This window comes from Phenylobacterium sp. VNQ135 (genome assembly GCF_049445735.1).
Taxonomy (GTDB): Bacteria; Pseudomonadota; Alphaproteobacteria; order Caulobacterales; family Caulobacteraceae; genus Phenylobacterium.
On record NZ_JBMSDS010000002.1, the window covers coordinates 270,675 to 486,078 of the forward strand.

Annotated in this window: 232 protein-coding genes, 4 tRNA genes and 1 pseudogene (2 of these 237 only partly in view); 94 read left to right on the top strand and 143 right to left on the bottom strand. The window is 69.9% G+C overall.

The window, feature by feature from the left end:
- The 5 genes in view from ACO2Q0_RS07050 to ACO2Q0_RS07070 are tightly spaced (at most 10 nt apart) and all read right to left on the bottom strand, a layout consistent with a single transcriptional unit that may run on beyond the window.
- Positions 1-229 carry the beginning of a bifunctional folylpolyglutamate synthase/dihydrofolate synthase gene (locus tag ACO2Q0_RS07050; RefSeq protein WP_423350792.1) on the bottom strand. It extends 1,133 nt beyond the left edge of the window, so 229 of the gene's 1,362 nt are visible here — the first part of the coding sequence; the start codon lies at positions 227-229; its stop codon lies off the left edge, out of view.
- Positions 201-1,127 (bottom strand): acetyl-CoA carboxylase, carboxyltransferase subunit beta, encoded by a 927-nt coding sequence (gene accD, locus ACO2Q0_RS07055; RefSeq protein ID WP_423350793.1) that lies wholly within the window; start codon positions 1,125-1,127, stop codon positions 201-203. The genes ACO2Q0_RS07050 and accD overlap by 29 nt, the downstream gene beginning before the upstream one ends.
- A gap of 5 nt (positions 1,128-1,132) precedes the next feature.
- Entirely contained in the window at positions 1,133-1,966 is an 834-nt protein-coding gene (gene trpA / locus ACO2Q0_RS07060; protein WP_423350794.1) for a tryptophan synthase subunit alpha, read from the bottom strand.
- The gene (trpB, locus tag ACO2Q0_RS07065) at positions 1,963-3,183 is read right to left on the bottom strand and encodes a tryptophan synthase subunit beta (RefSeq protein WP_423350795.1); all 1,221 of its coding nucleotides are present in this window, start codon (positions 3,181-3,183) and stop codon (positions 1,963-1,965) included. Before trpB ends, trpA begins: the two co-directional genes overlap by 4 nt.
- Positions 3,184-3,193: 10 nt before the next feature.
- Positions 3,194-3,838: a phosphoribosylanthranilate isomerase gene (locus ACO2Q0_RS07070; protein WP_423350796.1), complete on the bottom strand. Its 645-nt coding sequence runs from the start codon at positions 3,836-3,838 to the stop codon at positions 3,194-3,196.
- Positions 3,839-3,930: 92 nt separating this feature from the next.
- Here ACO2Q0_RS07070 and ACO2Q0_RS07075 point away from each other — a divergent pair, with 92 nt between their 5' ends.
- Positions 3,931-4,488: a hemerythrin domain-containing protein gene (locus tag ACO2Q0_RS07075; RefSeq protein ID WP_423350797.1), complete on the top strand. Its 558-nt coding sequence runs from the start codon at positions 3,931-3,933 to the stop codon at positions 4,486-4,488.
- A gap of 21 nt (positions 4,489-4,509) precedes the next feature.
- Here the strand turns inward: ACO2Q0_RS07075 and mscL are convergent, their stop codons facing one another.
- From mscL to aroA, 5 genes are all read right to left on the bottom strand, one after another.
- A complete protein-coding gene (gene mscL / locus ACO2Q0_RS07080; protein ID WP_423351575.1) occupies positions 4,510-4,938 on the bottom strand; it encodes a large-conductance mechanosensitive channel protein MscL in 429 nt (142 codons plus the stop codon).
- 23 nt (positions 4,939-4,961) lie between these two features.
- Complete coding sequence (locus ACO2Q0_RS07085; protein ID WP_423350798.1) at positions 4,962-5,252, bottom strand: integration host factor subunit beta; 291 nt, start codon at positions 5,250-5,252, stop codon at positions 4,962-4,964.
- A 195-nt stretch (positions 5,253-5,447) separates the two neighbouring features.
- Entirely contained in the window at positions 5,448-7,157 is a 1,710-nt protein-coding gene (gene rpsA, locus ACO2Q0_RS07090; protein WP_423350799.1) for a 30S ribosomal protein S1, read from the bottom strand.
- A gap of 125 nt (positions 7,158-7,282) precedes the next feature.
- The gene (gene cmk, locus ACO2Q0_RS07095; protein WP_423350800.1) at positions 7,283-7,948 is read right to left on the bottom strand and encodes a (d)CMP kinase; all 666 of its coding nucleotides are present in this window, start codon (positions 7,946-7,948) and stop codon (positions 7,283-7,285) included.
- Positions 7,945-9,276, bottom strand: coding sequence for a 3-phosphoshikimate 1-carboxyvinyltransferase (gene aroA / locus ACO2Q0_RS07100; protein WP_423350801.1), 1,332 nt, complete (start codon positions 9,274-9,276; stop codon positions 7,945-7,947). The genes cmk and aroA overlap by 4 nt, the downstream gene beginning before the upstream one ends.
- 127 nt (positions 9,277-9,403) lie before the next feature.
- Here aroA and ACO2Q0_RS07105 point away from each other — a divergent pair, with 127 nt between their 5' ends.
- The 3 genes from ACO2Q0_RS07105 (at position 9,404) to ACO2Q0_RS07115 (ending at position 10,657) form a co-directional block, all read left to right on the top strand.
- A complete protein-coding gene (locus ACO2Q0_RS07105) occupies positions 9,404-9,871 on the top strand; it encodes a TIGR02300 family protein (RefSeq protein WP_423350802.1) in 468 nt (155 codons plus the stop codon).
- A 102-nt stretch (positions 9,872-9,973) separates the two neighbouring features.
- A tRNA-Ala gene (locus ACO2Q0_RS07110) sits at positions 9,974-10,049 on the top strand.
- An 89-nt stretch (positions 10,050-10,138) separates the two neighbouring features.
- Entirely contained in the window at positions 10,139-10,657 is a 519-nt protein-coding gene (locus ACO2Q0_RS07115; RefSeq protein ID WP_423350803.1) for a hypothetical protein, read from the top strand.
- Between the two features lie 9 nt (positions 10,658-10,666).
- On the opposite strand, the gene ACO2Q0_RS07120 is transcribed toward ACO2Q0_RS07115, so the two are convergent.
- Entirely contained in the window at positions 10,667-11,779 is a 1,113-nt protein-coding gene (locus tag ACO2Q0_RS07120) for a class I SAM-dependent methyltransferase (protein ID WP_423350804.1), read from the bottom strand.
- 216 nt (positions 11,780-11,995) lie between these two features.
- Between ACO2Q0_RS07120 and ACO2Q0_RS07125 the strand changes: the two genes are divergently transcribed.
- On the top strand, positions 11,996-12,418 hold the full coding sequence (locus ACO2Q0_RS07125; protein WP_423350805.1) for an Hsp20 family protein: 423 nt from the start codon (positions 11,996-11,998) through the stop codon (positions 12,416-12,418).
- Positions 12,419-12,517: 99 nt separating this feature from the next.
- Positions 12,518-12,787, top strand: a complete 270-nt coding sequence (locus ACO2Q0_RS07130; protein WP_423350806.1) for a DUF1150 family protein — start codon at positions 12,518-12,520, stop codon at positions 12,785-12,787.
- A gap of 78 nt (positions 12,788-12,865) precedes the next feature.
- Here ACO2Q0_RS07130 and ptsN read toward each other — a convergent pair whose 3' ends face one another.
- The 5 genes from ptsN to ACO2Q0_RS07155 form a co-directional block, all read right to left on the bottom strand.
- On the bottom strand, positions 12,866-13,339 hold the full coding sequence (gene ptsN / locus ACO2Q0_RS07135) for a PTS IIA-like nitrogen regulatory protein PtsN (RefSeq protein ID WP_423350807.1): 474 nt from the start codon (positions 13,337-13,339) through the stop codon (positions 12,866-12,868).
- 74 nt (positions 13,340-13,413) lie between these two features.
- Positions 13,414-14,043 carry a ribosome hibernation-promoting factor, HPF/YfiA family gene (gene hpf, locus ACO2Q0_RS07140; RefSeq protein ID WP_423350808.1) on the bottom strand — a complete coding sequence of 210 codons (630 nt, stop codon included), beginning with the start codon at positions 14,041-14,043 and terminating at the stop codon, positions 13,414-13,416.
- A gap of 32 nt (positions 14,044-14,075) precedes the next feature.
- Positions 14,076-14,696: an exopolysaccharide biosynthesis protein gene (locus ACO2Q0_RS07145; RefSeq protein WP_423350809.1), complete on the bottom strand. Its 621-nt coding sequence runs from the start codon at positions 14,694-14,696 to the stop codon at positions 14,076-14,078.
- Between the two features lie 68 nt (positions 14,697-14,764).
- Complete coding sequence (rpoN, locus tag ACO2Q0_RS07150; RefSeq protein WP_423350810.1) at positions 14,765-16,270, bottom strand: RNA polymerase factor sigma-54; 1,506 nt, start codon at positions 16,268-16,270, stop codon at positions 14,765-14,767.
- Between the two features lie 88 nt (positions 16,271-16,358).
- Entirely contained in the window at positions 16,359-16,937 is a 579-nt protein-coding gene (locus ACO2Q0_RS07155; RefSeq protein ID WP_423350811.1) for a glutathione S-transferase family protein, read from the bottom strand.
- Positions 16,938-17,021: 84 nt separating this feature from the next.
- Between ACO2Q0_RS07155 and ACO2Q0_RS07160 the strand changes: the two genes are divergently transcribed.
- A complete protein-coding gene (locus tag ACO2Q0_RS07160; RefSeq protein WP_423350812.1) occupies positions 17,022-17,729 on the top strand; it encodes a helix-turn-helix transcriptional regulator in 708 nt (235 codons plus the stop codon).
- A 174-nt stretch (positions 17,730-17,903) separates the two neighbouring features.
- Positions 17,904-18,380: a hypothetical protein gene (locus tag ACO2Q0_RS07165; protein WP_423350813.1), complete on the top strand. Its 477-nt coding sequence runs from the start codon at positions 17,904-17,906 to the stop codon at positions 18,378-18,380.
- On the opposite strand, the gene lptB is transcribed toward ACO2Q0_RS07165, so the two are convergent.
- From lptB to ACO2Q0_RS07190, 5 genes are all read right to left on the bottom strand, one after another.
- The gene (gene lptB, locus ACO2Q0_RS07170; RefSeq protein WP_423351576.1) at positions 18,373-19,098 is read right to left on the bottom strand and encodes an LPS export ABC transporter ATP-binding protein; all 726 of its coding nucleotides are present in this window, start codon (positions 19,096-19,098) and stop codon (positions 18,373-18,375) included. The genes ACO2Q0_RS07165 and lptB overlap by 8 nt on opposite strands.
- Positions 19,099-19,130: 32 nt before the next feature.
- On the bottom strand, positions 19,131-19,664 hold the full coding sequence (locus ACO2Q0_RS07175; protein ID WP_423350814.1) for an LptA/OstA family protein: 534 nt from the start codon (positions 19,662-19,664) through the stop codon (positions 19,131-19,133).
- A 12-nt stretch (positions 19,665-19,676) separates the two neighbouring features.
- Positions 19,677-20,306 (bottom strand): LPS export ABC transporter periplasmic protein LptC, encoded by a 630-nt coding sequence (lptC, locus tag ACO2Q0_RS07180; RefSeq protein WP_423350815.1) that lies wholly within the window; start codon positions 20,304-20,306, stop codon positions 19,677-19,679.
- A gap of 8 nt (positions 20,307-20,314) precedes the next feature.
- Entirely contained in the window at positions 20,315-20,932 is a 618-nt protein-coding gene (locus ACO2Q0_RS07185) for a ribonuclease D (protein ID WP_423350816.1), read from the bottom strand.
- A 50-nt stretch (positions 20,933-20,982) separates the two neighbouring features.
- Positions 20,983-21,069, bottom strand: a tRNA-Leu gene (locus ACO2Q0_RS07190).
- Between the two features lie 144 nt (positions 21,070-21,213).
- Between ACO2Q0_RS07190 and ACO2Q0_RS07195 the strand changes: the two genes are divergently transcribed.
- Both ACO2Q0_RS07195 and ACO2Q0_RS07200 read left to right on the top strand, forming a co-directional pair.
- On the top strand, positions 21,214-21,855 hold the full coding sequence (locus tag ACO2Q0_RS07195) for a LysE family translocator (protein WP_423350817.1): 642 nt from the start codon (positions 21,214-21,216) through the stop codon (positions 21,853-21,855).
- 94 nt (positions 21,856-21,949) lie between these two features.
- Positions 21,950-22,927 carry a complex I NDUFA9 subunit family protein gene (locus tag ACO2Q0_RS07200; protein WP_423350818.1) on the top strand — a complete coding sequence of 326 codons (978 nt, stop codon included), beginning with the start codon at positions 21,950-21,952 and terminating at the stop codon, positions 22,925-22,927.
- Positions 22,928-22,930: 3 nt separating this feature from the next.
- Here ACO2Q0_RS07200 and ACO2Q0_RS07205 read toward each other — a convergent pair whose 3' ends face one another.
- Positions 22,931-23,776, bottom strand: coding sequence for an undecaprenyl-diphosphate phosphatase (locus ACO2Q0_RS07205; RefSeq protein WP_423350819.1), 846 nt, complete (start codon positions 23,774-23,776; stop codon positions 22,931-22,933).
- 167 nt (positions 23,777-23,943) lie between these two features.
- Between ACO2Q0_RS07205 and ACO2Q0_RS07210 the strand changes: the two genes are divergently transcribed.
- Both ACO2Q0_RS07210 and gltB read left to right on the top strand, forming a co-directional pair.
- A complete protein-coding gene (locus tag ACO2Q0_RS07210; RefSeq protein ID WP_423350820.1) occupies positions 23,944-25,380 on the top strand; it encodes an NAD(P)-dependent oxidoreductase in 1,437 nt (478 codons plus the stop codon).
- A gap of 5 nt (positions 25,381-25,385) precedes the next feature.
- On the top strand, positions 25,386-29,930 hold the full coding sequence (gene gltB / locus ACO2Q0_RS07215) for a glutamate synthase large subunit (protein WP_423350821.1): 4,545 nt from the start codon (positions 25,386-25,388) through the stop codon (positions 29,928-29,930).
- Here gltB and ACO2Q0_RS07220 read toward each other — a convergent pair.
- The gene (locus tag ACO2Q0_RS07220; RefSeq protein ID WP_423350822.1) at positions 29,927-31,087 is read right to left on the bottom strand and encodes a citrate synthase; all 1,161 of its coding nucleotides are present in this window, start codon (positions 31,085-31,087) and stop codon (positions 29,927-29,929) included. The two genes, gltB and ACO2Q0_RS07220, sit on opposite strands and share 4 nt — an antisense overlap.
- Before the next feature lie 78 nt (positions 31,088-31,165).
- Here ACO2Q0_RS07220 and ACO2Q0_RS07225 point away from each other — a divergent pair, with 78 nt between their 5' ends.
- A complete protein-coding gene (locus tag ACO2Q0_RS07225; protein WP_423350823.1) occupies positions 31,166-32,239 on the top strand; it encodes a citrate synthase/methylcitrate synthase in 1,074 nt (357 codons plus the stop codon).
- A 58-nt stretch (positions 32,240-32,297) separates the two neighbouring features.
- Here the strand turns inward: ACO2Q0_RS07225 and odhB are convergent, their stop codons facing one another.
- From odhB to ACO2Q0_RS07250, 5 genes are all read right to left on the bottom strand, one after another.
- Positions 32,298-33,566, bottom strand: a complete 1,269-nt coding sequence (gene odhB / locus ACO2Q0_RS07230) for a 2-oxoglutarate dehydrogenase complex dihydrolipoyllysine-residue succinyltransferase (RefSeq protein WP_423350824.1) — start codon at positions 33,564-33,566, stop codon at positions 32,298-32,300.
- Between the two features lie 55 nt (positions 33,567-33,621).
- Positions 33,622-36,570, bottom strand: coding sequence for a 2-oxoglutarate dehydrogenase E1 component (locus ACO2Q0_RS07235; RefSeq protein WP_423350825.1), 2,949 nt, complete (start codon positions 36,568-36,570; stop codon positions 33,622-33,624).
- 79 nt (positions 36,571-36,649) lie between these two features.
- The gene (sucD, locus tag ACO2Q0_RS07240; protein WP_423350826.1) at positions 36,650-37,528 is read right to left on the bottom strand and encodes a succinate--CoA ligase subunit alpha; all 879 of its coding nucleotides are present in this window, start codon (positions 37,526-37,528) and stop codon (positions 36,650-36,652) included.
- A 5-nt stretch (positions 37,529-37,533) separates the two neighbouring features.
- Positions 37,534-38,733 carry an ADP-forming succinate--CoA ligase subunit beta gene (sucC, locus tag ACO2Q0_RS07245; RefSeq protein WP_423350827.1) on the bottom strand — a complete coding sequence of 400 codons (1,200 nt, stop codon included), beginning with the start codon at positions 38,731-38,733 and terminating at the stop codon, positions 37,534-37,536.
- 163 nt (positions 38,734-38,896) lie between these two features.
- Entirely contained in the window at positions 38,897-39,457 is a 561-nt protein-coding gene (locus ACO2Q0_RS07250) for a DUF2306 domain-containing protein (RefSeq protein WP_423350828.1), read from the bottom strand.
- Between the two features lie 95 nt (positions 39,458-39,552).
- Between ACO2Q0_RS07250 and ACO2Q0_RS07255 the strand changes: the two genes are divergently transcribed.
- Positions 39,553-40,353 (top strand): LytTR family DNA-binding domain-containing protein, encoded by an 801-nt coding sequence (locus ACO2Q0_RS07255; RefSeq protein ID WP_423350829.1) that lies wholly within the window; start codon positions 39,553-39,555, stop codon positions 40,351-40,353.
- Here ACO2Q0_RS07255 and ACO2Q0_RS07260 read toward each other — a convergent pair.
- On the bottom strand, positions 40,350-40,895 hold the full coding sequence (locus tag ACO2Q0_RS07260; RefSeq protein ID WP_423350830.1) for a GNAT family N-acetyltransferase: 546 nt from the start codon (positions 40,893-40,895) through the stop codon (positions 40,350-40,352). The two genes, ACO2Q0_RS07255 and ACO2Q0_RS07260, sit on opposite strands and share 4 nt — an antisense overlap.
- Positions 40,896-41,021: 126 nt before the next feature.
- On the opposite strand from ACO2Q0_RS07260, the gene ACO2Q0_RS07265 reads away from it, so the two are divergent.
- Positions 41,022-42,245 carry a hypothetical protein gene (locus tag ACO2Q0_RS07265; protein WP_423350831.1) on the top strand — a complete coding sequence of 408 codons (1,224 nt, stop codon included), beginning with the start codon at positions 41,022-41,024 and terminating at the stop codon, positions 42,243-42,245.
- 83 nt (positions 42,246-42,328) lie between these two features.
- Positions 42,329-43,099: a hypothetical protein gene (locus tag ACO2Q0_RS07270; protein WP_423350832.1), complete on the top strand. Its 771-nt coding sequence runs from the start codon at positions 42,329-42,331 to the stop codon at positions 43,097-43,099.
- Between the two features lie 60 nt (positions 43,100-43,159).
- On the opposite strand, the gene ACO2Q0_RS07275 is transcribed toward ACO2Q0_RS07270, so the two are convergent.
- Complete coding sequence (locus tag ACO2Q0_RS07275) at positions 43,160-44,149, bottom strand: malate dehydrogenase (RefSeq protein WP_257836452.1); 990 nt, start codon at positions 44,147-44,149, stop codon at positions 43,160-43,162.
- An 87-nt stretch (positions 44,150-44,236) separates the two neighbouring features.
- Between ACO2Q0_RS07275 and ACO2Q0_RS07280 the strand changes: the two genes are divergently transcribed.
- Positions 44,237-44,653 (top strand): HIT domain-containing protein, encoded by a 417-nt coding sequence (locus ACO2Q0_RS07280; RefSeq protein ID WP_423350833.1) that lies wholly within the window; start codon positions 44,237-44,239, stop codon positions 44,651-44,653.
- On the opposite strand, the gene ACO2Q0_RS07285 is transcribed toward ACO2Q0_RS07280, so the two are convergent.
- The gene (locus tag ACO2Q0_RS07285; RefSeq protein ID WP_423350834.1) at positions 44,628-45,110 is read right to left on the bottom strand and encodes a hypothetical protein; all 483 of its coding nucleotides are present in this window, start codon (positions 45,108-45,110) and stop codon (positions 44,628-44,630) included. The genes ACO2Q0_RS07280 and ACO2Q0_RS07285 overlap by 26 nt on opposite strands.
- Positions 45,111-45,218: 108 nt before the next feature.
- Here ACO2Q0_RS07285 and ACO2Q0_RS07290 point away from each other — a divergent pair, with 108 nt between their 5' ends.
- Positions 45,219-45,605 (top strand): DUF2237 family protein, encoded by a 387-nt coding sequence (locus ACO2Q0_RS07290; protein WP_423351577.1) that lies wholly within the window; start codon positions 45,219-45,221, stop codon positions 45,603-45,605.
- On the opposite strand, the gene thpR is transcribed toward ACO2Q0_RS07290, so the two are convergent.
- Together thpR and ACO2Q0_RS07300 are read right to left on the bottom strand one after the other, a co-directional pair.
- Positions 45,606-46,142 carry an RNA 2',3'-cyclic phosphodiesterase gene (gene thpR, locus ACO2Q0_RS07295; RefSeq protein WP_423350835.1) on the bottom strand — a complete coding sequence of 179 codons (537 nt, stop codon included), beginning with the start codon at positions 46,140-46,142 and terminating at the stop codon, positions 45,606-45,608. It lies immediately after the preceding gene.
- A gap of 9 nt (positions 46,143-46,151) precedes the next feature.
- On the bottom strand, positions 46,152-46,802 hold the full coding sequence (locus ACO2Q0_RS07300) for an arylesterase (RefSeq protein WP_423350836.1): 651 nt from the start codon (positions 46,800-46,802) through the stop codon (positions 46,152-46,154).
- 151 nt (positions 46,803-46,953) lie between these two features.
- Here ACO2Q0_RS07300 and ACO2Q0_RS07305 point away from each other — a divergent pair, with 151 nt between their 5' ends.
- Entirely contained in the window at positions 46,954-47,700 is a 747-nt protein-coding gene (locus tag ACO2Q0_RS07305; RefSeq protein WP_423350837.1) for a Bax inhibitor-1/YccA family protein, read from the top strand.
- 110 nt (positions 47,701-47,810) lie between these two features.
- The gene (locus ACO2Q0_RS07310) at positions 47,811-48,236 is read left to right on the top strand and encodes a hypothetical protein (protein WP_423350838.1); all 426 of its coding nucleotides are present in this window, start codon (positions 47,811-47,813) and stop codon (positions 48,234-48,236) included.
- Positions 48,237-48,241: 5 nt separating this feature from the next.
- Here the strand turns inward: ACO2Q0_RS07310 and ACO2Q0_RS07315 are convergent, their stop codons facing one another.
- The 3 genes from ACO2Q0_RS07315 to acnA form a co-directional block, all read right to left on the bottom strand.
- Positions 48,242-48,577 carry a DUF2794 domain-containing protein gene (locus ACO2Q0_RS07315; RefSeq protein ID WP_423350839.1) on the bottom strand — a complete coding sequence of 112 codons (336 nt, stop codon included), beginning with the start codon at positions 48,575-48,577 and terminating at the stop codon, positions 48,242-48,244.
- A gap of 313 nt (positions 48,578-48,890) precedes the next feature.
- Positions 48,891-49,586: a DUF1223 domain-containing protein gene (locus ACO2Q0_RS07320; RefSeq protein ID WP_423350840.1), complete on the bottom strand. Its 696-nt coding sequence runs from the start codon at positions 49,584-49,586 to the stop codon at positions 48,891-48,893.
- A gap of 103 nt (positions 49,587-49,689) precedes the next feature.
- Positions 49,690-52,380 (bottom strand): aconitate hydratase AcnA, encoded by a 2,691-nt coding sequence (gene acnA / locus ACO2Q0_RS07325; RefSeq protein ID WP_423350841.1) that lies wholly within the window; start codon positions 52,378-52,380, stop codon positions 49,690-49,692.
- Positions 52,381-52,606: 226 nt separating this feature from the next.
- Between acnA and ccmA the strand changes: the two genes are divergently transcribed.
- Together ccmA and ccmB are read left to right on the top strand one after the other, a co-directional pair.
- Positions 52,607-53,209: a heme ABC exporter ATP-binding protein CcmA gene (gene ccmA, locus ACO2Q0_RS07330; protein WP_423351578.1), complete on the top strand. Its 603-nt coding sequence runs from the start codon at positions 52,607-52,609 to the stop codon at positions 53,207-53,209.
- Positions 53,206-53,871 (top strand): heme exporter protein CcmB, encoded by a 666-nt coding sequence (ccmB, locus tag ACO2Q0_RS07335; RefSeq protein ID WP_423350842.1) that lies wholly within the window; start codon positions 53,206-53,208, stop codon positions 53,869-53,871. Before ccmA ends, ccmB begins: the two co-directional genes overlap by 4 nt.
- A 4-nt stretch (positions 53,872-53,875) precedes the next feature.
- On the opposite strand, the gene ACO2Q0_RS07340 is transcribed toward ccmB, so the two are convergent.
- Positions 53,876-54,316 (bottom strand): nuclear transport factor 2 family protein, encoded by a 441-nt coding sequence (locus ACO2Q0_RS07340; RefSeq protein ID WP_423350843.1) that lies wholly within the window; start codon positions 54,314-54,316, stop codon positions 53,876-53,878.
- Between the two features lie 152 nt (positions 54,317-54,468).
- Between ACO2Q0_RS07340 and ACO2Q0_RS07345 the strand changes: the two genes are divergently transcribed.
- The 6 genes from ACO2Q0_RS07345 to ACO2Q0_RS07370 all read left to right on the top strand — a co-directional run bounded on the left by ACO2Q0_RS07345 (position 54,469) and on the right by ACO2Q0_RS07370 (position 57,128).
- The gene (locus tag ACO2Q0_RS07345) at positions 54,469-55,086 is read left to right on the top strand and encodes a Spy/CpxP family protein refolding chaperone (protein WP_423350844.1); all 618 of its coding nucleotides are present in this window, start codon (positions 54,469-54,471) and stop codon (positions 55,084-55,086) included.
- Positions 55,087-55,129: 43 nt separating this feature from the next.
- Complete coding sequence (gene ccmC / locus ACO2Q0_RS07350; protein ID WP_423350845.1) at positions 55,130-55,858, top strand: heme ABC transporter permease CcmC; 729 nt, start codon at positions 55,130-55,132, stop codon at positions 55,856-55,858.
- A gap of 4 nt (positions 55,859-55,862) precedes the next feature.
- Entirely contained in the window at positions 55,863-56,006 is a 144-nt protein-coding gene (gene ccmD, locus ACO2Q0_RS07355) for a heme exporter protein CcmD (RefSeq protein ID WP_423350846.1), read from the top strand.
- A complete protein-coding gene (locus tag ACO2Q0_RS07360; RefSeq protein ID WP_423350847.1) occupies positions 56,003-56,518 on the top strand; it encodes a DsbE family thiol:disulfide interchange protein in 516 nt (171 codons plus the stop codon). The genes ccmD and ACO2Q0_RS07360 overlap by 4 nt, the downstream gene beginning before the upstream one ends.
- Before the next feature lie 64 nt (positions 56,519-56,582).
- Complete coding sequence (locus ACO2Q0_RS07365; RefSeq protein WP_423350848.1) at positions 56,583-56,834, top strand: hypothetical protein; 252 nt, start codon at positions 56,583-56,585, stop codon at positions 56,832-56,834.
- A gap of 105 nt (positions 56,835-56,939) precedes the next feature.
- Positions 56,940-57,128, top strand: a complete 189-nt coding sequence (locus tag ACO2Q0_RS07370) for a hypothetical protein (protein WP_423350849.1) — start codon at positions 56,940-56,942, stop codon at positions 57,126-57,128.
- Here the strand turns inward: ACO2Q0_RS07370 and ACO2Q0_RS07375 are convergent.
- From ACO2Q0_RS07375 to ftsY, 4 genes are all read right to left on the bottom strand, one after another.
- Positions 57,125-57,976: a glycosyltransferase family 9 protein gene (locus ACO2Q0_RS07375; RefSeq protein WP_423350850.1), complete on the bottom strand. Its 852-nt coding sequence runs from the start codon at positions 57,974-57,976 to the stop codon at positions 57,125-57,127. The two genes, ACO2Q0_RS07370 and ACO2Q0_RS07375, sit on opposite strands and share 4 nt — an antisense overlap.
- 39 nt (positions 57,977-58,015) lie before the next feature.
- Positions 58,016-58,558, bottom strand: a complete 543-nt coding sequence (locus ACO2Q0_RS07380) for a MarR family winged helix-turn-helix transcriptional regulator (RefSeq protein WP_423350851.1) — start codon at positions 58,556-58,558, stop codon at positions 58,016-58,018.
- Between the two features lie 83 nt (positions 58,559-58,641).
- Entirely contained in the window at positions 58,642-59,223 is a 582-nt protein-coding gene (locus tag ACO2Q0_RS07385; protein ID WP_423350852.1) for an inner membrane-spanning protein YciB, read from the bottom strand.
- A complete protein-coding gene (gene ftsY / locus ACO2Q0_RS07390) occupies positions 59,220-60,164 on the bottom strand; it encodes a signal recognition particle-docking protein FtsY (protein WP_423350853.1) in 945 nt (314 codons plus the stop codon). Before ftsY ends, ACO2Q0_RS07385 begins: the two co-directional genes overlap by 4 nt.
- Positions 60,165-60,220: 56 nt before the next feature.
- On the opposite strand from ftsY, the gene ACO2Q0_RS07395 reads away from it, so the two are divergent.
- Positions 60,221-60,850 (top strand): trimeric intracellular cation channel family protein, encoded by a 630-nt coding sequence (locus tag ACO2Q0_RS07395; RefSeq protein ID WP_423350854.1) that lies wholly within the window; start codon positions 60,221-60,223, stop codon positions 60,848-60,850.
- Here ACO2Q0_RS07395 and ACO2Q0_RS07400 read toward each other — a convergent pair.
- The 3 genes from ACO2Q0_RS07400 to dapF are packed head-to-tail and all read right to left on the bottom strand — an operon-like array spanning position 60,847 to position 63,433.
- The gene (locus ACO2Q0_RS07400) at positions 60,847-61,272 is read right to left on the bottom strand and encodes a GFA family protein (RefSeq protein ID WP_423350855.1); all 426 of its coding nucleotides are present in this window, start codon (positions 61,270-61,272) and stop codon (positions 60,847-60,849) included. The two genes, ACO2Q0_RS07395 and ACO2Q0_RS07400, sit on opposite strands and share 4 nt — an antisense overlap.
- Positions 61,269-62,615: a tRNA (N(6)-L-threonylcarbamoyladenosine(37)-C(2))-methylthiotransferase MtaB gene (gene mtaB / locus ACO2Q0_RS07405; RefSeq protein ID WP_423350856.1), complete on the bottom strand. Its 1,347-nt coding sequence runs from the start codon at positions 62,613-62,615 to the stop codon at positions 61,269-61,271. The genes ACO2Q0_RS07400 and mtaB overlap by 4 nt, the downstream gene beginning before the upstream one ends.
- Positions 62,612-63,433: a diaminopimelate epimerase gene (gene dapF, locus ACO2Q0_RS07410; RefSeq protein WP_423350857.1), complete on the bottom strand. Its 822-nt coding sequence runs from the start codon at positions 63,431-63,433 to the stop codon at positions 62,612-62,614. The genes mtaB and dapF overlap by 4 nt, the downstream gene beginning before the upstream one ends.
- Before the next feature lie 102 nt (positions 63,434-63,535).
- On the opposite strand from dapF, the gene ACO2Q0_RS07415 reads away from it, so the two are divergent.
- Positions 63,536-65,605, top strand: coding sequence for a prolyl oligopeptidase family serine peptidase (locus tag ACO2Q0_RS07415; protein WP_423350858.1), 2,070 nt, complete (start codon positions 63,536-63,538; stop codon positions 65,603-65,605).
- Positions 65,606-65,612: 7 nt separating this feature from the next.
- On the opposite strand, the gene ACO2Q0_RS07420 is transcribed toward ACO2Q0_RS07415, so the two are convergent.
- The 3 genes from ACO2Q0_RS07420 to ACO2Q0_RS07430 all read right to left on the bottom strand — a co-directional run bounded on the left by ACO2Q0_RS07420 (position 65,613) and on the right by ACO2Q0_RS07430 (position 68,901).
- Entirely contained in the window at positions 65,613-66,188 is a 576-nt protein-coding gene (locus ACO2Q0_RS07420; RefSeq protein WP_423350859.1) for a PadR family transcriptional regulator, read from the bottom strand.
- 108 nt (positions 66,189-66,296) lie between these two features.
- Entirely contained in the window at positions 66,297-67,193 is an 897-nt protein-coding gene (locus ACO2Q0_RS07425) for a hydrogen peroxide-inducible genes activator (protein ID WP_423350860.1), read from the bottom strand.
- 244 nt (positions 67,194-67,437) lie between these two features.
- Positions 67,438-68,901: a PLP-dependent aminotransferase family protein gene (locus ACO2Q0_RS07430; protein ID WP_423350861.1), complete on the bottom strand. Its 1,464-nt coding sequence runs from the start codon at positions 68,899-68,901 to the stop codon at positions 67,438-67,440.
- A 98-nt stretch (positions 68,902-68,999) separates the two neighbouring features.
- On the opposite strand from ACO2Q0_RS07430, the gene ACO2Q0_RS07435 reads away from it, so the two are divergent.
- On the top strand, positions 69,000-69,707 hold the full coding sequence (locus ACO2Q0_RS07435) for a pyridoxamine 5'-phosphate oxidase family protein (RefSeq protein WP_423350862.1): 708 nt from the start codon (positions 69,000-69,002) through the stop codon (positions 69,705-69,707).
- Here ACO2Q0_RS07435 and ACO2Q0_RS07440 read toward each other — a convergent pair.
- Genes ACO2Q0_RS07440 through ACO2Q0_RS07465 form a run of 6 tightly spaced genes read right to left on the bottom strand, consistent with a single transcriptional unit; the run spans position 69,673 to position 72,920 of the window.
- Complete coding sequence (locus tag ACO2Q0_RS07440; RefSeq protein WP_423350863.1) at positions 69,673-70,200, bottom strand: SRPBCC family protein; 528 nt, start codon at positions 70,198-70,200, stop codon at positions 69,673-69,675. The two genes, ACO2Q0_RS07435 and ACO2Q0_RS07440, sit on opposite strands and share 35 nt — an antisense overlap.
- Before the next feature lie 17 nt (positions 70,201-70,217).
- Complete coding sequence (locus ACO2Q0_RS07445; protein ID WP_423350864.1) at positions 70,218-71,069, bottom strand: glutamate racemase; 852 nt, start codon at positions 71,067-71,069, stop codon at positions 70,218-70,220.
- A gap of 40 nt (positions 71,070-71,109) precedes the next feature.
- On the bottom strand, positions 71,110-71,517 hold the full coding sequence (locus tag ACO2Q0_RS07450; RefSeq protein WP_423350865.1) for a hypothetical protein: 408 nt from the start codon (positions 71,515-71,517) through the stop codon (positions 71,110-71,112).
- Positions 71,518-71,572: 55 nt separating this feature from the next.
- Positions 71,573-71,995, bottom strand: a complete 423-nt coding sequence (locus ACO2Q0_RS07455) for a DUF4345 family protein (protein ID WP_423350866.1) — start codon at positions 71,993-71,995, stop codon at positions 71,573-71,575.
- Positions 71,992-72,528: a methylated-DNA--[protein]-cysteine S-methyltransferase gene (locus ACO2Q0_RS07460; RefSeq protein ID WP_423350867.1), complete on the bottom strand. Its 537-nt coding sequence runs from the start codon at positions 72,526-72,528 to the stop codon at positions 71,992-71,994. Before ACO2Q0_RS07460 ends, ACO2Q0_RS07455 begins: the two co-directional genes overlap by 4 nt.
- 50 nt (positions 72,529-72,578) lie before the next feature.
- Positions 72,579-72,920 (bottom strand): nuclear transport factor 2 family protein, encoded by a 342-nt coding sequence (locus tag ACO2Q0_RS07465; RefSeq protein ID WP_423350868.1) that lies wholly within the window; start codon positions 72,918-72,920, stop codon positions 72,579-72,581.
- A 202-nt stretch (positions 72,921-73,122) separates the two neighbouring features.
- Here ACO2Q0_RS07465 and ffh point away from each other — a divergent pair, with 202 nt between their 5' ends.
- The 3 genes from ffh to rimM are packed head-to-tail and all read left to right on the top strand — an operon-like array spanning position 73,123 to position 75,723.
- Positions 73,123-74,652 (top strand): signal recognition particle protein, encoded by a 1,530-nt coding sequence (ffh, locus tag ACO2Q0_RS07470; protein WP_423350869.1) that lies wholly within the window; start codon positions 73,123-73,125, stop codon positions 74,650-74,652.
- Between the two features lie 24 nt (positions 74,653-74,676).
- Positions 74,677-75,210, top strand: coding sequence for a 30S ribosomal protein S16 (gene rpsP, locus ACO2Q0_RS07475; protein WP_423350870.1), 534 nt, complete (start codon positions 74,677-74,679; stop codon positions 75,208-75,210).
- 9 nt (positions 75,211-75,219) lie between these two features.
- On the top strand, positions 75,220-75,723 hold the full coding sequence (rimM, locus tag ACO2Q0_RS07480; protein ID WP_423350871.1) for a ribosome maturation factor RimM: 504 nt from the start codon (positions 75,220-75,222) through the stop codon (positions 75,721-75,723).
- Between the two features lie 3 nt (positions 75,724-75,726).
- Here rimM and ACO2Q0_RS07485 read toward each other — a convergent pair whose 3' ends face one another.
- Together ACO2Q0_RS07485 and ACO2Q0_RS07490 are read right to left on the bottom strand one after the other, a co-directional pair.
- Positions 75,727-76,596, bottom strand: a complete 870-nt coding sequence (locus tag ACO2Q0_RS07485; RefSeq protein WP_423350872.1) for an acyl-CoA thioesterase — start codon at positions 76,594-76,596, stop codon at positions 75,727-75,729.
- Between the two features lie 74 nt (positions 76,597-76,670).
- Positions 76,671-77,543 (bottom strand): acyl-CoA thioesterase, encoded by an 873-nt coding sequence (locus tag ACO2Q0_RS07490; RefSeq protein WP_423350873.1) that lies wholly within the window; start codon positions 77,541-77,543, stop codon positions 76,671-76,673.
- A 76-nt stretch (positions 77,544-77,619) separates the two neighbouring features.
- Here ACO2Q0_RS07490 and trmD point away from each other — a divergent pair, with 76 nt between their 5' ends.
- Together trmD and rplS are read left to right on the top strand one after the other, a co-directional pair.
- Positions 77,620-78,330, top strand: a complete 711-nt coding sequence (trmD, locus tag ACO2Q0_RS07495) for a tRNA (guanosine(37)-N1)-methyltransferase TrmD (protein ID WP_423350874.1) — start codon at positions 77,620-77,622, stop codon at positions 78,328-78,330.
- Positions 78,331-78,351: 21 nt separating this feature from the next.
- Positions 78,352-78,753 carry a 50S ribosomal protein L19 gene (rplS, locus tag ACO2Q0_RS07500; protein WP_423350875.1) on the top strand — a complete coding sequence of 134 codons (402 nt, stop codon included), beginning with the start codon at positions 78,352-78,354 and terminating at the stop codon, positions 78,751-78,753.
- Between the two features lie 58 nt (positions 78,754-78,811).
- Here rplS and ACO2Q0_RS07505 read toward each other — a convergent pair whose 3' ends face one another.
- Positions 78,812-79,702 carry a LysR family transcriptional regulator gene (locus tag ACO2Q0_RS07505; protein WP_423350876.1) on the bottom strand — a complete coding sequence of 297 codons (891 nt, stop codon included), beginning with the start codon at positions 79,700-79,702 and terminating at the stop codon, positions 78,812-78,814.
- 138 nt (positions 79,703-79,840) lie between these two features.
- Here ACO2Q0_RS07505 and leuC point away from each other — a divergent pair, with 138 nt between their 5' ends.
- From leuC to ACO2Q0_RS07535, 6 genes are read left to right on the top strand one after another with little or no spacing between them, the layout of a single operon-like run.
- On the top strand, positions 79,841-81,250 hold the full coding sequence (leuC, locus tag ACO2Q0_RS07510) for a 3-isopropylmalate dehydratase large subunit (protein WP_423351579.1): 1,410 nt from the start codon (positions 79,841-79,843) through the stop codon (positions 81,248-81,250).
- Between the two features lie 10 nt (positions 81,251-81,260).
- Positions 81,261-82,133: a VOC family protein gene (locus ACO2Q0_RS07515; protein WP_423350877.1), complete on the top strand. Its 873-nt coding sequence runs from the start codon at positions 81,261-81,263 to the stop codon at positions 82,131-82,133.
- Positions 82,133-82,744 carry a 3-isopropylmalate dehydratase small subunit gene (gene leuD / locus ACO2Q0_RS07520; RefSeq protein WP_423350878.1) on the top strand — a complete coding sequence of 204 codons (612 nt, stop codon included), beginning with the start codon at positions 82,133-82,135 and terminating at the stop codon, positions 82,742-82,744. Before ACO2Q0_RS07515 ends, leuD begins: the two co-directional genes overlap by 1 nt.
- Positions 82,741-83,043 (top strand): putative quinol monooxygenase, encoded by a 303-nt coding sequence (locus tag ACO2Q0_RS07525; RefSeq protein ID WP_423350879.1) that lies wholly within the window; start codon positions 82,741-82,743, stop codon positions 83,041-83,043. Before leuD ends, ACO2Q0_RS07525 begins: the two co-directional genes overlap by 4 nt.
- A gap of 15 nt (positions 83,044-83,058) precedes the next feature.
- Positions 83,059-84,111, top strand: a complete 1,053-nt coding sequence (gene leuB / locus ACO2Q0_RS07530) for a 3-isopropylmalate dehydrogenase (protein WP_423350880.1) — start codon at positions 83,059-83,061, stop codon at positions 84,109-84,111.
- 11 nt (positions 84,112-84,122) lie between these two features.
- Positions 84,123-84,527, top strand: a complete 405-nt coding sequence (locus ACO2Q0_RS07535) for an EVE domain-containing protein (RefSeq protein ID WP_423350881.1) — start codon at positions 84,123-84,125, stop codon at positions 84,525-84,527.
- A 4-nt stretch (positions 84,528-84,531) separates the two neighbouring features.
- Here the strand turns inward: ACO2Q0_RS07535 and ACO2Q0_RS07540 are convergent, their stop codons facing one another.
- Positions 84,532-85,455, bottom strand: coding sequence for a bifunctional helix-turn-helix transcriptional regulator/GNAT family N-acetyltransferase (locus ACO2Q0_RS07540; protein WP_423350882.1), 924 nt, complete (start codon positions 85,453-85,455; stop codon positions 84,532-84,534).
- A gap of 209 nt (positions 85,456-85,664) precedes the next feature.
- On the opposite strand from ACO2Q0_RS07540, the gene ACO2Q0_RS07545 reads away from it, so the two are divergent.
- Both ACO2Q0_RS07545 and ACO2Q0_RS07550 read left to right on the top strand, forming a co-directional pair.
- Positions 85,665-86,255 (top strand): response regulator transcription factor, encoded by a 591-nt coding sequence (locus ACO2Q0_RS07545; protein ID WP_423350883.1) that lies wholly within the window; start codon positions 85,665-85,667, stop codon positions 86,253-86,255.
- The gene (locus tag ACO2Q0_RS07550) at positions 86,252-86,713 is read left to right on the top strand and encodes a hypothetical protein (RefSeq protein ID WP_423350884.1); all 462 of its coding nucleotides are present in this window, start codon (positions 86,252-86,254) and stop codon (positions 86,711-86,713) included. The genes ACO2Q0_RS07545 and ACO2Q0_RS07550 overlap by 4 nt, the downstream gene beginning before the upstream one ends.
- On the opposite strand, the gene ACO2Q0_RS07555 is transcribed toward ACO2Q0_RS07550, so the two are convergent.
- Entirely contained in the window at positions 86,710-87,090 is a 381-nt protein-coding gene (locus ACO2Q0_RS07555) for a PaaI family thioesterase (RefSeq protein WP_423350885.1), read from the bottom strand. The two genes, ACO2Q0_RS07550 and ACO2Q0_RS07555, sit on opposite strands and share 4 nt — an antisense overlap.
- Before the next feature lie 188 nt (positions 87,091-87,278).
- Between ACO2Q0_RS07555 and ACO2Q0_RS07560 the strand changes: the two genes are divergently transcribed.
- The 3 genes from ACO2Q0_RS07560 to ACO2Q0_RS07570 all read left to right on the top strand — a co-directional run bounded on the left by ACO2Q0_RS07560 (position 87,279) and on the right by ACO2Q0_RS07570 (position 89,750).
- Positions 87,279-88,310 carry an aspartate-semialdehyde dehydrogenase gene (locus ACO2Q0_RS07560; protein ID WP_423350886.1) on the top strand — a complete coding sequence of 344 codons (1,032 nt, stop codon included), beginning with the start codon at positions 87,279-87,281 and terminating at the stop codon, positions 88,308-88,310.
- Between the two features lies 1 nt (position 88,311).
- Positions 88,312-89,244: an EamA family transporter RarD gene (rarD, locus tag ACO2Q0_RS07565; RefSeq protein WP_423350887.1), complete on the top strand. Its 933-nt coding sequence runs from the start codon at positions 88,312-88,314 to the stop codon at positions 89,242-89,244.
- 104 nt (positions 89,245-89,348) lie between these two features.
- The gene (locus tag ACO2Q0_RS07570) at positions 89,349-89,750 is read left to right on the top strand and encodes a response regulator (RefSeq protein WP_423350888.1); all 402 of its coding nucleotides are present in this window, start codon (positions 89,349-89,351) and stop codon (positions 89,748-89,750) included.
- On the opposite strand, the gene ACO2Q0_RS07575 is transcribed toward ACO2Q0_RS07570, so the two are convergent.
- A complete protein-coding gene (locus ACO2Q0_RS07575) occupies positions 89,747-90,265 on the bottom strand; it encodes a GNAT family N-acetyltransferase (RefSeq protein WP_423350889.1) in 519 nt (172 codons plus the stop codon). The genes ACO2Q0_RS07570 and ACO2Q0_RS07575 overlap by 4 nt on opposite strands.
- Positions 90,266-90,351: 86 nt before the next feature.
- On the opposite strand from ACO2Q0_RS07575, the gene ACO2Q0_RS07580 reads away from it, so the two are divergent.
- A complete protein-coding gene (locus ACO2Q0_RS07580; RefSeq protein ID WP_423350890.1) occupies positions 90,352-90,741 on the top strand; it encodes a hypothetical protein in 390 nt (129 codons plus the stop codon).
- A gap of 70 nt (positions 90,742-90,811) precedes the next feature.
- Here the strand turns inward: ACO2Q0_RS07580 and ACO2Q0_RS07585 are convergent, their stop codons facing one another.
- The 5 genes from ACO2Q0_RS07585 to ACO2Q0_RS07605 all read right to left on the bottom strand — a co-directional run bounded on the left by ACO2Q0_RS07585 (position 90,812) and on the right by ACO2Q0_RS07605 (position 97,091).
- Entirely contained in the window at positions 90,812-92,596 is a 1,785-nt protein-coding gene (locus tag ACO2Q0_RS07585; RefSeq protein ID WP_423350891.1) for a methyl-accepting chemotaxis protein, read from the bottom strand.
- A gap of 278 nt (positions 92,597-92,874) precedes the next feature.
- Complete coding sequence (locus tag ACO2Q0_RS07590) at positions 92,875-93,999, bottom strand: serine hydrolase domain-containing protein (RefSeq protein WP_423350892.1); 1,125 nt, start codon at positions 93,997-93,999, stop codon at positions 92,875-92,877.
- 97 nt (positions 94,000-94,096) lie between these two features.
- The gene (locus ACO2Q0_RS07595) at positions 94,097-94,942 is read right to left on the bottom strand and encodes a PfkB family carbohydrate kinase (RefSeq protein WP_423350893.1); all 846 of its coding nucleotides are present in this window, start codon (positions 94,940-94,942) and stop codon (positions 94,097-94,099) included.
- Positions 94,943-95,044: 102 nt separating this feature from the next.
- Positions 95,045-96,436 (bottom strand): adenosylhomocysteinase, encoded by a 1,392-nt coding sequence (gene ahcY / locus ACO2Q0_RS07600; RefSeq protein WP_423350894.1) that lies wholly within the window; start codon positions 96,434-96,436, stop codon positions 95,045-95,047.
- 79 nt (positions 96,437-96,515) lie between these two features.
- Positions 96,516-97,091 carry a CYTH domain-containing protein gene (locus tag ACO2Q0_RS07605; protein WP_423350895.1) on the bottom strand — a complete coding sequence of 192 codons (576 nt, stop codon included), beginning with the start codon at positions 97,089-97,091 and terminating at the stop codon, positions 96,516-96,518.
- 58 nt (positions 97,092-97,149) lie between these two features.
- Between ACO2Q0_RS07605 and bioB the strand changes: the two genes are divergently transcribed.
- Entirely contained in the window at positions 97,150-98,151 is a 1,002-nt protein-coding gene (gene bioB, locus ACO2Q0_RS07610) for a biotin synthase BioB (protein WP_423350896.1), read from the top strand.
- Between the two features lie 3 nt (positions 98,152-98,154).
- On the opposite strand, the gene ACO2Q0_RS07615 is transcribed toward bioB, so the two are convergent.
- Entirely contained in the window at positions 98,155-99,435 is a 1,281-nt protein-coding gene (locus ACO2Q0_RS07615) for a S41 family peptidase (protein ID WP_423350897.1), read from the bottom strand.
- Between the two features lie 144 nt (positions 99,436-99,579).
- Here ACO2Q0_RS07615 and ACO2Q0_RS07620 point away from each other — a divergent pair, with 144 nt between their 5' ends.
- Entirely contained in the window at positions 99,580-100,506 is a 927-nt protein-coding gene (locus ACO2Q0_RS07620; protein WP_423350898.1) for an ABC transporter ATP-binding protein, read from the top strand.
- Entirely contained in the window at positions 100,503-101,264 is a 762-nt protein-coding gene (locus ACO2Q0_RS07625) for an ABC transporter permease (protein WP_423350899.1), read from the top strand. Before ACO2Q0_RS07620 ends, ACO2Q0_RS07625 begins: the two co-directional genes overlap by 4 nt.
- A gap of 2 nt (positions 101,265-101,266) precedes the next feature.
- On the opposite strand, the gene ACO2Q0_RS07630 is transcribed toward ACO2Q0_RS07625, so the two are convergent.
- From ACO2Q0_RS07630 to ACO2Q0_RS07650, 5 genes are read right to left on the bottom strand one after another with little or no spacing between them, the layout of a single operon-like run.
- Entirely contained in the window at positions 101,267-101,548 is a 282-nt protein-coding gene (locus ACO2Q0_RS07630) for an HPr family phosphocarrier protein (RefSeq protein ID WP_423351580.1), read from the bottom strand.
- 1 nt (position 101,549) lies between these two features.
- On the bottom strand, positions 101,550-101,954 hold the full coding sequence (locus ACO2Q0_RS07635) for a PTS sugar transporter subunit IIA (RefSeq protein ID WP_423350900.1): 405 nt from the start codon (positions 101,952-101,954) through the stop codon (positions 101,550-101,552).
- Between the two features lie 59 nt (positions 101,955-102,013).
- The gene (locus tag ACO2Q0_RS07640) at positions 102,014-102,448 is read right to left on the bottom strand and encodes an HPr kinase/phosphorylase (protein ID WP_423350901.1); all 435 of its coding nucleotides are present in this window, start codon (positions 102,446-102,448) and stop codon (positions 102,014-102,016) included.
- Positions 102,445-104,052 (bottom strand): ATP-binding protein, encoded by a 1,608-nt coding sequence (locus ACO2Q0_RS07645; RefSeq protein ID WP_423350902.1) that lies wholly within the window; start codon positions 104,050-104,052, stop codon positions 102,445-102,447. The genes ACO2Q0_RS07640 and ACO2Q0_RS07645 overlap by 4 nt, the downstream gene beginning before the upstream one ends.
- Entirely contained in the window at positions 104,021-104,737 is a 717-nt protein-coding gene (locus tag ACO2Q0_RS07650) for a response regulator transcription factor (protein ID WP_423350903.1), read from the bottom strand. Before ACO2Q0_RS07650 ends, ACO2Q0_RS07645 begins: the two co-directional genes overlap by 32 nt.
- Before the next feature lie 145 nt (positions 104,738-104,882).
- On the opposite strand from ACO2Q0_RS07650, the gene ACO2Q0_RS07655 reads away from it, so the two are divergent.
- Complete coding sequence (locus ACO2Q0_RS07655) at positions 104,883-106,598, top strand: hypothetical protein (protein WP_423350904.1); 1,716 nt, start codon at positions 104,883-104,885, stop codon at positions 106,596-106,598.
- Positions 106,599-106,811: 213 nt separating this feature from the next.
- Here ACO2Q0_RS07655 and ACO2Q0_RS07660 read toward each other — a convergent pair whose 3' ends face one another.
- The 3 genes from ACO2Q0_RS07660 to pseB all read right to left on the bottom strand — a co-directional run bounded on the left by ACO2Q0_RS07660 (position 106,812) and on the right by pseB (position 109,653).
- Positions 106,812-107,333 (bottom strand): hypothetical protein, encoded by a 522-nt coding sequence (locus ACO2Q0_RS07660; RefSeq protein ID WP_423350905.1) that lies wholly within the window; start codon positions 107,331-107,333, stop codon positions 106,812-106,814.
- 89 nt (positions 107,334-107,422) lie between these two features.
- Positions 107,423-108,589 carry a UDP-4-amino-4,6-dideoxy-N-acetyl-beta-L-altrosamine transaminase gene (pseC, locus tag ACO2Q0_RS07665; RefSeq protein ID WP_423350906.1) on the bottom strand — a complete coding sequence of 389 codons (1,167 nt, stop codon included), beginning with the start codon at positions 108,587-108,589 and terminating at the stop codon, positions 107,423-107,425.
- A 2-nt stretch (positions 108,590-108,591) separates the two neighbouring features.
- A complete protein-coding gene (gene pseB, locus ACO2Q0_RS07670; RefSeq protein ID WP_423350907.1) occupies positions 108,592-109,653 on the bottom strand; it encodes a UDP-N-acetylglucosamine 4,6-dehydratase (inverting) in 1,062 nt (353 codons plus the stop codon).
- Between the two features lie 92 nt (positions 109,654-109,745).
- Between pseB and ACO2Q0_RS07675 the strand changes: the two genes are divergently transcribed.
- Positions 109,746-110,147 carry a hypothetical protein gene (locus ACO2Q0_RS07675; RefSeq protein ID WP_423350908.1) on the top strand — a complete coding sequence of 134 codons (402 nt, stop codon included), beginning with the start codon at positions 109,746-109,748 and terminating at the stop codon, positions 110,145-110,147.
- Positions 110,148-110,180: 33 nt separating this feature from the next.
- Here the strand turns inward: ACO2Q0_RS07675 and ACO2Q0_RS07680 are convergent, their stop codons facing one another.
- From ACO2Q0_RS07680 to ACO2Q0_RS07690, 3 genes are all read right to left on the bottom strand, one after another.
- A complete protein-coding gene (locus ACO2Q0_RS07680) occupies positions 110,181-110,954 on the bottom strand; it encodes an SDR family oxidoreductase (protein ID WP_423350909.1) in 774 nt (257 codons plus the stop codon).
- A gap of 107 nt (positions 110,955-111,061) precedes the next feature.
- Positions 111,062-111,379: a 4a-hydroxytetrahydrobiopterin dehydratase gene (locus ACO2Q0_RS07685; RefSeq protein WP_423350910.1), complete on the bottom strand. Its 318-nt coding sequence runs from the start codon at positions 111,377-111,379 to the stop codon at positions 111,062-111,064.
- Positions 111,379-112,026: an HAD-IA family hydrolase gene (locus ACO2Q0_RS07690; protein ID WP_423350911.1), complete on the bottom strand. Its 648-nt coding sequence runs from the start codon at positions 112,024-112,026 to the stop codon at positions 111,379-111,381. The genes ACO2Q0_RS07685 and ACO2Q0_RS07690 overlap by 1 nt, the downstream gene beginning before the upstream one ends.
- Before the next feature lie 66 nt (positions 112,027-112,092).
- On the opposite strand from ACO2Q0_RS07690, the gene ACO2Q0_RS07695 reads away from it, so the two are divergent.
- Positions 112,093-112,431, top strand: coding sequence for a VanZ family protein (locus ACO2Q0_RS07695; RefSeq protein ID WP_423350912.1), 339 nt, complete (start codon positions 112,093-112,095; stop codon positions 112,429-112,431).
- Here ACO2Q0_RS07695 and ACO2Q0_RS07700 read toward each other — a convergent pair.
- Entirely contained in the window at positions 112,399-113,907 is a 1,509-nt protein-coding gene (locus tag ACO2Q0_RS07700) for an MFS transporter (RefSeq protein ID WP_423350913.1), read from the bottom strand. The two genes, ACO2Q0_RS07695 and ACO2Q0_RS07700, sit on opposite strands and share 33 nt — an antisense overlap.
- A gap of 213 nt (positions 113,908-114,120) precedes the next feature.
- Here ACO2Q0_RS07700 and ACO2Q0_RS07705 point away from each other — a divergent pair, with 213 nt between their 5' ends.
- Positions 114,121-116,490, top strand: a complete 2,370-nt coding sequence (locus ACO2Q0_RS07705) for a transketolase (protein WP_423350914.1) — start codon at positions 114,121-114,123, stop codon at positions 116,488-116,490.
- On the opposite strand, the gene ACO2Q0_RS07710 is transcribed toward ACO2Q0_RS07705, so the two are convergent.
- Positions 116,487-117,662: a cystathionine gamma-synthase gene (locus tag ACO2Q0_RS07710; RefSeq protein ID WP_423350915.1), complete on the bottom strand. Its 1,176-nt coding sequence runs from the start codon at positions 117,660-117,662 to the stop codon at positions 116,487-116,489. The genes ACO2Q0_RS07705 and ACO2Q0_RS07710 overlap by 4 nt on opposite strands.
- Positions 117,659-119,041, bottom strand: coding sequence for a pyridoxal-phosphate dependent enzyme (locus ACO2Q0_RS07715; protein WP_423350916.1), 1,383 nt, complete (start codon positions 119,039-119,041; stop codon positions 117,659-117,661). Before ACO2Q0_RS07715 ends, ACO2Q0_RS07710 begins: the two co-directional genes overlap by 4 nt.
- A gap of 224 nt (positions 119,042-119,265) precedes the next feature.
- On the opposite strand from ACO2Q0_RS07715, the gene ACO2Q0_RS07720 reads away from it, so the two are divergent.
- Together ACO2Q0_RS07720 and ACO2Q0_RS07725 are read left to right on the top strand one after the other, a co-directional pair.
- Entirely contained in the window at positions 119,266-121,806 is a 2,541-nt protein-coding gene (locus ACO2Q0_RS07720) for an ATP-binding protein (protein ID WP_423350917.1), read from the top strand.
- On the top strand, positions 121,803-122,192 hold the full coding sequence (locus ACO2Q0_RS07725) for a response regulator (protein ID WP_423350918.1): 390 nt from the start codon (positions 121,803-121,805) through the stop codon (positions 122,190-122,192). The genes ACO2Q0_RS07720 and ACO2Q0_RS07725 overlap by 4 nt, the downstream gene beginning before the upstream one ends.
- A gap of 2 nt (positions 122,193-122,194) precedes the next feature.
- Here the strand turns inward: ACO2Q0_RS07725 and ACO2Q0_RS07730 are convergent, their stop codons facing one another.
- From ACO2Q0_RS07730 to ACO2Q0_RS07815, 18 genes are all read right to left on the bottom strand, one after another.
- Positions 122,195-123,883 (bottom strand): phytoene desaturase family protein, encoded by a 1,689-nt coding sequence (locus ACO2Q0_RS07730; RefSeq protein ID WP_423351581.1) that lies wholly within the window; start codon positions 123,881-123,883, stop codon positions 122,195-122,197.
- Entirely contained in the window at positions 123,822-124,280 is a 459-nt protein-coding gene (locus ACO2Q0_RS07735; protein ID WP_423350919.1) for a hypothetical protein, read from the bottom strand. The genes ACO2Q0_RS07730 and ACO2Q0_RS07735 overlap by 62 nt, the downstream gene beginning before the upstream one ends.
- Positions 124,281-124,886: a response regulator gene (locus ACO2Q0_RS07740; RefSeq protein WP_423350920.1), complete on the bottom strand. Its 606-nt coding sequence runs from the start codon at positions 124,884-124,886 to the stop codon at positions 124,281-124,283.
- Complete coding sequence (locus ACO2Q0_RS07745; protein ID WP_423350921.1) at positions 124,883-125,224, bottom strand: hypothetical protein; 342 nt, start codon at positions 125,222-125,224, stop codon at positions 124,883-124,885. Before ACO2Q0_RS07745 ends, ACO2Q0_RS07740 begins: the two co-directional genes overlap by 4 nt.
- Before the next feature lie 11 nt (positions 125,225-125,235).
- Positions 125,236-125,814 carry a chemotaxis protein CheD gene (locus ACO2Q0_RS07750; RefSeq protein WP_423351582.1) on the bottom strand — a complete coding sequence of 193 codons (579 nt, stop codon included), beginning with the start codon at positions 125,812-125,814 and terminating at the stop codon, positions 125,236-125,238.
- A gap of 2 nt (positions 125,815-125,816) precedes the next feature.
- Positions 125,817-126,206, bottom strand: coding sequence for a response regulator (locus ACO2Q0_RS07755; protein WP_423350922.1), 390 nt, complete (start codon positions 126,204-126,206; stop codon positions 125,817-125,819).
- Positions 126,206-127,246, bottom strand: a complete 1,041-nt coding sequence (locus ACO2Q0_RS07760) for a protein-glutamate methylesterase/protein-glutamine glutaminase (RefSeq protein WP_423350923.1) — start codon at positions 127,244-127,246, stop codon at positions 126,206-126,208. The genes ACO2Q0_RS07755 and ACO2Q0_RS07760 overlap by 1 nt, the downstream gene beginning before the upstream one ends.
- Positions 127,243-128,115, bottom strand: a complete 873-nt coding sequence (locus tag ACO2Q0_RS07765) for a CheR family methyltransferase (RefSeq protein WP_423350924.1) — start codon at positions 128,113-128,115, stop codon at positions 127,243-127,245. Before ACO2Q0_RS07765 ends, ACO2Q0_RS07760 begins: the two co-directional genes overlap by 4 nt.
- Positions 128,112-128,576 carry a chemotaxis protein CheW gene (locus ACO2Q0_RS07770; protein ID WP_423350925.1) on the bottom strand — a complete coding sequence of 155 codons (465 nt, stop codon included), beginning with the start codon at positions 128,574-128,576 and terminating at the stop codon, positions 128,112-128,114. Before ACO2Q0_RS07770 ends, ACO2Q0_RS07765 begins: the two co-directional genes overlap by 4 nt.
- Before the next feature lie 5 nt (positions 128,577-128,581).
- Positions 128,582-130,753, bottom strand: coding sequence for a chemotaxis protein CheA (locus ACO2Q0_RS07775; protein WP_423350926.1), 2,172 nt, complete (start codon positions 130,751-130,753; stop codon positions 128,582-128,584).
- 11 nt (positions 130,754-130,764) lie between these two features.
- Positions 130,765-131,130, bottom strand: a complete 366-nt coding sequence (locus tag ACO2Q0_RS07780; protein ID WP_423350927.1) for a response regulator — start codon at positions 131,128-131,130, stop codon at positions 130,765-130,767.
- Positions 131,127-131,414, bottom strand: a complete 288-nt coding sequence (locus ACO2Q0_RS07785; protein ID WP_423350928.1) for an STAS domain-containing protein — start codon at positions 131,412-131,414, stop codon at positions 131,127-131,129. Before ACO2Q0_RS07785 ends, ACO2Q0_RS07780 begins: the two co-directional genes overlap by 4 nt.
- Positions 131,414-133,369 (bottom strand): methyl-accepting chemotaxis protein, encoded by a 1,956-nt coding sequence (locus tag ACO2Q0_RS07790; protein WP_423350929.1) that lies wholly within the window; start codon positions 133,367-133,369, stop codon positions 131,414-131,416. Before ACO2Q0_RS07790 ends, ACO2Q0_RS07785 begins: the two co-directional genes overlap by 1 nt.
- A gap of 34 nt (positions 133,370-133,403) precedes the next feature.
- Entirely contained in the window at positions 133,404-135,341 is a 1,938-nt protein-coding gene (locus ACO2Q0_RS07795; protein WP_423350930.1) for a methyl-accepting chemotaxis protein, read from the bottom strand.
- Between the two features lie 55 nt (positions 135,342-135,396).
- Entirely contained in the window at positions 135,397-136,101 is a 705-nt protein-coding gene (locus ACO2Q0_RS07800; RefSeq protein ID WP_423350931.1) for a TorF family putative porin, read from the bottom strand.
- A gap of 234 nt (positions 136,102-136,335) precedes the next feature.
- A complete protein-coding gene (locus tag ACO2Q0_RS07805) occupies positions 136,336-136,842 on the bottom strand; it encodes a MarR family winged helix-turn-helix transcriptional regulator (RefSeq protein WP_423350932.1) in 507 nt (168 codons plus the stop codon).
- 242 nt (positions 136,843-137,084) lie between these two features.
- Entirely contained in the window at positions 137,085-140,126 is a 3,042-nt protein-coding gene (locus ACO2Q0_RS07810) for a TonB-dependent receptor plug domain-containing protein (protein ID WP_423350933.1), read from the bottom strand.
- A gap of 73 nt (positions 140,127-140,199) precedes the next feature.
- A complete protein-coding gene (locus tag ACO2Q0_RS07815) occupies positions 140,200-142,008 on the bottom strand; it encodes an amidohydrolase family protein (protein WP_423350934.1) in 1,809 nt (602 codons plus the stop codon).
- Between the two features lie 176 nt (positions 142,009-142,184).
- On the opposite strand from ACO2Q0_RS07815, the gene ACO2Q0_RS07820 reads away from it, so the two are divergent.
- Positions 142,185-142,997, top strand: coding sequence for a hypothetical protein (locus ACO2Q0_RS07820; RefSeq protein ID WP_423350935.1), 813 nt, complete (start codon positions 142,185-142,187; stop codon positions 142,995-142,997).
- A gap of 4 nt (positions 142,998-143,001) precedes the next feature.
- Here ACO2Q0_RS07820 and ACO2Q0_RS07825 read toward each other — a convergent pair whose 3' ends face one another.
- Complete coding sequence (locus ACO2Q0_RS07825; RefSeq protein ID WP_423350936.1) at positions 143,002-144,408, bottom strand: hypothetical protein; 1,407 nt, start codon at positions 144,406-144,408, stop codon at positions 143,002-143,004.
- A 112-nt stretch (positions 144,409-144,520) separates the two neighbouring features.
- Positions 144,521-144,597, bottom strand: a tRNA-Arg gene (locus ACO2Q0_RS07830).
- 213 nt (positions 144,598-144,810) lie between these two features.
- Here ACO2Q0_RS07830 and ACO2Q0_RS07835 point away from each other — a divergent pair.
- Positions 144,811-146,709 carry a PQQ-binding-like beta-propeller repeat protein gene (locus ACO2Q0_RS07835; protein WP_423350937.1) on the top strand — a complete coding sequence of 633 codons (1,899 nt, stop codon included), beginning with the start codon at positions 144,811-144,813 and terminating at the stop codon, positions 146,707-146,709.
- Between the two features lie 18 nt (positions 146,710-146,727).
- Here the strand turns inward: ACO2Q0_RS07835 and ACO2Q0_RS07840 are convergent, their stop codons facing one another.
- The 5 genes and pseudogenes from ACO2Q0_RS07840 to ACO2Q0_RS07860 all read right to left on the bottom strand — a co-directional run bounded on the left by ACO2Q0_RS07840 (position 146,728) and on the right by ACO2Q0_RS07860 (position 151,939).
- Positions 146,728-147,357, bottom strand: coding sequence for a response regulator transcription factor (locus ACO2Q0_RS07840; protein WP_423350938.1), 630 nt, complete (start codon positions 147,355-147,357; stop codon positions 146,728-146,730).
- 130 nt (positions 147,358-147,487) lie between these two features.
- Complete coding sequence (gene dnaJ / locus ACO2Q0_RS07845; protein ID WP_423350939.1) at positions 147,488-148,657, bottom strand: molecular chaperone DnaJ; 1,170 nt, start codon at positions 148,655-148,657, stop codon at positions 147,488-147,490.
- 175 nt (positions 148,658-148,832) lie between these two features.
- A pseudogene (gene dnaK / locus ACO2Q0_RS07850) lies at positions 148,833-150,755 on the bottom strand (molecular chaperone DnaK); the annotation flags it as partial.
- Positions 150,756-150,949: 194 nt separating this feature from the next.
- The gene (locus ACO2Q0_RS07855) at positions 150,950-151,441 is read right to left on the bottom strand and encodes a hypothetical protein (protein ID WP_423350940.1); all 492 of its coding nucleotides are present in this window, start codon (positions 151,439-151,441) and stop codon (positions 150,950-150,952) included.
- A gap of 78 nt (positions 151,442-151,519) precedes the next feature.
- Positions 151,520-151,939, bottom strand: coding sequence for a hypothetical protein (locus tag ACO2Q0_RS07860; RefSeq protein ID WP_423350941.1), 420 nt, complete (start codon positions 151,937-151,939; stop codon positions 151,520-151,522).
- A gap of 142 nt (positions 151,940-152,081) precedes the next feature.
- On the opposite strand from ACO2Q0_RS07860, the gene ACO2Q0_RS07865 reads away from it, so the two are divergent.
- Positions 152,082-154,475, top strand: coding sequence for a DNA translocase FtsK 4TM domain-containing protein (locus tag ACO2Q0_RS07865; RefSeq protein WP_423350942.1), 2,394 nt, complete (start codon positions 152,082-152,084; stop codon positions 154,473-154,475).
- A 17-nt stretch (positions 154,476-154,492) separates the two neighbouring features.
- On the opposite strand, the gene ACO2Q0_RS07870 is transcribed toward ACO2Q0_RS07865, so the two are convergent.
- Positions 154,493-154,747, bottom strand: coding sequence for a UvrB/UvrC motif-containing protein (locus ACO2Q0_RS07870; RefSeq protein ID WP_423350943.1), 255 nt, complete (start codon positions 154,745-154,747; stop codon positions 154,493-154,495).
- A gap of 104 nt (positions 154,748-154,851) precedes the next feature.
- Between ACO2Q0_RS07870 and ACO2Q0_RS07875 the strand changes: the two genes are divergently transcribed.
- Positions 154,852-155,490: a LolA family protein gene (locus tag ACO2Q0_RS07875; RefSeq protein WP_423350944.1), complete on the top strand. Its 639-nt coding sequence runs from the start codon at positions 154,852-154,854 to the stop codon at positions 155,488-155,490.
- Between the two features lie 229 nt (positions 155,491-155,719).
- Positions 155,720-156,526 (top strand): exodeoxyribonuclease III, encoded by an 807-nt coding sequence (locus tag ACO2Q0_RS07880; protein WP_423350945.1) that lies wholly within the window; start codon positions 155,720-155,722, stop codon positions 156,524-156,526.
- A 123-nt stretch (positions 156,527-156,649) separates the two neighbouring features.
- Here the strand turns inward: ACO2Q0_RS07880 and ACO2Q0_RS07885 are convergent, their stop codons facing one another.
- Complete coding sequence (locus ACO2Q0_RS07885; protein WP_423350946.1) at positions 156,650-157,333, bottom strand: response regulator transcription factor; 684 nt, start codon at positions 157,331-157,333, stop codon at positions 156,650-156,652.
- Positions 157,334-157,380: 47 nt separating this feature from the next.
- Here ACO2Q0_RS07885 and ACO2Q0_RS07890 point away from each other — a divergent pair, with 47 nt between their 5' ends.
- The 3 genes from ACO2Q0_RS07890 to ACO2Q0_RS07900 are packed head-to-tail and all read left to right on the top strand — an operon-like array spanning position 157,381 to position 159,719.
- On the top strand, positions 157,381-157,887 hold the full coding sequence (locus tag ACO2Q0_RS07890) for a L,D-transpeptidase family protein (protein WP_423350947.1): 507 nt from the start codon (positions 157,381-157,383) through the stop codon (positions 157,885-157,887).
- Positions 157,884-158,573: a helix-turn-helix domain-containing protein gene (locus tag ACO2Q0_RS07895; protein ID WP_423350948.1), complete on the top strand. Its 690-nt coding sequence runs from the start codon at positions 157,884-157,886 to the stop codon at positions 158,571-158,573. Before ACO2Q0_RS07890 ends, ACO2Q0_RS07895 begins: the two co-directional genes overlap by 4 nt.
- 6 nt (positions 158,574-158,579) lie before the next feature.
- Entirely contained in the window at positions 158,580-159,719 is a 1,140-nt protein-coding gene (locus ACO2Q0_RS07900) for a hypothetical protein (protein WP_423350949.1), read from the top strand.
- Here ACO2Q0_RS07900 and ACO2Q0_RS07905 read toward each other — a convergent pair.
- Positions 159,716-160,381, bottom strand: a complete 666-nt coding sequence (locus tag ACO2Q0_RS07905) for a YggS family pyridoxal phosphate-dependent enzyme (protein WP_423350950.1) — start codon at positions 160,379-160,381, stop codon at positions 159,716-159,718. The two genes, ACO2Q0_RS07900 and ACO2Q0_RS07905, sit on opposite strands and share 4 nt — an antisense overlap.
- 136 nt (positions 160,382-160,517) lie before the next feature.
- Here ACO2Q0_RS07905 and ACO2Q0_RS07910 point away from each other — a divergent pair, with 136 nt between their 5' ends.
- On the top strand, positions 160,518-160,985 hold the full coding sequence (locus ACO2Q0_RS07910) for a thiamine phosphate synthase (RefSeq protein ID WP_423351583.1): 468 nt from the start codon (positions 160,518-160,520) through the stop codon (positions 160,983-160,985).
- On the opposite strand, the gene ACO2Q0_RS07915 is transcribed toward ACO2Q0_RS07910, so the two are convergent.
- A complete protein-coding gene (locus tag ACO2Q0_RS07915; protein ID WP_423350951.1) occupies positions 160,982-161,362 on the bottom strand; it encodes an NtrZ family periplasmic regulatory protein in 381 nt (126 codons plus the stop codon). The two genes, ACO2Q0_RS07910 and ACO2Q0_RS07915, sit on opposite strands and share 4 nt — an antisense overlap.
- 266 nt (positions 161,363-161,628) lie before the next feature.
- On the opposite strand from ACO2Q0_RS07915, the gene ACO2Q0_RS07920 reads away from it, so the two are divergent.
- The 4 genes from ACO2Q0_RS07920 to holA all read left to right on the top strand — a co-directional run bounded on the left by ACO2Q0_RS07920 (position 161,629) and on the right by holA (position 166,339).
- The gene (locus tag ACO2Q0_RS07920; RefSeq protein WP_423351584.1) at positions 161,629-162,093 is read left to right on the top strand and encodes a DUF3576 domain-containing protein; all 465 of its coding nucleotides are present in this window, start codon (positions 161,629-161,631) and stop codon (positions 162,091-162,093) included.
- Between the two features lie 85 nt (positions 162,094-162,178).
- Positions 162,179-164,773 (top strand): leucine--tRNA ligase, encoded by a 2,595-nt coding sequence (gene leuS, locus ACO2Q0_RS07925; protein ID WP_423350952.1) that lies wholly within the window; start codon positions 162,179-162,181, stop codon positions 164,771-164,773.
- Positions 164,770-165,282, top strand: coding sequence for an LPS assembly lipoprotein LptE (lptE, locus tag ACO2Q0_RS07930; protein WP_423350953.1), 513 nt, complete (start codon positions 164,770-164,772; stop codon positions 165,280-165,282). Before leuS ends, lptE begins: the two co-directional genes overlap by 4 nt.
- A 4-nt stretch (positions 165,283-165,286) precedes the next feature.
- Positions 165,287-166,339, top strand: a complete 1,053-nt coding sequence (holA, locus tag ACO2Q0_RS07935) for a DNA polymerase III subunit delta (RefSeq protein WP_423350954.1) — start codon at positions 165,287-165,289, stop codon at positions 166,337-166,339.
- Between the two features lie 141 nt (positions 166,340-166,480).
- Here the strand turns inward: holA and ACO2Q0_RS07940 are convergent, their stop codons facing one another.
- The 6 genes from ACO2Q0_RS07940 to ACO2Q0_RS07965 all read right to left on the bottom strand — a co-directional run bounded on the left by ACO2Q0_RS07940 (position 166,481) and on the right by ACO2Q0_RS07965 (position 172,451).
- Positions 166,481-167,353 carry a ParB/RepB/Spo0J family partition protein gene (locus ACO2Q0_RS07940; RefSeq protein ID WP_423350955.1) on the bottom strand — a complete coding sequence of 291 codons (873 nt, stop codon included), beginning with the start codon at positions 167,351-167,353 and terminating at the stop codon, positions 166,481-166,483.
- 4 nt (positions 167,354-167,357) lie between these two features.
- Positions 167,358-168,185: a ParA family protein gene (locus ACO2Q0_RS07945; protein WP_423350956.1), complete on the bottom strand. Its 828-nt coding sequence runs from the start codon at positions 168,183-168,185 to the stop codon at positions 167,358-167,360.
- On the bottom strand, positions 168,169-168,813 hold the full coding sequence (gene rsmG / locus ACO2Q0_RS07950) for a 16S rRNA (guanine(527)-N(7))-methyltransferase RsmG (protein WP_423350957.1): 645 nt from the start codon (positions 168,811-168,813) through the stop codon (positions 168,169-168,171). The genes ACO2Q0_RS07945 and rsmG overlap by 17 nt, the downstream gene beginning before the upstream one ends.
- A 127-nt stretch (positions 168,814-168,940) precedes the next feature.
- A complete protein-coding gene (gene mnmG / locus ACO2Q0_RS07955) occupies positions 168,941-170,785 on the bottom strand; it encodes a tRNA uridine-5-carboxymethylaminomethyl(34) synthesis enzyme MnmG (RefSeq protein ID WP_423351585.1) in 1,845 nt (614 codons plus the stop codon).
- A gap of 89 nt (positions 170,786-170,874) precedes the next feature.
- Positions 170,875-172,212 carry a tRNA uridine-5-carboxymethylaminomethyl(34) synthesis GTPase MnmE gene (gene mnmE, locus ACO2Q0_RS07960; protein ID WP_423350958.1) on the bottom strand — a complete coding sequence of 446 codons (1,338 nt, stop codon included), beginning with the start codon at positions 172,210-172,212 and terminating at the stop codon, positions 170,875-170,877.
- A complete protein-coding gene (locus tag ACO2Q0_RS07965) occupies positions 172,209-172,451 on the bottom strand; it encodes a DUF6489 family protein (RefSeq protein ID WP_423350959.1) in 243 nt (80 codons plus the stop codon). The genes mnmE and ACO2Q0_RS07965 overlap by 4 nt, the downstream gene beginning before the upstream one ends.
- 99 nt (positions 172,452-172,550) lie before the next feature.
- Here ACO2Q0_RS07965 and ACO2Q0_RS07970 point away from each other — a divergent pair, with 99 nt between their 5' ends.
- Positions 172,551-173,243: a dienelactone hydrolase family protein gene (locus tag ACO2Q0_RS07970; RefSeq protein WP_423350960.1), complete on the top strand. Its 693-nt coding sequence runs from the start codon at positions 172,551-172,553 to the stop codon at positions 173,241-173,243.
- Positions 173,243-174,211: a quinone oxidoreductase family protein gene (locus ACO2Q0_RS07975; RefSeq protein ID WP_423350961.1), complete on the top strand. Its 969-nt coding sequence runs from the start codon at positions 173,243-173,245 to the stop codon at positions 174,209-174,211. Before ACO2Q0_RS07970 ends, ACO2Q0_RS07975 begins: the two co-directional genes overlap by 1 nt.
- A 143-nt stretch (positions 174,212-174,354) precedes the next feature.
- On the opposite strand, the gene rho is transcribed toward ACO2Q0_RS07975, so the two are convergent.
- The 4 genes from rho to hemE form a co-directional block, all read right to left on the bottom strand.
- Positions 174,355-175,758, bottom strand: coding sequence for a transcription termination factor Rho (gene rho, locus ACO2Q0_RS07980; RefSeq protein WP_423350962.1), 1,404 nt, complete (start codon positions 175,756-175,758; stop codon positions 174,355-174,357).
- A 263-nt stretch (positions 175,759-176,021) separates the two neighbouring features.
- The gene (locus tag ACO2Q0_RS07985) at positions 176,022-176,483 is read right to left on the bottom strand and encodes a CopD family protein (RefSeq protein ID WP_423350963.1); all 462 of its coding nucleotides are present in this window, start codon (positions 176,481-176,483) and stop codon (positions 176,022-176,024) included.
- Complete coding sequence (hemH, locus tag ACO2Q0_RS07990; RefSeq protein WP_423350964.1) at positions 176,483-177,520, bottom strand: ferrochelatase; 1,038 nt, start codon at positions 177,518-177,520, stop codon at positions 176,483-176,485. Before hemH ends, ACO2Q0_RS07985 begins: the two co-directional genes overlap by 1 nt.
- Positions 177,517-178,557, bottom strand: a complete 1,041-nt coding sequence (hemE, locus tag ACO2Q0_RS07995) for a uroporphyrinogen decarboxylase (protein ID WP_423350965.1) — start codon at positions 178,555-178,557, stop codon at positions 177,517-177,519. The genes hemH and hemE overlap by 4 nt, the downstream gene beginning before the upstream one ends.
- Positions 178,558-179,031: 474 nt before the next feature.
- Between hemE and ACO2Q0_RS08000 the strand changes: the two genes are divergently transcribed.
- The 5 genes from ACO2Q0_RS08000 to dnaQ are packed head-to-tail and all read left to right on the top strand — an operon-like array spanning position 179,032 to position 182,687.
- Positions 179,032-179,913 (top strand): pyruvate, water dikinase regulatory protein, encoded by an 882-nt coding sequence (locus ACO2Q0_RS08000; RefSeq protein ID WP_423351586.1) that lies wholly within the window; start codon positions 179,032-179,034, stop codon positions 179,911-179,913.
- Positions 179,910-180,506: a Maf family protein gene (locus ACO2Q0_RS08005; RefSeq protein ID WP_423350966.1), complete on the top strand. Its 597-nt coding sequence runs from the start codon at positions 179,910-179,912 to the stop codon at positions 180,504-180,506. Before ACO2Q0_RS08000 ends, ACO2Q0_RS08005 begins: the two co-directional genes overlap by 4 nt.
- Complete coding sequence (gene aroE, locus ACO2Q0_RS08010; RefSeq protein ID WP_423350967.1) at positions 180,503-181,357, top strand: shikimate dehydrogenase; 855 nt, start codon at positions 180,503-180,505, stop codon at positions 181,355-181,357. The genes ACO2Q0_RS08005 and aroE overlap by 4 nt, the downstream gene beginning before the upstream one ends.
- Positions 181,354-181,950 (top strand): dephospho-CoA kinase, encoded by a 597-nt coding sequence (coaE, locus tag ACO2Q0_RS08015; RefSeq protein ID WP_423350968.1) that lies wholly within the window; start codon positions 181,354-181,356, stop codon positions 181,948-181,950. Before aroE ends, coaE begins: the two co-directional genes overlap by 4 nt.
- A 32-nt stretch (positions 181,951-181,982) precedes the next feature.
- Complete coding sequence (dnaQ, locus tag ACO2Q0_RS08020; protein WP_423350969.1) at positions 181,983-182,687, top strand: DNA polymerase III subunit epsilon; 705 nt, start codon at positions 181,983-181,985, stop codon at positions 182,685-182,687.
- A gap of 28 nt (positions 182,688-182,715) precedes the next feature.
- Here dnaQ and secB read toward each other — a convergent pair whose 3' ends face one another.
- Complete coding sequence (gene secB / locus ACO2Q0_RS08025; RefSeq protein ID WP_423350970.1) at positions 182,716-183,201, bottom strand: protein-export chaperone SecB; 486 nt, start codon at positions 183,199-183,201, stop codon at positions 182,716-182,718.
- 163 nt (positions 183,202-183,364) lie between these two features.
- Between secB and timA the strand changes: the two genes are divergently transcribed.
- Genes timA through ACO2Q0_RS08040 form a run of 3 tightly spaced genes read left to right on the top strand, consistent with a single transcriptional unit; the run spans position 183,365 to position 185,585 of the window.
- Positions 183,365-183,985, top strand: coding sequence for a TIM44-related membrane protein TimA (gene timA / locus ACO2Q0_RS08030; RefSeq protein WP_423350971.1), 621 nt, complete (start codon positions 183,365-183,367; stop codon positions 183,983-183,985).
- Positions 183,986-183,990: 5 nt separating this feature from the next.
- On the top strand, positions 183,991-185,082 hold the full coding sequence (locus tag ACO2Q0_RS08035) for an MltA domain-containing protein (protein ID WP_423350972.1): 1,092 nt from the start codon (positions 183,991-183,993) through the stop codon (positions 185,080-185,082).
- The gene (locus ACO2Q0_RS08040) at positions 185,079-185,585 is read left to right on the top strand and encodes a Smr/MutS family protein (protein ID WP_423350973.1); all 507 of its coding nucleotides are present in this window, start codon (positions 185,079-185,081) and stop codon (positions 185,583-185,585) included. Before ACO2Q0_RS08035 ends, ACO2Q0_RS08040 begins: the two co-directional genes overlap by 4 nt.
- Here the strand turns inward: ACO2Q0_RS08040 and ACO2Q0_RS08045 are convergent.
- From ACO2Q0_RS08045 to nth, 8 genes are read right to left on the bottom strand one after another with little or no spacing between them, the layout of a single operon-like run.
- Positions 185,582-186,214 (bottom strand): hypothetical protein, encoded by a 633-nt coding sequence (locus tag ACO2Q0_RS08045; RefSeq protein ID WP_423350974.1) that lies wholly within the window; start codon positions 186,212-186,214, stop codon positions 185,582-185,584. The two genes, ACO2Q0_RS08040 and ACO2Q0_RS08045, sit on opposite strands and share 4 nt — an antisense overlap.
- Positions 186,215-186,252: 38 nt before the next feature.
- Positions 186,253-186,582, bottom strand: a complete 330-nt coding sequence (locus ACO2Q0_RS08050) for a phosphoribosyl-ATP diphosphatase (protein ID WP_423350975.1) — start codon at positions 186,580-186,582, stop codon at positions 186,253-186,255.
- Positions 186,582-187,349, bottom strand: coding sequence for an imidazole glycerol phosphate synthase subunit HisF (gene hisF, locus ACO2Q0_RS08055; RefSeq protein WP_423350976.1), 768 nt, complete (start codon positions 187,347-187,349; stop codon positions 186,582-186,584). Before hisF ends, ACO2Q0_RS08050 begins: the two co-directional genes overlap by 1 nt.
- The gene (gene hisA, locus ACO2Q0_RS08060; protein ID WP_423350977.1) at positions 187,349-188,071 is read right to left on the bottom strand and encodes a 1-(5-phosphoribosyl)-5-[(5-phosphoribosylamino)methylideneamino]imidazole-4-carboxamide isomerase; all 723 of its coding nucleotides are present in this window, start codon (positions 188,069-188,071) and stop codon (positions 187,349-187,351) included. Before hisA ends, hisF begins: the two co-directional genes overlap by 1 nt.
- A complete protein-coding gene (gene hisH / locus ACO2Q0_RS08065) occupies positions 188,068-188,703 on the bottom strand; it encodes an imidazole glycerol phosphate synthase subunit HisH (protein WP_423350978.1) in 636 nt (211 codons plus the stop codon). The genes hisA and hisH overlap by 4 nt, the downstream gene beginning before the upstream one ends.
- Before the next feature lie 10 nt (positions 188,704-188,713).
- Complete coding sequence (gene hisB / locus ACO2Q0_RS08070; RefSeq protein WP_423350979.1) at positions 188,714-189,304, bottom strand: imidazoleglycerol-phosphate dehydratase HisB; 591 nt, start codon at positions 189,302-189,304, stop codon at positions 188,714-188,716.
- Positions 189,305-189,309: 5 nt separating this feature from the next.
- Positions 189,310-190,299 (bottom strand): adenosine kinase, encoded by a 990-nt coding sequence (locus ACO2Q0_RS08075; protein ID WP_423350980.1) that lies wholly within the window; start codon positions 190,297-190,299, stop codon positions 189,310-189,312.
- 60 nt (positions 190,300-190,359) lie between these two features.
- A complete protein-coding gene (gene nth / locus ACO2Q0_RS08080) occupies positions 190,360-191,034 on the bottom strand; it encodes an endonuclease III (protein ID WP_423350981.1) in 675 nt (224 codons plus the stop codon).
- Between the two features lie 80 nt (positions 191,035-191,114).
- Here nth and ACO2Q0_RS08085 point away from each other — a divergent pair, with 80 nt between their 5' ends.
- A complete protein-coding gene (locus ACO2Q0_RS08085) occupies positions 191,115-191,591 on the top strand; it encodes a DUF2244 domain-containing protein (RefSeq protein ID WP_423350982.1) in 477 nt (158 codons plus the stop codon).
- Here ACO2Q0_RS08085 and ACO2Q0_RS08090 read toward each other — a convergent pair.
- Genes ACO2Q0_RS08090 through hslV form a run of 4 tightly spaced genes read right to left on the bottom strand, consistent with a single transcriptional unit; the run spans position 191,588 to position 195,067 of the window.
- Entirely contained in the window at positions 191,588-192,316 is a 729-nt protein-coding gene (locus tag ACO2Q0_RS08090; RefSeq protein ID WP_423350983.1) for a M48 family metallopeptidase, read from the bottom strand. The genes ACO2Q0_RS08085 and ACO2Q0_RS08090 overlap by 4 nt on opposite strands.
- Before the next feature lie 36 nt (positions 192,317-192,352).
- Positions 192,353-193,657 (bottom strand): ATP-dependent protease ATPase subunit HslU, encoded by a 1,305-nt coding sequence (hslU, locus tag ACO2Q0_RS08095; RefSeq protein ID WP_423350984.1) that lies wholly within the window; start codon positions 193,655-193,657, stop codon positions 192,353-192,355.
- Positions 193,658-193,671: 14 nt separating this feature from the next.
- Positions 193,672-194,529 carry a DUF4440 domain-containing protein gene (locus ACO2Q0_RS08100; protein WP_423350985.1) on the bottom strand — a complete coding sequence of 286 codons (858 nt, stop codon included), beginning with the start codon at positions 194,527-194,529 and terminating at the stop codon, positions 193,672-193,674.
- Positions 194,516-195,067 carry an ATP-dependent protease subunit HslV gene (gene hslV, locus ACO2Q0_RS08105; protein WP_423350986.1) on the bottom strand — a complete coding sequence of 184 codons (552 nt, stop codon included), beginning with the start codon at positions 195,065-195,067 and terminating at the stop codon, positions 194,516-194,518. The genes ACO2Q0_RS08100 and hslV overlap by 14 nt, the downstream gene beginning before the upstream one ends.
- 53 nt (positions 195,068-195,120) lie before the next feature.
- Between hslV and ACO2Q0_RS08110 the strand changes: the two genes are divergently transcribed.
- On the top strand, positions 195,121-195,861 hold the full coding sequence (locus tag ACO2Q0_RS08110) for a HesA/MoeB/ThiF family protein (RefSeq protein ID WP_423350987.1): 741 nt from the start codon (positions 195,121-195,123) through the stop codon (positions 195,859-195,861).
- On the opposite strand, the gene ACO2Q0_RS08115 is transcribed toward ACO2Q0_RS08110, so the two are convergent.
- On the bottom strand, positions 195,858-196,844 hold the full coding sequence (locus tag ACO2Q0_RS08115; RefSeq protein WP_423350988.1) for a 2-hydroxyacid dehydrogenase: 987 nt from the start codon (positions 196,842-196,844) through the stop codon (positions 195,858-195,860). The genes ACO2Q0_RS08110 and ACO2Q0_RS08115 overlap by 4 nt on opposite strands.
- Before the next feature lie 122 nt (positions 196,845-196,966).
- Between ACO2Q0_RS08115 and ACO2Q0_RS08120 the strand changes: the two genes are divergently transcribed.
- From ACO2Q0_RS08120 to ACO2Q0_RS08145, 6 genes are read left to right on the top strand one after another with little or no spacing between them, the layout of a single operon-like run.
- Positions 196,967-197,494 (top strand): SH3 domain-containing protein, encoded by a 528-nt coding sequence (locus tag ACO2Q0_RS08120; protein ID WP_423350989.1) that lies wholly within the window; start codon positions 196,967-196,969, stop codon positions 197,492-197,494.
- A 56-nt stretch (positions 197,495-197,550) separates the two neighbouring features.
- Positions 197,551-198,066: a 3-hydroxyacyl-[acyl-carrier-protein] dehydratase FabA gene (fabA, locus tag ACO2Q0_RS08125; RefSeq protein ID WP_423350990.1), complete on the top strand. Its 516-nt coding sequence runs from the start codon at positions 197,551-197,553 to the stop codon at positions 198,064-198,066.
- 23 nt (positions 198,067-198,089) lie between these two features.
- Positions 198,090-199,301 (top strand): beta-ketoacyl-ACP synthase I, encoded by a 1,212-nt coding sequence (gene fabB / locus ACO2Q0_RS08130; RefSeq protein ID WP_423350991.1) that lies wholly within the window; start codon positions 198,090-198,092, stop codon positions 199,299-199,301.
- Positions 199,301-199,507: a hypothetical protein gene (locus ACO2Q0_RS08135; protein ID WP_423350992.1), complete on the top strand. Its 207-nt coding sequence runs from the start codon at positions 199,301-199,303 to the stop codon at positions 199,505-199,507. Before fabB ends, ACO2Q0_RS08135 begins: the two co-directional genes overlap by 1 nt.
- Entirely contained in the window at positions 199,504-199,671 is a 168-nt protein-coding gene (locus tag ACO2Q0_RS08140; protein WP_423350993.1) for an oxidoreductase-like domain-containing protein, read from the top strand. Before ACO2Q0_RS08135 ends, ACO2Q0_RS08140 begins: the two co-directional genes overlap by 4 nt.
- 59 nt (positions 199,672-199,730) lie before the next feature.
- The gene (locus tag ACO2Q0_RS08145) at positions 199,731-200,552 is read left to right on the top strand and encodes an enoyl-ACP reductase FabI (protein ID WP_423350994.1); all 822 of its coding nucleotides are present in this window, start codon (positions 199,731-199,733) and stop codon (positions 200,550-200,552) included.
- On the opposite strand, the gene ACO2Q0_RS08150 is transcribed toward ACO2Q0_RS08145, so the two are convergent.
- Genes ACO2Q0_RS08150 through ACO2Q0_RS08160 form a run of 3 tightly spaced genes read right to left on the bottom strand, consistent with a single transcriptional unit; the run spans position 200,549 to position 203,895 of the window.
- Entirely contained in the window at positions 200,549-201,160 is a 612-nt protein-coding gene (locus ACO2Q0_RS08150) for a TetR/AcrR family transcriptional regulator (RefSeq protein ID WP_423350995.1), read from the bottom strand. The two genes, ACO2Q0_RS08145 and ACO2Q0_RS08150, sit on opposite strands and share 4 nt — an antisense overlap.
- On the bottom strand, positions 201,160-202,776 hold the full coding sequence (locus ACO2Q0_RS08155) for a DHA2 family efflux MFS transporter permease subunit (RefSeq protein ID WP_423350996.1): 1,617 nt from the start codon (positions 202,774-202,776) through the stop codon (positions 201,160-201,162). The genes ACO2Q0_RS08150 and ACO2Q0_RS08155 overlap by 1 nt, the downstream gene beginning before the upstream one ends.
- Before the next feature lie 12 nt (positions 202,777-202,788).
- Positions 202,789-203,895, bottom strand: coding sequence for an HlyD family secretion protein (locus ACO2Q0_RS08160; RefSeq protein WP_423350997.1), 1,107 nt, complete (start codon positions 203,893-203,895; stop codon positions 202,789-202,791).
- Between the two features lie 165 nt (positions 203,896-204,060).
- On the opposite strand from ACO2Q0_RS08160, the gene ACO2Q0_RS08165 reads away from it, so the two are divergent.
- The gene (locus tag ACO2Q0_RS08165) at positions 204,061-205,320 is read left to right on the top strand and encodes a UbiH/UbiF/VisC/COQ6 family ubiquinone biosynthesis hydroxylase (RefSeq protein WP_423350998.1); all 1,260 of its coding nucleotides are present in this window, start codon (positions 204,061-204,063) and stop codon (positions 205,318-205,320) included.
- Here the strand turns inward: ACO2Q0_RS08165 and ACO2Q0_RS08170 are convergent, their stop codons facing one another.
- The 4 genes from ACO2Q0_RS08170 to ACO2Q0_RS08185 all read right to left on the bottom strand — a co-directional run bounded on the left by ACO2Q0_RS08170 (position 205,321) and on the right by ACO2Q0_RS08185 (position 207,711).
- On the bottom strand, positions 205,321-205,524 hold the full coding sequence (locus ACO2Q0_RS08170) for a Trm112 family protein (protein WP_423350999.1): 204 nt from the start codon (positions 205,522-205,524) through the stop codon (positions 205,321-205,323).
- 9 nt (positions 205,525-205,533) lie between these two features.
- Positions 205,534-206,193, bottom strand: coding sequence for an LON peptidase substrate-binding domain-containing protein (locus ACO2Q0_RS08175; protein WP_423351000.1), 660 nt, complete (start codon positions 206,191-206,193; stop codon positions 205,534-205,536).
- Between the two features lie 15 nt (positions 206,194-206,208).
- Positions 206,209-207,114: a tetratricopeptide repeat protein gene (locus ACO2Q0_RS08180; protein WP_423351001.1), complete on the bottom strand. Its 906-nt coding sequence runs from the start codon at positions 207,112-207,114 to the stop codon at positions 206,209-206,211.
- 84 nt (positions 207,115-207,198) lie between these two features.
- Positions 207,199-207,711, bottom strand: coding sequence for a prolyl-tRNA synthetase associated domain-containing protein (locus tag ACO2Q0_RS08185; protein ID WP_423351002.1), 513 nt, complete (start codon positions 207,709-207,711; stop codon positions 207,199-207,201).
- A 60-nt stretch (positions 207,712-207,771) separates the two neighbouring features.
- On the opposite strand from ACO2Q0_RS08185, the gene ACO2Q0_RS08190 reads away from it, so the two are divergent.
- Together ACO2Q0_RS08190 and ACO2Q0_RS08195 are read left to right on the top strand one after the other, a co-directional pair.
- The gene (locus tag ACO2Q0_RS08190) at positions 207,772-208,512 is read left to right on the top strand and encodes a DUF6065 family protein (protein ID WP_423351003.1); all 741 of its coding nucleotides are present in this window, start codon (positions 207,772-207,774) and stop codon (positions 208,510-208,512) included.
- A 94-nt stretch (positions 208,513-208,606) separates the two neighbouring features.
- A tRNA-Gly gene (locus ACO2Q0_RS08195) sits at positions 208,607-208,681 on the top strand.
- Between the two features lie 112 nt (positions 208,682-208,793).
- Here the strand turns inward: ACO2Q0_RS08195 and yghU are convergent.
- From yghU to ACO2Q0_RS08215, 4 genes are read right to left on the bottom strand one after another with little or no spacing between them, the layout of a single operon-like run.
- Complete coding sequence (gene yghU, locus ACO2Q0_RS08200; protein WP_423351004.1) at positions 208,794-209,645, bottom strand: glutathione-dependent disulfide-bond oxidoreductase; 852 nt, start codon at positions 209,643-209,645, stop codon at positions 208,794-208,796.
- A gap of 31 nt (positions 209,646-209,676) precedes the next feature.
- A complete protein-coding gene (locus ACO2Q0_RS08205; RefSeq protein ID WP_423351005.1) occupies positions 209,677-210,306 on the bottom strand; it encodes a glutathione S-transferase family protein in 630 nt (209 codons plus the stop codon).
- Positions 210,303-211,346 carry a formylglycine-generating enzyme family protein gene (locus ACO2Q0_RS08210; protein WP_423351006.1) on the bottom strand — a complete coding sequence of 348 codons (1,044 nt, stop codon included), beginning with the start codon at positions 211,344-211,346 and terminating at the stop codon, positions 210,303-210,305. The genes ACO2Q0_RS08205 and ACO2Q0_RS08210 overlap by 4 nt, the downstream gene beginning before the upstream one ends.
- Before the next feature lie 7 nt (positions 211,347-211,353).
- Positions 211,354-211,680, bottom strand: coding sequence for a hypothetical protein (locus ACO2Q0_RS08215; protein ID WP_423351007.1), 327 nt, complete (start codon positions 211,678-211,680; stop codon positions 211,354-211,356).
- Positions 211,681-211,876: 196 nt separating this feature from the next.
- Between ACO2Q0_RS08215 and ACO2Q0_RS08220 the strand changes: the two genes are divergently transcribed.
- The 3 genes from ACO2Q0_RS08220 to ACO2Q0_RS08230 all read left to right on the top strand — a co-directional run.
- A complete protein-coding gene (locus tag ACO2Q0_RS08220) occupies positions 211,877-212,563 on the top strand; it encodes a TetR/AcrR family transcriptional regulator (protein ID WP_423351008.1) in 687 nt (228 codons plus the stop codon).
- Positions 212,564-212,655: 92 nt separating this feature from the next.
- Positions 212,656-214,959 (top strand): TonB-dependent receptor, encoded by a 2,304-nt coding sequence (locus tag ACO2Q0_RS08225; protein ID WP_423351009.1) that lies wholly within the window; start codon positions 212,656-212,658, stop codon positions 214,957-214,959.
- Between the two features lie 62 nt (positions 214,960-215,021).
- Positions 215,022-215,404: the 5' end (the start) of a glutathione S-transferase N-terminal domain-containing protein gene (locus tag ACO2Q0_RS08230; protein WP_423351010.1), read on the top strand. 625 nt of this gene lie beyond the right edge of the window; the window shows 383 of its 1,008 coding nt (coding positions 1-383); its start codon is at positions 215,022-215,024; its stop codon lies beyond the right edge, outside the window.

The window sequence follows — 215,404 nt, forward strand, 5'->3', positions numbered from 1 at the left end:
AGGCGACCGTCGAGCCCTTGCCGTTGGTCCCGGCGACATGGATGACCGGCGGCAGCTTCCTTTCAGGATGGTCCAGCGCCGCCAGCAGGCGCTCCACGCGGCCGGTCGTCAGGTCGATCAGCGTCGGGTGGTTGGCGCGCAGCCGCTGGATCACCGCGTCGGAGGCGCGGATCGGATCGAAGCCTGGATCGGACTTCAGCTCAGGCGGCGGCGGAGGAAAGGCGCTCACGCCCCATCATAAGCGTCTTCAGGATCGAGCCCAGCCTCTCCGGCAGCTCGGCGCGCGGCACCACTTGGTCGATCATGCCCCGCTCGGCCAGGAACTCCGACTTCTGGAAGCCCGGCGGCAGGGTCTCGCGGATCGTCTGCTCGATCACCCGGCGACCCGAGAAGCCGATGGTGGCGTTGGGTTCGGCCAGGTGGACGTCGCCCAGCATGGCGTAGGAGGCCAGCACGCCGCCCGTAGTCGGGTCGGTGAGCACGACGATGTAGGGCAGGCCGGCGGCCTTCACCTCGTTCAGCGCCAGCGTCGTGCGGGCCATCTGCATGAGGGACAGCGTGCCCTCCTGCATGCGGGCGCCGCCCGAGGCGGTGAAGATCACCAGCGGGACCTCGCGCTGCACGGCCGCCTTGGCCGCGGCGATGAAGGCCTCCCCCGCGCCCATGCCCAGCGAGCCGCCCATGAAGTGGAAGTCCTGGACCATCACCACGCACGGCTGGCCGGCGACGTGGCCGTAGGCGGCGGCGATGGAGTCCTGCTCGCCCGTGGCCTTGCGCGCCGCCTTCAGGCGGTCGGGGTACGAGCGGTCGTCGGGGAACTTGTGCGGGTCCTCGACCACCGGCGCCCATTCGATCTTCTCGAAGACGCCGTCATCGAAGGTGATGGCCAGCCGCTGGGCCGCGCCGATCCGCATGTGGTGGCCGGACGGGGTGACCCACAGGGCCGCCTCCAGGTCGGGCCGGTAGATCATCTCGCCGGTCTCGGGGCATTTCACCCAGAGGTTCTCAGGCGTCTCGCGCTTGGCGAAGTTGCGCACGCCAGGCGCGATGCGGGACAGCCAGCCGCGACGTTCGCGGGCGCCGGCGGGCCGGTTCGACTTGTCGTTACGCTGATCAGCCATCGCCATGGTTTTCAGACCGCCGTTTGGCTCGTTCGCGCGAGGCGCACAGCCTTAGCTAAGGATTCCACTTTGGAAAGAACTCTCGCGGTCACGTCTTCGTTCATGTCCACTGCTTCGGCGACTTCGTCCACAAGCGCGGAACCGACCACGACCGCGTCGGCGACCTGGGCTACCTGCTTCGCCCTTTCCGAAGTCTTGATGCCGAATCCGACGGCGACAGGCAGGCCCGAGGCCTTGCGAACCCGCTCGACGTGCGGCGCGACGGCGGCGGCGTCCGCCTCCTTCACGCCCGTCACCCCGGCCACCGAGACGTAATAGACGAAGCCGGACGTGCGCTTGACCACCACCGCCAGGCGCGCGTCGTCCGTGGTCGGCGTCGCCAGCCGGATCAGCGAGACGCCGGCGGCGTCCAGGGCGTCGGCCAGCGGCTCGGCCTCCTCCGGCGGGCAGTCCACGACGATCAGCCCGTCGACGCCCGCGTCCGCCGCCTCCTGGGCGAACGCCTCGAAGCCCCAGCTCACGATGGGGTTCATGTAGCCCATGAGGATCACGGGCGTCGCCTGATCGCCTTCGCGGAACGCCCGGATCAGCTCCAGCGTGTCGCGCGTGGTCATGCCCTTGGCCAGCGCCCGCTGCGCCGCGCGCTGGATCGGCGGGCCCTCGGCCATGGGATCGGAGAACGGGAAGCCCACCTCGATCAGGTCGGCGCCCGCCGCCGGCAGGCCCTTCAGGATCTTCAGCGCCGTTTCCCGGTCCGGGTCGCCGGCCATGACATAGGGGATGAAGGCCGCGCGGCCTTCCGCCTTCAGCGCCGCGAAGCGGGCGTCGATACGGGCTTTCGTCAAATCTGGCGTCCGAGGTGGGCGGCGACGGTGGCCACGTCCTTGTCGCCCCGGCCCGACAGGTTCAGCACCACGATCCCGTCCTTGCCGACCTCACGGGCCACGTCGCCGATGCGGGCGATGGCGTGCGCGCTCTCGATGGCCGGTAGGATGCCCTCCAGCTTGGAGAGCAGCATGAAGGCGTCCAGGCTCTCCTGGTCGGTCGCCGTCAGGTAGGTCGCGCGGCCCACGTCATGGAGCCACGAGTGCTCGGGCCCGATGCCGGGATAGTCGAGGCCGGCCGAGATCGAGTGGGCCTCGGTGATCTGGCCGTCCCGGTCCTGCAGCAGGTAGGTCATGTTGCCGTGGAGCACGCCCGGACGGCCACCGTTGATGGCGGCGGCGTGCCGATCGGTGTCCATGCCGCTGCCCGCCGCCTCGACGCCGATGAGCTTCACCGAGGCGTCGTTCAGGAACGGGTGGAAGATGCCGATCGCGTTCGAGCCGCCGCCCACGCACGCCACCACGGCGTCGGGAAGACGGCCTTCGGCCTCCATCACCTGCTCGCGCACCTCGCGGCCGATCACCGACTGGAAGTCGCGGACCATCTCCGGATAGGGATGCATGCCGGCGGCGGTGCCGATCAGGTAGTAGGTGTCGTGGACGTTGGTCACCCAGTCGCGGAGCGCCTCGTTCATGGCGTCCTTCAGGGTCGCCGAGCCCGAGGTGACGGGGCGGACTTCCGCGCCCAGCAGGTTCATCCGGAAGACGTTCGGCTTCTGCCGCTCGACGTCGACCGCGCCCATGTAGACCACGCAGGGCAGGCCGAAGCGGGCGCAGACGGTGGCCGTGGCTACGCCGTGCTGGCCGGCGCCGGTCTCGGCGATGATCCGGGTCTTGCCCATCCGCATGGCCAGCAGGATCTGGCCCATGCAGTTGTTGATCTTGTGGGAGCCGGTGTGGTTCAGCTCCTCGCGCTTCAGGTAGATCTTGGCCCCGCCGAAATGCTCGGTCAGCCGGGCGGCGAAGTAGAGCGGCGAGGGCCGGCCCACATAGTGGGTCATGTAGCCGGAAAGCTCGGCCTGGAACTCCGGATCGGCCTTGGCCTGCGCATAGGCCGCGGTCAGCTCGTGGACCAGCGGCATCAGGGTCTCGGGCACGTACTGGCCGCCGTAGTCGCCGAAGCGCCCGTGGGCGTCCGGGTAGGCGGAATAGTCGTTGGGACGGCTGGGCGCGTTCAAAGCGGAGGTCTCAAGCGCGTCTGACGGCGTCGAGGAACGCCTGGATCAAGGCGGCGTCCTTTAGTCCGGGACCGCGCTCCACGCCAGAGGAAACGTCCACCAGCGGCGCCCCCGAGACCGACACCGCCTCGGCCACGTTCCAGGGGTCGAGCCCGCCGGCCAGGAACCACGGCCGCTGGAACCGCCGCCCCTGCATCAGGCTCCAGTCGAAGGCGACGCCCAGGCCGCCCGGGCGGTCGGCGTCCTTCGGCGGCTTGGTCTCGAACATCAGGTGCTCGACCAGGGGCTCGTAGGCCTGGGCCGCGGCGAAATCGGACGGCTCGGAGACCGGCAGCACCTTTATGATCCCGCGGCCCGTGCGCTGGGCGATCTCGCGCACCCGGGCGGGCGTCTCCTTGCCGTGGAGCTGGATCAGGTCGGGCTCCATCCCGGCCATGATCGCGTCCAGCTCGCCGTCCGAGGGATCGACGACCACCGCCACCGCCTTGGCGCCCCGCGCGCGGACCGCGGGCGCCAGCCGGCCCGCGGCCTGCGGCGCAATGTTCCGGGGGCTCCGCTCGAAGAACATGAAGCCCAGGTACGCCGCCCCGCCGTCCAGGGCGGCGGTCACCGCCTCGGGCGTCGAGACCCCGCAGATCTTGGCTTTCGCCGTCATGCGCCGGGGCTTAGTCGCTGAGGCCTACATTGGGCAAGGGCCGGAACAGGGCCGCGCGCCGAGGGTTGTCCCGCCAGTCTGGAGGACGAGACATGCCTAACCTCAGCAATGGAAACTTCGGCCGGCTCGCGACGGGAGCCGCGCTCGGCTTCGCGGCGGGCCTGGCGTTGCCGCACGCCCGCAAGGCGGTGGCCCAGGGCCCTTCGATCGCGGCAGGAGACTGGGTCGAGGCCCTGAAGGCCGAGCACCGGCTGGTGGAGAAGACCTTCGAGATGCTGCTGCAGACCACCGAGGCCGAACCGGTGAAGCGGCAGATGCTGCTGACCAAGATCGCCTACGCGCTCACCAAGCATGCGGTGGAGGAGGAGAACGTCATCTATCCGGCGATGATCGAGGCCGGCCGCGAGGACCAGGCGCGCCACCTGATCGAAGACCACGGCGACGTGAAGACCTTCATCTACGAGCTGCGGCGGATGCCGACCGAGGATCCCCGCTGGATCGAGACGGCGCGGCGGTTCTTCGCCGACCTTCAGGAGCACGTCCGCGAGGAAGAGGACGACATCTTCCCGACGTTCCGGGCCGCCCTGCCCGACGAGGAGAACGCGCGGCTGACCCGGATGATGAACTGGGAAGGCTTCAAGGTCGCGTGACGGAGGCCGCGCGGCCGCCCGTCACCGGGCCTGCTGCGCCTTCAGCAGGTCGCGGATTTCGATGAGCAGGGTCTCCTGCGGCGTGGGGGCCGGCGGTTCGGCCTCCGCGCTCGCCTTCTGCTCCTGATGGTGCACGCGCCGGATCGCGTTCACCGCCTTCACCAGCATGAACACCGCCCACGCGACGATCAGGAAGCGGATGCAGGTGTTGACGAAGGCGCCGTACTGGATCGCCACGGGGTCGAGCTCCGGCGTCGCCGGATTGTCGGCCTTGAGCACCCATTGCAGCTTCGAGAAGTCGATGCCCGACGTCGCCAGGCCGATCGGCGGCATGATGACGTTGTCGACCAGCGCCTTGACGATGTCGTTGAAGGCCGCGCCGATGATCACGCCGACCGCCAGGTCGATGACGTTGCCCCGGGCGATGAACTCGCGGAACTCGTGGAGGATGCCCGCCACCGTCGGCGCCCGCCCTAGGCTTCGTCGTCGGCGTTCAGCCGCTCGCGCAGCTCCTTGCCGCTCTTGAAGAAGGGCACGTGCTTGGCCCGCACGTCCACCGGCTCGCCGGTGCGCGGATTGCGGCCGGCGCGGGCGTCGCGCGAGCGCACCGACAGCGCGCCGAAGCCCCGCAGCTCGACGCGGCCGCCGTCTTCGAGCGCCTGGATCATCCGCTCGAGGATCACGCCGACGACGCGCTCGATGTCCCGCTGGGTGAGGTGCGGGTTCTCTTCGGCGAGTTTCGCGATCAGCTCTGACTTGATCATGAGGCCCCTCGAACCGGCGCGACCATGGGCGACTCTCTGACGCGGTTCAAGGCGGAAATAGGGTTTACGGGCGCCGCGGCCAAGCTTCTTCCGCCGCGGCGCGCCCAACTTTTGCTGGGCCCATGAAAAAGCCCCGCCCGGCGAGCCGGACGGGGCGTTTCCTTTGCGCCTTTCGCCTGGATCAGGCGAAGGGCCTTAGTCCTTCTGGGCCTTCTCGCGCAGAGCCGCGCCCAGGATGTCGCCCAGCGAGGCGCCGCTGTCCGACGAGCCGAACTGCTCGATGGCTTCCTTTTCCTCGGCCATTTCGAGCGCCTTGATCGACAGCGAGACGCGGCGGGCGGCCTTGTCCACGTTGGTGATCTGGGCGTCGACGCGGTCGCCCACGGCGAAGCGCTCGGGGCGCTGGTCGGCGCGGTCGCGGCTCAGGTCCGACTTGCGGATGAAGGCCGTCATCGGCGCGTCGTCCTCGCCGAAGCGGACTTCGATGCCGCCCGAGGTCACTTCCGTCACCGTGGTGGTGACGGTCTGGCCCTTGCGGAAGCTGTCGCCCTGCATCGGGTCGCCGGCGAGCTGCTTGATGCCGAGCGAGATGCGCTCCTTCTCGACGTCCACGTCCAGGACGCGCGCCTTGACCATGTCGCCCTTGTTGTAGCGCGCCATGGCTTCTTCGCCCGACACGGCCCAGTCGAGATCCGACAGGTGCACCATGCCGTCGATGTCGTTGTCGAGGCCGATGAACAGGCCGAACTCGGTGGCGTTCTTGACCTCGCCTTCCACGGTCGAACCGATCGGGTGGGCCTCCAGGAAGGCCTCCCACGGGTTGGCCATGGCCTGCTTCAGGCCGAGCGACACGCGGCGCTTGGACGGATCGACGTCGAGTACGACGACTTCCACTTCCTGCGAGGTGGAGACGATCTTGCCGGGGTGGACGTTCTTCTTGGTCCACGACATTTCCGACACGTGCACCAGGCCTTCCACGCCCGGCTCCAGCTCCACGAAGGCGCCGTAGTCGGTGATGTTGGTGATGCGGCCGGTGAACTTCGCGCCCACCGGGTACTTGGCTTCCACGCCGTCCCAGGGGTCGGACTGGAGCTGCTTCATGCCGAGCGAGATGCGCTGGGTCTCGGGGTTGATCTTGACGATCTGCACCTTGACCGTGTCGCCCACCGCCAGGACCTGGCTCGGGTGGTTGACGCGCTTCCAGCTCATGTCGGTGACGTGCAGCAGGCCGTCGATGCCGCCGAGGTCCACGAACGCGCCGTAGTCGGTGATGTTCTTGACCACGCCTTCGCGGACTTCACCCTCTTGCAGCTGGCTGACCAGCTCGGTGCGCTGCTCGGCGCGGGCTTCTTCCAGGATGGCGCGACGCGACACGACGATGTTGCCGCGCGGGCGGTCCATCTTGAGGATGGCGAACGGCTGCTCGCGGCCCATGAGCGGGCCGACGTCGCGCACCGGACGGATGTCCACCTGCGAGCCCGGCAGGAACGCCGAGGCGCCGCCCAGGTCGACGGTGAAGCCGCCCTTCACGCGGCCGACGATGACGCCCATCACCGGCTCGTTGCGCTCGTACACCGCTTCCAGGCGGGTCCAGGCTTCTTCGCGGCGGGCCTTCTCGCGGCTGATGACCGCCTCGCCCATGGCGTTCTCGACGCGCTCCAGGAACACCTCGACGGTGTCGCCGGTCTTCAGGGCGGGCTTGTCTTCGCCGGGCGAGGTGAATTCCTTCAGCGCCACGCGGCCTTCGGTCTTCAGACCGACGTCGATGATCGCGAAGTCCTTCTCGATGCCGACGACGGTGCCGCGCACCACCTGGCCTTCCATGATGTCACGCCCGCCGAAGGACTCGTCGAGCAGCGCGGAGAAGTCGTCGCGCGAGGGGTTGAGGCTAAGATCGTCAGCCATGAGGGTCTTTCGTCTGGTTGGACGCGAGGCCCTGGCGCAAAGGCCAGGCGGAGTCCGCGCGTCGGGTTAACGTGTGTGGGATTGCGCCCGCGGCCGTCCGGAGGCTGAAGCGCGGTTGGATTGCCTTACCGGGAAGAGGGCTCTTGAGAGCTTTCCCAGCGGGCGCGCGCGGCCTCGACGATGCGGCGGGCTGCATCGAAGGCGCGGTCTATACTCAAATCGGACGTGTCCAGCAAGACGGCGTCCTCGGCGGGGCGCATCGGCGCCGTGTCGCGACCGCCGTCGCGCGCGTCTCTCTTATGGATGTCGGCGAGGATGTCCTCGAAGGCGACGGCCTCGCCCTGGCCGGTCAGCTGCTTCCAGCGGCGCTCCGCCCGCACCTGCGGCGTCGCGGTCACATAGAGCTTGGCCGGCGCGTCGGGGGCGATGACCGTGCCGATGTCGCGGCCGTCCAGCACGGCGCCGCCCGGCTGGGCGGCGAAGGCCCGCTGGAAGTCCAGCAGCGCCTCGCGCACGGCTGTGTGGACGCCCACACGGCTCGCCGCCTCGCCCGCGCCACGGGTGCGCAGGGCCGGGTCCTCCAGCTGCTCCGGCCTCAGCGAGCGGGCCGTCGCCGCGGCGGCCGCCGGATCGTCGACGCTGGCGCCCGCCGCCTGGGTGAGCACGCCGACGGCGCGGTACAGCAGGCCCGTGTCCAGCACCGGCAGGCCGTAGAGGGCGCCCAGCTTGGCGGCGATGGTGCCCTTTCCCGAAGCCGCCGGGCCGTCCACGGCGATCACGAAACCGCTCATGCCGGCTGCAGCCCGCCCTCCGCGATCTCCGCGCCCAGGCCGCCCATCAGGCCGATGAAGCCGGGGAAGCTGGTCGCGATCATGCCGGGTTCGTCCACCCGCACCGGTTCGGCCGAAGCCAGCCCCAGCACGAGGTGGGACATGGCGATGCGGTGGTCGCCATGGGTGGTGACGCTCGCCCCGCCCCGAACCTGACCCGCGCCGCCGGTGACGATCAGCCCCTCCGGCTCTTCCTCGACGGTGACGCCGCACGCCGCGAGCCCGGCGGCCATCAGGGCGATCCGGTCGCTCTCCTTCACCCGCATCTCGCCGATGCCCCGCATCACGGTCCGGCCCGTGGCGTAGGCCGCGGCCACCGCGAGGATCGGATATTCGTCGATCATCGAAGGCGCCCGCTCGGGCGGGACCTCGACGCCTTCGAGCGCCGAGTGCCGCGCGGTGACGTCGGCGACGGTCTCACCGCCTTCGTCGCGGACGTTGGTCACCGACAGGTCGGCGCCCATGTCGCCCAGGGTCTCCAGCAGGCCGATGCGCAGCGGATTGAGCAGCATGCCCTCCACCGTCACCGCCGAGCCCGGCGTGATCAGCGCCGCCACCAGCGGGAAGGCCGCCGACGAGGGGTCGCCCGGCACGCGGACGCTGATGCCCTGGAGCGACTGGCCCGAGGGCAGGACGACGCGGCGCCCCGCGCCTTGCTCGAACACCTCCACCTCGGCGCCGAAGCCGCGGAGCATGCGTTCGGTGTGGTCGCGGGTGGCCTCGGGTTCGACGACCTCGCAGCCGGCGCCGTTCAGGCCGGCGAGCAGGATGGCGGACTTCACCTGGGCGGACGGCTCCGGCAGCCGGTAGGCGAGGTGGCGCAGCCCGCCGCCCTTCAGCGTCAGCGGCAGCCGGCCGCCCGCGCGGCAGATCCACGTGGCGCCCATCTCCCCGAGCGGCTTCAGCACGCGGTTCATCGGCCGGCCGCGGAGCGAGGCGTCCCCCGTGAACGTGGCCGCCAGGTCGAACCCGGCCGCCGCGCCCATGATCAGGCGCACGCCGGTGCCGGCGTTGCCGCAGTCGACCACGTCGGCAGGCTCGGCGAAGCCGCCCTTGCCCTGGACGCGCCAGCAGCCCTCGCCCGTGCGGACGACCTCGGCGCCGAAGGCCTGCATGGCCTGGGCGGTGCGACGGACGTCGTCCCCTTCCAGCAGGCCTTCGATCTCGGTCGTCCCATGCGCCAGCGCGCCCAGGATGAGCGCGCGGTGGCTGATGGATTTGTCCCCCGGAGCCCGCACGGTCCCCTTGAGGGACCCCGCGCGGCTGGCGGTCAGGTACGCCGCCGTCATGAGCTTAAAACGAGCCTCCGGAATGGGCGAAAAATCATGAGGGGGATTGCTTTGACAGCGGCTCTCGCGCGTGGCAAGGGAGCCCGCTTTTTCCGCGCCACCTTATACAGATAGAGGGCCGTCGCCTTTGGCCAATCCCGAGCTGGGCACGAAGCAGATCTGCCCGACCTGCCAAGCGAAATTCTACGATCTGGGCAAGCGTCCCGCGCACTGCCCGAAGTGCCACACCGAGTTCGATCCTGACGAGGCGGTCCGCAACCGCCGCGTCCGGGCCCGCGCCGTCACGCCCGACACCGAGGCGGACGAGGAGCGCGAGGACCAGGTCGCCGAGGAGGCCGAGCGCGACGAGGACGAGGACGAGGAAGCCGTCACGCCCGAGCTGGACGAGGTGGCCGACGAGCCGCCGCTGGCCGCGGACGACGACGATGACGCCGCCGAGCCCAGCCCGGCCGTGTCGGAAGACCTCGGCGAGTTCACCGACGACGAGGATGTCGAGGACGCGGACGACGTGCCGTTCCTCGAGGACGAAGAAGACGACGACTTCGACGATTCCGAAATCGAAGGCCTCCCGGACGAGGGCGACGACGATCGGTAAAGGGCCTGCGAAAAAAGCCCTTCAGACGGGCTTGATCGCGGGAACCGAGTTGAATAGGTTCCGCGCCTTCCCGGCGGGCCAACAGCCGGGAAGGACGACCCTGGGGCTATAGCTCAGTTGGTAGAGCGCTTGAATGGCATTCAAGAGGTCAGCGGTTCGACTCCGCTTAGCTCCACCATGAAGGCCCGCCGGTAACGCCGGCGGGCCTTCGCCTTGTCAGGCTTCCGCCTTTGACGAGGCTCCGGCCGGACGGCTAAGAAAATGGACATGCTGAAAGCCGCTGTCCTGACCCCTTCGCTCGTGGCCGCCCTCGGCGGCGCCCTCGTCCTCGTCGCCGGCTGCGACAAGGCCAAGGACCGTTCCGAGCAGGCGGCGCCCGCCGCCGCCGCTCCGGCCGCGCCGCCGCGACCGCCGCAGCCCGCCTGGGCCACGGACTACCTGGGCAAGGGCCTGGGCCAGCTCTTCCCCAAGACCGGCGACTGCGTGGGCAACACCGAAGCCGTCGAGGCGCGCTACGCCGATGGCGTCGCCGTCATCGGCTGGGGCTGGGACAATGCGGCCAAGAAGGCCGTGGCCCGGATCGTTCTGGTGGACTCGGCCATGCGCGTCGTCGGTGCTGGCGAGACCGGCATGTCGCGCCCCGACGTGCCGGCGGCGCAGCCGCAGATCACCGATCCCAACACCGGCTGGCGGGCGATCGCCACGACGCCCGCCGGCGCCTTGGACGCCTACGGGATCACCGACGACGGCCAGGGCGCCTGCAAGCTGGGCCACATCCAGTTCTAGGGCCTGGGGTCAGGCGCTGGCTTTCGGCCCGCGCGCCTTGAAGAGGCCGCCCAGGAAGCCGCGGCCGCTCTTCGGTCGCCGCATCAGCACCGCGTCCTGGGTGTTGTTGAGGTCATGCGAGCCCACGTGCAGCACGTCGAAATAGTCGGCCCACACCCGCCGGACGTATGACTCCGTATGGTAGGCCAGCCGGTAGAAGCCCGGGAGGCCTTCGGTGGCGTCTGCGTCGCCCCAGTAGACGAAGCCGTCGTTCAGCCCCTTCGCCCGCACGTCGTCCGGCAGCTCGTAGGCTTCGGGATTCAGCTTGGTGGTCAGCAGCACGCCGCCGGGCTTCAGGATGCGGCGCAGCTCGGCCAGCATGCCGTGCTGCATGTCCTCGGGCAGGTGGGTGAAGATCGAGATCGAATAGATCAGGTCGAAGCTCTCGTCCGCGAACGGGAGCGGCGGGTTGGGCCCGTTGACGCGGAAGTCGCCGATGTCCTGCAGGTTGGCCCGCGCCCAGCCGATCGCCTCGCCGTCGATGTCCGACCCGAACAGTTCGGCGTCCGGATGCATCTCCTTGATCGACGAGATCACCCGGCCCGGGCCGCAGCCGAAGTCCAGGATCTTGCGGTGTTGTTGCAAGGGCGCGCCGCCGCGTTCGAGGATGGCGGCGATCTGTTCGGCCACCTTGCGGCCGGTGACGTGGAACTGGCCGGCGGCCGCGCCGGTGACGCGGATCTGCAGGTGCTCGGGCGGCGTGCGCTTGCGGCGCACCGGCCGGCCGAACACCGCCTGCGCCCAGGCCTCGCTGACTTCGTACTCGAACGGCCGCGTCCGGGCGCCCGACGTGACCACCGCGTTCAGCAGGAAGGGCTCCTCCGGCGTCACGCCCCGGAACAGCGCCGGGAAGTCCACGCGCGCGAAGATCGTGGCGGCGGTGATCCCCGGGAAGACATCCGCGACGTGCGGCGCAGGCTGGCTGCGGACCGGGACCTCGACCCCGTTCAAGGTCAGGCGGATGCCGGGATCGTCGAGGTCGTCGACCTCGGCCCAGCCGATGAAGTTGAAGGTCGTGTCCTGATCGCCCAGTCGATAGGGCGGATCGAGACTGATCAGGACTCGTTCGTGGCGAACAGCCATCGGAATTCCTCGCGTTAAGCCGACGAGGTTCGCCCCAACCCGCCAGGGATTCTTGACCTTCCGCGTTTAGCCCAGCCGTCGCGGGGGACGCAATCGGCCGGAGGCGTCGCCGTTGCAACCCGACCCCGGGAACCCCAAATAGCGAGGGTCCGAGCCTGTCGCGCCGATCTCGGGCGGCGAGCCGGAGAGTCGCTTCTTTCGAGGACTCCACGAGGCATGAACCGGTCCCTGATCTTCGACAGCCCCTTCCTTCTGGGCTTCGAGCACACCCGATCGCTGATCGAGCGCGCGGCCAAGGCCGCCGCGGAGAGCTATCCGCCCTACAACGTCGAGGATCGCGGCGCCGGCGGCCTGCGGATCACGCTCGCGGTGGCGGGGTTCTCGCCCGACCAGCTGCAGGTGACCGTCGAGGACCGCCAGCTCGTCGTCGCCGGCAAGCGCGACGGCGCCGGCGCCAAGCCCGAGGACGCCTACCTGCACCGCGGGATCGCCGCCCGGGGCTTCATCCGCAGCTTCGTGCTGGCGGACGGGATGGTGGTGGAAGGCGCGACCCTGGAGCACGGCCTGCTCCACATCGATCTGGCGCGGCCGGAGCCGGAAAAGCGGGTGCAGAACATCCCCATCCGGACCGCCGGTTAAGCTGAAATCGAGATGTAAGTACCTCGTCGCCGGAACAACCGGGACGAATATCAAACGAACGGCCGGCTGAACCGGCGACCGTTCGGAGCGTTGAGTTTCATGGAGGTGGTCATGATGACGCCTGTACTTTCGACTGAAGCCTTTGCGGCGCTGGGCGCCCCGCATCTGGTCTATGTGCGCCCCGTGAAGGCGGCCGAAATCTTGGCCAGCGTGCCGTCCGCCCAGATTCAGGGCTTCGAGCTCGATCCCGACCAGACCCTCTATGCGGTCCACCGGGCCGACGGCGAGCGTCTCGCCGTGCTGACGGATCGTGAATCGGCGGTCGCCGCCGCCCTGGCCCACGAACTGGCGCCGGTGTCGGTCCACTAGCCCGCCGGCAGACACCAGACATGCAAAAGGCCGGCGGGAGACCGCCGGCCTTTTTCGTTTCCGTAAGACCTGCCGCCGCTACGCCGCGGTCGAGCGGATCGGTCCGTTGTCCTGCACCAGCAGGGCGTAGATCGCGTCGGCCGTCCGCGCCTGGCGCAGCTGCTCGCGCAGCTCGGCTTGGCGCAGGAGGCGCGAGACGCGCGCCAGGGCGCGCAGGTGGTCGGCGCCCGCGTCCTTGGGCGCGAACAGGGCGAAGATCAGATCCACCGGCTGGTCGTCGACGGCGTCGAACTCCACCGGCTGCTCGAGGCGCACGAACACGCCGCGCATGCGCTCGAGGCCCTCCAGCCGCGCGTGCGGCGCGGCCACGCCGTGGCCGACGCCGGTCGAGCCGGCGGCCTCACGCTCGATGAGGGCATCCAGGATGTCGCCGGCGTCGAGTCCGAGCTTGCGGGCCGCGATCTCGGCGACCACCGCCAGGACCTGGCGCTTGCTGGATGCGCTCACGCGCAGGGAGATCGCGGTGCGATCGAGGAGGTCGCCGATGTTCATGCTTCTCTTCAGGTACTCGCAAATGACCGACGGCCCCGGCTCTACCGGCGGGATATGACGGTCGTCTGATAGCGCTAGTGGGCTGGACCGGTTCCTTCCTCATCCATCCCGTCACGGTTTCGCGTCCGCTCCGGGTCGATCCAGCCGATGTTTCCGTCGGGCCGGCGATATACCACCGAGATGCCGCCGTGCGCAGCGTTTCGGAACACAATTGTTTGAGCTTCGGTCAGGTCGAGCTCCATGACCGCCATCGACACCGTCATCGTGCGGACCGGCTTCTCGGTCTCGGCGATGATCATCGGCTCGGGGAAGGCCTGGCCGTCGCCCTCCTCCTCGTCCTCGTCGTCGAGGTCGGGCGGCCGGATCACGAAATAGGCCGCGCTCTCGGCCTGCTTGGCCACCGCCTGCTGGTGGTGGTCCTTGAGCCGGTTCTTGTAGCGCCGGACGCGCTTGGCCATCTTCTGCATGGCCACGTCGAAGGCCATGTGGGCGTCGCCGCCGACGCCGTGGGTCGTCAGCTGCTGGCCCGACGCGAGGGTGACCGCGCAGTCGACCTTGAAGGCGTTGCCCTCGCGGCTGATCACCACGTCGGCGCCGCCGCCGCGGTCGAAATACTTCTCGATGCTGTTGCTGAGTTCGTCGGAGACTCGCGCACGCAGAGCCTCGCCGACATCGACGTGTTTTCCGGTGACTTGGACTTGCATGAGACGATGAACGCGCCTGCCGGGAGTTGGTGTCAACCCAGTCCGACGAGAGTGCGCGCCTGGTCGAAGACCCTGATGATCAGGTGGGCGGCGAGCACCAGGACCGAGGCGCTCGTGGCCGCCGCCGCATAGCCCACAAGCGCCAGCAGGCCGTCGCGCTGCACCAGCGACAGGGACAGGACGCACACGGCCGCCGCCGGCAGCAGGTTGCCGAGCGGGATCGGCAGGATCAGCACCAGCGCCAACAGCGTACAGACAAAGCCGATCAGCCGCTGACCCACGCCGCTGAACAGGAAGATGAACCTGGGCCGCGACAGTCCCTCGATGCGGCGCAGCCACCGCACCACCCGCGGCAGGCCGGCCCGCAGGTCGTCGAGCGCGATCTCCCGGCAGCGCAGTCGTTGGGGCAGCCACGGCGCGCGGGCGCCCATCATCAGCTGCGGCGCCAGCAGCAGCAGCGGCAGGCCGAAGATGGTGGTGCCGCCCGGCGGCAGCGGCAGCAGGCAGAGGATTCCGAAGATCAGCAACAGCGCGCCCAGCGCCCGGCCGCCGAACCGCGCCGACAGTTCGTTCACGGTGATCCGCTCCGACGGCGCGTCGGCGATCTCCTGCAGCACCTCCGACAGAGGCTGATGGCGGTCGGCTAACAGCATGCGCCCCTCATCTGGCGCGCCTCACAGGCCGCGCCAAGGGCCGGAACGCGGGAACCGGCCAGAAGTGGCTAGACGGCTTCCTTCAGCATCCGCCGGCGCTCCACCGAGGACGGGATGCGCATGGCCTCGCGGTACTTGGCGACCGTGCGCCGCGCGATGTCGACGCCGGCTTCCTTGAGGATTTCCACGATCCGGTCGTCCGAATGGACGTCCTCCTCGCGGGCCTCGGCGTCGATCAGCTGGCGGATCTTGTGCCGGACGCTCTCGGCCGAATGCGCCTCGCCGCCCTCCGAGGACGCGATCGCCGAGGTGAAGAAGAACTTCATCTCGAACACGCCGCGGGGCGTGGCCATGTACTTGTTCGAGGTGACCCGGCTGACGGTCGACTCGTGCATGCCGATGGCCTCGGCGACGGTCTTCAGGTTCAGCGGCCGCAGGTGCTCGACGCCGTAGGCCAGGAAGGCGTCCTGCTGGCGCACGATCTCGGACGAGACCTTGAGGATCGTCTTGGCCCGCTGGTCCAGGCTCTTCATCAGCCAGTTGGCCTGGGCCAGGCAGTCGGCGACGAAGGTCTTCTCCTGGTCCGAGCGCGCCTTGCCGCTGACGTGGGCGTGGTAGCGCTGGTCCACCAGCAGGCGCGGCAGCGTCTCGCCGTTCAGCTCCACGTGCCAGAGGCCGCCGGGTCCCTCGCGCACGAAGACGTCCGGCGCCACCGGCTGGGCCGGCTCCCCGCCGAAGGCCGCGCCCGGCCGGGGCGTCAGGCCCTTCAGCTCGGCGATCATCTCCCGCAGGTCCTCGTCGTCCACGCCGCAGACCCGGCGCAGCGCCGTCAGGTCGCGCCGGGCGAGCAGCTGCAGGTTGTCGAGCAGCGCGGCCATGGCGGGGTCGTAGCGGTTGCGGTCCTTCAGCTGCAGCATCAGGCACTCGCGCACGTCGCGGGCGCAGACCCCCACCGGCTCGAAGCCGTGCAGCACCGAAAGCACCCGCTCGATCAGCGCCATCTCGCAGCCCAGCCGCTCGGCCACCTCGTCCAGGTCGACCCGCAGGTAGCCGCCTTCGTCCACCGAATCGATCAGCACGCCGGCCACCGCGCCCTCGGCGGGCGTGAAGCCGGCCACCGCCGCCTGGTCGTGCAGGTGTTCGGAGAGCGTCTTCTCGTGGACCAGCGCGCCCTCGAGCCCTTCGAGGTCGCCGTCGAAGCCGCCGCCCTTGCCGGCCCGGGACCAGTCCACCGCCCCGCCGGCGTCGCCCGCGGGCTCGGGCGCATCGCCGGTGGCGCGCTCGCCGGGCGAGACCTCGTCGTGGGCGGCGTCCAGCTCGGCCCGGGCGCCGGCGTCGTCGACGCGGTCCAGCGCGGAATCGGCCGAGGCGGCCGGCGCCTCGTCCGCGGCCTCGCGCTCGGGCTCGCTGTCGCGCTCGTCGCGCTGGAGCAGCGGGTTGCGCTCCAGCTCGGCCTCCACGAAGGCCTCCAGCTCCATGTTGGACATCTGCAGCAGCTTGATGGCCTGCTGCAGCTGGGGCGTGATGACCAGCCCCTGTCCCTGACGAAGCTCCAAACGCGCGGCGAGCGCCACTGAACCCTGTCCTTCCGCACCGGCCGACTGGCCTGTTTCTTGCTGAAGGAGGCTAGGCCCGCGTTCCCCACCGATTGGTTAACCGCCGTCAGGCGGCCGCCGGCGCCTCGATGAGCCAGGGGAAGTTCGGGTAGTAGCGGGCCATCAGCCGGTCGACATAGGCCACCAGGGCGCCGAACGATTCGGCCCGCCGGCGCAGGATCGGCGCGCCCGCGGGCGACATCAGCCGGGCCAGCACCGGGAACGCCGCCGCATCGGCCGCGCAGGGCCGGCGCCCGAACAGGAACGGACTGTCCCCCAGGAGCTCGGCCAGCGCCGCCAGCGAGCGGACCGCCAGCACCAGGGTCTCGCGCTCGACCTCGCCGCTTTCCGCCGCCGGCCGCAGATGGTCCTCCGCCATGCGCTCGATGGTCCAGGCCTGGGCGCGCTCGCGGCCGCCGAGCCCCTCCTCGAAGTCGACGCCGTGCACCTGCTCCAGGAAGGCGCGCACCAGGGCGTCGCCGCCGAGGCGCTGGCCCGCCACCTCCAGCACCGGCGATCCGGCCAGCCCCAGCTCGGCCTTCCGATAGGCCACGCCGGCGATCTGCAGCAGCACCTCCGACTTCATCGCCGGCAGGCTGGTTTCCGGCAGGCCGCCGCCGGGTCCGTATCCATGCAGGGTGATCATCGCGGCCGCTCCGTCTCTCTTGACAGAACGACGCTAGCTCCGCCTTGCTGCCAGCATTCTGTCAGCAGCCTGGCGGGAGGAGCCATGCGCCGCGCAGACCGCCTGTTCCAGATCATCCAGATCCTGCGCCGCAGTCGCCAGCCGGTGACCGCCGACGCCATCGCCGAGGAGCTGGAGACCTCCAAGCGCACCGTCTATCGCGACATCGCCGACCTGGTGGGCCAGCGCGCGCCGATCCGCGGCGAGGCCGGCGTCGGCTACATCCTGGAAGACGGCTTCGACCTGCCGCCGCTGATGCTGACCCCCGACGAGGTCGAGGCCGCCGTCCTGGGCGCCCAGATGGTCGCCGCCCGCGGCGACCCGGCGCTGAAGCGCGCGGCCGAGGACCTGATCGCCAAGATCGCCGCCGTCATCCCCGAACAGCTCCGCCCCCTGGTGCTGGAGCCCGCCACCCGCGCCGCCCCCAGCTGGCACGCCGTGCCCGACAACGTCGACATGGCGCAGGTCCGCCGCTGCATCCGCACGGGGCGCAAGATCACCCTCACCTACCGCGACGAGCAGGAGCGCGAGACCCGCCGCACCGTCTGGCCCTTCGCCATCGGCTACTACGAGACGAGCCGCCTGCTGGTCACCTGGTGCGAGATGCGCCAGGCCCTCCGCAGCTTCCGCACCGACCGCGTCACCGCCGCCGAGTTCTCCGACGACCGCTACCCCGAACGCCCCGCCACCCTCCGCGCCCGCTGGCGCCGCCTGCGCGAGGAGCACTGGAGCAAGATGAGGGAAGCGAGCTGAGGGGCGGAGGTGACGGCGGGAGGTGGCTCGAAAGCGAACCTTGGGCAGGTAGCTTTCGGGCGCTCGCACGAGCTTGGCCTTAGAAGGTCTGCTGCTGGCGCATTGCAGCCCTACGGCGCTCTGCCCATCAGCCGCCCCCTTGTTCCCCCTACGTTCCCACCCCACATCCCCGGCATGGCCAAGCCGCCGAAGCCCTATGTCCCGTTCAGCCTGGCCGTTGCGGACACCATCCTGCTCGGCCTGAGCTGGGGCTGCGGATTGCGGGAGATCTGCCGGGGCGAGGACATGCCGACGCGGCCGACGGTGATGCGGTGGCTGCGCGAGCGGCCGGACTTCGCGCGCGACGTCGCCGCGGCGCGCGCCGAGGGCGGGCTGGCCGGGATCGGCCGCCCCTCGGCCTACCGCGAGGCCCTGATGGCGCGGATCTATCTGCGCCTGTGCGAGGGCGAGCCGTTGCGCGCGATCTGCTGGGACCCGGCCATGCCGGGCCGGAGCACGGTGCATGTCTGGATGAAGCAGCATGCCGAGGCGGCGCGTCTGGTGGCGCTGGGCCGCGAGGTGGGCGACTACGCGGCCGTCGAGCGGCGCTGGCAGGGCCTGCGCGAGTCCGGCCTCTTCGACGAGGGCTGGCCCCGGTTCAGCGTCAGCTGAAGCGGTCGCCCAGGTAGACCCGGCGCACTTCGGGATCGTCGACGATCTCGTCGGGGCTGCCCTCGAACAGCACCTCGCCCGCGTGGATGATCGAGGCGCGGTCGATGATGTCGAGCGTCTCGCGGACGTTGTGGTCGGTGATCAGGATGCCGATGCCACGCTGCTTCAGGTAGCTGATCACCTCGCGGATGTCGGCGATGGCCAGCGGGTCGATGCCGGCGAACGGCTCGTCCAGCAGCATGAACGACGGCTCGGAGGCGAGCGCGCGGGCGATCTCGACCCGGCGGCGTTCGCCGCCCGACAGCGAGACGGCCGGGGCGTTGCGCAGGTGTTCGATGTGCAGCTCTTCCAGCAGCCGGGTGACCGTGGCGCGGGCCTGCTTGGCGTCGCGCTGGCGCAGCTCGACCACCGCCATCACGTTCTCCCAGACGGTCATGCCGCGGAAGATCGAGGTTTCCTGCGGCAGGTAGCCCACGCCCATGCGGGCGCGCTGGTACATCGGCTGGGCGGTGATGTTCTCGCCGTCCAGGTAGATGGCGCCGTAGTCGGCCGGGATCAGGCCGGTGATCATGTAGAAGGTGGTGGTCTTGCCGGCCCCGTTGGGGCCCAGGAGGCCCGCCACCTCGCCGCGGGCCAGCCGCAGCGAGACGCCCTTCACGACCGGGCGGCCGCGGAACGACTTGCCGATGTTGTCGACGACGAGGCCCTCGAGGGGCACCCCGGCGCGCGCGTCGATCCGCTCGGGCTTGGTCACGGGTTGGACTTCTTGCTCGGGTAGAAGACGCCGCGCGGGCGGGCGTTCTGGTTCCGGCCCTTGGCCGCGCCCTCCATCTTGCCCTCGCCGGTGCGGGTGTTGAACACCATGCGCGTGCCGCGCAGCACGTTCTGACCCTGCACCGCCACCACGTCGCCGGTCAGGGTGACGGTCTCGTTCTGGGCGTCGTACACGCCGTTGTCTCCGCGCACCCGCTGCTGGGCCGTCACGTAGTAGACGCCGCCCTCGGCTTCCAGGCGCCGCAGCTCGCCGCAGCTTCCGCCCGCGCCGCCCGGCTTGCCGGCGGTCTTGGCCATGTACATGCGCATGACGTTGGCGCGCAGGCGGGCGTCGCCCTGCAGCGCCTCGGCGTTGCCGCGCCAGACCGAGACGCACTCGCTCTGCTGGACCTCGAGCTCGTCGGCGGTCACGTCGATCGGCCCGTCGGACGAGCGCGACAGCTGGGCGGCGGCGGGGGCCGCCGTCAGGAGCGCCGCGGCGACGGCCAGGATGGGGACGTACGACTTCATGACTGCCAGCTTCTATTCTTTGCCAGGTTCGATGCGCGCACGCACGCCGCCCTTGAAGACCATGCGATCGCCTTTGCCGTAAACGCCATAGGACCTCGCTTCAATCTCTCCTAGGCCGCCGGAGCCCTGAATGGGGCCTGAACCGACCAGTTCGCCGGTCTTGGTGTCGAACAGCGAGGCGGCGGTCTGGAAGGCGTTGCGGGGGTCGGCCATCTGCACCCCGCCCGAGAGCTGCAGCTTGCCGGTGGCCTCGTGGAAGACGCCGTGCGCGCCGTTCAGGCGCAGCTGGTCGGGGCCGCCCTCGTCGAGGATCAGCGCCGGCTTCTCCAGCAGGACGCGCTGGTAGTCCGTGCGGTCGCGGATCGCCGAATCGGCCGTCAGCACGAAGGCGCGGCCCTTGTCGTCGCGGCCGACGAAGCGCGGATTGATCAGGCGGATGGTTTCGTCGCCGCCCGTGGTCTGGCGCGGCTGCGAGCGGAAGGTGGACCAGGCGACGCTGCCGGCCAGGCCTAGGAAGATCAGCACGATCAGCGCCGGCAGCAGGATGCGCAGCAGCCGGATCAGCCGCGAACGCCGGCGCCACCGCTCGAAATCGGCGCGGCGGGCGGGCGGGCCTGCGATCGATGCGTCCGTCGCCGTCATTCCGGCCTCTAGGCGTGAGCGAAGATGTCGACGTCTTCCCAGCCGGCGACGTCGAGCACCGCGCGATGCGGCAGGAATTCGAAGCACGCCTTGGCCAGCGCGTCACGCCCTTCGCGCACCAGCATGGTCTGCAGCCGCTCGCGCAGGGCGTGCAGGTGCAGGACGTCGGAGGCGGCGTAGGCGACCTGCTCGTCGGTGAGCTTGGCTTGGCCCCAGTCCGAGCTCTGCTGGGCCTTGGACATCTCGACGCCGAGCAGCTCGCGGCTGATGTCCTTCAGCCCGTGGCGGTCGGTGTAGGTGCGGGCGATCTTCGAGGCGATCTTGGTGCAGTAGACGGGCTGGGTCACCACGCCCAGGTGCAACCAGAACATGGCGATATCGAAGCGGCCGAAGTGGAAGATCTTCGTCACCGCCGGATCGGTCAGCAGGCGCTTCAGGTTCGGAGCGTCGTAGGTCGACCGGTCCAGCTTCACGAGGTGGGCGTGCCCGTCGCCGGCCGAGAGCTGCACCACGCACAGCGGGTCGCGCCCCAGGCGCAGGCCCATGGTCTCGGAATCGATGGCGACGAACGATGCGCCCGCCAGCGCATCGGCCGGAAGATCCCCTTCGTGAACGTAGGTGGTCACTTCGCCTCAGACTCCGACGCCGTCTTGTCCACCCCCACTATACGAGAGGGTGGTGCCCAGGAAAGGACTCGAACCTTCACGGCCGTTAAGCCACTGGCACCTGAAGCCAGCGCGTCTACCAATTCCGCCACCTGGGCCCCGTCCGTCGGATCGGGAGGCGGCTACATATGGCGCCGGCCGCACCTGGTCAACACGGCGCGGACGTTCGTCGCAGATGATTGGACGATCGCGGTTTTTGGACACAAGGGCCAAGCTTCACAATCCATCTGAACGGAGCCTCTATGTCCGCCGCAGCCAGCCTCTTCGCCATCCTGGGCGCGCTCCTGATCGGAGCGATGAGTCCAGGGCCCAGCTTCGTACTGGTCTCGCGGACGGCGGTGACCCGATCGCGGGCGCATGGCCTTGCCGCCGCCGCCGGGATGGGCCTGGGCGCTGCCATGTTCGCGCTTCTCGCGCTCGCCGGCCTCGTCACCCTGCTGCGCGAGGCGCCGACCCTCCACCTGGCGCTGAAGATCGGCGGCGGGCTCTATCTCATGTACATCGCCTGGCGCATCTGGCGCGGCGCGGCGGAACCGCTGGCGGGCGAGGCGGACGGCCTGCCCGCGGCCGGGGCGCTGCGCCGTTCCTTCTGCCTCGCGTTCATCACCCAGGTCAGCAATCCCAAGGCGGCGGTCGTCTACGGCAGCGTCTTCGCCGCTCTGCTTCCGACGCCGGCGCCCGCCTGGCTCTTGGCGGTCCTGGCGCCGGCCGTCTTCATCCTGGAGACGGGCTGGTACGTCTTGGTGGCGCTCGCCTTCTCCGCGCCCGGCCCGCGGGCCCTCTATGCGGGCTGGAAGGCGTGGATCGACCGGGCGGCGGCCGCCGTCATGGGAGCCCTCGGTCTGCGCCTGGTCTACGAAGCGCTGAGCGCGAAGGCGGTCTGAGGACTCGCGATCGCCCGGGCCGATTGCCGCGCGGGGCCGCATCGTCTAATCCGACGGCTCTCAAGCCTGCACCCTTCAAGACCCGCGGATCCTCATGCAGAACCTCGTCACCGTCTTCGGCGGCTCCGGCTTCGTCGGCAACCAGGCCGTCCGACAGCTCGCCCGGGCCGGCTGGCGCGTGCGGGTGGCCGTGCGCAACCCGAACCTGGGCTACCGCATGCGCCTGCTGGGCGACGTGGGACAGATCGACGTCGTGCAGGCGAACGTCCGCGACGCCGAGTCGGTGCGCAGGGCGCTCGACGGCGCCGCCGCGTCGGTGAACCTGGTGGGCGTTCTCTATGAGACCGGCCGCCAGAAGTTCCAGGCCATCCACGTGGACGCCGCCCGCACGGTGGCGGAAGCGGCGCAGGCCGCCGGCGCCACGCGCATCGTGCAGATGTCGGCCCTGGGCGCCGACGCCGCCGGCCCGTCCGTCTATTCCCGCAGCAAGGCCGAAGGCGAGGCGGCCGTTCGCGCCGTCCGTCCCGACGCCGTGATCCTGCGCCCCTCCATCGTGTTCGGGCAGGACGACAAGTTCTTCAACAAATTCGCCACCATGGCGGGCTTCTCGCCGGTGCTGCCGCTGATCGGCGGCGGCGCGACCCGCTTCCAGCCTGTGTTCGTGGGCGACGTGGGCAAGGCCATCGCGCAGGTCGTCACCGACACCGACGCCGCCGGCCAGACCTATGAGTTGGGCGGCCCCGCCGAGTTCACCTTCCGCGAGCTCATGGAGATGATGCTGGAAGAGACCCAGCAGCGGCGCCTGCTGCTGCCGGTGCCGTTCGGCGCCGCGGGGCTGCTGGGCTCGGTGGGTGATCTGGTCGCCGGCATCGTGCCGCCGCCGGTCACCTCGGACCAGGTGCGCAGCCTGCGGGCGGACAATGTGCCGACCGGCCAGTATCCGGGCCTCGCGGCGCTGGGCATCACGCCCACGACCCTGGAGGCCGTGCTGCCGACCTATCTCTACCGCTACCGCAAGGGCGGCCAGTACGCCGACCAGGAAGCCCGCGCCGTCGCGGGCGGCCGCGCCTAGGACCTAGCTCAGCGCCAGGATCGCCAGGCCCAGGCCGCCGATCGCGATCCGCAGCCAGCCGAACGGCGCGAAGCCCCGGCGGGTGACGACCGCCAGCATCGCCTTGATGACCACCACCGCCACCACGAAGGCGGTGACGAATCCGATGCCGAGCAGCTCGATGCGCCCGGCCGCCGCGAGCTGATCGCGGCTCTCCCAGGCGTCGAGCACGAAGGCGCCCAGCATCGTCGGGATCGCCAGGAAGAAGGTGAACTCGGCCGCCGCGCGCTTCTCGACCCGCATCAGCATGCCGCCGACGATGGTCGAGCCCGAGCGCGAGGTGCCGGGGATCATCGACAGGACCTGGAAGAGGCCGATGGTCAGCGCCGTCTTCAGCGGCAGCCGCATCGGGTCGTCGTGCACCGGCGCCGGGGCCTTGCGGTCGATGAACAGCAGGATCACCCCGCCGATCACCAGCGAGATGCATTGCACCAGCGGGCTGTCGAACAGCACCGCCTTGATGAAGTCGTGCAGCAGCAGGCCGAGGATCACCGAGGGCAGGAAGGCCACGATGATCGTCAGCGCGAAATGCCGGCTTTCAGGCCGGGTCGGCAGGGTGACCACCGCGCCCCAGAGCTTCTGGAAGTAGAGCACCACCACCGCCAGGATGGCCCCGAGCTGGATCATCACCGCGAAGGTGTTCCAGAACGGGTCCGTCAGCCCCATCGCCTCCTTGGCCAGCAGCATCATCCCCGTCGAGGAGACGGGAATGAACTCGGTCAGCCCCTCGATGATCCCGAGAATGACGGCATAGACCCAGTCCGGCACGGCTGCGCTCCAGTTCGCGAGGAAGGCTGAAAGGGGCGGCACTATGGTGAAGAAGAAGTTCATCTCAAAATTGGACTAGTTCAGCCGCGTTCGCTCCGCCGGCCAGCTCTGCCGCGGGTCCCGCCGATTCTGATAGTCCTGTTTTTGGATGATCATCTTTGCGGACGGTCGCGCGGCCTCTAAATGCGCGATTGCGGAGGAGGCGTCCCATGGCCGAGCGCATGCTGAAGTTCACGGTGGTTGAGCGGTCGACGCCCGAGAAGCGTCCGGCCGAGGCGCGCTCGCACGACTTCCACGAGATCTATCGCGACTTCATCGACGCCAAGGCGGCGGAACAGGCTTCGCGTTGCTCGCAGTGCGGCGTGCCGTTCTGCCAGAGCCATTGTCCGCTTCACAACAATATCCCCGACTGGCTGCGGATGACGGCCGAGGGTCGCCTAGAGGAAGCCTACGCCCTGTCGCAGGCGACCAACTCCATGCCCGAGATCTGCGGCCGCATCTGTCCGCAGGACCGCCTGTGCGAGGGCAACTGCGTCATCGAGCAGTCGGGCCACGGCACCGTCACCATCGGCGCCGTCGAGCGCTACCTGACCGACAAGGCCTGGGAAGAAGGCTGGGTCCGTCCGCTCGTGGCCGGCGAGAGCCGCGGCCAGTCCGTGGGCGTGGTCGGCGCGGGGCCGGCCGGCTTGGCCGCCGCAGAGCGCCTGGTCGAGTTGGGCTACAAGGTCACGGTCTACGACCGCCACGATCGCGCGGGCGGCCTGCTGATCTACGGCATCCCGGGGTTCAAGCTGGAGAAGGACGTCGTCGAGCGCCGGACCCGGCGGCTGGCCGATGGCGGCGTGGAATTCCAGCTCGGCTTCGAGGTCGGCCGCGACGCCACCCTGCCCGAGCTGAAGCAGCGGCACGACAGCGTGCTGCTGGCCACCGGCGTCTACGCAGCGCGCGACCTTACCGTCCCGGGCGCAGGCTCGGAGGGCGTCGTTCCGGCGCTTGAGTACCTGATCGCCTCGAACCGCGAACAGCTCGGCGACGGCGCGGTCGAGCCGCGCCTGAGCGCCGCCGGCAAGCACGTCGTGGTGGTCGGCGGCGGCGACACCGCCATGGACTGCGTCCGGACGGCCATCCGCCAGGGCGCCGAAAGCGTCACCTGCCTCTATCGCCGCGACCGCGCGAACATGCCGGGCTCAGTCCGGGAGGTGGCCCATGCTGAAGAGGAAGGCGTCGTCTTCGAATGGCTGGCGGCGCCCAAGGCGATCACCGGCGAGGCGCTGGCCGCCGCCGGCGTGCGCGCCGCGCGCATGCGGCTCGGCCCGCCCGACGCCTCCGGCCGCCAGAGCCCCGAAGAGGTTGACGGCGCCGATTTCGAGCTGAAGGCGGACCTCGTCATCAAGGCCCTCGGCTTCGACCCCGAGGATCTGCCGGCCAACTTCCAGGCGGAGGACCTCGCGGTCACCCGCTGGGGGACGCTGAAGACCGATTTCCGCTCGATGATGACCTCGGTCCCGGGCGTCTTCGCCGCCGGCGACATCGTCCGCGGCGCGAGCCTCGTCGTCTGGGCGATCCGCGACGGCCGCGACGCCGCCGAGGCCATCGATCGCTATCTGACGGCCCACGCCCAAGCCGCCCTGATGGCGGCGGAGTAGAACCCATGACGGACATCCTCGCCCGCTACGAACGCGACCGGGACGCCCTGATCGAGGCGAACGGCGGCTACGACATCACCGCCCAGCACGACGCCTGCGGCGTGGGTCTCGTCTGCGCCATCGACGGCAAGCCGCGCCGCGAGGTGGTGGAGCTCGCCATCCGCGCCCTGAAGGCGGTCTGGCACCGGGGGGCCGTCGACGCCGACGGCAAGACCGGCGACGGCGCGGGCGTGCTGGTCAGCGTCCCGCAGGACTTCTTCGCCGCCCACGTCGAGCGGATCGGCCACCAGGTCCGCCCCGGCCCGATCGCCGTCGGCCAGGTCTTCCTGCCGCGCACCGACCTCGCCTCGCAGGAGGCAGCCCGGACGATCGTGGAGAGCGAGGCCCTGCGCTTCGGCTTCTACATCTATGGCTGGCGCCAGGTGCCGGTGGACACCTCTGTCATCGGCGAGAAGGCCAACGCCACGCGGCCCGAGATCGAGCAGATCATGCTCTCGCCGCCCCCCGGCATGGATGAGGCGGCGCTGGAGCGCGCTCTGTTCCTCTGCCGCAAGCGCATCGAGAAGCGCGTCGCCGCCGCTAACATCCAGCACTTCTACATCTGCTCGCTGTCGGCGCGGTCGCTGATCTACAAGGGCATGTTCCTCGCCGAGCACATCGACGAGTTCTATCCCGACCTGAAGGATCCGCGGTTCATGGCCGCGGTGGCCATCTTCCACCAGCGCTACTCGACCAACACCTTCCCCGAGTGGCGCCTGGCGCAGCCGTTCCGCATGCTCGCCCACAACGGCGAGATCAACACGCTGAAGGGCAACACCAACTGGATGAAGTCGCACGAGATCCGCATGGCGGCCTCGGCGTTCGGCGACTACCAGGACGACATCAAGCCGGTGATCCAGCCGGGCGGCTCCGACTCGGCCGCCCTCGACAACACCTTCGAGGTGCTGGTGCGCGCCGGTCGCGACGCGCCGATGGCCAAGACCCTGCTGATCCCCGAGGCGTGGAACACGCGCTCGGACGCACAGATGAAGGCGAGCCACCGGGCGCTCTACGCCTACTGCAACGCGGTGATGGAGCCGTGGGACGGCCCGGCCGCCATGTGCGCCACGGACGGCCGCTGGGTGGTGGCCGGCAAGGACCGCAACGGCCTGCGCCCGCTCCGTGTGGCGGAGACCAGCGACGGTCTGCTGATCGTGGGTTCGGAAGCCGGCATGTGCCGCGTGGAAGAGGCCCGCATCGTCAAGAAGACCCACATCGAACCCGGCCGCATGCTGGCCGTCGATCTTCTCGAGGGCCGCCTCTACCGCGAAGAGGCGATCATCGATCGCCTCGCGAACCAGCACCCCTACGACCGCTGGCTGGGCAACATGGTCGAGCTCGAGGAGCGTATCGGCCCCGGCCCCGAGCCGCGGCTGTTCCCCCGCGAGGAGCTGGTCCGCCGGCAGGCCGCCGCCGGCCTGACGCTTGAGGACCTGGAGCTGATCCTGGCGCCAATGGTCGAGGAGGCCAAGGAAGCCGTCGGATCCATGGGCGACGACACGCCGCTGGCGGTGCTGTCGGCCGAGTACCGGCCGCTGTCGCACTTCTTCCGCCAGAACTTCAGCCAGGTGACCAATCCGCCGATCGACTCCCTGCGGGAGACGGCGGTGATGAGCCTGAAGACCCGGTTCAAGAACCTGGGCAATGTGCTGGCCGAGGACGAAACCCAGACCGACGTGTTCGTGCTGAACTCGCCGGTGCTGACGACCGGCATGTACGACCGCGTGATCGGCGTGATCGGTGAGAAGAACATCGCCGAGATCGACTGCACCATGCCGATCCCGGTTGCGGAATCGCGGCCGGGCGATGCGCTCCGCGCCAACCTCGACCGCATCCGCGCCGAGGCCGAGGAGGCGGCGCTGCGCGGCTGCTCGACCATCGTGCTGACCGACGCCGCCACCGGCCCGGATCGCGTCGCCCTGCCGATGATCCTGGCGACCGGCGGCGTGCACGCCTGGCTCGTGGCCAAGGGCCTGCGCTCCTACGTGTCGATCATTGTCCGCTCGGCCGAGTGCCTGGACACCCACTACTTCGCCGTCCTGGTCGGCGTCGGCGCGACGGCGGTGAACGCCTACCTGGCCCAGGAAAGCTTCCTGGACCGCCAGGAACGCGGCCTGACGGGCGAGCTGTCGCTGCGCGACCTGTGCCTGAACCACAAGAAGGCCATCGAGGGCGGCCTGCTGAAGATCATCTCTAAGATGGGCATCAGCGTGATCTCGTCCTATCGCGGCGGCTACAATTTCGAGGCCGTGGGCCTGTCGCGCTCGCTGGTGGCCGAGTTCTTCCCCGGCATGCCGTCGCGCATCTCGGGCATCGGCCTGGCCGGCCTCGAGGCCAAGGCGGTCGAGCTGCACCGCCGCGCCTGGAACCCGGCGGCGCTCAGCCTGCCGGTCGGCGGCTTCTACAAGGCCCGCCGGGCCGGCGAGGCGCACGCCTTCGAGGCGCGCTCGATCCATGTGCTGCAGAGCGCCTGCGACCGCGGCGACTACCAGCTCTTCAAGCGCTACTCCGAGGCCCTGCGCAGCCAGCCGCAGATCCAGCTTCGCGACCTGCTGGAGTGGCGTTCGGACGTGAAGCCCGTGGCCATCGACGAGGTCGAGAGCGTCAACGAGATCCGCAAGCGGTTCGTCACGCCGGGCATGAGCCTGGGCGCGCTGAGCCCCGAGGCCCACGGCGTGCTCAACATCGCCATGAACCGGATCGGCGCGAAGTCGGTGTCGGGCGAGGGCGGCGAGGACCGCGCGCGCTACAAGCCGCTGCCGAACGGCGACAACCCCAACTCGGCGGTGAAGCAGATCGCCTCGGGCCGCTTCGGCGTCACGGCCGAGTACCTGAACCAGTGCCGTGAGATCGAGATCAAGGTCAGCCAGGGCGCCAAGCCCGGCGAGGGCGGCCAGCTGCCCGGCTTCAAGGTCACCGAGCTGATCGCCAAGCTGCGCCACGCCACGCCCGGCGTGATGCTGATCAGCCCGCCGCCGCACCACGACATCTATTCGATCGAGGACCTGGCCCAGCTCATCTACGACCTGAAGCAGATCAACCCCGACGCCAAGGTGACCGTGAAGCTGGTCGCCATGACCGGCATCGGGGCGATCGCGGCAGGCGTCGCCAAGGCCAAGGCCGACATCATCCTGATCTCGGGCAACGTCGGCGGCACGGGCGCCTCGCCTCAGACCTCGATCAAGTACGCCGGGGCCCCGTTCGAGATGGGCCTGTCCGAGGCCCACCAGGTGCTGACGCTGAACAACCTGCGCCACTTCGTGCGGCTGCGGGCCGACGGCGGCATCCGCACCGGCCGGGACGTGGTGATCGCCGCCATGCTGGGCGCCGAGGAGTTCGGCATCGGCACCGCCAGCCTCATCGCCATGGGCTGCATCATGGTGCGCCAGTGCCATTCGAACACCTGCCCGGTCGGCGTGTGCACCCAGGACGAGGCGCTCCGCGCCAAGTTCACCGGCACGCCGGAGAAGGTGATCAACCTCTTCACGTTCATCGCCGAAGAGGTCCGCGAGATCCTGGGCCAGCTGGGCGCCCGCAGCCTGCAGGACATCGTCGGCCGCACCGACCTGCTGATGCAGGTCTCGCGCGGCGGCGAGCACCTGGACGACCTCGACCTGAACCCGCTGCTGGTGAAGGCCGACCCGGGCCTGAACAAGCCCTACTGCACCATGACCGGCCGCAACGAGGTGCCCGACACGCTGGACGCCCAGATCGTCCGCGACGCCGCGCCCCTGCTCGAGCGCGGCGAGAAGATGCAGCTCACCTATACGGTGGCGAACACGGCGCGCGCGATCGGCACGCGGACCTCGTCGCACATCGTGCGCAAGTTCGGCATGGACGGCCTGGCGCCCGGACACCTGACCGTGCAGCTGAAGGGTTCGGCCGGCCAGAGCCTCGGCGCCTTCGCCGCCCAGGGGTTGCGGCTGGAGGTCACCGGCGAGGCCAACGACTACGTCGGCAAGGGCCTGTCGGGCGCCACCATCGTCGTGCGGCCCTCGCCGCACATCGAAGGCCGGGCGCGCGAGAACGCGATCATCGGCAACACCGTGCTGTACGGCGCCACCTCCGGCCGGCTGTTCGCGGCGGGCCTTGCCGGCGAGCGCTTCGGGGTCCGGAACTCGGGCGCCACCGCCGTCGTCGAGGGCTGCGGCGCCAACGGGCTCGAGTACATGACCGGCGGCCTGGCGGTGATCCTCGGCAAGGTGGGCTTCAACTTCGCGGCCGGCATGACCGGCGGCATGGCCTTCGTCTACGACGAGGACGGCGAGTTCCAGATGTCGCTGAACGCCGACAGCGTGATCACCCTTCGGCCCAGCGCGCCCCACTGGATCGGCGTGCTGAAGGACCTCGTCGAGGAACACGCCCGCGAAACCGGCTCGGTGCTGGCGCAGGACATCCTGCGCAACTGGGACGTGGCGCTCGGCAAGTTCTGGCAGGTCGTGCCCAAGGAGATGGTCGGCCGCCACGAGCAGGCGCTGGAGGCCGAAGAGGCCGTCCACCACCGCGCCTAGGCGAACTCCGGCTCCGGCCCCACGTAGCGCGCGCGGGGCCGGATCAGGGCGTCCGACTGTCCCTGCTCGATCGCGTGCGCGATCCAGCCGGCGCAGCGCGCGACGCTGAACAGCGCGAACGGCGCGTCCTCGGGCAGCCTCAGGGCCTCGCAGGCGGCGATAAGCGCGAAGTCGATGTTGGCCGCCAGGCCCGCGATGTCCATCACCGCCCGCTGCAGGTCGGCCAAAGGCCGTGGCGCCGCGAACCGGTCCAGCAGCGCGGCCGCGCGGGGATCCCCATCGGGATAGAGCGGGTGGCCGAAGCCCGGCAGGGCGCGGTCGTCCTGCAGTCGGCGGCGGATCGCCTCGGCCGGCCCGGCCTGGGCCGCTTCGGCGGCGAAGGTCCGCACGGCCGCCGTCGCGCCGCCATGCCTGGGTCCGGACAGCGTCGCGAGACCTGCGAGCGCGCAGGCCGAGAGCGAGGCGCCCGTCGACGCCGCCACGCGCGCCGCGAAGGCCGAGGCGTTCAGTTCATGGTCCGCCACCAGCACCAGCACGCGGCGGATGACGTCGGCCCCGGCGCCGCCGGGCGCCTGGCCCCAGGCCAGCGCGAGGCGGTTGTGGATCGCGCCCGCGCCGACGTCGCCGGCGACCGCGTCGGCCAGGACGTCCAGCAGGGTCGCCGCCTCCACCGCCAGCGCCAGGGGGGCGCGCCCCCGGGCCGGCGGGTCGACGGCCGCACGAGCCGCCAGCGCGGCATAGGCCCTTGTCCGCATCTCCGCGCCGTGCGGCGGCTGCGGGCGTTCGGTCCGCTTGAGCGCCGCGCCGTGACCGCCGCGCAGCAGCCGCGCGACCGACTCCAGCGTCTCGGTCTCGGCCAGACGGATGGCGTCACGCCCGCGGTAGAACAGTCGCCCGCCGGCAACAGTCGTGATCTCTGAGGCCAGCACCGGCTCGCCCCAGTGGATCGCCCCCGCCGCCACGTCGGACAGTCGGCGGCTGCGGGTCTTGCGCTCGGCCAGCGCGGCGATGTCGGCGGCGCGATAGAGGCTGCGGCGGGGGTCCTTCGGGTCGGGACGCACCTGCACGCGCCCGCGGCTCACATAGGCGTACAGCGTCTGCGGCCGGACCCCCAACCGGGCCTGAGCATCTTCAGCGGCGATCCAGTCACGGTTCATATATTGATTACATTGATCAAGATTGACCCCAGCAGGTTGAGCGCAAATGTGAGTGTCCGCAAGAGCTAGGAGACAGCCATGTCGGACGGACTTGAAGGCGTCGTCGCCGCCCACACCGTGCTTTCGGAAGTCGACGGCCAGGCCGGCCGGCTGATCATCCGGGGCCATTCGCTGGACGAGCTCGCCGGCCGCACCACCTTTGAAGACCTCGTCGGTTTGCTGTTCGAGGGCTTCTATCCCGACCTCCCGGCCGACATTCGCCGCGCTTTGGGCCGCGCCCGGGTCGAGGTGTTCGGCGAGGTGGCGGCGCTCGACACCGGCCTGCTGGACCGGACGCCCGTCGAAGCCGTTCGGGCGCTGATGGCGCGCCTGTCCGACGGCGACGACGCGGCCACCGCCTTTCGCCTGCTGGCGGCGCCGGCCGTCTTCACCGCCGCCGTGGTTCGGGCTGACGCCGGCGAGGCCCCCGTCGCCCCCGATCCGGCGCTGGGCCACGCCGCCGACACCCTGCGAATGCTCCGGGGAGCGGCGGCGACCGAGGCCGAGGCGGACGCGCTGGACACCTACCTGGTCACGGTCAGCGACCACGGCCTCAACGCCTCGACCTTCGCCGCGCGCGTGATCGCCTCGACCCGCGCCGGCCTCACCTCGGCGGCGCTCGGCGGGATCAGCGCCCTCAAGGGCCCCCTGCACGGCGGCGCGCCCGGCCCGGTGATCGAGATGCTGGACGAGATCGGAGAGCCTGCGAACGCTCGGGCCTGGATCGAGGCGGCGCTGGCTCGCGGCGACCGGCTGATGGGCTTCGGCCACCGGATCTATCGCGTGCGCGACCCTCGCGCCGATGCGCTCAAGCAGGCCGTGCGCTGGCTGGACGCCCGCCAGGGCCGCATCGAGTTCGCCGAGGCGGTCGAGGCCGCGGCGCTGGCGATCCTGCGCGAGCGCAAGCCCGACCGGGCGCTCGAGACGAACGTCGAGTTCTACACGGCGCTGCTGCTGGAGGCCCTCCAGTTCCCGCCCAGCGCCTTCACCTGCGTCTTCGCCATGGGCCGCGTCGCCGGCTGGCTGGCCCATGCCCGTGAACAGGTCGCGGGCGGCCGGCTGATCCGGCCGCAGTCGGTGTATGTGGGCCCTGCGCCCAGGAAGGCGGCCTGAAACGAAAAGGCCGCGCGACCTTCGCCGCGCGGCCCTTCGTCGGTTCTTTCGCTGGCGCCTAGACGTCCAGCAGCAGGCGCTGCGGGTCTTCGATGGCTTCCTTGACGTGGACCAGGAAGGTCACGGCGCCCTTGCCGTCGACGATCCGGTGATCGTAGCTCAGGGCCAGATACATCATCGGCCGCGCCACGATCTGGCCGTTCACGACCATCGGACGCTCCTGGATCTTGTGCATGCCCAGGATGCCCGACTGCGGCGCGTTCAGGATCGGCGTCGACATCAGCGAGCCGTACACGCCGCCGTTCGAGATCGTGAAGGTGCCGCCCTGCAGGTCTTCCAGGGCGAGCTGGCCGTCGCGGGCCTTCTTGCCCAGAGCGCCGATCTCCTTCTCGATGTCGGCGAGGCTCATCAGGTCCGCGTCGCGGACCACCGGCGTGACCAGGCCCTTCTCGGTGCCGACGGCGACCGAGATGTCGTAGTGGTTCTTGAAGATGATGTCCTGGCCGTCGATCTCGGCGTTGACCTCGGGCACCTGCTTCAGGCCGTGGATCACGGCGCGCACGAAGAAGCTCATGAAGCCCAGCTTCACGCCGTGCTTCTTCTCGAACTGATCCTTGTAGGAATTCCGCAGGGCCATGACGTTGGTCATGTCCACCTCGTTGAAGGTGGTCAGCATAGCCGCGGCGTTCTGGGCCTCCTTGAGGCGGCGCGCGATCGTCTGGCGCAGGCGGGTCATCCGCACGCGCTCTTCGCGGTCGTGCAACTCGCGCGGCGCGGCCGGCGCGGCGGGGGCCGCAGGCGCCTTGGCGCGGTTCTCGAGAGCCGCCAGCGCGTCGGCCTTGGTCACGCGGCCGTCCTTGCCCGTGCCGGAGATGGACGAAGCGTCCAGCTTGTTCTCGCCCACGATCCGCTGGGCCGACGGCGCGAGCACCTTCTCCGCCTTCGGAGCCGAGGTGTCGGGCACGGGCGCGGAGGTCGGCGGGGCCTTGCCCGGCGTGGGCTCGGGCTGCAGCTCGCCGGCCGGGACCGGCGTCGGCGTCGAGGTCGGGGCGGCGGCCGGGGGAGCCTTGGCCGGGGTCGCGGCAGCGCCCGCGCCTTCGGTGATCTTGCCCAGGACCGCGCCCGGCTCGACCGTCGCGCCTTCAGCCGCCGAGATCTCGGCCAGCACGCCGTCCGACGGCGCGGCCACCTCCAGGCTCACCTTGTCCGTTTCGAGCTCGACCAGGATCTCGTCCTTGCGAACCGCATCGCCGGCTTTCTTGGTCCAGCGCGCCACCGTGGCTTCGGTGACGGACTCGCCCAGCGCCGGGGTCATGATGTCGGCCATTTTCGGGATCGCTCCTTAGATCGTCTCGGACACAAACAAGAGGTCGTGCAGGTCTTTACGCGAAGGCTTCCGCAAGGAAAGCCTCGAGTTCCTTCAGGTGGCGGCTCATCAGCCCGGCGGCGGTCGACGCCGAGGCGGGGCGGCCCACGTAGCGGGCGCGCTTGGACTTCACGTTCATCCGCTCCAGCGTGAGCTCCAGCCAGGGATCGACGAACTGCCAGCCGCCCATGTTCTTGGGCTCTTCCTGGCACCAGATCAGCTCGGCGTTCTTGAACCGCTTCAGCTCGCCCGAGAGCGACTTCAGCGGCCACGGATAGAACTGCTCGAGGCGCAGCAGGTAGATGTCGTCGCGGCCGGTCTTGGCGCGCTGCTCGACGAGGTCGAAGTACACCTTGCCCGAGCACAGGATCACGCGGGTGATCTTGTCGTCCGGCTTGAGCGTCACGCCGCCCACGTCGCAGCCGGCCTCGGCGCCGTCCAACATCACCCGATGGAAGGCCGTGCCCTCCGCGAGGTCCGACAGGTTCGAGACCGCCCGCTTGTGGCGCAGCAGGCTCTTCGGCGACATCACGATCAGCGGCTTGCGGAAGTCGCGCAGCAGCTGCCGGCGCAGAACGTGGAAGTAGTTGGCGGGCGTCGTGCAGTTGACGACCTGCATGTTGTCTTCGGCGCACAGCTGCAGGAAGCGCTCCAGGCGGGCCGAGGAGTGCTCGGGGCCCTGGCCTTCGTAGCCGTGCGGCAGCAGCATCACGAGGCCGCTCATCCGCAGCCACTTGCGCTCGCCCGACGAGATGAACTGGTCGATCACCACCTGGGCGCCGTTCACGAAGTCGCCGAACTGGGCTTCCCAGAGCGTCAGGGTGTCGGGATCGGTCAGCGAGAAGCCGTACTCGAAGCCCAGCACCGCCTCTTCCGACAGCGCGGAATCCAGCACCTCGAAGTGCGCCTGGTTCGGACCGAGGTTGCGGAGCGGGAAATAGACCTCCTCGCTCTTCTGGTCGATCACCCCCGCATGGCGGTGGCTGAAGGTGCCGCGCACGCTGTCCTGACCCGACAGCCGGACCGGATAGCCCTGGTCGAGCAGGCTGGCGAAGGCCAGGTGCTCGGCGGTGGCCCAGTCGATCCCAGCGCCGCTCTCGATCGCCTCCCGACGGCCGCCGATCACCCGCTCGACGGTCTTGTGGACGCTGATCCGCTCGGGGATCGAGGTGATCTTGCGGCCGAGGTCCAGCAGCTTCTGCTTCGGCACGCCGGTGGCGTACTTCTCCTCGCCCGAGGGCTTGCGGCCCGACCACTTGCCGTCCAGCCAGTCGGCCTTGTTCGGCTTGTAGGTCTTGCCGGCTTCGAACTCGGCGTCGAGGAACTGGTCGAATTCCGAGACCCAGCCGTCGACCTCGCCTTGCGTCACCACGCCCTCGCCCACCAGGCGCTGGGCGTAGAGATCTCGGACCGACGGGTGGCCCTTGATCTTCGCGTACATCAGGGGCTGGGTCATCGTCGGGTCGTCGCCCTCGTTGTGACCGAACCGCCGGTAGCAGAACATGTCGACCACCACGTCCTTGCCGAACAGCTGGCGGTACTCGGTGGCGACCTTCGCCGCATAGGTCACGGCTTCCGGATCGTCGCCGTTCACGTGGAAGATCGGCGCCTCGACCATCAGCGCCACGTCCGACGGATAGGGCGACGAGCGCGAGTTCTTGGGGCTGGTGGTGAAGCCGATCTGGTTGTTCACCACGAAGTGCATGGTGCCGCCGACGCCGTAGCCCTTCAGGCCCGACAGCGCGAAGCACTCGGCCACCACGCCCTGGCCGGCGAAGGCGGCGTCGCCGTGCAGCAGCAGCGGCAGGACGTGGGCGCGGCCGGCGTCCTGCTGCTCGCGCAGGGTGAAGGCCTGCTTGGCGCGGGCCTTGCCGATCACGACGGGGTTGACGATCTCGAGGTGCGACGGGTTCGCGGTCAGCGACAGGTGCACGCTGTTGCCGTCGAACTCACGGTCGGACGAGGCGCCCAGGTGGTACTTCACGTCGCCCGAGCCCTCGATGTCCGAGGGCACCGACGAGCCGCCTTGGAACTCGTGGAAGATGACGTGGTAGGGCTTGCCCATCACCGCGGCCAGCACGTTCAGCCGCCCGCGGTGCGGCATGCCGACGATGAGGTCCTTCACGCCCATCGCGCCGCCGCGCTTGATGATCTGCTCCAGCGCCGGGACCATCGCCTCGCCGCCGTCCAGGCCGAAGCGCTTGGTGCCCGGGAAGCGGCGATGCAGGAAGGCCTCGAAGCCCTGGGCCTCGATCAGCTTCTTCAGGATCGCGACCTTGCCTTCCTTGGTGAAAGCGATCTCCTTGTCGCGGCCTTCGATCCGCTCCTGCAGCCACGCCTTCTCCTTGGGATCGGAGATGTGCATGTACTGCACGCCGACGTTGCCGCAGTAGGTCCGGCGCAGGATGTCCAGGATCTCGCGGAGCGTGGAGGTCTCCAGGCCCAGCACGTAGTCCAGGAAGATCGGCCGGTCGAAGTCGGTGTCGGAGAAGCCGTAGGTCGCGGGATCCAGCTCGGACGCGTCGCCGGGCGTCGTGGCGATGCCCAGCGGGTCCAGATTGGCCGCGAGATGGCCGCGCATCCGATAGGCGCGGATCATCATGATGGCGCGCAGGCTGTCGAGGGTCGCGGCGCGCACCTCGTCCTGGCTGGCCGCCGGCTTCTTGTCGGCGATGGCCTTGCCGACCTTGGCTTCCACCGCGGGCCAGAGGCCGTCGATCGCCGAAAGCCAGTCGGGCCGGGGCTGCGGCGCCGCCGGCTTGGTCCAGGCGGGCTTCCGGGCCGCCGCCTTCACCTCGTCGGCGCGGTCGGCCAGGGAGGCGAAGAATGCGCGCCAGGACGGCTCGACCGACTCAGGGTTCGCCGCCCATTTCGCGTAGAGATCCTCCACGAACGCGGCGTTGCCGCCGTAGAGGAAACTCGTCTCGGCCAGGACTTCGTTGATCAGGCCTGCGTCGTCCGCCATGTCTTCGCCTTCCGGGGGCGGACCCGCGGACTTCTGAAGAAGGAGCCTGGCGCGGACCGCCCTACGTTAGAAATGTAACTCAGGCGCCCTTCAGCACCTCGACCAGGGTCTCGCCAAGCTTCGCCGGCGACGGCGAGACGCGGATGCCCGCAGCCTCCATCGCGGCGATCTTGTCCTCGGCGCCGCCCTTGCCGCCCGAAATGATCGCGCCCGCGTGGCCCATGCGGCGGCCCGGAGGCGCCGTACGACCCGCGATGAAGCCGACCATAGGCTTCTTGATCGCTGAATTCTTGATGAACTCCGCGGCGTCTTCCTCCGCCGAACCGCCGATTTCGCCGATCATGATGATCGACTCGGTCTCGGGGTCCTTCAGGAACATGTCGAGCACGTCGATGAACTCGGTGCCCTTTACCGGGTCGCCGCCGATGCCCACGGCCGTCGTCTGGCCGAGGCCCACCTGGGAGGTCTGGAACACGGCCTCATAGGTAAGCGTGCCGGAGCGCGAAACAACGCCCACCGAGCCCTTCTTGAAGATGCTGCCCGGCATGATGCCGATCTTGCACTCGCCCGGCGTCAGCACGCCCGGGCAGTTGGGGCCGATCAGGCGCGACTTCGAGCCGGACAGGGCGCGCTTCACCTTGATCATGTCGGCCACCGGGATGCCCTCGGTGATGCAGACGATCAGCGGCACCTCGGCGTCGATCGCTTCCAGGATCGAGTCCGCGGCGAACGGCGGGGGCACGTAGATCACCGAGGCCTCGGCGCCGGTCTGCTGCACGGCTTCGGCGACGGTGTCGAACACCGGCAGGCCGATGTGGGTGGTCCCGCCTTTGCCGGGCGTCACGCCGCCGACCATCTTGGTCCCGTAGGCGATCGCCTGTTCCGAGTGGAACGTGCCCTGGCTGCCGGTGATGCCCTGGCAGATGACGCGGGTGTCTTTACCGATCAGGATCGACATATTTCCTACGCAGCCCCACGCACGGCGGCGACGATCTTTTCAGCGCCGTCCGACAGGTCGTTCGCGGCGATGACGTTCAGGCCGCTCTCGTTGATGATCTTCTTGCCGAGCTCGACGTTCGTGCCTTCCAGGCGAACGACCAGCGGCACCTTCAGGCCGACTTCCTTGACCGCGGCCACCACGCCCTCGGCGATGATATCGCAGCGCATGATGCCGCCGAAGATGTTCACCAGGATGCCCTTCACGTTCGGGTCCGCGGTGATGATCTTGAAGGCCGCCGTCACCTTTTCCTTCGAGGCGCCGCCGCCGACGTCCAGGAAGTTGGCGGGCTCGGCGCCGTACAGCTTGATGATGTCCATGGTGGCCATGGCCAGGCCGGCGCCGTTCACCATGCAGCCGATCTCGCCGTCCAGCGCAATGTAGCTGAGGTCGTACTTGGAGGCCTCGATCTCCTTCGGGTCCTCCTCGCTCTCGTCGCGCAGGGCCACCACGTCGGGGTGACGGAACAGCGCGTTGGAGTCGAACGACACCTTGGCGTCCAGCACCCGCAGGTGATCGTCGCCGGTGACGATCAGCGGGTTGATCTCCAGCATCGACATGTCCTTGGCCAGGAACGCCGTGTAGAGCTGGGTCAGCAGGGTCGCCGCTTCCTTCGCCAGGCCGCCGGTCAGGCCGAGCGCCTTGGCCAGGTGGCGGGCGTGGTGCGGGAAGACGCCCGTCGCCGGGTCGATCGAGAAGGTGACGATCTTCTCGGGCGTCGAATGGGCGACCTCTTCGATGTCCATGCCGCCTTCGGTGGAGGCCACGACCGAGACCCAGCTCGTTTCGCGGTCGACCAGCAGCGACAGGTAGAATTCCTTGGCGATCTGGGCGCCTTCCTCGATGTAGAGGCGGTTCACCTGCTTGCCGGACGGTCCGGTCTGATGCGTCACCAGAACCCGGCCCAGCATCTCGGCGGCGTTCGCCTTGACGTCCTCGACGCTCTTGACCACCCGGACGCCGCCCTTGGCGTCGGGGCCCAGCCCCTCGAACTTGCCCTTGCCGCGCCCGCCGGCGTGGATCTGGGACTTCACCACAAAGACCGGCCCGCCGAGCTTTTCGGCGGCTTGCACGGCTTCTTCGACCGAAAACGCGGGATAGCCGCGCGGGACCGCCACGCCGAACTCTGCGAGAACGGCTTTGGCTTGGTGTTCGTGGATGTTCATGAGGCCTTGGAGCGCTTTGCCAAACGCTCGCTCCCGGCGGACGCCGGGGCGAGTGACGGGGCTTATAGGCGCCCTCCCAGGCGATGACAACCGCGCCGGCCCCCTCTAACGGCGTTCTCCTGCGCGTTGCTGTCCCAGGGTGAGCAGGGCTGCGGTCGCCCGCCTAGCCGAAGAACATCTGCCAGAGACTGCGCCCGGGGAGAAAGGCGATGAAGACGTTCACGGCGAACCCGCCGTAGAACAGGCCCATCATGGTCCCGCGGTGCCGCGCCACGTTGTGGCGTCGGGCGAAGACCACCGCCAGCGGCAGGGCGATCAGCGTCCAGGCGGTGAACAGGTGCAGGATCGACCAGGAGCCGGGCTTCAGGCTGGTGATGAACAGGGTGGAGCCCGCCGTCACCGAGACCAAGGCCACCCAGCCCCAGCCGCCGATCCGGTGGAAGCGCCGGCCCTTGCGCACCGCCATCAGCGCCGCGCCCAGCGCCAGGGCGGCGACGGCGGCCAGCAGGTGGATCTTGATGGGCAGGGACAGCCTCCCCCAGATCGCCACGTCCGGCCCGTGCAGCCGGGCGTTGCGGACATTGGCGGCGAGCTCGTCGCCGCCGCCGCCCAGGGCGACGGCGAGGATCGCGACGACCGCGCCTATGCCGAGGCCGAAGCGAAGCGCGAAGCGGCGATCGAAGCGGGCCTGCGGCGCGTCGCCCGTTTGCGAAGGTTGCGACATCCCTTAATTCCTCGGAGCACAGCGACGGCGCACGGCCGTCTTCGGGGTCGAGGGATGCGGCGGACCTTTGCAGCCAGCCAGCGGGGATACGTGAGGTGACGGCCGGCGTGCGTGGACCGCGGGCGGGCGCCGTTCACGCTTCGTGGACGACCGCCAAGGTGCTGGGCCTGCTGCGCGGCACCTTCATCTCGGCCGTGATCGTCGGCGGCTTCCTGAGCTTCATCGGCGCCTTCGGGTCGGGCGACTCGCCGTTCGTGCCGCGCACCCTGCTGATGGTCGGCATCGGCTGGGCGGCGTCGCTGATGGGCTACTTCGCCTTCGCCGCGGCGGAACGGATGCCCTGGGTGGGACGCCGGTGGGAGCGGGTCGCGCTCGTGGGCGCGCTGATGATGTTCGTTCCCATGGGTCTCGTCGTGTGGACCGGGGTGAACCTCGTGGCGCCGCCGCAGGCGGACCCGCCGCTGCGGGCGATCCCCGGCTTCGTCGCCGTCTCCTTCGGCACTTCGCTGTTCTTCTGCTTCCTCGTCGCCTGGATCCGCTCCCGCCCGAGGCCCGACGCCGCAGAGCCACAGGCCGCGGTCCCGCCGAAGTTCCTGGAGCGCCTGCCGCTGAAGCTCAGGGGCGGCGAGGTCTGGGCGGTGGAGGCCGAAGACCATTACCTGCGCCTGCACACCTCCAGGGGCCAGGATCTGATCCTGATGCGGCTCGCCGACGCCGTGGCCGAGCTGGAGGGGATCGAGGGTCTGCAGGTCCACCGCTCGTGGTGGGTGGCGCGCGACGCCATCGTGGACGCCCGGCGCGGCGACGGCCGCGCGACCCTGACGCTGAAGGACGGCGCCCAGGTCCCGGTCAGCCGAACCTACGCCGGGATCCTGCGCGAGCGCGGCTGGATCTAGCGGGCCGCGCGGCGCGCCAGCCACGCCTCCCGGCTCTGGCCCCACACGTCGACCGGAATGTTCAGCGGCGCCGGCAGAACCGCCTGACGCAGGATGCGCGAACCCAGCCGCTGCGCCACCTTCTGCGAGTTCACGTTGGCGTCTTCGATCGTGTGGATCACCTCGTCCCAGCCCAGGTGATCGAAAGCCCAGTCGATCGAGGCCTCGGCCGCCTCGGTGGCGTAGCCCTTGCCCCAGTGTTCACGGGCGATGCCCCAGCCGACTTCCGTCCCGGGCCAGCCCTCGGGCTGCCATGGACCCACGCGGCCCACCCATTCGCCCGAGGCCTTCTCGACGACCGAGAACATGGAGAAGCCTCGGACCAGCCAGGCGCCGGCCATGGTCGCCATCACTCGCCAGGCGCCCACACGCGTCTGCACGCCGCCGATGTAGCGCGCCGCCTCCGCGTCCGCCGCGAACGCCGCCCAGGCTTCGAAGTCCGAAGGAACAGGCGCCCGCAGAATGAGGCGTTCTGTCTCAAGCGTCGGTATTGGAATCTCCACCTTTTTCGGCCTTTATCGGTTTCGGGAGAGAGTTCGGGGTTGGGGCGTCGCGCGCGCAGCTTTGCTGCGCCGGTATGCTGCCTCCTGCCCTGCGCGTCGAGGGACCCGTACCACGCGAGGTCGCCGATGGCGCACGACCAGTTGGAAGATGAGCTCCAGACCACCCGCCGCCGCGGCGGCGGACGGCTCGTGGTCGCGGGCGTGGTGAGCGCCTGCGCGCTCGGCGTGGGCCTCGGGCTCTGGGCCCGTCCGTCTTCGGCCGAGCGGGGCGAGGCGGCGCCGCCGCCCAAGCCCGAGATCGAGGCCGAGGCGCCGGACCGCAAGCTGCAGATCGTCCTGGACGACACGCCCGCGCCCATCGGCGCCCTGCTGGACGTCATGCCGGCCGATGCCGGCGCGCACAGACCCGCGGCCGAGCTGATCGCGCCGCAGGGGCCACCGGCCGGCCTGATGAAGGTCGACGCCGTCGCCGCGCCCGTCGCCGCCCTGCCGGCGGTCCTGCCCGCGGTCGCCGCGTCAAAGCCTGAGCCCGGCCCCCAGGCCGAGCCCGCGCGGTCCGAACGCAAGCCGGCCGCGAAGATCGAGGCGCCAAGGGCCGAGACGAAGAAGGCCGAGGCGAAGAAGGCTGAAGCCAAGCCGGCGCGAAAGACTGAGCCCAAGGCGACAGCCAGGGTGGAGAAGCCGAAGGCCAGGAAGCTCGAGACGGCCGAGCGGAAGAAAGATCGTACCGCCAAGGTCGCCAAGGCCGAACCCAAGGCCAAGGCCAAGGCCAAGACTGAGAAGGCCGAACCGAAGAAGCTGGCCAAGCTGGTCAAGGCGGTGAAGACCGCGCCCAAGACGCTGAAGGCCAAGGCCGTGGCCGCCGAGCGCAAGACCAAGCGCGAGATCGAGGTCGCCGAGGCGCGGCGCGCGGAGAAGCTGCGCAAGGCCAAGGCCGAACGGCTGGCGGCGGCGGAGAAGGCGAAGGCCCTGAAGGCGTCGCAGAAGCTGGCGCAGAAGGCGAAGGGCAAGCCGCCGGTCGAAAAGGCCTCGACGCCCAAGAAGAAGATCGCGCCCCGTGGGGAGGGACCGATGCGCGTGGCCCGCAACAGCGCCTGCGCCTCGGTCGATCCCGGCGAGGCTCTGGTGTGCGCCGATCCGCGCCTGAACCAGCGCGACCGCCAGCTGCAGCGGGCGTTCCGCAACGCCGAGGCCGCCGGGGTGCCGGCCTCCTCCCTGCAGCGCCAGCAGGAGCGCTGGCGCCAGGCCCGCGCGGCGGCCGCCCGGGACGGCTCCTGGGCCGTGGAGGACGTCTACGAGGCGCGCATCGCCGAGCTCAACGACCTCGCCCGCGACGCCCGCGACTACTAGGCGCGAACGACCTTCGCATTTGCAACGCGCGGCGGCTTCGCGCGCTTTGCTTCCCCTGAGGGACGCAGCGTGAGACCTGCGTGATGACAGACTACCCGGGCGGGGCCTACCACGGCTTCGCGGGACGAGCCGGACCGGACACCGGCCTGCGCATCGAGCGGCCGGCCCAGCGCCAGTTCGAGCCGGACGAATATCGGCTGCCGGACCGGCCGAGGCGAGGCGTTTCGCGCGGCATGCTGCTGGGTGGCGTCGGCGCGGCCGTGGGCCTTGGCCTGCTGTTCGGCCTCTTCGCCAAGCCGGAACTCGGCGCCGGCGGCCGGGACCGCGAGCCCATGCGGCCGGTGAGCCGCACGGCCGAGCAGACGGTCGTAACGCCGGTGCCGGTCGAGGTGGCCGCCGTGACGCCGGCGCCTGCGCCGAAGTCCGCGGGCAAGCTGGAGGTGCTGCCTCCCGAGCTCGCCCGCGCCGCCGAGGCCCGGGCTCCCATTCGGGCGGCGCCGCCGGCCAGGACGCCCACCGTCGAGACGCCGGCTCCGCCGGTCCGCGAGATCGTCCCGCCGACCCGCGTGGCCGAGGCGCCGCCGCCGGTGCGGGCCGACCCCAGCTTCAACTGCCGCTTCGCCGGCACCCGGGCCGAGCGCATGATCTGCGGCGACCCGGAACTCGCCCGCCTGGACCGGCGGCTGGACCGCGCGTTCGATCGCGCGGTGGCCTCGGGCATCCCGTACCGCGAGTTGCGCGCCGAGCAGGACGACTGGCTGTCGATCCGCGAGGACGCCGCCCGCCGCTCGCCGCAGGCGGTGGAGAGCATCTATCGCCAGCGCATCGCCGAGCTGGACGACCTGGGCCGCTGACCAAAAAGGCCTCCGGCTCGCGCCGGAGGCCTCCTCGTTCGATCTGGGAAGCGCCGAGCCTTAGCCCAGCATGTCCTTCACCGTGTCGCGCTCGCCGACGAGTTCGTCATTGGTGATCGCGATCTTCGACTTGGCGAAATCGTCCATCTCGTAGCTGGTGACGACCTCATAGGCGCCCGGCGCGGTCGTCTTCACCGGCATGCCGGCCCAGACGCCGTCGGCGAAGCCGTAGCGGCCTTCCGAGGCGACCGCCACCGAGTGGATCGCGCCGGGGGTCACCAGGTCGCGGACATGGTCGATCAGGGCGTTGGCCGCCGAGGCCGCCGAGCTCTGGCCACGCGCCTCGATGATCGCCGCGCCGCGCTTGCCGACCGTCGGCAGGTACTCGTTCTCGAGCCAGGCGCGGTCGGTGATGACGTCCGTCACCGCCTTGCCGCCGATCTTGGCGTGCGTGAAGTCGGCGAACATCGTCGGGCTGTGGTTGCCGTAGATGAACAGCTCGGAGACGTCGTTGATCGACACGCCGGCCTTCTTGGCCAGCTGGGCGCGGCCGCGGTTCTCGTCCAGGCGCACCATGGCGGTGAAGCGGTCCGGCGTCAGGCGCTTGGCCTGGCTGGCGGCGATCATGCAGTTGGTGTTGCAGGGGTTGCCCACCACCGCGACGCGGGCGTCGTCGGCGGCCACCTCGTCGATCGCCCGACCCTGGGCGATGAAGATCTTGCCGTTGTCCTTCAGCAGGTCGGCGCGCTCCATGCCCGGACCGCGCGGCTTGGAGCCCACCAGCAGGTTCCAGTTGGCGTCCTTGAAGGCGACCTTCGGATCGTCGGTCAGCACCATGTCCTGCAGCAGCGGGAAGGCGCAGTCCTCCAGCTCCATCGCCACGCCCTTCAGCGCCTTCTGCGGGCCCTCGGCCGGGATCTCCAGCAGCTGCAGGATGACCGGCTGGTCCTTGCCCAGCATCTCGCCCGAGGCGATGCGGAACAGCAGGGCGTAGCCGATATTGCCGGCGGCTCCGGTGACGGCGACGCGGATGGGCGGCTTGGAAGCCATGGGGCTGCTCCTTGGAAGGCTGGGGATGTTTTCGGGCCGTCCCCTAGCCAATTGACGGCCCTGCCGCAATGCCGCAGCGGTGCGGGGATGTTCCGGATCGATCCCGCCTTCGAGGCCACGTCAGAACCGCTGGCCGAGCTCGAGCTCTGCCAGGCGCGCCTGCAGGACGACGCCCGCTTCCCCTGGATCGTGCTGATCCCGCGCCGTCCCGGGCTGCGTGAGCTGGAGGAGCTGTCGGCTGAAGACCGCGTTCGCCTGATGGACGAGGTGCTGGCGGCCGGCCGCGCGGTCCGCGCCATCGGCCACGAGCTCGCCCGGCCGGTGGAGAAGCTGAACGTCGGCGCGCTCGGCAACGTCACGCCGCAGCTGCACGTCCACGTCGTGGGCCGCCGGGCGGACGACGCGGCCTGGCCCGGTCCGGTCTGGGGCGTGGGCGAGGCGCGGCGCTACCGTCCCGCCGAACTCGCCACGGCCCTGGTTACGGCGCGCGACGCGCTAGGGTGACGGCCCGGCCGTCCAGCTCGCCGGCCCAGCCGCCGCCGGCCGCGGGCGTGAGCGTCGCGACCTTGCCGGCCCCGAACCTCAGGCGCAGCGCGGCGCCGTCGCGTTCGACGGCGTCCACGAAGCCGGAGCCGTCCAGCGCGCCCGGCCGGCTCAGATCGCGCCAGGCGCCTTCGACGACGCCGTTGTTCCGATCGACGAACTGGAAGTCGTACAGGCCGCTCCCCGCCGCGGCGAGCCGCCAGCCGCCGTCCAGCGGGCCCTGGAAACTCTGGGCGGAGATCAGCGAGGCCTTCAGCCGGGAGTCGTAGGCGGCGCCGCTGAGCTGCGGCGCCGGCGCGACCAGCGGGATCGCCTCGGTCGGGTCGACCTGCTCGACGGTCGTCGCAGTCTGCGCGAGCGCGGCCGAGGCGCTCAGCGCCGCCGCCAGTCCGATCAGAGCTCCCGTCCTCGTCGTCATTCCCGCACTGTCCTCTGCGACGCCAAGCTTGGCCGTGAGATCCGCCGCGGACAAGACCCGCGGCGCCCTATCAACGCGCGAGTTCCCGATTAGGATGGCGCCATGGCCATCCGTCCGCTCCGCTACGACGCCTCCGCCCGCAATGTCCTGGGCACGGAGCTCAAGCCCTGCTCGCTGGACCCTGTGACCGGCTTCTTCCGCAACGGCTGCTGCGAGACCGGGCCGCACGACACCGGCATGCACACGGTCTGCGCCGTGATGACCGCCGAGTTCCTCGCCTACTCGAAAGCCGTGGGGAACGACCTGTCGACGCCGATGCCGGAATATGGCTTCCCGGGCCTCAGGCCCGGCGACCGCTGGTGCCTGTGCGCGCCGCGCTGGAAGGAAGCGCTCGACGCCGGCGCGGCTCCGCGGATCGTGCTGGAGAGCACCCACGAGGAGACCCTCGCGATCGTGCCGCTGGGCGTCCTCAAGGACCACGCCGCCAAGGCCTGATCAGCCCAGCGGGTACTCCGCCTCCAGCCGGTAGTGCGAGCCTTCGCCGCCCAGCGTGCTGGAATAGAGGCCGAAGCGGTCCACCGTGATCGGCGGCGACTTCAGCAGGTTGTTCCCCTGGATCCAGGCGGCCACCTCGGCCGGATCGGCCTGCTTCAGGTAGGCCAGGGTGACGTGCGGCTTGTAGTTCCGCTTTTCGGGCTTCAGCCCGGCTCGGCGCGCAGCGGTCTCGCAGGCGTCGGCCAGCCGGCGCAAGATCGGGCTCTCCTCGACGCCGGCCCAGATCGCGTGGATGTCGCGGCCTTCGCCGAACGATCCCGCCCCTTCCAGTACGATCTCGAAGGGGGGCACGTCGATGCCGGCCAGCTCTGCGTCGAGGTCGCGCGCCACGTCCTGGCGCACCTCTCCGAAGAAGCGCAGCGTGATGTGCAGGCTCTCGGGCGGGCGCCAGCGGGCGAACTCCACGCCGTTCTGGCGGCGGACCAGGCCTTTGACGATCTCGGGCGGCAGGGCGAGCGCCGCGAAGAGGCGGATCATGCCCTCGTCTTAGCGCGCCGGCAGCGTCCTGGCCACGTAGGGCGCCAGGCGCCGCGCGATCACGGCGACGCCCGCGGCGTTGGGATGGATGCCGTCGCTCTGATTGAGCTGCGGGTTCAGGGCGACGCCCGCCAGCATGTCGGGCACGAAGGCCACGCCGTGCCGCCGGGCCACATTGGCGAAGGCTCCGTTGAAGCTCCGGCCCCAGGCGCCGGCCAGGATCACCGGCGCCTGCACGCCGGCCAGCACCACGGTGACGCCGCGCGCCTTCAGACGGCCGACGATGCCGTCCAGGTTCTTCTCCACGGCCTTCGGATCGGCGCCCAGCAAGAGGTCGTTGCCGCCCAGCGCCACGACGCAGACGTCCGTTCCAGCCTGGGTCACCCGGTCCACCCGGCGCAGGCCGCCCGCGGTCGTATCGCCGTTGATGCCGGCCGGGATGACCCTGACGGCGCGGCCCAGGCGCGTCAGCTCGCGCTCCAGCTGGGCCGGCAGCGCCTGGCTCTTCGGAAGCCCGTAGCCCGCGGTGATGGAGTCGCCCAAGATCGCCACCTGGGCGGGACGCTGCGCCAGGGCGGGACCGGCCAGGGCCGCCACGGAGGTCGCGCCGGCGGCGACCACGACGCTCCTGCGCGTGAATTCGTTCGACATATCCGCCATCTAGCGCGCGATTGCGGCTCCTCAAGGGCCTGCGACAGTCCGCTCGAAAATGGAACCCTTCGCCGCCGATTGCCCTTGCTTACGGGCGTAACCGTCCCGATATTTCGACCTGCGTCCGCTTGGGACGCGAACTTAAAGGGCTAAGCCTCTCATGAGCGACTTCAACCGCGGCTACGCGCGCTCGGTCCCGGCGGACCGCGCCGACATGTCGGTGGACGCGGGACTTCGCAGCTTCATGCTCGGCGTCTACAACAAGATGGCGCTGGGCCTCGTGCTCTCGGCCGCTCTGGCCTGGGTCACCAGCTCGTTCCCGCCTGTTCGCGACGCGATGTTCGTCGTGGCCAACGGCCGCGTCGGCTACAGCATCCTGGGCATGATCGTGGCCTTCGCGCCTCTGGCGGTCCTGCTGTTCTCCGGCTTCGCCATCCGCAATCAGAGCCCGCGCACGGCGAGCATCACCTATTGGACCGTGGTCAGCCTGATCGGCGCCTCGTTGGGCGTGCTGGCGCTGCGCTATACCGGCGCTTCGATCGCCTCGACGTTCCTGATCACGGCGACCGCCTTCGGCGCCCTCAGCCTGTTCGGCTACACGACCAAGAAGGACCTGACCGGCTTCGGCAGCTTCCTGATCATGGGCGTGTGGGGCCTGCTGATCGCCGGCGTCGTCAACATCTTCCTCCAGAACTCGATGATGCAGTTCATCATCAGCGTCCTGGGCGTGCTGATCTTCGCGGGCCTCACGGCCTACGACACCCAGCGCCTGAAGATGACCTACTACGAAGTGGGCGGTAACCAGGCTGCGATGGGCGTGGCGACCAGCTACGGCGCGCTCAGCCTCTACCTGGACTTCATCAACATGTTCCAGTTCCTGCTCGCGCTCTTCGGCGACCGCCGCTAGGGGCCGACCACGCGCTGAACACGAAGCCCCGGCGGGCGACCGCCGGGGTTTTTGTTTGCCGCCGCGCAAGCGCCTCATGATATCGCTGTTCTGCAAAGGGGTTGGAGCGCATGGCCGGGGACGAACCGCTCGTCGACGATCTCGTCGGCCCGATGCTCCGCTTCCTGGAGATCCACCTGCGAATCCTGAAGGGAGACCTGCACAAGCACGTCATCCTGCTGGCCATCGCCGAACGCAGCGTCGCCCATCCGGCCCACCGGGCGCAAAGCGAGGCCGAACGCACGTCCGACGAGACGCCGCCTTTCCCGACCCGCGGGGTGAACGTCCGATCGATCGCCGAGACGTCGGGCATTCCCCGCGAGACCGTCCGGCGCAAGGTGGTCCAGCTGGTGGAGGCCGGCTGGGTTGTGGCCGGTGAGGAGACGCTGCAACTGACGCCGAAGGCGTATCGCGACCTGGAGCCGGCGCGGCTGGCGCTGGAGAGCCTGGCCCGGCGCTTCCATGCGGTCATCCAGGAGCGCGGCGAGGACGCCTGACGGCCTCAGTCGACGACCTTGAACCGCCCCTTGTCGAAGAACCGCAGCACCTGCTCCAGCTCATGACCGCGGCGCAGGACGTGCCCGCCCTCGCCGACCACGGCCCAGGCGCCCTGCCGCTTGGCGAGGGCCGGCCGCTTTTCGATGCGGTAGAGCGGTTGCTCGGCGGTGCGCCGGAAGACCGAGAACACCGCCACGTCGCGCAGGCTGTCCATGCCGTAGTCGCGCCACTCGCCCTCGGCGACCATGCGCCCATAGAGGCGAAGCAGGCGCTCCAGCTCGCGCCGCTCGAAGAAGACGCCGGCCTGGCGGGGGGCCGAATAGCTCTGATCGAAGGCCATCGAGGTGTCAGCCTGACGCAATTCTTTTGGATCGGCCACCCGAAATAGGCGCGCCGGCCAGTCCGGCAAGCGCCGCCCTGGGGATCGGAGCTCCGCCGCGAAATGACCTTATTTCGGTCCCGCGAAGGTCGGATGGCCCCTCGATATTCACATCGTCGGTTGGTCGGAACCCCGGTCCCGGATCCTGAACAGCCCCCCCAGCCCCCCTGGATCGTGGCCTGGCCAACCGACGCTCTCATCCAAGCGCAAAGCCCGCGTAGTCCCTCTCCAGCTGCGCGGGCTTTCGTTTGTCCGGGTTTCTGTTCGGGTTCGGCTAGTCGCCGCGCTGCGCGACGCCCAAGACCCGACCGCCCTTGGCGGCCTGCACCACCACCACCGTCTTGAGCCCCTCGTCGCCGGCTTCGGCCAGACGGTAGGCCTGCGGCCGCCCGCGCCAGGCCCCCAGGCGCCGCAGCTCGCGGACCACGTTCTTCTGCACCACGGTCTCGCCGCGATTGTCGCCGGCCTTAACGGGGGTTTCGACCTCCCGCGGATCGTAGCGGATCAGCCAGACGTCTGCGCCCCCCGCCGGGACGCGTCCCGAGCCCACGTCCACGCGGCGCGGCCCGATGAACTTCATGTCGGGCGCGTTGCGGGGGCCGCTGACGGCCGTGCGAACCAGCCGGTCCACCTCCGCAGTCTTGAGGCCCGGGGCCTCGTGCCGGCCGTCGACGACGACCTGCGGCGTGTAGGGCTCGCGCAGCTTCAGCCGCGTGACATAGGCCTTCTGCCGCTCGGTGAACTCCGGCTTGGCGAAGGTGTCGGTCCAGCCGAGATAGTCCCAGTAGTCCACCGGGAAGGTGAGGGCGAGCACGCCCGGCCGTTCGGCCAGCTTGCCGACATGCGCATTGGCGTCCACGCACGAGGCGCAGCCCTGGGCGGTATAAAGCTCGACCAGGACCGGGGTCTTGGCCATCGCGGAGCCCGCGGCCGCGATCAGGATCAGGCTGAGAAGCGCCGCTTTCCGCATCGGTTGGTGTTTAGCCGCAGTTCCTGCGCCTGAGGTGGTCAAGATGGCGTGAGGATCGGCAGGCGTCTCGACGCACGTCAAGCCGCCTGCCGAAACGTCACGCTTACGCCGCCGGCTTGGCCAGGCTGCGCAGCACGTAGTTCAGCACGCCGCCCTGCTTGAAGTACTCGAGCTCGGTCGGCGTATCGATCCGGCAGCGCACCGGGAAGCGCGCGATGCGGCCGTCCGAGGGACGGTACATCTCGACGATCAGCTGCTTGCGCGGCGCCAGCTCCGTCAGGCCGCGGATCGTGACGATCTCCTCGCCCGTCAGGTTCAGCTTGTGCCAGCCTTCCTGCAGGAACTGCAGCGGCAGCACGCCCATGCCGACCAGGTTCGAGCGGTGGATGCGCTCGAAGCTCTCGGCCACCACGGCGCGGACGCCCAGAAGCTTGGTGCCCTTCGCCGCCCAGTCGCGCGACGAGCCGGTGCCGTATTCCTTGCCCGCGAACACCACCAGCGGCCGGCCCTCGGCCTGGTACCGCATGGCCGCGTCGTAGATCGACATGACCTCGCCGGATGGGAAGTGCTTGGTCACGCCGCCCTCGATGTCCGGCGTGATGCGGTTGCGGATGCGGATGTTGGCGAAGGTGCCCCGCATCATCACCTCGTGGTTGCCGCGGCGCGCGCCGTAGGAGTTGAACTCCGACTGCGGCACCTGGCGCTCACGCAGATAGACTCCGGCGGGCGAGCTCGCCTTGATCGAACCGGCCGGCGAGATGTGGTCGGTGGTGATCGAGTCGCCGAACACGCCCAGCACGCGCGCCTCGACGATGTCCGTCACCGGCGCCGGCTCCATGCTCATGTCCTGGAAGTAGGGCGGGTTCTGCACGTAGGTGCTGCCCATGTCCCAGGTATAGGTCTGGCCGCCGGCGACCTTGATGCCCTGCCAGTTCTTGTCGCCCTTGAAGACGTCGGCGTAGCGGCTGGCGAACATCTTGTTCGTCACGTGCTTGCGCTGCAGGGCGGCGATCTCGGCCGTCGTCGGCCAGATGTCCTTCAGATAGACCGGCTTGCCGTCCTTGCCTTCGCCCAGCGGTTCGTTGGCCAAGTCGATCAGCATCGAGCCGGCCAGCGCATAGGCGACCACCAGCGGCGGCGAGGCCAGGTAGTTGGCCCGCACGTCGGGGTTCACCCGGCCTTCGAAGTTCCGGTTGCCCGAAAGCACCGAGACGGCCACGAGGTCGTTCTTCTGGACGGCTTCCGAGATCGGCTCGGGCAGCGGGCCCGAGTTGCCGATGCAGGTGGTGCAGCCGTAGCCCACCAGGTTGAAGCCCAGGGCGTCCAGCGACTTGTCCAGCTTCGCGGCCTTCAGATAGTCGGTGACCACCTGCGAGCCGGGGGCCAGCGAGGTCTTCACCCACGGCTTCACCTGCAGGCCCTTCTCGACGGCCTTCTTGGCCACGAGGCCCGCGGCGATCAGCACGCTGGGGTTCGAGGTGTTGGTGCACGAGGTGATCGCGGCGATCACCACGTCGCCGTTGCCCACGTCGAAGTTTTCGCCCTCCACCTTGAAGCGCTCGCCGTAGCCGTCGGCCTTGCCGAAGTCGTTGGCGAGGGCCGTGCGGAACTCGGCGGCGGCGTCGGTCAGCAGCACGCGGTCCTGCGGACGCTTCGGACCGGCCAGCGAGGCCGTCACGGTGCCCAGGTCCAGCTCCAGCGTGTCGGTGAACACCGGATCCGGATCGGCCGGATCGCGCCAGATGCCCTGCTCCTTGGCGTAGGCCTCGACCAGCGCGACGCGCGCCGGGTCGCGGCCCGTGGCGGTCAGGTAGTCGAGGGTCGCCTGGGTGACCGGGAAGAAGCCGCAGGTGGCGCCGTACTCCGGGGCCATGTTGGCGATGGTCGCCTGGTCTTCCAGCGTCAGGTGCTGCAGGCCCGGGCCGTAGAACTCGACGAACTTGCCGACCACGCCCTTCTTGCGAAGCATCTGGGTGACGGTCAGCACCAGGTCGGTGGCCGTGGTGCCGTCGGGCAGCACGCCGTCCAGGCGGAAGCCGATGACTTCCGGGATCAGCATCGGGATCGGCTGGCCCAGCATGGCGGCCTCGGCCTCGATGCCGCCCACGCCCCAGCCCAGCACGGCCAGGCCGTTGACCATGGTGGTGTGGCTGTCGGTGCCGACGACCGTGTCCGGATAGGCGACGTCCTGGCCCTCGTCCGCATTCGTCCAGACGGTCTGGGCCAGGTACTCCAGGTTCACCTGGTGGCAGATGCCGGTGCCGGGCGGCACCACGCGGAAGTTGTTGAAGGCCGAGGAGCCCCAGCGCAGGAAGCGGTAGCGCTCCATGTTGCGCTCGTACTCGCGCTCGACGTTGGCGGCGAAGGACTTGGACGTGCCGAAGTAGTCCACCATCACCGAGTGGTCGATCACCAGGTCGACCGGGTTCAGCGGGTTGATCTTCTCGGGGTCGCCGCCGAGCGCGGTCATGGCGTCGCGCATGGCGGCCAGGTCGACCACCGCCGGCACGCCGGTGAAGTCCTGCATCAGCACCCGCGCCGGGCGGAAGCTGATCTCGTGCTCGACCGCGCCCTTGTTCTCGAGCCAGGCGGCGATGGCCTTCAGGTCGTCCACGCCGACCGACTGACCGTCTTCGTTGCGCAGCAGGTTCTCCAGCAGGACCTTCATGGAGATCGGCAGGCGCGAGACGCCCGAAAGTCCGGCTTCCTCCGCGGCGCGAAGGCTGTAGTAAGCGTAGGTCTTGTCGCCCACCGTGAGTTCGCGGCGGGTTTTCAGGCTGTCGACAGACGCCATGAGGGGAGATCCTTTCTCTGTTCCCGGCCGCCCATCGACCACCCCAGGGATCGCGCGCTCTGGAGGGACGGACACACAGCGTTCGTCCCCGCGCGGCGTTGCCCCCCTGGGGCTGCGGCAGCCGGCGGCTTCATAGCCCCGACCGTCGCCTCCGTCCATGCGCCGCTATTTCTGCGAATCGTTCGCAAAATCCGCGCTCTATCCGCGTCGGGGCGCGACGGTCCGCATGATCGGCGAACTGCGCATTTCCGAGGCTTCGGTCCGGCGGGGCGGGCGCGTGCTGTTCGAGGACGTATCGCTCGTTCTGGAACCGGGGGAGGCATGTGCGCTCACGGGGCCGAACGGCTCTGGGAAAACCAGCCTGCTGCGGGCCGTCGCCGGACTCGTACGCCTGGAAGCCGGCCAGGTGGGTTTCGGCGCGAGCGAACCGGCCGAGGCGCGGGCCAGCGCCCTGCATTTCGTCGGCCACCAGGATGGCCTGAAACCCGCCCGGACCGTCCGCGAGGAGCTCGCCTTCTGGGGCGTCTGGTCCGGCGGGACCGAAGCCGCCGCCCGCGAGGCGGCCGAGGCCTTCGACCTGACGCGGCTCCTCGACCTCGAGGTCCGCCGGCTCTCCGCCGGCCAGAGGCGGCGCCTGGCGCTCTCGCGCCTGACCGCCGCGCCCCGGACGCTCTGGCTGCTGGACGAACCGCTCAGTCCGCTGGACGCGGTGTGGCGCGGACGGCTGGGCGAGGTGATGGCGAGCCACCTCGCAGGCGGCGGCATGATCCTCGCCGCCGTGCACGATCCCCTGCCCGTGGCGACCAAGAGCCTGGAGCTCGTCGCATGAGCCGGCTCTGGCCCCTGCTCGTCCGTGAGACGACGCTCGCCTGGGGACGCGGCGGCGGCCCGCTGGTCGCGGTCGGCTTCTACGCCGGCGTCGCCACCCTCACGCCGCTCGCCATAGGGCCCGAACCCGAGCGGCTCGCGGCCATCGCGCCCGGCGCGGCCTGGGTGGCCCTGGCGCTCGCCGCGCTGCTCTCGCTCGACCGCCTGTTCGAGCGCGACTACGAGGACGGCGCCCTCGATCTCCTGACGCTCTCGCCGGTCCCGCTGGAACTGGTCTGCGCCGTCAAGTGCCTGGGCCAGTGGCTGGCCACCGGCGCGCCGCTGGCGCTTGCGGCTCCCGTCGCGGCCATCGCGCTGGGCGCCTCGCCGGCGCTCGCGCCGCTGATCCTCGCCTGCGCGCTGCTGGGCGGCCTCGCCTTCGCCTTCATGGGCGGCATCGGGGCGGCGCTCAGCTTGGGGGCCCGCCGAGGCGGACTGCTCACCGCCGTGATCGTCCTGCCCCTCTTCGTGCCGCCGGTGATCTTCGGCGGCGGCGCCCTGGACGCCTTCGCGGGCGGTCTTCCGTGGAAGCCGGGCCTCGCCCTGCTCGGCGCCTACGCCGCCGCCGCCGTGGCGCTTGGGCCGATCGCCATGGCCGGCGCCTGCCGCAACGCGCTGTCGTAGAAGTCTAGCGCGCCGGTCGCGGCTTCGGCTGCCACATCGCGTTGACGATCACCCATTGTTCGCCGAAGCGGCCCAGGTGGAAGTAGTCGGTGAACCAGGGCGTATCCACCCGGGCCACGGCCACGTCTCCGGTGATGTCCAGCACCTTCACCGAACGGCTCCACTGCTCCTTCGGCGTCTTCAGCACGCCCTGAGCGGTCAGCTCCACCAGCTCGTCCTTCGACATGCGCCGGAGCCCGAACACCTCGTCGGGGTTCTTTTCGACCGCGCGCTTCGCGAGATCCGGATGCAGCGCGCGCGCCACCCGACGCGGATCGCCTTCGAGCTGGCCGTCGACGTAGTCGTAAGCCACCGCCTCGACGGCCCGTACGTCCGCAGGGTTCAGCGCCTCGACGGGGGCGGCGGCGGCGGCCACCGATGCGGCGGCGAGGAAGGCGGCGATCATTCAGGTCTCCCGTGGATTCAGGCTTGGCCGTATGCCGCCATCCCGCGGAAATCGCACATGAAGAAAGCTTCATGCCGGCCGCCGTTTTTTCGCCGCATCCTCAAGGCGCAGCTTGTGACGTTGAACACCTGCTCTTTCGGGGAAGCTAACGGATGAAGAAGACCCTCGCCTGGCTCCTGGCCGGAGCCGCCGTGGCCGCCACGGCCGGCGCCGCGATCGCCCAGGACGCCACCGCCGACCGCGCACGCCAGGAGGCCCATGAGGACTCCCGCATGCAGCGCCACGTCCACGTCTATCGCAGCGACGATGACGACCGCCGCGAGCGCGGTCCGCGCAAGAACGTCATGATCTACCGCTCGGGCGAAGGCCGCGAGCAGCACCTGAAGGACGTGCTCCAGCTGCGCCCCAATCAGGAGCCAGCCCTGAAGGCCTTCCTCGAGGCCACCAGGCCCGAGCACGGCGAGCATCACGTCGTGAAGTTCGAGAAGGGCGCCGCGCAGAAGCCCACCAGCGAACGCCTCGCCGAGATGGAGGCCAAGGCCGACGAGCATCACGCGGCCATGAAGAAGCGCATCGCCGCGACGCGGACCTTCTACGCCCAGCTCGACGAGAAGCAGAAGAAGGCGTTCGACGCCATGCCGATGCTGATGATGGCGGGGCCGGGCTTCGGGCCGACCATGATCCCGATCGGGCATCACATGCCCATGCCGCCGATGCCGCCCGCACCCCCGCCGCCGCCCGCCCCGCCGGCGCCGCCCGGCGACATCTGAGCCGCTTGCGAGGCGGGCCGCCGGGCCTTAAGCGGGGTTCCCGATGATCCCGGCGCCCGCCTTCCTCGCCAATCCCGAACGCTTCATGGCGTTTTCGCGCTGGGCGGCCCCGCTGTTCGGCGCGATCGCCGCGGCGTTGGCCGTCGCCGGGCTCTACCTCGGCTTCACCGCCCCCGGCGACTACCAGCAGGGCCTGACCGTCCGGATCATGTTCATCCATGTGCCGGCGGCCCAGATCTCCATGTTCGCCTACGCCGCGCTGACGGTGGCGAGCTTCCTGGCCCTGGTCTTCCGTCACACGCTGGCCGACGCCGCCGCCCAGGCCTGCGCCCCGCTGGGGGCCGCCTTCGCCTTCCTGACCCTGATCACGGGCTCGCTGTGGGGCCGGCCGATGTGGGGCGCCTGGTGGGTGTGGGACGCGCGGCTGACCTCGGTGCTGATCCTCTTCCTGCTCTACGTCGCCTACATCGCGCTCCGCGCCTCGCTGGACGACGAGGCCAAGGCCGCCCGCGCGGCCGCGATCCTCGCGCTGGTCGGCTCGATCAACCTTCCGATCATCCACTACAGCGTCGAGTGGTGGAACTCGCTGCACCAGGGCTCCTCGATCTTCGCCAAGGGCGGCCCGGCGATGCCGCCGGTGTTCCTCGTTCCGCTGCTGTTGATGAGCCTGGCCTATCTGTCGGCGTTCGGCTCCTTGTGGCTGGTCCGCATCCGCGGCGAAGTCTGGCGCCGGCGCGCCGAGGCCGCCGCCCTGCGTGCGGCGCGAGGCTGAACCGATGTCCGAGACCCTGCCCGACTACGGCGCCTACATCTGGCCGGCCTTCCTGATCACCGGCGCGACCTTCGCCCTGCTGATCTGGACCTCGCTGGCGCACGCCCGGCGGTGGAAGCGGCGCTATCAGGAGCGTTCCGGCAAATGAACCGCTGGCTCGCCTTCGCGCCGCTCGGCATCCTCGTCGCGCTCGGCCTGCTGTTCGGCCTCTACGCCCTGAACCGCAACCCGCAGGTTCAGCCCCAGGCGCTGGTCGGCAAGCCCGTGCCGGCCCTTCAGCTGCCGACGCTCGAGGGCGGACAGCCCGCCACCCTGCGCGAGATGGCCTCGGAAGGTCCCCTGCTGGTCAACTTCTTCGCGTCCTGGTGCGCGCCGTGCGAGATCGAGCACCCGGTGCTCATGGGCCTCAAGGGCCAGCCGGTCCGGGTGGTCGGCGTCGCCTACAAGGACGCGCCGCAGAACACCCAGGCCTTCCTCGCCCGGCTTGGCGATCCCTATGCCGAGATCCTCGTCGACCGCGACGGACGCGCAGGCGTGGAGTTCGGCGTGACCGGCGTGCCCGAAACCTACGTCGTGGGCCAGGACGGCATGATCCTGGCCAAGCACACCGGCCCCCTCACCGCGGCCGAGGCCCAGCGTCTCGCCGGCCTGGCGCGTTAACCACTTCTCAAGGCGACGGGCGGCACTCCAGAAGGCGTTCCGTTAACCATGCCGGCGGCCGCCCGTGACCCCCATCCGCCCGAATCTTCCGCCCCAGGTCGGCCAGCCGCAGCAGCGCGCGATCGATCCCGCGCGTCTGGCGGCGCAGAAGGCCTTCTTCGCGGCGGCCCTTGGGCAGGCGGGCGCCGTCCCGCCGCCCCAGGCTCCGGCGGCGGCTGCGCCCCGCGAGGCTCCCCGCGCCGCCGCCGCAGGCCCGCAAGAGGCTCAGCCGCAGCGGATCCTGCGGCCCGGCTCCATCCTAGACATCCGGGTCTGAGAACGGGCCGGCTCGGCTAAGCCGCCGAGAATTAACCATAATTTACGTGGGAACAGGCGTGATGCCTGGCGTGTTCTGTCGTTTGTTGAAACGGTTCACGTGGTCATGGGACGGGACGAACGCATAGATGAGGAAGCCGCGGCCCTGTGGCGCGAGCTCTTCGGCGAACCGCCGCCCGTCACGGCGGACGGCCCCATGATGCTGGACGTCATCATGAAGAGCCTGCCCGACATGGGCTACGACCGGCTGCGCTCGCCGCACCTGCGCTCCGGCGACATCACGATGCCGCGCTAGCCGCGCAGCTCGGCCAGGACTTGCGACACCACCGGCTCCCAGTCCCCCGGCGTCTTCTGCCGGAACAGCCGCGCTGACGGGTACCAGGGGCTGTCCGTCCGCGCCTCGTCCAGCCAGCGCCAGTCCGCGGGGCGGTGAAGCAGGATCCAGACCGGCTTGCCCATGGCGCCGGCCAGATGCGCCACCGCGGTGTCGACGCTCACAACGAGCCTGAGGCCCGAGATGATGTCCGCCGTCTCCCCGAGGTCCCGCGCGCCGGTGTCCTCGGGGTGCAGGCTGACCGCCCCAAGCTCGGCCAGGCGCCGCGCCTGGGCCTCCGGCAGCGTCTTGGCATGGGCCACGCCGCCGGTGACGCTCGTGCGCCACACGAGGCCGAAGCCCTGACCGGCCGGGCGCGGGTGCGGCGCACGCACGTACGGGTCGGACGGCAGGGTCTCCAGCGTGATCCCCAGCCGCGCCGGCAGGCTGAAGTACCGTGTCCACAACTGGTGGCGGGGGATGGGAGCCGACCCGTTCACCGGAATGGCCACGACCGCATCCACGCCGGGTATTGTCTCCAGCACCGGCGCCACCGGGGGCCGGCAGACCAGGGTCACCCGACCGGCGCCCCGCGCCTTCAGCAGGGTCGCGAAGCGGCCGAACATGATCTGGTCGCCCAGGCCCTGTTCGATCCACACGAGGATGGAGCGGCCCTCCAGCGGCTCCCCCATCCATTCGGGATAGGTGGCGGGTCCCGGCGGCACGAGGTCGGGCGCGAGGCGGACGCGCGTGTCCAGCAGCGGCCAGCCCTCCGCCCAGCGGCCCTCCCGCAACAGCGCCTGACCTTGCTGGAATCGCTCGCCGTCCATGGCGCCGATCCTAGCGGCCGGCGCGACGGCTGGAAGCCGTCAGGCGGCCTTCTTCAGCTTCTTCTTCGCCGCCGGCTTCGGCGCCTTGGCCTTCTTGGCCTTCGGCGGCTTTTCGGCCTTGGCCGGCTTCTCCTCGGCCAACGCCAGGTCCTTCAGCAGCTTCAGGAAGGCGTCGCGCCGCGAACGGCCGGCGATCAGCTTCAGCAGCCGCGCGTCGGCCGCGGCCATCTTGGGCTCGGCGTCGGCCAGCACGGCCTGGCCTTCGGGCGTCAGGCGCACGGCGTTGGCGCGCGCGTCCGCCGAGGAGCGTTCGCGCGCCAGCAGGCCCTTGGCGATCATCCGCGCCGCCATGTCCGCCAGCGTGGAGCGGTCGATGCCGGTGGCGCGGACAAGGTCGGTCTGGGTTGCGCCCTCCTGGGCGGCGACCGCGGCCAGCACGGCGTACTGGCGCTGGGTGATCCCGGCGGCGCCGAACTCGGCGGCGTATTCGTCGAGCGCCCGCTGCACCGCGCGGTGCAGCAGCTGGGTCGCAGAGCCGTCGAGCGCGGGCGCTCCGGTCTTGCGCATCTTCACCTTGGCCATCGTCCCATCCCCCGGCTCCGGACGGGCCCAAGGCATAGCGGCGAGTTGCGACGGTTTGACGACGGACGATCGGCCGTCGGACGCTACTCCGTCGGCGGCGGAGGCAGTTCGTTGGCCCGCACGTACTTCATCAGCAGCGGGGCGTGGGCGATGGAGAAGACGAAGGTGAGGATCATCAGGCCCGGGAAGCGGAAGACGACCCAGACCTCCTCCGCCTGGGTGCGCCAGACGAACTCGTTCAGACCGGCGAGGGCGAAGAAGAACAGCGCATAGTTGATCGTCAGCCTGCGCCACGCCTGCTCGGGCATGTCGAACGCCTCGCCGAGCAGCAGCTTCAGCGGATGCTTTCGCATCATGAGGCCGATCGTCAGGACCAGGCCGAAGACGCCGTTCATGACGGTCGGCTTGATCTTCAGCAGCCTGGGATCGTGGAAGAACAGCGCCAAGCCGCCGAACACGAGGCCGGCGGCGCAGGCGATCAGCGGGAAGGGCGCGACCCGGCGCTCCACCGCGAGGCCCACCACCAGGGCGACGCCCGAACCGACCACCAGGGCCCATGTCGCCTGGGTGAGGTTCTTGCCGCTCACGAAGTAGGCGACCAGGAAGACGGCCAGGGCCGAATAGTCGACGAAGTACCGGATCCAGTCCCGGGTGCGCTGGGTCAACGGATGGGCTCCTCGAGGCCGACGAGGCTGCGGGCGAACGCCCGCGCATCGAACGGCTGCAGGTCGTCGATCCCCTCGCCGACGCCGATCAGCTTGATGGGGCTGTCCGAGGCCTGGGCCACCGGAACGAGAACCCCGCCCCGGGCCGTCCCGTCCAGCTTGGTCATGACGATGCCCGAGACGCCGATGCGGTTGCCGAAGATGTTCTCCTGGCTCAGCGCGTTGCGGCCGACGGTGGCGTCCAGCACCAGCAAGGTCTCGTGCGGCGCGCTCTCGTCGACCTTCTTGACCACCCGGATGATCTTCAGGAGCTCGTCCATCAGACCTTCCTTGTTCTGCAGGCGCCCCGCGGTGTCGATCAGCACCACGTCGTAGCCCTCGGCCTTGGCCCGCTGGACGGCGTCGAAGGCCAGGCCCGCGGCGTCGGAGCCGGTGGGCCGCCCCATGAAATCCACGCCCGAACGTTCGGCCCATACCTTCAGCTGCTCGACGGCGGCGGCGCGGAAGGTGTCGCCGGCCACCACCAGCACCTTAGCCCCGCGGCTCTTCAGGTCCTGGGCGATCTTGCCGAGCGTGGTCGTCTTGCCCGAGCCGTTCACGCCGATGAACAGCACGATGTAGGGCTTGGGCCCCGACAGGGGATCGAACTCGCCCTGCCGCGTCGAAAGCTCGTCGCCGATCGCCTGGGCCAGCGCCTCCTTGATCTCGTCCTCGCCCACGTCCTTGCCGAACTTCTCCTCGGCGAAGCGGGCGGTGATCCGGGCGGCGGAGTGCGGGCCGAGGTCGGCCTCGATCAGCATCTCCTCCAGTTCGTCGAGCTTGGCCTGGTCCAGCGGCGCCTTGGCGGTGAAGACCGTGGCGATCTGGTCGCCCATCTGCTTCGACGACTTGGTGAGGCCCTGGGTGAGCCGCTGGAACCAGCCGCGTTTGGGTTCTGACATGAGGCGCTTCTAGCGAGGCGCTTGCCGCGCGTCACCTGCCACCGCATGAGTGGGGCATGGAAGGATTGGCCGCCAGCCTCACGGGGCTCGACTACGCCGCCGTCGCCGTGTTCGGCGCGTCGGGCGCGCTGGCGGCCGCGCGGTCCAAGCACGACATCATCACCTTCGGCTTCTTCGCGGCGGTGACGGGCGTCGGCGGCGGCACCCTGCGCGACCTGCTGATCGACGCGCCGGTCTTCTGGGTGGCGCGGCCCGAGTACCTGGTGGTCTGTCTGGCGGCGGCCGTGGCGGTGTGGATCTTCGGCTGGGGCCAGGGGCGCGAGCGCCTGCTGCTGTGGTTGGATGCGCTGGGCATGGCCGCCTACACCTCGGTCGGCGCCATGAAGGCGGTCTCGCTGGGAGCCCCGCCGTTCACCGCCGTCGTCATGGGCGTGCTCACCGCCACCTTCGGCGGCGTGCTGCGCGACGTGCTCGCCCACGAGCCTTCGGTGCTGCTGCGGCGCGAACTCTACGTCACCCCGGCGCTGCTGGGCGCGATCGCCTTCGTGGCGCTCAATGCGCTTTCGGTGCCGCTGTTCGTCGCCGGGCTGGGCGGGTTCCTGATCGCGTTCTCGATCCGCGCCGGAGCCATCCTGTTCGGCTGGCAGATGCCGGGCTTTCCCGGCCGGGCGCCGCCGACCGGCTAGTCGTGATCGGGGTGCTGGTAGCTTTCGATCCGCTCGTAGTAGCCCGGCGGAGGCCGCTGGACCTCAAGCTCGGCGATGTGCGCCATCCAGGCGGGTGAGCTCTCGGGTTCGAGCTGCACCACCGGCGCGATCTCGGCGGCCTTGTCGAAGGCGAAGATCGTGATGTCGAAGCTCTTCGCCGTCTCGAAGGTGAGCGGCGTGCCGCAGTGCGGGCAGAAGCCTCGCCGCACCAGGTTGGAGCTCTGGAAGCGCGCGGGCTCTTCGGTCCAGGTCAGCCGCTCGCGATCGACGGTGACGAAGGCTCCGAACGGCCCGGCGGTCGCCTTCTGGCACATCCGGCAGTGGCATATGCTCGGCCGGCCCAGATCGCCTTCCACGTGGAAGCGCACCTTTCCGCACTGGCAACCGCCCGACCAGCTCATGCCGCAACCTTTTCCCTGACCTCGGCGATCGCGCGCTTGCCGTCGTGTCCCGTGACGATCAGCTCGGCGACCGCGCCGACCCGAGCTTCGCCCGAGAAAGCGACCTCTGTGAAGTCCTCGGCGCGCGCGACGCCGGGGCGTTCCACGAGGCCGGACAGGGCGCGTCCCACCTGGGCGTCCAGATGACGGACCAGCGCCGCCTCGCCGGCCGCCCGCAGCCGGGCGGCACGCGCCTTGACCACATCGCGCGGCAGCTGCGGCATCCGCGCCGCCGGCGTGCCCGGGCGCGGGCTGAACGGGAAGACGTGCAGGAACGACAGGCCGGCCTCCTCGACGAGGCGCAGCGTGTTCTCGAACATCTCGTCCGTCTCGGTCGGGAATCCCGCGATCAGGTCGGCGCCGAAGGCCGTGTCCGGCCGCACGGCGCGCACGCTCGCGACCAACTTCAGCGCGTCGGCACGGCTGTGCCGACGCTTCATGCGCTTCAGGATCATGTCGTCGCCCGCCTGCAGCGACAGGTGCAGGTAGGGCATCAGCCGCGGTTCCTCGGCCAGGCAGCGCAGCAGGTCGGCGTCGATCTCCGCCGCGTCGATCGACGACAGGCGCAGGCGCGGCAGCTCCGGGACCAGCTTCAGGATGCGCACCACGAGCTGGCCCAGCGTCGGCTGGCCCGGCAGGTCGGCGCCCCAGCTCGTCACGTCGACGCCGGTCAGCACCACCTCCTGGTAGCCCTCGGCCGCCAACCTGCGGACCTGCTCCACCACCTCGCCCGCCGCCGCCGAGCGGGAATTCCCGCGGCCGTAGGGAATGATGCAGAAGGTGCAGCGGTGATCGCAGCCGTTCTGGACCTCGACATAGGCCCGGGCGCGGTCCTTCAGCCCCCCGATGTCTTTGGCGATCAGGTGACCGGCGGTCTCGCGCACGCTCATGATGTCGTTGACGCGCACCCGGCCGGCCTCGGCCTGCGGCGCGTAGGCGCCCGCCTGGCTCTTTTCGGCGTTGCCCAGCACCAGGTCGACCTCGTCCATGGCGGCGAAGGCCGCGGGATCGATCTGGGCCGCGCAGCCGGTGACGATCACCTTCGCGCCCGGCCGCTCGCGCCGCGCCTTGCGGATCGCCTGCCGCGCCTGCCGCACGGCCTCGTTGGTCACAGCGCAGGTGTTGAAGACGATGGCGTCCGACAGCCCGTCCTCGGCCGCCCGCTTGCGGATGACCTCGCTCTCGTAGGCGTTCAGCCGGCAGCCGAATGTGACGATGTCGACGTCGCCGCTCCTCCCCTGCGCAGCGGGGGAGGCGGATCGGCGCGAGCGCGCCGAGACGGAGGGGGCGTCGAAGCTGCTCACGGCAGCTCTCCGGCGAAGTCCACGGCCGCCGGGCCGGTCATGATCACATGCCCGTCCTCGCGCCACTCGACGAACAGCTCCCCGCCGTCCAGCTCCATCGTGGCGTGCCGGCCGACGAGGTCGCGACGCGAGGCCGCCACCATCGCGGCGCAGGCGCCCGTGCCGCAGGCCTTGGTCAGGCCCGCGCCGCGCTCCCAAACCCGCAGGCGGATGCGGTCGCGGCCCTTGATCTGCGCGAAGCCGACGTTGACGTGCTCGGGGAACAGCGGGTGCGTCTCGATGACCGGGCCGGCCTCGGCGACCGGCGCCTGATCAACGTCCGGCACGAAGAACACGACGTGCGGATTGCCCATGGAGACGCACCCCGGCGGCGCCATCAGGTCGGCGTGGTGGTACAGCGCCACGCCCAGCGACCGGGTATCCTGTTCCTCGGCCAGCGGAATCTCGCGCCAGCCCAGCCGCGGCGGTCCCATATCGACGCTCACCAGGCGCTCGCCGGCGCGGGTGGCCACCAGGCGGCCAGCCCGGGTCTCGATCTCCACCCGGTCCTTGCCGGTCGACTGCATGAGCAGCCAGCCGACGCAGCGCGTGCCGTTGCCGCAGGCCGAGACCTCCTCGCCGTCCGCGTTCCAGAACCGCACGAAGGCGTCGGCGCCCTCCGCCGGATCCAGCGCGATGAGCTGGTCGCAGCCGATCCCGCCCTGCCGGTCGGCGATGGCGCGCACGTCGGCGGCGGCCGGTTCGAACGGCTGGCTGCGGGTCTCGACCACGACGAAGTCGTTGCCGAGCCCGTTCATCTTCAGGAACGGACGGCCCATGGGGGCCGCTATATAGGCGAAGATGCGTCCCACTGCACGCCGGCGGGCGTCGGACCGTCGGGGCTCTTTTCGCCGGCCCCGCGGCGCCGCTAGATGCACGCCATGAAGCTGCTCGCCGTCGCGTTCTCCGCCGCCGCCCTCGCCCTTCCCGCCGCCGCGCGGGCCCAGGAGGATCCCTTCCTCTGGCTGGAAGGGGTCGACGATCCCAAGGCGCTCGCCTGGGCCGAGGCCGAGAACGTCAAGACGGCCGGCGTCCTGGAGAAGGATCCGCGATACCCCGCCATGCTGGCCGAGGCGCGCGCGATCTTCACCGCCAAGGACCGCATCCCGACGCCGCAATTCCGGGCCGGCGGCGTCGACAACCTCTGGCAGGACGCCGAGCACCCGCACGGTCTTTGGCGCCATACGACCGAGGCCTCGTACCGCACGGCCGACCCGGCCTGGGAGACGCTGATCGACGTCGACGCGCTCGCCAAGGCCGAGGGCAAGCGGTGGTTCTTCAAGGGCGCTGTCTGCCTGAAGCCGGCCGAGACCACCTGCCTCGTTCGGCTGTCCGATGGCGGCGGCGACGCCGTCGAGATCCGTGAGTTCGACACCCGCACGAAGCGTTTCGTCGAAGGCGGCTTCCGCTTCACCGAGGGCAAGCAGTACGTCCAGTGGCTCGACCGCGACAGCCTCGCCGTCGCCCGCGAATGGACGCCCGGCGAAGTCACGACCTCGGGCTACCCCTATGTCGTGAAGATCGTCGGCCGGGACGGCTCGGCGCGTGAGGTCTTCCGGGGCCAGAAGACCGACATGTCGGCCGCCGCCAGCGTGCTGCGGGGCGAGGGCGCCCGGGTCGACGGCGTCCTGATCAGCCGCAACGTGACCTTCTACGAGCGGGAGTTCAGCCTCGTTGGCGACAGGGGTCTGGTCCGCGTGCCGCTCGCCCGGAAGGCCGAGGAAGAAGCCTATGTCGACGGCCAGGTGGTGTTCAGCCTCCAGGAGGCCTGGGGCGGCTTCCAGCCCGGCGCCCTGATCGCCTACGACCTGAAGGCCCTGAAGGCCGACGCCGGTTCGGCGAAGCCGCGGCTGATCTTCCAGCCCGGCCCTCGCCAGGCCGTTCAGCAGGTGGCCGCCACGGACGGGAAGCTCATCGTCACCCTGCTGGAGGACGTGAAGGGCGCCGTCGACGTCTACGATTTCGCCGACGGCCGCTGGAGCGCAAGGCGCCTGCCGCTGCCGAAGGACGCCAACATCAACCTCGTCGACACGGCCGGGTCCGACGACGAGCTGTTCGTCACCGTCGAGAGCTTCCTCGAGCCCACCAGCCTGTGGCTCGCCGACGCCGCCAGCGGCCGCGCGGCGCGGGTGAAGGCGCTGCCCGCCCGCTTCGACGCCTCGACCCATGTTGTCGAGCAGTTCTGGGCCATATCGTCCGACGGGACGAAGATCCCCTATTTCGTGGTGCGGCCGAAGGCGGCGAAGCTCGACGGCTCCCTGCCCACCCTGATGTACGGCTACGGCGGCTTCCAGGTGGCCAAGCCGCCGATCTACATGCCCGAGGCCGGCAAGCTCTGGATGGAGCGCGGCGGCGCCTACGTCATCGCCAACATCCGCGGCGGCGGCGAGTTCGGCCCGGCCTGGCACCAGTCGGTCCTGCGCGAGAAGCGCCAGCTCGCCTTCGACGATTTCGCCGCGGTCGCCCGCGACCTCGCCGCGCGCAGGATCACGTCCGCCCGCCGGCTCGGCATCTACGGCCGCTCGAACGGCGGCGTGCTCACCACCGTCTCGATGACCCAGCACCCGGAGCTCTGGAACGCCGTCGTGGTGGAAAGCCCGCTGATCGACATGCTTCGCTACCACAAGCTGTCGGCGGGCGCGTCCTGGGTGGGCGAGTACGGCGATCCCGACGTGCCGGAGGACCGCGCCTTCATCGCCAGGTACTCGGGCTACCAGGCGCTGAAGCCCGGCGTGCAGTATCCGCTGGCCTACATCACGACCAACACGCGCGACGACCGGGTCCACCCCGGCCACGCCCGCAAGTTCGCCGCCCGGCTCCAGCAGCTCGGCGTGCCCTACCTCTACTACGAGCAGACCTTCGGCGGTCACGCCAACGACGCCGACCCGGAACTCAACGCCCGGCGCTGGGCGAGGCACTACGTCTACCTCGCCCAGCGGCTGATGGACTGAGAGGTCCTCAGATCTTCTCGATCGCCCGGGCCGTGTCGTCGATCAGCTCGATGATGCGGTCCAGCTCTTCGGGCGTGGTCGCACGCGACAGCCGCGTCCGGAGCGCCATGCCCAGGTTCATCATCGCCCGACCCACGCGCGGGCGGCTGGGGCCTGACGTCTCCGCCGCCGCATTCATGCGGGCGAACACCGCCTCGACGCCCGCGCGGTTCTGCGTCAGCGCCTCGCGGCCCTGGTCGGTGATCTCGTAGAGCTTGCGGCCGGTTTCGCCGGCGGCGGGCCGGACCGAACCCTCGTCTTCCAGCAGCGCCAGCGTCGGGTAGATCACCCCCGGCGAGGGCCGATAGGCGCCGCCGGTGCGCTCCTCCAGCTCCTTGATCAGCTCGTAGCCGTGCCGGGGCTGCTCCTCGAGCAGCGCCAGGATCACGAACCGCAGGTCGCCGTGCTCGAAGAAGCGGCCCATGCGGGCGCCGCGTCCGCGACCGCGCTCGCCATGCGCCCCGTCGCGCGCTTCGGCCCGACCATCACCCCAGCGCCCGCCCCAGCCGTGCCGGCTGTGGTGATGGCGGTGGTGTCCGAACATTCCATGTCTCATGTCGATTTAGACCTTATTCCGATATGTCTAGATTGCAGATACATCGAAATCGTATCGGCGCAAAGATATTTTTCGATACAGTCTAAATCGGCCGGCTCAAGCGTCCTTGAGGACCTCGGCCAGCAGCCGGCCCTCGGCGCGTCGGTTCGAGCCGGCCCGCCAGGCGACGACGATTTCCCTTGCGGGGTGCTCGGCCTGGATCGGCCGGACCGCGACGGGCGCGGCGTCGGCCAGGCCCGCATTCACCGCCATGCGCGGGATGAACGTCACGCCCAGGCCCGACCCCACCATCTGCACCACCGTCGGCAGCGAGGTGGCGGCGAACGGCTCTTCGCCGGCGGCGCTGCGCGGCGCATTGAGCCGGCAGGCCGACAGCGCCTGGTCGCGCAGGCAGTGGCCGTCCTCCAGCAGGATCAGGTTCTCGCGCGCCAGGTCCGCAGGCGTCGCGGACGTCTCCCGCGCCAGCGGATGGTCGGCCGGCACCGCCGCCAGCAGCTCGTCGTCCGCCACATGCGCCCACTCCAGCCCGGCCATGTCGAACGGCAGCGCGATCAGCGCCGCGTCCAGCCGTCCGGCCTTGAGCTGGGCGATCAGCCGCTGGGTCAGGTCCTCGCGCAGGAACAGCCTGAGCTTCGGGAAACGCTCGCGCAGCAACGGCAGGGCGCGCGGCAAGAGGAACGGCGCGATGGTCGGGATCACGCCCAGGCGGAAGCGGCCGGTCAGCGGCTGGCCGGCGTTCTTGGCGGCCTCCACCAGCTCCTCGGCCTCGTTGAGGATCACCGTGGCCCGCCGCAACGCCTCCTCGCCCACCGGTGTCAGGATCACGCCTGACCGCGCCCGGTCGACCACCGCCGCGCCCAGGGTGCGCTCCAGTTCCTGGATGCCGGCGGACAAGGTAGGCTGGGTGACGTGCGCCGCCTCTGCGGCGCGGCCGAAGGCGCCGTGCTCGGCGAGCAGCTTCAGGTACTGGAGCTGACGGATCGTGGGCAGCATCGCGTGAACGGTCCCAGCCAATGACGGCCGAAACGCGACGATAGCCGCGCTCTATGCCATTTCCAAAAACAATCGATTGGCCAGTCGCAGCCGCGCCCCCTATCTCCACGCCATCGACGTCGGGCGCGTGATCCTTCCACCCCGGCGGTCTCTCTGAAGATGTGTCACACACCGCACTTCAGCCTGCCCGGGGGGCGCTCCCTCCTCCCCCCAAGCGTCTCCCGGGCTTCTGAAGGTCTTTCCGTCAGTCCAGATCGGCCAGGGCGTCCGCCAGCTTCGCGACGCCGCCGGCCATGCTGCGCGCCGGATAGCCGGTGAAGCCCAGCAGCAGGCCGGGTCTCGGCTTGGCCGTGCGGTAGAGCGGGCTGATCGCACGGGCGGTGATCCCCCGCGCCGCCGCTGCGGCCTGCGCCGCCACGTCGTCTTCGCCATCCTTGAGGAAGGCCGTCAGGTGCATGCCCTGGTCCGGGACCTCGACCTCCAGCCTCTCGCCCAGCCGCGCCCGCAGCGCCTCGACCAGCGCGTCCCGCTGCGCCCGGTAGGCCAGCCTGCGCCTGCGGATGTGCGCCGCGAACTGGCCGCTCTCGATGAAGTCCAGCAGCACCGCCTGGGTCACCGTCGGCGGCTGGCGATCGATGAGCTGGCGCGCCTTGGCCAGGGCGTCGGCAAGCGGCCGCGGCGCGACCATGTAGCCGAGCCTCAAGCCCGGGAAGAGCGCCTTGTTGAGCGTGCCCACGTAGATCACCCGCTCGCCGCCATCCAGGCCCTGCAGCGCCGCCAGCGGCGGCCCCGAGTAGCGGAACTCGGAAGAGTAGTCGTCCTCGACGATCCAGGCGCCCGCCTCGCGCGCCCAGGCCAGCAGCTCCAGCCGCCGCCCCATCGAGAGCGTCACGCCCAGCGGGTACTGGTGAGACGGCGTCACGAACGCCAGCCGGGCGCGCGGCGCGGCGGCGACGCCCGCCGCCACGTCGAGGCCGGCGCGGTCCACCGGAACCGCGTGCAGCTCGGCGCCCGCCGCCGCCAGGGCGTGCCAGGTCGGCAGGTAGCCCGGGTCCTCCATCCACACCGGGTCGCCGGGCTGCAGCAGCACCCGCACCGCCACGTCGACGGCGTGCTGCGCGCCCGAGGTGATGATCACCTGGTCGGGCTCGCAGACCACGCCCCTGGCGGCGCGCAGATAGTCCGCCACCGCCGCCCGCAAGGCCGGCTCCCCGCGCGGATCGGAGTAGCCGAAGTGGACCGGATCGAGCGTCTTCAGCGCCCGTCGCGTGGAGGCGGCCCAGGCGTCGAGGGCGCGGGCGTCCATCAGCGTCCGGCCGTTCGAGAACATCCGCATGCCGGCCTCGATCGAGGGCAGGGCGAGGCCCTCCAGCGCGCTCAGCCCCGCCGGCGGCTGCGGCGGCGCGCCCCGCGCGTCGGCGTTCGGCGGGGGCTTCAGGTCCAGCACGCCCGACAGGTCGCCGCAGACATAGGTCCCTGAACCCGGCCGCCCCTCGGCATAGCCCTCGGCCAGCAGCATGTCGTAGGCCGCGACGACCGACGCGCGGGCGACGCTCAGGCGCTGCGCCAGATCGCGGCTGGAGGGCAGGCGCCCTCCGGGCTTCAGCGCGCCGGCGTGGATGGCGCCGCGCACCTGGTCATAGACCTGCCGGATCACGGGCCCGCCGGGGTTCGGCGCCTGCCACGGATAGATCTCGGCCCAGCTCATCGGCCCCTCGCCAAGTGGTCTGCAATATCGGCCCGGATTGGACCTGTGTAGCAGACCACATATGGCCTAGCTGCGCAGCCCTGAGAAGGAGGCCCCCCATGGACGGTTCCGCCGCCCCGCAGTTCCAGCCGACCGCCCGCTCGCAGGTCCGCCGGCGCCCGCAGCGCGCCGCCTATGACGAGGCCACGGTGTTCCGCATCCTCGACGCCGGCCTGATGGCCCACGTCGGCTACGTGATCGACGGTCAGCCCTTCGTCACGCCGACCGCCTATTGGCGCGAAGGGCGCACGCTCTACTGGCACGGCTCGGCGGCGAGCCGGATGCTGGACGCCGTCGACGGCCAGGCAGTCTGCGTCACGGTGAGCTTCCTGGACGGCCTGATCGTCGGCCGCTCGGGCATCACCCACTCGGTGAACTACCGCTCGGTCATGGCCTTCGGCCGCGCCAGGGTCGTCGCCAATCCTGTCGCCAAGCGGGCGGCCATGGAGGCCTTCATCGACCGCCTCTACGCGGGGCGTCGCCTGCGGCTGCGGCCCACCACGGAGGCCGAGCTCGCGGCCATCACCCTGGTCGAGATGGAGATCGAGGAAGCCTCGGCCAAGGTGAAGGCGACCGGGCCGACCGACCTTCCGGCTGACGAAGGCTGGAGCGCCTGGTCGGGCGTGTTCCCTGTCGAGACGCGGATCGGCCCGGCGCTGGCGGAGCCCGACGCCGGTCCGCGCAGCGACGACCTTTCGCCCTACGGGCCAGGCGTCCGCCTGGACGAGGCGCTCACTCGGGCCTGCCGGTCTCCACATAGCGCGTGAAGCGGCGGAAGCCCTCGCCCATGACGCCGTCCACCGCCGGCGCCAGCGAGGTCACGAAGTCCCGCGCCCCGCCCACGTTGTAGGTCATCACGACCTCGGCGCCGCCGGCCTTGGGCTTCACGTCGAAGAACCACGCGCCGCCGACGCCCTCGTCCTGCAGCGGCCCCAGCGCGGCTGACACCCGCACCTGCCGGTTCGGGATCACCAGCTCGACGACGCCATGGCGCACGCCGCCCCCGCCGGGCAGGGCCTCGCAGTAGCAGGCGTTGGCGGCGAGCGGCATGGAGAGGTTCGCCGCCTTGCCGGAATAGGTGTGGGCGTCGCTCCACCAGCGGCCGATCTCGCCGATCGCCTTGAAGACGGTCTCGGGCGGCGCGGCGACCTGCGCGGCGTATCTCAGCCGGAAGCCGTAGCTTCCCTTGTCCACGACCTCGGCGCGGGCGGCGCCGGCGAGAGCCGCCAGGACCATGCCGGCCAGGATTGCACGCTTCATCGGAGCCCCCTGCGGGTTCAAGCCGGCTCGAAGCTTAGCGGGCCGCCCCAGAAGGTCTCAACCAGGCTGTGCTGCGCGCCGGGCTTGCCGGTCGTCAGAAACCGCCTTTGGCCGGTCGTTCCCGGCCGGAACTCGGGATGCCGCTCCATGTAGCGGGCCAGCGCATCGGCCGTGGCTTCCGGCTGTCGGATCAGCGGCGTGCCCGGCGGCAGCGCGGCCTGGAACAGGTCGGCGGTGATCTCGTAGTGGGTGCAGCCCAGAATGGCGCGGTCGGGCGGACGGCCGATCCGCGTGGTCAGCGCCTTCACATGGCCCTGGATGACCGCGGCCAGCTCGTCGCGCGAGGCGCCGGTCTCGATCATCCGCGCAAGCTCCGGGCAAGGCTCGGAGAAGACCGCGACGTCCTGCCGGCGCTTGTCGATCTCGATCTCGTAGACCCGGCTGCTGGCGGTCGCCGGCGTCGAGAAGATGCCTAGCACGTCCAGCTTCTCGATCTTCTCGCCGCGCCGCTCGGCCTCGTGCTCCCAGGGCAGACCGGTGGCCGCCTCGATGGTCGGCACCACGATGCCCAGCACGTTCACCGGACGGCCGAGCTCGCGCCGGTAGCCGGGAAGCCAGGTCTGCTGCAGCCGGCGCAGCGCCACGCTGGCGGCGGTGTTGCAGGCGAGGACGACGACGTCGCAGCCTTCCTCGAACAGCCGGATGCAGCCGGCCCTGGTCAGCTCGACGATCTCCTCGCCCGGCCGGCCGCCGTACGGCGCGTTCGCCTGGTCGGCGAGATAGACGAAGTCGGCGTCGGGGAAGCGCTCCACGAGCCTGTGGTGGACGGTGAGCCCGCCCACGCCGGAGTCGAATACGCCTATGGCCATGTCCGGTGCTTAGCGGGCGTCGCGGTCGGCGGCTAGCGGCCTATGGGGTCGACGGCGCCTGCAGGCAGGTGACCGCGCAATCTCCCGCCGACGCGTTGCACGTGGGGTTGCCTGTCACGGGATATCGCCAAGCGGCGGCGGTCACCGGGCGGCACCAGGCCTGACCGCCGGCGACCCGCCAGAGCTTCTGTCCATAAGCGTCGTGGTAATGGCAGATCAGTCCGGTGCGGAAAAGCTCTGCCGCGTCGAACGGAATCGGCAAGGTCGGGTCTGGCTCGGTCGCGCGGCTCTGGGGAAAGAACGGGCCCGGCGTGCGGAAGTCGGCCGTGCAGGCGACCTGGACGGGAGTAGCGTTTGGAGGCGGCGGCGATGGCGGCGTCTGCGCGCTCGCGGGTGCAACCAGAAGGGCGGCGGCCGAGGCCATGACGGAGACGATCTTCAGCTTCATGCGGATCCCCGGTTCACCAGCAAGCTAGACCATATGGGGACGTCACGCGACGCCGTTATCCGTCTTCGCCCTGGCGTGAAGGCTGATGGAAAGAGCTTGCTGACGCCGTAGAGGCGGCCATGCGCCGCTCCACGCGCTCGCGCCAGAGCGCGAGCAGGGGCGTGACCGCCAGCTCCATGCCCAACGGCACGGCCGCCGAGGCGGTGAGCTCGCCGGCCTGGATCGTCGCCGCCAGCCGCGCGAGGCCGCCCAGCACCACGATCGGAGCGAGGGTGCGGTAGACGACGCCACGGCGCTCCAGCGTCGGGATCGTCCACCAGAACGTCAGCCCGATGCCGAGCAGCAGCCCTGACAGGTAGCGGAAGTGGCCGCTGTCGCTGAGCAGCCCCAGCGCGCCCATCCCGCCGCCATAGACCGGCACGATCCCTGCGACCGCCACGGCGAGCTGCAGGAGGCGGCGTTCCAAAGCTGGCGTCACGCGAACAGGTCCCCCTGGGCGGCGGCCTTCGCGCCCTCGATGGCCAGCAGTCTTAGCTTGGTCTCGACCCCGCCGCGCGCGGAAAAGCCACCGGGCTTGCCGCCGGCCGCCGTCACCCGGTGGCACGGAACCACGATCGGCCAGGGGTTCTTGCCCAGCGCCTGGCCGACGTCTCGCGCCAGCAGCTTGTCGCCGAGCTTCTCGGCGATCTCGCCGTAGGTCAGGGTCTCGCCGGCCGGGATCGCCCGGGCGATCTCATAGACGCGGGCGTGGAACTCGGGCGTGCGCGACAGGTCCAGCGGGGCCGCCGAGAGATCCGCCTTTTCGCCGCGCATCAGCGCCTGGATGCCTTCGACCGTGGAGGCGAGCACAGCCGGGACCTCGCCCTCGACCGCGTCCGGGAACCGCCGCAGGAAGCCGCGCCGGGCGGTCTCGGCGTCGCGCTCCGGCAGGTGGCAGGCGACGAGGCCCTCGTCGCCCCATGCGAGGCCGGCGACGCCGATGGCCGTCTCGAAGAGTGCATATCGGATCATGCGCTCAAGATAGTGGCGTTCGCCGATAACCGCTGGCGGCTTTCGGACGCTTAGGCGGGCGTCTGCTGGTGCTGCACCAGTCGCCAGCGCGGCCCGTCCCGGCGATAGGTCGAGCTGCACCACGCCTCATAGGCCGGTTCGCCCTCGCGCCGCCCGGCGGCGAGATAGGCCAGAACCGCCAGGTCGTCCGTCGGCCGGGCCAGCCGGCGCTCCGCCATGGCCACCGCGTTCCAGCGCGGCGCGGCCTCCAGGCTCTCCAGGATCGCCTCGCCGGTCAGCGAGCCGAAGCCGAAGACCATCACGCAATGCGGGTCCAGCGCCGCCCGGTAATGGCCCTCGCCTTCCAGCCAGAAGCGCCGCTCGAGGTCCCAGAGAAGATCGGTCTCGTTCATACGGCGCAGAACGGCTTTTCTTGACTCCAAGTTCTCCACAGGGGCATAAGCGCGCCCTTCCGGCCCTGATCTCGATCAGCGCCCTCTACCGCCACGACCCCCCGAAGCCCACTTGGGCCTTATGTGGGACGAGGGCGGCGAGGCCCCCCGTCGACGCAATCGTCCACGGGGGCTGATTGCGTTTGGGCCATAGGAGTGAGCTTTGTTCGACGCGCTTTCTGATCGGCTGACAACCGTCTTCGACCGGCTCTCCGGTCGCGGCGTGCTGTCCGAGAAGGATATCGACGAGGCCATGCGCGAGGTGCGCGTGGCCCTGCTCGAGGCCGACGTCGCCCTGCCCGTCGTCCGCCAGTTCATCGACAAGGCCAAGGAGCGCGCCACCGGCGAGGCGGTGATCCGCTCGGTGAAGCCCGCCGACCAGGTGATCAAGATCACCTACGACGGCCTGGTGGAGATGCTGGGCGGCGAGGCCGAGCCGGAAGGCCTGCGCATCTCGGCCAACCCGCCGACCGTCATCCTGATGGCCGGCCTCCAAGGCTCGGGCAAGACCACCACCGCCGGCAAGCTGGCGCTGCGCCTCCAGAAGGAGCGCAAGAAGGTCCTGCTGGCCTCGCTCGACACCCGTCGCCCCGCCGCCATGGAACAGCTCGCCATGCTGGCGACCCAGGCCGGCGTGGACAGCCTGCCGATCGTTCCCGGCCAGCCCGCGCCGGAGATCGCCCGCCGCGCGATGGCCGCGGCGCGCCTGCAGGGCTACGACGTCCTCATCCTCGACACCGCCGGCCGCACGACGCTGGACGAGGCGATGATGAACGAGGCGGCCGAGATCGCGAAGATCTCGAACCCGTCCGAAACCCTGCTGGTCGCCGACGCCCTGACCGGCCAGGACGCGGTCCGCACGGCCAAGGCCTTCCACGAGCGCCTGCCGCTGACCGGCCTCGTGCTGACCCGCGCCGATGGCGACGGCCGCGGCGGCGCTTCGCTGTCGATGCGCGCCGTCACCGGCCTGCCGATCAAGTTCCTGGGCGTCTCCGAGAAGATCGACGGCCTCGATGTCTTCGACGCCCATCGCGTGGCCGGCCGGATCCTGGGCCGCGGCGACGTCGTCGCCCTTGTCGAAAAGGCCGCCCAGGACCTCGACATGGCCAAGGCCGAGGCCATGGCCAAGAAGCTGGCCAAGGGCCGCTTCGACCTCGACATGATGGCCGAGCAGCTCCGCCAGATGAAGCGCATGGGCGGCATGGAAGGCCTGATGGGCATGCTGCCCGGCGTCCAGAAGATGAAGAAGCAGATCGCCGAGAGCGGGATCAGCGACAAGACCTTCGACCGCCAGATCGCCATCATCTCCTCGATGACCAAGGCCGAGCGCGAGAAGCCCGACATCCTGGCCGCTTCGCGCAAGCGCCGCATCGCGGCTGGCGCCGGGGTGGACGTCGCCGAGGTCAACCGCGTGCTGAAGCAGCACCGTCAGATGGCCGACGCCTTCAAGGCGCTGTCCAAGAACGGCGGCAAGGGCTTCGGCCAGATGGCCAAGATGCTGGGCGGCGGGAACATGGACATCGGCAAGATCGCCCAGATGACCGGCCAGCCCGCGCCCACCCCTGAGCAGATGGAAGAGATCCAGGCTCAGCTGAAGACCATGGGCGGGCCCAAGGGCGCGCTCGGCGGCCTCCCCAAACTTCCCGGCCTCGGCGGCGGCCTGCCGCCGGGCTTCAATCCCTTCAAGAAATAGCTTTCAGACCAAGGACTAGAGAGAATGCTGAAGATCCGTCTCGCCCGTGGCGGCGCCAAGAAGCGCCCGTACTACTCGATCGTCGTCGCCGACAGCCACTCGCCCCGCGACGGCCGCTTCATCGAGAAGGTGGGCAGCTACAACCCGCTGCTGAAGAAGGACGACCCGAACCGCGTGGTCCTGAAGCAGGAGCGCATCCAGGAATGGCTCGCCAAGGGCGCGCAGCCGACCGACCGCGTCGCCCGCGAACTGGGCAAGCTCGGCATCGTGAAGTGGGAAGCCGGCAGCAACCCGAAGAAGGGCGAGCCGGGCACGAAGGCCAAGGAACGTGCGGAAGAACGCGCCCAGCGCGAAGCCGACCGCGCCGCCGCCGCCGCTGAGGCCGCCGCCGCCCCGCCGGCCGAAGAGCCGGTCGCCGAGGAAGCCCCCGCCGCTGAAGCGGCTCCGGCTGAGGAAGCCCCGGCCGCCGAAGCCGCCGCCGAAGAGGCTCCGGCTGCAGAAGAAGCTCCGGCCGCCGAAGAGGCCGCTCCCGCCGCCGAAGGCGAAGAGCAAGCCTAAGCGATCCGGGTGGGCGACAGCCTTATCCTCGTGGGCCGCGTCGCGGGCGCCTTCGGCGTCCGCGGCGAGGTCCGCATCACCAGCTTCACGGCCGATCCTTCGGCCCTGCTGGACTACCGCGACCTGCAGCGCGAGGACGGCGCTCCGGCGCTCACCCTGACCTCGGGCCGCCCTGCAAAGGGCGGCCTTGTCGTGCGCGCCGCCGAGGTCGAGACCCGCGAACAGGCCGAGGCGCTGCGCGGCCTGAAGCTCTACATCCCGCGCGAGGCGCTGCCCGAACCCGACGAGGACGAGTTCTACGTCACCGACCTGATCGGGCTGTCGGTGGTCACGCCCGAGGGCGAGCCGCTCGGGACCATCAAGAACGTCCAGGATTTCGGCGCCGGCGACCTGCTCGAGGTCCAGCCTCCCGAAGGCGCGAGCTGGTACCTGCCCTTCACCCGCGAGGCCGTGCCGGAGGTGCGCATCGGCGACGGCGTCGTCGTGGGCGTGAAGCCGTCAGAGACCGAATAGCCGTCAGGCTTTCGGCTTCCTGAGCCGCATCAGGCCTTCCTGGGCGCAGCTCGCCACCAGCGCGCCGTCTGACGCCCGATAGATCTGCCCGACGTTGAAGCCCCGGCCGCCCGAGGCGGACGGCGCCTCCTGGTGGTAGAGGTGCCACTCGTTGAAGTCGGTCGGCCGGTGGAACCACATGGCGTGGTCCAGGCTCGCCGTCTGCATGCCCGGCGTGCGCCAGTTCACCGCGTGCGGGCGAAGGCTCGTTCCCAGCAGGCTCATGTCCGAGGCATAGGCCAGGATCACCTGGTGCATGGCCGGGTCAGCGCCGATCGGGTCCTTGGCGCGGAACCACACCTGCTGGACCGGGTCCATCTTCTCCGGCCGCCGAAGGTCGAACCGTCCGCCCACCGTGCGCATCTCGATCGGCTGCGGCCGCTCCAGCCATTCACGGGCTTCGGCCGGCAGCTTCTCGGCCAGCTTGAGCTGGGCCACGCGGTCGTCCTCCACCTCGTCCCAGTGCGGCGCGGCCGGCATCTCGGCCTGGTGCTCGAAGCCGTCCTCCTCGACCTGGAACGAGGCCGCCAGGTTGAAGATCTGCTGGCCGTGCTGGACGGCGATCACCCGACGCGTGGTGAAGCTGCCGCCGTCGCGCGAGCGGTCGACCTCGAAGATGATCGGCACGTTCGGGTCGCCGGGCCGGATGAAATAGCAGTGCAGCGAGTGGCAGACCCGCGCCTCCACGGTCTCGTAGGCGGCGAGCAGCGACTGGGCGATCACCTGGCCGCCGTAGATCCGCATGCGCGACTCCTCCTCGGGCGTCGTGCCCCGGAAGAGGTTCACCTCGAGCCGCTCCAGCTTGAGCGTCTGCATGAGGGTCTGGGTGTCCATGGCGGCCGGGCTTTGCTGCAAGTGCGAAGGCGCGACGGATTACGCCCGACGCCGCGGCATGGGAAGAGGCCGCTCTATTTGGCCTCGCGCATCCGCATCAGCCCTTCCTGCGCCACCGAGGCGATCAGGGTCCCGTCCTCGGCATAGATGGCTCCGCGGATCAGGCCTCGACCGTCCGAGGCCGACGGGCTGTCGTGGGCGTAGAGGTGCCAGTCGTTGAAGTTCGTGGGCGCGTGGAACCACATGGCGTGGTCCAGGCTCGCCGACTGGAAGCCCGGCGTCTGCCAGTGCACCTGGTGCGGTCGCATGGCCGTCGACAGCAGGTTCATGTCCGACGCATAGGCCAGGATCACCTGGTGCATGCGCGGGTCGTCGCCGATCGGGGTGCGGCACCGGAACCAGTTCTGCGATGTCGGCTCCTTCGGCCCCTCCATCCAGTAGGTGCGCGCATCCTTCGAGCGCATCTCGATCGGCATCGGCCGGGACAGCCAGCGCTTCGCCTGTTCGGGCGCATCCTTCATCAGCTCGCGCAGCACCTCATGCTGGTCGCGCAGCTCGCTCCAGTGCGGCCCCGCCGGCCGCTCGGCCTGGTGGCGGAAGCCCTCTTCCGGGTCCTTGAACGAGGCGGCCAGGTTGAAGATCTGCTTGCCGCGCTGGATGGCCACCACCCGGCGGGTCGTGAAGCTGCCGCCGTCGCGCGAGCGGTCCACCTCGAAGACGATTGGCACGGTCGGGTCGCCGGGCCGGATGAAATAGCAGTGCAGCGAGTGGCAGAGGCGGGCCTCGACGGTCTCGTAGGCCGCCAGCAGCGACTGCGCGATCACCTGGCCGCCGAAGATGCGGCCGGGCGAGGTGTCCGGGGAGGTCCCGCGGAACAGGTTCTCCTCGATCCGCTCCAGCTGCAGCGTCTCGACCAGGGTCTCGTCTTGCGCGTCCGTTTCGCTCATGGAAGCGGCGATACGCGTGGTGCGGCCGGGCGGCAAGGCTTGACGCCGCGGACGCCATGCGCGCTTTGACGCCGCCATGTCGTTCGACTGCACCGTGCTGACCATGTTCCCGGACGCGTTCCCGGGGCCGCTGGGCGTTTCGCTCATCGGCACGGCGTGGCGCGAGCAGAACCTGTGGTCCCTGGAAACGGTGGACATTCGGGCCTTTTCCAAGGATAAGCGCGGCTTCCTCGACGACACCCCCGCGGGTGGCGGTCCTGGACAGGTGATGCGGGCCGACGTGATCGCCTCCGCGCTCGACAGCGTGGAGCGGCGCGAACGCCCGCTTTTGTACATGAGCGCCAGGGGCAGGCCCCTGACCCAGGCGCGCGTGCGGGAATGGGCCGACGGTCCGGGACTGATCGTCCTGTGCGGCCGGTTCGAAGGGGTGGACCAGCGGGTGCTCGACGCGCGCGGGTTCGAGGAGGTCACGATCGGTGACGCGGTCCTCGCCGGCGGCGAGGCGGCGGCCCTGGTGGCGATCGAGGCGTGCGTTCGGCTGGTTCCCGGTGTGTTGGGGCAGGCCGAGAGTTTGAGTGAAGAGAGTTTCGAGGACGGCCTCCTCGAGCATCCGCAGTACACCCGACCGCGGACGTTCGAGGGTCAGGACATCCCCGAGGTGCTGCTTTCGGGCAACCACGCGGCCATCCGCCGCTGGCGCCAGGAGCAGCGCGAAGTCACCACGCGGGAGCGACGTCCGGACCTCTGGGCGAAGCGGACCGCCAATCAACAGGCAAAGGGCGGGTAAAGCCCAGTAAGGAAGACGACGATGAACGTGATTGAACAGCTCCGTAAGGAAGAAGCCGACCGCCTGCTCGCGGCGCGCAAGATCCCGGAGTTCCGCCCCGGCGACACCGTGCGCGTGAACGTCCGGATCAAGGAAGGCGACCGTGAGCGCGTCCAGGCCTATGAGGGCGTCTGCATCGCCCGTGGCGGCCAGGGCGTCGACGAGAGCTTCACCGTCCGCAAGATTTCGTTCGGGGAAGGCGTGGAGCGCCTGTTCCCGATCATGTCGCCGATGATCGAGTCGATCGAGGTGAAGCGCCGCGGCGTCGTTCGTCGCGCCAAGCTGTACTACCTGCGCGACCGTCGCGGTAAGTCGGCCCGGATCGCCGAGCGTCAGATGACCGCCGCGGCCAAGGACGAGCCGACCGAGACCCCGGAAGCCTGAGGCTTCCAAGGTCCATCAGGATTTCGAGACGGCGGCCGGAGCGATCCGGCCGCCGTTTTCATGCCGCCTCCGCCACATAGGCGCCGAGCTCGGCCGCCAGGTGGTCGAACATCAGCCGCATGCGGGGATTGCTGCGCAGCGCCTCGTGCATGCAGATCCAGACGTCGAGTCGGAAGGCGAAGGTCCCGGGCAGGACCTGCACCAGGTCCGAGCGGCGCGCGATCTGGTGCTGGCAGACGCCCACCCCGAACCCGGCGCGCAGCAGCGCCAGCTGGGCCGCGTCGCTGTCGGTCCGCAGCGAGAAGATGTCCCGGGTGATCGGCCGGCCGATCTCCACGTCCACCTTCGGCGGCGTCATGCGGTCGTAGCCGATCAGCGCGTGCTGCTCGAGGCTGCGCAGGTCCTCGGGCGTCCCGTTCCGCTCCAGGTAGCGGGCGGTGGCGTAGAAGCCGAACCCCAGCTCGCCGACCTTCTTGGCGACGATGGCGTTCTGCGTCGGCCGCGCCATCCGCACGGCGATGTCGGCGTCGCGCCGCGACAGGTCTTCCAGCTTGTTGGAGACCGCCACCTCCACGTCGATCCGCGGATGGGCCTCGCGGAAACGCGCGAGGATGGCCGGCAGCACCTCCACGCCCATGATCTCGCTGGCGGCGACGCGGACCACGCCGCCGGCGTCGTCGCTGGCTCCGGCCGCGTCGCGCCCCGCCGCGCCCGCCGCCGCGGCCATGTCGGCCAGATGGGGCGCGAGCGCCAGCGCGAGGTCGGTCGGCTGCAGGCCCCGCGGGCTGCGCAGGAACAGCGGCGCGCCCAGCTGTCGCTCGAGCTGGTCGATGTGACGGCCGAGGGTGGGCTGGGTCAGGCGCCGCAGGCGCGCTGCGGCCGAGAAGCTCCCGGCCTCCAGCACTGCATGCAGGCTCTGCAACAAATCCCAATCGAGGGTCCCGGGCATACGGGGATGCATAACCCAAGGTCAGGCTTCGCAAAATGGCTGCGCGGCAATGTTGGGGCACATTTTTGCTGCAACCGCGCGTCGATTGCGGCATCGCAGCACTAGACGTGCGCGCCCCCGGGGACCTAGATGCGCGCCATGCCCGGCAAGACCCTCTACGACAAGATCTGGGACGCCCATGTCGTCGCCGAACAGGACGGCGAGGCGATCCTCTACATCGACCTGCACCTGATCCACGAGGTGACGACGCCCCAGGCCTTCGCCGGGCTTCGCGCCAACAACCGGCCGGTCCGCCGCCCCGATCGCACCCTCGCCGTCGCCGATCACAACATCCCGACGGAGGGCCAGGCCCTGGGCGTCGATGCGGTCGCCGACGAAGAAGCGCGCCTGCAGCTCCAGACCCTGGGCAGGAACGTCGCCGAGTACGGCATCGAATACTATCCGATGGGCGACGTCCGTAACGGCATCGTCCATGTGGTGGGCCCCGAGCAGGGCCGCACCCAGCCGGGCATGACCATCGTCTGCGGCGACAGCCACACCTCGACCCACGGCGCCTTCGGGGCGCTGGCCCACGGCATCGGCACCTCGGAGGTGGAGCACGTGCTCGCCACCCAGACGCTCCGCCAGGCCAAGGCCCGGAACATGCGCGTCCGCATCGAGGGCGAGCCCGTCCCCGGCGTCGGCGCCAAGGACTACGCCCTGGCCGTCATCGGCGAGATCGGCACGGCCGGCGGCACCGGCTACGTCATCGAATACGCGGGCTCCGCGGTCCGAGCGCTTTCGATGGAAGGGCGGATGACGCTCTGCAACCTGACCATCGAGGGCGGCGCCAAGGCCGGCCTGATCGCGCCCGACGAGACCACCTTCGACTACCTCAAGGGCCGCCCGGCCGCGCCGAAGGGCGGGGCGTGGGAGATGGCCCTGGACTACTGGAAGGGCTTCTTCACCGACGAGGACGCCGTCTTCGACCGCGAGATCGTGCTGGATGCGTCGAAGATCGCGCCCACCGTCACCTGGGGCACCAGCCCCGAGGACGTGATCCCGGTCACCGCGACGGTGCCGGCGCCCGACAGCTTCGCCACCCCCGACAAGCGCGCCTCGGCCGCCCGGGCGCTGGAATACATGGGCCTCGCCGCTGGCCAGCCGATCACGGAGGCGAAGATCGACGTGGTCTTCATCGGCTCGTGCACCAACAGCCGCATCGAGGACCTGCGCGCCGCCGCGAAGATCCTGGAAGGCCGCACGGTCGCGCCGCACGTCCGCGCCATGGTCGTGCCGGGCTCGGGCCTCGTGCGCGAACAGGCCGAGGCCGAGGGCCTGGACCAGGTGTTCAAGGCCGCCGGCTTCGACTGGCGCGAGCCCGGCTGCTCCATGTGCCTCGGCATGAACCCCGATCGGCTGAAGCCGGGCGAGCGTTCGGCCTCCACCTCGAACCGCAACTTCGAAGGCCGGCAGGGTCGCGGCGGGCGCACCCACCTGATGAGCCCGGCCATGGCCGCCGCCGCGGCGATCGCCGGCCACATCGCGGACGTCCGGGACTTCCTGTGATCGCGGTCCCATGATCTCCGGCCTGGACCACGTCGCGCTCGCGGTCCGCGATCTCGACGCGGCCGTGGCCGGCTACACGCGCCTGCTGGGCGTCGCGCCGAACTGGCTGGGCGGCGACGGCGGGGCCCGCCACGCCTGGTTCCAGTTCCCGAACATGGCCCTGGACGTCATCAGCCCGCATGGCGAGGGCGCGTTCGGCGACCGCATGCGCGCCCATCTCGACGCTCACGGCGAAGGGATCTGGGCCGTCGCCTTCACCGTCGGCCGCACGGTCGACGACCTCGCCCCCTTCGCCCGGCTGATGAACCGGCGGGGCCTGAAGACCACCGAGCCCGCGCTCACCCGCTCGACCCATGACGACGGCCGCAAGCGCTACTGGCTGGGCTCCAATCCGGCCGCCGAGACGACAGGCGGCCTGCAGGTGCTGCTGATCGCCCCGCCGCGCGACGGCCAGCCCTGGCCGCTGTCCGGACCGACCGGCGAAGCGCCCGTCGCGAAGCTTGACCACGTGGTCGTCTATACCGGCAACGTCGACCGCGCCCTCGCCGTCTATGGCGCCAAGCTCGGCCTCGACCTGCGCCTCGACCGCGAGAACCCCCAGTGGAACGCGCGCCAGCTCTTCTTCCGGGCCGGCGACGCGGTGATCGAGATCGGCGCGAAGATCGGCGAGCCCGCCACCGACGCGCCCGACCGCTTCGGCGGCCTCGCCTGGCGGGTCGACGAGCCGGACGCCGCCCAGGCGCGCATCGCCGCCGCCGGCTTCGACGTCTCCGAGGTCCGCCCCGGCCGCAAGCCCGGGACCAAGGTCTTCACCGTCCGCGACGCCCCCGCCGGCGTTCCCACCCTCATGCTCAGCGCAGAACCAGCCCTGGAACCCGCCTGATGGAAGCCTTCACCCGCCTCGACGCCAAGATCGCGCCCCTGCCGCTGGCCAACATCGACACCGACCAGATCATCCCCAAGCAGTTCCTGAAGGGCGTGGACCGCAAGGGACTGGCGCGCGGCCTGTTCTACGACTTCCGCTTCGACGAGCAGGGCCGAGAGGTTCCCGACTTCGTCCTGAACCGGCCCGAGTACAAGGGCGCAGGCGTGCTCGTCGCCGGCGACAACTTCGGCTGCGGCTCATCGCGCGAGCACGCGCCGTGGGCGCTCATGGACTTCGGCATCCGCTGCGTGATCAGCACCAGCTTCGCCGACATCTTCTACAACAACTGCTTCCAGAACGGCCTGCTGCCGGTGGTGCTCAAGGCCGAGGAGATCCAGCAGCTGATGGACGAGGCCCGCGGCGGCAACCACGTGGCGTCCATCGACCTGGCCGCCCAGACGGTCACCTCTCCGTCGGGCGCCGTGTTCCACTTCGACATCGACCCGACGCGCAAGGACAAGATGCTCCGGGGCCTCGACGCCATCGGCGAAACCCTCCAGGCCAAGAACGATATCGACCTCTACGAGATGAAGCGGGCGCTCTCGCAGCCCTGGCTCGAAGAGGCATGAGTCTGATCGTCGCCGGCACGGTCCGCGTGCCGCCCGAGAACCTCGACGCCTTCCGGCCGCACATGGACGCCATGCTGGCCAGGAGCCGGGCCGAGGACGGGTGCCTCGCCTATTCGTACGCGCTCGACGTGCAGGAGCCTGGCCTGATCTGGGTCTTTGAGGTCTGGCGGGACCGCGCCGCGCTCGACACCCATTTCGCCGCCCCGCATCTCGCCGACTGGCGCGCCGCCTGGCCCGCGCTCGGGGTTTCCGATCGGCGGCTGACGCTCTACGACGTCGCGGCCGAGACGCCGCTCTAGCCTTCAGGACCTACGATGACCGACTTGCTCCTCCTGCCCGGCGACGGGATCGGGCCGGAAGTGACCGCCGAGGTGCGCCGCGTGGCGGAACGGCTCGCCCCAGACCTGACCATCGACGAGCGGCTGTTCGGCGGCGCGAGCTATGACGCGCACGGAGTTCCGCTGACCGACGAGGCGCTGGCCGCCGCGAAGCAGGCGCGCGCCGTCCTGATGGGCGCCGTCGGCGGACCGAAATGGGCCGGCGCCCCGCGCGACAAGCGCCCCGAAGCCGGGCTGCTCGCCCTGCGCGCCGGCATGGAGGTGTTCGCCAACCTGCGCCCGGCCCTCTGCTTCAAGCCCCTGGCGGATGCGTCCAGCCTCAAGCGCGAGCTGGTCGAGGGCCTGGACATCATGATCGTCCGCGAGCTGACGGGCGGCATCTACTTCGGCGAGCCGCGCTACATCGAAGACCTGCCGGGCGGCGGCAAGCGCGCCGTCGACACCCAGGTCTATACGACGGCCGAGATCGAGCGGGTGGCGCGCGTCGCCTTCGAGCTGGCGCGCGGCCGGCGCAACAAGGTGGCCAGCGCCGAGAAGTCGAACGTGATGGATTCCGGCCTGCTCTGGCGCGAGGTCGTCACCGATCTGCACAAGCGCGAGTACGCGGACGTCGAGCTGACCCACATCCTGGCCGACAACGCCGCCATGCAGATCGTCAAGGCGCCCAAGCAGTTCGACGTCCTGCTGACCGACAACCTGTTCGGTGACATCCTCTCGGACGCCGCCGCCCAGCTCACCGGCTCGCTCGGCATGCTGCCCTCGGCGGCCCTGGGCGTGGCGGGCAAGCCCGGCCTCTACGAGCCGATCCACGGCTCGGCGCCCGACATCGCGGGACAGGGCGTGGCCAATCCGCTCGCCGCCATCCTGTCGTTCGAAATGGCGCTGCGCTGGTCGCTGGATCGCGCCGACCTCGCCGACCGCCTGTTCGCCGCCGTCGGCCGAGCGCTGGACAAGGGCGCGCGCACGCCCGACCTTGGCGGCAAGCTCACCACCGCCCAGATGGGAGAGGCGGTGCTCGCCGAACTCTGAGGGGGCGCAACATGGCCAACTGGCTCGTGAAGTCGGAGCCCAACACCTACAGCTTCCAGGATCTGCAGCGCGACGGGCGCACGGTCTGGGACGGCGTGCGCAACAACGCCGCCGCGCTCCACCTGAAGGCCATGAAGGCCGGCGACGAGGTGCTGTTCTACCACTCCCAGGAAGGCCTCGCCGTCGTCGGCGTCGCCAGGGTGTCGAAGGAAGCCTTCCCCGACGCCAGCGACCCCTCCGGCCGCTTCGTCGCCGTAGAGCTGGAGCCGGTCCGGCCGCTGACGTCGCCGGTGACCCTGGCCGACATGAAGGCCAATCCCGCCCTCGCCGAGATGGCGATGATCCGCCAGTCGCGCCTGTCGGTCTCGCCGGTCAGCTCCTCGGAGTGGGCGGCGATCCTCAAGATGGCGGGCTAGCCCGCTACAGGTCGAGGTCCCAGCGCTCGCTGGTCAGGCCGAACCCGCCGAAGTCGCGGTTGGGCCAGGAGTCCTTCAGTTCGAAGCCGACGCTGGCGTAGATCGCGCGCGCCGCCGTCAGGATGCTCTGGGTCCACAGCGTCATCCGCCGATAGCCGGCCTGCCGGGCGAAGGCGATGCACTCGTCCACCAGCTTGCGCCCGACCCCCAGGCCACGGGCCGAAGGGTCCACCAGCAGCAGCCGCAGCTTCGCCGTCTCATCGTCCCCCTTGGCCAGGAAGATCGAGCCGATGTTGCGGCCGCCCTGCTTGGCGATCCAGCAGCGCTCGCGAGCGGGATCGAAGTCGTCCACGAAGTCGGCGACGATCCGCGCGACCAGCGCCTCGAACCGGTGGTCCCAGTGATACTCCCGGCCGTAGATCTCGCCGTGCGACTGGACCACCCAGCCGTAGTCGCCGAGCTCCGGCTCGGCGAGGCGCCACGGCTCGGGGGCGCGCCCGCCGTCGAGCAGCGCTTCCACCGTCTCGAGCGCGGCCGCCAGCTCCGCCCGCTGCGCCGCCGACAGTTCGGCGATCAGGCCCTCGGCCTGGATGTTCGACCGCTGCTGCAGCTCGGCCATCAGCCGGGCGCCCTCGCCGCTGGGCCGCAGCACCACGCTTCGACCGTCGACGTCCGAGCGCTCCCGCACCACCAGCCCGTCGCGTTCCAGGCGCTTGAGGATGCGGCTGAGGTATCCCGGATCGAGCCCGGTGCGTTCGGTCACCGTCTTGGGCGTGACCCCGCCCGAGGTCGCGATCTCATAGAGCGTGCGCGTCTCGGCCAGGGTGTAGGGACTGCCGACATGGCCTCGGTCCATCACCCCGATGGCGCGGGTGTAGAACCGGTTGAAGCGGCGGATGACCGCCACGGTGTCCTGCGGAGCCGTCATGCCTCCACTGTGACGCCGTACATTTGACGGAGTCAACTATCTGCGGAGTTACCCATTTTGGGGGTCCCGCCGGCGCGCCGTCGCCCGACTCCCCTCCAGGTGGCCCGGAGGGCGCGGCGCCCGGAAAGCTCGTGTTAACGGAACTCACCCCTAAGCTCCGCCCCGAGAAGGCCGATGATGGCCGGTGTGCGGAGGTCAGGGGGCAGGCCATGTCGCTCGATGCCGCCTCTCGTGCGCGCTTCAATCTGGACCGCGCCGCCGTGATGTTGCTGGACGACACGCCGCTCGGCATGTCGATCCTGGTGCAGATCGTCACCGGCCTGGGGGCCAAGACGCTCTATCGCTGCACCACCGTGGAGCAGGCGCAGGAAGTCGCCTCCAACTATGAGCTCGACCTCGCCATCGTCGACGGCATGGCCCCGTCGGGCCAGGGCTACGATTTCGTGCGATGGCTGCGCACCGAGGCCAAGGAGCCCAATTGCTACACGCCCGTGCTTGTCACCACCGCCCACACGCCCGCCAGCGACGTGGTTCGCGCGCGTGACTGCGGCGGACACATCATCATCAAGAAGCCGATCGCGCCCAAGGTGATGCTGGAGCGGATCCTGTGGGTGGCCAAGGAAGGCCGGCCCTTCCTGTTCTCCGGCGGCTACGTCGGACCGGATCGCCGCTTCCGCAACGACGGGCCGCCGGACGGCGTCGGCCGCCGTCGCGAGGATCTCGCCGCCCAGGCGGCCGCCGAGGCCGAAGCCGGTCAGTCCGTGTCTCAACCCACGCCCGAAGTCCGCCAAGCCTCATGAGCGCCGTCCGCTTCGTCTTTCCCAAGCTGCGACTGGCCGAGATCCTCAAGACCCCGGGCGGTCTGACGGTCGCGGACGCCCTCGAGCGCGCGCAGGCGAACCTCGACACGCTCAAGCCCTCGTGCGTCGCCGAGCTGGTCGCCCTGCTGGAGTTGGCCGACGCCGCCTTCGAACGCCTTGGGCCCGTCTTCGACGATGCTGCGCTGACCGACCTCTACGCCATCGCCGTGCGCGGCATCGGCGCCGGCGCCGTCTGCGGCACGCCCGCCATCGACCAGGCGCTGACCAGCCTCTGCGACCTCATCGACCATCTCCGCACCACGGGTCATTACGATCGTGCGGCGGTGGGCGTGCACCTCCGGGCGTGGCGGTTGCTGATGAACCCCGACCTTCCGGACGCCGGCGTCCAGCGGGTCCTGGATGGGCTGCGGAAGGTGGCGGCGCGTTACGCGGCCTAGGGTTCGATCGTCATCTGGGTCTGTGTGACGAGGGCGAGCAGCTTGCCGTCCATGTCCGTGATCCGCGTCTGCCAGACGCTGGAGCGGCGCCCGACGTGCAGCGGCGCGGCCTCCCCCTCCACCACCGAACCCGCGGGGGCCGCCCGCAGGAAGTTGGTCTTGCTCTCCAGCGTCGTCGTGCGGGCGCCGGGCGGCAGGTTCAGCACGCCGCCGATGGCCCCCAGGGCGTCGGCGAAAGCCATGTACGCGCCGCCGTGCAGGATCCCGCCGGCGGTGCAGAGGTCGTCGCGGACCACGAGACGCCCCCGCACGCGATCCTTGGACCGCTCCAGGATCTCCACGCCCATCAGGTCGGAGAACGGCATGCCGGTGCTCATCGGTCTTCCCTTTCCACCACGCCCCGAACCTCGACCATTCGCTGGCGCGTCATGCTGCGCACGAATTGCCGTCGGCCCGCGTGAGCCTATCTGATGAGGGGTTGAGGATCGCTGCCTTGCGTTGCGGAAACGCAAGGCGTAACGGGACCAGCCCCGAAGTCGTTCGGGCTGTCCTTTGGAGAATTGAGATGGGTTACCGGGTCGCCGTGGTCGGCGCCACGGGCAACGTGGGCCGCGAAATGCTGAACATCCTCGAGGAAGTCAAATTCCCCGTGGAGAAGATTCACGCGATCGCCTCGCGGAAATCCATTGGCCAGCTCGTCTCGTTCGGCAATCAGAACATCGCCTGCGAGGACGTCGAGCAGTTCGACTTCTCCAAGGTCGACGTCGTGCTGATGAGCGTCTCCGGCTCCTTCTCGAAGGAGTGGGCGCCCAAGATCGGCGCCGCGGGCCCCATCGTCATCGACAACTCGTCGGCCTGGCGCATGGACCCCGACGTGCCGCTGATCGTGCCGGAGGTGAACCCGGACGACGTCGAGTGGGCGAACAAGAAGAACATCATCGCCAACCCCAACTGCTCGACCGCCCAGCTCGTCGTGGCCCTGAAGCCGCTGCACGACCGGGCGAAGATCAAGCGCGTCGTCGTGGCGACCTACCAGTCGGTTTCCGGCGCCGGCAAGGAAGGCATGGACGAGCTCTGGGATCAGACCAAGGACGTCTTCGTCCTGGGCGCCCGCGAGCCCAAGAAGTTCCCCAAGCAGATCGCGTTCAACGTGATCCCCTTCATCGGCGCCTTCCGCGACGACGGCTACACCGATGAGGAGGCCAAGATGTGGAACGAGACGCACAAGATGATCGATCCGGCGATCAAGCTGACGGTCACCTGCGTGCGCGTCCCCGTGATGGTCGGCCACTCCGAGGCGGTGAACATCGAGTTCGAAAGTCCGCTGGACGAGGACGAGGCCCGCGAGATCCTGCGCGAGAGCCCCGGCCTGGTGGTGATCGATAAGCGTGACCCCACCGGCTACATCACGCCCAAGGAAGCCCAGGGCGAGTTCCCGGTCTACGTCAGCCGCATCCGCAAGGACGACACCGTCGAGCACGGCCTGTCCATGTGGGTGGTGGCCGACAACCTCCGGAAGGGCGCCGCGCTCAACGCGGTGCAGATCGCCGAGCTGCTGCACCAGCGGGGCCTCATCCGCCAGAAGGCGCTCGCCTAGGATGAGCCCGTCGAAAGCGTCGGGCGATTCCCGCCTGGCGCTTTCGGCCGGGATCGCCTGCTACCTCATCTGGGGCTTCGTGCCGCTGGCCTTCCAGGCCATCGGCCGCCTGGGCGTGGGGCCGTGGGAAATCCTCTCGCAGCGGATCGTCTGGAGCATCCCGGCCGCGGCCCTGTTCGTCCTCGCCGCGCGCCAGGGCCGCCAGGCGCTCGACGTCCTGCGCAAGCCCAAGGTGCTGGCGTGGCTCGGCCTCTCGTCCCTGCTGATCGCGCTGAACTGGGTGGTGTTCATCTGGGCGGTGAACTCGGGCCGTCTGCTCGAGACCAGCCTCGGCTACTACATCAATCCGCTGGTCAACATGGCCGCCGGAGCCCTGCTGTTCCGCGAGCGCATCCCGGCGCTGGGCAAGGTCGCCATCGGCCTGGCCCTGGTGGGCGTGGTCATCCAGGCCGTGGCGCTGGGCCACCTGCCCTGGGTTTCGCTGGTGCTGGCCTTCAGCTTCGGCGGCTATGGCGTCGTGCGCAAGCAGGTGGCCGCCGACGCCCAGACCGGCCTCTTCATCGAGTGCCTGATCCTGGGCCTGCCGAGCCTCGCCTACATCCTCTGGATCGAGGCCCAGGGCGTCGGTCACTTCACCGACAGCGCCGCCAGCGTCGCCTGGCTGATCGCCTCCGGTCCCATCACCGCCGTGCCGCTGGTGCTGTTCGCCTGGGCCGCCCGCCGCGTGCCGCTCTCGGCCATGGGCTTCCTGCAGTTCATCGCGCCCACCATCAGCTTCGGCTTCGGCCTGATGCAGGGCGAGCACTTCACGCCGCTCCGGGCGCTGTCGTTCGTCTTCATCTGGCTGGGCGCGGCCACCTTCGCTTATGCGGCCTGGCGTCGCAGCCGCGCGACGGCGATCACCCCCGTCGCCGAGGCGCAGCCCGCCGAGTAGCCGTCGAAGCGCGACCACCACCCCCAAGTTGGGTAGCCCTGCAACTGTCGCGCGCAGGCCCCCCGGGTCAGAACAGGATCGTCAAACCTGTTCCGGAGCCTCCGATGGGGACCGCAGACAAGCCGATCGCCCTCGTCGTCGACGACAACGAGGCCAACCGCCTGGTCCTGGAGCTGATGCTCGAGGCCGCCGGCCTGGAGGCCGTGAGCGTCGCCTCGGGCGCCGCGGCCCTCGCGCGGCTGCACGAACGCCGGTTCGACCTGGTCGTCACCGACCTGCGCATGCCCGGTATCGACGGGTTCGGCCTGCTGGCCGCCATCCGCGCCATGCCGCAGACGCGGCGCATGCCGGTGGTCGCCACCTCCGCCGCGGTGCTCTCGAACAGCCCGGACCAGATCCTCGGCCACGGCTTCACCGCCTTCCTGGCCAAGCCCATGCTGGTGGCGGACGTCCAGGCCTGCGTCGACGGCCTCGGCATCCTGCAGGCCTGGCGAGCGGCCGCTTAGGACCCCAGCGGCTTCTCCATCACCGCCAGCTCCAGCGGCGGCTCGACCTCGGCCGGGAACGGCCGCGTCTCGCCGGTCAGCCGGTAGCCCCGCCGCTCGTAGTAGGCGATCAGCTCGGCGCGCACCGACACCACCGACAGCTCCATGACGGCGGCGCCCCAGCGCTCGACGGCCCAGGCCTCGGCGGCGGCGATGATCGCCCGGCCCAGGCCGCCGGCCTGGCGGATGGGATCCACTGCAAGCAGGCCCAGGTAGGCTCGGTCGTCGGCCACGCGGCTCACCTGCACGCAACCCGCCACGGCCTCGCCGTGGAGCGCCAGCAGGATCACCTCGCCCGGCCTGGCGATGATCCGGGCCAGGGTCTCGGCGCTGGTGCGCGGCGTCTCCAGCAGGTCGGCTTCGTGCGTCCAGCCGGCCCGGGCGCTCTCGCCGCGATAGGCGCTCTCCACGAGGCGGTGCAGCATGGGGAGGTCTTCAGCGGCCGCCGGGCGGAAGGTCGGGGTCTGAGAAGCCATGGCCCCGCTTAGCACGCCGCCGCGTCTCCGCTGTCATTTCTGCGTGGCCTGCGGCACATGACGTCACGGACGACGAGGACAAGCCCATGCACCCGGACGATGACGAGGACGGCGGCGGTTTCGATGTGGACGACTGGAGCCGGCTGAAGGCCTTCGCCGGCCGGGTCGCCACCCTGGACGACGTCCAGGCCCGCCGCGCGGTCTTCGCCCTCGCCGACACCCTCGACCCGCGGCCCCTCGACATGGCCCTGCCCCAGCCGGTGATCTGGTGGGAGGAGGATGGCGAACAGGCCGCCGTCGCCATCCAGGCCGAGGCCCACCTCAACACCGAGGGCGAGACCATGGAGGTGCTGGGCCTGATCCTGCCCGACGGCGAAGGCGCCGTGGCCCTGCTGGACGACGTCGATCTCGTCGACGACACCGATCCCACCTGGCGCGACCTGGTCAGCCGCGCGGTCGATAGCGCCGACGACTAGAGGCCAGCGCGATCGCCAGGACCGGGCGCCCTCGTCCGCGGGCGGCCCAGACCGGTCGTCCTGACCGCGCCTAGAAGGACTCCCATTCGGAGGCCACGGGCTTGCGCAGGGCGCCGCCGCCCGAGCCGCCGGAGGCGACGGTCCTCAGGGCCACCACCCGGCCGGAGGCGGGGCGTGGCTCCTCGGCGGCCGGCGCGCTCGACGTCCCGCCCACCTCGAAGCGGCTGATCAGCCGCGCCATCTCGTCAGTTTCCTGGGCCAGGCTGTGGCTGGCGGCGGTGGACTGTTCCACCATCGCCGCGTTCTGCTGCGTCGCCTGGTCCATCTGGTTGACCGCCGTGTTCACCTGCTGGAGGCCTGTGGACTGCTCCAGCGCCGACGCGGCGATCTCGGTGACGGCCGTGTTGATCTCGGCCACCTGGGCCACGATGCGCTGCAGGGCCGCACCGGTGCGATCCACCAGGCTGACGCCTTCCGACACTTGGCTCGTCGAGGCCGAGATCAGGGTCTTGATCTCCTTGGCGGCATCGGCCGACCGCTGGGCCAGAGCCCGCACTTCCGAGGCCACGACGGCGAAGCCCTTGCCCGCGTCGCCCGCGCGGGCGGCTTCCACCCCGGCGTTGAGCGCCAGCAGGTTGGTCTGGAAGGCGATCTCGTCGATGACGCCGATGATCTGGCTGATCTCGTTGGAGGAGCGCTCGATCTGGCCCATGGCGGTGATCGCCTCGCGGACCACCTCGCCCGACTGCCGCGCCTCGTCCGTCGCGCTGGAGACCACCTGCTGGGCGTGCTTCGCGCCCTCGGCCGTGGTCCGCACCGCGGCCGTGATCTCGTCCAGCGCGGCGGCGGTCTCCTCGAGGGAGGCGGCCTGCTGTTCCGTGCGGCGGGACAGGTCGTCCGACGCGCGGCTGATCTCGTCGGTGCCGGAGCGGATCCCGTTGGCCGCGCCGTTGATGACGCGCATCGCCTGCTCCAGCGTCTCCATCGCGCTGTTGTAGTCGGTGCGGAGCTTCTCGTACTCGGCGGGGAACGGCGTCGCCAGGCGGTGGGTGAGCTGGCCGGCGGCGAGCGCGGACAGGCCTTCGCCGACGTCGTGCACCGCGTTCGCCCGGGCGGTGACGTCGGTCGCGAACTTCACCACCTTCATGACCCGGCCGCTCAGGTCGAAGATTGGATTGTAGGAGGCGCTGATCCACACCTCCTTGCCGCCCTTGCCGATGCGCTTGAACTCCGCCGCGACGAACTCGCCGGCGTTCAGCTTGCGCCAGAAGTCGGCATAGTCCGGCGACTCCGCATAGGCCGGGTCGACGAACATCCGGTGTTCCCGGCCGCGGATCTCGTCGAGGCTGTAGCCGACCGTCGAGAGGAAGGCCTCGTTGGCGGTGATGATCGTGCCGTCGGTCTCGAACTCGATGATCGCCTGGGCGCGGGAAATGGCGTTCAGCTTGCCCTCGAACTCGGCGTTCCGCAGCTTCACGTCCGTAATGTCGGTCGCCGCCTTGACCACCCCGACGACCTTGCCGGCGGCGTTGAACACGGGGTTGTAGCTGGCCTGGATCCAGACTTCCCGGCCGCCCTTTCCGATGCGCTTGTATTCCCGGGCGTCGAACTCGCCGTCGCCCAGCTTCTTCCAGAACGCCCGGTAGTCCGCCGACTGCGCGTACTCGGGCTCCACGAACATGCTGTGGTGCCGGCCGATGATCTCCGAGGCTTCATAGCCGATCACCGCGCAGAAGTTGGCGTTCGCCGCCAGGATCTTGCCGGAGGCGTCGAATTCGATGATCGCCAGCGACCGGTTCAACGACGCCAGGAGCGCGTCCGGGCGGAACGCATACGACGTCTTGCGTCCGAGCATCTGAAATCCTCCAGTCGCATCGACGGCGGGCGCCTTTGCCGGCGTCGAGCACATTGCACGCTCGCTGTGAGTTATCCGAAGATAATGGGGCGTTAACGTCGCAAATTATCTAGTAACGGATGTAATGGTTATAGTTAAGCCTCACCCAAGGTTGCGTGCAACTGCTACACGATTTACCTGCGGTATCTAGTGTTCAACTGAACCTTGCATCTACCCCTGCGGGCAGCAGGCGTCGCGCTCACCCCTTGGTGGTTTCCAGCGTCCGCACAGATGGTCGCCTAGAGGCCCTTGTAGGCCGCCTCGATCAGCCGCCGCGGCCGCGGGTCGCCCATCAGCGCCGTGCCCTGCTTGTTCATGACGTAGGCGCCGCCCAGCTTCCGCTCAGGGTCGGCGAAGCCGCAACTGCCGCCCCAGCCCGAGTGGCCGAAGGTCCGCTCCCCCGGGCCCCAGGGATGGTTCGGCGCATTGCGCATGACGCCCGCGCCCCAGCTCATCTCGAAGGGCAGCACCAGGTCTTGGCCGCGGATGCGCTCGCGCGACAGCTCGGCGATCAGGGCCGGCGACAGGATCTGCTCGCCCTCCAGCCAGCCGTCGTCGGCCAGCGCCCCCATCAGCCGCGCGAGGGAATGGGCGGTGGCGTAGCCGTTGGCCGACGGGACCTGCGTCTTGCGCCACTCCGCCGCCGGAACGCCGCCAACGGAAGCCCAGGGCGTCAGGAAGGCCGCCCGCGTCGCCTCGTTCACCTCGCCGAAGTCCGGCAGGGCGTTCGGCCGCTGCAGCTCGGCCAGGCGGTCGGCCTCGCTCTCGGGCAGGCCGATCCAGAGGTCCAGGCCGAACGCTGCGTGGAAGTCCTCGCGCAGCGCATCGCCCATCATCCGGCCGTCGGTGCGCCGGAAGATCTCGCCGGCCAGGAAGCCGAAGGTGATGGGGTGGTAGCCGCTTGCGCTGCCCGGCGGCCACATCGGCGCCATGGCCGCCAGCTTCTCCGCGATCGCGTCCCAGTCGACCCACAGGCTGGGCTCCATCGGCTCGGGGAAGCCGGGCAGGCCCGCCTGGTGCGACAGCGCCTGCTCGACGGTGATCCCACCCTTCCCGGCCTGGGCGAACTCGGGCCAGAGCTCGGCGACCCGCTGGCCATAGTCGAGCTTGCCGGCGTCCACCTGCCGGGCGACCAGCAGGGCCGCCAGCGCCTTGGTCGTGGAGAAGATGCAGGTCAGGGTCCGGTCGTCGAAAGGCCGGGTCCGCTTCCGGTCCGCGTATCCGGCCCAGAGGTCCAGCACCACCTCGCCGGCCTCCACGAGAGTGAAGCGCGCGCCCAGCTCCTCGCCGGCCGCGAAGTTGGCGGCGAAGGCGTCCTTCACCTGGGAAAAACGCGACGGGGCGAACCCGGAAATCTCCACCATCAGACCGTCGCCTTCTCCATGGAACCGCGGCTGGCGTCGACGGCCGCCGTCTCGGACATCGGCGGGGCATGCCCCCCGCGGCCTCCGAAATCAACCGTTAGAGGCGCGTGACGCGCACGGTCGCGCGCGGGTTCACGAGGCGGTCGGCGAGCGCCACGATGGGCAGCTCGGGCGCCTTCCACTCCAGGGTGGCCCGCACGGTCTCGGCGGCCGCCTGCGCCGCCCGCTGCGCCGCCGCCTCGGGCGCCAGGCCCTCAACCAGCCCGGCGCCGAAGCTCGCCGCGACGAGGTCGCCTGTGCCGTTCGGCATATGCTCCACCCTGGGGTGGCTGAACAGTGTGGCGGCGGAGGCCGTGACGAACAGCAGGCCGATCTCGTCGTCGCCCGCCGGGACCGAGGTGACCAGCGCCGGCTTGCCGAGGCTTCGCGCCGCCGCCGCCGCCTCGGCCGCGTCGCCCACCGGCCGGTCGGCCAGCCGCGAGAGCTCCCAGACGTTGGGCGTGATCCAGTCGGCGACGGGAACCAGGCGGCGCGCCAGAACCTCGGCGACCTCGGGCTTCACATAGAGGCCTTTCGGCTCGTCGCCCATGACGGGATCGACCACCACGATGGGCCGGTCGGCATGGGCCCCCTTGCGGTTGGCGGCGCGCACCCGCTCCAGGACGCCGGCGGCGATCTCCACCTGTTCGGGAAGGGAGAAGTGGCCGGTGACCACCAGGTCCACCAGGCCGAAGAGCGCGTCGGCCTCGATGTCCGCCAGCATCCGCGCCAGCACCTCAGGCGATGTCACCTCGCCGACGCCGCCCTTGGCGGGGCTGCGCCCGAACATCACCGTCGGCGCCAGCACGGGATCGATCCTGTGCGCGGCCAGCACATACTGCTGGGCGCCGCCGCCGATGCGGCTCGCCGCCACGAACGAGGAAAGAATCAACGCCAGGGGCATGGCGGAATCCTAGCGCCGCTGCCCTAACGTCGCCTTTCCGACAAACGAAAAAGGGCTCCCGGATTTCGCCGGGAGCCCATCATTTCGGCGCTGCGTGCGCGATCAGTAGCGGTAGTGCTCGGGCTTGAACGGCCCTTCGACGGTCACGCCGATGTAGTCGGCCTGGTCCTTCGACAGCTTGGTCAGCTTCGCGCCCAGCTTCTCGAGGTGGAGGAAGGCCACCTTCTCGTCGAGGTGCTTCGGCAGCGTGTAGACCTTGGTCTCGTACTTGGCGCCGTTGGTCCACAGCTCGATCTGGGCCAGCGTCTGGTTGGTGAAGCTGGCGCTCATCACGAAGCTGGGGTGGCCCGTGGCGTTGCCCAGGTTCACCAGACGGCCTTCCGACAGCACGATGATCTTCTTGCCGTCCGGGAATTCCACGTGGTGGACCTGCGGCTTGATCTCGTCCCACTTGAAGTTGCGCAGGCCGGCGATCTGGATCTCGGAATCGAAGTGGCCGATGTTCGCGACGATCGCGTTGTTCTTCATCTTGCGCATGTGGTCGACGGTCAGCACGTCCTTGTTGCCCGTCGCGGTGACGAAGATGTCGGCCTTGTCGGCCACGTCTTCCATGGTCACCACCTCATAGCCCTCCATCGCCGCCTGCAGGGCGCAGATCGGGTCGACCTCGGTGACCATCACGCGCGCGCCGCCGTTGCGGAGCGAGGCGGCCGAGCCCTTGCCCACGTCGCCGTAGCCCAGGACCACGGCGGTCTTGCCGGCCAGCATCACGTCGGTGCCGCGGCGGATGGCGTCCACCAGGCTCTCGCGGCAGCCGTAGAGGTTGTCGAACTTCGACTTGGTGACGCTGTCGTTGACGTTGATCGCCGGGAACGGCAGCTCGCCGCGCTCGGCCATCTGGTACAGGCGGTGCACGCCCGTCGTGGTCTCTTCCGAGACGCCCTTGCAGGCCGCGCGGATCGCCGAATAGAAGCCCGGCTTTTCCTTCAGGTAGCGCTTCATCACCGTGTAGAGCGCTTCCTCTTCCTCGTTCTGCGGGTTGTTGAGCACCGACGGATCGGCCTCGGCCTTCGGGCCCAGCACGCAGAGCAGGGTGGCGTCGCCGCCGTCGTCCAGGATCAGGTTCGGGTAGCCGCCGTCGTGCCACTCGAAGATCTTGTGGGCGTATTCCCAGTACTCGATCAGGGTCTCGCCCTTGATCGCGAACACCGGCGTGCCCTTCACCGCGATGGCGGCGGCGGCGTGGTCCTGGGTGGAGAAGATGTTGCACGAGGCCCAGCGGACCTCGGCGCCCAGCGCCTGCAGCGTCTCGATGAGCACCGCGGTCTGGATGGTCATGTGCAGCGAGCCGGCGATCCGCGCGCCCTTCAGCGGCTGCGACTTGCCGAACTCGGCGCGCGTCGCCATCAGGCCGGGCATCTCGGTCTCGGCGATGTCGATTTCCTTGCGGCCCCAGTCGGCGAGCGCGATGTCCTTCACGACGTAGTCGGTCATGGTGTCCTCGGGTGGGATTGTCTTGGCTGGCTCTATAGCCGCGCGGCCGACCAGCCGCAACAATCATATAAAGAATTCTTTATATGCCTCGCAGCGCCCGGCCCCGATCCGACTTGCTCTCGGTGGAGGGGTGCAGCGGCGCCGCCTGGCCGAGGTGGCGCGCCAATTCGAACAGCGCACTCTCCGGCCCTGACTTCAGCTCCAGCTCCACTTCGCTGATCGGGCTGGAGCGCCCGGCGGCCCGGGCCTCCCCGGTGTCGGCCGCGATCTCGATCAGCGCCTCGCCGAAGCGCACCAGCCGCTGACGCCGGGTGATGCGCACCGTCGAGACCTCGCCCAGGGTCTGGAGCTGGCGCGCATCCAGCAGGGATCCCAGCACCGGCATCGACAGGTCGGGCCCCGGCCCCGCGACCTCGAGCTCGTGCTCCTCGCGCGAGTAGCCCTTGCCGCGTTTCAGGGTCTGGATCAGGCGCCCCTTCGAGGCTCTCACCCGGAACGACGCCTGGGCCTGCGCCAAGGCGCCGTCGGGCGTGTCGTAGTAGGTGGACACAAGCTCGAGCACCTCGTCCTCGCCCGGCGGCGCCGCGTCCAGCACCGCGTCCATGTCGCCGGGCGCGCAAAGGAACTTCAGCTCGATCTCGCGGGGCTCGCCCATGTTGCTGACCCTAAGGAAAGCCCGCTATGGCCGGGCCGGTCCGTCCTGGAGAGACCTCATGAACGCGCACGTCCGCCCTGTCGACCCTGCGACCGATCCCGGGCTTCCGCGCCACGACTGGACGCTGGAGGAGGTCGAGGCGCTGTTCGAGCTGCCCTTCACCCAGCTGGTGTTCCGCGCCGCCGAGGTCCACCGCCGCTGGTTCGACCCCACCGAGCTTCAGCTCTCCCAGCTTCTCTCGGTGAAGACCGGCGGCTGCCCCGAGGACTGCGGCTACTGCGCCCAGTCCCACAAGTTCAAGACGGGCGTGGGCGCATCGAAACTGATGGAGGCCGAGACCGTCATCGCCGCCGCCGCCGAGGCCAAGGCGGGCGGCGCCCAGCGCTTCTGCATGGGCGCGGCCTGGCGGGATCTGAAAGACCGCGATCTGCCGAAGGTCGCCGCCATGATCTCGGGCGTGAAGGCGCTCGGCCTCGAAACCTGCGCGACGCTAGGGATGCTGACGCCCGACCAGGCGAAAGAGCTCAAGGCGGCCGGCCTCGACTTCTACAACCACAACCTCGACACCGGCCCGGACTACTACGACAAGGTCGTCACCACCCGCACCTACCAGGACCGCCTGGATACGCTCGCCGCCGTGCGCGACGCGGGCATGTCCACCTGCTGCGGCGGCATCGTCGGCATGGGCGAGACCCGCCGCGACCGCGCCGGCCTGCTGCACCAGCTCGCCGTCCTGCCGGCCCATCCCGACAGCCTGCCGATCAACGACCTGATGCCGATCCCCGGCACGCCGCTGGGCGATTCGAAGGCCGTCGACCCGCTCGAGTTCGTCCGGATGATCGCCGTGGCCCGCATCGTCTGCCCCAAGGCCATGGTCCGCATCGCCGCCGGCCGCGAGCACATGACCAAGGAGCTTCAGGCGCTCTGCTTCCTGGCCGGCGCCAATTCGATCTTCGTGGGCGGGCGCCTGCTCACCACCAACAATCCCGAGAAGAGCGCCGACGAGGCCCTGCTCGAAGACCTGAAGATGAAACCGATGGGATCTGCGGCGCTCGCCTGAGCGTCAGGCGGCCGGCGGCGACAGCAGGGCGATGGCCTGATCGAGCTGGTAGTCGCCCTCGTAGCCGGCGGGCGGCATGCTGACGCTTGTCGGCACAGGCGCAGGCGTGGCGGGGATCGGCAACCGCGGATCCTCCGGAAGATCGTCCTGGCGGAGATGAAGGCGGGGATCGGGGTCCAGGTCCGAGGCCGATCGCGCGACCCAGATGTCCGGCGAGAGGCCGCGGCGGTGGAATCCCTTGCCGGACGGCAGTTGCAGCTCGCTGGTGGTCAGCTTGAACGCCCCGCCGGAACCGAAGACCAGCGGAACGATCAGCTGGACGAGGCCCATGCCTTGCGTGCGGACCCCCAGCAGACGCGCCCGGCCCCGCTCCTGCAGCGCGCCCGCCAGCAGCTCCGCTCCGGAGGCGGTCTGGGAGTCGACCAGCACGATCAGCGGACGGCCGCCCAGCACGTCGCGGCTCTTGCGCTTGGCGCGGACCGGCTTCTGCCCGTCGCGCTCGCGCTGCTGGAAGACCGGGCCCGCCCCCAGGAACAGGGCGGCGGTCGGCGCGACCTCGTCCAGCAGCCCGCCTGGACAATCGCGGAGGTCGAGCACCAGGCCGGCCAAGTCGTCGCGCTCGGCCAGCAGCTGCAGGATAGCGGCGTGGAGCTCCTCCGAGACCTTCTCGCCCAGGCTGCCGACCGCGACGTAGCCCACCGGGCCACGACGTTCGGCGGCGCGGATGCGCGGCCGCACGCCGAGGTCGGGTTCCGCCGACAGGCTGATCGTTGCGCCCGCACGCTCGACGCGGAGATTCAGCGGTCCAGGGGTCGAAGGGGCCAGGCTCCCGAGCACGTCGTCGGGCGAACGGCTCTCCACCGGCGTCCCGTTCACGCTCAGGAGGCGATCGCCGATCCTGAGGCCGGCGCGGGCGCCGGGGCCGTCCGGGCGGACGCTGGTGAGGATCAGGCCGTGCGCCGGGCTCGCGGTCAGCCGCACATCAAGGCCGACGCGCGAGCGCTCCCGCAAGCGGTCGAAGTCCTCCGGCTCGATGTACTCCGCCTGGCGGTCGAGGCGGCCGGCGAGTTCGCGTAGCGCCGCTCGCCCGGTCTGGACCGGCGGCGTCCCGTCGGGCGGGACGCCCAGATAGTCGTTCCGGATGTAACCCATCACCTTGGCGACGGCGTCCTGCCACTCCTGCGCGGACGGTTCGTAGCGGGGCGGTGCGCTCGCGGGGTCGGCAGGCTGTGCGCCCGCCGGGGCTCCGGCGCTGATCGAGAGGGCCGCGATCGCCGCGACCATCGCCCTGCGTACTCCACGTCCCGTCGGCATGCGGCCTCCGCTTTGGGTCCGAATGCAGCACGACCGGCGACGAGGATGCAATGTCGGCGGCGACCTAGCTTAAGCGTCCTTCGGGTCCTATCTGGGAGGCTCCGGAGGGCGCGCGTGGATCCGATCATCTCAGTCAGAGGTCTCTCGAAGACCTACGCCTCGGGCCATCAGGCCCTGAAGGACGTGAACCTCGACATCCGAAAGGGCGAGATCTTCGCCCTGCTGGGGCCGAACGGCGCCGGCAAGACGACGCTCATCGGGATCATCTGCGGCCTGGTGCGATCCAGCGGCGGACAGGTGGTCGCCGACGGCCACGACATCCACAAGGACTACCGCGCCGCCCGCACCAAGATCGGCCTGGTCCCGCAGGAGCTGTCCACCGACGCCTTCGAGACCGTCTGGGCGACCGTGAAGTTCAGCCGCGGCCTGTTCGGCAAGCCGCCGAACGACGCCCTGCTCGAGAAGATCCTCAAGGATCTCAGCCTGTGGGACAAAAAAGACAGTAAAATCATGGCTTTGTCCGGCGGCATGAAGCGCCGGGTGATGATCGCCAAGGCCTTGTCCCACGAACCCACGATCCTGTTCCTCGACGAACCCACCGCCGGCGTCGACGTCGAGCTGCGCCGCGACATGTGGGAGATGGTCCGAGGCCTGCGGGAGCAGGGCGTCACCATCATCCTGACGACCCACTACATCGAGGAAGCCGAGGAGATGGCCGACCGGATCGGCGTCATCTCCAGAGGCGAGCTGATCCTCGTCGAGGACAAGGATGTCCTGATGCGTAAGCTGGGCAAGAAGCAGCTCACCCTCCACTTGCAGGAGCCGCTGCAGACCGTGCCCGCCGGCCTCGCCGCCTACCAGCTCGAGTTGGCCGCCGAGGGAGCCGAGCTCGTCTACACCTTCGACGCCCAGGCCGAGCGCACCGGCATCGCCGAGCTGATCAGGCGCCTGACCGAGCTCGGCGTCGACTTCAAGGACCTGCGCACGCAGGAAAGCTCCCTCGAGGAGATCTTCGTGAACCTGGTCAGGAGCCGCGCGTGAACGTCCATGCCGTGAAAGCCATCTACCGGTTCGAGATGCAGCGCTGGTTCCGGACCATCGTCCAGAGCCTGGCCGCGCCCGTAATCACGACCTCGCTCTATTTCATCGTCTTCGGAGCGGCGATCGGCCGTCGGATGCCCGAGATCGACGGCGTCAGCTACGGCGCCTTCATCATCCCCGGCCTGATCATGCTCTCGATCCTGACCGAGAGCATCTCGAACGGCTCGTTCGGCATCTACATGCCGAAGTTCGCGGGCACCATCTACGAGCTGCTCTCCGCGCCGGTCTCCACGATGGAGGTCGTGCTGGGCTACGTCGGCGCGGCGGCGACGAAGTCGGTAGTGCTGGGCCTGGTGATCCTCGCCACCGCGCGGCTGTTCGTCGACTTCTCCATCGCCCACCCGTTGGTGATGCTGGCCTTCCTGGTGCTGACCTCGGCTACCTTCAGCCTGTTCGGCTTCCTCACGGGCATCTGGGCCGACGGCTGGGAGAAGCTGTCGATCATCCCGATCCTGGTGATCACGCCGCTGACGTTCTTAGGGGGCAGCTTCTATTCCATCGACATGCTGCCGGACTTCTGGCGCAACGTCGCCCTGGTGAACCCGGTGGTCTACTTGGTCAGCGGTTTCCGCTGGGCGTTCTACGGCGTCTCGGACGTGGGCGTGGGCGTGAGCCTGGCGGCCACCTTCGGCTTCCTGGCGCTCTGCCTGGCGGCGGTGGGCTGGATCTTCAAGACCGGCTGGCGGCTGAAGACCTGACGCTACTCTTCTTCGTCGAAGCGGGCGGCCACCAACTCGGCGAGGGCCGCGACGGCGGCCTCGGCCTCTTCGCCTTCGGCCTCGATCTCGATGCAGCAGCCCGGCGAGGCGGCCAGCATCATCAGGCCCATGATCGAACGCGCGTCCACCGTCTGTCCGTCCCGCGACACGCGCACTTCCGCGTCGAAGCCGGCCGCCGTCTTCACGAACTTCGCCGAGGCGCGGGCGTGCAGGCCACGCTTGTTGACGATCTCGACGGTGCGGGAGGCGACGGTCTCGCTCAGCTTACTTCTCTCCAGCCAGGACGTAGGAGGCGACGGAGATGTACTTTCGCCCGGCTTCCTGGGCCGCGGCAACCGAGTCTTCCAGGCTGTAGCGAGTCCGGACGCTGGCGAGCTTGATCAGCATGGGCAGGTTCAGCCCGGCGATCACCTCGGCCTGGGTCTGCTCCATGACCGAAATGGCGAGGTTCGACGGCGTGCCGCCGAACATGTCGGTGAGCAGGATCACCCCGCCCCCGCTGTCGACGCGACCGCAAGCGTCGAGGATGTCCTTACGGCGGCGCTCCATGTCGTCGTCGGGCCCGATGCAGATCGCCTCGACGGCGGCTTGCGGCCCGACCACGTGCTCCATGGCGAAGACGAACTCCTCCGCCAGCCGCCCGTGGGTAACGATCACGAGGCCAATCATGCCTGTTGTTCCAAAGGGTATCCCCACCCGATGGCGCCTTAGCCGGGGCGCGAGCGGAGCTAAATACGCCTCTTGTCCGCCGCGTCAAAGGTTGAGAGCGCGCGACTGAGTTTCGCAGGGCCGGACTCTTCGAACGCTGGAGTTGTGATGACGGGAACGCTCACGCCGAGGATGTCGCCCGACGCTGGCTCAGGCATCCGTTCGGGCTCGCCGATCCGCGCCACCAGCCCGACCTCGCAAAGCGGCAGGGCCTCGGCGCGGACGACGTCGAGGCCGCGGACCTCCAGCAGGCCGTGCAGCACATCGGGCGCGCGTCCGTAGAGACGGCCGGCGGAGGCCCAGAGCGCGACGCGATCGTCGGCAACCAGCCGGAAGCCTTGGCCGAGCGCCCGGAGCGCGAGATCGCTCTTGCCGGCGCCGGACGGCCCTTCGATCAGCACCCCCAACCAGCGGCCGGCGACCCGTTGCGCGATCAGGCCGGCGTGGCGGATCAAAGGATCGGCTCCGGCAGGCTCAGGATGAAGATCGCGCCAAGGACCCGGCCGTCGGAGTCCTGGCGGTTCTGCGCCTGGAGGCTGCCGCCGTGAGCCTCGGCGATCTGACGCGCGATCGAAAGGCCCAGGCCCGAATTTCCGCCGAACGCCGCCCCCTTGGGACGCGACGTGTAGAAGCGCTCGAACACCGTCTCCAGGTTCTCGGGCGGTATGCCGGGGCCATTGTCCGAAACCGTCGCCAGGACCCGACCGTGGCCGCGGCCCAAGGCGACGGTCACCTCGTCCCCGGCGGGGCTGAAGGAACGCGCGTTGTCGATCAGATTGCGGAAGATCTGGCCCAGCGGGCCTTCCCGACCCAACACGCGCACCGGCTCTACGCCGGGAGCGATCTCCAGCCGCACGCGCACGTCCCCAGGCTTCGCCGTCGCCTGGTAGAGGCCGACGATGTCGCCGACCAGCCGGCCGAGGTCGACCATCTTCGGCTGGTCGCGCGAGAGCTCGGCGTCCAGGCGCGACGCGTTGGAGATGTCGGTGACCAGCCGGTCCAGCCGCTGCACGTCGTTCTTGAGGATGCCGAGGAGCCGGTCGCGGGCGGCGGGGTCCTTGATCAGATCCAGGGTTTCGACCGCCGAGCGCATCGAGGTGAGCGGGTTGCGGATCTCGTGGGCGACGTCGGCGGCGAACGACTCGATGGCGTCCATCCGCTCGGACAGCGAGTGGGTCATGTCCTCGAGGCTTCGGGTCAGGCCCCCGATCTCGTCGTCCCGCCGCGCCAGGTCGGGCAGCGAGATGGCCCGGGCGCGCGAGAGGCGCACGCTGTCGGCGGCCCGGGCCAGGCGGTTCACCGGCTGGGCGATCAGACTGTTCAGCAGGATCGAAGACGCCAGCGTCACGCCGATGGCGATCAGCACGAACGGGATCAGCGCCGCGCGCTCGCCGGCGATGATCTCGTCCACGTCGCTCGCCTCCAGCGTGATGACGCCGAGGACGGCCTGGACGTGCCGGATGGGGATCGAGACAGAGACCACGCGGTCGCCGTCGGGTCCGCGGCGCATCCCCGACCAGCGCTGGCCCTTCAGCGCTTGGGCCACCTCGGCCGCCAGCGCCTTCTGCGCATCGGCGGCCGTGGGCTTCGGCTTGTGGGGCATCAGGTCGAGGTGGACGCCGTCGTCTGCCCGGGCGCGGGCCGGCGGCAGGACCTTCCACTCGACCTTGTCGGCGACGAGGTCAGTGTCGGCCACGAGGCGCCCGGTCTCATCGAACAGCCTGGCCCGCTGGGTTTCGGGGCTCTTGAAGGTCTGCATGATCTCGGTGGCGAGCCCCGTGTCCATCTGCGGCTGGGGCTCGCCCACGGTGGCGGCGCGGTTGATGATGTCCGCGATCAGCTCGCCCTGGGCCGAGAGGCTGTCGATGCGGGCGTTGACCAGTCCCTGCCGGTACTCGTTGAGCACCAGCGCGCCGGCGACCAGGATCGCCAGCCCCAGCAGGTTCAGGGCGAGGATCAGCCTTCCGAGCTTGGAGCCCGGCAGCCAGCGGACCTTGGCCCGCCTGCCCCGGCCCGACTTCGGCCGCTCAGCTTTCCCGGTATCGGTAGCCGACGCCATAGAGGGTTTCGATCGCGTCGAACTCAGGATCCACCTCGCGGAACTTCTTCCGCATGCGTTTGATGTGGCTGTCGATCGTACGGTCGTCGACATAGACCTGGTCTTCGTAGGCCGCGTCCATGAGGTTGTCGCGGCTCTTCACGAAGCCCGGGCGCTGGGCCAGCGACTGCAGCAGCAGGAACTCGGTGACGGTGAGCTTCACCGGCTTGCCGTCCCACAGGCAGTCGTGCCGCGCGGGGTCCAGGGTGAGCTTGCCGCGCTTGATGGCCCGCGCGCCGGCGTCGGCGGCCGCGGCGGGCCCGACCACCGTGTCCTCCTCGCCGCGGCCGGCGCGGCGCAGCACGGCCTTCACCCGCTCGATCAGCAGACGCTGGCTGAACGGCTTGTGGATGTAGTCGTCGGCCCCGAGGTTGAAGCCCAGGATCTCGTCGATCTCCTCGTCCTTCGAGGTGAGGATGATCACCGGCAGGTCGGTGGTGCGGCGAAGCCGGCGCAGCACCTCCATGCCGTCCATGCGCGGCATCTTCACGTCCAGGATGGCCAGATCCGGCGGATCGTTCTCGAGCGCGGCGAGGCCCGAGGCGCCGTCGTAGTAGGCCTTGATGGTGTGGCCGTGGCTTTCGAGAGCCAGGCTGACGGAGGTGACGATGTTCTCGTCGTCGTCCACCAGGGTGATCTTGGCCATGTGGTCCCGAGGTCTCCTAGTCCGAGATGTCGCAAGCTATTCGCGAGGAAGCGTGGCCTCAATGGGGCCGCGGTGGAGGTATAGGCAAATCAACACGCCCTTAAGCTTGTTCGGTGAACGTGCGAGCGTCCGGGGGGATGCTGGCATGGATGGATTCAGCGTGCATTACGAGGTCTTCGTCCGGAAGACGCCCGGCCAGGCGTGGTCGCTGGACATGGCCACCGAGAGCCGGACGGCCGCGATCGAGGCCGCCGAGAGCCTCTATAACGCCGGCCGCGTCGCCGCCGCCAAGGTGACCAAGGAGATCCTCGACGAGGATACCCGCGAGTTCCAGTCGATCATCATCCTGAAGCTGGGCGCCGTGGAGGCGCCGCGCAAGGCCAAGCCGCAGCCCGACGCGCAGCCGCTGTGCGTCACCCCGCAGGACCTCTACACGCTGCACGCCCGCGAACGGATCGGCCGGCTGCTGGAAGGCTGGCTCGACCGCAACAACGCCACGCCGTTCGAACTGCTGCACCGCCCCGACCTCGTGGAGAAGCTCGAGGCGTCCGGCACCGATCTCCAGCACGCCATCCAGAAGATCGCGGTCCCCGAAGCCCACGCCCGCGGCATGTCGGTGCATGAGCTGATCCGGGTGTTCCACAGTCTCGTGGAACGCGCCGTCGATCGGCTGATGAAGGACCACAAGAAGGGCTCGCTGCCCGACGTCGACCGGGAGGGCTTCGCCGCGGCCGCCGATCGCGTGGCCCGCGAGCCTGAGCGCGCCTACCTGCTCGGCGCCGGCGTCGCCGCCTCGATTGCGCCGGCCAAGACCTGGTCCGAGAAGGTGCTGCGGCTGTTGGACCTCGCCGACGCCGCCCCGGCCGGCCAGGCCGCGCGCGCCCTGGCGTTCTCCACGCTCGAGCAGCCGTTGGCCGAGATCCTGGAGTCGAAGCCGGGGCTCGACAACCTGCTCGGCAAGGGCCTGGACCTGGGCGCCGGCCTGGCGGCCGTCACGCGGCTGACGGCGTTCGACGCGGTGGAGGCCCTGATCCGCGTGGAGCCCTCCGTCGCCAAGGTGATGCCCGAGCTGTCGCCGACCGCCCAGCGGCTGGCCAAGTGGCTGGCCGCCGAAGATTTCGCCGACGTCCGCACGGCGCTCGGCAAGCGTATCCTGCGCGAACTGAACGGTCCCCGTCGGCTGAAGCCCGGCGACGCCGAGGCCGAGATCGACGTGCTGCGGGCGCTCGCCATGTCGCTGACCGCCGCCTCCGGCAAGCTGCTGCCGCTGGAGGACGTCCAGCAGGCGTTCTCGCATCGGTCGCGGATGCTGATCACCGGCGACTTCGTCGAGGCCTACCTCGGGCAGGGCCGGACGTCCCACGAAGAGGTGGAGGCGCTGATCTGGCTGACCGAGAACGTCATCGGAGGCGCCAACAAGCGTCAGGCCGGGCGCTGGCTCACGGCCGTGGTGCACTCCCTGCGGTTCGAGAAGGAAATGCTGAAACTTGGCGAGGAGTCCGCGGCGGCGCGGCTCGCGCAGCTTGCGGCGCTGCAACGTTCCGTCGGTCGCTGCGGCCTGGCGGAGGAGGACTCCCAGCCGATCCAGGCCAAACTCGGCGACCTGGGCGGCCTGATCGAGGGCGAGACGAAGATGACGGCCGCCCTGGCCAAGGCCAACGCCTCGGCCGTTCAGCGGCTGACCCTGTTGCTGAAGCTGGCCTGCGGCGAGACCGCGCCCCTGGGACCGGCGGCCGCCCGGGCGAAGGCCGAGGCGCTGAAGCTGGTTCGTCACGACGACACCCGCGCGGAACTCGCCCGCGCCCCCGAGGGGCTGGACGCCATGCGCGAGCTGATCCAGCAGGCGGGCCTGGCGGCGTAGGCGCGCGCCGGCGCCGGTTTTTTAGAACCACGAACGAACACGAACCCACACGAACGGGTCGGCGCATGCGGCGCGAGCCCGGAAGCGCATGCGCTTCGGGAGGAAGGCGCGCCTAAAGGCGCGCGACAGGGCTGAAGCTCTGAGGGGTGACGACCAACCGAACCGTTCGTGTTGGTTCGTGTTCGTTCGTGGCTGAATCCTGCGGCGGCGGGATCAGGCGGAGCTTTGGAAGCTGGGGGCCTCGGCCGCCTCCGCCTCGGGATATGAGGGCGGGGGCTCGGCCCTGAGGTCGAGCTTGGCGATGAGGCGGTCGGCCTGTTGTTCGACGGTGAGGTCGAGGAAGCGTTCGTCGAGGCTTTCGAAGTCGAGGACGCGGTCGTACTCGGTAAGAAGGCCCTCGTCCTCCCAGTCGGCTTCTCGCCAGGTGAGGGTCTCGACACGGTGGCGGACTGCGTCCCAGCGATCCTGGCTGCGCTCCCTGTGGGCGGCCTCGGCGCGGCGGGTCTCCTCGCGGTCGAGGCTGCGGATGTCCTTCCGCAGCTTCACGCGCAGCGCATAGGTGAGGCGGATCGAGCGGGCGCAGCGGTCGAGCGGCTCGGCCAGAGCCTGGAGCTCGGCGGCATCGTCCGAAGCTTCGATGCGGCCCTGGATCTTCTGGATCAGCGCGAACTGGACGTCGGCCACCGCCGCGAGGCGGGCGTCGATCTCCTCCAGCATGTCACTATCGCTGACCATGAACAAAAGAAGAACATAGATCGAGCCGGAAGTCAAAAACTATCTGTCGATGCGCCGCAGACCGCCCGGGACGACGCTCGGCGCGCGGTTCAGGTGGGAGACAGGGCGGCCTGCAGGGCCTCGACCACGCGGGCCACGTCGGCGTCTTCCATCCCCGGATACAGCGGCAGCGAGAGGCAGCGGGCGTACCAGGCCTCGGCGCCGGGGAGATCGAGGTCGCCGTAGCGGTCGCGGTAGTACGGCTGGCGATGGACGGGGATGTAGTGGACCTGACTTCCGACGCCGCGGGCCCTCAGGGCCTCGACCACCTGCAGGCGCGTGCGTCCCGCGGCCTCGAAGTCGATCAGCACGGTCATCAGGTGCAGCACCGGATCGCTCCATGCGGGCTGGGCCGCAGGCCGGACCAGAGGGGCGAGCGGCGCCAGGGCCTCGCGATAGGCTGAGGCCAGCGCGCGCCGGCGTGCGGCGAACCTGGGCAGCTTCGCGAGCTGGGAGAGGCCCAATGCGCAGAGCACGTCGGGCAGGCGGTAGTTGAGGCCGGGCTCCGGCATCTCGTACCACCACGGCTCGCAGCCCTCGGGCCGCACCATCCCGTGGCTGCGCATCCTGCGCAGACGTTCGGCGAGCGCAGCATCGTTGGTCGTGACCATGCCCCCTTCGCCGGTGGCGATGGTCTTCACGGGGTGGAACGAGAAGGTGGCCATCGCCGAGTGGCGCACATCGCCGACCTGTTCGGTCGCATTGCCGAACTTCATCGTCGTTCCGAGGGCATGCGGCGCGTCTTCGACGAGGACCGCGCCCGCATCCTGGGCGAGGGTCTCAAGCGCCGGCAGCTCGGCGGCGTCGCCCCGGAGGTGGACGGGAAGGACCGCCCGCAGCCGGCGGCCATCCAGGCGCTCCAGCGCCCGGGCCAGCGTGTCCGGCGTCATCAGGCCGGTGTCGGGATCGACGTCGGCGAACACCACCTCGGCCCCGACGTATCGGGCGCAGTTCGCCGTGGCCAGGAAGGTGATGGACGGCGCGACGACCGCCTCCCCCGGCTGGACGTCGAGGGCCAGCATGGCCAGGTGCAGGGCCGCCGTGCCGTTGGCGCAGGCCACCGCATGGCGGGCGCCAACGGTCTCGGCGAATACCCGCTCGAACCGCTCCACCGTGGGGCCGGTCGTCAGGAAGTCGCCGCGCAGGGCCTCGGCCACGGCGGCAATGTCGTCATCCTCGATCGTCTGGCGGCCGTAGGGCAGGACCGGGACGGACATGGTCAGTCGGTCGCCCGGCGGCCGCGCCGGGGCGATTGCATCTCGAGCATCGCCAGGAAGCCCTTGGCGTCGAGCCAGTCGTCGTTGGTGTCGGAGGCGTAGGAGAAGCCCTCCGGCGTCTGGCCGCCATCGAGCTTCGCGCGCTGGTACTCGGCGAAAGCAGGCTCGATGACGTAGCGGTCGCCGAGGTCGACGGTGGTGCGCGCATCGTCCGACGAGATCATCATCTCGTGCAGCTTCTCGCCGGGCCGGATGCCCACGACCTTGATCGGCAGGGCGGGCGCCATGGCCGCGGCGATGTCGGTGATCTTCATCGACGGGATCTTGGGCACGAAGATCTCCCCGCCCCGCATCATGGCCAGCGACGAGAGAACGAAGTCCACGCCCTCGTCGAGGGTGATCAGGAAGCGCGTCATCCGCGGGTCGGTGATCGGCAGCTCGGTCGCGCCCTTGGCGATCAGCCGCTGGAACAGCGGGGCGATCGAGCCGCGCGAGCCCACGACATTGCCGTACCGCACCACCGCGAAGCGGGTGCCGATGTCGCCCGAGAGGTTGTTGGCCGCCACGAAGGTCTTGTCGGACGCCAGCTTGGTCGCGCCGTAGAGGTTGATCGGATTGCAGGCCTTGTCTGTCGACAGCGCCACCACCTTGGCCACCCGGTTGGCGAGGCAGGCGCGCACTACGTTCTCGGCGCCCAGGACGTTGGTGTGGATGCACTCGGACGGATTGTACTCGGCGGCCGGCACCTGTTTCAGGGCCGCCGCGTGGATCACCACGTCGACGCCCCGGAAGGCGAGGCTGAGGCGTTCGCGGTCGCGGATGTCGCCCAGGAAGAACCGCATGCGCGACAGCTTGTCGGGTCCGAACCGCTCGGCGAGGTCGATCTGCATCTCGCTCTGCTTCAGCTCGTCACGCGAGTAGACGATCAGCTTCCGCGGCTCGGCGCGGGCCAGCACCGTCTCGACGAAGCGGCGGCCGAAGCTGCCGGTCCCGCCGGTGACGAGGACGACCTTGCCGTCGAGGTTGTCGGCAAGCGCGGTCGGTGTGGGTGCAAATCGGCCCAAGGGGCGCTCCGGAGTGCGATTCGGTCTCGCCCCGAGTCTCGGGCGGCGCGCGTAAAGAGACCGCTAACCATAGTCGGCGCCTGATGCGGCGCATGAACCGGCGTCTTTTCATGGGCTTCCTCGCGCTCGCCGCCGCGCCGTCAATGGCGCGTGCGTCCGGCGACAAGGCCGAGAAGAAGCTGAGCGGCGGCGCCTCCTACGTGCAGATCCAGACGGTGCTGGGCACGACTCGCCGCGCCGACGGCCGCCGCGGCGTGCTGGCCGTGGAATGCGGGCTGGACGTGCCCGACGCGACGCTGCGGGAGCGGACCTACGCCTCGGTCCCGCGCCTGCGGTCGGCCTACATGTCCGCCGTGCAGACCTATGCCGCGGGCCTGCCCTCGGGCGCGCCGCCGAACGTCGAGTTCATCGGCCGCGCCCTGCAACAGCAGACCGACCTGGTGCTCGGCAAGCGCGGCGCGAAGCTGCTGCTCGGCGCCGTGGTGGTGAACTAGCCGCAGGCATCTCCCCCTGAGGGCCGGCAGGCCTCACATCGCCGAAATGCCGCCGTCGAGCTTGAGCTCGGCGCCCGTCATGAAGCGGCTCTCGTCGGAAGCCAGGTAGAGGACCGCGTTGGCGATGTCGTCCGGCTCCCCGATGCGGCCGAGCGGCACCTGGCGCGCGAGCTTGGCCTCGGCCTCCTCCTTGCCGAACCGCTGGCGCAGCGGGTCGAGGATCGGCGTGTCGATGTAGGTCGGGTGGATCGAGTTGGAGCGGACGTCGAGGCCCTGTTTCGCGCAGTGCAGGGCGATCCCCTTGGACAGCAGCCAGACCCCCGCCTTCGAGGCGTTGTAGGAGGGGCTGTTGTGGGCGGCGATCAGGCCCGCGATCGAGCTGATGTTGATGATCGAGCCCGGCTGGTTCTGGCGCAGGTACTTCAGCGCGTGCTTGGTCCCGAGGAAGACCGAGTCGACGTTGACGCTCATCACCAGCTTCCAGTCCTCGAGGCTGAGGCTCTCGATGTCGCCGCCGCGGCTGATGCCGGCGTTGTTCACCAGGACCGAGATGCCGCCCATGGCGTCGTCGGCCTCCTCCAGGGCGAAGATCCACTGGTCTTCCTTGGTCACGTCCAGGGGGAAGGCGAAGGCGGTCCCCTCGCCGTACGCGGCGTTGATCTCGTCGGCCACGGCGCGCGCGCCGGCGGCGTTGACGTCGGCGAGGCTGACCTTGGCGCCCTCGGCGGCGAGCTTGCGGGCGAAGGCGGCGCCCAGCCCCTGGGCGGCGCCCGTGATGAAGGCCTTCTTGCCGGCGACGCGTCCCATGAATTTCCTCCCTGTTGTTCTGCACGTCATCCCGGACGGCCTCAGGCCGATCCGGGACCCAGGAGGTTCTGCAGTGCGCCGGCCCTGGGTCCCGGCTCTTCGCTACGCTACGGCCGGGATGACGGCGAAGCGATCTCGTCCATGAACCCCGCGAGCGCGACGTCCAGCTCGGTCACGCCGCCAGCCCCCTCGACGGCGTCATGGGTGGCGAGGATGACCTCCACGCGGTTGTAGACGTTGAACCATTCGGGATGGTGATCGAGCTGGTCCGCCTTGATAGCCACCCGAGTCATGAACCCGAACGCCTCGTTGAAGTCCTTGAAGCGGAAGGTCTTGGCGATGGCGTCGCGGCCACCCTCGACCTTCGACCAGCCTTGCAGCCGGGAAAGCGCCGCGTCGGCGCCGATCTTGGAGGGGCGGCCCATCACGGGAACTCCAGACCGACGATCCGAGAGAGATCGTCCAGCGCCTGAGCCTCCCCCGTCACCTTGATGGCCTGCATGCCCAACCCCGCGGCCGGCTTGCAGTTGATCCCGAGGTCGTCGAGGTAGACGCAAGCCTCCGGCTGCACGGCCAGCAGGTCGCACATCATCAGGTAGATGCGCGGGTCCGGCTTGCGGACCCCGGCCTTGGAGCTCTCGATGATGGCGTCGAACAGCGGCATCACCTGGGCCATGGCGCCGGCCATCCGCTGTCCCTCGGCCTGGCCGGGACTGTGTTCCGAGACGACGTTGTTGGTGATGCAGCCCACCTTGAAGCCCGCCGCCTTGCAGGCCTTCAGCGCCTCGACCATTCGCGGGCGCAGCGCGCCAGAGAGCAGCGGCAGGACGTCGGCCCCGCGGACCGGATGGCCCAGCCGAGTCGACTCCTCGAGGAACAGGGTGTCGAAGCGGCCGGCGTCGATCTCGTTGCGCTCGAAGAGCGCCCAGGCGTTGGTGTCGGGGTCGGTGGCGTTGACCTGCCGGATCAGATCAGCGGGCAGGCCGCGCTCGGCCTCGAAGCGGTTGAAGGCCTCGAAGGGCGAGGTGGTGAAGACCCCGCCGAAATCCCAGATCACCGCCTCGATCGCCATGCCGTCTCCTCGCGCCGCCGCCCCATGGCCTCTAGAGAGACGGGGCCGGCCATGCAAGTAAGCGGCATGCTCCGCGTCCTGGCCTATGCACTCGCGTGCGCCGCCGTTCTCTACGTGTGCCTCGCGCCCACCGAGGCGCTGCCCACCGTCAGCGTCTGGGACAAGGCCGAGCATGCGCTGACCTGGGCGGCGCTGACGGGGCTGGGCCTGCTGTTCTGGCCCCGGCGGCCGCTGCGGGTCGCGGCCTTCGCCTTCGCGTTCGGCGCGGCCATCGAGGCGCTGCAGGGAACGATGGGCCTGGGGCGCAGCGCCGACACCGTCGACCTGCTGGCCGACGGCCTGGGCGTGGCGGCGGCGCTGGGCGTCTTTGCCCTACTCCGCCGGAGCCGGCGCGGCCGCGCCTAGGGGCGGCTCGCGGCGCGGCGTGTCGGGCGGGGCCTGGGCCTTGCGCCGAGCCTCCAGGGCCGCGCGGGTCTCGGCATGGGATTTCCGATCGATGCGGTACAGCGAGTAGAACACCGCCGCCACCAGGCCGGGCGCCGCCGCAAGGACGCTGTCCCAGAGCGCCAGGTTGAACAGCACGTCCGGCGGAACGTCGGCGATGCTCCGCGCCCCCTTCGGGAACCCGATCAGGGTGATGACCGCGCCCGCCACCGCCGTGCCGACCGCCATGTCGATCTTCCCGGCCAGATTGCGCGTCGAGTAGAGGATGCCTTCCTGGCGCAGCCCGTACTTCAGCTCGTTCTGGTCGGCGATGTCGGCCAGCGCGGACATGGCGCTGATCTGCAGCACGCTGATCGAACCGTACTGCACCGCCGCGAAGGCGATCAGCAGCGGCAGCAGCCCGGGCGTGTCGGGCGAGATCAGCCCCGCCATGCCCAGCACCAGGGGGATCGACGGGACGATCGCGTAAACCAGCGCCGCCAGCATCATGGTCTTCTTCTTGTCGAACCGCCCGTGCAGGCGCGCCGCGAAGAGGAAGGCCGTCAGGTAGCCCACGAAGCTGCCGATGACGAACAGCGAGAGCTGCTTGCTCGAGAGGTCCCAGTAGTAGGTGTAGACGTAGAGCCGCATGCCCTCGCGCATGCCGATCATCAGGGCCACGAAGAAGTAGGCCACCAGCAGCCAGACATAGTTGATGTTGGTCAGCGCCTTGCCGAAGTCGCCGAAGAAGCCGCCGACGGTGAGCCGCGGCTGGTCCGGATCCGGCTTGGGCAGGTAGGGGATGCGGTCGCGGGTGAGCCAGGCCGAGGCGAAGAGGGCCGTCACGGTGATCGCGCCGATCGCCAGGGCGTAGCGCGGCCAGGGCTCCGGGTTCAGCAGCCCCCGCGGATAGTCCGGCGTGGCGGGGAAGAAGAACAGCGTGGCGGCGATCAGGGTCAGCGAGCCGCCGGCCCAGTTGAAGAAGCTGTAGTAGGCCATGACCTTGGACCGCTCGGTGTAGTGCGGCGACAGCTCGCCGCCGAGCGCCAGGTGCGGCACGTAGAAGAAGGTCATGGACTGGCGCATCAGGACCACCGCCGCGGCCAGCCAGATCAGCAGACCTGTCTGGCCTAGGCCCGCCGGCGGCGAGAAGATGGCCCAGAGCGTCAGGCCCGTCGGGATCACCGAGGCGAAAAGGTAAGGGTGCCGCCGGCCCCACTTCGATTTCGTGCGGTCCGAGATGGAGCCCACGATCGGGTCCGAGATGGCGTCCAGAACCAGGCTGACCGAGATGGCGAGGCCCACGAGGTGGGCCGGCACGCCCTTCACCTGGCTGTAGAACAGCAGGGCGAAGCTGGAGATCGAATAGAGCGCCACCATCTCGGCGCCGCCGCCCAGTCCAAAGGCGAGCTTGGTCTTCATGGGCAGCCGGTCGGCGGCCGCGGGCGTGCGGGCCATTCGTCTTCCTCCATGCAGGCGCGTCTGTCGGCGCTCTCGCCGCCAGCAAGCCGCAAGGGGAACCCAGCGTCAACTGCGGCGTACCGGTTTTTCGAGTCTCCGACGGCGGCTGACGGCCGTCCTCGGAACCTGCTAAGGAAGGATCAAAGCGTGCCCCGCGCCGGAGCTTGAGCGCAAGAACCCGCCTCGCTTCGGCCGATCCAGGAACATTCCATGCCCCGCGCCCAATCCGCTGCCGCCGCCGGTCACAACCTCGGGACCGCGCACGAGGTCGAGCAGCTCACCCGGATCGACGAGCGGCTGCGCTGGCTTGCCACCTGGACCATCCACAACGCCAACCACCTGCGCGAGAGCCGCGACGGGCTGAAGGTGGGCGGCCACCAGGCCTCCTGCGCCTCGATGACGACGATCCTGACGGCGCTCTACTTCCACGCGCTCACGCCCAAGGACCGGGTGGCGGTGAAGCCGCACGCGAGCCCCGTCTTCCACGCCGCCCAGTACCTGATGGGCCGGCAGACCCGGCAGCAGCTCGAAGCCTTCCGCAGCTTCGGCGGGGCCCAGTCCTATCCCTCGCGGACCAAGGACAAGGACGACGTCGACTTCTCCACCGGCTCGGTCGGCCTCGGCGTGGCGATCACCGCCTTCGCATCGCTGACCCAGGACTACCTGCGGGCTCACGGCTGGCTGGATCCCGCCCGCGAGGGCCGGATGGTGGCCACCCTCGGCGACGCCGAGCTCGACGAGGGCAACATCTACGAGTGCCTGATCGAGGCCTACAAGCACGACATCCGGAACTGCTGGTGGATCGTCGACTACAACCGGCAGAGCCTCGACGCCACGACGGCCGACCGGATGTTCGACCGGTTCGACGACATCTTCGAGACCGCCGGCTGGCGCGTCGTCACGCTGAAATGGGGCAAGGCCCAGCAGCGGGCGTTCGCGCGGCCCGGCGGCGCGGCGCTCCGCAACTGGATCGAGGCCTGCTCCAACGCCGAGTACGCCGCGCTGACCTACCAGGGCGGGGCGGCGTGGCGCGAGCGCCTCACCCGCGACATCGGCCGCGAGGCCGGCGTCCCGGCCCTGCTGGAGAGCTTCACCGACGAGGCGCTGCACAGCCTGATGATCGGCCTGGGCGGCCACTGCATGGAGACCCTGATCGAGGCCTTCGACGAGGCGTCGCGGGATGACACGCCCACGCTGTTCATCGCCTACACGGTCAAGGGCTTCGGCCTGCCGCTGCAGGGCCACAAGGACAACCACGCCGGCCTGATGACGCCCAGCCAGGTGGACGCGCTGCGGCAGAGCCTGGGGATCCCCGAAGGCGCCGAGTGGGAGCCCTACGGCGGCCTCTCGCCCGACGAGGCCGAGGCGCTGAAGGCGTTCGTGGCCCAGGCGCCGTTCGCGCAACCCGCCGATCGCCGCCCGGGCGCGGCGAAGATCCCCGTGCCGGCGGAGGCCGAGTTCCCGGTCCCCGAAGGGCCCGAACAGTCCACCCAGGCCGCGTTCGGCAAGATCCTGCTGGAACTGGCCAAGTCTGGCGCGCCGATCGCCGACCGCATCGTCACCACCAGCCCGGACGTGACCGTCTCGACGAACCTCGGCGGCTTCGTGAACCAGCGCGGCCTCTTCCGTCGGCGCGAGACGGCGGACGTGTTCCGCGACGCCAAGATCCCGTCGCCGCAGAAGTGGGCGGGCGGCCATGCGGGCCAGCACGTCGAGCTGGGCATCGCCGAGCACAACCTGTTCCTGAACCTCGCGGCGCTGGGCCTCGCCGGCCCGATGTGGGGCGAGCGGCTGCTGCCCATCGGCACCGTGTACGACCCCTTCATCAGCCGCGGCCTCGATGCCCTGAACTACGCCTGCTACCAGGACGCCCGCTTCATGCTGGTGGCCACGCCCAGCGGCCTGACGCTGGGCCCGGAGGGCGGCGCGCACCAGTCGATCTACACGCCGCTGATCGGCATCGGCCAGCCGGGGCTCACCTATTTCGAGCCGGCCTTCGTGGACGAGCTGTCGCTGGCCATGCGCTGGTCGTTCGAGCACATGCAGGCCGACGATGGCGGCTCGGTCTATCTGCGCCTGACGACGCGCAACCTGAGACAGGTTCCGCGTACGGACGATCTCTGGAAGGCCGATGCGTTGAAGGGCGCCTATTGGCTCAAGGCGCCCGCCGAAGGCTCAGACGCCGCCATCGTCTTCTGCGGCGCAGTGGCGCCCGAAGTGCTGCAGGCGGCTGAACAGCTCGCCGAGGATCTGCCCGGGCTGGGCGTCCTGAACGTCGTCTCGCCGGGCCTGCTGCACCGCGACTGGATGGCCGCCCGTCGCGGCCGCTGGACCCTGGGTGAGACGCGCGAGAGCCACGCCGAGGCGCTGCTGGGACGGCTGGCGCCCGGCGCCGGCTTGGTCACCGTGGTGGACGGCTCGCCCGCGACACTGTCCTGGCTGGGCGGCGTGCGGGGCATGCGCGTCAGCGCGCTGGGCCTCGACAGCTTCGGCCAGGTCGGCGACCTGCCGGACCTCTACCGCCATTACCGCCTGGACGTGGACGCCATCGTCGACGCCGCCGCCGAGCTGTTCCTCTAGCCGGCCAGCGCCTGCTCCAGGTCGGCGATCAGGTCGGCGGTGCTCTCGACGCCCACCGACAGCCGGATCAGGCCGTCCTCGATGCCGATGCGGGCGCGCGTCTCGGGCGGGATCGAGGCGTGGGTCATGATCGCCGGGTGCTCGATCAGGCTCTCCACGCCGCCCAGGCTTTCGGCCAGGGTGAAGAGGCGGGTCCGCTCCAGCATGCGGCGCGTGCCGTCGAGGTCGCGGTCGAGGACCGCGGTGATCATGCCGCCGAAGCCGTTCATCTGACGCTTGGCGAGCTCGTGCTGCGGATGGCTCTCGAGGCCAGGGTAGACGACGGCCTTCACGTCGCGGCGGCCTTCCAGCCACCTGGCGATGGCGAGGCCGTTCTGGCAGTGCCGCTCCATGCGGAGCGCCAGCGTCTTCATGCCCCGAAGCGTCAGGAAGCTGTCGAACGGCGAGGCCACGGCGCCCACGGCGTTCTGCAGGAACGTCAGCTTGTCGCGCAGCTCGGCGTTGTCGCCGACCACAAGGGCGCCGCCGACCACGTCGGAATGGCCGCCGATGTACTTGGTCGTCGAGTGCATGACGACGTCGAAGCCCAGCTCCAGCGGCCGCTGCACGTAGGGGCTGGCGAAGGTGTTGTCGGCGGCGGCGATGATCCCGCGACGCTTGCAGAGGTCGGCGATGGCTTCGAGGTCGGCCAGCCGCAGCAGCGGGTTGGTCGGCGTCTCCACCCAGATGATCTTCGTCCTCGGCGTGATCGCCGCCTCGATGGCCGAAAGATCGGCGAGGTCGACGAAGCTGAACGTCAGGCCGGCCGAGCGCTTCTTCACCTTGTCGAACAGGCGGAACGAGCCGCCGTAGAGGTCCTCGGACGAGATCACGTGGTCGCCGGCGTCCAGCGCCTCCAGCAGGGTGGAGATCGCCGCCAGGCCCGAGGCGAAGGCATAGCCCTTGGTCCCGCTTTCCAGGTCGGCCAGGCCGCGCTCCAGGGCGAAACGGGTCGGGTTCTGGCTGCGCGAGTACTCGAAGCCGGTGTGCACGCCGGGCGACGATTGAGCGTAGGTCGAGGTGGCGTAGATCGGCGGCATCACCGCGCCTGTGGTCGGATCGTGCTCCTGCCCGCCGTGGATGGCGCGGGTGGCGAAATCGAGCCGGTTCTTGCCGTGGTTCTGGTCGGTCACGCCGCGCGCCTCAGGTAGTTGATGAGATCGATCCGGGTGATGAGGCCCAGGAACTCCCGGCCGTCCATCACGATGGCCACGTGGTCCTGCTCGAAGATCGGCAGGAGGGCGTCGAGCGGCTGGCTGGCCTGCAGCGTGGTGAGCTTGGCGGTCATGGCCGCGCTGACCGGCTGTTTGAAGCGGCCCTCGGCCTGGCGCCGCTCGACGGCTTCCAGCAGGTCGCTCTCGTCGATCAGGCCGATGAGGCGGCCGTCGTCCATGACGGGAAGCTGGCTGACGTCGGCCTGGCGCATGCGGTTGTAGGCCGTGAGCAGGGTGTCGTCGGGGCCGACGGTGACGGCGTCGCCCTCGGTGCGGGCGATCAGGTCGCGGAGGTCGCCATGGAGCTGGCGGTCGGCCAGGCCTTGCTCGGCCACCCAGCTGTCGTTGTACATCTTGGATAGGTAGCGGGAGCCGGTGTCGCAGACGAGGGTGACCACCCGCTTGGGCTCGGTCTGCTCGCGGCAGTAGCGCAGGGCCGCCGCCAGCAGGGTGCCCGACGAGGAGCCGGCCAGGATGCCCGCCTTCATCAGGAGTTCGCGGGCCGTCGCCACGCTCTCCTGGTCGGTGATGGCGTAGGCCTTTTCGACGAACTTCAGGTCGCAGTTGTCCGGGACGAAGTCCTCGCCGATGCCCTCGACGATCCACGACCCGGCCTCGACGGTCTTCCCCTCGTTGACCAGCGGCGCGAGGATGGAGCCCACCGGATCGGCCAGCACCATCCGGGTCTTCGGCGAGGCCTTCTCGAAGAAGCGGCCAAGGCCGGTCAGGGTGCCGCCGGAGCCCACGCCGACGACCACCGCGTCCACGTCGCCGTCCATCTGATCGAGGATCTCGGGGCCCGTCGTGGTCTCGTGGGCCAGCGGGTTCGCCGGGTTCTCGAACTGGTTGATGTAGACGGCGTTGTTGAGCTTGGCCGCGATCGCCTGGGCCATGTCCTGGTAGTATTCCGGATGGCCCTTGCCGACGTCGGAGCGGGTGATCCGCACGTCGACTCCCATCGCCCGCAGGTGCTGGATCTTCTCGCGCGCCATCTTGTCGGGCACGACGAGCAGCAGCTTGTAACCCTTCAGCAGTCCGACCTGGGCCAGGCCCAGCCCCGTGTTGCCGGCGGTCGCCTCGACGATCGTGCCGCCGGGCTGCAGCCGACCGTCCTTCTCGGCCGCCTCGATCATCGAGCGGGCGATGCGGTCCTTGATCGAGCCGCCGGGATTGGCGTTCTCCAGCTTCACGAACAGGCGGCAGGGCCCGGTGTCGAAGCCGGTCAGCTCGACCATGGGGGTGCGCCCGATGAGGTCGAGGGCGGAGGCCGCGAGCGGCGGCAGGGGCAGGGTGGTCACGAAGTTGCCTCTGGTTTGCGGAAGCGCACGGCCTGCAAACGGAACCGGATTGCTTCGAGTTCAGCGTTCCGAGGTAGACAACAGGCCCAGGCGACGCGCAAGGCGCGATTTCCTTGCTGAACGGCACAGTATGGAAGGCATGTCCAGCCGCAGCGCTTCCGCCCCGGGAGCTTGCGTCACGGCGGGACGTTGATGCAGCGTCCTCGCGCCGAACGGGAGACTTCATGATCGACGGCTGGATCGCGACGCTCCGTCGGCGCTTCTCGCAGGACGCGCTGTTCTGGCTCTGCGCCGTGACCGTCATCCTGCTGATCCCGATCCTGCTGGCCGTGGCGTGGCGGGCCACCAGCATCGAGCAGGCGCAGCAGGATGCTGCCCAGGCCGCGATGATCCGCTCGGCCGAGCGGCGCGCGTCCATCCAGGCCTTCGCCTTGATGATCAAGGACGCCGAGAGCAGCCACCGCGGCTACCTCCTGTCCGGCGATCACGCGTTCCTGCGCCGCTACGAGGCCGTCACGCCGCTGGTGGAGCAGCGCATCGACCAGCTCGTGCTCGCCTTCTCGGACCAGCCCGAGCAGCAGCAGCGCCTCGCCCGGGTTCGCGAACTGGCGCGCGAGCGGTTCGCGCTCATGGAAGAGGTGCGCGCGGTCCGCGACGAACGAGGGCTGACGGCGGCCGGAGCCGAGGTCGCCACGGCGCGCGGGGAGCGGGCCATGGAGCGGCTGCGCGCCGACACCGACGCCATCTCCGCGGCCGAGGCGCGCAATCTCGGCGAGCGGCTGCGCCTGGCCCAGAGCCAGACGCGCCAGGCGCGGCTCGTGTCGTCCACCAGCTATGGGCTCGTCCTGGCCGCCATCGCCCTCGCCGCCGTCATGGCCTTCCGCTACACCGCGCTGCGGACCGCCCTGATCACCCGGGCGCGGGCCGAGGCGGAGCGCCGCCAGGCGATCTTCGATTCCGCCATGGACGCCATCATCACCTTCAATCCGAGCGGCGGGGTGGAGACGATGAACCGCGCCGCCCAGGAAATGTTCGGCTATGCGCCCGAGGAGCTGACCGGCCGCGACATCTCCGTCCTGGTGCCGGAGGCGGCGGGCGACGACGCCCTGTTCCTGGAGCGCCTGCGGCACGACGGCGACGTGCGAGCCGGCGCCACGTGCGAGCTGGAGGCCCGGCGGAAGGACGGCACGACCTTCCCGGTCGACATCAACTTCGGCGAGATGGCCCAGCCGGACGGCGTGCATGCCGTCGCGGTGATGCGCGACTGCACCGAACGGCGCCGCGCCGAGCTCGCGAAGTCGGAGTTCGTCTCCACGGTCAGTCATGAGCTGCGCACGCCCCTGACATCCATCGCGGGCTCTCTGGGCCTGCTGGCCGGAGGCGCGGCCGGAGCGCTGCCCGAGCGGGCCGCCCGCCTCATCGGCATCGCCGAGAACAACAGCCGGCGTTTGGTGCGGCTGATCAACGACATCCTCGACCTGGAGAAGATCGATTCCGGGAAGCTCGGCCTGGTCTCCAAACCGCTGGACTTCGGCGACCTCACGCAGGCGGCTGTCGAGAACCTCGGCGGCCTCAGCGCCGAGACGGGCGTCGCGCTCGCGTACGACCCGCCGGCGGAACCGGTCATGGTCGACGGCGACGCCGACCGGTTGACCCAGGTCCTGACGAACCTGCTGTCGAACGCCGTCAAGTTCTCGAGGCGCGGCGGCGTGGCGCGGGTGCGGGTCTGGCCGGAGGGTCGCCGGGTGCGGCTCTCGGTGAAGGACGACGGACCCGGCATTCCACCGGAGTTCCAGGACCAAATCTTCGGCCGTTTCGCCCAGGCGGACTCCTCCGACACCCGTCAGAAGGGCGGCACGGGCCTCGGGCTGGCGATCAGCAAGGAGATCGTCGAGCGGCACGGCGGCCGGATCTGGTTCGAAAGCCCGCCCGGCGAGGGCGCGACCTTCCATGTGGAGCTTCCGGCGCGCCCGGACGTGGCGTCGGCGCCGCCCGGCGACGACGGCGTCCGGCTGCTGCTCTGCGAGGACGACCCGGACATCGCCCAGGTGCTGAGCGAAGCCCTCGCCGGCCACGGCTTCCGCACCGAGATCGTGACGACCCTCGCGGCGGCCACCGAGACGCTGGCGACGCCCGGCGCCTTCGACGCCCTGCTCCTGGACCTGCGGCTGCCCGACGGCTCGGGGCTCGACCTCCTGCGCCGCCTGCGCGCCGATCCCGCCACGCGCGGCCTGCCGGCGATCATCATATCGGCCGACGCGGCGGATCGGGCCGCCATGGCCAGCCTCGATCTGGTGGACTGGATCGAGAAGCCGGTGGACCTGGACCGGCTCGCCGCAGCGCTGGACCAGGCCATCGACGGCGCCGCCGAGGGACCGCTGGTGCTCCACGTCGACGATGACCCCGACCTGCGCCAGCTGGTGGCCGAGGCCTTCAGCGGCCGCTGCCGCATGAAGTCGGTCGAGAGCCTGGCGGCGGCGCGGCAGGCCCTCTCCGAACAGACGCCGTCGCTGGCCATCCTGGACGTCGGACTGCCCGACGGCTCTGGACTGGACCTGCTGCCCGAGCTGCACGATCCGAGCGGACGGCCGATCCCCGTCGTGGTGTTCTCGGCCCAGGCCTTCGACCAGGCGGCCCTCGCCCAGGCGGTGGACGCCGTGCTGGTCAAGTCGCGGTCGTCGCTGGATCAGCTGATCGCCACGGTGCGGCGGCTCACCGCCGTCGCCCGACATTCCCCAAGTCCCGCCGCCGGAGCCGAGGCATGAGCGCGCTGAAGATCCTCTATGTGGACGACGAGCCCGACATCCGCGAGGTGGCCTGTCTGTCGCTGGAGATGGATCCCGACCTGGAGGTCCGGACGGCCGCCTCCGCGGATGAGGCGCTGGCGGTGCTGGACGCCGGCGACTGGTCTCCGGACCTGCTGCTGCTGGACGTGATGATGCCGGGCACGGACGGACCGACCCTGCTGAAGGCCATCCGGGAGCGGCCGCAGTTCGACGCGGCGCCGGCGGTGTTCATCACCGCACGGGCCCAGCGACAGGAGACCGACCGCCTGATCGGCCTGGGCGCCGTCGCCGTGATCGCCAAGCCGTTCGACCCGATGAGCCTGGCGGGCGAGGTGCGGGCCGCGGCCGCGGCCGCGAAGGGTTAGCGTCAGGCGCGCCGGCGCTTCACGTCGCGCAGCACTTCCCGGGCGGCGTTGTGGCCCGGCGCGCCGGTGACCCCCCCGCCGGGGTGGGTTCCGGCGCCGCACTGGTACAGGCCCCGGACGGGCGTCCGATAGTCGCCGGCGCCGAGGACGGGGCGGGCCGAGAAGAGCTGATCCAGGCTGAGCGCGCCATGCATGATGTCGCCGCCCACAAGGCCGAAGGTGCGCTCCAGGTCCGTCGGCGACAGAACCTGGCGGGCGATGACCGATTTCGCGAAGCCGGGGGCGTGCCTGTCGACCGTGGCGATCATCAGGTCGGCCACCTCGTCCCGGTGATCGTCCCAGGAGCGGCCGCCCGGCAGCGTCGGCGCCACATGCTGGCAGAACAGGCTGGCGACGTGCCGGCCTGTGGGCGCCAGGCTGTCGTCCAGGGTGGACGGGATCAGCATCTCGACGATCGGTTCGCGCGACCAGCCGTGGACCCGGGCGTCCATGTAGGCGCGATCCATGTAGGCGAGGGTGGGGGCGATGATGATGCCGGCCGTGAGGTGGTCGCCGGGCTCCGGCCGCACGGTGAAGCGCGGCAGCTCGGACAGGGCGACGTTCATCCGGAAGGTCCCCGAACCCGAGCGGTAGCGGCTCAGCCGCTCGGTGAAGTCGGCCGGCACGACGCCCGGATCGAGCTTGGAGAACAGCAGCTTGGGGTGGAGGTTGGAGACCACCATCCGTGCCCGGAGCGTCTCACCCGCCTCGGTGACGACTCCGACCGCGCGGCCCTTCTCGGTCAGCACCTCGGCCACGCCCGTTCCCGTGCGGATCGTGACGCCGCGCTCGCGGCAGCAGGCGGCCATCGCCTGGGTGATCGCCCCCATGCCGCCGATCGCATGGCCCCAGGCGCCCTTCTTGCCGTTCACCTCGCCGAAGACGTGGTGCAGCAGGACGTAGGCCGAGCCCGGCGTATAGGGGCTCGCGTAGTTGCCGACGACGCCGTCGAAGCCGAGGACGGCCTTGATCGGATCGCTCTCGAACCAGCCGTCCAGCCAGTCGCCGGCCGATTGCGCGAAGAGCGCCAGCAGGTCGCGCTTGGCGGTCAGGTCCAGCTTCGAGAGACGGCGGCCGAGCGCCGCGGATTTCACCAGCTCGGGCAGAGCCTGGGCCAGGCCGCCCTCGACGAGGTTGGGCGGCGTCTCCAGCACCAGCTCGCGCAGCACGTCGGCGATGGCTTCCAGGCGCGCGTCATAGGCGTCCAGCCGCTCGGCGTCCTTCTGCGAAAAGCGAGCGACCTCGGCCCGGGTGCGGCCGGAGCCGGTGAGCAGGCTGTCGCCGTCGAAGGGCAGGAAGTTCGCCGCCCTGCGCTCCACCACCTTGAGGCCGTGGCGATGCAGGTCCAGGTCGCGGATGACCTTCGGGTTCAGGAGGCTGACGGTGTAGCTGGCCACCGAGTTGCGGAAGCCGGGATGGAACTCCTCCGTCACGGCGGCGCCGCCGACCACGTCGCGGCGCTCCAGCACGGTGACCTTCAGCCCCGCGGTGGCGAGGTAGGCGGCGCAGGTCAGGCCGTTGTGGCCGGCCCCGATCACGAGAACGTCGGTCATGCGCCCCGGTGTGCTACGGACCGGCGCCGCTTGGCAATCAGGCGACGGACTCCACCACCTTGCGCAGCCCGTGCTTGAGCGCCGTGCAATGGGCCGGATCGTGGTCCTGGACCTGGCGCATCACCTGAAGGGCGTCGACGTGGACGGCGACCATCGCGGCGCTCCATCGGCCGGTGTTGCGGAAGCGGGTGATCAGCTCGCAGAGGCTGTAGGCGGCCTCGCCCAGCTCGGTCTTCTCGAAGACGCCCGCCAGGGCGATGATCTGGTTGGCGGCGCCGTAGACCTGCTGGACGCGCGGGTCGTCGAGGCGCGTGATGTCCTGCGACAGGGCCTGGATGCGCAGGACGATCCCGTCGATCTCCGTGAGGGTGTTCTCGCGCAGCTGCGCCAGCCGGGCGTCGGCGGCCTTCACCGCCTCGCGCATGGTCAGGCCGCTGTGCTGGGTGAGCGCCTTGGCCAGGCGGTTGACGTACTTGAAGGTCCGAGCTGCTGTCATTTACGCGACCGCCTTTCGGGGATTGAGCAAGGCATCGATCTCCGACTGGGCGAGATCGGGGCCGGCCGGGAAGCCGACTTCGGGGGAGAGGTCGTCCTTGCGGCGGCCCTGCATGCCGGGCGGCGGGCCGAACGCCTTGTGACGCCGGTCGGGGCCGACGTAGCCTGCGGACTCGACGAACTCGCGCTGGTCCTGCACGAGCCAGAGGATCCGGTCGAACAGCACCTTGGGCGTGATCGGCTTGGCGACGACGAAGTTCGCGCCGCAATCCCGGGCCCGGTAGATCTGGCTCTGCGGGGTGTGGCCGGCGACCAGAAGGATCGGCGCGAGGCGGTTGCGGCCGTCGCGCTCGCGGCGGAGGCGCTCGACGAACTCGAAGCCGGCGCCGGCTTCGAAGTCGCCGTCGACGACGATGAGGTCGAAGTCGACGCGGCGGGCCACCTCCTCGGCGTCGGCGAGCGAGAGGTACTTGCGGATGGCCTTGACGCCGAAGCCGATGAACACCTGGCCCAGGATGTCGAGCTCGGCCTGATTGTTCTGGATGATCAGGACGACGGTCTTGGACAGGTTGAGGCGCGGATCGGAGCCGGCCGGGCGCATGCTCATTCGAACAGCTCCAGCTCGCCGGCCCCCGCGCGGACCGGGACAGGAGCGAGGCTTAGCGCGGCCGCCACGTCCTCGAGGGGCAGGGCCTCGGCGACGGCCAGGGCGTCGGCCGCCCATTCGCGCGGCAGGCGTTCCGAAAGCGACGCCAGGAAGTAGGACAGGCTGGCGAGGCCCTGGGTGACGTAGTCGAGATCCTGCAGCGCCATGGGCCGCGCGCCGGCGGTCATCGCCGGGCTCAGCGCCTCCTGAAGCTCGGCGCAGCGGCCCTCCATCTCCTGGAGGACGCCGGCGGCGGCGACCAGGACGTCGCTGAGGGGAACGGGATATCGCTGCGTCATGGCGGGTTTCCTCAGAACAGCTCCAGCTCCCCGGCGCTGGCGGGCGCTGGCGGAGGACGGCGAACGCGTTCGCGCTCGGCCTCGAATGGATCGGCGACCTGATGCGGCAGCAGGATCTGCCGGGCGCGTCCGGTGGCGGGCCAGTACTGGACGCGGCGGGCCTGATCGCCGCGCAGCGAGCCGCCCGCGTGCGCCAGCCCCTCGGCGCGCAGATAGCCTTCCGCGAAGGCGGCGTTGGCCGCGCCGACGTCGGTCAGGCCCTTCAGCATCCGCGCGCCGCCGAACAGCTTCACTTCCAGTCGGCCGCGCTGGGCGCCCCGCTGCAGCAGGGCGTTGACCAGCAGCTCCATGGCGTAGGCGCCGAACCGCTGGGCGTCGCCTCCGGCGGCGTCGCGGCCCTGGTCCTGGGCGCCGGGCAGCAGGAAGTGGTTCATCCCGCCGATGCCCAGGGCGGGGTCGCGCATGCAGGCCGCCACGCAGCTGCCGAGCACCGTGGTCAGCACGGCGTCGGGGTGCTCGGTGACGCGGAACTCGCCCTGCACCACGTGCTCGGGACGCTGCGCCAGGCCCGTGTAGCGGTCGGCCGCCATGCTCATGTGATCGGACCGAAGACCGCTTCGATCTTCTCCTTCAGCGTGCCGACGGTGAAGGGCTTGACCAGGTAGTTGTTGACCCCGAACTGCACCGCCCGCTGCACCAGCTCGCGGTCGGCCCGGCCGGTCAGCATGATGTACGGCGTGGTCCGGATCGGCTCATGCCCGCGCACGGCCCGCAGCAGGCCCAGGCCGTCGAGCTTGGGCATGTTGTAGTCCGAGATCACCAGGTGGACCTTGGACGTCAGCATGACGCGCAGGCCAGCCTCGCCGTCGGGCGCCTCCTTGATGTCCCGGAAGCCGAGCTCCTGCAGGCCCGTGCGGACCAGCGAGCGCATCGTCTGTTGGTCGTCCACCACGAGGACGGTCATCGAAGCCGCGGCGGGCATCAGGCTTTCTCCACAGTCTGTTGGACGGGCGCCTTCAGGAGTTCGGCGGCGATCTTGTCGATCGGGGCCTGGCGCTCGACGGCGCCGATCTCGAAGGCGGCCTTGGGCATGCCGTAGACGACGCAGGTGGCCTCGTCCTGGCCGAGGGTGCGCGCCCCGGCCTCGCGCATCTCGAGGAGCCCGTTCGCCCCGTCGCGGCCCATGCCGGTCAGGATGCAGCCGACGGCGCGCGGGCCCACGACGCGCGCCACCGACGAGAACAGGACGTCCACGGACGGCCGGTGGCCGTTCACGCGGTCGCCGGCGACGATGCGGCAGCGCGGGCGGGATCCGCCGGCCACCTCCAGGTGGGCGTCTCCGCCGGGGGCGACGTACACGCGGCCCACGTCCAGCGGCGCGCCGTCGGTCGCCTCTTCCACGTGCGGCGCGCAGAGGCGGTCCAGCCGTTCCGAGAAGCTCTTGGTGAAGCTCTCGGGCATGTGCTGGGTGATCACGGTCGGCGGGCAGTTCGCCGGGAAGCGGGAGAGGACGGTGATCAGCGCCTCGACGCCGCCCGTCGACGAGCCGATGGCGATCAGCCGGCCGTCGGGCGCATGTTCCAGGCGGGCCGGCGCGGCGGCGGCCGAGCCGGGCGCGGGGCGGTCCAGCGGCCGCACGCGGGCCCCGGCCGCGGCCTTCACCTTCTCGGGCAGCTCGCGGAAGCCTTCCAGGCCGCCGGTGGACGGCTTGGCGACGCAATCGACGGCGCCGATCTCCAGGGCCTCGAGGGTGATCTCCGCGCCGCGGGTGGTCAGGGTCGAGACCATCACCACCGGCATCGGGCGAAGGCGCATCACCTTCTCGAGGAACTCGATGCCGTTCATGTTCGGCATCTCGACGTCGAGGGTCATGACGTCGGGGTTGAGCCGCTTGATGGCTTCGCGGGCCTCGTAGGGATCCCCGGCCTGGCCGACCACCTCGATCTCGGGATCGCGGCCGAGCACCGCCGAGATCAGGCTGCGCATGGTGGCGGAGTCGTCGACGACCAGGACCCGGATCATCGGCCGGCCTCCTTCAGGCGGTAGATGGTGACGCCGTCGGTCTCGAGGCTGGCGGCGGCAGGACCGCACACGCGCTCGGAGTGGCCGATGTAGAGTCGTGCGGTCGGGCTCATCAGCGGCAGGAAGCGGCTGAACACCCGCGCCTGGGTCGCCTCTTCGAAGTAGATGACGACGTTGCGGCAGAAGATGGCGTCGAACCGGCGCTTCATCGGCCACTCGCCCATCAGGTTGAGCTCGTTGAAGACGATCATTCGCCGGAGCGGATCGGTCGCCGTCCAGCGATCGCCGTCCTTCTCGAACCAGCGGCCGCGAAGGTCGCCGGGGATCTGCAGCATGCTGGACGACCCGTAGGTCCCGGCCCGGGCGTGGGCGAGCACGTTGGTGTCGATGTCGGTCGCCAGGATGCGGACATCCAGGTCGGCGGCGTCGGGCGCGAGCGACAGGATCGTCAGGGCGATGGAGTAGGGCTCCTCGCCGCTGGAGCAGCCCGCCGACCAGATGCGCACGGCGCCGCCGCGGCGGGCCGCTTCGAGAAGGGGCCCAAGCTGCGTCTTCAGGTGGTCGAAGTGATGCGGCTCGCGGAAGAACCGCGTCACGTTGGTGGTCAGCGCGGCGATCATGCGCTGGCGCTCGTCGACGTTCCGGGCGTCGGCGACCAGCGCGCAATACTCCCGGAAACTCTCCAGGCCCAGGCTGCGCAGGCGCTTGGCCAGGCGGGAATAGACCAGGGTCGCCTTCGATTCCGAAAGCGCGATGCCGGCCGACTCGTGGAGGATGGCCGCGATGCGGCGGAAGTCCTCGCCCTGGAAGACGAACTCGCCGTCCACCAGCCGCTGGCCGTCCGCGATCGCCGGAGAGGCTGTGCTCACGCGGCGATCTCCAGGTCATCCTGCGGGAACAGGCCGGTCAGCGACAGGAAGCTGACCATGCGGCCGTCGATGGCCAGCAGGCCGCGGACCGACGACCGGGCGAGGTCGGAGCCGACCTCCGGCGTCGGCTGGATCATGTCGTCCGTGATCGTCAGGATGTCGGAGACCGCATCGACCAGCAGGCCCACGACCTGCTTCTCGACCTGGGCCACGATGATCACGTGCCGGGCCGTGGGATCGGCCGCCCCCAGGCCCAGGCGTGCGCCCAGGTCCATGATCGGCAGCACGGCGCCCCGCAGGTTGATCACGCCCCGGACGAAGGGCGGCGAGTCCGGAATGGCGGTCGCGGGCGTCCAGCCGCGGATTTCCCGCACGTCCATGATGTCCACGCAGAACTCCTGCGCGCCGATCCGGAACGAGATCAGCTCCTGGCCGCCTGCGGTGTTCGAGATGTCGTTCATGAGGTTCACCCTGCTTGGAGGAGCCGAGGCTGCTCGGCGGTCCGGGAGGCGGCGACGAGAGCGTCCACGTCGAGGATGAGCGCCACGCGCCCATCGCCCAGGATCGTGGCCGCGGCGATGCCGGGAACCCGGCGGTAGTTGGCTTCAAGGCTCTTGATGACGACCTGGCGCTGGCCCTGGATGGCCTCGACCATCAGCACCGATCGGGCGCCGCCTTCGCCTTCGATGAGCAGGGCGACGCCCTGTTCCGGCTCCAGCGCCTGCGTCCGGTAGCCCAACGCCGCGCCCACATCGACGAGCTGGGTGTAGGCGCCGCGGATGGAGATCACCCGGCCGCCGCCCGTCGTCGCATGCACGTCGGCCGGGCGGGGCTGCAGCGTCTCGACGATGGCGCTCAGCGGCACCACCAGGGTCTGGTCGCCGGCCGAGACCACCATGCCGTCGAGGACGGCGAGGGTGAGCGGCAGGCTCATGATGAAGGTCGAGCCTTCGCCCGGGCGCGAGTTGATGGAGATCCGGCCGCCCAGCTCCTGGATGGAGCGTCGGACGACGTCCATGCCGACGCCGCGGCCGGAGATGTCGGAGACCGCGTCCGCCGTCGAGAAGCCCGGCATGAAGATCAGGTTGTCGATCTCCTCGTCCGACAGCTGGGCGTCGGCCGCGATCAGGCCCTTCTCCACGGCGATGGCCTTCACGCGGGCGCGGTTGATGCCGCCGCCGTCGTCGGCCACCTCGATGACGATGCGGCCCGAGCGGTGCAGCGCCGACAGGCGCACGACGCCCTCGGCCGGCTTGCCCGCCTCGATCCGCTGCTCCGGCTTCTCCAGCCCGTGGTCGATGGCGTTGCGGATCATGTGGGTGAGCGGATCGGTGAGCCGCTCGATGACCGTCTTGTCGACCTCGGTGCCTTCGCCCTCGGTGACCAGGCGGACCTGCTTGCCCGTGGCGCTGGCCACCTCGCGCACGAGGCGGGGCATGCGCTGGAACACCGACTTCACGGGCTGGGCCCGGATGGCCATGACGCTGTCCTGGATCTCGCGGGTGAGCTGCTCCAGTTCGTCGAGGGCCACGGCGACGTTGGTGTCGCGGATCATGCCGGCTTCGCTGACGCGCTGGGCCATCATCGCCTGGTTGATGACGAGCTCGCCCACCAGGTTGATCAGCCGGTCCACGCGGTCGAGGTCGACGCGGATCGTCGGGTTGGCGGCGCCGGCCGCCTTGGCGTGCGCCTTGTCGTTGGCGGCTTCCGCGGCCGCGGTGGTGGCGGCCGGCGCGGTCGCGGGCGCCGGGTCGGGCGCCGTCGCGATCGGCGGTTCCGCGGCGGCGACCTCCTGGGCCTTGCTGATCAGCGCGGCGATGTCGAGGTCGTCGCCCGCCGGCGGGGCGGCGTCGGGGGCGCCCGCGCCCTGGCCGGTGATCTCCAGCTCGCAGTCGCTTTCGACGAACTCGAAGATCTCGGCGACGTCGGCCCGCTGGGCGTCGCCCGTCAGGCGGACGGTCCAGGCCAGGTAGGCGCCCTCGGGGTCCAGGCCCTGCAGCAGGGGCAGGTCGGCGGCGTCGAGTTCGACTTCGACGTCCCCCAGACGCGCCAGCTCGCGCAGCAGCAGCGCGCTGTCGTTGGCCTTCTTGTAGAGCTCGGCGCGCGGCTTGAAGCGCACGGTCCAGCCCGGGGCCGCCGGGGGGTCGGCGGGCGTCTCGAGCGCCGGCGTCTCGAAAGCGGGCGCCGCGAAAGCCACCGGCTGGAAGTCCAGGTCGCCCATGCCGTCGTCGTCGGCGTCCGCCGCCGCGGGATCGGCGCCGGTGAACGCGGACAGCTCCGCAGCGACGGCGTCGGAATGGCCGAGGTCGACCGAGCCGCCGTCGCGGGCGGCGCGGACCAGGTCCGTGAGCACGTCGGCGGCGCGCAGCAGCGCGGCCACGATCTCGGAGCTGGCCGCGAGGCGGCCGGCGCGCAGCTCGTCCAGGGTGGTTTCGAACACGTGGGCGAAGCGCACCAGGTCGTCGAGGCCGAAGGCCCCTGCGCCGCCCTTCACAGAGTGCACGGCGCGGAACACGGCGTTGACGGTGTCGTCCGAGCCTTCGCCGTCCTGCATGGCGAGCAGGCCGGTCTCCAGTTCGGCGAGCTGTTCCTCGCACTCCTGGAAGAACGTCGCCCGGATTTCCTGCATCGGATCCATGGATGCGTTCCTCAGGCCGCGACGCGGCGGATGGCGGCGACCAGCTTGTCGGGGCTGAACGGCTTCACGATCCAGCCGCTGGCCCCGGCGTCGCGGGCGCGCATCTTCTTCTCCAGGCTGCTCTCGGTGGAGAGCACCAGGATCGGCACGGCGCGGTACTGCGGATCGGCGCGGACGCCCTCGATGAAGCCGTAGCCGTCCATGCGCGGCATGTTGATGTCGGTGACGATGACGTCGGGCCCGCCTTCGCGCATCACCTCCAGCCCGTGCTCGCCGTCCTCGGCCTGGATGACGATGAAGCCCGCGTCGACCAGGGCCAGGCGCAGCATGTCGCGCATGGTGCGGCTGTCGTCGACGGTCAGGATGATCTTGCTCATCCGCTGATCTCCGAGGTGTGGAAGGTCGCTTCGGCCGGGGCGCCCATGAGGGCGAGCGCCGCGGTGAGTTCGGGGGACGGCTCGCTGAGGGTGAGGCTCTGGCCGTCGGCGTCCCACGTGGCCTTGGCCGAGAGCAGCACCTGCAGGCAGGGGCCGCCCAGGCGTTGGACGCGGGAGCCGTCGAGCACGAGGGCCTGGCCCCGGCGCGCGGTGAGCGCCTGGGCGAGGGGAGCGGCCGCGGTCAGGTCGAGGACCGGCTCCAGGCGCAGGGGTTCGCTGGTCATCAGAACTCTTCCCAGCTGTCGGTTTCGGGCGCGGCCTGGGCCTGCGGCTTCAGCAGCGCGCCGCCGCCGCCCGAATGGGTCGAGACGGTCTTCATCGCCGGCGCCGGAGCGTTGGCCTGGCGGGGGGTCGGTGCGGGCGCGGCGCGACGGGCCGGCTGGCGCGCGGCGAGGCGCTGGGCGGCCGCCGTTTCGCCGACCTGGAAGCGGCTGATCAGGCGCGCCAGCTCCTCGGTTTCCTGGGCCAGGCTGTGGCTGGCGGCGGTGGATTCCTCCACCATCGCGGCGTTCTGCTGGGTGACCTGATCCATCTGGTTCACCGCCGTGTTGACCTGGTTCAGGCCGGTGGCCTGCTCCTGGGCCGAGGCGGCGATCTCGGAGACGATGTTGGTGATCTCCGCCACCTGGGTGACGATCCGCTCCAGGGCCTGGCCGGTCTCGCCCACCAGGGTCACGCCCTGGCCGACCTGCTGGGTCGAGGCGGAGATCAGGGTCTTGATCTCCTTGGCGGCGTCGGCCGAGCGCTGGGCCAGGGCCCGGACTTCCGAAGCGACCACCGCGAAACCCTTGCCGGCGTCGCCGGCGCGGGCGGCTTCCACCCCGGCGTTGAGCGCCAGCAGGTTGGTCTGGAAGGCGATCTCGTCGATGACGCCGATGATCTGGCTGATCTGCTGGGCCGACTTCTCGATCTCGCTCATCGCGGCCACCGCATTGCGGACCACCTGGCCGGAGTGCTCGGCGTCGCCCTTCGCGGTCGACACCACGTCGCGGGCGTGGTTGGCGCCCTCGGCGGTCTTGCGGACCGTGGCGGTGATCTCATCCAGGGCCGCGGCGGTCTCCTCCAGCGAGGCGGCCTGCTGCTCGGTGCGCTTCGAGAGGTCGTCGGCGGCCTGGCTGATCTCGTCCGTACCCGAACGGATGCCCTGGGTGGCGCCGTTGATGACCTTCATCGTCTCCTGGAGCTGCTCCATGGCGCCGTTGAAGTCGGCGCGGAGCTTCTCGTACTCGGGCGCGAAGGCTTCATTGATGCGGAACACCAGGTCGCCGGCCGACAGCTTGGTGAGGCCGGTGGCGATGGAGTCCACCACCTGCTGCTGCTCGCGCGCGGCCTTCGCCTTGGCGGCCTCGTTCCGGGCGCGTTCCTCCTCGGCCGCCTTGGCCTGTTCGGCGGTCATGCCTTCCAGGCGGAGCTTCTCGATGGCGGCGTCCTTGAACACCTGCACCGCGCCGGCCATGGCGCCGATCTCGTCCTTGCGGTCGCGCGCCGGGATCTCGACCGTGTTGTCGCCGCTGGCCAGCTTGCCCATGGCGTCCGTCATGGCGCGCACGGGGCTGGCGATCGCGCGGGACAGGGTCACCGACATCACGATGGCGGCCGCCACGGCGCTCAGCGAGCTGCCGGTGAAGATGACGAGCGACAGGATGATGCCTTTCCGGATGTCCTCCAGACGTTGCGCCTGCCGCGCGTCCTGGGCCTTCTCGAGCTCGTCGAGCGTCACGCGCAGCGGCTTGAGCGTGCGGCGTCCCGACAGCTCGCGCGCCTGATCGCGGGTGGCGGGATCGCTAGCCAGCGCGATCGACTTCTCGGCGATATCGGCGCGCCAGGCGGCGTACTGCTGACGGAGCTTCTCCCCGCGCGCCTTCTGGTCCGGAGACGTCGTCTGGGCGATGAAGCTCTCGAGGCTCTTATCGATGATCTCGGACTGCTCGCGGTAGGTCTCGATGTAGGAGGGATTGGCCGCGATGGAGAAGGCGCGCAGCACGTTCTGCTGCTCGACCAGGCCGCGATAGATGTCCTGGACCTCCATCGACCGGGCGTAGGCGCGGCCGTTGGCCGCGGCCTCGCCCTTCACCTCCAGGAGCTTCCAGAGGACCGCCGCATTGGCGACGAGGATGATGGCGATCAGCACGCCGAAGGCGGCTGTCAGCTTCTGCGAAATCTTCAGTCGGGAGAGCATGTCGATCTTCCTTGGTCAGGCAGGCGCGGGAGGTTCAGAATTCTTCCCAGGCGTCGGCTTCGACGTCGGGCCTGCGGAGGGCTCCGCCGCCGCCCGCATGGGTGGAGACGGTCTTGAGCGCGGGCATCGGGGCCCGCGGAGGCTCGGGCCGATCGGCGCGCGCCGTCGGGGATCGGATGGCGGGTTCCCCCGTGTTGAAGCGGCGGATCAGGCGGACCAGCTCCTCGGCTTCCTTCGAGAGCCCGTGGCTGGCGGCGGTGGATTCCTCCACCATCGCGGCGTTCTGCTGGGTGAGCTGGTCCATCTGGTTGACGGCGGTGTTCACCTGGCCGAGCCCGGCCGCCTGTTCGTGAGCGGACGCGGCGATCTCCACGACGACCGTGTTGATGTCGGCGACCTGGGCGACGATCCGGTTCAGGGCCTCGCCGGCCTCGCCCACCAGGGTCACGCCCTGGCCGACCTGCTGGGTCGAGGCCGAGATCAGGGTCTTGATCTCCTTGGCGGCGCCCGCCGAGCGCTGCGCCAGGGCTCTGACTTCGGAGGCCACGACGGCGAAGCCCTTGCCCGCCTCGCCGGCCCGGGCGGCCTCGACGCCGGCGTTCAGCGCCAGCAGGTTGGTCTGGAAGGCGATCTCGTCGATCACGCCGATGATCTGGCTGATCTGCTGGGACGATTTTTCGATCTCGCTCATGGCGGCGAAGGCGTTGCGCACCACGTCGCCCGACGCCTCGCCATCGTCCTTGGCGGCGGCGACGGTGTCGCGGGCGTGGCTGGCGCCCTCGGCGGTCTTGCGCACCGTTGCGGTGATCTGCTCCAGCGCGGCCGCGGTCTGTTCCAGGTTGGCGGCCTGCTGCTCGGTGCGGCGGGCCAGGGCGTCGGCCGCCTCGGTGATCTCGCCGCTGCCCGAGCCGATGCCGTGGGCCGCATGGGCGATGACCTTCATCGTGTCCTGGAGCTGCTCCAGGGCGCCGTTGAAATCGGTGCGCAGCTTCTCGTACTCGGGCGCGAAAGCTTGATTGATGCGGAACACGAGGTCGCCGGCCGAGAGACGGGCCAGGCCTTCGGCGATGGCGTCCACCACCTGCTGCTGCTCGCGCGCGGCCTCCGCCTTGGCGGCCTCGTTCCGGGCCCGCGCCTCCTCGGCGGCCTTGGCCTGTTCGGCGGTCATGCCTTCGAGGCGGAGCTTCTCGATGGCGGCGTCCTTGAACACCTGCACCGCACCGGCCATTTCGCCGATCTCGTCCTTGCGGTCAGTGGCCGGGATTTCGATGGTGTTGTCGCCTCCGGCCAGCCTGCGCATGGCGGCCGTCATCGCGACCACGGGCGCCGCGACGGCCCGCGACAGGAGGAACCCCGCGGCGATGGCGATCAGGGTCGCCAGGGCCACGCCGCCCACGACCACGACGGCGACCATCCGGTCGGCCGCCGCCATCGCGGCGCGACGGCGCTCGAGGCGCGCCTCCTCCGCCTTCACCATCGCTTCGATGGCTTCCTCGGCGGGCGCGATCTGGCTGTCGGCGATGCCGTCCGGTCCGACCATCTGGACCGCCAGCGAATGGGTGGCGGGGTTCTTCGCCAGGCGCGAGCCTTCGACCACCACCTTGGCGAACCAGTTGTCGGCCGAGGCCAGGATGGCGTCGACCTGGGCCAGCGCCTCGGCGTCGCCCTTTTCCAGGTCGCGCAGGGCGCCAAGCCGCTTCTCGAACGTCGCGCGGTGCTTCCTGACCCGTTCGGCGTAGTAGGGATCCGCCGAGAGCAGCAGCCCGCGGAAGCTGTTCTCCTGCCGGGCCAGGGAGAACTCGACCCCCTGCAGCGTGCGCAGCACCGCGTAGCTGTGGTCGTTCGCCTGCCGCGCGGCTTCGGTGGCGCGCAGGTTCGCAAGCACCGTCACGCCCAGGGCCACGATCGTGGCGACGATGGCGCCGAACGCCAGCGCCTGCTTTTGCGTGATCTTCAGGTTCTTGAACGACACGGGGGAATCCTCTTCCGGCAGGCGCCGACCGCTCGCGCGCGGCCGGCCCAGGAGGTCAGAACTTCAGGATGAGGCTGCCGACGAGCCCTGGGCGGTATTCGCCCCGCAGGTCGTCGCCGCGGCTGCTGCCGTACCAGCGCACATCGGCGTCGACGTGCTTGGTCAGGCTCTGCCGGACACCGATGTTGTAGGCTGTGTAGTCCGCACCATGTTCCGCCTTGCGGACGCCGAGCGCGGCGCTGACCTTGGTCTTGGCTGCGACCTTGACGGTCGCCAGGCCCTCGACCCACCAGGCCTCCTTGGTGCCTGCGAAGCCGTCGGGCGTGTAGTTGACCCGCAGGCGGGCCGCGACGGGCCCGGCCTTCTTGGTCACGTCGGCCTCGACTTCCCAGTAGGTGGAGTCGACCCCCGCGTCCGTCCCGGGACGCAGGCGGTAGATGCCCTTGAAATCGAACTCGAGGCCGGCGGCCTTGGGCGCCACGCCGACGGTCGTCAGGATCTCGCCGTCAGAGCCCTTCGACATCTCGACAGGCGTCGCGTAGACCTTGATGTAGGCGGGACCATTTGACGCAGTCACCGTGCCGTAAACATGGGGATCCCCCATGCTCTTGCCGACGCCTTTCGAGACGTATTCCGTCGCGGCGCCCAGTTCGACCGAGACATCGGGCTTCTCGGCCGCGGCTGCGGCCGCCGGTACCAGGCCGGTTACCAGCGAAATCAGGGCGAAGACCACGCCCCCAAGTTGAAGTCGATTCAGCACGACTACGTTCCTCTATCTCATTCCTGAGAAAGGTAGTCGTGATCTGTAAAATTACAGTTTCCGCCTGCGTGGCACTTTATATTCACAGAGATGCGGAGTTGATATTCAGGATATACGCAAAATAATCGGCACTTGCCGATACTCGGCTCATGCACCTATTCGGCGCGCGCAAAGCAAAACGGCCGCCAGCAAGGGCGGCCGCGGCGGTCGTGCCAGGTTAGGAGGGTGGCCGCCCTACGGGCGGTCGTAGAGATCCATGATACGGCGGGCGCCGGCGCGATGGCCGACGATGCGCTCGAGCATCAGCTCCATCACGTCGCTCGCTGCGTCCAGGGCGGCGTCATCAACGCCCTCGATCAGCCGCTCGTAGAGTTCGACGTTCTGGTCCAGCAGCTCGGCGCGCAGGGCGCGACCCGCGGCGGTGAGGGTCACCTCCGTCAGGCGGCGGTCGTGGGCGACCTCGGCGCGCAGCAGCAGGCCGCGCGCCACCAGCTTGTCGACCGCGCGCGTCAGGCTGGTGCGGTCCAGCGTCAGGAAGTCGGCCACCTCGTTCATGGTGCGGTTCGGCAGCTTCGCCAGGGTGTAGAGCAGCCGCCATTGGGTGAGGGACAGATCGTACGGCCTTAAGATTTCGGAAAGGACTCGCTCACGCCGCTCCCAAAGGTGGGCGAAGACGTAAAAGATCCGCAGCCGCTGCGCCTCAGCGGAAAACCCCTGCACTTGTCGGGCGGGTTCACTCACGACCGGACTCCCAATAGCTACACTCAAGCTTAGGGGTACATCGGCGAAGCGTGGCCGCAATTATGTCAAATTGGCGCAGGTGGTGAGATGAAACCTCAAGTAACGCGTTACCCGATGCGAGGTGCGAAAGAATTGTCTCGGGCAACGCGACAGAAACGCCAGTCCTAGACTTGGGGGTCTACCGTAGTTTTACGGAGGCGGTGTCGCCCCACGCGCAACAGGCGCGTGGGGCGGGCCGATGATCAGAACGTCTTACGAATATTCACGTACCAGTAGCGGCTATAGGGCTGGTACAACTCGCCCAGGTAGCCTTCGACCGCCAGCGGCGGCTTCTCGTCGGTGATGTTGCGGACGCCGACCCGCACGCGGGTGTCGCCCATCCATCCGTCCTCGAACTGATACTGGCCGTAGAGGTTGGCGGTGATCTGGCTGTCGATCAGCCAGGGATCGCCGGCCGGGTCGCGCAGGTCGGTATCGTCCACGTCGTCGATGTACTGGGTGAACGCGCCCACCTGGAACCGGTCGTAGCTCCAGGTCAGCGAGGCCGACCACTTCCACTCCGGACGGCCGTTCTGACGGATCAGGTCGCCGCCGCCGGTAATGGTGGTGCCGGCGTTGATCGTCCCGGCTTCACGCGCCGCGATGAGGGCGGCGATGTCGGGCGAGGGCGAGCGGTAGAACTTGATCAGGTGGGCGGCGTTGAAGTTGACGTCGAAGCTGCCGTAGCGGTCGGTGTCGAGGCTCCACATCACGCCGATGTCCAGGCCCTTCGCCTCCTGCGGCAGGAGGTTCTGGTACTGGTCGTTCACGTAGAGAACCGAGCCCACCGGCGCGAGGCCGGTGCCATTGAAGTTGGCGATGTCGTCGGCCGTCGGCGCGGCGCGGACGACGTTCGGATTGCTCCGGCCCTGGACGCGCTCGAGGTAGTCCAGGATCAGTGCATTGCCTTCCCCGAACAGGCCCACGATGCCCTTCTGCTTCACGTTCCAGTAGTCGACGGTGAAGGTGAAGCGTCCGAACTCCGGCGGCACGAAGTGCGGCTGGAAGACCGCGCCCAGGCCCCACGTCTCGCTGGTCTCCGGCTTCAGGTCGGGGTTGCCGGCCCGGCGCGCGGTCGTCGCCTGCGAGCGGGCGCAGTTGGAGAAGCTGGTGATCCGGCCGGCGCGCAGGTCGGCCTCGCACTTCACCCAGTCGGTGCGGGTGTTCGAGCGGGTCACCAGGGTGGCGTTGATCTGCTCGAGGTTCGGAGCCTTGAAGCCCTGCGCCCAGGAGCCCCGGACACGGAAGCCGTCCCACAGGTCCCACGCGCCGGCGACCTTCGGCTTGGCCACGTCGCCCACGTCCGAGAAGTCCTCGTACCGGCCGGCGAGCTGGAACTCGAGGTTATGGACCAGCGGGATGTCCATCTCGGGCGAGACCACCGGGATGGCCAGTTCGGCGTAGGCCGAGAAGACCTCGCGCTTGCCCTTGGTGTCGGGCGAGGGCGAGGAGCCGACCAGATCGTTGCCGTAGACCGTGCCGGTGACCGCGTCGGTGAAGGTGATCGTGCCGTCGAGGCGCGCGTCGCGGTCGTCCTGCTGGGTCTCGCGCCGCCACTCGACGCCGGCCGCAAAGCCCAGGTCGCCGCCCGGCAGGGCGAAGAGATCGGCCTTCGAGACCTTGAAGTCCGCCAGCGACAGCGAGCTCGTGGAGATCCGCTTGGTGCGGATGGAGATCGCGTCGATCGCCGCCTGCGACGAGGGCGTGGCGTCGCCGATGCTCGGGTTGGCCGGATCGCCGCCGTTGAAGGGGTTGTAGGCGTCGGGCGTCGACAGGGCGAGCTGCTGCTGGAGCAGGGTGGCGCTGATGCCGTCCGACACGTCCTTCGCCTTCGCGTGCGAATAGAGGATCGCGCTTTCCCAGTTGAAGCCGAACTTCTCGCCGCGCAGGCCGCCGAGGAAGCGGGTCTGGGTCAGGTTGACGTCCACCTCGTTCGCACCGACGTCGGCGAAGGTGTAGCCGCGGAGGACCACCGCCAGGCCGGCGGCCGGCGCGGTGATGCCCGGCAGCCGGTTCGGGTTGGCCTGGCCGTTGGCGAAGGTCGTGGGGCCGAAGGGGTTCCAGTAGTTCGACGCCGGCACCGTGATCGGCAGCGACGTCAGCGTCGCCGTCGGAGCCTGAACGCTGTGGGTGACGGCGCTGTAGTAGCCCGCCTCGCCGAAGGCCTGGAGGTCCTCGGTCAGTTCCCAGTTCCCGGTCAGGAAGCTGTTGAACCGCTCGGTCGACGGCATCACCGAGGTGTTGAACGATGCGCTGTTGTCGAAGCGCAGGTCGCGGTCGGCGGCCGCCGTCGCCGGCGCCCCGTCGTCGATGCAGTAGGCGCCGCGCAGGACGGTGCAGCCGCCGAAGCTGGTCGGCTGGGTGTGGAAGGCGCCGGCCGTCGAGGTGACCAGGGCGCCGTTCTGGCGGACGGCCACGTTGCCCAGGGTCTGCAGCGAGGCCCACGGCATGGTGGTGATGCGCCCATCAAGGCCGACCAGCCCTTCGAAATCGGTGCCCACGAACAGCGGACGCCGGTCCTGCGACGAGGTGTAGTCCTGGTCCCAGGCCCGCAGCGCGGTCTTGTCCGCATAGGTCACGAAGACCGTCAGGTTGCCGCGGTCCCAGTTCTTGCCGGCCAGCACGCTGAACTCGGCCTCGCGCAGGTGGGTGCCTTCGGCGGCGCCGTACTGGGCCTCCATCTGCAGGCCCTCGAAACGGTCCTGCAGCACGGTGTTGACCACGCCGGCCACCGCGTCCGAGCCGTAGAGCGCCGCGGCGCCGTCGCGCAGCACTTCCAGGCGCTTCAGGCCCTGAACCGGGATGGCGTTGGTGTTGTAGGTCAGCACCGGCACCAGGTTCTCGTCGGCGCGGCTGGTCGGGTGGGCGACCACGCGGCGGCCGTTCAGCAGCACCAGGGTGTTGCCGACGCCGAGGTTGCGCAGGTTCACCGATCCCACGTCGCCGCGGGCCGAGTTGGACGAGTTCGGCAGGTACGACGAGTTGAAGCTGACGTCGCCCATCTGCGGGATCGACCGGAACAGGTCGTCGCCCGAGGTGGCGGCCGTGGCGGCGAGCTGTTCCTCGCCGAGCACCGTCACCGGCAGCGCCGCCGTGACCTTGGAGCCCTCGATCTGCGAGCCCACGACCACCAGTTCCTCGACGGTGGCGTCTGCGGCGCTCTGCGCGGCCGCCGCGCCGGCGAAGGCGAGGCCGCAAAGCACGGTGGAGCCCAGCATCAGGCTCCGCAAGGAAACGAGTCTCATCTTCGTATTACCCCCTCTGGATCGAGGCCCGCCGCCGGTCGTCCGGTCTTGCGGGCCTCATGGAAAAATAGCCTCAGTAGAACGTGACGTTGTCGAGCTCGGCCCACACCTTGCGGCCGCCCTGGCCGCTGACGGCGAACTCGACTTCGGTGAGGTCGGCGCCGGTCCACGGGCCCGAGGCCGCGCCGCGGCCCGGCGCGCGCTTCAGCTCGGCGAACGGGACCTCCACGGTGCGCCACTGCGGGCCAGCCTTGACCTCGGCGGCCCAGCGGCCGGCCAGCGTGTTGACCATCAGCCGGTGCTCGCCCTCGCCGCCCCGGACATCGAAGCGCACGCCCCGGTAGCGGCGGGCGTCGACCGGCGCGACCGAGCCGCGGGTCAGGGGCAGGATCACCGCGGCCTGCGGATCGTCCTTCACCGACAGCTTGCCCGCGACGCTCAGAGCCCGGCCGTTTCCGGCCTCGCGCGCGACGACCTGGCTGACCTGCACCGTGCGGTCGAGACCGCCGTCCATGTCGTCCGTGCGCAGGGTGTCCAGGGCCGTGCGGCCGTCGGCCCGCTCGAAGTCGTCGATCAGGGCGGCGACCGTGACCGCGGGCAGGGAAACCTCCCCGTTGGCCTTCGGCAGCACCGTGCCCGGCCCGTGCACCTGCCTGCCGTCGACGAAGACGCGAACGGTCTTCCGGACGTCGGTGATGGTCTTCCACGGCTGGCCGTCCACCAGCACGAGGTCGGCGCGCTTGCCGGGCTCGATGGTGCCGCGGTCGGAAAGCTCGCCCAGCACGCGGGCGCTGTTGGCGGTGCCGGCCATCAGCGCATCGGTCGGCGTCAGGCCCGCCTGCACCATCAGCTCCATCTCGCGCAGGGTCGACGACCCGTGCGGCGTGTTCGGCATCCCGGCGTCGGTGCCGAGTGCGATCGGCACGCCGGCGTCGTGCAGCGCCTTCAGGTTGCGCAGGGCGAAGCCGAACTTGCGCACCGACTGGCGGAAGCGCGGATCGTCGGGGTTCTCGGGCGGCTTCATCCCGGGCTTCACCGGCTCATAGACCGCCAGCGTCGGCGCATAGGTCGTGCCGCCCTGCTTGATCGCCGCGATGGTCTCGGCGTCGACCTCGCGGTCCTGCAGGCTGTGGGCGATGAAATCGACCTTGGCCCGACCCGCCGCGCGGCCGCGATCGACCGTCACGGTGTGGGTCCCCACCGGCCAGTGGTTCTTGTGCGCCTCGTCCACCAGGGCGGCCAGGGTGGCCTCGTCCATGCTGGTGTTGTCGGCGGCCGTGCCGTAGCGCCAGCCGTCGTGGAAGGCCTTGATGACGTCGGGCTTGTAGGGGACGAGTTCGCGGATCGCGGCCCGCGCCGCTTCGGGGGTGTTCACCCACTTCGTCGTGTTCACGTCGGCCCAGTCGGCGCCGTGGCCGCCCGGCGTCGAGGTGCGGGCGGTGAAGTTCACGTGCGGCGAGGCCAGCGTGGCGATCCAGGCGCGGCGCGGCTGCCAGCTCTCCGGCGACTGATGGAAGTCGTTCACCGTCGTGACGCCGGCGGCGATGTAGGCGTTCGCGATCGCGGGCGTGACATTGGGCGCGCCGGCCGGCGTCCAGTGGGTGTGGACGTCGAAGAAGCCCGGCAGCAGGGCCTTGCCCTTGGCGTCGATCACGCTGGCGCCGCGTGGCGCACGGACCCTAGGGCCGACGGCGGCGATGCGGCCGTCGCGGATGATCACATTGGCGACGTGCGGCGCCTCGCCCGTTGCGGTGAACACTGTCGCGCCGAGGATCGCGGTGACGCCGTCGGCGGACGGCGCGGGAGCGGCGGAGACGAGCGCAAGCCCCAGGCCGATCACGCCCACGCCACGGGACAGGCTCATCCAGCGCGACATACTCATTCCCCCAACTCCACGGCCCCGGGGTGTTTGTCCCACACGGACCCCGGCCGCAACCCATCCGGGGGCTTTTCTGCCCCGAGCGCCCAGGGGTGCGACCTTCCTGCACAGGTCGGCGCGGGGCCGCGGTTCAATTCGCGGTACCGTCGTGTTAGCGACCGCCCGCTGGAGGATCGCCGTTGAAGAAGTGCGTGTTCATCAACCTCGACCGCGCGGCCGACCGTCGCGGGTCGGTGGAGGCCTCGTTCGCGGCGGCGGGCCAGACGGGCTGGGCCCTCAGCCGCTTCGCCGCGCGGACGCCCGACGACGTCGCCGGCGTGGCCGGCGCCATCTCGCCCGTGGAGAAGGCCTGCTTCGAGAGCCATCGCGCCGCGATCGCCAAGCACCGGGAGAGCAGCGACCCGCTGTTCGTCGTCGAGGACGACGTGGTCTTCTCGACCCGCACCTTCCCTGTGCTGGACCAGCTTCTGAAGACGTCCGACTACGACGTGATCTTCACCGACGTCGCCCTCTGCGACCTGCCGATGATGGTCCAGTCCGCCAGCCGGCGCGACACGATGGAAGCGCAAGGCCAGTTCACCCTGCTGGACCTCTCGCGGCCCTCGTATTTCGGGGCGACCGCCTACGCGATCCGCGGCGCGTCGAAGCGCAAGGTGCACGCCGCCCTGCAGGCGGCCGAGGCGCTGGACCAGCCGTTCGACCTCTTCCTCCGGGACCTCGGCCGGGCCGGGAAGCTCAGGCTCGCGGTCTGCTTCCCGTTCCTCACGACGGTGGCGGCCGACGGCGACCACTCCCAGATCCAGAGCGCCGAGGCCGCGCCGTTCGACCGCCTGATGAACGCCTTCCGCCGGCTGATGTTCGTCGACCGCGACCTGACGGCCGTGCGCAAGGACCTGCTCCAGCTGCGCAAGGGCTACTCGAGCGAGGCGGCGGATCTGGTGGGCCAGGTGTTCGCCACCATGGTCGCGCCGGGCTTCCCGATCGACCGCTGAGCCGTCAGGGCGCGGCGCGGACGTGCACCACGGCGCGCTCGTCCGCGTACAGCCGCCGCCAGGCGGGATCGGCGTCGAGGCGGCGGGCGGCGGCGCTCTCCGGGCGAAGCAGGGTCCAGGCGATGCGGTGCGTGCCGAGAAGCTCGGCCAGCATGGCCGGGTCGCCCGCGTCGGCGCGCATATAGGCCTGGGTGAAGGCGTCGCCGTACATGTCCGCGCGGCCGTCGATGAAGGGCCGGACGCCGGAGAAGATCAGGTAGCCGCCGAAGTCGTAGTCGTTGAACACTGGCTGGGCGCGAAGCTCGGCGGGCACGTGGGCCAGCGCCGCCGCCGGCGTCACCGCATCGTCGCGCGCCACCGGCACGGCCAGCCGCGCGGCGATCAGGATGGCGGCCAGCAGCGCCGCGCCCATGAGCCCGGCGCGGCGCAAGCCCGCCGCGGGGCCCGGCGCTCGTCCCAGCGCCTCGCCGATGTGGGGCGCAAGGATCAGCGGCGCGACCGCGCCCAGCACCATCTGATGGCGCAGGTGCTGCAGGGCGAGGTGCAGCAGCCCCAGCATGATCAGCAGGCGGAGCGGCGGGACCTTCACCCCTTTCCACAGGCACAGGAACACCGTGGAGAGGATGGCGACCTCGAAGGGGGTCGGCTTCGAGAAGTCCGCCGGCCGCCATTCGGTGATGGTCGGCAGCGCCGACATGGAGGTGATCGTGAACGGGTGGATGAGGCCCGAGAGGCCGTTTGGCGTGGCCGCCGCGGCCAGGGCGCAGGCCAGGCCGAACAGGCCCCAGCCGCGGATCACCGCCAGCCGGTCCCTCGAGGCCAGCAGGGCCTCGAGACCGAAAGCGCCCGCGAGACTGAGGCCCAGGACGTAGCTTCCGTGCAGGTTGGCCCACAGCACCATCAGCAGCGCCGCCCACGGCGGCGGCGCGCGGTCGGCGTCCCGGGCGGCGAGCAGCAGCACGACCCAGCCCGTCAGGACGGGCAGCACCAGCAGGTGCGGCCGCGCCACCAGGCTCGGCGCCAGGCAACCCGCCGCCAGGACCAGCGCAAGGGTCACGCCGACGGCGCTCAGCGACCGCGAGAGCCGCTGGGCCACGAGCGCCGCCGCCGCGGCGGCGGCCGCGGCGAACAGCGCCAGCACGCCTCCGAAACCGCCGGCGCGGTAGGCCAGCGCCATCAGCACCTCGGCCAGCCACTCGTGCGGCACCCAGGCCGCCCCGGCCATGGTGTGGGAAAAGACGTCGACCCGCGGCACGGTCCGGTGGTCGAGGATCCAGCCGCCCGCCGCGAGGTGCCAGTAGGTGTCGGGATCGTTGAGCACGCCCGGCGCGAAGAGGACGAGCACGGCCATCAGCAGCGCCGCCGCCGCCGACGCCGGCGCGGGGCTGAAACGCGACCCGTGTGCGGTCATGCGGCGTTCGGCTGCCATCGCCGCAGGGTGGCTGCGGCGCATTGAGGGCAGGTTAAGCGTTCGGGAGGGCGGTCAGCGCAAGCCGAGCCGCGGAGGAGCCCGGCAAGACCGGTGGCGCACCCGACACGATTCGAACGTGTGACCTTTGCCTTCGGAGGGCAACGCTCTATCCAGCTGAGCTACGGGTGCGTCTTCAGCGGGCGGTCTCTCTAGCCGAAAGCGCGGCTCGCGGCAAACCGCCAGGCTCTTGCGCCGTCGGATTTCAGCCAGGCAATCTTGCGCCAACGGTCGAAGGTTAGCTTCCGCCGAGTGCGAGCCGTCGAACGGCCGGTATGTTTCTGGGGGAAATGCATGGGCGTCTGGACCCGTATGGCTCAGGCCAAGGTCGTGAGGAACGGAGCCGTGACCGCGGCCGTGGCGGCGGCGGCGCTCGGCGTCGGCCTGTCCTTCGGCCGCATCGCCCCGGCCCAGGCGGCCGAGGAGGCGCCCCCGGGCAAGGCGGTCTACGAGCAGTTCTGCGCCGCCTGCCACGAGAAGCCCGAGGCCGGGAGCCGCGCCGCGCCCGTCTCCGCGCTGCGGAAGATGAGCGCCCAGACGCTCACCACCGTCCTGACCACCGGCGTGATGAAGCCGATGGGCGACCAACTGGACCGCCAGCAGCTCCGCGCCGTCGTCGCCTACCTGGCCGCGCCCGAGGGGCCGACCGGAACCGGCTGGATCGACGACAACCGCTGCGACACGGCCCGCGCCAAGGTCGACCTCTCAGCCAAACCGGCCCAGGTGGGCTTCGGCGTCGACCTGGACAACAGTCGCCGGATGAGCGCCGCCCAGGCCAAGCTCTCGACCAAGGACCTCGCGGACCTGGAGGTGGCCTGGTCCTTCGTGATGCCGAAGACTACCGGCCTGCGCGGCCAGGGCGTGGTCGTCGGCAACACCCTGTTCTATCCCGCCGGCCAGGCCGGCTACGTCGTGGCGCTGGACACCCAGACGGGCTGCGTGAAGTGGGCCACGCCCGGCGGCGTGCGCGCCAGCTTGGCGTACGGGCGCCTCGGCAAGGACGGGCCCTGGGCCGTGGTCGGCGGCGACGCGGCGGGCAACCTGATCGCTTTCGAGGCCGAGACCGGCAAGGTCGCCTGGAAGGTGGATCCCCGCCACGACAAGACCGTGCCGCTGTCGGGCACGCCGGTGTTCGCCGGCGACAAGATCGTCGTGCCGATCTCGGCGATCGATGTGGCCAACTCGATGCGCGAGACCTTCGCCTGCTGCAAGGCGCACGGCGCGGTGGCCCTGCTGAACGCCGCCGACGGCAAGGTGCTGTGGACCTGGCACACCATGGAGGACGCCAAGCCGCTGGGCCGCAAGAACGCCAAGGGGATCGAGGTCTATGGCCCGTCCGGCGCGCCGATCTGGTCCAGCCCATCGGTGGATCTGAAAGCTGGCGTCATCTACACGGCGACCGGCGAGAACACCTCGCCTCCGGCCACCGACACCAGCGACAGCCTCGTCGCCCTCGACATGGCCACCGGCAAGCAGAAGTGGGTCTTCCAGGCGCTGGCCAACGACGTCTGGAACATGTCCTGCCCGATCGGCTCGCCCACGGGCGGGCGCCCGCCCGGCGCCAACTGCTTCTTCGCCGCGGAGGGCAGCGTGCTGCGCGACCACGACTTCGGCGGCGGCCCGCTCATCTGGCGCGGCCCCAATGGCGCCAAGGGGGGCCGGACCCTGATCCTCGGCGGCCAGAAGTCCGGAGAGGTGTGGGCGCTGGAGGCGGCCAGCGGGAAGAAGGTCTGGCGTCATCAGTTCGGCAAGGGCACCGCCCTGGGCGGCGTCCACTGGGGCCTGGCGGCCGACGCCCAACGCGTCTATGCGCCGATCGCGGATCCCGGCGTGCCCGAGCCCGACAACGCCGCGGGGCTCTACGCCATCGACGTCGCCAGCGGAAAGCTCGCCTGGTCGTGGCGCGCCAAGGCCGACTGCAGCGGCGACCGCAAGGCCCGCGTGCCGAGCTGCGACAGCAAGTACGGCCTCTCCGCGCCGCCGCTGGTGGTGGATGGCGCGGTGATCGCCGGCGGCCTGGACGGCCGGGTCTATGTGTTCGAGGCGGCGAGCGGCAAGCTCATGTCCACCTTCGACACCGCGGTCCCGTTCACCGGCGTGAACAAGCTGGCCGGCTCGGGCGGCTCGATCGACGCGGCCGGCCCCTTCGCCGGCGACGGAATGCTGTTCGTGAGCTCCGGCTACGGCTCGTTTGGCCAGCAGCCCGGCAATGCGCTGATCGCCTACCGCCCGAAGCGGAAGTAGGCGCGGACGGGATCGGGCCTATTCCGGGTCCGGAAGCGGCTCGATCCCGGCGGCGAGCGCCAGGCGCACGGCAGTCGAGAGGCCGCGCGCCTGGAGCTTGTCCATGACGTTGGCGCGATAGATCTCGACGGTGCGGACGCTGAGGCCCAGCGCATAGGCGATGATCTTGTTGGGCATGCCGGCCAGCAGGCCCTGCATCACCTGCAGCTCGCGCGCCGAGAGCGTGCCGATCAGGGCCTTGGCGCGCTCGACCTCGGCGCGGGCCTCGGTCTCGGCCTCGAAGTCGTCGAAGGCGGCGTCCAGCGTCGCGATCAGGGCGGCGGGTTCGTAGGGCTTCTCCAGGAACTCATAGGCGCCGTTCTTCATCGCCTCGACGGCGACGCGCACCCCGCCGCGGGCGGTCAGCACCACCACCGGCCAGGCGACATCGCGGGCGTTCAGCGCCGCCTGCACCTCGAGGCCGCTCATGCCGGGCATCATGATGTCGAGCAGGACGCAGCCGGGCGCAGCCGCGTCCAGGCCCTCGAGGAAGGCCTCGCCCGTCGGATGGCCGATCACCTGATAGCCGGCGGGGCCCAGGGTCTGCTCGGCAACTGCGCGGAGCAGGTCGTCGTCGTCGACGACATGCACCGTCCGGGTCGAAGTCATCAGGCGCTCGAGGCAATGCGGAACTGCCCGCGAGCTTAGGGACGCGATCGGTCCGGGACCAGCCCCGACGCCGCCGCACCGCGGCTATGCGAGGGGCAGCGACGAGGTGTCGCGGCGCTGGCGCAGCCCGTCAGGCCGCGCCGGTCACGTCGTCCCAGAAGCGCTTGGCTTTGCCGATGAAGTTCGCCGACTTGGGATGCTGCTGCTCGCCGCAGAGGCCGGCGAGCTCGCGCATCAGCTCCTTCTGGCGGGCGGTGAGCTTGGTGGGCGTCTCGACGAACACCTCGACCACGAGATCGCCGCGCTCGCGCGAGCGGAGCGACGGCATGCCCCGGCCCTTCACCCGCACGGTCCGGCCGGTCTGGGCCCCTTCCGGGATCTTGACGGTGATCTTGCACTCGCCGTCGCAGTTCTCGCCGCCCATCAGGCAGGGCGCCTCGATCTCTCCGCCCAGGGCGGCGACGCACATCGGCACCGGCACGGTGCAGAGCAGGTCGAGGCCGTCGCGTTCGAAGAGCTCGTGCGGCTTCACCGAGATGAAGATGTAGAGGTCGCCGCGCGGGCCGCCGCGCAGGCCTGCGTCGCCTTCGCCGGCGAGACGGATGCGCGCGCCGTCGTCCACGCCCGGCGGGATGCGGACCGCCAGCGTCCGCTCGCGGCGGATCTGGCCCATGCCGTGGCACTCGACGCACGGGTCGATGACGATCTTGCCCGAGCCGCCGCAGCGGGGGCAGGCGCGCTCGATCTGGAAGAAGCCCTGGGTGGCGCGGACGCGGCCGGCGCCGTGGCAGGTGGTGCAGGTGGTCGGGCTGGTGCCGGGCTTGGCACCCGAGCCGTCGCAGGCCTCGCAGGACAGCGTCGCCGGGACCGTGATCTCCACCTCCGAGCCGGCGTAGGCCTGCTCCAGGCTGATCTCGAGGTCGTAGCGCAGGTCCGAGCCGCGGGCGGGCCCGCTGCGGGGGCCGCCGCGGCCGCCGGCGCGACCGCCGAACATGTCGCCGAAGACGTCGCCGAACACCTCGTTGAAGATGTCGTGGACGTCGTGGAACTGGGCGCCGCCCGGACCGCCGCCGCCCATGCCGTTGACCCCGGCGTGGCCGAAGCGGTCGTAGGCCGCCCGCTTCTGCGGGTCGGACAGCACCGAATAGGCTTCGTTGATTTCCTTGAAGCGGCCAGCCGCTTCCTCGCAACCGCCGTTGCGGTCGGGATGGTGCTCCATCGCGAGCTTGCGGAAGGCGGCCTTCAGGCCGGCCTCGTCGCAGGCGCGGTTGACGCCCAGGATCTCGTAATAGTCCCGCATCAAACGTTCAGGCGCTCAAAAATGGGCTGGAGTTGAAGTGGGTTGGCCCCCGCCCGACTGCAAGGCTCCGGAGAGCCGAGCGGGCGGGGGCTTACCTTCACCGCGAAGGCGGCGGCGACGTCCCCATGGGCGACCTTTTGGCATTTGAGGCTGAAGGCCGCCATGGGGCGCGATGTCACGCCGACTTCTTGTCGTCGCCGTCCACTTCCTCGAACTCGGCGTCGACGACGTCGTCCGAGGCCTGCGCGCCGCCGTCGCCAGCGCCTTGGGCGCCGGTGTCCTGCTGCGCCTTGTACATGGCCTCGCCCAGCTTCATCGAAGCCTGGATGAGGGTCTGGGTCTTGGCCGCGATCGCTTCCGCGTCGCCGCCCTCCAGCGAGCCCTTCAGGTCGTCCAGCGCCGCCTGGATGGCGTCACGGTCCTCGGTCGAGACCTTGTCGCCGTGTTCCGACAGCGCCTTCTCGGTCGAGTGGATGACCGCATCGGCCTGGTTCTTGGCCTCGACGGCCGCCTTCCGCTTCTCGTCGTCGGCCTTGTTGGACTCGGCTTCCTTGACCATGGCGTCGATGTCCGCGTCCGAGAGGCCGCCGTTGGCCTGGATGCGGATCGACTGTTCCTTGTTGGTCGCCTTGTCGCGGGCCGAGACGTTGACGATGCCGTTGGCGTCGATGTCGAAGGTGACCTCGACCTGCGGCACGCCGCGCGGCGCGGGCGGAATGCCGACCAGGTCGAACTGGCCCAGCATCTTGTTGTCGGCCGCCATCGGCCGCTCGCCCTGGAACACCCGGATGGTCACCGCCGACTGGTTGTCGTCGGCCGTGGAGAACACCTGGCTGCGCTTGGTCGGGATCGTCGTGTTGCGCTCGATCAGCGGGGTGAACACGCCGCCCAGGGTCTCGATGCCGAGGGTCAGCGGCGTCACGTCCAGCAGCAGCACGTCCTTGACGTCGCCCTGCAGCACGCCCGCCTGGACCGCGGCGCCCAGCGCCACGACCTCGTCGGGGTTCACGCCCTTGTGGGGCTCACGGCCGAAGAATTCCTTCACGGTCTCGACGACCTTCGGCATGCGGGTCATGCCGCCCACGAGGATGACCTCGTCGATGTCGGACTTCTTGAGGCCCGCGTCCTTCAGCGCGTTCTCGCAGGGGCCGATCGTCTTGTTGATCAGGTCCTCGACGAGGGCTTCCAGCTTGGCGCGCGACAGCTTGATGTTCAGGTGCAGCGGGCCCGAGGCGTTCATCGAGATGAAGGGCAGGTTCACCTCGTACTGGGTGACGCTCGACAGCTCCTTCTTGGCCTTTTCGGCCTCTTCCTTCAGGCGCTGAAGGGCCAGCTTGTCCTTCCGCAGGTCGACGCCCTGCTCCTTCTTGAACTCGTCGGCCAGGTAGTCGACGATCCGAAGGTCGAAGTCCTCGCCGCCCAGGAAGGTGTCGCCGTTCGTCGACTTCACCTCGAAGACGCCGTCGCCGATCTCCAGGATCGAGACGTCGAAGGTGCCGCCGCCGAGGTCGTACACGGCGATCTTCTTGCCTTCGTTCTTCTCGAGGCCGTAGGCGAGCGCCGCGGCGGTGGGCTCGTTGATGATCCGCAGGACTTCAAGGCCGGCGATCTTGCCGGCGTCCTTGGTCGCCTGGCGCTGGGCGTCGTTGAAGTAGGCCGGGACGGTGATGACCGCCTTTTCGACCTTCTCGCCGAGGTGCTGCTCGGCCGCTTCCTTCATCTTCTGCAGGATGAAGGCCGAGATCTGCTGGGGCGAATAGTCCTTGCCGTGCGCGCGCACCCAGGCGTCGCCGGTCGGGCCCTTCACGATGTCATAGGGCACCATGCCCTTGTCCTTCTCGACCATGGGGTCGGAGAAGTTGCGGCCGATCAGCCGCTTGATCGCGAAGAAGGTGTTGGACGGGTTGGTCACCGCCTGGCGCTTGGCCGGCTGGCCGACCAGCCGCTCGCCGTCTTCCATGAAGGCGACGACGGAAGGGGTGGTCCGCGCGCCCTCGGCGTTCTCGATCACCTTCGGCTGCTTGCCGTCCATGATGGCGACGCACGAGTTTGTGGTGCCGAGGTCGATGCCGATGATCTTGCTCATGTGAGAGTCTTGCTCGCTCCTTGTTGGCGGACGCCGCGGGTGGGCCTTCTAGCGAAGCGCCCTGGAATAAGCGACGCCCCCGGTTCGATCAGGTTCTCGGCCGGCCCTTCAAGCTTTGCGCTCTCGGGAACCAGCGTCGCCAGCGGATATGGGGAAAGATGGGCCCCCTGCAAGGGGAATGTCCCTAATGCGGTCAAGGACATGGCTCAACCGTGCCCCGCATCGGGGCGCCAGTTCGAACGGGCGTTCGCATAGAGTTCCGCCGGGTGCGGCGTGCGGGCCCCGCGCGACGCCAGAAAGGCGTGCTCCACCACCATGGCCTGCTGCTCGATGTTCAGGTCGGTGAAGGCCGGCCCGGCGCTGAGGTCGTAGGCGTAGGCGGCGGCGCCGTCGCCGGCCTTCAGTTTCGCGCGCAGCAGGGAGACGCCGTGCTGCGCCTGCCAGACGTGGGTCAGCTCGTGGACGAAAACCGCCTGCACGGGCAGCGGGGTGTCGGCGGCGGCGAAGTCCGGGCGCGCGGCGGCGGCCGGCCAGACGATCAGGCCGGGGCCCGCGACGAACGCCCGGTTCCAGATCGGGATGGCGAACAGCCGCACCCGGCTCGCGTCCAGGCCATGGCCGAACATCTCGGCCGCGAGTCCGCGCTCGCCGGGCGTGAGGCGGCGGAACGTCATCGGCTTCATGGCAGGCGCGGTCATGGCGGCTCGCCGGCTAGGGGGGCGTCCAGCCCTAGACGTGCAGCTTGGCCGTGGGTTCCGCCTTGATCTGCGGCAAACCTAGAACAGCGGCTCTTCCGGCGGCGGCTGGGTCGGCTGGGCCGGCCGCGCCTTTTCCAGGACGTCGCCGATCTGATCGCCCGGGACGGCGGGCGCGCCGGGCTGCGGCGTCCCCTGGGCGGCGGCCTCGGCCTTGAGCCTGGCCTCCTCCTCGCGCGCCTTCTTCTCGGCTTCCTGCCTGGCCTTCTCCTCGGGCGTCAGCTCCGGCGGCGGCGGCGGGCCTTCGATCCGCTCCTGGGCCAGCGGCACGGCTTCCTGCGCCTCGAGGGCCTGGCCGTAGTCGCCCGCCTCGCGCCGTTCGCCAGGCAGGCGGGCCGGAGCGTCCGCCGTGAAGACGCCGATGGCGAAAGCGCCCAGCGCCGCCGCGCCGATCAGGACGGCGACGAGCTGCAGGACGGGGCGGGGCATGGTCCAGGTCATGGCGCGCGACCCTAATGCGCGGGCCGCCCGGACGGAAGCGGCAAGCGGGCGCCGCGTGAGGCGTCTCTTGGTAAACGCCCATTAACCCGCGCGCGGCCAAACAGGGACTTCAGGCGAAGGTTCGACCAGGGGTTTCGAAGGCATGGCGCGGGCGGCGCGGAAGACCGGCATGGAGCTTGCGCTCCATATCGCCAGGCTCGTGTGGTCTCATCCCAACACGGCGCGCCTGCGCGGCGGGCTGACCGCGGCGGCGGGCGTGATCCTGGGCATCGCCTTCGCCACCTACAACGCCGCCGACCCCAGCCTGAACGCCGCCGGGGCCCAGGCGCCGACGAACGCCCTGGGCGCCGCGGGCGCGGTGATCGCCGACATCGGCGTCCAGTCGCTGGGCGTCGCCGCGGGCCTTCTCGCCCTGCTGGTTGTGGTGCTCGGCCTGGCCCGCGTGGCCGACCCGACGCCGGACGCCAGCCGGCTTCGCCTGCGCATCCGCGCCCTCGTGGGAACGGTGGGCGTGCTCACCCTGGCCGGCGCCCTGGCCTTCCCCGCCCCGCCGGCCGCCTGGCCGCTGGCCAAGGGCCTGGGTGGGTTCTGGGGCGACGCCCTGCTGACAGGCCTTGCCGGGCTCGCGGCCTATGCCCGCCTGCCGCTCGGCCAGCTGATCGCCGGCGCGGTGCTGGCGACGCTGGGCCTCGTCGCCTACGGCTACGCCATTGGCCTCTCGCGTCTCGACCTCCGCGCGCTGGGCGCCGCGGCGAGCCAGGCCGTGGCGGGCGCCTTCCAGCCCAGGCTCAAGGCCGCCCGGCCCGAGAAGCCGGAGAAGCCAGCCCGCGCCGCGCGCCGCCGTCCGCTGGACAGCGTGCTGCCCGACGAGGTCCCGTTCGACGCCGACGAGGCGCCCGCCGCGGGCGCCCCCGTCGTCGCCGCCCCGATCGCCTCGGGCGCCGAGCCCAAGGTCAAGGCGCCCAAGGCGCCGCCCAAGGAGAGCGTCCGCGAGCAGAAGGAGGCCCAGGCCACCTTCGAGTTCGTCCAGCCCGGCGGCTTCAAGCTGCCCGAGCTGTCCATGCTGGCCAAGGCGCCCGCTCGGGCCGCCCAGTTCGACGAAGGCGCGCTGCGCCAGAACGCGCAGCTGCTGGAGAGCGTGCTGGCCGAGTTCGGCGTCCGCGGGCAGGTGGACCAGATCCGCCCGGGCCCGGTGGTCACCCTGTACGAGCTGGTGCCGGCCGCCGGCGTGAAATCCGCGCGCGTCGTGGCGCTGGCCGACGACATCGCGCGCTCGATGAGCGTCGCCGCCTGCCGCGTCTCGGTGGTCTCGGGCCGCAACGCCATCGGCATCGAGCTGCCGAACCAGCGCCGCGAGACCGTCTATCTGCGCGAACTGCTGGCCGCGCCCGAGTACGAGCGTGGCGGCCAGTCGCTGCCCGTCGTCCTGGGCGAGACCATCGGCGGCGAGCCCTACATCGCCGACCTGGCCAAGATGCCCCACCTGCTGATCGCCGGCACCACCGGCTCGGGCAAGTCGGTGGGCGTCAACGCCATGATCCTGTCGATCCTCTACCGGCTGCCGCCCGAACAGTGCCGCCTGATCATGATCGACCCGAAGATGCTGGAGCTTTCCGTCTACGACGGCATCCCGCACTTGCTGGCGCCCGTGGTCACCGATCCGAAGAAGGCCATCGTCGCGCTGAAGTGGACCGTGCGCGAGATGGAGGATCGCTACCGCCGGATGTCCAAGATCGGCGTCCGCAACGTCGCCTCATACAACGAGCGCGCCCGCGAGGCCGTCGCCAGGGGCGAGCACTTCGAGCGCACCGTCCAGACCGGCTTCGACGACGCTGGCCGTCCGATCTTCGAGTCCGAGAAGATCGTCCCCGAGCCCATGCCCTACCTCGTCGTGATCATCGACGAGGTGGCCGACCTGATGATGGTCGCCGGCAAGGACATCGAGGGCGCCGTCCAGCGTCTGGCCCAGATGGCGCGCGCCGCCGGCATCCACCTGATCATGGCCACCCAGCGGCCGTCGGTGGACGTCATCACCGGCACCATCAAGGCCAACTTCCCCACCCGGATCAGCTTCCAGGTCACCTCCAAGATCGACAGCCGCACCATCCTGGGCGAGCAGGGCGCCGAACAGCTCCTGGGCCAGGGCGACATGCTCTACATGGCCGGCGGCGGCCGCATCACCCGCCTGCACGGGCCGTTCGTCTCCGACGGCGAGGTCGAGGCCGTGGCCCGCTTCCTGCGCGAGCAGGGCCAGCCCGCCTACCTCGAGGAGGTCACCGCCGGCGGCGACGAGGAGAGCGACGAAGGTCCGAACCTCGGCTTCGGCGGCGACACGGGCGACGCCAACGACCTCTACGACCGCGCCGTGGCCATCGTCACCCGCGACGGCAAGGCGTCGACCAGCTACATCCAGCGCCGCCTGCAGATCGGCTACAACCGCGCCGCCTCGATCATGGAGCGGATGGAGAACGAGGGCGTCGTCGGCCCCGCCAACCACGCCGGCAAGCGCGAGATCCTGGCGAGCGCGGCGCCATAACCCACGGCGTCGTTCCGTCAGCCCTTCCGTCGCCCGCCCGGCTTGTGGCCGCTGGTCATCGGGTCCGGCTTCTTCGGCAGGGGCTTCTTCGGGTCGCGGCGGTACATCTCCTGGCTGGACCCCAGGCCCATGCGGCCGGGCCGCTGCTCCACCAGGTTGCTCTCGCCGCTCTTCAGCCTGGCGATCGCGTCGCGCAGCAGGCCGGCCGTCTCGAAGTCGCCGGCCTCCGCGGCCTCGGCCATCCGCCGCTCCAGGTCCTCGATCGCGCCCATGGCCTCGGAACACCCTCATCCGCGGAAGCGTTGCTTCGGCCTCCCCATTTGAGCCCTATTGCCGCCGCTTGCGCGCGATAGGAAGCCCGCGCATGGAGTATGGAATGACCCTCGACCGCCGCAGCCTGACCCTCGCGCTGATCGCGAGCGCCTTCGCCGGCCCCGCGCTTGCCCAGGCCGCCCTGTCGCCCGCGGACCGCGCGCTGGTCGACCGCGCCGCCGCCTATCTGCAGGGCCTCGCCGAGGCCCGCGCCCGCTTCGTCCAGACCGACGCCCGGGGCCGCGCCATTGGCGGCGAAGTGTTCCTGAAGCGGCCCGGCAAGGCGCGCTTCGACTACGATGATCCCTCGGGCCTGCTGGTGGTTTCGGACGGCGGCGTGGTTTCCGTGCAGGACACGCGGCTCAAGACCTTCGACCGCTATCCGCTGTCGGCGACGCCGCTGTCGGTGTTCCTGGCCAAGAACATCCGCCTGGACAAGGACGTCACCATCACCCGCGTCTCGCGGATGGCCGACGGCTTCTCCATCACCGCCCGCGACGGCAATAAGCGCACCGCCGGCCAGATCACGCTCAATTTCCGCGAGGCGCCCCAACTGGTCCTCACCGGCTGGACCATCACCGACGCCCAGAACCGCCAGACCCGCGTGCAGCTGCAGAATCTACAGCGCGCCTCGGGCCTCTCGCCCTCGCTTTTCGTCCTCAAGGACCCCCGCCCGAAGAACGTCGGTCGCGGCAAGGTGTGATTTGTTAAGCACAGGCAAGGCCAATTTCTTCGGCCTTTGACTTTCTGTCACACTGTTGCGATAGTGCCACTACGTCGCCCGCGCAGTCCTGCGCAGGCGTGTCCGTGCCGGAACCTATCCCCTCCCGGCGGCGGCATGAGAGACAACTTTCAACGCCCGGACGTTAGCCATCGTCCGGGCGTTTCTTTGCGGCGTTCCCGAATTCGGCGCGGCAGCCTAAATGAGCGGCATGCGCCTTCGCCTCTGCACCTGGAACGTCAACTCCGTCCGCCTGCGCGCCGAACAGGTCGCCCGCTTCGTCCAGGAGCAGGCTCCCGACGTGCTGTGCCTGCAGGAGATCAAGTGCCGCGAGGGCGAGTTCCCGCTGAACGCCTTCAGGGACATGGGCCTGCCGCACCTGCGGATCGCCGGCCAGAAGGGCTGGCACGGCGTGGCCATCGCTTCCCGCCTGCCGATCGAGGACGCGCCCAAGCTGGACGTCTGCCGCGAGGGCCACGCCCGCTGCGTCGGGGCCAAGGTGGCCGGCGTCGAGATCCACAACTTCTACATCCCCGCCGGCGGCGACACCCCCGACCGCGCCGAGAACCCCAAGTTCGACCACAAGCTGGACTTCTACGAGAAGCTCACCGCCGAGCTCTCCAGGCGGGACAAGGCCCAGCCGCTGGCCGTGGTCGGCGACCTGAACGTCGCCCCCGGCGAGTTCGACGTCTGGAACCACAAGTACATGTCGAGGATCGTCAGCCACACGCCGGTGGAGGTGGAGGCCTTCGCCAGGCTGAAGGCTTCGCTCGACTTCATCGACCTGCCTCGGGAGACGACGCCCGAGCCGGTGAAGATGGCGTCCTGGTGGAGCTATCGCGCGGCCGACTTCCGCGTCTCGAACCGGGGGTTGCGGCTCGACCACATCCTGGTGACGCCGGGCCTGCGCGACGCGGCCTTCCGGCTCGGCGCCGCCGCCAGCCGCGTCCATGAGGATGTCCGCGCCTGGGAACGGCCCAGCGACCACGCGCCGGTCAGCGCGGACCTGGTTCTATAGCGAAAACAACTGTCATCCCGGACGGCCGCAGGCCGATCCGGGACCCAGGAGGTCTTGCAGTGCGGTCGTCCTGGGTCCCGGCTCTCCGCTTCGCTGCGGCCGGGATGACGGGATTTTCTCGCTCTAAGGCGCCAGCTTGTAGCCGCCAGCTTCGGTCAGCAGCAGGCGGGCGTTGGCCGGATCGGGCTCGATCTTCTGCCGCAGCCGGTAGACGTGCGTCTCCAGCGTGTGCGTCGTGACCCCGGCGTTGTAGCCCCAGACCTCGGCCAGAAGCTCCTCACGCGAGACGGCCTTTTCGCCGGCCCGGTAGAGGTACTTCAGGATGTTGGTCTCCTTCTCCGTCAGGCGGATCTTCTTCTGCTTCTCGTCGACCAGCATCTTGGCGGCCGGACGGAACTCGTAGGCGCCCAGCCGGAAGACCGCGCCCTCCGAATGCTCGTGGCTGCGCAACTGGGCGCGGATGCGGGCGAGCAGGACCGCGAACTTGTAGGGCTTGGCGACATAGTCGTTGGCGCCGGCCTCGAGCCCCATGACCGTGTCGTCGTCGCTGGTGGCGGCGGTCAGCATGATCACCGGGGCGGCGACGCCGTTGTTCCGCATCTGACGGCAGGCATTGCGGCCGTCCATGTCGGGCAGGTCGACGTCCAGCAGGACCAGGTCGGGCTTGGCCTCGGAGCCCAGCCGGACGCCTTCGCCGGCCGTAGAGGCCTCGACGGTTTCGAAGCCTTCCGCCTGAAGCTGCTCGGCGATCGCCCCGCGAAGGTCCTGGTCGTCGTCGACGATGAGGAGGGTCTTGCGTTGAGCCATGGTTAGAACAAACACCATATGTCGTGTGTCGGGCAAAGGATTTGCGTTTGAACTTCGTTGCGACATCGGACGGATGGCTGGACCTGGGGGACCGTAGGGTGCGCTGCGCCCTGGGACCCGCTGGAGTGGTCCCGGCGGCCCAGAAGCGTGAGGGCGACGGCGCTTCGCCCGCGGGCGTGTGGCCGATCCGCGAGGTCTGGTACCGCCCCGACAGGGGTCCGCCGCCGGCCTGCGAGCTGCGGGTCCACGCCATGAAGGACAGCGACGGCTGGTGCGACGACCCGGCCGACCCGAACTACAACCGCCACGTCGACCTGCCTTATCCGGCCAGCGCCGAGCGCCTGTGGCGCGACGACGGCGTGTACGACATCGTCGTCGTGCTGGGACACAATGACGATCCCGTGGTTCCGGACCTCGGCTCGTGCATCTTCCTGCACCTCTGCCGGCCGGGCTTCCCGCCGACCGAGGGCTGCGTCGCGATCGAACGCGCCGACCTCGAGGACCTGCTCGCCAGGGCCCAGCCCGGCGACGCCGTGGAGATCCGCCAGGCGTGAGCCTGCCGCCGCCCCGCCAGACCGTGCCGGGCGGCGAGCTGCCGAGACATCGCCACGAGCACGGCTACGCCGCCGTCGTGCTCTCGGGGACCTACGAGGAGGCCGGAGACAATGGCCGGCGCGCCGTGCGGCCCGGCGACGTGGTCGTGCACGGCGCCTTCGAGGCGCACCTGAACCGGACCCCAGCCGCCGGCGCCCTGGTGCTGAACCTGCCGCTGCCGTGCGACGCGCTTTCCGCCTTCGGGACCGTGGCCGACGCCGACGCGATCGCCCGCGCCGCCGGACGCGACACCTGCGAGGCGGTCGCCCTGCTGGTCGCCCAGCACCAGCCCGCGCCGGCGATCGCGATGGACTGGCCCGACCTGCTGGCCGAGGCGCTGCGCGAGGCGCCGGTGCGGATCGGCGACTGGGCCCGGGCCCACGGCCTATCGGCCGAGCATGTGGCGCGCGGCTTCCGCCAGGTGTTCGGCGCAGGGCCCTTGGCCTACGGCCGCGAGGTCCGCGCACGGGACGCCCTGCACGCCGCCCTGTCCGGCGACCATCCACTGGCCGAGATCGCGCAGGCGACCGGATTTGCCGACCAGGCGCACATGACTCGCGCGGTGTTGGCCCTCAGCGGCCGGCCGCCCGGCGCTTGGCGCAGGTCAAATCCGTTCAAGACCGGAGCGAGCGCGCCCGCCATCTGAAGGCGCATGAACAGACGCGCCTTCCTCGCCGCCGCCGCCGTCCTGCCCCTCGCGACCCCGACTTCCGCCCAGTCGGGTGTCCGCACCCGGTGGACGATCACCACCTCCGAAGGCTTCGACGCCATCGCCTTCCTGGGTCCTCTCTCGGGCAAGCCGCTGTACGCGGAGCGCTACAAGGCCGAGATCGGCGCCTTCGCGCCGCGCGTGACGCCAGCCCTGCGCACCGCCGTCGACCGGCTGCAGGCCCGGGCCGACGAAACCGGCAAGCTGCTCTGGCCGACGCTGGCCAACGTGCTGTCCTACGGGCCCACCGACACCATCGACGATCTGCTGGCCTCGCTGGAGGACCTCGACGGCCGCGTCCTGCCGGCGCTGAGGCCGAGCAGCCACTGGGACGAGCAGAGCTGGGCCTTCCTCACCGGCGGCCGCGACGACGCGAGAACGATCTTTCGGGAGCTCAAGGCGGCGGATTTAACAGGCTTCCGAAACGGCCTGGTCGGGGACCGGCTGAAGACCCGCGCGCCTGAGCTGATGGCGGGCCTGGCGAAGTACGACGTCATCGCCGAGCAGGAGCGGCTGATCGGGCGCCGCCTCGATCCGACGATCGGGGTCGTCCTGCTCTGGTTCTCCAAGCCGCACGCCGCCAGCATGGGCCGCCAGCGCTCGCTCTCGCACTTCGACTACCCGGTGGAGACCGTCGTCCGCATCGTCGCCCATGAGATGCTGCACCCGCCGTTCCCGATGGAAGGGCCGACCGCCAAGGCGGCGCTCGCGGTGCTGGACAAGGACCCGCTGCTGCGGCGGGTGCTGAAGGAGCACGACCCCGGCTACGGCTACAACTCCATGGACGGCATCCTCGACGAGGACACCGTCGAGGCCCTGGACCAGATCGTCTCCGAGCGCCTGGGCGTCGCCCGCGATCCCGCCGAGCGATGGTCCACCGCCGACGACGGCATGCACGTCCTGGCGGCCGCCCTCTACGGCATGCTGAAGGCCGAGGGTTACGACCGCACAGGCGGGAACATCGAGGCGTGGATGGGCCAGGCGGTGAAGGCCGGCAAGCTGTCGCCCGACCGCATCCGCGCCTTCGCGGGCCAGGTGACGAAAACCCCGCCCGACCGGCTCTGGCCGCGCCGTAAGGCCTAGAGCCGCGCGCCGAAGACTGCCGAGCCCACCCGGACGCTGGTGGCGCCGAAGCGGATGGCCGTCTCGAAGTCGTCGCTCATGCCCATGGAGAGTTTCGCAAGCCCGTTGCGTTCGGCGACCTTCCTGAGCAGCGCGAAATGCGGGCCCGCGGGCTCGTCGGCCGGCGGGATGCACATCAGGCCCTCGATATCGAAGCCATAGTCCTTGCGGCAGGCAGCGATGAAGGCGTCGGCCTCGGCCGGCGTCACGCCCGCCTTCTGCGGTTCCTCGCCGGTGTTCACCTGGACGTAGAGCCTGGGCGCGCGGCCCTGCTTCTCGACCTGCTCGGCCAGCGCGCGCGCAAGCTTGTCGCGATCCAGGCTCTCGATGACGTCGAAGAACGCCACCGCCTCCTTGGCCTTGTTGGACTGCAGCGGGCCAATCAGGTGGAGGGTCAGGCCCTTCGCCTTGCCCTCCCACCGCGCCATCGCCTCCTGCACGCGGTTTTCGCCGAACACCCGCTGGCCGGCGGCGAGCACCGGCTCGATCGCCTCCCACGGCTGCTGTTTGGAGACGGCGACCAGCGTCACCTCCGCCGGATCGCGGCCGCAGGCTTGCGCGGCGCGGGCGATCCGGGCCACGACGTCGGCATAGGCGGCCAAGGACTGGGGAGGCGCGGTCATTTCGGAGGCGTTCTGGACCCTGCAGCGGACCGCCCGGCTCTTACCGGCCCGCAGGCGGCTGCGGAAGGCCCTGCCCGCCCTGCTGTTCTTCACCGACCCGCAGCGCACGCCCGATCCCGTAGCCGCCGCCGAGGCGCTGCCGAGAGGCGCGGGCGTCGTCTACCGCAGCTTTGGAGCCGCCGACGCCGAGACGACCGCCCTGCGCCTGAGAGCTGTCGCCCGCCGGCGGGGCCTGCATCTGCTGATCGGCCAGGACGCCGGCCTCGCCGCGCGGATCGGCGCCGACGGGGTCCACCTGCCCGAGCGGCTGGCCCATCGCGCCCAGACGCTGAAGCGGTCGCATCCGGGCTGGATCGTCACCGCCGCCGCGCATTCGCTGGCCGCCGCCAGGGTGGCAGGTCCCGACGCGGTGGTGATCTCGGCCGCCTTCCCATCGCGCAGCGCCTCGGCCGGGGCCCCGCTCGGACCCGTCCGGCTTGCGGCGCTGGTCCGTACCGCGGCCCGGCCCGCCTATGCGTTGGGCGGCGTGAACGACAAAACCGCCCGCCGTCTGCTCGACGCGGGCCTCATCGGGTTCGCAGCGGTGGAAGGGCTCGCGCCCTAGAACTTGAAGCTGGACTCCAGCCGCACCTTCGGCGCGTCGGCCGGGCGCGCCTGGTTGGGACGCGGAGCCAGTTCCTGCTCGCCCAGGGCCACCGAGCCGCCGACCCGCAGCGAGGGCGTGATCCGGAAGTAGGCGCCGGCCTGGACGTCGTTGGCGGTGGTCTCGCGCTCGTCCGACTGCTTGACGCCGAGGGTCAGGCCGAAGCGGCCCTTGCTGGCGTCGTACTGCATCAGCCGGCCGGCGCCGGGCGCGGCGCTGGGCTCGGACTTGACCGTGAAGTCGATGCGCTTGCCCTTGTCGGCCGCGTGCGCGCCGCCGGCCACGGCGCCGAGAAGCGCCGCCACCGCAATGATCGCACCGGTACGTCCGACAGACATACGCAACATATAGCCCCTAAGCCCCGTCACCGCATCCCCGGCCATAGCAGAGGCTCGCGGTCTTGGGGCCGATTAGAGAAACCCAACGGAACAGGTCAACCGACTCTTCGGCCGGAAGGTCCCGGTCCAGGCGAATCGCCGCCGGATGTGGCAGAGCCGCCACGCGATTCCTGTTTGGCGCCGATGACGGCGTTGTTATAGAGGGCGCGGCGCGGGGCGGCGCCGTGGCGCTCGCGTCGCGGAATGATCTTTGGAGACGGATGCATATGCCGTTTGTGCGCGGTGAGTGGAAGCGTGGCCTGATGATCGGCGCGGCGGCGTTCGCCGTGACGGGCCTGGCCGCCTGCTCGACCCCCCGACTGCCCTTCACCGGCGGCGACCGGGTCGAAACCCCGTCCAACGCCGCCATTTCCGTGAACGGCTACCTGTGGCGCGCGACGCTCGACACCCTGTCGTTCATGCCGCTGGCCTCGGCCGACCCGTACGGCGGCGTGATCATCACCGACTGGTACGTGAACCCCGAGACGCCGAACGAGCGCTTCAAGTGCACGGTCTACATCCTGGACTCGCGCCTGCGCGCCGACGGCCTGAACGTGGCCGTCTTCAAGCAGGCCCGCGACGCCGCCGGGAACTGGGTCGACCAGCCCGCCGCCGGCCAGACCGAGGCGGACCTGGAGAACGCCATCCTGTCGCGTGCCCGCCAGCTTCGACTTTCGAACATCCGGGGCTGATCCCAGCCCCCTTCGTTCGGAGGTCGCGGGCGCCGACTGACGCGGGCCGTTGACCAAGGCCCCAACTCCGGTCCAAAGGCCCGTCATGGCCCGCTACAATCCCAAAGAGACCGAACCCAAGTGGCGTCAGCGCTGGGACGACGCCGACGCGTTCCGCGCCGTCGAGGACCGGTCCAGGCCCAAGTACTACGTGCTGGAGATGTTCCCGTACCCGTCGGGGCGCCTGCACATGGGCCACGTCCGCAACTACGCGCTGGGCGACGTCATCGCCCGCTTCAAGCGCGCCCGGGGCTTCTCGGTGCTGCACCCCATGGGCTGGGACGCCTTCGGCCTGCCGGCCGAGAACGCCGCCATGGAGCGCGGCGTCGACCCCAAGGCCTGGACCTACGACAACATCGCCCGCATGCGCGCCGAGCTGAAGGAGCTGGGCCTGGCGATCGACTGGTCCCGCGAGTTCGCCACCTGCGACGTCGAGTACTACGGCAAGCAGCAGGCCTGGTTCATCGAGCTGTTCGAGCGCGGCCTCGTCTATCGCAAGGAAAGCGTCGTCAACTGGGACCCCGTCGACCAGACGGTGCTGGCCAACGAGCAGGTCGTCGACGGCAAGGGCTGGCGCTCGGGCGCGCCGGTCGAGAAGCGCAAGCTGGCCCAGTGGTTCCTGAAGATCACCCAGTACGCCGACCAGCTGGTCGACGACCTGGAGACCCTGGACCGCTGGCCGGACAAGGTCCGCACGATGCAGGAGAACTGGATCGGCCGCTCCAAGGGCTGCCGCTTCCGGTTCCGCTTCGCCGGCGAGGCGCCGCAGGGCCATGCCGACGGCCTCGAGGTCTACACCACCCGGCCCGACACCCTGTACGGCGCGAGCTTCGTGGGCGTCGCCCCCGACCATCCGCTCGCCGAGATGATCGCCGCCCAGGACCCGAAGGCCGCCGCCTTCATCGCCGAGGCCCGCAAGGGCGCGGTCTCCGAAGCCGAGATCGAGACGGCCGAGAAGATCGGCTACGACACCGGCCTGAAGGTGAAGCACCCGTTCGACCCGAACTGGGAGCTGCCGGTCTGGATCGCCAACTTCATCCTGATGGACTACGGCACGGGCGCGATCTTCGCCTGCCCGGCCCATGACCAGCGCGACCTGGACTTCGCCCGCAAGTACGGCCTGCCGGTGAAGCCGGTGGTCCTGCCCCCCGGCGAGGATCCGGCGACCTTCGACGTGGGTGATGAGGCCTACGTCGGCCCCGGCACGATCTACAACTCCGGCTTCCTGGACGGCCTCGACATCGAAGCGGCCAAGTCCGCCGCCGTGGGCCGCATCGAACAGCAGGGCGACGGCCAGGGCGCGACGGTCTATCGCCTGCGCGACTGGGGCGTGTCGCGCCAGCGCGCCTGGGGCTGCCCGATCCCGTTCGTCCACTGCGGCAAGTGCGGCGTCGTCGCCGTGCCGAAGGACCAGCTGCCGGTGACGCACCCGGCCGACATCGAGTTCGGCAAGTCGGGCAATGCGCTGGATCGTCATCCGACGTGGAAGCACACGACCTGCCCCGACTGCGGCGGCCCCGCAACGCGTGAGACCGACACGCTGGACACCTTCGTGGACAGCTCCTGGTACTTCGCCCGCTTTGCCAATCCACACGCGGACGAGCCGATCGACAAGGCCGCCGCCGACTACTGGCTGCCCGTCGACCAGTACATCGGCGGCATCGAGCACGCCGTGCTGCACCTGCTGTACGCGCGCTTCATCACCAAGGCCCTGGCCGACGAGGGCGCGCTCAGCGTGCGCGAGCCGTTCGCCGGCCTGTTCACGCAAGGCATGGTCACGCACGAGACCTACCGCCGGCAGAACGGCGAGTGGATCGAGCCCAGCGCCGTCGAGGTGGTGGTCGAGGGAAAGACCCGACGCGCCCAGCTGGTCGACGGCGGCCAGCCGGTGAGCATCGGCGACGTCGAGAAGATGTCGAAGTCCAGGAAGAACACGGTGGCCCCGGAGGAGATCTTCGAGGTCTACGGCGTCGACGCCGCCCGTCTCTTCGTGCTGTCCGACAGCCCGCCCGAGCGCGACTTCCAGTGGTCGACCAGCGGCGTCCAGGGCGCCTGGCGCTTCGTCAACCGCGTGTGGGACGAGTTCGAGGCCCATCCGGCCGGCGGCATCGACTGGAAGGACTTCCAGGCCGACGACACCGAGATCGCCCGCGAGCTGCGCCGCCAGACCCACCGCACCGTCAAGGCGGTGACCGAGGCCATCGAGGCCTTCCGGTTCAACTCGGGCATCGCCCGGCTGTACGAATTCCTGAACGTGCTCAATGCCGCCCCGGTGATCGACGGCGACCCGGTCCTGCTGGCCGCCCGCCACGAGGCGCTGCAGGCCTTCGCCCGGCTGATCGCGCCCTTCACGCCGCACCTGGCCGAGGAATGCTGGGCCCACGTCGGCGGCGAGGGCCTGGTGGTCGACGCGCCCTGGCCCGAGTTCGACCCCGCCCTCACCGAGGACACGGTGAAGGTCCTGCCCGTGCAGGTGAACGGCAAGCGCCGCGGCGAGATTTCGGCGCCGGCTGGCGCCGAACCGGCCGAGGTGGAGAAGATCGTGCTTGCCGATCCCGACATCACCGCCCGCCTGGAAGGCCTCACGATCCGCAAGATCATTGTGGTCAAGGATCGGATCGTGAATATCGTGGCGGCATGACCAAGGCTGCGCTCCTCGCCCTGACGCTCTCCGCCGCCGCGCTCTCGACGGGCCTCGCGGGCTGCGCCGGCTTCACCCCGCTCTACGGCGAGGCTGGGGCTGGCCGGGCGCTGGCCGCGATCGACGTCGAGGCTCCTGAAGGGCGCACCGGCTTCCTGATGCGCCAGCACCTGGACGACGCCTTCGCCAAGAGCCGGGGCGCGCCGACGGCCTACACCATGCAGCTCGCCCTCGGCGAAGCGCGCTACCCGCGCGGCGTGCGGATCGACAACGTGGCCACGCGCTACGAATACGTGCTGACCGCCGACTATGTGCTGAAGTCGCAGCCCTCGGGCGCGATCGCCAAGCGTGGCCGCGTGCGGGTGGAGCTCACCTACGATTCCGCCGACCAGCCCTACGCCTCGATCGCGGCCCAGCAGGACGCGCAGGACCGCGCCGCGGCCGAGGCCGCCCGGCGCATCGAGCTGGAGCTCGCCGTCTGGCTCGCCAACGGGGCGAAGAAGGGCTGACCCCTTGGAGCTCAAGCGCCGTCCCGACGTCGAGCGCTTCCTAAAGTCGCCTGACGCCAACATCCGCGCGGCCTTGATCTACGGGCGCGACCTCGGGGTCGTGCGCGACCGCGGCCATGCGCTCGCGGCCCGGATCGTTCCGAACCCGGACGATCCGTTCGACGTGGCCATCCTCACCGAAGCCGACGTGGCCGACGATCCGCCGAGGCTCGAAGGCGAACTGGCGGCCCAGTCGCTGATGGGCGGACGCCGGTTGGTGCGGCTGCGGCTCTCCAACGAGAAGCCGGCCGTCGACAAGGCGGTGGCCGAGGCGCTCGAGCGGCACGCCGCCGGCGAACTGAACCCCGACGCCTTCTTCCTGATCGAGGCAGGCAATCTCGAGCGCAGCTCGGCGCTGCGGAAGACTGGCGAGAAGGCGCCCGCCTGCGCCACCATCCCCTGCTACGAGGACGAGCCCGGCGACGTCGCCCGCCTCGTTCGCGAACTGCTGGCCCGGGACCAGGTGTCCCTCAACAACGACGCCCTGCAGCTCTTCGTGCAGCGCCTGCCCAAGGAGCGCGGCGTCGCCAAGCAGGAGATCGAGCGGCTGGCGCTGTTCCTCGGCCCGGGCAGCGGCGTCACCGCCACGCCCGCCGACCTGGAGCCGTTCCTGGGCGTCGAGCCCGAGGCCTCCCTGTTCGACGCCGCCGCCGACGCCTTCGGCGGCCGCCTGGCCGATGCGCAGGCCGGCCTGCGCCGCGCCGCCCAGGAGGGCGAGGGCGGCCCCGCCGCCGTCCGCGCCATCGGCATGCACCTCGGCAAGCTCCGGCGCACGCTTACGCTCGCCAAGGCCGGCGCCGGCCTGCAGGAGGCCGCCAAGGCCTCAGGCGTGTTCTGGAAGCAGGAGCGCGAGTTCCTCCGCCAGGCCCGCGCCTGGACCCTCGAGGACCTGGACCGGATCCAGCCCGAGGTGCTGGCCGCCGACAAGGCCTGCAAGACCACCGGCAGCCCTGACCGCCTCATCGCCGAACGCCTGGCGCTCACCGTGGCCGGCCGGGCAAGAAGACTAGGGCTCTGAGTTCACGTTCTTGTATTGTTCGCAGACCTGATGTGTCATCCCGGTTTCGGCGCAGCCGAAGACCGGGACCCAGGAGGCTATGCAGTGCGGCGGCCCTGGGTCTCGGATCGGCCTGTGGCCGTCCGGGATGACGTTCCCCTTCTAACGTCGATTGAGGCGACGACAGATCTCGTCCAGCTGTTCGAGGCTCGCGTAGCGAATTCTGATCTCGCCGACGCCGCCGCGGTCGGCGATATCGACAGCCATCCCCAGAACATCTTCAAGCTCTGCCTCAAGAGCTTCGGTGTCCGCGTCCTTCGGCCGCTTCGGCCCGCTGGCCTTCTTGGCGCCCTCCCCGCCGGCGGCCGCAGGCCTGGCCAGGGCCTCGGCGTCGCGCACCGACAGACCCTTGTCGATGATCTGCTCCGCCAGCGCCTGGGGATTGTCCGACGTCAGCAGCGCCCGCGCGTGGCCGGCGGTGAGCTTGCCCGTCACCACATATTGCTGCACCGCCTCGGGGAGCTGCAGCAGGCGCATGGTGTTGGCCACGTGGCTGCGGCTCTTGCCCACGCGCTCGGCGGCCTGTTCCTGGGTGTAGGCCATCCGGCCCATCAGCGCCTGGTAGGCGCGCGCCTCTTCCATGGCGTTGAGGTCTGCGCGCTGGACGTTCTCGACCACGGCGATCTCGAACGACAGGTTGTCGTCGACGTTGCGCACCAGGGCCGGGATCGCGTGGAGCCCCGCCTTCTGGCTCGCGCGCCAGCGCCGCTCGCCGGCCACGATCTCGAACTCGCCCGGCGTCTTCGGCGACGGCCGCACCAGGATCGGCTGCAGCACGCCGCGCTCGCGGATCGAGGCCTCCAGCTCGGCGATCTCGGCGTCGGCGAAGTGCTGGCGCGGCTGGTCCGGGTTGCGGTGGATCAGCTCGATCGGGATCTCGCGGACGCCGGCCTGCGGATCGGCCGCATGCTCGATCTCCTCGGCCTCGCCCAGCAGGGCCGAAAGGCCGCGCCCAAGTCCACGCTTCTCCGCCATCGTCTCAGCTCACCGCTTCCGCTTGCGCCTTCTTCCGGCGCTCCCGCTCGCGCAGGACAACCTCGCGCGCGAGCTTCAGATAGGCCTGGCTGCCGGCGCACTTCAGGTCATAGACCAGCGCCGGCTTTCCGAACGACGGCGCCTCCGAGACCCGCACGTTCCGCGGGATCACCGTCTGGTAGACCGTGTCGCCGAAGTGGGCGCGGACGTCGCCCGCCACCTGTTCCGACAGCGAGTTGCGCCGGTCGTACATCGTCAGGATGACGCCCTGGATCTCCAGCGCCGGATTGAGGCTGCCCCGCACCAGGTCGACGGTGCGCATCAGCTGCGTCAGGCCCTCAAGGGCGAAGAACTCGCACTGCAGCGGCACCAGCACGGCGTCGGCCGCCGCCATGGCGTTGACCGTCAGGAGGTTAAGCGACGGCGGGCAGTCGATCAGCACATAGGTATAGGCGCCGCTCTCGCGGACCGGCGACAGGGCGTCCCGCAGCTTGAACGAGCGCCGCGCCTGCTGGCCGAGCTCCAGCTCCACGCCGGAGAGGTCCGGGTCGGCCGGGACGAGGTCCAGCCCCGGCACTGAGGTCTTCACGACCGCGTCCAGGACGGGCTTCTCGCCCATCAGGACGTCGTAGAGGGTGTGCTTGCGCTGGGCCCGCCCGACGCCCAGCCCGGTGGAGGCGTTCCCCTGCGGATCGGAGTCGACCAGCAGCACCTTCTCCCCGACCGCGGCCAGGGCCGTGCCCAGGTTGATCGCCGTCGTGGTCTTGCCCACGCCGCCCTTCTGGTTGGCGACCACGAGGACCCGCAGCGCCCGGTCAGACTTTACGGCCACGGCCGCGCTCCCTTCCAAGGCTCTTCACCCGCACGATGCGGCCCCGTTCGTCACTCTTCGACGGTATGACATCCGCCTCGAATTCCCAAGATCTGGCGGCCTTGCTCATCTCGGCCGCTACATCTTGTCCCTTCAGGAAGAGGCCCGTCGCGCCAACCTTCAGATAGGGGCGCGCGTACCCCAACAGGCGGACGAGCGGCGCACAAGCCCGGGCCGTGACGATGTCCACAGCCAAGTCGAGGTTTTCCGCCCTCTCGTTGTGAACGGTTGCGGGCAGATCGAGATCGCGGACCACGTCGTCGAGGAAGCGGCAACGCTTGGCCATGCTCTCCACGAGGTGGACGTGGAAGCCGTCGCGCCCCTTGCCCAGGATCGCTAGGACCAGACCCGGGAATCCGGCGCCGGCCCCGAGATCGGCCCAGACGAGAGCGTCAGGCGCGAACTTCAGGAGCTGGGCGCTGTCCCAGGCGTGGCGGTTCCAGAAGTCAGGGATCGTCTTCGGGCCGACGAGGTTCATGACCTCATTGCCGGCGGACAGCATCTCCAGGAAGCGCGTCAGGTCGGCGACCTGAGCCGCGCTGGCCCCGGTGGCCGCCGCGAACGATGCGGCGTCGGTGACTTGGCTCACGCCCCCTCCGACCCTTCGGGCCACCTCCCCCGCCGCGCGGGGGAGGAGTAGGTAGGGGGAGCGCCGCTCCTCCCCTGCGAAGCGGGGGAGGTGTCAGCGAAGCTGACGGAGGGGGCGTTTCTCATGCTCAAGCCGCGCGCCGACGCACATGCGCCAGCAGCGCCGTCAGGGCGCCCGGCGTGACGCCCTCGATCCGGCCGGCCTGCCCAAGCGTGAGTGGGCGGACGGCGGCCAGCTTTTCCCGGACCTCGTTCGACAGCCCGCCGATGGCCGCATAGTCCAGATCGCCCGGCAGGCGCAGGTCCTCGTCCTTTCGGAAGGCTTCGGCGTCGGCCGCCTGGCGGTCGAGATAGCCGGCATAGGCGGCGTCGATCTCCACCTGCTCGCGGACTGCCGGAGACCAGCCGCCGATCTGCGGCCAGATCCGCGCGAGATCTTCGAAGCTAATGGTCGGATAGGCGAGAAGCTGCAGGAGGTCGCGCCGCTGGCCGTCCGCCTTCACCGGAAGGCCGGCCCTCTGGGCCTCCTGGGGCGTCAGCCGGAGCTCGGACGCCAATCGGCGGGCGTCGGCGAGGGCGCGCTGTTTCACGTGAAACACCCCCGCCCGCTCCGCGCCGACCACGCCCAGGTCGATGCCTTTGGCGGTAAGCCGCTGGTCGGCATTGTCGGCGCGCAGGCTTAGCCGGAACTCGGCCCGGCTGGTGAACATCCGATAGGGCTCGGTGACGCCGCGCGTGACGAGGTCGTCGATCAGCACGCCGATATAGGCTTCGTCGCGGGCGAACTGCGCCGGCTGGGCGTCGCCCGCCGCCCGGGCGGCGTTGAGCCCGGCGACGAGGCCCTGGGCGCCGGCTTCCTCATAACCCGTGGTGCCGTTGATCTGGCCGGCCAGATAGAGGCCCGGCAGACGCTTGACCTCGAGCGTCGGATAGAGCTCGCGCGGATCGACGTAATCGTACTCGATCGCATAGCCGTGGCGTTTCACCGCCACCTGCTCCAGGCCGGGGATGGTGCGCAGGAACAGGTCCTGGGTCTCGGTGGAGACCGAGGTCGATATGCCGTTCGGATAGACGGTCGTGTCGTCGAGCCCCTCCGGCTCCAGGAAGATCTGGTGGCTGGTCTTGTCGCGGAAGCGGACGACCTTGTCCTCGATCGACGGGCAATAGCGTGGGCCGCGCCCCGAGACGCGGCCGCCATAGACGGCGCTCTCTCCAAGCCGCTCGGCGATGATCCGGTGGGTCTCTTCCGTCGTATAGGTGATGCCGCATTCGATCTGCGGGACGGTGATGGCGTCCGTCAGGAAGGAGAACGGGATCGGCTCCTCGTCCGCCGCCTGCATCTCCAGCCGGTCCCAGGCGATGGTCGAACCGTCCAGCCGCGCGGGCGTCCCGGTCTTCAGGCGACCCATGTTGAGGCCCAGGCCGTACAGCCGGTCCGACAGGCCGATGGCCGGCGCGTCGCCGATCCGCCCGGCCGGAATGCGCGTCTCGCCCTGATGGATGACGCCCTTGAGGAAGGTGCCCGTGGTCAGCACCACGCGGCCGGCGTCATAGGTCTCCCCGCTCGCGCCAACGACGCCGGTCACCCGGCCGCCGTCGACCAGCAGGTCTTCGACCGCCTCGGCCTTGATGGTCAGGTTGGGCGTCGCCGCGAGCTCGGCCTGCATCGCCTCACGATAGAGCCTGCGGTCGATCTGCGAGCGAGGTCCGCGGACGGCTGCGCCCTTGGACCGGTTCAGCATGCGGAACTGGATGCCGGCCCGGTCGGCCAGCCGACCCATGAGGCCGTCGAGCGCGTCGATCTCGCGGACCAGATGCCCCTTGCCCAGCCCGCCGATAGCCGGGTTGCAGCTCATCTCGCCGATCGTCTCGACCTTATGGGTGAGCAGCAGCGTGCGCGCGCCGAAGCGCGCCGAGGCCGCCGCGGCCTCGCAACCGGCGTGTCCGCCGCCAATGACGATGACGTCCCACATGAGGCCGCTCATATAGTGGAAGGCCGGCCGTGTTTCACGTGAAACGTCGCCGCGGGCGGCCGCTGCCCTGTTTCACGTGAAACACGCGGTCATTTGCCGATGCAGAAGGTCGAGAAGATCCGTCCCAGAACCGCCTCCGGGTCGATGCGACCCGTGATCCGGTCCAACGCACGCGCCGCCAGCCGGACATCCTCGGCCGCCAGTTCCAGCTGCTCGTCCTGCGCGAGCGCATGGCGAAGACGCTCGGCCGCCTCGGTCAGCAGTTGCTTATGCCTGAGCCGAGTCGCGGCGGGCGGCTCAGCGCCGCCCAGGGCTTCGGTGACCCGCTCGGTCAGCAGCCGGCGCAGCCACGCCATGTCGCTGGGGCCCCTGGCCGTGACTTCCGCCGAGGGCAACCCCATCCGCCGCGCGACCTCCGCCGCCCAGGCCCCGGCGCGACCCACCGGCCGGTCTCGCTTGGTGATGAGACAGATGTCCCCCTCGCCCACCTCGTCAGGAAGACCGGGCAGCTCGTCGGCCGAGCCATCCACCAGCCACAGCCTAAGGTCCGCGCTCTCGGCCCAGGCCCTCGCCCGCCGGACGCCCTCGGCCTCGATCGCCTCCTCGGTGTCGCGGATGCCGGCGGTGTCGGCGAGCAGGACCTTGTATCCGCCCAACACCAGCGGGACCTCGATCACGTCCCGGGTGGTTCCGGCATGCGGCGTCACGATCGCCGCCTCGCGCTCGACCAGCGCGTTCAGCAATGTGCTCTTTCCCGCGTTCGGCGCGCCCATCAGCGCGATCCGATAGCCCTCCCGGACCCGCTCGCCGCGCTCGGCGTCGAGGATGTTCTTTTCGATGTCGCGGACGAGGGCTTCCAGCACCGGGCGGGCGCGCGACGCCACATCGGCCGGCACCTCCTCGTCGGGGAAGTCGACCGCCGCCTCGAACATCGCCAGCGCCTCGGTCAGGGCGTCGCTCCAGCGCGCTTGCACGCCTGACAGCCGGCCGCCCAGCTGCTCCAGCGCCTGGCGGCGCTGCTGTTCGGTCTCCGCGTCGATCAGGTCGGCCACGCCCTCGGCCTGGGCGAGATCGAGCTTTCCATTCTCGAACGCCCGCCGGGTGAACTCGCCCGGCTCCGCCAGCCGCAGCCCCAGCGCCGCCAGCGCCTCGAGCAACGCGCCGACCACCGCGGTCCCGCCGTGCACATGGAACTCGGCGCTGTCCTCGCCCGTGTAGCTGGCCGGCCCCTCGAAGAAGAGCACCAGCGCCTTATCGATGTCGCGGCCCTGGCTGTCCCGCAGCCGCCGCACAGCGGCCCGCCGCGCCTCTGGCACGTTCCCCGACAGATCCTCGACAGCGCGTCGGGCCTCCGGCCCCGACACACGGACGACCGCGACCGCCGCGCGGCCGGCGGCGGTCGCCGGCGCGAAGATCGTGTCGGTCATTCCTTGGGCGAGGACCCGCCGAGGCCCGCTTCCATCATCTTGCGGAACTGCTCCTGGGCGCCGGCGCCGAAGGTCATCCAGTTCTTCATGAACTCTTCCGGCGACAGCAGCGAGACGTTGGCGTCGATGCGCTTGCTCATCTCCTGAACCAGGTGGTCGTTCAGGCCGCTCACATCCGGCAGGCCGAGAAACCGGCGGGCCTCCTCCGGGGTGCAGTCCACCTCGATCGTCATCTTCATGGCGTCATGCCCTCGTACTTGGAGTTCCATATGGCCGCGGGGGGCCCTGACACGCTAGTACCCTTGGCCGAAGGGCTTTGCATACGGGAGACCATGTCCATGGGCGAGCGCACGACCATCACCACCGCCGACGGCGAATTCAGCGCCTATGTGGCGAGGCCTGCAGCCGAGAACGCGCCGGCCATCGTCGTGATCCAGGAGATCTTCGGCGTGAACAAGGTGATGCGCGACATCGCCGACGACTTCGCCGCCCAGGGCTATCTGGCGATCTGCCCCGACCTCTTCTGGCGCATCGAGCCCGGCATCGACATCACCGACCAGTCGGAAGCCGAGTGGAAGAAGGCCTTCGAACTGTTCAACGCCTTTGACGTCGACCAGGGCGTCAAGGACATCGCCGCCACCATCAAGGCCGTCCGGGCCGATCCCCAGTGCAACGGCAAGGTCGGCGCGGTGGGCTTCTGCCTCGGCGGGCTGCTGGCCTTCCTCACCGCTGCCCGGACCGACGCCGACGCCTCGGTTTCCTACTACGGCGTGGGTATCGAGAACCGCGTCGGCGAGGCCGAGAAGCTGACCCGGCCGCTGCTGATCCACATCGCCGAGGCGGACCAGTTCGTGCCCAAGGAGGCCCAGGCGGTCATACTTCAGGCGCTCGCGCACCATCCGCAGGTCGAACTGCACACCTATCCGGGGCGTGACCACGCCTTCGCCCGCAAGGGCGGCGAGCACTACCACGAGGCGGACGCGGGTCAGGCCAACGCCCGCACCGCCGCCTTCTTCAAGGCCAACCTCTGATGCGCGCCGTCCAGTTCGCCCGCACCGGCAGCCCCGAGGTTCTGGAGCTGGTGGAGGTGGAGACGCCGGTTCCCGCCGCCGGCCAGGTGCTGATCCGCCATGAGGCGATCGGCATCAACTTCATCGACACCTATCATCGCAGCGGCCTCTACCCCGTGAAGCTGCCGACGACCCCCGGCGGCGAGGCCGCCGGCGTGGTCGAGGCCGTGGGCGAAGGCGTCACCCGCTTCAAGGCCGGCGACCGGGTCGCCTACTCCGGAGGCTTCGGCGGCTATGCCGAAGCGAACGTCGTGGCCGCCGATCGGGTGGTGAGGGTCCCGGACGGCGTGGATGCGCACACCGCCGCGGCAAGCCTGCTGAAGGGTATGACGGTCGAAGCCTTCATCCGCCGGTGCTACCCGGTGCAGGCCGGTCAGACCGTCCTGGTTCACGCCGCGGCCGGCGGCGTCGGCCAGATCATGGTCCAGTGGCTGAAGGCCATCGGCGCCGAGGTGATCGCCACCGTCGGCTCGGATGCGAAGGCCGCCCGGGCGCGCGAGCTGGGCGCCGACCACGTCATCCTCTACCGCGAGCAGGACGTGGCTGCCGAGGTCCGCGGGATCACCGGCGGCAAGGGCGTGCCCGTCGCCTACGATTCCGTCGGCAAGGATACCTTCGAGGGTACGCTCGGCAGCCTCGCCCGTCGCGGCTGGTTCGTTGCGTTCGGCAACGCGTCGGGCCCTGCGCCGGCGGTCGACCCGATCCGGCTGATGCGCGGCGGCTCGCTGGTCTTCACCCGTCCGACCCTGTTCGACTTCATCGCCACGACCGAGGAGCTCGACGCCAGCGCCGCGGCCCTGTTCGAGATGATCGGCTCGGGCCAGGTCAAGATCGAGATCGGACAGACCTTCCCGCTTGCCGACGCCCGGCGCGCCCACGAGGCGCTCGAGGCCCGGGAGACGGTCGGCGCCAGCCTGCTGATCCCCTGATTACAACCTCGCCTGTCGCGCAGGGAGACGCACTCCCGCACGGCAGGCGGGGTTAATTTCGCGACAGAGCCGATTTCACAAAGCGAAGGGGCTCCAGTTTCCCGAAGCCCCTGAAAACACTGAACTTTCCCTAGAGCCGAAGTCTAGGTGTTCATAGACTGGAAGAAGTCGTCGTTGTTCTTCGACTGCCGCAGCTTGTCGAGCAGGAACTCGATTGCGTCCTGGGCGCCCATCGGGTTCAGGATGCGGCGGAGGATGTAGGTCTTCTGGAGGTGCTCCTTCGGCGTGATCAGCTCCTCCTTCCGCGTGCCGGACTTGAGCACGTCGATGGCGGGATAGATCCGCTTGTCGGCGACCTTGCGGTCCAGCACGATTTCCGAGTTACCGGTGCCCTTGAACTCTTCGAAGATGACTTCGTCCATCCGGCTGCCGGTGTCGATCAGGGCCGTGGCAATGATCGTCAGCGAGCCGCCTTCCTCGATGTTCCGGGCTGCGCCGAAGAAGCGCTTCGGCCGCTGCAGGGCGTTGGCGTCGACGCCGCCGGTCAGCACCTTGCCCGAGGACGGCACCACGGTGTTGTAGGCGCGGCCCAGGCGGGTCACGGAGTCCAGCAGGATGACGACGTCGCGCTTGTGCTCGACCAGGCGCTTGGCCTTCTCGATGACCATCTCGGCCACCTGGACGTGACGCGTCGCCGGCTCGTCGAAGGTGGAGGAGATCACCTCGCCCTTCACCGTGCGCTGCATATCGGTGACTTCTTCCGGGCGCTCGTCGATCAGGAGGACGATCAGGTAGCACTCGGGGTGATTGGTCTCGATCGACTTGGCGATGTTCTGCAGCATCACCGTCTTGCCGACGCGCGGCGGGGCGGTGATCAGGCAGCGCTGGCCCTTGCCGAGCGGCGCCACGATGTCGATGACCCGGCCGGATCGGTCCTTCAGGGTCGGATCGTCGATCTCCATCTTCAGCCGCTCGTCGGGATAGAGCGGCGTCAGGTTGTCGAACAGGACCTTGTGCCGGACGCTTTCCGGCGTCTCGAAGTTGATCTGGGTGACGGCGACCAGCGCAAAGTAGCGTTCGCCCTCACGCGGCGCGCGCACGGCGCCGACCACCGAGTCGCCGGTGCGCAGGCCAAACTTCCGGATCTGCGAGGGGCTGACGTAGATGTCGTCGGGGCCGGGGAGATAGTTCGCTTCCGGCGAGCGCAGGAAGCCGAAGCCGTCCTGCACCACTTCAAGCGTGCCCGAGCCCGAGATCTCCACGCCTTCCTCGGCGAGGGTCTTCAGGATCGCGAACATCATGTCCTGCTTGCGCATGGAGTTCGCGTTCTCGACCTCCAGCTGCTCGGCGAAGGCGAGCAGGTCGGCCGGCGACTTGTCCTTCAGCTCCTGGAGGCTCATCTGCGACAGGCCCATGGCGGCGATCGCCTTGGCGGCCTCGCTAGGCTCGTCGTCGGCTTCGATCTCCGCCACCACGGCCTCTTCAGCCTGGGCGTCGGCCGACGGCGTCTCGGCGACCTCGGCGTCCAGCGCTTCGGTTTCGGGCATTTCGTTATCGTCTTGCATGTTGAATCTACTTAGCAATTCAGCCGCAGCAGGACGGAGTCCTGGCGCAGCTTGGGGAAACGTGTAGGCGGCCTGTCGGTCGCCGTTGTCGATTTCGGGGGCCGGTCCTATGCGCGTTCTGAAGCCGCGCAGGCCGGCGGAAAGGCGGGGCGCGCCGCTTGTCGCGACGCGTGGGGGTCAGCAGGACCACATCGGGGATGAAGGGTCAAGCGCGGCGCTTTCGCCGTCCCGCCTTGGATATGGGGTCAGCGCGAGCCGAATTCCAGCACCACCGCAAGGACGGCGATGATCGCGAGCAGGAACGGGATTTCGTTGGTGGCGCGCCAGAACTTCGCGCTCTTCGGCCGCTCTCCGGCGGCGAGCCGGCGGCGCGACTTCGACAGGAAGCCGTGCCAGCCGGACAGCGCGATGACCACCAGGAGCTTCGTCAGGATCCACGGCTGCAGCAGGAAGTCCCAGCCGCGGCCTGCCACGAAGATGTGGAAGTAGAGCAGGCTGAGACCCAGCAGCCAGGTCAGGCCCATGGCCGGATTGATGATGATGCGGAGCAGCTTCGCTTCCCAGACCTGGAAGTGGGCGTCGAACTCGCTGCCCGGCGGCGCCGTCTCGGTGTGGTAGGCGAACAGCCTCGGCAGGTACATCATGCCGGACATCCACGCGATGACCGCGATGATGTGCAGCGCGCGCAGCAGGTTGTACCAGTCCATCAGGCCGCCCTCCCCGACGCGTCCGCACGCCGGCACGCACACTTCCCATATTCGCTTGGGCACAGCCAAGGTCCGAACGGCCCGATCTCTGGGCTCGCGCTCTCCACCGCGTCGGCCAGGGCGGCGATGAAACTCGGCCTGACCCGCGGCGTCGGCGCCCGCAGATAGACGTCGACGCCGAGCTCGCGAGCGAGCTGCGCATACTCGTGGTCGAGCTCGACGAGCGTCTCGACGTGCTCGGAGACGAAGGCGATAGGGCAGATCAGCAGGCCCTTGCCGTCTTCGGCCGCCTTGCGGATCTCGTCCTCGGTCGAGGGCTCCAGCCACTTCAGGCGGCCGACCCGGCTCTGGAAGCTGACCCGCCACTCCGGCAGCTCGGGCAGCAACGCCGCGACCGCCGCCGCGGTGGCGCGGATCTGGGCTTCGTAAGGGTCGCCAGCGTCGACGACCTTCTGCGGCAGGCCGTGGGCGGAGAACAGAACCCGGATGTCCGCCGGCCGGCCCACAGCCTCCCACGTCTCGCGGATGCCGTCCGCATAGGCCGCCGCCACGCCCGCGGCGTTGGGATAGCAGCAGACGGTGCGCGATCGGCCCGGCCCTGGGTAGGCACGCCGCCAATCCTGGATCGACGAGCCCGTCGTCGTCGTCGAGAACTGCGGATAGAGCGGAAGCAGGACGATTTCGTCAGGCGCGAAAGCCGCCACCGCCTTGGCCGTCTGTTCAGCGCGCGGCTTCCAGTATCGCATCGAGATGAAGACCCGGGTCTCGACTCCTGGCGCTCGCCGGATCAGTTCGGCTTCCAGCGCCCGCGCCTGCTCCTCCGTCTCGGGCAGCAGCGGCGAGCGGCCGCCCATGATCGCGTAGTTGGCCTGGGCCACCTTCTCACGCGTGGTGGAGATAAGCGCCGCCAGCGCATAGCGCGCGACGGCCGGCAACTGGATGATCGCCGGATCGCGGAACAGGTTGAACAGGAACGGCTTTACGGCCTTGAGGCTGTCCGGCCCGCCCAGGTTGAAGAGAACGACCGCGCGTTTCACGCCTTCACCGGCTTGCCCGTGACGCGGCTGACCACCCGGGCGATGTTCTCGATGGGCGTGTCAGGCAGCACGCCGTGTCCGAGATTGAAGATCCACGGCCCCTGACCCCACTGCGCCATCAGCTGGTCGACCCGGGCGTCCAGGGCCGGTCCGCCGGCCCGCAGCAGCAGATTGTCGAGCGCGCCCTGGATGCAGCGGCCCTGGGCCTGCAACCGGCGACCCATGGCGGCGGTCGCCTGCGTGTCCAGGGCGATCCCTTCCACCGGCGAGCCCTCGGCATAGTTCTCCACCAGGGCGCCCGCGCCCCGCGGGAAGCCGATGAAGGGCGCCGTGACGCCAGCCGCGCGAACCTTGTCGACGATGGCGGCATGCGGCTTCACGACGATCCGCTCGAAAACGTCCTCCGAAAGCCCCTCGGCCCAGCTTTCGAACAGCTTCAGAGCCTGGGCGCCGGCCTTGGCTTGCATCACGAGATAGCGGGCGGTCGCCTCGACCAGCACCTCCAGCAGCGCGTCCAGCGTCTCGGGATGCTCGTAGGCAAAGGCGCGAGCGGCCTCCCGGCCCGAGCCCCGGCCTTCGAGCATGTAGGTCGCCACCGTCCAGGGTGCGCCGGCGAAGCCGATCAGCGTGCGCTCTGGCTCCAGCTCGCTCCGCACCCGCGACAGCGTCTCCCCGACCGCGGCCAACCGGCCGGTCGAGGCCTCGATCTGGTCGCGCAGCATCTCGATCGGCGGAAGCGGATCGAGCCGCGGTCCCTCGCCGGCCTCGAACCAGACCTTCTGGCCTAGGGCCAGCGGGATCAGCAGGATGTCGGCGAAGACGATCGCGGCATCCATCGGGAAGCGGCGCATCGGCTGCAGTGTGGCCTCGGCGGCCATCTCCGGGTGCAGGCAGAAGGCGATGAAGTCCGGCGCCCTCGCGCGCAGCTCGCGATACTCGGGAAGCGAACGTCCCGCCTGCCGCATGAACCAGATCGGGGGCCGGTCCTGCGTTTCACCGGCAAGGGCGCGCAGGAGCTTGGGAGTGGGCTCGCTCATCGGGAGCCTTAAAGCCCGAGAGGCCTTCCCGCTCAAGCCCGGGTCTGACGCCCCCCTCTTCTCTTCAATCCTTAAGAATCTTGAAAAGGGATGAGGAAGGAGAGGCAGGGCCTGTCGAGGACGTGGATAACCGGCTTGTCCCTGCGGCGTTACGTGCGTTTTCCCCACATCGTCCCGACCCTTCGCGGAAAGTTCTCCCGTCCTGTGGATCGCGGGGACAGCCCGCCAAGCCCCCTGACGCAATTAAGGTTTCGTTAACCAGCGAGGGGACGACCCGCGGCATTCCCGGTTCGGGGCGGCCGGTTGTCGACATTCTCGCGGCGTCGGCGCCCTGCCGGGCCGGCCCTGTTGGTTAAGGAAGCGTAAACGGCCAATTTCATCCCGCCCATCCACCGGGCCCGGTAAAGCCGGCATGAGGTGCGGCGGTTCTCCCCATCTGCGCTCCCGTTCGCTAAGAGGGGTTCCACAGATTTCATCCCCAACTTCCTGGGTGCGACCGAATTGCCGACCACCACGCCCCAACGGCTCGCCACCTACTTCCACGTCCACCTGGTGTCTGACTCCACGGGCGAGACGCTAAACGCCATGGCGCGGGCAGTCTGCGCCCGTTTCGAGAACGTGCTGCCGATCGAACACATCTACGCCCTGGTCCGATCGCAGCGGCAGCTCGACCGTGCCCTGGGCGACATCGAGGAGGCGCCGGGCATCGTCCTGCACACGATCGTCGACGACAAGCTGCGCCACGTCCTGGAGGAAGGTTGCCGGCGTCTCGACATGCCTTGCATCCCGGCGCTGGATCCGCTGGTCAGCGCCATGCAGCGGTATCTCGGCGCCGCGACGACCAGCCGGGTCGGCGCGCACCTGCGGCTCGACAACGACTACTTCAACCGCATGGACGCGCTGAACTACGCCATCGGCCATGACGACGGCCAGGGCGGCCAGGATCTCGACCAGGCCGACGTCGTCCTGGTGGGCGTGTCCCGGACCTCCAAAACCCCGACCTGCATCTATCTCGCTCACCGTGGCGTGCGGGCGGCGAACGTGCCGCTGGTGCCCGGCCGACCCGTGCCCGAGAAGCTCTTCACGATGAAGAACACCCTGGTGGTCGGCCTGACCGTTTCGCCCGACCGCCTGATCCAGATCCGCCGCAACCGGCTGCTCAGCCTGAAGGAAAACCGGGAGTCGACCTACATCGACGTGGACGCCGTGCGCGAGGAGATCGTCTACGCCCGCCGGCTCTACGAGCGACAAGGGTGGCCCACCATCGACGTCACCCGCCGGTCCGTCGAAGAGACGGCGGCGGCTGTGCTCAATCTCCTGCACGGCGGCCATGGCCAGGTGGAGGTGCTGGGTTGAGCGATCCGATTATCCTGGCGTCCAAGAGCGCCGCGCGCCGGGCCGTCCTCGAGGGCGCCGGCGTTCCGTTCGAGAGCGTCGTCGCGGGCGTCGACGAGGACGCCGTGAAGGGCTCGCTGCTCGCCGAGGGCGCGACGCCCCGAGACATCGCCGACACCCTGGCCGAGCTGAAGGCGATCCGGGTCTCCCGCCGCCGTCAGGGGTTCGTGATCGGATCGGATCAGACGTTGGAGCTGGACGGCCGCCTCTACGACAAGGCCGATAGCGTCGAGGCCGCCCGCGAGCGGCTGAAGCTGCTGCGCGGCAAGCCCCACAAGCTGCACTCGGCGGTGGTGGTCGCCAAGGACGGCACGCCGATCTGGCGCGAGGTCGTCACCTGCACCCTGACCATGCGCGAGTTCTCGGACGACTTCCTGGAGGCCTACCTGGCGAGCGAGGGGGAACAGGCGCTGGGCTCGGTTGGCTGCTACCGGCTCGAGGGTCCCGGCGCCCAGCTCTTCGTCCGGATCGAGGGGGACTACTTCGCGATCCTGGGCCTGCCCCTGATGGGGCTGCTCGATCTCCTTCGCCGCCATGGAGCCCTCGCCGCATGAAGCCGCCGATCACCGGACGCACCCTGGTGGCGGGCGTCGCCGGGCAGCCGGTCGCCCATTCGCTGTCTCCGCTGATCCACAACGCCTGGTTGGCGGCGGCCGGCATCGACGGTGTCTATGTGGCCTTCGCGCCGGACGCCGACCGGTTCGAGGTGTTCGTCGACGGGCTTCGCGGCGGCGCCATCCGCGGGCTGAACGTCACCATCCCGTTCAAGGAAGTCGCGCTCTCGATCGCCGATGTGGTGAGCCCCCGGGCGCAGAAGGCGGCCGCGGCCAACCTGCTCACCTTTGAAACCGACGGGCGGGTGACGGCGGACAACACGGACGGCGCAGGCTTGCTCATGGCGATGGCTATTCAGGCTCCAGGCTTCGATCCTAAGGCGGGGCCGGTGGCCGTGCTCGGAGCTGGCGGTGCGGCCCGCGGCGCGGTGGCGGCGCTGCTCACCGCCGGCGCGCCGCAGGTGCGGATCGTAAACCGGACCCTCGCAAAGGCCGAGGCGGTCGCCGGAGCGGTCGGGTTGGGAGCGGTCGCCTGCCCCCTGGACGCCGCCGGGCGGGCGTTCGACGGCGTGACGGCGGTGATCAACGCCACGTCGGCCGGGCTCACGGGCCAACCCGCCCTCGACGTACCCCTGGAAGCGACGCCTGAGACGGCGGTGGTGATGGACATGGTCTATAAGCCCCTGGAAACGCCGTTGCTGGCGCGAGCCCGGCAGCTAGGACGCCGCACGGTCGACGGGCTGGAGATGCTGATCCGGCAGGCCGCGCCCTCCTTCGAAGCGTTCTACGGCGCTACGCCGCCGGCCGACGTAGACGTCCGCGGCATGGCCCTGGACGCGCTCGAGCGATGAAGGTCATCGGCCTGACGGGCTCCATCGGGATGGGCAAATCCACCACCGCGGCGATGTTCCGGGAGGCGGGCGTGCCGGTCTATGACGCCGACGCCGCCGTCCACGATCTCTATGACGAGGGCGGCGCGGCGGTGGGTCCGGTCGGAGAGGCCTTTCCGGGCGTGGTGAAGGGCGGGCGGGTCGATCGCGAGGAGCTCCGCAAGCGCGTGCTCGGCGACCCCCAAGCGCTGAAGCGGCTGAACGCCATCGTTCATCCGCTGGTCGGCCAGGACCGCGTCAGCTTTTTCCAGGCCGCAGAGGCGATGGGCGCCGACCTGGTGGTGCTCGACATCCCGCTCCTGTTCGAGACGGGCGGCCACGAGCGCGTGGATTATGTCGTGGTGGCGTCCGCCCCGCCGGAGATGCAGCGCGAGCGGGTGCTGGCCCGGCCGGGAATGACGCCCGACCGCCTGGACGCCATTCTAGCCCAGCAGACGCCGGACGCCGAAAAGCGGGCCCGGGCCCATTTCCTCGTCGACACCGGCAAGGGCCTGGAGCACGCGCGCGGCCAGGTCCTCCACATCATTGCGGCCCTGCGCGCTTCCGCCGGTTGAAATCCATCGCCGACGCAGGCCATTGAGAGGTCATGGCGCGCGAGATCGTCCTCGATACCGAAACCACCGGCTTCGACCCGAACACCGGCGACCGCCTGGTCGAACTGGCCTGCCTGGAGATCGAGAGCTTCGTGCCGACCGGTCGCTCGCTGCACGTCTATATCGATCCATGCCGCGACATGCCGGCCGAGGCCGAGAAGGTGCACGGCCTTTCGTCGGCGTTCCTGCGCGGCAAGCCCCGCTTTGAGCATCCCGAGGTGGTCGAGGCCTTCCTCGACTTCATTGGCGACTCGCCGCTGATCGCGCACAACGCCGCATTCGACCGCGGCTTCATCAATTGGGAGCTCGCGAACTGCAATCGCGAGGAGATCCCCGAGCACCGCTGGGTGGACACCCTGGCCCTGGCCAAGCAGCGCTTCCCGGGGATGCACAATTCGCTGGATGCGCTCTGCAGGCGGTTCAAGATTTCGCTGGCCGAGCGCGAGAAGCACGGCGCGCTCATCGACACCAAGCTGCTGGCGGCGGTCTATCTGGAGCTTCGCGGCGGCCGTGAACGGCGGCTGGAGCTTACCGCGACGGCGGCGGTCAGCGCGGTGCATGCCGCGACGCGCAACGCCTACGGCGCCCGCCCTCGTCCGCTAGCTCCGCTCTCCACCGAAGACGAACGCGCCGCGCACGCCGCTTTCATCCGCGACGTGGTCAAGAGCGAAGAGCTCTGGAGCAAGTTCGGGCTCTGACGTCCCTCCCCTGCAGGGCGGGGGCCGGTCAGGCGTGACCGACGTTCTCGGCTTCCTGCGCCTTGCGGGCGGCATAGACGCCAGCGAAGTCGATCGGATCCAGCATGAAGGGCGGGAAGCCGCCTTCCGCAGTGACGTCGGCGATGACCCGGCGGGCGAACGGGAACAGATAGCGCGGGCACTCGATCAGCAGCACCGGCTCCATGTCCTCGGCCGGAATCCCCGCGATCTGGAAGACGCCGCCATACAGCAGCTCGACCACGAACAGGGCGCCGTCCTCGCGCACGGCCTTGGCCGAGAGCTTCAGGTCCACCTCGAACAGGCCGTCTTCGCGGCCGCGGGCGTTCATCTCGACGCCCAGGTCGATCTGCGGCTGGCCCTGACCCGCGCGCAGGGCCTCGGGCGCCCGCGGGTTCTCGAACGAGAGATCGCGGATGAACTGGGCGAGGATGCGGATGCCGGGGCCTTCGCCGCCTTCGGGGGCGCCCACGGCGCCGGCGTCAAATTCGGACATTTTCGGCTAAAATCCTGTTGGCGGCGTCGAGTTCGGCGCCCGCTTGGGCGGCTCGGCTAACATGGCGCCCCTGGCGATGCAACGCCGCCCCTGACGGCGGCGTTCCGGCAGCCTATATAGAGGCGTTGGACGTCCAGTGCGTCCGAAGCCGCAAGGGAAAGCGTTGCAAGTTCTCGAGCTGATCATATTCGCCGGCCTCGCGGCCATCGTGCTCTACCAGCTCTACGCGGTGCTGGGCCGGCGCGTGGGCCGCCAGCCGGAAGACAACCAGCCGCAGCCGGAAACGGCGCAGGGGCCGGTGCGTCCCCTCGATCGCCCGCTCGAGCCGGTGGACGACGGCGTGGCGCTGACGGGCCTGGCGGCGGTGCGGGCGCTGGATCCCAGCTTCGACGTCAGCCGCTTCCTCGGCGGGGCCAAGCAGGCCTACGAGATGATCGTGCGGGCCTTCGCCGAGGGCGACCGGGCCACGCTGAAGAACCTGCTCGCTCCGCAGGTGCTCGCCAGCTTCGAACAGGCGATCGACCAGCGCGAGGCTGAGGGTCGCACCGAGACCGTGGAATTCTTCCACAGCCCGCGCGCCGATCTGGAGAAGGCGGACGTGGGGCCGTCCGACCTGGCCCGCGTGGTGGTCCGCTTCCTCGCCGAGTTCCGCAGCCGCTCGAAGGGTCCGGAAGGCGAGGCCGTCGACGACCGCCGCACCGCCGAACTCTGGACCTTCGAACGCAATCTTAAGAGCCGCGATCCAAACTGGATGCTGGTCCACGTCGACGCCGCGGAGGCGTAAGTCCCTTGAACCTGCGCCCGGTCCTGGGAGCCGCGATCGCGGCCCTGAGCCTCGCCGCCTGCGCCACGCCCACAGCGGTCCCGCCAGTGGGACCTGGTCCCGTGACGCCGCACCGGCCGAGGCCTGAACCCCCGGCGCCGCGGCTCGAGCCCGCGCCTGTCCGACCCGTCGAACTGTCCAGCCTGCAGGGTTGGGCCCGGGAGGACCACGCCGCCGCCTTCCGCGCGTTCCGGGAGACGTGCCACGTCGCGCGCCGCCGCGAGCTCGCCGACGCCTGCGCACGGGCCAAGGCGCGCGGGACCCTCGGCCCCTCCGACGCCAAGGCCTTTTTCGAGGAGGTCTTCCAGGCCGAAGCCGTGCCGGGCGACGGCGTGCTCACCGCCTACTTCGCGCCGGTCTATGCGGCCCGGCGCAAGCCCGACGCGGAATTCAGCATGCCGGTCCGGCCCAAGCCGGCCGACCTGGTCAATGGCCAGGTCTATGCCGATCGGACGGAGATCGAGGGCCGACCGACGGACGAAGCCATCGCCTGGATGCGGCCCGAGGAACTGTTCTTCCTGCAGATCCAGGGTTCGGGCGTGCTGGTGTTCGAGGACGGCCGCCGGATGAAGGCGCTCTACGCCGCGAACAACGGTCGGCCCTTCATCGGCATCGCAAATCCCATGCGCGACCGAGGCCTCCTGGCGCGCGACAATACCTCCGGGGAGGCGATCCGCGCCTGGCTCGCCGCCCATCGCGGACCTGAGGCCGACGAGATCATGCGCCTTAACCCGCGCTACGCCTTCTTCCGGCTGGCGCCTGACGACGGCAAGCCGCCGGTGGGCGCGGCGGGGGTCCCGCTGCCCGGCGGCCGGGCGATCGCGGTCGACCCCGGCTTCAACACCTACGGCGACGTGTTCTGGATCGAGGGCGAGGCGCCGCTGCTGGCCGGCGCGTTCCCGACCTATCGGCGTCTGGTGACGGCGCTGGACACCGGCGGCGCCATCAAGGGCCGGGTCCGCGCCGACCTCTACCTGGGCGAGGGTCCCGCCGCCGGGACCGAGGCCGGGCGCGTGCGCCATACCCTGCGCATGTATCGCCTCGTCCCACGGTCATGAAACGTCCGCTGAAGCCGGAGGAGCTGAGGATCTGGTCCCTGGTGGCCGCCACGGTCCACCCGCTGCCCGGCAAGGCGACGCCGAAGAGGCCCGCGCCGCAGACCCTCGACGCGCCCGCCCGTATCGACCCCAAGACCCTCAAGGCCAGATCTCCCGAGAGCGCGCGCGAAGGGGTCGACGATATCGAGCCCAACCGGAAGACCCGCATCGCGCGCGAACGCGATCCGATCGGCGCGCGCATCGACCTGCATGGCATGATCCAGGATCGCGCCCGCGCCGCGTTGGAAGCCTTCCTCGGCCGCGCCTGGGACGAAGGGTACCGCGCCGTCCTGGTGATCACCGGCAAGGGCGTGCAGGGCGACGGCGTCCTGCGCCGCCAAGCGCCCGAATGGCTGGCGGCCTCGCACCTGGCCCACATCGTCGCCGGCGTCTCCGAAGCTCACCGCCGGCACGGCGGGGCGGGCGCGCTTTACGTGGCGCTCAAGCGGAAGCCGCGGGGCTAATCGGCTTTCGCAGGCTCAGCCGCTGCCGCTACCACCATAAGGCTGCGCAGATAGGTGGAGATCGGGATGCTCGGCGCTTTCGTGGGGTAGGGTTTGCTGGCTGCCATCAGGGTCCACCCGTCCGGCGCCCTGGCGGCCGTCACCCGGATGGCGACGTCCATCATCGAGAACGGCGCCTTGACCCAGGCGCAGGTCACAGGGATCGCGTCAGCGCCGCGGAGCTTGAGGGCGCCCAACGACTGCACCTGCTCGGGACCGACCATCTTGTTCGTGCCGGGCAGGCCCTTGCGAAGGCTGGCTCCGAACGTTTCGGGCACGCGACGGCAACGATCGGCGTCCAGCGGCGCGGCGCTCGTGGCGCCCTGGAAGATGTAGAGGGTGGTCTCCGGGCCGTTCTCGTCGGCGTAGGCGCAGGCGGCGCCGGTCGCACCCTGGTCCGGAATATCGCCGAGCGTGACCTCGGTCAGGCGTACGCCGGCCGTGGCCGAGGGGCAGCGGAACCCACTTTGGCGATGGGTCAGGCCGGCGGCGTCAACGTCGAAAGCCGCACGCGCCTCCGGGGTGGCCGCGGCCAGCACCTGCTCCGCGTTCGGCGCGGCCGCAGCGGCGAGGAGAGCGATCAGGAGCATCGCGCCAGTCTAGGGGAGATCGGGGCCTATTTCAGGCGTCAGCTCTTGCGCGAGGCCTTCTCGGCCAGGCCGGACGTCCCTTCGCGGGCCTCGAGCCGCTCGGCCACCTCGTCGAGGCTGACGCCGGCGGCGGCCAGCACCACCAGCCAGTGATAGACGAGGTCGGCGCTCTCGGCGGTCAAGGCCTCGCGGTCGCCCTGGGCGGCGGCGATCACCGTCTCCACCGCCTCCTCGCCCAGCTTCTTGGCGGCGCGGTCCAGATCCGAGAGGAGCTGGGCCGTGTAGGAGGTCGACGCATCGCCGCCCCTGCGGGTCTCGATGGTGGCGGCCAGTCGGCCGATGACCTCGGTGAAGCGCTGGTGGGGCATCAGGCGGCCTCCTCGGTGATGCGCACGGGGAGGCCCTCGGCGGCCATGGCCGACTTCACCTGACCGATGGAAACCTCGCCGAAGTGAAAGATCGAGGCGGCGAGCACGGCGTCGGCGCCGGCGCGCACGGCATCGACCATGTGCTGTGCATTGCCGGCCCCGCCCGAAGCGATCACCGGCACGCCCACCGCCTGCGTCACTTGACGCAGCAGGTCGAGGTCGTAGCCGGTCTTGGCGCCGTCGCGGTCCATGGAGGTGAGAAGGATCTCGCCGGCCCCGTGCTTCACGACGTCGACGGCGTAGTCGACCACGTCGAGGCCTGTGTCCTCGCGGCCGCCGTAGATGAAGACGCGCCAGCGGTCGCCAACCTTCTTGGCGTCGATGGCGACCACCGTCGCCTGGCTGCCGAAGGCGTCGGCGCAGCCCGAGATCAGGGTGCGATCCTTCACGGCGGCCGTGTTGATGCTGATCTTGTCGGCCCCGGCCAGCAGCAGGCGGCGGGCGTCCTCAACCTGCCGGATGCCGCCGCCCACCGACAGCGGCATGAAGCAAACCTCGGCCGTGCGGGCGACCACGTCGAAGATGGTGCCGCGGTTCTCGTGGCTGGCGGTGATGTCCAGGAACATCAGCTCGTCGGCGCCGGCGGCGTCATAGGCCCGCGCCTGCTCCACCGGATCGCCGGCGTCGCGCAGGCTGACGAATTGCACGCCCTTCACCACGCGCCCGTCCTTCACGTCGAGGCACGGGATGACGCGCACGTTGAGCATCAGGCGGCGACCTTCAGGGCTTGCGCCGGGTCGATGGCGCCGTTGTAGAGCGCCCGCCCCAGGACTGCGCCGGCGATCGGCGTGCCCGGCCGCGCCTTCACCTTGACGAGGTCGTCGACCGAGGCCAGGCCGCCGGCCGCGATCACAGGGATGCGGACGACGTCGGCGATGGCTCCGAAGGCCTCGACGTTGAAGCCCATCACCGTGCCGTCGCGGTCGATGTCGGTGATGATCAGGGCGCCGACGCCGGCGTCCTCGAACCGCTTCGCCACGGTTATGGCGTCGAGGTCGCTGTCGGCGGTCCAGCCCTGCACGGCCACCTTGCCCTTCCGGACGTCGACGCTGACGGCGATCTGCTCGGGGAACAGGCGGGCGGCTTCGAGGACGATCTGCGGCTCCTTCACCGCGACCGTGCCCAGGATCACCCGGCTGACGCCTGCCTCGATCCAGCGCTCCACGTCGGCCAGGGTGCGGATGCCGCCGCCGAGCTGCACCGGAATGGACACCGACGACAGGATGGCCTCAACGGCCTGGGCGTTCACGGCCTGGCCCTGCACCGCACCGTTCAGGTCGACGACGTGCACCCAGTGGAAGCCCGCGTCGGCGAACGACTTCGCCTGGGCGCCCGGATCGTTGTTGAAGACGGTCGCCGTGGAAAGATCGCCGTGCAGCACGCGCACGCACTGGCCGTCCTTCAGGTCGATGGCGGGATAGAGGATCAAGGGCGCCACTCCAGGAAGTCGGCTAGGAGCGAGAGGCCGGCGGACTGCGACTTCTCGGGGTGGAACTGGACGCCGGCCATGTTGCCGTGCGCGACGGCCGCCGGGAAGCGGCCGCCGTGGTCGACATAGGCTGCGACGTCGGCGGGGTCCTGCGCGAAGAAGGCGAAGGAGTGGGTGAAATAGACGGGTCGGCCGCCCTGCAGCGACCGGAAGACCGGATGATCGATCACGTCCAGCAGGGCGTTCCAGCCCATGTGCGGCACCTTGGCGGCGGGATCGCCGGGTTCGATGCGCTTCACGTCGCCGGGGATCCAGCCCAGGCCGGCCGTCTCCCCGAACTCCAGGCCCCGGGTGGCCATCAGCTGCATGCCGACGCAGATGCCAAGGAACGGCGCGCCGCGGCGGCGCACCGCCTCGTCCATCGCCTCCCGGACACCCTGCCGCGCCTCCAGCGCCGCCATGCAGGCGGCGAAGGCGCCGACGCCGGGCAGCACGACGCGATCGGCCTTGGCGACGAACCCGGGATCGTGGGTGACGACGATATCCGCCCGCCCGCCGGCGGCGCGGACGAGGGCCTTTTCGGCCGAGCGCAGATTGCCCGACCCGTAGTCGATCAGGGCGACGCTCTGCATGGGATGATCCTTACAGCACGCCCTTGGTGGAAGGGGCGTGGCCGTGGGTCTTGGGGTCGAGCTCGACGGCCTGCCGCAGCGCGCGGGCGAGCGCCTTGAAGCCGCTCTCGGCGATGTGGTGCGAATTGGCGCCGTACAGGCACTCCAGGTGCACGCATGCGCCAAGGTTCATGGCGAAGGCGTGGTGGAACTCCTTGAACAGCTCGGTGTCCATGTCGCCGACCTTGGGCGTGCGGAACTCGGTCTTCCAGATGAGGTAGGGCCGGTTCGACAGGTCGATGGCGCAGCGCGACAGGGTCTCGTCCATCGGGATGTAGGCGTGGCCGAAGCGGCGGATGCCCTTGAAGCCGTCCAGCGCCTCCTTGATCGCCTGGCCCAGAACGATCCCGGTGTCCTCGACGGTGTGGTGCATGTCGATGTGCAGGTCGCCCTTGGTCTCGACCTTCAGGTCGATGCCGCCGTGACGGGCGAAGCTGTCCAGCATGTGGTCGAAGAAGCCGACGCCCGTGGAGACCTCGGACACGCCGGTCCCGTCCAGATCCACCCAAACCCGGATCTGGGTCTCCTTGGTGTCGCGGCGGACTTCAGCCGTGCGGCTCATCGTCTTCAGTACCCCTTGGATTCCGCCAGGTCCTTGAGCGAGACCAGCGGGCGCGGGCCGTAGTGCGAGATCACCTCGGCCGCCGCCAGGGACGCCAGCTTGCCGCATTGCTGCAGCGGCCGCCCCCGCGAGAGGCCGAACATGAACCCGGCCGCGTATTGGTCGCCCGCGCCGGTCGTGTCCACGACTTTTTCCACAGGCTCGGCGGCCACGGTCAGGCGCTCGCCCTCCGAGAGGATGATCGAGCCCTTCTCGCTCCGGGTGACGGCGGCGAGCTTCACCCGCTGGCGCAGCGCTTCGGCGGCCTGGTCGAAGTCGTTGGTCTCGAAGAGGGCCAGCAGCTCGGCCTCGTTGGCGAACAGCAGGTCGACCTGGCCCTCGATGAAGCCCAGCAGGGCGGCGCGGTGGCGCTCGACCACGAAGCTGTCCGACATGGTCAGCGCGATCATCCGGCCCGAACCGTGGGCGAGGGCGGCGGCCTTGGCGAAGGCGCGGCGGGCGGCCTCGGCGTCGAAGAGGTAGCCTTCCAGGTAGACGATCTTCGAGGCCTCGATCACGGCGTCCTCGACGTCCGCGTCGCTGAACTCCACCGAGGCGCCCAGGAAGGTGCACATGGTGCGCTGGCCGTCGGGGGTGACGTTGATCATCGAGACGGCGGTGGCCGGACCGCCGGTCAGGGGCTGGTTCTCGAAGCGGGCGCCGATGGCCCGCATGTCGTGGCCGAACACCCGGCCCAGCTCGTCGTCGGCGACCTTGCCCATGAAGGCGCCCCTGCCGCCGAAGCTGGCGAGGCCGGCGATGGTGTTGGCCGCCGAGCCGCCGGAGGCTTCCACGCCCGCCTGCATCTTCGAGTAAAGCGCTTGGCTCTGCTGCTGGTCGACGAGCTGCATCGAGCCCTTGGCGAGGCCCTGCTCCACGATCCATTCGTCGGTGGTCGGCGCGATCACGTCGACGATGGCGTTGCCGATGGCGGCGACGTCGTAGAGCTCTGGCATTGCTGAAAATCTTCCCCGGCGAGCGCGTGGGGGCCGATTACAGCGAAAGGCCGCCCCGGGCTAGGTGCGGATGAACAGATGCCGCGACGGGCAGAGGTCGGCCACGGGGCACTCTTCGCACTTCGGGCGGCGCGCGACGCAGGTGTAGCGGCCGTGCAGGATCAGCCAGTGGTGGGCGCGCGTCAGGTAGGGCTCGGGCACGATGGCCATCAGGTCGGCCTCGACGGCGTCAGGCGTCTTACCCTGCGATAGCGCCAGCCGGTGCGAGACCCGGAAGACGTGGGTGTCGACGGCGATGGCGGGTTCGACCCGCAGTTCGTTCAGCACCACCGAGGCCGTCTTGCGTCCGACGCCCGGCAGGGCCTGCAGCTTCTCGCGCTCCAGCGGCACCTCGCCGCCGTAGTCGTCGACGAGGATCTGCGCCATGCGGATGACGTTCTTGGCCTTGGTGTTGAAGAGGCCGATGGACGAGATGAAGGGCTTCAGCCCCTCTTCGCCCAGGACGAGCATCTTCTGCGGGGTGTCGGCGACCTCGAACAGCTTCGCCGTGGCCTTGTTGACCGAGACGTCGGTGGCCTGGGCCGACAGCGCCACGGCGACAACCAGGGTGTAGGGACTGTCGTAGGCCAGCTCGGTCCGCGGATCGCTCTCGAGGCTCTCGAACCGGGAGAACAGCTCCTGGATGCGCGCTTTCTCGGCAGGCTTCAGGGGTTTGCGCGTCGCGGGGCGGGCCATGGCGCTAGATGGCCTGCGCCGCAGGCGTTCGCCAAGTGGCCCCTTGGGCGCATGCGGACCTCGAACTATCATCGCCCCCGATGATCTCGGCCCTCTACATGGATGCGGTGATCACCCCGAACCGGTCTCTGTCCGAGCGGGGGTTCGTCGTCCTGATCAGCATCATCACCTTGGCCAACGTCGCCTCGGCGGCGGTGTTCGTCGCCATGGGCGCCCATTGGGTGCCGATCTTCCTCGGGATCGACCTGGCGGCGGTGATCGTCGCCTTCCTGATCAGCTACCGGCAGGCGCGCAACGTCGAGCGGGTGCAGGTCTCGCCGCACCAGGTGGTCGTCACCTACGAGACGCCGAAGTGGAGCCGGATCGTCTGGGAAAGCCCCACGGCCTTCACCCGGGTGAACGTCGAACGGGACGCCGAAGACGGGCAGGTGGTGGCGCTCAGGCTGGCGCTGTCGGGCCGGGAGACGCCGGTGGCCGTCGCGCTCAGCCCCCGTGAACGCGCCGAGTTCGCCCGCGCCCTGGAAGACGCGATCTGGCGGGCCAGGCGGGGCGGCTAGGCCTCGGCCACGGCCCTGCGAAGTTCCTCGAGGCGACGCGTGTCGGCCGGATGGGTGGAGATCACTTCCGGCGGCTGGGCCTGGCCTCCGGCGCGCGTGGACATCCGCTCCCAGAACCGCACGGCCGCGGCCGGATCCATGCCGGCCCGCCGCATGAGATCGACCCCGACCCGGTCGGCCTCCAGCTCGTGCTTGCGCGAATAGGGCAGGATCACGCCGAACGTCGCGCCGAGCCCCAGGGCGGCTCCGATCTCCGCCGCCCCTTCGCCGTTCTCGCCCGAGAGCACCATCTGGGCGATCGAGATGCCGGCGTTCACCGCCAGCTCCTGGCTGACACGTTCGGCCGCGTGGCGGGCGACGACGTGCCCGACCTCGTGACCCAGCACCGAGCCGATCTCGCCGTCCGAGCCCGCGAACTCGAAGAGGCCTCGGAAGAAGCCCACCTTGCCGTTCGGCAGGACGAAGGCGTTGAACTCATCGGAGTCGAGGACGGCGAACTCCCAGTCGAGCGTCCTGCCGGACGCCTTGGCGATCGCCGCGCCGATGCGGCTCAGCCGCGCATGGGCGGCGGGATCGCGCACCGGCGGCGCCTGGGCGACGACTTCCGACCATGCATTGTCCGCCAGCTGAGCCAGCTGGGCGTCATCGACGAAGACCAGCTGGTTGCGGCCGGTGGCGCTGTTCTCGCTGCAGGCGGCGAGCGACAGGGCGCCGAGCCCCGCCATAAGGCCTCGCCGTGAGAAGCAGACGCCGCACATGGGTCAGAGAATGTATTTCGAGAGGTCGGCGTTGCCGGCCAGCTCGCCGATGCGGCCCTGCACATAGGCGGCGTCGACCGTGACGGTCTCGCCCGTGCGGTCGGCGGCCGAGAAGCTGATCTCCTCCAGCACCTTCTCCAGCACCGTCTGCAGCCGTCGGGCGCCGATGTTCTCCACCGCGCCGTTCACCGCCACGGCGGCGTCGGCCAGGGCGTCGATGGCGTCCTCGGTGAAGGTCAGGGTCACACCTTCGGTGGCGAGCAGGGCCTGGTGCTGGCGGATCAGATTGGCTTCCGGCTCGGTCAGGATGCGGCGGAAGTCCTCGCGGGTGAGCGCCTTCAGCTCCACGCGGATCGGCAGCCGGCCCTGAAGCTCGGGCAGCAGGTCCGAGGGCTTGGCCACGTGGAAGGCGCCCGAGGCGATGAACAGGATGTGGTCGGTCTTCACCGGTCCATGCTTGGTCGAGACGGTGGTCCCCTCGATCAGCGGCAGCAGGTCGCGCTGCACGCCCTCGCGGCTGACGTCGGCGCCCGCGCGGTCGGAGCGGCTGGCCACCTTGTCGATCTCGTCGAGGAAGACGATGCCCTGGTTCTCGGCCAGCTCGAGCGCTTCCTGGGTGAGCGCTTCCTGGTCCACCAGCTTGTCGCTTTCCTCGGCGATCAGCGGAGCCCAGGCGCCGGAGACGGTGGTCTTGTGGGTCTTGGTGCGCCCGCCGAAGGCCTTGCCGAACATGTCGCCCAGGTTCAGCACGCCCATCGAGGCGCCGGGCTGGCCGGGGATGTCCATCGCGCCGAACGGAGAGGAGGTGTCGGCAAGCTGCAGCTCGACCTCCTTGTCCTCCAGCTCGCCGGCGCGAAGCTTCTTGCGGAAGGCCTCGCGGGCGGCGGTCGAGCCGGGGCCGGTGAGCGCATCCAGGATCCGCTCCTCGGCGGCGGCCTCGGCCCGGGCGCGGACGCCGGAGCGGCGCTTCTCGCGGACCATGCCGATGGCGCTCTCCACCAGGTCGCGGACGATCTGGTCCACGTCGCGGCCGACGTAGCCGACTTCGGTGAACTTGGTCGCTTCGACCTTCAGGAACGGCGCCTGAGCGAGCTTGGCGAGGCGCCGGGCGATCTCGGTCTTCCCGACGCCGGTCGGGCCGATCATCAGGATATTCTTCGGCGTGACCTCGTCCCGGAGGTCGTCGGGCACGCGTCGGCGGCGCCAGCGGTTGCGGAGCGCCACGGCGACGGCTCGCTTCGCCTCCGGGTGGCCAACGATGAAACGGTCGAGCTCGGATACGATCTCGCGCGGAGAGAATTCGGTCATCGGCGACTAGATAGTCACGAATTCGCCTTTGCGGGAGGCGGCGGGCTTTCCAGCAGCTCGTCGAACAGCACGCGCCAGCCCGCCTTGTCGTTCCGCCAGATGCGCACGTAGTGGCCGCGCCGCTCCGCGCCGTCCTTGGTCCAGCGCGCCGCGCCATAGGTCCAGGCGAGGTCGCCGCCCGACGAGGCGCTGCCGCCGAGCGGGGCGTAGGCGATGGAGGCGGCGCGCGTGGCCAGCTCGGCTTCCAGTTCGGCGCGGCTGGTCGGCGGCTTGGCCCTGGAGCCGGTGATGCGGCCGTCGTCGGCAACCACCGCAAGGAAGGCGGCCTTCACGTCGGTCTGCGCCTTGGCGTGCAGCGCCTTTTCGGCGGCAGTCACCTCGGTCATGGCCTTCGTCGGGGAGCCGGCGCGGCGCTCCGACAGCTTCGCATAGGCTACCGGCGAGTCCTTGGGCGCGGCGCCCTCCGTGCTGCTCGGCGGCCCGCCGTCGAACAGCCACTTCCACGAGCCGTCCGGCTGCTTGGCCCAAACCGTGAAGTACCAGGCGCGCGGCTGGCCGTCGAAGGTGTAAGGGCCGGTGGTGAAGCCCAGGTCGCCCGAGCGCGCGATGCCGGCCCAGAGCGGCCACCAGACCAGCGGCGGGCCCTTGGGCTGCGGCTTCTCGTACACGGCCTTGGCGAGCTGCGGCTCCGGCGAGAAGACGATGCCGTTCGGGGCCGAGTGCTTGTAGAAACTGCCCTGGATGCCGAGTTCCAGGCCGTCAGCCGCGAAGGCGCGCTCGGCGGCGACCACCGGGGCGGGGTCGACGGCCTTCGCCGTCACCGGCGTCGTCAGCAGCGCGGCCGCCGCAGCCGCCACGCTAAAGCACTTCAACCGTCAGCTCCCCGTTGGTGTAGACGCAGATCTCGGCGGCGATCGCCATGGCCTTGCGAGCCACCTGCTCGGCGTCGAGCCCGTCGACCTCCGCCAGCGCCCGGGCCGCGGCGAGCGCGAAGTTGCCGCCCGAGCCGATGGCGGCGACGCCATGCTCCGGCTCCAGCACGTCGCCCACGCCCGTGACGGTGAAGATGCTCTCGCTGTTGGCGACGATCAGCATCGCCTCCAGCCGGCGCAGGTAGCGATCGGTCCGCCAGTCCTTAGCCAGGTCCACGCACGCCCGGGCGAGCTGCTCCGGATACTGCTCCAGCTTGGCCTCGAGCCGCTCGATCAGCGTGAAGGCGTCGGCGGTGGATCCGGCGAAGCCCGCGATGACCCGCCCGCCGGCGAGCCTGCGGACCTTCTTGGCGGTTCCCTTGACGACGGTCTGGCCCATGGACACCTGCCCATCGCCGGCCACGACCGTCTTTCCGTTCTTGCGCACGGCCAGGATGGTGGTGCCGTGCCAATCGGGGAAGGCTGCGCTATTCGACATCGGCGCGATGTGAGCAGCGCGGCTCGCAAGGTCAAGCGAGACGGGACGAAGTCATGACTTTCACCGACGAGGAGATCGAACGCTACGCCCGGCATCTGGTGCTGCGCGAGGTGGGCGGTCCCGGCCAGCAGAAGCTGAAGGCGGCCAGCGTCCTGATCGTGGGGGCCGGCGGCCTGGGGGCGCCGGCGGCGCTCTACCTCGCCGCCGCGGGCGTGGGGACGATCATCCTGGCCGATCCCGACGAGGTCGACCGCTCCAACCTTCAGCGGCAGGTGATCTACGCCGAGGATGACCTCGGTCGCCCCAAGGTGGACGCGGCCGCCGACCGGCTGCACGCACTGAACCCGCACGTGTTTGTCGCAGGCTACCGCGGCGCCTTCGAACCCGCGAACGCCGACGAGATGGTGGAGGGCGTCGACCTGGTGCTGGACGGCACCGACGACTTCGCCGTGCGCTTCGCCGTGAACGAGGCGTGCGTGCGCCACGGGAAGACGCTGGTTTCAGGCGCCATTGGCCGCTGGACCGGGCAGGTGGGCGTGTTCGGCCGCCAGCCCTGCTACCGCTGCCTCGTGCCCGAGATCCCGCCCGACGCGGAGACCTGCGTGGCCGTGGGCGTCGTGGGCGCCCTGGCCGGCGTGATCGGCTCCATGATGGCGCTCGAGGCGGTGAAGCTGATCACCGGCGCAGGCGATTCGCTGGCCGGCCGGCTGATGATCTACGACGCGCTCGCCGCCGAGACGCGCACGGTGAAGGTGGCCGGCGACCCGGAATGTCCCGTGTGCGGCTCGGCCTAGAGCATCTGAGGCAGGACGCGGTCTGGCGGGCGGTGGCCGTCCATCCAGGTCTTGATGTTGATGATCACCTTCTCGCCCATGTCGACGCGCGCCTCGACCGTGGCCGAGCCCAGGTGCGGCAGCAGCACGGCGTTGGGCAGGTTCAGCAGCTTGGGGTTCACCGTCGGCTCGTGCTCGAAGACGTCGAGGCCTACGCCGGCGATCTTGCCGCCCTTCAGCAGCTCGGCCAGGGCGTCTTCGTCGATGATCTCGCCCCGGGCGGTGTTGATGATGATGGCGTGCGGCTGCAGCAGCTTGAGGCGCCGGGCCGAGAGCAGGTGGTAGGTCGCCGGCGTGTGCGGCGAATGCACGCTGACGATGTCCATCCGCGCCAGCATCTGGTCCAGGCTGTCCCAGTAGGTGGCGCCCAGCTCCTCCTCGATGCGCGGGCTGACGCGCTTGCGGTTGTGGTAGTGGATCTGCAGGCCGAAAGCCTTGGCCCGCCGGGCCACGGCCGAGCCGATGCGGCCGAGGCCGATGATGCCCAGCCGCTTGCCGGTGACGCGCCGGCCCAGCATCCAGGTCGGCGCCCAGCCCCTGAAGTTCCCGGCCTGGACCACGTTGGCCCCCTCCACGATGCGACGCGAGACCGTCATCATCAGGGCCATGGTGAGGTCGGCGGTGTCCTCGGTCAGCACGCCCGGCGTGTTCGTCACCGTCAGGCCGCGCTCGATGGCCGCGGCGACGTCGATGTGGTCGACGCCGGCCCCGAAGTTGGCGATCAGCTTCAGGCGCTCGCCCGCGTGGGCCAGCAGCTCGGCGTCGATCTTGTCGGTGATGGTGGGCGCCAGCACGTCGGCGCGGCCGACTGCGTCGATCAGCGCCTCGCGGCTCATCGGCTGATCGGTCACGTTCAGCTCGGTGTCGAACAGCTCCCGCATCCGGGTCTCCACCGAGTCCGGAAGCTTGCGCGTGACGATGACTTTCGGCTTGCGGGGGGCCATTCTTGCAAAAAGCGGGGTGCGACCTGAAAAGGGGACGTTCCATGCGTCGCGGGTGCTTCGCGACGCGATCTTGCGAGACCCTTAGCAAAGGGGTCAGCGACGGCCAAGGCGAGGCGAACGGCGTGAAGGATTCTGGCGTAGCGGCGCCGAAGTTGGCGGCGGGTCTGGCGCTGGGTCTGTTCGTCGCGTTCGCGGGCGTCGCGCCGGCGTACGCCGCGGATCGCCCGACGCCGTCAGGGTTGCCCGTGCCGCGCTACGTGAGCCTGAAATTCGGCAAGGTGAACGCTCGGGCGGGTCCCGGCGACGACCATCGCCTGCTGTGGATCTATCGCACCAAGGGGCTACCGGTGCAGGTGGTGGCCGAAACGGCCGAGTGGCGTCGCGTCTGCGACCCGGAGGGCGGCCTGGCCTGGGTGCACAAGCGGGTCACCGACGGCCGCCGCTCTGTGATCAACCTCCAGAGCCGGCCTGCGGCGCTCTACAGCAAGCCTCGGCAGGGGTCCGAAACCACGGCCTATCTGGCGCCGCGATCCATGGCCTCGCTCGTGCGTTGTCAGAAGGGCTGGTGCCGGGTGAAGGCGGACCGGGCGTCCGGCTGGGTGCGGGAAGGGGCCCTCTGGGGCACCGCCGAAGCCCCGCAATGTCGTTGAGGCTTGCCGCCCGCTCTGATACGGCGGGCCGCCTCGTAAAGCACACGGATGATCAAATGAGCCCGGTCAAGGCGAAGGACCACTACAGCTTCGAAGAGCTCCTGGCCTGCGCGCGCGGCGAGATGTTCGGCCCCGGCAACGCCCAGCTCCCGGCTCCGCCGATGCTGCTGTTCGACCGTCTGACCCACATCGACGACCACGGCGGCGAGCACGGCCTGGGCTACATCGAGGCCGAATTCGACATCAATCCCTCGCTCTGGTTCTTCGACTGCCACTTCCTCGGCGATCCGGTGATGCCCGGCAGCCTGGGCCTGGATGCGCTGTGGCAGCTCGTCGGCTTCTACCTCGGCTGGATCGGCGGCAAGGGCCGCGGCCGGGCTCTCGGCTGCGGCGAGGTGAAGTTCGCCGGCGAGGTCACCCCCGACGTCAAGCTCGTCACCTACAAGATCCAGATGAAGCGCGTGATCAACCGCCGCCTCGTCATGGGCATTGGCGACGGGGTGCTGGAAGCCGACGGAAAGCCTATCTACACGGCGTCCGACCTGAGGGTCGGGCTCTATCAGCGGCCTTAAGAGCCGCGACACGGAAGGAAAGCATGCGCCGCGTCGTCGTCACCGGGATGGGCATCGTCTCGTCCATCGGCAACAACGCCAACGAGGTCCTGGCCTCCTTGCGCGAAGCGAAGTCGGGCGTGACCGCCGCTCCGGAGTACGCGGAGCTCGGCTTCCGCTGCCAGGTGCACGCCCCGCCCCAGATCGACTGGGAGGCGATGGTGGACCGCCGCGCCGCCCGGTTCCTGGCCCAGGGCACGGCCTTCGGCCACATCGCCATGGAGCAGGCCATCGCCGACTCCGGCCTGGAAGAGGCCGAGATCAGCCACGAGCGGACCGGCCTGATCGTGGGCGCGGGCGGGCCGTCGACCCGCGCCATCGTCGAAGCGGCCGAGATCGCCAGGACCAAGGGCCCGAAGCGGGTCGGCCCGTTCGCCGTGCCCAAGGCGATGAGCTCGGGCCCGTCGGCCACGCTCGCCACCTGGTTCAAGATCCGTGGGCTCAATTTCTCGATCAGCTCGGCCTGCGCCACCTCCACCCACTGCATCGGGGTCGGCTACGAGCAGATCGCCATGGGCAAGCAGGACGTGGTCTTCGCCGGCGGCACGGAGGAGCTGGACTGGACGCTCAGCGTGCTGTTCGACGCCATGGGCGCCATGAGCTCGAAGTTCAACGATACCCCGGCCCGGGCGAGCCGCGCCTATGATGCCGACCGCGACGGGTTCGTGATCGCGGGCGGCGCGGGCATGCTGGTGCTGGAGGAGTACGAGCGGGCCAAGGCGCGCGGCGCGAAGATCTACGGCGAGATCGTGGGCTATGCGGCCAACTCGGACGGCTTCGACATGGTGGCGCCGTCGGGCGAGGGCGCGGCGCGCTGCATGAAGCTCGCGATGCAGACCATCGGCGGCCGCAAGATCGACTACCTGAACCCGCACGGCACCGGCACGCCCGTGGGCGACGTGAAGGAGATGGAGGCTGTCCGTTCGGTGTTCGGAGAGGACGCGCCGCTCATCTCGTCCACGAAGTCGCTGACCGGCCACAGCCTGGGGGCCGCCGGCGCTCAGGAGGCGATCTACTCGATCCTGATGCTCAACAACGGCTTTGTGGCCGAGAGCGCGCACATCGACAACCTCGACCCCGCCTTCGCCGACATGCCGATCGTGCGCAAGCGCGAGGACCGCCAGCTCGAAACCGTCATGAGCAATTCGTTCGGCTTCGGCGGCACCAACGGCTGCCTGGTGATGGCCAGGGTCTAGTGGAAAAGAAGACCGCGACCTCCAGTTCGACCCTCACTGTGGTCGGACTGATGCTGATGGTGGTGGGGCTCGTCAACCAGTCGCAGATGCCCGAGCGGGTTTTCGGCGTCTCGGGCGGCCTCGTCAGCGGCTTCCTGATGGGCCTCGCCCTGGGCGTGACGCTGTTCGCCGTGGTGAAGGCCCAGCGAGCGCGCAAGACGCCTTGATCCCGCCCGACCTGCCGTCGCCGCCGCGCGAGCCTGCGCCGGAGGAGTGCTGCGGCCGCGGCTGCGAGCCTTGCATCTTCGACTACTACGAGCGGGCGCTGGAGCGCTGGGAGGCCCGCATCCGCGAGCGCGGCCTCGATCCCGACGATCTGCGTCGGGCGTGACACGCCGGGGCCAAGCGGCCTAAATCCGCGCAAACTGCGACCACGAAAGGGAGAATGACGTGGCCGACGACTATCAGATGCCGACCGGGACCCTGATGAAGGGCAAGAAGGGCGTCGTCACCGGCGTGGCGAACCACCAGTCGATCGCCTGGGGCATCGCCCGCCAGCTGGCCGCCCAGGGCGCCGAGATCGCCTTCCTGCACCTGCCCGGTATGGAGCGCCGCGTGCAGCCTCTGGCCGACGAGATCGGCGTGAAGGTGGTCGCCCCGGTCGACGTGACCGACGACGCGGCCATGGACGCCGCCTTCCAGACGGTGAAGGACGCCTTCGGCGAGATCGACTTCTTCGTCCACGCCATCGCCTTCGCCAACAAGGACGAGCTGAAGGGCAGTTTCGTGGACAACACCACGCGCGAGGGTTTCCTGCGGGCGATGAACATCTCGGCGTTCAGCTTCGTGGACTGCGCCCGCCGCGCCGCGGGAATGATGCCGGAGGCCGGCGGCTCGATCATCACGCTCACCTACATGGGCTCGGAGCGCGCCATCCCGAACTACAACACCATGGGTGTGGCCAAAGCGGCGCTGGAGGCGGCCGTGCGCTACGCCGCCCGCGACCTGGGACCCAAGGGCATCCGCGTGAACGCCGTCTCGCCGGGCGCCATGAAGACGCTGTCGCTCGCCGGCATCTCCGGCGGCCGTGGCATGTTGGCCAAGGGCCGGTCGCTCAGCGCGATGAAGGAGGACACCTCGATGGAGGGCGTCGCCGGTTGTGCGCTGTGGCTGCTCTCGGATCTCGGCAAGTCGACCACCGGCGAGTGCATCCACGTCGACGCCGGCTTCCACATCATGGGCTTCTCGGACGACGAGGAAGCCGCCGGCTAGGCTTTGGCGTAGGCCCGCATGAAGCGGCGGGCGGCTTCGGACGCGATGCGCTCCGCCGCCGCCTCGTCCAGCGGCCGATCTACGCCCAGCAGGGCGGCGGTCTGGTACGAGCCGATCACCATCCCGGCGAAGAACTCGGCCGCCTCCATCGGGTCGGGGCAGTCGACGCGCCCGGCCCGGGTTTCCATCTCGAGGAACTCGGCCAAACGCACCCGGCTCTTGCGCGGCCCCGCCTGCCAGACGGCCTGACCCAGTTCCGGGGCCTCGACGGCGCCCATCATCGCGACCCGCAGGAAGCCGCGGGACCGCTCGCTGAGCAGCTTGTCAAGCAGGACGCGGGCGAAGCCGGTCAGCGCCTGTTCGGGATCGGCGACACCCTCGGCGGTCTCCAGAGGCGCGACCATCTCGTGGACCCGGCGGGCGGTCAGCGCCTGCACCAGCTCGGCCTTGGAGCCGTAGTGGTTGTAGATCGTCTGCTTCGAGACGCCGGCGCGGCGGGCGATCTCCTCGATGGGCGCCGATATGCCCCGCTCGACGAAGACGTCCAGAGCGGCGTCCAGGATGGCCTCGCTCTTGGCGACGTCGATCTGGCCGGTAAGCCTGGCCATCAGTGGCCTCCGCCCTGGACGGCGCCGGGCTTGCCGCCCTTGGCGAAGAACGACAGGAACGCCGCGAGCCAGCAGCCCATCGCCAGCACGGCGAAGGCGTCGCCGAAGGCCAGGGTCGAGGCCTCGCGGTGCATCATCATGCTGAGGGCCTTCCGCGCGCCGCCCTCCGGATCGGCCATGCCGCTCTCGGTCATCATCTGGGTCAGGCCCTCGTACAGGCCGGCGGTGGTCAAGTGGGCGACAGAGGCGGCCGAGGCGATGTCGGCGTAGTGCACCGCGCCCTGGTGGCTGAGGATGGTCGAGAGCAGGGCGAGGCCGATGGCGCCGGCCACGTTCCGGATCAGGTTAATCAGGCCCGAGGCGTCCTTCATCATCGTGACGGGCAGGGACGCGACGCTCATCTGCTGGGCGGCGATCATGGCGATCATGGATCCGACGCCGCGGACGATCTGCAGCACCAGGAACTCATGGAATCCCCAGTCGGGCGTCACCCGGACGCCTTGCTGTATGCCCCATGCGCAGAGCGCGAAGCCCAGGACCATGGAGATGCGGGCGTCCACCATCCGGACGATGCGGCCGGCCAGGGGCGCGCTGAGGAACATCGTCAGGCCCGAGACCAGCATGGTGTTGCCGACGTCGGACGAGGAGAAGCCGCGGATCTGGCCGAGGAAGATCGGCAGCAGGAAGGTCCCGCCGAACAGGCTGGCCCCCGAGATGAAGGTCATCACGATGCCCAGGCTGAAGTTCCGGTCCCGGAAGGGCTTCAGCGAGACGATCGGCTGCCAGTAGGTGAGCTGACGCCATATGAAGATCGCGCCGGTGAGCACGGCGGTGACAGTCAGCCAGAGGATCAGGTCGTCCTCCAGCCAACCTTCGCTGTTTCCCTCTTCCAGCACGTACTGCATCGACAGCAGGAAGACGGTCATGAAGGCCAGACCCCACCAGTCGATGCCCTTCGACAGGCTGGGGTCGCCGCGGTCGAAGTCGGCGTAGCGCCAGACCAGGAAGATCACCAGCACGCCGACCGGCACGTTGATGAAGAAGAGCCAGCGCCAGCTCAGCATGTCGGTGAGGTGACCCCCGAGGGTCGGGCCGACGGTGGGCGCCAGCGTCACGATCAGGCCGACGATGACGTTGGCGGTGATCCGCCGCTCGGGCGGGAAGACCGTCATGGCCGTGGCGAAGATCGGCGGGATCATCGCGCCGGCGAACACGCCCTGCAGGGCGCGGAAGAAGATCATCATGCCGACCGACGACGAGAGGCCGACGGCGACGGAGGTGATCAGGAAGCCGACGCAGGCGACCACGTAGAAGGAGCGCGTCCCCCACATCTTCGTCAGGTACGCGGTGAGCGGCATGATCACCACCTCGGCCAGGAGGTAGATGGTCTGCACCCAGCTGATCTCGTCGCTGGTGGCGCCAATGCCGGCCTGGATCTGGGTGAGCGAACTCGCCACGATCTGGATGTCGAGCATGGCCATGAACTGGCCGATGACCATGCCGCCGAAGCCCAGGAACACCTTCGTCCAGTTCACGGCGTCGCCGCCCGCGGCGGACGCGGCGCCCGTGGCGACCGCGGGCGCCGGGCGTTCGGGATCGAGGACGGCGTCGCTCATGGGCGGATGCGCCTACTGGGCGGCGCCCTGACGGGCGTAGCGGGCCGGCGTCTGGCCGGCTTCGGCAAAGCTCGGGCCGGTGTCCTCGCGGACGTCGACCTTCACCTTCAGCGAAAGGCCCGGGCGCAGCGCGCCGGCCAGCGGCTGTTGGCGATCCACGGCGATGCGGACCGGCAGACGCTGGGCGATCTTGGTGAAGTTGCCGACGGCGTTCTCGACGGGGATCAGGGCGAACTCTGCGCCCGTGGCGGGCGCGAACGACACGACGCGGCCCTTGATGGTCTCGTCGCCGAAGGCGTCGGCGTGGATCTCGACCGGCTGGCCGATCCGCAGCCGTGCGACCTGGGTCTCCTTGAAGTTCGCCACGACGTAGCTGTCGCTCAGCGGCACGACGCTCATCATGGCGACGCCGGGGCGCACGTACTGTCCTGGCCTGACGCTGCGGGCGCCGACGACGCCGGCGGTGGGCGCACGCACCTCGGTGCGGGTCAGGTCGATGCGGGCCTGCTCCACCGCCGCACGCGCCGCGTCCGCCTGAGCCACGCTCTGAGCGCGCGCGGAGCCCAGCGAAGCGGCGCTACGGCGTTCAGCTTCCAGCGCGGCGGCGGCCTGACTGACCGCGGCGGCGGCCTGCTGCTCGGCGGCCCGCGCGGTCTGGGCGCGCTGCGTCGAGACCCAGCCCTGACTGGCCAGCTGGCCATAGCGGTTGAGTTCGGAGCGGGCGAGCCCGGCCTCCGCGCGCGCCGATTCCACGGCGGCGGCGCGCTGCGCGATCATCGCCTGCTCCAGACGGACCTTGTCGTCCACCTGCCGGACGCCGGCCTCCAGCGCCTGGGCATTGGCTTCGGCCTGCGCCAGACGGGCCTTGATGCTGACCGGGTCGATGCGCACGAGAACCTGCCCCGGGTGGACGGTCTCATTGTCGTTCACGAGCACCTCGGCGACATAGCCATCCACCAGCGGCGCGATGGTCACGGTATCGGCCTGGACGAAGGCGTTGTCGGTGGTCTCGTAGCGTTGACGGTCCACCCACCAGAGTCCCCCGCCTGCCGCGACGGCCACGGTTGCGGCGCCGCCGGCGATGATCGGAATCAGACGCTTCCTCGGCAGCCCTGCCATTGAACGAACCCTGAAATCTCAAAAATGGACTGTTCGGTCCACCCCCTCGGCGAGATAGGCGCGTTATCTCAGCCGTTCAAGATAAAATGGACGCGCTCGTCCACTTTTGACGCCGATGCTGCGCGGGCGCTGGCGGCGGAGGCGCGGCTGGCGTAACGGTCACGCATGAGCGGATCTCCCGAACTCTCCGCGGACGTCGTCATCGCCGGGGCCGGCATGGCCGGCGCCACCCTGGCCATCGCGCTGCAGCGGGGCGGGCTGAAGCCGATCCTCGTGGATCCCGTGGCGTTCGACGCCCAGCTCGCCCCCGCGTTCGACGGTCGGGCCTCGGCGATCGCCTATGCGGCCTATCGCCAGTGGCGCGCCCTCGGTCTGGCCGAAGCCTTGGACCCGCACGCCCAGCGCATCGAACAGATCCTGGTCACCGACGGGCGCACGCCGGGCGCGGCGACGGGCGCCCAGACCCCATTCTTCCTGCGCTTCGATTCCGACGAGATCGCCGAGCGTTCGGAGGGCGAGCCGCTGGGGTACCTCCTGGAGAACCGACGCACCCGTGCCGGGCTCGCGGCGGCCGTGCAGGCGGAGGGCATCGAGGTCCTGGCGCCCGCCAGGGTGACGAGCTGCCGATCCACGCCCCGGAGGGCCGAGGTCGCGCTCGCCGATGGCCGCGTGCTCACCGCCCCGCTCGTGGTGGGCGCCGAAGGCCGCGGATCGGTGGTGCGTGAAGCCGCCGGAATCGGCGTCATCGGCTGGCCCTACGCCCAGACCGGCGTGGTCGCCACCGTGCGGCTGGAACGCCCGCACGAGGGCGTAGCCCACGAATACTTCCTGCCTGGCGGGCCCTTCGCCATCCTGCCGCTGACCGACAATCGAGCCAGCCTGGTCTGGACGGAGACGACCGCCCGAGGCCAGGCGCTGAAGAGCGCGCGGTCCGAGATCTTCCAGGCGCACCTGGAGCGCCGCTTCGGCGAGTTCCTCGGCGGGATCACGGTCGAGGGGCCGGTCTTCACCTATCCGCTGTCGCTGCAGCTCGCCGAGCGGTTCGCCGGCCCACGCGTGGCCCTGCTCGGCGATGCCGCCCATGGCGTGCACCCGATCGCTGGCCAGGGCCTCAACCTCGGCCTGAAGGGCGCTGCAGCGCTCGCCGAGGTGCTGGTGGACGCCGCCCGCCTGGGGGAGGACATCGGCTCCGAAGTGGTCCTGGAACGGTACGCCGCCTGGCGCCGGTTCGACACCGTCACCCTGTCGGCCGGCATGGATGCGTTCGTACGGCTGTTCTCGAACGACAATCCGGTGATCCGGATGGCCCGGGGCGTCGGCATGGCCGCTGTGAACCGCATCGGTCCCGCGCGCCGGTTCTTCATGCACGAGGCCGGGGGCGCGGTGGGCGACCTGCCGCGGCTGCTGCGCGGCGAGGCGCTGTAGCTATTCGCCCTCGCCCAGGTCGCGGGCTTCTTCGGGCAGCATGATCGGCACGCCGTCCCGGATCGGGTAGGCCAGCCTGGCCTGGCGGCTGATCAGCTCGGCCTTCTCTCGGTCGTACTCCAGCGGGCCCCGCGTGACGGGGCAGACCAGGATCTCCAGCAGACGGGGATCGACGTCCACGTCCAGGGCGGGCAGCTCTTCCATGGCTTCCCTCTACTGCAGAGGCTGGGCGTCGTCATCCGGCTCGCTGGCGTCGATCTCCAGCAGCGCGGTGAGGGTGTCGAACCGGGCCGTCAGGTCCGGCGCCTCCACGAGCGCCTGCTTCTCGGCCGGCTCGAAGGGCAGGCCCATGCACAGGCTGTTGACCAGCGCCTCCAGCGGGGCGGTGCTGGCGGTCTCCCAGTCGATGTCCAGTTCGCGGCGGTTGAGATAGCGCTTGAGGGCCGCCGCGAAGCGGTTGCGCGCCTCGGTCGGCGCCTGGTGTTCCTCGTCGCGGCTGAGATCGGCTTCGAAGCGGTCGTACTTGGCCCGCAGCTGCCGATAGGGCGTTCGCAGGATCAGCTCCTCGCCCGCCTCGAAGCGGCAGACGCCGGTGAGGGTGATCAGGTAGCGTCCGTCCGAGGTCTCGGCGTAGCTGGTGATCCGGCCCATGCAGCCGACGTTGGCCAGGATCGGGCGCGTCCGGTCGCCGCCCGGCTTGGTCTGGATCATCCCGATCACACGGTCGCCGGCCATCGCGTCGTCGACCATGTTGAGGTAGCGCGGCTCGAAGATCTGCAGCGGCAGGTCGCCGCCCGGCAGCAGAAGGGCCCCGTCCAGCGGGAAGACGGGAATGACCTGCGGCAGGTCCGAGAGCTTGCGGTAAGGCGCCATCGGCGGCCCCGCCATCTAGCTGAACAGGAGCGCGGAGAGCTTGCGCCGGCCCTGCTTGGCGACCTCGGACATCGGCCCGGCCGCCTCGAAGATGGTGAGCAGCTGCTTGCGCGCGGCCTCGTCGTTCCAGGCCCGGTCGCGGCGGACGATCTCGATCAGCTCGTCGACGGCCTCGTCCATGCGGCCTTGGCCCGCGAGCGCCTTGGCGAACTCGTAGCGCGCCTCGTGGTCGTCGGGATCGGCGGCCAGCCGCTGTTCGAACTCGGAGGTCTCGGACGGCGCGTCCTCGGCCAGGGCGAGCGCCGCGCGCACGCCGTCGAGATCGGGATCGCTCGCGCCCTCCGGGGCCATGGCCAGGACCTCGCGCGCCCGCTCCAGGTCGCCCGCCTGCTGGTAGAGCCGGGCCAGTCCGCCCAGCGCCTTCACGTTCTGCGGCTCGGCCTGCAGGATCTGGGCATAGGCCTGGGCCGCGCCGCCCAAGTCGCCCAGCTCCAGCGACTCCTTGGCCATGTCCAGCAGCTGGTCGATCGGCGAGCCGCCACCCTGCTTGGCCAGGCGGTCGACGAACTGCTTCACCTGGCTGTCGGGCAGGGCGCCCATGAAACCGTCCACCGGACGCCCGTCGACGAAGGCGAAGACGGCGGGGATCGACTGCACGCGCAGCTGACCCGCGAAGGCCGGGTTCTTGTCGATGTCGATCTTCACCAGCTTCACCGCGCCCTTGGCGGCGGTGACCGCCTTCTCCAGCGCCGGACCGAGCTGGCGGCAGGGGCCGCACCATGTCGCCCAGAAGTCGACGATGACCGGCGTCGTCTTCGACGCCTCGATCACGTCGGCGACGAAGCTCGCGTCCGTTCCGTCCTTGATGATGTCGGCCTTCGGCGGCGCCGCGGCGCCGGAGGTTTCCCCAATCAGGGTCATCGCCCGAATTCCCTCGTCTGACTGCATCTGTAGGAACGTTCTGCGGTAAAGATGGTCGCAGCACGGCGCGGCTTCAACGCCGCCTCAGGCCTTCTCCACCACGGCCATGGCCTCGAAGTCCACCACCATCGGCTCGACGCCGATCGCCGAGAGGAAACGCGCGAACCCCTCCCGGGTGACGGTGGTGGTCGCCGTATTGGTCAGCGGATGGAAGTTCACCTGATCCGCCTCGGCCAGGGTGCGATCCAGGACGAAGCGAACGCGCCGGGCCTTGTCGTTGACCAGGCCGAAGGCGGTGACCGATCCCGGCGCCACGCCAAGGGTCTCCTCCATCAGCGCCGCGTTGCCGAACGACAGCCGGCCGGAGCCGATCACGTGGTGCAGCCGCTTCAGGTCGATGACGGCGTGGCCCTCGGCCGAGATCAGCCAGAGCTGGTCCTTCGCGTCCTTCAGGAACAGGTTCTTGGTGTGGGCGCCGGGGATGCGGGCCTTGATATCCTCGCCTTCCTCGACGCGGAAGACGGCCGGGTGGTCGTGGGTCGTGTGCTCCACGCCGATGTCGGCGAAGAAGGCGAGCAGGTCGTCGCGGGTCATCATCCATCGCTGACATAGCCGAACTGGACGGGAAGGCGAGGGGGGCTTTAAGGGTCTCTCCCCATGGAACTCGAGTGCTACCCCACCTCCCGCAACCCGCCCGAGCTGGTGGCGGGCCGTCCCAACCGCGGCTGGATGGACCGCTTCGCCGACCGGCATCCCTATCGCTGCCTGCCGCTGTCGATGGCCAACACCTCCGGCTGGGAGCTGCTTTCGCCGGTGAGCTTCACGGCGGAGTGGACGGGCGGCATCCATCAGCAGGACATCCGGCTGACCCCGGACCACCCGCACCCGGATTTCCACACCCTGGCCTCCAGCCACTTCAGCCACGGCGTGCTGACCTTCCATTCCGGCTATCTGTTCCGGACGCCGCCCGGCTGGTCGATGATGGTCATGGGTCCGCCCAACCACATCAAGGACGGCATCCAGCCCCTGGCCGGCGTGGTGGAGACGGACTGGCTGCCGTTCCCCTTCACGATGAACTGGATCTTCACCCGCCCCGGCAAGGTCCGGTTCGAGAAGGGCGAGCCCTTCTGCTTCATCACCCTGATCCAGGACCACCCGCTGCACGAGATCCAGCCGGTGATCCGGCGGATGGATTCCAATCCCGAGCTGCGCCACCAGTACGACGTCTGGGAAAAGCACCGCTCGGAGTTCAACCAGCGGATCTTCCGCGGCGACCCGGAGGCCACCAAGGAGGCTTGGCAGCGGTACTACTTCAAGGGCGAGTTCCCGGAAGAGGTCGCGCCCGCGCCGCAGGGCCACGTCAACAAGCGCCGGCTGAAGAGCCCGAAATTCGGCTGAGAAATTTCCCGTTTTCGGGCGCTTGCCAAGCGAAATGCCCTCTGCCATAAGGCCCGCCTCGCAATTGGAGGCCGGTCACCGACCTCCGCGGAGCGCGGGCGTAGCTCAGGGGTAGAGCACAACCTTGCCAAGGTTGGGGTCGGGCGTTCGAATCGCCTCGCCCGCTCCATTTTCTCTCGGGAAATTCAGCGACATAGCGCCGCCCTTCGGGGCGGCGTTCTGCTTCCACGAGCTCGGCTGAGCGGGCGCGGAAGCAGGTCTCGTCGCGCGACGGGCGTTGGTCAGGCGTTCAGCACCTCGTCGATGTCCGCCGCGTCGTGCCGCTCGGCCAGCTGATGCTCGCCCAGGAGGCGGTTGACGATGCGCCCGCGCCTGACCGCGGGACGCTTGGCGATCTGGTCAGCCCACCGCAGCACGTTGCGGTACTCTTGGACCTGCAGGAACTCGCCACCCTCGTAAAGCTGGCCCTTGGCCATGGCGCCGTACCAGGGCCAGACGGCCATGTCGGCCACAGTGTAGTCGGGCCCCGCCAGGTATTCGCTCTCGGCGAGGCGCCGGTCGAGCACGTCCAGCTGGCGCTTCACCTCCATGGCGAAGCGGTCGATGGCGTATTCGATCTTGATCGGCGCATAGGCGTAGAAGTGGCCGAAGCCGCCGCCGAGGTACGGTCCGCTGCCCACCTGCCAGAAGAGCCACGACAGGCACTCGGCCCGCGCCGCGGGCTCGCGGGGCAGGAAGGCGTCGAACGCCTCTGCGAGGTGGACGAGGATGGCCCCCGACTCGAACACCCGGATGGGGGCGGGCCCTCGCCGGTCGACGAGGGCCGGGATCTTGGAGTTCGGGTTTATCTCGACGAAGCCGCTGCCGAACTGCTCGCCGTCGCGGATCTTGATCAGCCAGGCGTCGTACTCGGCGTCGGCGTGGCCGAGCGCGAGCAGTTCCTCGAGCATCACCGTGACCTTGATGCCGTTGGGCGTGCCCAACGAATAGAGCTGCAGGGGGTGGCGGCCGACGGGCAGGGCCTTTTCGTGGGTCGCGCCGGCGATCGGCCGGTTGATGTTCGCGAACTGGCCTCCGCTCTCCTTGTTCCAGGTCCAGATCTTGGGCGGCGTGTAGTCGGCGGGCTCGCTCATGGCAGGGTCTCCGGGTGTTCAGGAAGAAGGGCTAGGTCCGGACCGGTCGGCCGGCGGTCGCGGCGGGCCGCGCCGCCATGGCGGCGGCCCAACGGCGAAGATCGGGCAACTCCTCCGGAATCTCGAACTTCACCAGGCGGCTGAAGTCGAGGCCGCAGTAGGGCACGATGTCGGCGATCGTGAAGCGCTCGCCGGCCAGCCACTCCGATCCGGCAAGCCGGCGGTTCAGCACCTTCAGCCCGCGCAGGCCGCCGGCCCGGTTGGCCTCGGCGAGTTCCGGCTTCTGGGTCTCAAGAGCGGCGAGGGCCGGAAGGCTGTGCCGCACCATGGTCATCAGCGGCAGCGACACGAGGAGTTCGCCCCGGCGCATCCACATCTCGACGACCGCGGCCTCTTCGGGCGTCTGTCCGAACAGGTTGGGTTCGGGATAGCGGCTCTCGAGATAGCGGCAGATGGCGACGGACTCAGTGACCACAACGCCGTTGTCGAGTTCGAGGGCCGGGACGTTTGGCAGGCCGGCGCGGTCCAGGTAGGCGGGGTCGCGGTGCTCGCCCTTCATCAGGTCGAGGGTGACGATCTCGACGTCGTCGATGCCCTTCTCCGCCATGAACCAGCGCACGCGGCGCGGATTCGGCGCCATCGGGGTGTCGTAGAGTTTCAAGCGGGTCTCCTCATGGCGTCGGGGGCGTGGGTGGCGCGCTTCACGGTCCGGAAGCCCAGATGCGAGGCGCCGGTGTCGGGCGGACCAGGCTGTCTGGCGCCAGGGCGGTAGCGGAAGCAGTAGTCATCCGCGCACAGGTAGGAGCCGCCCTTGATGACGTGTTTGGGCGTCTGCGGCTCGGCGGGATCGAACGCCTGGGCCTGGTCGGGGCCTGAGGGGTCTGCCCCCTCGGCGACGAGGCCCGGCCGGTACCAGTCGCGTGTCCATTCCCAGACGTTGCCCGCCATGTCGTAGAGGCCGTGTCCGTTGGGGGCGAAGCATCCCACGGGCGCCGGCGTCATCTTGTAGCCGTCCGCTCCGGAATCCAGGGCCGGGAAGGGCCCCTGCCAATGGTTGGCGCGGGGCGCAGCCGCGGTGGACGGCTCATCGCCCCAGGGGTAGCGCGCCTCGGTCAGACCGCCGCGGGCCGCATACTCCCATTCGGCCTCCGTCGGCAGATCGCGGCCGCGCCAGCGGGCGTAGGCCAGGGCGTCCTCGAAGCCGACGTGCACGACGGGGAGCTGCTCGCGGCCGGCGATCGAACTGCCGGGACCAAGGGGATGGCGCCAATCGGCGCCTTCGACCACGCGCCACCAGCGCGAAGGGTCCGAACGCGAGGGGTCGGCCACATCGCCGACGAAAACGATCGAGGAGGGCTTCAGCCGCGAGGGATCAACGCCGGGATAGAACTTCGGGTCGGGCCGCCGCTCGGCCAGCGTCACATAGCCCGTGGCTTCGACGAAGGCGGCGAACTGGGCGTTGGTGACTTCGGTCCGGTCGATGGAGAACGGTCCAACCGTCACCTCGCGCGGGGGACCTTCCTCCGGGCGCAGCGGATCGGCGCCCATGACGAACCGTCCCCCGGGCAGGGCCACCTCGCCTGCCGGCGCGGCGGGGCAGGCGGCAGGCGGCGCCTCGCCGGGTGGCTTGGCGCAGGCGTAGAGACCGCAGGCGGAGACCAGCGCGGCGACGACGGCGCGGATCGGTGGACGTGTCGACACGGCGGCTTCAGCTCCCGGACAGTTCGGCGCGAAGGGTCTTCCCCGCCCGCCAGTAGTGCAGGGCCGCCCAGGCTTTGGCGAGCACGACGAAGCACAGCGCCCAGCGCAGCGAATCCGCGCCGAAGGGAGGCTTGAGAAGGTCGCTCGCCACGCCGACCGCCTGCGGCCCGAGCCCCAGCCCGACGATGTTCATCAGGAACAGCAGAAGGGCCGCCGCGGTCGCCCGCATGTGTGCGGGGGCCAGGGACACCATGACAAGGATACCCAGGACGTACCATGCGTATGGCGAGACGCCGGTGGCGACGCCCGGCGCCGCGCGCACTTGATCGGTCAAACTCGCCTCCCGAACGCCCCGGACTTTTCTGCTTGTCAGGAACCGTAATTTCGGTTCACATTTCCTGGCGCTGCGGTGCTTGTCAACCGGCGGGGAGGTTGTGCGGATGGAAGGCTTGCGGGCGATCCACCTATGGCGCCAGGGCGTCCCACCCGGTACGGCGTGTTCGCGTACGCTGGAGAGGTTCCTGGTAGAGATGGCTGAGCAGGACGAGCGACGGAAAGACGTCGAGGCGGGCTGGGTCCGGCCGGTTCACCAGAGCCGTAGTCGCGCGCAGCGTGATCGCCTGCTGAAGGCCGGCGAGCGCGTGTTCGCCGCCAAGGGGTTCTGGCAGGCCCATGTCTCCGACATCGTCGCCCAGGCGGACTGCTCGGTCGGCAGCTTCTATCGCCGGTTCAAGGACAAGGAGGCCCTGTTCTTCGCGCTTCAGGAAGACATGGCCGCGCACGCACAGCGCAACCTGGAGGCCGTGTTCGACGACCCGCGCTGGCTGACCGAGCCGCTTCTCGAAAACATGGTCCGCCTGATGCGCAACACCGCCCGGACGATGCAGGGCATCGAGGGCTACTATCGGGCGCTCTTCGAGATGAGCCTGCGCGGGCACGACGTCTGGACCCCCATGCGCAGCCTGGAACTCTATCAGGCTGAGCGAATGGTGGCCGTGCTGAACCAGCGGGGTGTCGAGACCACGGACGACACCATCACCTCGGCTCACATGGTCATCCGCATGGTCCACGGCCTGATCATATCGACCATCATCCACGAACCCGGTCCGTACGGCCCCGGGGATCCGAAGTTCCATCGCGAGCTCGCCGAGCTCTGCCTGGCCCACCTGACAGCCCGCCCCGGAGACGGGGCAGGAAGCGGCGCCGGCCAGGCCTGACACGATCTACCCAGAGGTCCCGTCAGCAAGGGGCCCATCATAGAGGGAGGGTACTAATGCGTCGCAATCGCGACTTGCGGACTCACGCGTCCATGAGGGCCATGTGGCTGGGAGGGGCGGCGCTGGCCGCGATGGCCTGGCCGGCCTATGCCCAGGACAACCCCGTCGTCGAGGAGGTGGTCGTCACCGCCCAGAAGCGGGCCGAGAACATCCAGGATGTCCCGCTGTCGGTGTCGGCCTACGGCGCGGACATGATCGAGCGGGCGGGCGTGCAGAACTTGCAGGACCTGGCGACGCGCGTTCCGAACCTCAACATCGACGCCTCGAACAACCTGCGGAACACCTCCGTGGCGATCCGGGGCATCGGGTCGTCGGGGTCGAACCCTGGCGTCGAGCCGAGCGTCGGCGTGTTCCTCGATGGGGTGTACCAGCCTTCGGGCGGGATGGTTCAGGGCGAGCTGCTGGACATCGCCTCGGTGGAAGTGCTGCGCGGTCCGCAGGGCACGCTCTATGGCCGCAACACGCCGGTGGGCGCGCTCAACATCACCACCCAGGCGCCGCGGCGGAACCCGGAGGCGAAGATCCGCTGGGGCGTGGGTGGGCCGTCGATGATCTACGGCAGCGGCTACGTCACCGGCCCGCTCACCGACACGCTCGCGGGACGCCTGTCGTTCTGGGGGCGCAAGCGCGGCGGATACGACCGCAACCTGCGCACCGGCGAACGGGTCAACGACTTCGCGGGCGGGGGCGCCCGCGCCCGGCTGCTCTGGGAGCCGAACGACACGCTCACCATCAACCTGATCGGCTCGTACAACGAGTTCAGCCAGGAGTGCTGCGTCGGCGAGCAGATCGATCCCACCGGCCCGCTGGGCATCGCCACACCCGGCTTCCTGACGGCGCTTGCGGCCACCGGTTACCCTTTCCGCAACTACGACGACCATGACCATGTCGTGGATGCTGACGACACCGGGGACGACTTCGTCCAGCAGCAGGATGCCTCGCTGCAGATCGAGAAGACGCTGCCGAGCGGGCATACGCTCACCTCGATCACGGCCTACGGCCACTGGACCAACAAGGTCAGCATCTCGTCGGATGCGCTGCCGGCCGACATCTACCGCAGCCCGCAACGCCAGGAGAACGATGTCTGGAGCCAGGAGCTGAGGATCGCGTCTCCCTCGGACAGGCGCTTCACCTACATGCTCGGCCTGTTCGGCTATGCCCAGGACCTGATGTTCCAACAGATCAGCGTCCTCGGGCTCGGCGCCAACCGGGTGTTCCCGGCGACCGCCTGCGCAGGCGTCACGCCGTGCCGCGTGAAGGCGGGAGACGGCAACATCTCGGACTTCTCCCAGGAGACCCGCAGCTGGGCGGCCTTCGGCACCGCGACCTTCAACGTCACCGATCGCTGGAGCCTGACCGGGGGCCTGCGCCAGTCGAGCGACAAGAAGGACGCCTTCATCAATCACTACAACCTGCCAGGCGTCAGCGCCGCCTTCCTCTCGACGTCGCGCAACAACCTGATCGGGGACGTCTCCCGCAAGGAAGACAAGCTGACCTGGTCGGCCAACACGAAGTACGATCTCACGGACGCTGTCATGGTGTTCGCCACCGCGGCGACGGGCTTCAAGTCCGGCGGCTTCAACTCCCGCCGCCTGGCGGTCGGAGATCCCTTCGCCTTCGGGCCCGAGAACAGCACGACCTATGAAGCGGGCGTGAAGTCGGAACTGCTCGGGCGGCGTCTGGTCCTCAACGCAACCGTCTTCCAGATGACGCTGGAAGACTTCCAGGAGTCGGTGCTCAACCCTGTCACCGGCGTCGGCTTCATCGTCGGCAACGCCGGCGAGCGGGAGGTGCGGGGTCTGGAAGTCGACTTCCGCGCCCGGCCGTCGACGCGCCTGTCGATCGACGGCGGCTTCGCCTACACCGACGCCGAGTTCACGGACCGCTCCGCGGGACCCTGCGCCGTCGGCCAGACGCCGAACGGCACGCGGCCGAACACCTGCAACTACGATGGCCTTCGCCCGGCGGGCTCGCCGAAGTGGAAGGGGGCGGTGTCGGCCCAGTACGACCAGCCGGTGTTCGGTGATCTGGAGCTGAGCGTGCGCGGCGAGGTCAACTATACCGGCGCGCAGTACCTCAATCCGACCCTCGATGCGGCCAGCCTGCAGAAGGCGGTGACCCTGGTGAATCTGCGGGCGACGCTGGGCGAGCCGGACGGCCGGTGGAGCGCCTCGGCCTGGGTCAAGAACCTGACCGACGAGTCCTACTACTCGGTCGTCGTCACCCAGCCGATCACCGCCTACACCAGCGGCGGCGGCACGGCGGCGGCACGTGGCTTCCTGGGCTGGTACAGCGCGCCGCGCACCTGGGGCGCGGATCTCACCTTCCGGTTCTGAATGTCCCCAACTCGGCCGCTCCGCTCAGCCGGGGCGGCCGTCTCTTCCCGGAGCGCCGCGCCTTGACCGCCACGCCCTACCGAATCCTGGGAGCCCTCGGCTCGCCCTATTCCCTCAAGATGCGCGCGGTGATGCGCTATCGCCGCCTCCCGCACGTCTGGATCCAGCTCGATCCGGACAATGACTTCGAACGGACGCGGGTGAAGGCGCCGGTCATTCCGGTGATCCAGTACCCGGACGGCGGCTACCACAACGACTCCACGCCAATGATCTACGACCTGGAGCGCCGGCATGCCGAGCGCCCGGTCGTGCCGGCCGATGCCGGCGACGCCTTCCTGTCCTTCCTGCTGGAGGACATGGCGGACGAGTGGGGCACCAAGTTCATGTTCCACTACCGCTGGTTCGCCGAGCGGGATCAGAAGCAGATGAGCGAATGGCTCGCCTA

What these genes read in the sequence shown, in the direction of transcription:
- accD (WP_423350793.1), bottom strand. Translation starts at nt 1,127, where the DNA reads ATGGCGATGGCTGATCAGCGTAACGACAAGTCGAACCGGCCCGCCGGC.
- ACO2Q0_RS07070 (WP_423350796.1), bottom strand. Translation starts at nt 3,838, where the DNA reads ATGACGGCGAAAGCCAAGATCTGCGGGGTCTCGACGCCCGAGGCGGTG.
- ACO2Q0_RS07075 (WP_423350797.1), top strand. Translation starts at nt 3,931, where the DNA reads ATGCCTAACCTCAGCAATGGAAACTTCGGCCGGCTCGCGACGGGAGCC.
- ACO2Q0_RS07085 (WP_423350798.1), bottom strand. Translation starts at nt 5,252, where the DNA reads ATGATCAAGTCAGAGCTGATCGCGAAACTCGCCGAAGAGAACCCGCAC.
- rpsA (WP_423350799.1), bottom strand. Translation starts at nt 7,157, where the DNA reads ATGGCTGACGATCTTAGCCTCAACCCCTCGCGCGACGACTTCTCCGCG.
- cmk (WP_423350800.1), bottom strand. Translation starts at nt 7,948, where the DNA reads ATGAGCGGTTTCGTGATCGCCGTGGACGGCCCGGCGGCTTCGGGAAAG.
- aroA (WP_423350801.1), bottom strand. Translation starts at nt 9,276, where the DNA reads ATGACGGCGGCGTACCTGACCGCCAGCCGCGCGGGGTCCCTCAAGGGG.
- ACO2Q0_RS07115 (WP_423350803.1), top strand. Translation starts at nt 10,139, where the DNA reads ATGCTGAAAGCCGCTGTCCTGACCCCTTCGCTCGTGGCCGCCCTCGGC.
- ACO2Q0_RS07120 (WP_423350804.1), bottom strand. Translation starts at nt 11,779, where the DNA reads ATGGCTGTTCGCCACGAACGAGTCCTGATCAGTCTCGATCCGCCCTAT.
- ACO2Q0_RS07125 (WP_423350805.1), top strand. Translation starts at nt 11,996, where the DNA reads ATGAACCGGTCCCTGATCTTCGACAGCCCCTTCCTTCTGGGCTTCGAG.
- ACO2Q0_RS07130 (WP_423350806.1), top strand. Translation starts at nt 12,518, where the DNA reads ATGGAGGTGGTCATGATGACGCCTGTACTTTCGACTGAAGCCTTTGCG.
- ptsN (WP_423350807.1), bottom strand. Translation starts at nt 13,339, where the DNA reads ATGAACATCGGCGACCTCCTCGATCGCACCGCGATCTCCCTGCGCGTG.
- hpf (WP_423350808.1), bottom strand. Translation starts at nt 14,043, where the DNA reads ATGCAAGTCCAAGTCACCGGAAAACACGTCGATGTCGGCGAGGCTCTG.
- ACO2Q0_RS07145 (WP_423350809.1), bottom strand. Translation starts at nt 14,696, where the DNA reads ATGCTGTTAGCCGACCGCCATCAGCCTCTGTCGGAGGTGCTGCAGGAG.
- ACO2Q0_RS07155 (WP_423350811.1), bottom strand. Translation starts at nt 16,937, where the DNA reads ATGATCACCCTGCATGGATACGGACCCGGCGGCGGCCTGCCGGAAACC.
- ACO2Q0_RS07160 (WP_423350812.1), top strand. Translation starts at nt 17,022, where the DNA reads ATGCGCCGCGCAGACCGCCTGTTCCAGATCATCCAGATCCTGCGCCGC.
- ACO2Q0_RS07165 (WP_423350813.1), top strand. Translation starts at nt 17,904, where the DNA reads ATGGCCAAGCCGCCGAAGCCCTATGTCCCGTTCAGCCTGGCCGTTGCG.
- ACO2Q0_RS07175 (WP_423350814.1), bottom strand. Translation starts at nt 19,664, where the DNA reads ATGAAGTCGTACGTCCCCATCCTGGCCGTCGCCGCGGCGCTCCTGACG.
- lptC (WP_423350815.1), bottom strand. Translation starts at nt 20,306, where the DNA reads ATGACGGCGACGGACGCATCGATCGCAGGCCCGCCCGCCCGCCGCGCC.
- ACO2Q0_RS07195 (WP_423350817.1), top strand. Translation starts at nt 21,214, where the DNA reads ATGTCCGCCGCAGCCAGCCTCTTCGCCATCCTGGGCGCGCTCCTGATC.
- ACO2Q0_RS07200 (WP_423350818.1), top strand. Translation starts at nt 21,950, where the DNA reads ATGCAGAACCTCGTCACCGTCTTCGGCGGCTCCGGCTTCGTCGGCAAC.
- ACO2Q0_RS07210 (WP_423350820.1), top strand. Translation starts at nt 23,944, where the DNA reads ATGGCCGAGCGCATGCTGAAGTTCACGGTGGTTGAGCGGTCGACGCCC.
- gltB (WP_423350821.1), top strand. Translation starts at nt 25,386, where the DNA reads ATGACGGACATCCTCGCCCGCTACGAACGCGACCGGGACGCCCTGATC.
- ACO2Q0_RS07220 (WP_423350822.1), bottom strand. Translation starts at nt 31,087, where the DNA reads ATGAACCGTGACTGGATCGCCGCTGAAGATGCTCAGGCCCGGTTGGGG.
- ACO2Q0_RS07225 (WP_423350823.1), top strand. Translation starts at nt 31,166, where the DNA reads ATGTCGGACGGACTTGAAGGCGTCGTCGCCGCCCACACCGTGCTTTCG.
- odhB (WP_423350824.1), bottom strand. Translation starts at nt 33,566, where the DNA reads ATGGCCGACATCATGACCCCGGCGCTGGGCGAGTCCGTCACCGAAGCC.
- ACO2Q0_RS07235 (WP_423350825.1), bottom strand. Translation starts at nt 36,570, where the DNA reads ATGGCGGACGACGCAGGCCTGATCAACGAAGTCCTGGCCGAGACGAGT.
- sucD (WP_423350826.1), bottom strand. Translation starts at nt 37,528, where the DNA reads ATGTCGATCCTGATCGGTAAAGACACCCGCGTCATCTGCCAGGGCATC.
- sucC (WP_423350827.1), bottom strand. Translation starts at nt 38,733, where the DNA reads ATGAACATCCACGAACACCAAGCCAAAGCCGTTCTCGCAGAGTTCGGC.
- ACO2Q0_RS07250 (WP_423350828.1), bottom strand. Translation starts at nt 39,457, where the DNA reads ATGTCGCAACCTTCGCAAACGGGCGACGCGCCGCAGGCCCGCTTCGAT.
- ACO2Q0_RS07265 (WP_423350831.1), top strand. Translation starts at nt 41,022, where the DNA reads ATGGCGCACGACCAGTTGGAAGATGAGCTCCAGACCACCCGCCGCCGC.
- ACO2Q0_RS07270 (WP_423350832.1), top strand. Translation starts at nt 42,329, where the DNA reads ATGACAGACTACCCGGGCGGGGCCTACCACGGCTTCGCGGGACGAGCC.
- ACO2Q0_RS07275 (WP_257836452.1), bottom strand. Translation starts at nt 44,149, where the DNA reads ATGGCTTCCAAGCCGCCCATCCGCGTCGCCGTCACCGGAGCCGCCGGC.
- ACO2Q0_RS07280 (WP_423350833.1), top strand. Translation starts at nt 44,237, where the DNA reads ATGTTCCGGATCGATCCCGCCTTCGAGGCCACGTCAGAACCGCTGGCC.
- ACO2Q0_RS07285 (WP_423350834.1), bottom strand. Translation starts at nt 45,110, where the DNA reads ATGACGACGAGGACGGGAGCTCTGATCGGACTGGCGGCGGCGCTGAGC.
- thpR (WP_423350835.1), bottom strand. Translation starts at nt 46,142, where the DNA reads ATGATCCGCCTCTTCGCGGCGCTCGCCCTGCCGCCCGAGATCGTCAAA.
- ACO2Q0_RS07300 (WP_423350836.1), bottom strand. Translation starts at nt 46,802, where the DNA reads ATGGCGGATATGTCGAACGAATTCACGCGCAGGAGCGTCGTGGTCGCC.
- ACO2Q0_RS07305 (WP_423350837.1), top strand. Translation starts at nt 46,954, where the DNA reads ATGAGCGACTTCAACCGCGGCTACGCGCGCTCGGTCCCGGCGGACCGC.
- ACO2Q0_RS07310 (WP_423350838.1), top strand. Translation starts at nt 47,811, where the DNA reads ATGGCCGGGGACGAACCGCTCGTCGACGATCTCGTCGGCCCGATGCTC.
- ACO2Q0_RS07315 (WP_423350839.1), bottom strand. Translation starts at nt 48,577, where the DNA reads ATGGCCTTCGATCAGAGCTATTCGGCCCCCCGCCAGGCCGGCGTCTTC.
- ACO2Q0_RS07320 (WP_423350840.1), bottom strand. Translation starts at nt 49,586, where the DNA reads ATGCGGAAAGCGGCGCTTCTCAGCCTGATCCTGATCGCGGCCGCGGGC.
- acnA (WP_423350841.1), bottom strand. Translation starts at nt 52,380, where the DNA reads ATGGCGTCTGTCGACAGCCTGAAAACCCGCCGCGAACTCACGGTGGGC.
- ccmA (WP_423351578.1), top strand. Translation starts at nt 52,607, where the DNA reads ATGATCGGCGAACTGCGCATTTCCGAGGCTTCGGTCCGGCGGGGCGGG.
- ccmB (WP_423350842.1), top strand. Translation starts at nt 53,206, where the DNA reads ATGAGCCGGCTCTGGCCCCTGCTCGTCCGTGAGACGACGCTCGCCTGG.
- ACO2Q0_RS07340 (WP_423350843.1), bottom strand. Translation starts at nt 54,316, where the DNA reads ATGATCGCCGCCTTCCTCGCCGCCGCATCGGTGGCCGCCGCCGCCGCC.
- ACO2Q0_RS07345 (WP_423350844.1), top strand. Translation starts at nt 54,469, where the DNA reads ATGAAGAAGACCCTCGCCTGGCTCCTGGCCGGAGCCGCCGTGGCCGCC.
- ccmC (WP_423350845.1), top strand. Translation starts at nt 55,130, where the DNA reads ATGATCCCGGCGCCCGCCTTCCTCGCCAATCCCGAACGCTTCATGGCG.
- ccmD (WP_423350846.1), top strand. Translation starts at nt 55,863, where the DNA reads ATGTCCGAGACCCTGCCCGACTACGGCGCCTACATCTGGCCGGCCTTC.
- ACO2Q0_RS07360 (WP_423350847.1), top strand. Translation starts at nt 56,003, where the DNA reads ATGAACCGCTGGCTCGCCTTCGCGCCGCTCGGCATCCTCGTCGCGCTC.
- ACO2Q0_RS07370 (WP_423350849.1), top strand. Translation starts at nt 56,940, where the DNA reads ATGGGACGGGACGAACGCATAGATGAGGAAGCCGCGGCCCTGTGGCGC.
- ACO2Q0_RS07375 (WP_423350850.1), bottom strand. Translation starts at nt 57,976, where the DNA reads ATGGACGGCGAGCGATTCCAGCAAGGTCAGGCGCTGTTGCGGGAGGGC.
- ACO2Q0_RS07380 (WP_423350851.1), bottom strand. Translation starts at nt 58,558, where the DNA reads ATGGCCAAGGTGAAGATGCGCAAGACCGGAGCGCCCGCGCTCGACGGC.
- ftsY (WP_423350853.1), bottom strand. Translation starts at nt 60,164, where the DNA reads ATGTCAGAACCCAAACGCGGCTGGTTCCAGCGGCTCACCCAGGGCCTC.
- ACO2Q0_RS07395 (WP_423350854.1), top strand. Translation starts at nt 60,221, where the DNA reads ATGGAAGGATTGGCCGCCAGCCTCACGGGGCTCGACTACGCCGCCGTC.
- ACO2Q0_RS07400 (WP_423350855.1), bottom strand. Translation starts at nt 61,272, where the DNA reads ATGAGCTGGTCGGGCGGTTGCCAGTGCGGAAAGGTGCGCTTCCACGTG.
- dapF (WP_423350857.1), bottom strand. Translation starts at nt 63,433, where the DNA reads ATGGGCCGTCCGTTCCTGAAGATGAACGGGCTCGGCAACGACTTCGTC.
- ACO2Q0_RS07415 (WP_423350858.1), top strand. Translation starts at nt 63,536, where the DNA reads ATGAAGCTGCTCGCCGTCGCGTTCTCCGCCGCCGCCCTCGCCCTTCCC.
- ACO2Q0_RS07420 (WP_423350859.1), bottom strand. Translation starts at nt 66,188, where the DNA reads ATGTTCGGACACCACCGCCATCACCACAGCCGGCACGGCTGGGGCGGG.
- ACO2Q0_RS07425 (WP_423350860.1), bottom strand. Translation starts at nt 67,193, where the DNA reads ATGCTGCCCACGATCCGTCAGCTCCAGTACCTGAAGCTGCTCGCCGAG.
- ACO2Q0_RS07430 (WP_423350861.1), bottom strand. Translation starts at nt 68,901, where the DNA reads ATGAGCTGGGCCGAGATCTATCCGTGGCAGGCGCCGAACCCCGGCGGG.
- ACO2Q0_RS07435 (WP_423350862.1), top strand. Translation starts at nt 69,000, where the DNA reads ATGGACGGTTCCGCCGCCCCGCAGTTCCAGCCGACCGCCCGCTCGCAG.
- ACO2Q0_RS07440 (WP_423350863.1), bottom strand. Translation starts at nt 70,200, where the DNA reads ATGAAGCGTGCAATCCTGGCCGGCATGGTCCTGGCGGCTCTCGCCGGC.
- ACO2Q0_RS07445 (WP_423350864.1), bottom strand. Translation starts at nt 71,069, where the DNA reads ATGGCCATAGGCGTATTCGACTCCGGCGTGGGCGGGCTCACCGTCCAC.
- ACO2Q0_RS07450 (WP_423350865.1), bottom strand. Translation starts at nt 71,517, where the DNA reads ATGAAGCTGAAGATCGTCTCCGTCATGGCCTCGGCCGCCGCCCTTCTG.
- ACO2Q0_RS07460 (WP_423350867.1), bottom strand. Translation starts at nt 72,528, where the DNA reads ATGATCCGATATGCACTCTTCGAGACGGCCATCGGCGTCGCCGGCCTC.
- ACO2Q0_RS07465 (WP_423350868.1), bottom strand. Translation starts at nt 72,920, where the DNA reads ATGAACGAGACCGATCTTCTCTGGGACCTCGAGCGGCGCTTCTGGCTG.
- rpsP (WP_423350870.1), top strand. Translation starts at nt 74,677, where the DNA reads ATGCTGAAGATCCGTCTCGCCCGTGGCGGCGCCAAGAAGCGCCCGTAC.
- ACO2Q0_RS07485 (WP_423350872.1), bottom strand. Translation starts at nt 76,596, where the DNA reads ATGGACACCCAGACCCTCATGCAGACGCTCAAGCTGGAGCGGCTCGAG.
- ACO2Q0_RS07490 (WP_423350873.1), bottom strand. Translation starts at nt 77,543, where the DNA reads ATGAGCGAAACGGACGCGCAAGACGAGACCCTGGTCGAGACGCTGCAG.
- trmD (WP_423350874.1), top strand. Translation starts at nt 77,620, where the DNA reads ATGTCGTTCGACTGCACCGTGCTGACCATGTTCCCGGACGCGTTCCCG.
- rplS (WP_423350875.1), top strand. Translation starts at nt 78,352, where the DNA reads ATGAACGTGATTGAACAGCTCCGTAAGGAAGAAGCCGACCGCCTGCTC.
- ACO2Q0_RS07505 (WP_423350876.1), bottom strand. Translation starts at nt 79,702, where the DNA reads ATGCCCGGGACCCTCGATTGGGATTTGTTGCAGAGCCTGCATGCAGTG.
- leuC (WP_423351579.1), top strand. Translation starts at nt 79,841, where the DNA reads ATGCCCGGCAAGACCCTCTACGACAAGATCTGGGACGCCCATGTCGTC.
- ACO2Q0_RS07515 (WP_423350877.1), top strand. Translation starts at nt 81,261, where the DNA reads ATGATCTCCGGCCTGGACCACGTCGCGCTCGCGGTCCGCGATCTCGAC.
- leuD (WP_423350878.1), top strand. Translation starts at nt 82,133, where the DNA reads ATGGAAGCCTTCACCCGCCTCGACGCCAAGATCGCGCCCCTGCCGCTG.
- ACO2Q0_RS07525 (WP_423350879.1), top strand. Translation starts at nt 82,741, where the DNA reads ATGAGTCTGATCGTCGCCGGCACGGTCCGCGTGCCGCCCGAGAACCTC.
- leuB (WP_423350880.1), top strand. Translation starts at nt 83,059, where the DNA reads ATGACCGACTTGCTCCTCCTGCCCGGCGACGGGATCGGGCCGGAAGTG.
- ACO2Q0_RS07535 (WP_423350881.1), top strand. Translation starts at nt 84,123, where the DNA reads ATGGCCAACTGGCTCGTGAAGTCGGAGCCCAACACCTACAGCTTCCAG.
- ACO2Q0_RS07540 (WP_423350882.1), bottom strand. Translation starts at nt 85,455, where the DNA reads ATGACGGCTCCGCAGGACACCGTGGCGGTCATCCGCCGCTTCAACCGG.
- ACO2Q0_RS07545 (WP_423350883.1), top strand. Translation starts at nt 85,665, where the DNA reads ATGTCGCTCGATGCCGCCTCTCGTGCGCGCTTCAATCTGGACCGCGCC.
- ACO2Q0_RS07550 (WP_423350884.1), top strand. Translation starts at nt 86,252, where the DNA reads ATGAGCGCCGTCCGCTTCGTCTTTCCCAAGCTGCGACTGGCCGAGATC.
- ACO2Q0_RS07555 (WP_423350885.1), bottom strand. Translation starts at nt 87,090, where the DNA reads ATGAGCACCGGCATGCCGTTCTCCGACCTGATGGGCGTGGAGATCCTG.
- ACO2Q0_RS07560 (WP_423350886.1), top strand. Translation starts at nt 87,279, where the DNA reads ATGGGTTACCGGGTCGCCGTGGTCGGCGCCACGGGCAACGTGGGCCGC.
- rarD (WP_423350887.1), top strand. Translation starts at nt 88,312, where the DNA reads ATGAGCCCGTCGAAAGCGTCGGGCGATTCCCGCCTGGCGCTTTCGGCC.
- ACO2Q0_RS07570 (WP_423350888.1), top strand. Translation starts at nt 89,349, where the DNA reads ATGGGGACCGCAGACAAGCCGATCGCCCTCGTCGTCGACGACAACGAG.
- ACO2Q0_RS07575 (WP_423350889.1), bottom strand. Translation starts at nt 90,265, where the DNA reads ATGGCTTCTCAGACCCCGACCTTCCGCCCGGCGGCCGCTGAAGACCTC.
- ACO2Q0_RS07580 (WP_423350890.1), top strand. Translation starts at nt 90,352, where the DNA reads ATGCACCCGGACGATGACGAGGACGGCGGCGGTTTCGATGTGGACGAC.
- ACO2Q0_RS07585 (WP_423350891.1), bottom strand. Translation starts at nt 92,596, where the DNA reads ATGCTCGGACGCAAGACGTCGTATGCGTTCCGCCCGGACGCGCTCCTG.
- ACO2Q0_RS07590 (WP_423350892.1), bottom strand. Translation starts at nt 93,999, where the DNA reads ATGGTGGAGATTTCCGGGTTCGCCCCGTCGCGTTTTTCCCAGGTGAAG.
- ACO2Q0_RS07595 (WP_423350893.1), bottom strand. Translation starts at nt 94,942, where the DNA reads ATGCCCCTGGCGTTGATTCTTTCCTCGTTCGTGGCGGCGAGCCGCATC.
- ahcY (WP_423350894.1), bottom strand. Translation starts at nt 96,436, where the DNA reads ATGACCGACTACGTCGTGAAGGACATCGCGCTCGCCGACTGGGGCCGC.
- ACO2Q0_RS07605 (WP_423350895.1), bottom strand. Translation starts at nt 97,091, where the DNA reads ATGGGCGAGCCCCGCGAGATCGAGCTGAAGTTCCTTTGCGCGCCCGGC.
- bioB (WP_423350896.1), top strand. Translation starts at nt 97,150, where the DNA reads ATGAACGCGCACGTCCGCCCTGTCGACCCTGCGACCGATCCCGGGCTT.
- ACO2Q0_RS07615 (WP_423350897.1), bottom strand. Translation starts at nt 99,435, where the DNA reads ATGGTCGCGGCGATCGCGGCCCTCTCGATCAGCGCCGGAGCCCCGGCG.
- ACO2Q0_RS07635 (WP_423350900.1), bottom strand. Translation starts at nt 101,954, where the DNA reads ATGATTGGCCTCGTGATCGTTACCCACGGGCGGCTGGCGGAGGAGTTC.
- ACO2Q0_RS07645 (WP_423350902.1), bottom strand. Translation starts at nt 104,052, where the DNA reads ATGGCGTCGGCTACCGATACCGGGAAAGCTGAGCGGCCGAAGTCGGGC.
- ACO2Q0_RS07650 (WP_423350903.1), bottom strand. Translation starts at nt 104,737, where the DNA reads ATGGCCAAGATCACCCTGGTGGACGACGACGAGAACATCGTCACCTCC.
- ACO2Q0_RS07655 (WP_423350904.1), top strand. Translation starts at nt 104,883, where the DNA reads ATGGATGGATTCAGCGTGCATTACGAGGTCTTCGTCCGGAAGACGCCC.
- ACO2Q0_RS07660 (WP_423350905.1), bottom strand. Translation starts at nt 107,333, where the DNA reads ATGGTCAGCGATAGTGACATGCTGGAGGAGATCGACGCCCGCCTCGCG.
- pseC (WP_423350906.1), bottom strand. Translation starts at nt 108,589, where the DNA reads ATGTCCGTCCCGGTCCTGCCCTACGGCCGCCAGACGATCGAGGATGAC.
- ACO2Q0_RS07675 (WP_423350908.1), top strand. Translation starts at nt 109,746, where the DNA reads ATGAACCGGCGTCTTTTCATGGGCTTCCTCGCGCTCGCCGCCGCGCCG.
- ACO2Q0_RS07680 (WP_423350909.1), bottom strand. Translation starts at nt 110,954, where the DNA reads ATGGGACGCGTCGCCGGCAAGAAGGCCTTCATCACGGGCGCCGCCCAG.
- ACO2Q0_RS07685 (WP_423350910.1), bottom strand. Translation starts at nt 111,379, where the DNA reads ATGGGCCGCCCCTCCAAGATCGGCGCCGACGCGGCGCTTTCCCGGCTG.
- ACO2Q0_RS07690 (WP_423350911.1), bottom strand. Translation starts at nt 112,026, where the DNA reads ATGGCGATCGAGGCGGTGATCTGGGATTTCGGCGGGGTCTTCACCACC.
- ACO2Q0_RS07695 (WP_423350912.1), top strand. Translation starts at nt 112,093, where the DNA reads ATGCTCCGCGTCCTGGCCTATGCACTCGCGTGCGCCGCCGTTCTCTAC.
- ACO2Q0_RS07700 (WP_423350913.1), bottom strand. Translation starts at nt 113,907, where the DNA reads ATGGCCCGCACGCCCGCGGCCGCCGACCGGCTGCCCATGAAGACCAAG.
- ACO2Q0_RS07705 (WP_423350914.1), top strand. Translation starts at nt 114,121, where the DNA reads ATGCCCCGCGCCCAATCCGCTGCCGCCGCCGGTCACAACCTCGGGACC.
- ACO2Q0_RS07720 (WP_423350917.1), top strand. Translation starts at nt 119,266, where the DNA reads ATGATCGACGGCTGGATCGCGACGCTCCGTCGGCGCTTCTCGCAGGAC.
- ACO2Q0_RS07725 (WP_423350918.1), top strand. Translation starts at nt 121,803, where the DNA reads ATGAGCGCGCTGAAGATCCTCTATGTGGACGACGAGCCCGACATCCGC.
- ACO2Q0_RS07735 (WP_423350919.1), bottom strand. Translation starts at nt 124,280, where the DNA reads ATGACAGCAGCTCGGACCTTCAAGTACGTCAACCGCCTGGCCAAGGCG.
- ACO2Q0_RS07740 (WP_423350920.1), bottom strand. Translation starts at nt 124,886, where the DNA reads ATGAGCATGCGCCCGGCCGGCTCCGATCCGCGCCTCAACCTGTCCAAG.
- ACO2Q0_RS07745 (WP_423350921.1), bottom strand. Translation starts at nt 125,224, where the DNA reads ATGACGCAGCGATATCCCGTTCCCCTCAGCGACGTCCTGGTCGCCGCC.
- ACO2Q0_RS07750 (WP_423351582.1), bottom strand. Translation starts at nt 125,814, where the DNA reads ATGGCGGCCGACCGCTACACGGGCCTGGCGCAGCGTCCCGAGCACGTG.
- ACO2Q0_RS07755 (WP_423350922.1), bottom strand. Translation starts at nt 126,206, where the DNA reads ATGCCCGCCGCGGCTTCGATGACCGTCCTCGTGGTGGACGACCAACAG.
- ACO2Q0_RS07760 (WP_423350923.1), bottom strand. Translation starts at nt 127,246, where the DNA reads ATGATCCGGGTCCTGGTCGTCGACGACTCCGCCACCATGCGCAGCCTG.
- ACO2Q0_RS07770 (WP_423350925.1), bottom strand. Translation starts at nt 128,576, where the DNA reads ATGAACGACATCTCGAACACCGCAGGCGGCCAGGAGCTGATCTCGTTC.
- ACO2Q0_RS07775 (WP_423350926.1), bottom strand. Translation starts at nt 130,753, where the DNA reads ATGGATCCGATGCAGGAAATCCGGGCGACGTTCTTCCAGGAGTGCGAG.
- ACO2Q0_RS07780 (WP_423350927.1), bottom strand. Translation starts at nt 131,130, where the DNA reads ATGAGCAAGATCATCCTGACCGTCGACGACAGCCGCACCATGCGCGAC.
- ACO2Q0_RS07785 (WP_423350928.1), bottom strand. Translation starts at nt 131,414, where the DNA reads ATGACCAGCGAACCCCTGCGCCTGGAGCCGGTCCTCGACCTGACCGCG.
- ACO2Q0_RS07790 (WP_423350929.1), bottom strand. Translation starts at nt 133,369, where the DNA reads ATGCTCTCCCGACTGAAGATTTCGCAGAAGCTGACAGCCGCCTTCGGC.
- ACO2Q0_RS07810 (WP_423350933.1), bottom strand. Translation starts at nt 140,126, where the DNA reads ATGAGACTCGTTTCCTTGCGGAGCCTGATGCTGGGCTCCACCGTGCTT.
- ACO2Q0_RS07815 (WP_423350934.1), bottom strand. Translation starts at nt 142,008, where the DNA reads ATGAGTATGTCGCGCTGGATGAGCCTGTCCCGTGGCGTGGGCGTGATC.
- ACO2Q0_RS07825 (WP_423350936.1), bottom strand. Translation starts at nt 144,408, where the DNA reads ATGACCGCACACGGGTCGCGTTTCAGCCCCGCGCCGGCGTCGGCGGCG.
- ACO2Q0_RS07840 (WP_423350938.1), bottom strand. Translation starts at nt 147,357, where the DNA reads ATGACTTCGACCCGGACGGTGCATGTCGTCGACGACGACGACCTGCTC.
- dnaJ (WP_423350939.1), bottom strand. Translation starts at nt 148,657, where the DNA reads ATGCGGGACTATTACGAGATCCTGGGCGTCAACCGCGCCTGCGACGAG.
- ACO2Q0_RS07855 (WP_423350940.1), bottom strand. Translation starts at nt 151,441, where the DNA reads ATGACCGCGCCTGCCATGAAGCCGATGACGTTCCGCCGCCTCACGCCC.
- ACO2Q0_RS07860 (WP_423350941.1), bottom strand. Translation starts at nt 151,939, where the DNA reads ATGACCTGGACCATGCCCCGCCCCGTCCTGCAGCTCGTCGCCGTCCTG.
- ACO2Q0_RS07865 (WP_423350942.1), top strand. Translation starts at nt 152,082, where the DNA reads ATGGCGCGGGCGGCGCGGAAGACCGGCATGGAGCTTGCGCTCCATATC.
- ACO2Q0_RS07870 (WP_423350943.1), bottom strand. Translation starts at nt 154,747, where the DNA reads ATGGGCGCGATCGAGGACCTGGAGCGGCGGATGGCCGAGGCCGCGGAG.
- ACO2Q0_RS07875 (WP_423350944.1), top strand. Translation starts at nt 154,852, where the DNA reads ATGACCCTCGACCGCCGCAGCCTGACCCTCGCGCTGATCGCGAGCGCC.
- ACO2Q0_RS07880 (WP_423350945.1), top strand. Translation starts at nt 155,720, where the DNA reads ATGCGCCTTCGCCTCTGCACCTGGAACGTCAACTCCGTCCGCCTGCGC.
- ACO2Q0_RS07885 (WP_423350946.1), bottom strand. Translation starts at nt 157,333, where the DNA reads ATGGCTCAACGCAAGACCCTCCTCATCGTCGACGACGACCAGGACCTT.
- ACO2Q0_RS07900 (WP_423350949.1), top strand. Translation starts at nt 158,580, where the DNA reads ATGAACAGACGCGCCTTCCTCGCCGCCGCCGCCGTCCTGCCCCTCGCG.
- ACO2Q0_RS07905 (WP_423350950.1), bottom strand. Translation starts at nt 160,381, where the DNA reads ATGACCGCGCCTCCCCAGTCCTTGGCCGCCTATGCCGACGTCGTGGCC.
- ACO2Q0_RS07915 (WP_423350951.1), bottom strand. Translation starts at nt 161,362, where the DNA reads ATGTCTGTCGGACGTACCGGTGCGATCATTGCGGTGGCGGCGCTTCTC.
- ACO2Q0_RS07920 (WP_423351584.1), top strand. Translation starts at nt 161,629, where the DNA reads ATGCCGTTTGTGCGCGGTGAGTGGAAGCGTGGCCTGATGATCGGCGCG.
- leuS (WP_423350952.1), top strand. Translation starts at nt 162,179, where the DNA reads ATGGCCCGCTACAATCCCAAAGAGACCGAACCCAAGTGGCGTCAGCGC.
- lptE (WP_423350953.1), top strand. Translation starts at nt 164,770, where the DNA reads ATGACCAAGGCTGCGCTCCTCGCCCTGACGCTCTCCGCCGCCGCGCTC.
- ACO2Q0_RS07940 (WP_423350955.1), bottom strand. Translation starts at nt 167,353, where the DNA reads ATGGCGGAGAAGCGTGGACTTGGGCGCGGCCTTTCGGCCCTGCTGGGC.
- mnmG (WP_423351585.1), bottom strand. Translation starts at nt 170,785, where the DNA reads ATGTGGGACGTCATCGTCATTGGCGGCGGACACGCCGGTTGCGAGGCC.
- mnmE (WP_423350958.1), bottom strand. Translation starts at nt 172,212, where the DNA reads ATGACCGACACGATCTTCGCGCCGGCGACCGCCGCCGGCCGCGCGGCG.
- ACO2Q0_RS07965 (WP_423350959.1), bottom strand. Translation starts at nt 172,451, where the DNA reads ATGAAGATGACGATCGAGGTGGACTGCACCCCGGAGGAGGCCCGCCGG.
- ACO2Q0_RS07970 (WP_423350960.1), top strand. Translation starts at nt 172,551, where the DNA reads ATGGGCGAGCGCACGACCATCACCACCGCCGACGGCGAATTCAGCGCC.
- ACO2Q0_RS07975 (WP_423350961.1), top strand. Translation starts at nt 173,243, where the DNA reads ATGCGCGCCGTCCAGTTCGCCCGCACCGGCAGCCCCGAGGTTCTGGAG.
- rho (WP_423350962.1), bottom strand. Translation starts at nt 175,758, where the DNA reads ATGCCCGAAACCGAAGCGCTGGACGCCGAGGTCGCCGAGACGCCGTCG.
- ACO2Q0_RS07985 (WP_423350963.1), bottom strand. Translation starts at nt 176,483, where the DNA reads ATGGACTGGTACAACCTGCTGCGCGCGCTGCACATCATCGCGGTCATC.
- hemE (WP_423350965.1), bottom strand. Translation starts at nt 178,557, where the DNA reads ATGAGCGAGCCCACTCCCAAGCTCCTGCGCGCCCTTGCCGGTGAAACG.
- aroE (WP_423350967.1), top strand. Translation starts at nt 180,503, where the DNA reads ATGAAGCCGCCGATCACCGGACGCACCCTGGTGGCGGGCGTCGCCGGG.
- coaE (WP_423350968.1), top strand. Translation starts at nt 181,354, where the DNA reads ATGAAGGTCATCGGCCTGACGGGCTCCATCGGGATGGGCAAATCCACC.
- dnaQ (WP_423350969.1), top strand. Translation starts at nt 181,983, where the DNA reads ATGGCGCGCGAGATCGTCCTCGATACCGAAACCACCGGCTTCGACCCG.
- secB (WP_423350970.1), bottom strand. Translation starts at nt 183,201, where the DNA reads ATGTCCGAATTTGACGCCGGCGCCGTGGGCGCCCCCGAAGGCGGCGAA.
- ACO2Q0_RS08040 (WP_423350973.1), top strand. Translation starts at nt 185,079, where the DNA reads ATGAAACGTCCGCTGAAGCCGGAGGAGCTGAGGATCTGGTCCCTGGTG.
- ACO2Q0_RS08045 (WP_423350974.1), bottom strand. Translation starts at nt 186,214, where the DNA reads ATGCTCCTGATCGCTCTCCTCGCCGCTGCGGCCGCGCCGAACGCGGAG.
- ACO2Q0_RS08050 (WP_423350975.1), bottom strand. Translation starts at nt 186,582, where the DNA reads ATGCCCCACCAGCGCTTCACCGAGGTCATCGGCCGACTGGCCGCCACC.
- hisF (WP_423350976.1), bottom strand. Translation starts at nt 187,349, where the DNA reads ATGCTCAACGTGCGCGTCATCCCGTGCCTCGACGTGAAGGACGGGCGC.
- hisH (WP_423350978.1), bottom strand. Translation starts at nt 188,703, where the DNA reads ATGCAGAGCGTCGCCCTGATCGACTACGGGTCGGGCAATCTGCGCTCG.
- hisB (WP_423350979.1), bottom strand. Translation starts at nt 189,304, where the DNA reads ATGAGCCGCACGGCTGAAGTCCGCCGCGACACCAAGGAGACCCAGATC.
- ACO2Q0_RS08075 (WP_423350980.1), bottom strand. Translation starts at nt 190,299, where the DNA reads ATGCCAGAGCTCTACGACGTCGCCGCCATCGGCAACGCCATCGTCGAC.
- nth (WP_423350981.1), bottom strand. Translation starts at nt 191,034, where the DNA reads ATGGCCCGCCCCGCGACGCGCAAACCCCTGAAGCCTGCCGAGAAAGCG.
- ACO2Q0_RS08085 (WP_423350982.1), top strand. Translation starts at nt 191,115, where the DNA reads ATGATCTCGGCCCTCTACATGGATGCGGTGATCACCCCGAACCGGTCT.
- ACO2Q0_RS08090 (WP_423350983.1), bottom strand. Translation starts at nt 192,316, where the DNA reads ATGGCGGGGCTCGGCGCCCTGTCGCTCGCCGCCTGCAGCGAGAACAGC.
- hslU (WP_423350984.1), bottom strand. Translation starts at nt 193,657, where the DNA reads ATGACCGAATTCTCTCCGCGCGAGATCGTATCCGAGCTCGACCGTTTC.
- hslV (WP_423350986.1), bottom strand. Translation starts at nt 195,067, where the DNA reads ATGTCGAATAGCGCAGCCTTCCCCGATTGGCACGGCACCACCATCCTG.
- ACO2Q0_RS08110 (WP_423350987.1), top strand. Translation starts at nt 195,121, where the DNA reads ATGACTTTCACCGACGAGGAGATCGAACGCTACGCCCGGCATCTGGTG.
- ACO2Q0_RS08115 (WP_423350988.1), bottom strand. Translation starts at nt 196,844, where the DNA reads ATGGCCCCCCGCAAGCCGAAAGTCATCGTCACGCGCAAGCTTCCGGAC.
- fabA (WP_423350990.1), top strand. Translation starts at nt 197,551, where the DNA reads ATGAGCCCGGTCAAGGCGAAGGACCACTACAGCTTCGAAGAGCTCCTG.
- fabB (WP_423350991.1), top strand. Translation starts at nt 198,090, where the DNA reads ATGCGCCGCGTCGTCGTCACCGGGATGGGCATCGTCTCGTCCATCGGC.
- ACO2Q0_RS08150 (WP_423350995.1), bottom strand. Translation starts at nt 201,160, where the DNA reads ATGGCCAGGCTTACCGGCCAGATCGACGTCGCCAAGAGCGAGGCCATC.
- ACO2Q0_RS08155 (WP_423350996.1), bottom strand. Translation starts at nt 202,776, where the DNA reads ATGAGCGACGCCGTCCTCGATCCCGAACGCCCGGCGCCCGCGGTCGCC.
- ACO2Q0_RS08160 (WP_423350997.1), bottom strand. Translation starts at nt 203,895, where the DNA reads ATGGCAGGGCTGCCGAGGAAGCGTCTGATTCCGATCATCGCCGGCGGC.
- ACO2Q0_RS08165 (WP_423350998.1), top strand. Translation starts at nt 204,061, where the DNA reads ATGAGCGGATCTCCCGAACTCTCCGCGGACGTCGTCATCGCCGGGGCC.
- ACO2Q0_RS08170 (WP_423350999.1), bottom strand. Translation starts at nt 205,524, where the DNA reads ATGGAAGAGCTGCCCGCCCTGGACGTGGACGTCGATCCCCGTCTGCTG.
- ACO2Q0_RS08175 (WP_423351000.1), bottom strand. Translation starts at nt 206,193, where the DNA reads ATGGCGCCTTACCGCAAGCTCTCGGACCTGCCGCAGGTCATTCCCGTC.
- ACO2Q0_RS08180 (WP_423351001.1), bottom strand. Translation starts at nt 207,114, where the DNA reads ATGACCCTGATTGGGGAAACCTCCGGCGCCGCGGCGCCGCCGAAGGCC.
- ACO2Q0_RS08185 (WP_423351002.1), bottom strand. Translation starts at nt 207,711, where the DNA reads ATGATGACCCGCGACGACCTGCTCGCCTTCTTCGCCGACATCGGCGTG.
- ACO2Q0_RS08190 (WP_423351003.1), top strand. Translation starts at nt 207,772, where the DNA reads ATGGAACTCGAGTGCTACCCCACCTCCCGCAACCCGCCCGAGCTGGTG.
- yghU (WP_423351004.1), bottom strand. Translation starts at nt 209,645, where the DNA reads ATGAGCGAGCCCGCCGACTACACGCCGCCCAAGATCTGGACCTGGAAC.
- ACO2Q0_RS08220 (WP_423351008.1), top strand. Translation starts at nt 211,877, where the DNA reads ATGGCTGAGCAGGACGAGCGACGGAAAGACGTCGAGGCGGGCTGGGTC.
- ACO2Q0_RS08225 (WP_423351009.1), top strand. Translation starts at nt 212,656, where the DNA reads ATGAGGGCCATGTGGCTGGGAGGGGCGGCGCTGGCCGCGATGGCCTGG.